We start from the raw sequence: 218006 nt of genomic DNA, 5'->3' as shown, positions 1-218006 counted from the left end.
GTCGAGCACGACGCGCCCGTCCAGCCGGAAGTGGCGCGCCCGCACGCCCGGCCCGACCGCGATGGCGACCCCGCCTTCCACCGCCTCCACCGCGGCCGCGTTGCGCGGGGCGCGGCGCAGCGTGCCGGGATCGACCGCGGCGGGCTGCACGAAGCGCAGCAGGATGCGCCCCGGCTGTTCCTCCACCCGGTAGTCGAGCCGGCCGGGCGTGTCGAACACGATGCGGCCATGGCCCGCATGGTCGCCGGAGCGCAGGCCCACGCGCGCTTCCGCCCAGCCCACCGCCGGAAGGCCGGACAGCAGCAGCGCCAGCGCGCCGGCGCGCCGCATCAGTCGAAATCCGCCAGCAGGCGGTCGATCTCCGCCTGGCTGACCCCGGCGCCCGGCAGCTGCGGGCCGTTGGCGAGACGCCGGCCCTCGGTCTCCGCAGTAACGGCAGCCGGGGATGCCGCCGGGGCGGCCACGGCCGAACCGAAGCGTTCCGCCACCGCGCCGACCCGCGCCTCGATCGCCTTCAGCGCGGCCACCACCTTGCCGATGCGCTGGCCGGTGATGTCCTGGAAGGAGCAGGCTTCGTAGATGCGGGTGATCGCGCCCTGCAGCACCTCCGCCTCCGCGGCCGGCACCTTCGCCGCCACGCGCTCCAGCGCCTCGCAGCAGTCCAGGATCTCGTTGGTGGCCTGTGCGGTGTGGCCGACGATGGCGTCCAGCTCGTCCGTCGCTGCGGGGATGTGCGCCTCGGTGATGTCGTCCACGCGCAGCGACGCGATCTCGCGCTTGGCGCGCGCGACGGTGCGGCCCAGCCCTTCGAGTTCGGCCAGCAGCGCGGCTTCCGTCGCGGTCAGGTCCCCCGCGAGGGTATCGAGCACGGCGCGCACCGCCGCCTCGATCTTCCCGTCCTGCCCGGCGGCGGGGATCCCGTCAGGCATGCGCCATCACCTTCTCGATCTTCTCGCGCAGCGTCTCGGCATTGAAAGGCTTGACGATGTAGTTCGACACGCCGGCGGCCTTCGCGGCCACCACGTTCTCCGTCTTGCTCTCGGCGGTGATCATGATGAAGGGGGTGGATTTCAGCTTCGCATCCGCCCGCACCTCCTTCAGCAGGTCCAGGCCCGTCATCGGCGCCATGTTCCAGTCGCTGATCACCAGGCCGAAATTGCCGGCGCGCAGCTTGCTCAGCGCCTCCTGCCCGTCGGTCGCCTCCTCCACGTTCTCGATGTCGAGCTGCTTCAGGAGGTTGCGGATGATCCGCAGCATCGTCTTGTAGTCGTCCACGATCAGGACGTTGGTGTTCTTGTCCATCGCTCACGAACCCTCGTTGTGTCGCCCGTCGCCGTCCTGGCGAGGAAAGCACGAAATCCTTGAGACAACCCTGACGCGCCGGGCACGGTCAGCGGGGGTCCGGCCGCTCGGCGCGCAGGCGCGCCAGCTCCGCCGTCAGCTGCCGCGCGCGGTCCGGGCGCATCGCGCCCAGCACGGGGGCGGCCTTCGCCTCCCGCATCCGGTCCACGATCCGCACCAGCACCGGCATGTCGAGGTCGTCGAAGATCGCCGCCGCGTCGCGCGGGCGCATTCCTTCGTACAGCCGCACCAGCCCGCGCAGCCCCGCCTCCTCGCGCGAGGCGCGCTCGCGTTCCAGCGCCTCCAGCCGCCCCTGCATCGCGGACAGTTCCTCGACGCGCTGCATCAGCCGCCGCTCGGCCGCCGCCACCACCACCTCCCGCGCGGCGGCGGCCTGTTCGCGCGCGTCGATCTCGGCGCGGCGGGCGCGCAGCGCCTCCAGCACGCTGCGTTCGGCCGCCGCCTCGGCAGGGGCGGGTGCCGCGGCCGCGGGTGCGGCCGGGGGCGCGGGCGGCGCGGCGGGGGGCGCAGGCTGGGGCTGGGCCTGCGCCTGGGCCGGCACGGCATCGAAAAGGCGTTCCGCCTTGGCCAGCAGCAGCAGCAGCGCCGCAGCCAGCACCAGCGGCACCAGGCGTGGCCGCGGCATCAGCGCAGGCCCTGGATGGCACGGAGAAGCTCGCGCTCCGCCTCGCTGCGTGGGGGCGGCGCCGCTTCGACCGCGGCGGAAGGCGCCGCGCCGGCCAGTGGCCGCGCCTGCCGCACCAGCCCGTCCAGCCGGTCCGCCAGCGCCTCGGCCCGTTCGGTCAGGTAGCGCAGGTCGTCGCGCAGCGGCTCGGCCGCCGCCACCCGCTCCGCCACCGCGCGGCCCGCCCCTTCGGCCGTGGCGCGCAGCCGCGCCAGCGCCGCTTCCGCCGCGCGCGTCGCCTCCCCGATCTCGCCGGCCGCGGCCTGCAGGGCGGGACCTTCGCGGCGCAGCGCCGCCACCTGGCGTTCCAGCCGCCAGGCGAAGGGCAGCGCCAGCAGCAGCAGACCGAGCACGAGGCCCTGCGCCAGCCATTCCAGCATGGTCATGCCGCTTCCTCCGATGGCAGGGCGCGGAAGCGGTCGCGTTCGATCCGCACCGCCAGCCGGTTCTCCCGCCGGCCGAGCTGCCCTTCGAACAGCGCCACCTCGCCGCAGCGCAACCGCACCGGCGCGCCGGGCGGGCTCGAGAGGGTGATGCGGTCCCCGACCTTCAGCTCCAGCATCTGCTGCAGCGGCATGGTCTGCTCGTCCAGCACGACATCCAGCGCGACCTCGGTCTGGCGCAGCTCCTCGGCCAGGTGGGTCTCCCAGATGCTGTCGCGGCCGAAGCGTTCGCCCATGAACTGCTGCAGCAGCAGCTCCCGCACCGGCTCCAGGGTGGCATAGGGCAGCAGCACCTCGATCCGGCCGCCGCGATCCTCCATGTCCACCCGCATCCGCGTCAGCACGGCCGCGTTGGACAGGCGGGAGATGGCGGCGAAGCGGGGGTTCACCTCCAGCCGCTCGAAGCGGAACTCCACCGGGCACAGCGGCTCGAACGCCGCGCGCAGGTCGCCCAGCACCACGCCGATCAGGCGCTCGACCAGCGTGCGCTCGATCGTCGTGTAGGGCCGCCCCTCGATCCGCATCGCCGCCGTGCCGCGCCGCCCGCCGAGCAGCACGTCAACCACCGAGTAGATCAGCGAGCTGTCGACGACGATCAGCCCGTAGTTGTCCCACTCCTCCGCCTTGAACACCGCCAGCATGGCGGGCAGCGGGATGGAGTTCAGGTAGTCCCCGAAGCGCAGCGACGTCATCGCGTCGATCGACACCTCCACGTTGTCGGAGGTGAAGTTGCGCAGCGTGGTGGACATCAGGCGCACCAGCCGGTCGAACACGATCTCCAGCATCGGCAGGCGTTCATACGCCACCAGGCCGGAGGAGATGATGCGCTCGATCCCGCTCTGCGCCGCATCGCTCGACGGGCCGCTGTCGAAGCCGAGGAGGCTGTCGATCTCGGCCTGGTTCAGCACGCGCGCCGCATCGGCGGGCGGCGCCCCCGCGACCTCGGGCGCCGCCTCGTCCTCCAGCGCCGCGCCCCAGGCGGCGGCGAGGTCCTCCTCGGACGAACCGCTCACTGGATCAGGATCTCCACGAACAGCACGTCGGTGACGCGCGCGGGCGCGGTGACGAGCGAGGCGCGCGCGATCAGCTCCTCACGCAGGCGGTGGGTGCCGGCGCTGCCGCGCAGCTCCTCCGGCCGCACCTCGCGCAGGTAGACCGACAGCAGGTCCACCAGCCGCGGCATCGCCGCCTCCACCGCGCCCGCATGCGCCATGTCCGCGATCTCGAGCTTGGCCTTCAGCCGCACGAAGCTGGCGCGCCGGCCGGGCGCGTTGAGGTTCGAGACGATCTCGGGCAGGTCGACGAAGCCGGGCACGGCGCGCGGCGGCGGCGCCTCCGCCCCCGCGGCCGGCGGCGGCGGCCCCATGCCGAGCAGCGGCGGCAGTATGCCGCCGAACCACAGCCCCGCGACGGCGGCGGCCAACACCACCGGCAAGGCCAGCAGCACCAGCTTCTTCCTGCCTCCGCCCTTCGCCGGCGGGTCGCCTTCCGCCGCTTCCGTTTTGGCTGCCGCCGACATCGTCCCGGTGCTTCCCGCCTGCCTGTCGCGCGCCCCAGGATGGGGGCGGCGCACTTAAGGAAGGCTTGCCGCGGCGCGGGCTGCCGGGTGGCGGCATTTCCTGCCCGCGCCCGGCACCGCCCGCCCGCCGCGGCCCGCACAGGGTTGGCACAGGGCTTGCGCTGCGCCGCGCGGAACGGACCGCGATCCAGGAGCGCAGCATGGACAGCCCCGGCTACATCGTGCTGTCCCGCCTCGTCTCGCAGCAGCGCGCGACGGCGGTGACGGCGAACAACATCGCCAATGCCGACACGCCCGGCTTCCGCGCGCAGCGGCCGCTGTTCGGCACGGTGCTGGAACGGCAGCTGGCCGATGCGCCGCCCGGCGGCCGCGACCTCGCCTTCGCGCAGGACCGCGCCACCTGGCGCGAGACGCAGCCGGGCGCGCTGGCCCGCACGGGCAATCCGCTCGACCTGGCGCTCGCCGCGCCTGACGGCTTCTTCGCCGTGCAGACCCCACGCGGCGAACGCTTCACCCGCGCCGGCCGCTTCGGGCTGGATGGCGAGGGGCAGGTGGTGGACACCGACGGCCATCCGGTGCTCGGCACCGACGGCCGGCCGGTCCGCGTCGCCGCCGGCGACAGCCGCATCGAGGTGACCGGCGATGGCGGGATCCGCAGCGAGAGCGGCCAGATCGGCCAGTTCCGCGTGGTCCGCTTCGAGGACCCGCAGCGCCTGCTGGCCGAGGGCGACCGCGTCTTCGCCGCCCCCGCCGGCATGGCGCCGCAGCCGGTGGAACGCCCCGGCGTGGTGCAGGGCGCGGTGGAGGGCAGCAATGTCCGCCCCGTCATCGAGCTGACGCGCATGACGGAGGAGCTGCGGCAGTTCCAGTTCGCCGCCCAGATGGCCGAGCGCGAGGGCGAACGCCTCGGCTCCGCCGTCGAGCGCATCCTGCGGCGCCGCTGATGCTCCGCGCCCCTTGCACGCTGCATATCGCCGGCGACCCTTGCGGTCTCGTGCCGGCTCACCCGAGGCGAGGTACCTGACGATGCGAAGCCTGCACATCGCCGGCGACCCTTGCGGTCTTGTGCCGGCTCACCCGAGGCGAGGTACCTGACGATGCGAAGCCTGCACATCGCCGGCACGGGCATGATGGCCCAGCAGACGAATGTCGAGGTGATCTCGAACAACATCGCGAACATGAGCACGACGGGCTACAAGCGCCGCCGCGCCGAGTTCCAGGACCTCATCTACCAGAACCTGCGCCGCGTCGGGTCGCAGAGCGCGGATACCGGCAGCGTGCTGCCGGCCGGCGCGCAGGTGGGCCTCGGCGTCAAGACCGGGGCGGTCTACCGCATCAGCGAACAGGGCAACCTGTCGCAGACCGAGAACCGCTTCGACCTCGCGATCCGCGGCAACGGCTATTTCCAGGTGCAGCTGCCTTCGGGCGAGACCGCCTTCACCCGCGACGGCACCTTCGCGCTCAGCCCGGAAGGCGTGATCGTAACCGCCGACGGCTTCGTCGTGCAGCCCGGCATCACCATCCCCGCCGCCGCGCGCGACGTGACGATCAACGCCAATGGCGAGGTGCTGGCCAAGCTCGACGGGCAGGTGCAGCCGCAGAATGTGGGCCAGATCCAGCTTGCCCTTTTCGCGAACGAAGGCGGGCTGGAGGCGATCGGCGACAACCTGCTGCTCGCCACCCCCGGCTCAGGCCAGCCGCAGGCGGGCGCGCCGGGCACGCCGGGCTATGGCCAGGTGCTGCAGGGCTTCGTCGAGACGTCGAACGTCAACGTGGTGCAGGAGATCACGAACCTGATCACCGCGCAGCGCGCCTACGAGATGAACAGCCGCGTCATCTCGGCAAGCGACGAGATGCTCTCCACCCTCTCGCGGCTGCGGTGACGGCAATGCGGACCCTCCTGCTCCTGCTACTCCTTGCCGCCGCGCCGGCGCGGGCGGAACTGGCGACGCTGCGTCCCTTCGTGGTGGTGGACGACGCCGTCCTGCGGCTCGGCGACATCTTCGAGGGTGCGGGGCCGCGCGCCGCCGCCGTGCTCGGCCCCGCGCCGGCGCCGGGTGCGCGGCTGGTGGTGGAGGCGCCGCAGCTCCTCGCCATCGCGCGCAGCCAGGGCATCGGCTGGCGGCCCGTGGCCGGCGCGGATCGCGTGGTGGTCGAGCGGCCGGGCCGCGCCGTCGCCTCGGCGGAGGTCGTGGCCCTGCTCCGCGCCGCGCTGCGCCACCAGGGGTTGGAGGAGGAGGCGGAGGTCGAACTGCAGGCCTTCGCCCCGCCGATGGTGCCGCAGGCCGCCTTCGCGCAGCTTGCCGTGGAGGGCGCGGCGCTGGATGCCGCGACGTCCCGCTTCGCCGCCGTGCTGGTCGTGGCGGCCGAAGGGACGCCGACGCTGCGGCTGCGGGTGACCGGGCGCGTGGTGCCGACCGTGCCGATGCTGGTCGCGGCGCGCCGCCTGGCGCTGGGGGAGGTGGTGGGAACGGGCGATGTGCGGCTGGTCCGCGTGCCGGCGTCCCGCCTTCGGCCAGGTGCGGCGCAGCGGGCGGACCAGGTAGTGGGCCAGGCGATGCGCCGCCCTGCCGGGGCCGACCAGCCGCTGCTGCTGGCCGATCTCGCGCAGCCCGTGGCGGTGGAGCGCGGCGCGACGGTGACGATGGTGTACGAGGCGCCAGGGATGCAGCTGACGGCGCAGGGCCGCGCGATGGAAGCCGCGGCGCGGGGGGCGGCGGTAGCGGTGATGAACATCGCCAGCCGCCAGGTGGTGGAAGCGGTGGTGGTCGCGCCCGGCCGGGTGCGTGTGGGGGCGGGCCGATGACGCGCGCCGCCCTGCTTCTCGCCCTGGTGCTGGCCGGCGGCTGCGAGAGGCTGTCGGAGGTCGGCCGCCCGCCGGCGCTGGCCGCGATGGACAGCCCGACCGCCGATCCGCGCTGGCGCAACGTGTCCATGCCGATGCCTGTCCCGCAGGAAGCCCCGGCCTCGGCCAATTCGCTGTGGCGCACGGGCAGCCGCACCTTCCTGCGCGACCAGCGCGCGGCGGCGCCGGGGGACCTGGTGACGGTGCTCGTCTCGATCCAGGACGAGGCGCAGCTCCAGAACCGCACGGAACGCGAACGCACCGGGACGGACACGCTCGGCATCCCCCGGCTGCTCGGGCTCGAGACGTCGCTGACGCGGCTGTTGCCGAACGCCGTCGATCCCTCGCGCCTCGTGCAGACGAATGGGGAGCAGACCACCAACGGGACGGGCAGCATCCGCCGCAACGAGACGGTGACGCTGCGCGTCGCGGCGACGGTCGCGCAGGTGCTGCCGAACGGCAACCTGGTGGTGGCGGGCCGGCAGCAGGTGCGGGTGAACCACGAGCTGCGCGACATGACGGTGAGCGGCATCATCCGCCCGCAGGACATCGCCAGCGACAACACCGTGCGCCACGACCGGCTGGCAGAGGCCCGCATCGCCTATGGCGGCCGCGGCACCATCAGCGACGTGCAGGCGCCCAGGATCGGGCAGCAGCTGCTGGACGTGATCCTGCCGTTCTGAACGCACGTCAGCACTTGGACCGGCCTTCGCGCAGGATGCGCCAATGCGTTCCATGCTCGTCGCTCGCCCGGCCGCCGGGCGGTCCGCAGCGCGTGACCTTCAGCACCGCGGCAGCGCCGTCCGGCAGCCACGCCGCATCGCGAAGCGCCACCCAGAGGAACCTGCCGCCGGGGCAGGCCCAGGAGGGCCAGGGTGCGGCGGGCGGCGGGCCGGGCTTGTCGATCGCGGCCAGCAGGAAGCGGAAGCGGAGCGCCGGCAATGCGAGGTCCGCTGCCAGCCTGTCCAGCTGCCGGAGGCGGTAGGCCTTTTTCATCAGCTGCGTGTTGTCCTGCTTCCCGTAGGCCTTCGCCTCGATCAGCAGCAGCGTGCCGCCCCAGGCGATCAGCAGGTCGACATCCTGCTGGTTGCCGGCCACGAGACGCTCGCCCTTCTCGCCGGAGTTCGCCCAGCGGCCGGCCGGACCGTCGGGCACGGTTCCGCCGGCGGCGAACAGCCGCAGCGCGCCGGCGATCCAGTCGAAGTGATAGTCGGTCGCCCACCACGCATCGGCCGGGACCGCAAGATCGGGCACTGCCTCGCCGAGCGTGCCGAGGAAACGCGGCGCAAGCCGCAGCGGCTCCTCGGCATGGCCCAGCATGTCCCGCACCAGGATGTTGCGCTCCTTCCGGTTGAACCGCTCGAGCGCGATGGACAGGGGGTCCGTCAGCTGCATCGTCCCGGCGCTCCGTCCTTTGGCTTCCAGGCGCAACGCAGCGCGGCGGCTTGGGCGCCGGGGCCGGGCGACATATCTTCACCGCATGTGCGGACGCTTCTTCCTCCAGCGCGATCCCGCCGGGCTCGCACGCTACTTCGAGACGCGGAACCCGACGCCGAACCACCCGGCGTCGTGGAACGTCGCGCCGACGCAGGACAGCCTGGTGGTGCGCCGCCATCCCGAAACCGGGCAGCGGCACCTCGATCCGCTGCGCTGGGGACTCGTGCCGCGCTGGGCGAAGGATGCGAAGGACGCGGCGAAGCTGATGAACGCCCGAGCCGACACGCTGGCGGAAAAGCCGAGCTTCAGGGACGCCTTCGCGAAGCGCCGCTGCCTGGTTCCGATGGACGGTTTCTACGAATGGCGGAAGGACGAGGCCGGCGGCAAGCAGGCCTATGCCGTCGCCCTCGCCTCCGGAGCGCCAATGGCGGTCGCCGGGTTGTGGGAGGGGTGGAAGGCCCCGGACGGCACCTGGCTGCGCAGCTTCACCGTCATTACCACCGACGCGAACGAGAAGCAGGCGCTTGTGCACCACCGCATGCCGGTGATCCTGCCGCCCGAGGTGTGGGACGCCTGGCTCGGCGAGGAGGAGCACCCGCCGGAGGACCTGCTGGAGCTTCTGGTCCCCAGCCCCGCCGAGGAGTTGGCGATCTGGCCGGTGGACAACCGGGTGGGGCGTGTGGGCGAGAACGACGCGCGCCTGCTGGCGCGGGATCCGCTGGCGATGCCGCCGCGGGAACTGGACGATCCGCCACCGGACCTGACCGGCGACGCCTGACGGCGGGATCAGTCGTCGCGGTGGACGCGCTCCATCCGCTCGTGGCGCTCCTGAGCCTCGATCGACAGGGTGGCGATCGGGCGCGCTTCCAGCCGGCGCAGCCCGATCGGCTCCCCGGTTTCCTCGCAGTAGCCGTAGGTCCCGTTCTCCAACCGCTCCAGCGCCTGGTCGATCTTGCTGATCAGCTTGCGCGCGCGGTCGCGGGTGCGGAGTTCGAGCGCGCGGTCGGTTTCGACACTGGCGCGGTCGGTCAGGTCGGCCTCGTTGATGCCGCCCTGGCCGAGGCTGCTCAGCGTCTCCCCCGCCTCACGCAGCAGGTCGCCTCGCCAGCGGAGCAGCTTCTGCCGGAAATATTCCACCTGCAGCGGGTTCATGAACTCTTCGTCGCTGGTCGGACGGTAGTCCGGCGGCAAGGTCACGAGCATGGCACCACTTCCCCAGCCCCGCCGCCCAGTACCCGGCGTCCAAGCCGGCGAAGGCGGGCGGACCATAGTGGTGCGCCCCCGGCATGGGCAAGCCCTGCTTTCGCGCAAGCTCCTGATCTGCGCGAGTTTTCACCCCCCCGACGCATCACGTACCCGGCGGCGGGCGATTTCCAGCCGGGCCCGCAGCGCCACCCCCGCCAGGGTGGCATCAAGCGCAGGCCCGGCAACGGTTCGCAGACCGGCCGCAAGCGCCGCAAGGCGTGACAGGCGGCCGAGGTCCGCCTCGCCCGACAGCAGGTCGAGCTGCATGCCGCGCAGTTCGTCGAGCACCGCCGCCGCCTGCCGTCCTGCCCGTCCCGCATCCGGCGCCACCGCCCCGGCTTCCTGAAGACCGAGCAGCGACGGGGGCGCGACCGCCGCCATGGCTGCGGCAGCCTGCGACTCGGGCGCGGAGGACGGCAACCCGAAGCCGCCGGCCCGCCCGCCGCGCCGCGGCGGCGCCATCCCGCCGGTGATCCCCCCGATCCGTGTCATCGCCCCCCCATCCCTGCCGCTTGGCGGCACCCCCTGCCCTGCCCCGGCAGGTCCTGCCGCCCGCATCGCCCGCAGGGCTGGCACGCCCGTTGCTGCCCCGCCGCGCCGGCGATGCGGAGTGGAAGGTGGCGGAAAAACCTTGCCCGAGGATGAGGACGGGTTGGCGGCCGTGGTTCGCGGCCCTGCTCCTCCTCCTGTCCACCCCGCTCGCCGCGCCTGCCGCGCAGGTCCGCATCAAGGACATCGCCGACATCGAAGGCGTGCGGGAGAACCAGCTGGTGGGCTACGGGCTGGTGGTCGGGCTGAACGGCACCGGCGACCGACTGCGCAGCGCGGTCTTCACGCGGCAGTCGCTGATCGGCGTGCTGGAACGGCTCGGCGTCAACACGCGCGACCAGGAACGCCAGCTGGATACGCGCAACGTCGCGGCCGTGATGGTCACCGCGAACCTGCCGCCCTTCGCCCGCAGCGGGTCGCGCATCGACATCGCCGTCTCCGCCCTCGGCGACGCCACCAACCTCCAGGGCGGCACGCTGCTGGTCACGCCGCTGCTGGGTGCGGATGGGGAGGTCTATGCAGTGGCGCAAGGCGCGGTCGCCACCGGCGCGGTTGCCGCCCGCGGCGCGGCCGGCAGCGTGACGCGCGGCGTGCCGACCGCCGGGCGCATCGCCAACGGCGCCACGGTGGAACGCGAGATCCCCTTCCGCTTCGCCCAGGGCGAGGTGCTGCGCCTCGCGCTCCGCAACCCGGACCTGACGACGGCGCGGCGCATCGCGGCGGCCGTGAACCGCGCGGCCGGCGGCAACGTGGCGCAGGCGACGGACCCGCGCACGGTCGCGGTGATGCTCTCCGGCCGCGACGCGGTGGGCTTCCTCGCCGAGATCGAGCAGCTGCGCGTGCAGCCCGACCAGGTGGCGCGGGTGGTGGTGGAGGAAGCGTCGGGCACCATCGTCATGGGCGCCAATGTCCGCGTCTCCACGGTCGCGATCGCGCAGGGCAACCTGACCATCCGCATCACGGAGGCACCGCAGGTCAGCCAGCCCGCGCCGCTGTCCAACGGCCAGACCGCGGTGGTCCCCCGCACGAATATCGAGGTGGACGACCAGAACGAGCGGCGCCTCGGCATCCTGCGCGGCGGCGTCACGCTGGAGGAGCTGGTGCGCGGGCTGAACGGGCTCGGCGTCGGGCCGCGCGACCTCATCACCATCCTCCAGACCATCAAGGCCGCCGGGGCGCTCCAGGCGGAGCTGGAGGTGCGATGACCCCCCTTCCCGCCGCCCCCGCCCCCACCCCCGCCCGCGCCCCGGCGCGCGACGCCGATCTCCGCCGCGCCGCGCGGGACTTCGAGGCGCAGGCCCTCGGCGCGCTGCTCAACCCGATGTTCGAGGGGCTCGACACGAGCGGCCCCTTCGGCGGCGGCGCCGCGGAGGCGCAGTGGCGCCCGATGCTGGTCGAGGCCATCGCCCGCGACCTGGCGCGCGCCGGCGGGCTCGGCCTCGCCGCCTCCGTCGGGCGCGAGATGCTGCGGCTGCAGGAAAGCCGGCTGACCACCACAGGAGACAGAGAGAGATGATGCAACCCCTCATGATCGCGGCGCAGCGCCTGGCTGAGGCACTGCGCGCCGAGAACGAGGCGCTCGCGCGGCTCGACCTCGCGGAGGCGGCGGAGCTGGCGGCGCCGAAGCGCCAGGCGTCGGACGCCTTCGCCGCCGCCTATGCCGCCGCACGCGGCAGCGACACCCGGGCCGAGGGCGAGGAGCGGCGCCATGCCGAGGAGATCGCCGGCCGGCTGCGCGACCTCTCGGCCGAGAACCGGCGCCTGCTGGAACGCGCCATCGACTTGCAGTCGCGCGTCATCGAGACCATCGCCGGCGCGGCGCGGCCCGCGGGGCCGGGCACCTATGGCGAACGCGGAGGCGCGCGGGACGGGCGCGCCATCCCCGTCTCCCTCACCTCACGCGCGTGAGGCGCGGGCGGGCGCCCTGCGCCTGCGGCCTGGCGTCAGGCATTCGGCCGGGCGGCGCGCAGCTGCTGCACGATGGCGGCGTTGAATCCGCGATAGGCGGCGCGGGCCAGCGCCACCCAGCGCGCCTCCACCGCCTCCACCGCCGCATCCGTCCGCGTGCCGAGCCCGACCCAGGCGCCGGAGGACCCGCCGGTCGCGGAGATGCCGGCGAAGGGCTCGGCCGATGGCACGGGCGCCGCGATCTGCGCGATCCCGATGTCGGCGGCACCCATGCCCGGCCGCCGCGCCGCATAGGCGAGCTGCGTCCCGGCGGCGACGGAGAACTGCGCCGTCGCCTCGGCATTCGCGGTGCCCGCCAGCAGGCTGCGGCCGGAGGAGGAGACGTTCACGTAGTCCAGCCGCAGCAGCGGCGCGAGGACGAGGCCCTGCGACTGGTCGGCGATGCGCTGCATCGCCTGGTTACCGCCGATCGCCGAGAGGCCGGCAAGCCCGCCGCCCGCGCCTTCGCCCGAGATGCCGCTGATCAGCGGCGCCGCCGCGGCGCCGAGCGTGCGCCAGCCCGTGCTCTGCCCGCCGAACATCGTGCCGCCCGCCGAACCGTCCGCCGCATTGCCCGGCACGCGCGGGGCGGAGGAAGCGGCGGCGGCGGCTTCCTCGGCGCCCGCCACCTCGATCCCGGCGGCGCGCAGTTGCGCGATCAGGTCCGCATGCGCCTCGTCCGCGATCATCTGGTAGGTCGCGGGGCTGATCCCGGTGAGGCCGGTGCGGACCGAGGCGCTGCGCGTGCTGCCGCCGCCGAACCCGCCCATCAGCCCGCCCTGAGAGACGGCGCGCGCATTCTGCGTGTGGATGTAGCTGACGCCATAGGCGGGCACGAACACCTTCCGCCCGGCGGCGAGGTTGGCGGGCACGCCGTTGCCGAAGGCGACCGGCAGGGCCGCGACCTCGCCCGCGGGAAGCGCCGCGACCTGCTGCACGCTGGGGCCCGCCGCCGTCGCGACGCCCGAGGCGAAGCCGGCCTGGGCGCCGACGCTCGCCGCCGTGGTGGCGACCGAGACGGCGGCGCCGACGCAGCCCGGCAGCAGGGGAAGGCTGGACAGCAGCAGCATCGCGCGCAGCGTGGATGTCATGGCGGCGTTCCCACATTTTCATTCCGAGATGCGCACTATTGCCGTGGCGGCATGACGGCGCAAGCGTTGCGCGGGACCTCCATGGACAGCCCGCCCGCCGCGGCGCAGCATCGGAGCGCGCATGTTCCGTCGCCACCTCAGCCTCATCCTCGTGGGCGTCCTCACCCTTGCCAGCGGCAGCGCGGTGCTGCTGCTGCGCGGCGCGGCGGCGTTCCGCCACGCGCTGGAGGTGAGCGGGGGCCTCGCCCTCACCATCGCGCCGTCGGTCGTGGGGGGCCTGCTGCTCTCGGCGGCGCTGCGGCAACTCGTGCCGCCCGGGGCGCTGGCGCGCTGGATGGGGGCGGATAGCGGGCTGCGGGGCCTGCTGGTGGCGACGGCGGCGGGGATGGCGATGCCAGGCGGGCCGGTGGCGGCCTTCCCGGTCGTGCTGGTGCTGGCGCAGGCGGGGGCCGACCGCGGCGCGCTGATCGCCTTCGTCACCGCCTGGTCGCTGAACGGCTTCCAGCGGCTGATCGTGTGGGAATGGCCGATCCTGGGCCATGACTTCGCGCTGCTGCGACTGCTCTGCGGCCTGCCGCTGCCGCTGATGGCCGGGCTGCTGGCGCGCTGGCTGCCGCTGCCCTGGACCCCGGCCGATGCGCCGGCCCTGCACCGCGGCGGGGGCGGGCGGTGATCTGGGGCATCGGCGCCATCTGGCTCGCGGCCGTGCTGGCGCTCGCGCTCTGCCTGCGCCGCGGCACCGGCACGGGGCGGCGCGCGCTGGCGGATGCCGGCGGGTCGCTGCTGCGGGTCGCGCCGGTGATGATGCTGGCCCTGCCGATGGCCGCCTTCATGGCGGAGCTGATCCCGGATGGCTGGGCGCGCGCCTGGCTCGGCCCGGCGAGCGGCGCGAGCGGCATCCTGATCGCGGCGCTGGCGGGATCGGCGCTGCCAGGTGGCCCCTTCGTGGCCTTCCCGCTGGTGCTGGGCTTCCTGAAATCGGGCGCGGGGCCGGCGCAGATGGTGGCGCTGATCTCGGGCTGGGCGGTGCTCGGCCTGCACCGGGCGGTGACGTGGGAGATCGCGATCCTCGGCAGCCGCTTCGTCTGGCTGCGCCTGTCGGCAAGCTTCGCGCTGCCCGTGCTGGCCGGGCTGGCGGCGCAGGCGATGCTGCCGTTCTTCCCCGGCGCGGCGCTGCGCTGAACTGGCGCGCGCCGGTCGCTTGCGGCATAGCATCGCGCGAATGCCCGACGACCTCCTTTCCCCCGACGAGCGCGACTGGCAGGCGCTGCTCGCCGCACGCCGCGGCGGTGCCGTGCCGGCGGGCGAGCTCGGCGCGCTGTTCGCGCCCGTGCTCGCACCCGCGGGCGCGCCGGATGGCTGCCTGGTCGTGGGGCGGCTGGCCCAGACGCTCGATGGCCGGATCGCCACCGCCAGCGGGTCCAGCCAGTGGATCGGCGGGCGCGGCGACATCCTGCACACCCACCGGCTGCGCGCGCTGTGCGATGCCGTGCTGGTCGGGGCGGGCACGGTGCGCCACGACGACCCGCGCCTGACCACGCGCGACGTCGCCGGCCCGAACCCCGTGCGCGTCGTGCTCGACCCCGGCCGTCGCCTGCCGCCGACGCACCGCGTCTTCGCCGACGGCGCCGCGCCCACGCTGCTGGTCGCCGCGGAGGACGGGCCGGCGCGGCACGGCCTGGCGGAGGTGGTCCGCGTGCCGCGCACCGCAACGGGGCTCGACCTGCCCGCGCTGCTGCGCGCGCTGGCGGCCCGGCGCCTCACGCGCATCTTCGTCGAGGGCGGGGGCCGCACCGTCTCGGCCTTCCTCGCGGCGGGCTGCCTCGACCGGCTGCACCTGACGGTCGCGCCGGTGCTGCTGGGCTCCGGCATTCCCGCCTTCACCCTGCCCGAGGCCGCGCGCATCGGCGACGGGCTGCGCTTCCGCTGGACCCATCGCGCGATCGGCGACGACGTGCTGTTCGACATCGCGCTGGACCGCGCGCGGCCCGGGATCTGCACGGAATGAGGGCGCGCGCGCTCTGGACTGTCGCGCCCGGACTGGCCGAACTGCGCGGGCACGACCTGCCCGCCCCAGCGGCGGACCAGGCGCTGGTGGTCACGCACGCCACCGGCATCTCCCGCGGGACGGAGCGGCTGGTTCTCGAGGGTCGGGTGCCGGACAGCCAGTGGCCCGCGATGCGCGCGCCGCTGCAATACGGCGACTTCCCCTTCCCCGTCTCCTATGGCTACGCCGCGGTCGGCACGGTGCGGGAGGGGCCGGCGGCGCTGCGGGGACGGCGCGTCTTCTGCCTGCACCCGCACCACGATGCCTTCCTCGCCCCCGTCGCGATGTGCGTCCCGGTGCCCGAGGAGGTGCCGGACCGCCGCGCGGTGCTGGCGGCGAACATGGAGACGGCGGTGAACATCCTGTGGGATGCGCGGCCGCTGGTGGGGGAACGCGTGCTGGTGGTCGGCGCGGGCGTGGTCGGCCTGCTGGCCGTCTTCCTGCTGGCGCGCATCCCCGGGCTAGACCTGCATGTCTGCGACATCGACCCGTCGCGCGCGGCCGTCGCGCGGTCACTCGGCGCCCGCTTCGTCGCGCCGGAGGAGGCGCCAGGCGGATGCGACCTCGTCATCCACGCCTCGGCCAGCGCGGCGGGGCTGCAACTCGCGCTCGACCGCTGCGGGTTCGAGGGGCGGATCGTCGAGGCGTCCTGGTTCGGCGACAGGCAGGTTCCGCTGCCGCTCGGCGAGGCATTCCACGCGAAGCGCCTGTCGATCGTCTCGACCCAGGTCGGCGCCGTCGCGCCGTCGATGCGCGGGCGCCGCACGCATGGGGAACGCCTGGCGCTGGCGCTCTCCCTTCTCGGCGATGCGCGGCTCGATGAGCTGCCCGGCCCGGTGATCCCCTTCGCCGACCTGCCGGCGCGCATCGGCGCCGTGCTGTCGCCGCCGCCGGGCGCGCCGCAGCCGCTCTGCCCCGTCGTCACCTATATATAGTGTGAGAGAGCACGTCCGATGTTCAGCCTGACCGTCGTCGACCACATCATGATCGCCCACAGCTTCCGCGGCGAGGCCTTCGGCCCCGCGCAGCGCCTGCATGGCGCGACCTTCGTGGTGGAGGCGGAGTTCCGCGCCCCGAAGCTCGACGACCTGCACCTGCTGATCGACATCGGGCTTGCGAAGGACGTGCTGCGCGCCGTCCTCGCCCCCATCGACTACCGCAACCTGGATGCGGAGCCGCTCTTCGCGGGAAAGAACACCACGACCGAATATCTCTGCCTGCATGTCCAGCGGGAACTCGCCGCCGCCTGCCGGGACGGGCGGCTCGGCGAGGGCGGCCGCGGCGTGACGGGCATCAAGGTGCTGCTGAGGGAAAGCCATGTCGCCTGGGCCGCCTTCGAGGGGCCGGTGTGACCGCCATGCGCATCGCGCTGCTCGTCCCCGGCCCCTTCGATGCCGTCTCGGGCGGCTACGCCTATGACCGGCGCATGGTCGCGGGGCTGCGCGCGCTGGGCCATGCGGTGGAGGTGGTGGAACTGCCCGGCCGCCACCCGCTGCCGGACGAGGCCGCGGCCGCCGGCGCGCGCGCCGCGCTTTCCGCCCTGCCGGCCGATGCGCGCCCCGTGATCGACGGGCTCGGCCTGCCCGCCTTCGAGGGGATGGCCGACGACCTGGCGGCGCGCGGCGCGGTCGGGCTGATCCACCACCCGACCGCGCTGGAACACGGCAACCCCGGCCCCGTGCGCGATGCGCTGAAGGCGGCGGAGCGCGCCGTCCTGCCGCGCCTCGCCCGGCTGGTCGCGACCAGCCCGCTGACCGCCCGGCGCCTGCCCGGCGAATTCGGCTGCGATCCCGCGCGCATCGGCGTGGTCGAGCCGGGCACCGACCCTGCGCCGCGCAGCACGGGGTCGGGCGGGCCGGGCTGCGCCATCCTCTCGGTCGGCGGGCTGATCCCGCGAAAGGGGCATGACGTGCTGCTGCGCGCGCTCGGCACGCTGCCGGACCTCGACTGGACGCTCACCATCGCGGGCGGCACCCGCGACCCGGTCCATGCCGAGGGGCTGCGCGCGCTGGCCGGCGAACTCGGCATCGCGCAGCGCGTGACCTTCGCGGGCGAGGTGGACGACGCGGCGCTCAAGGCGTTGTGGGCGGGCGCCGACCTGTTCGCGCTGGCCACGCATTGGGAAGGCTACGGCATGGCGGCGGCCGAGGCGCTGGCGCGCGGCGTGCCGGTGGCGGTCACCGCCGGCGGCGCGGTGGCGGAACTGGTGCCGGTGGAAGCCGGCGTCGTCTCGCCGCCCGGCGACGTCGTCTCGCTCGGCAAGGCGATGCGCCGTGCCATCTACGACGCCGACCTCCGCGCCGAGATGGCGGCGGCGGCGTGGGAGGCGGGGCAGCGCCTGCCGCGATGGGAGGACCGCGCCGCGGCCTTCGTTCGGGAGCTGGAGGCGGCGGCGCCGTGACGGAGAGCTTCGACGGCGACTGGCTCGACCTGCGTGAGCCCTTCGACGCGGCGGCGCGCGACGGCGGGTTGGCGGCCGCGCTGGCCCGCGCCCTGCCGCAGCGTCCGCGCATCCTCGACCTCGGCGCGGGCACCGGCTCGCTGCTGCGATGGCTCGGCCATTATGTCGGCCGGGCGCAGGCCTGGACGCTGGTGGATGCCGATGCCGGCCTGATCGAGCGCGCCTTCGCCACCGTGGCGGACCGCGCGGAGGCGGTGGGCTGGCCGGCCACCTGGCCCGGCCGCCGCACGCTGCTGGTCCATGCGCCGCACGGCGCCTGGCGGGTGGAAGGCCTGGTCGCCGACCTGCGGGAGGCGCCGGAAAACCTGCCCCTGCACCAGGTGGACGCGGTGGTGAACACCGCGCTCTGCGACCTGGTCAGCGAAGCCTGGGTGGAGCGCATGGCCGCGGCCTGCGCCGCGCACCGCCTGCCCTTCTACGCCGCGCTCAACGTCACGGGCCGCGAACGCTTCTCCCCGCCGCATCCGGCGGATGCGCTGGTGGCGCGCGGCTTCGCGCGGGACCAGCGGCGCGACAAGGGCTTCGGGGGCCTCGCGCTCGGCGCCCGTGCGCCCGCGGCCATCGCTGCGGCCTTCGAGGCGCGAGGCTACGAAGTGCTGCGCGCGCCGTCCGACTGGCTGATCCCCCGCCGGGCCGCGCGCATGGCCGCGGCCCTGGCGGATGGCCATGCCGGGGCCGCGATGCGGCACGAAAGGCCCGGTGCGCGGCGCATCGCGCGCTGGATGCTGGACCGCGCGGCGCAGGCGCGCGAGGCTCGGCTTTCCGTCCGGGTCGGCCATGCCGACCTGCTGGCCCTGCCGCCGGGGAAGGCCGGGACCCGACAAGGATGAACACGACCATGCCCCTTCTCCTTGGCTGCATTGCGGACGACTTCACCGGTGCGACGGACCTCGCCTCCATGCTCGTGCGGAACGGCATGGCCACCGTGCAGGTCATCGGCGTGCCGGACGGCCCGCTGCCGGAGGCGGATGCCGTGGTCGTCGCGCTGAAGTCCCGCACCGCGCCGGTGCGCCAGGCGGTGGCGGAGAGCGTGGCGGCGGCCGATGCGCTGCTGGCCGCCGGGGCGCGGCAGATCTTCTTCAAATACTGCTCCACCTTCGACAGCACGGAGGAGGGCAATATCGGCCCGGTCGCGGATGCGCTTCTGCGGCGGCTCGGCGCCGGTTTCGCGCTCGCCTGCCCCGCCTTCCCGGCCAATGGCCGGGGCGTCTTCCAGGGGCACCTCTTCGTCGGGTCCCGCCTGCTGAGCGAGAGCGGGATGGAGAACCACCCCCTGACCCCGATGCGCGACCCGGACCTGGTGCGCGTGCTCGGCCGCCAGACCGACGGTGCGGTGGGCCTCGTCCCCTTCGCGGTGGTGGAGGCCGGCGCCGGCGCGATCCGCGACGCGATGACGCGCCTGGCCGAGGGCGGGCGGCGCTACGCCATCCTCGATGCGGTGAGCGACGCGCATCTGCTGGCGATCGGCGAGGCGGCGGAGAGCCACGCCCTCGTCACCGGCGGGTCCGGCGTGGCGATGGGCCTGCCCGAGAACTTCCGCCGCGCAGGCCTTCTGCCGCCGCGGCCGGACGCGGCGGCGCTGCCGCGGGCGTCCGGCGCCTGCGCGGTCGTCGCGGGGTCCTGCTCCCGCGCCACGCTCGGGCAGATCGGCTTCGCGCGGGACCATGCGCCGGTGCTGGAGCTGGATGCGCTCGGCACCCCCGATGCCGCCGCGCTGGCCGCGCAGGCGCTGGCCTGGGCGGAGGGGAGGCTGGACGCGGAGACCCCCGTGGTGATCGCCGCCAGCGCGCCGCCCGAGAGGGTGGCGGCGCTGCAGGCGCGGCTCGGGCGGGATGCCGCGGGCGCGCTGGTGGAGCAGGCGCTGGCCGAGGTCGCGGCCGGGCTCGTCGCGCGCGGCGTCGCGCGGCTGGTGGTGGCGGGGGGCGAGACGAGCGGCGCGGTGGTGTCGCGGCTCGGCGTCACCGCGCTGCGGATCGGCGCGGAGATCGACCCCGGCGTGCCCTGGACATACGCGGAGCCGGCGGGGATCCACCTTGCGCTGAAGTCGGGCAATTTCGGCGCGCGCGACTTCTTCCTGAAGGCGTTCGGCCATGGATGAGGGGGCGCTGCGGCAGGAGCTGGCCGATCTCGGCCGATCGCTGTTCGACCGGGGCTATTCGGTCGGCACGGCGGGGAACATCAGCGTGCGGCTGCCGGACGGCTACCTGATGACGCCGACCAGTTCCTGCCTCGGGCGGCTCGATCCCGCGCGGATCAGCAGGCTGGGGTCGGACTGGTCGCACCTGTCGGGCGACCGGCCGAGCAAGGAGGTGTTCCTGCACCGGGCCGTGCTGACCGCACGGCCGGAAGCGGGGGCGGTGGTGCACCTGCACTCCACCCATGCCACTGCGATCTCCTGCCTCGCCCCCGAGGGCGGGGATGCGGAGGTGCCGGCGCTGACGCCCTATTTCGTCATGCGCATCGGCCGGCGCCTGCCCTGCGTGCCCTACTACCGCCCTGGCGACCCGGCGATGGAACCCGCGGTGCGCGCAGCGGCGCAGGGCGCGAAGGCCCTGCTGCTCGCCAACCACGGCCCGGTGGTCAGCGGCGCGACGCTGCGCGATGCCGTCCACGCGGCGGAGGAGCTGGAGGAGGCCGCGCGCCTCGCCCTGCTGCTGCGCGGCGTTCCGGGCCTGCGGGCGCTGACGCCGGCGCAGGTGGACGACCTGCTTGAGGTGTTCGGATGACGCCGCCGGCACCGCGGTGCCGCGCGTGATCCCTACAGCGAGGCCGCGGGGTCGATCCTGATGACGTAGCTGCGCCAGTCGGCGCGGGTGGCGATGCGTTCGTAGAGGGCGATCGCCCCCGCATCGGCTTCGGGCACGATCCAGCGCAGGTGGCTCCACCCCCGTTCGCGGCCGAGCGCGACGGCGGCCTCCACCAGCGCGCGGGCGATGCCGCGGCCGCGCGCCTCCGGCCGGACGAACAGGTCGTCGAGATGGCCGCAGCGGCGCGCGAAAACCACCTCCGGCAGGTCGAACAGGATGGCGAAGCCGAGCGGCGCGCCCGCCGCATCCTCGGCCAGCAGCGCCTCGGCGGCCGGATGCTCCGCCAGCAGGGCGGCCTGCGCCTCGGGCGTGGCGACTGCGGCGCCGTTCAGCGTGGCGCGCATCTCCCCCGCATAGAGGCCGAGCAGTGGGGCGAGACGGTGCCGTTCGTCGCGCGGAAGGGGACGTATGAGGGTCTCGTTCATCGCGCGATCAATGCGCGCGCGCCCGCCTTCGGCAATGGCAGTAAGGCGCGGATGCGAAAAGGGCGTCGCCCGCGATGCGGACGACGCCCCCTCGCCGGGATCGGCGGGCTGGTCAGGTGGTGGTTTCGGCGGCGGGCGCCGGCGCGGCAGCCGCGGCGGCGGCGGCGGCCTTCTTCGCCGCGCGCGTCGCGGCGCCCTTCTTCGCGGCCTCCGAACGGGCCGAGGAAGTGGCCTTCTTCGCGGCCGGCTTCGCGGCGGCGCGCTTCGGCGCGGCCTTGGCGGCAGCGGCCTTCTTCGGCGCGGCCTTGCGGGTCACGGCCTTCTTCGGCGCGGCCTTCTTCGCGGCGGCGCGCTTCGGCGCGGCCTTGCCGGCGGCGGCCTTCTTCGGCGCGGCCTTGGCGGCGGCAGCGCGCTTCGGCGCGGCCTTCTTCGCGGCGGCGCGCTTCGGCGCGGCCTTGCTGGCGGCGGCCTTCTTCGGCGCAGCCTTCTTCGCGGCCGGCTTCTTCGCGGCAGCGCGCTTCGGCGCGGCCTTGCTGGCGGCGGCCTTCTTCGGCGCGGCCTTCTTCGCGGCCGGCTTCTTCGCCGTCTTGCGCGCGGCGGCCATCGCCATCGCCTGGGCGCGCGGCTCGGCGGTCTCGGTCTCGGGGGTTTCGATGGTGTCGGTCATGTCGTCAGGATCTCCGTGCGATCGGGGTGAGCGTGTTCCGGTGGCGGCAGGCATGCGCCGTAGAAGGGGCGCCGCGACCGCGGAGCAGACGAGGCCGCGCGGCTGCGGCGGTCGGCGCGGATCCCGTGTCGCGCCTGGTCGCCGTGGCCGCAGTCCAGTCGCCGCAGTCGCCGGTCGTGGGCGCGGGGCGCGTGGCGTGCTGCCAGGCGTCGCGCCGTCCGGCCTCTCTCCCGCCGATGCCGCGTGCCATGCGGGCGCGCTGCGGCGGTGTGACGGAGGATGGCCGGCTGGTGCCGCCCCCCTCCCCGAGCCCTGCGGTCAATGGACCGTCCTTACCTGCTGCGCCGCTCCGCTGCCGCGCTGCGCGTCGCCCCGTGCCTGCCGACGTCGTCTCCGCCGTAACATCGCGCCGTGCTGGCGCGGTGCCGTGTGCGTCGATGTCCCGTCCGCTTCGATCCGCGGCGCGCGAATCGCGTCAAGCGAATGCGTGCGACAGCATCCGTCCTCGATTCACAACCGTGCTGTCAAACGGAATCGCACTTGCGACGCGCGCGACGATGAATCTCCGCACGGCTTGATGCGTGCCTGTGGTCGCCGCGTCACGCGAGGGCTCCGCATCGGCGCGTGCGCGGCGCCGATGCGGAGCAAGCGGCCCGTGTCAGCCGCGCCTGGCCAGCGGCACCACCGGGCGCTGCGCCTCGCCCGTGTAGACCGAGAGCGGGCGGATCAGCCGGTTGTCGGCCGCCTGCTCGAACACATGCGCCGCCCAGCCGGTGATGCGGGAGCAGACGAAGATCGGCGTGAACATCGGGATGTCGAAGCCCATGAGGTAGTACGCGGGCCCCGCCGGGAAATCGAGGTTCGGGTGGATGTTCTTCACCCGCAGCATCTTCGCCGCCAGCACGCGGGACGTCTCCATCCAGCGGCGGTCGCCGACCACCTCGGCCATCTTCTCGGCATACTTGGTCATGGTGGGCACGCGGCTGTCGCCGCTCTTGTACACCCGGTGGCCGAAGCCCATGACGAGCGCCTTGTGGTCGAACTTGCCCTCAAGCCAGTCCTCCGCCGCCTCGGGGCTGCCGATCTCCTTCAGCATGTGCATCACCGCCTCGTTCGCGCCGCCATGCAGCGGACCCTTCAGCGCGGCGATGCCGGCGGTGATCGCGCCGTGGATGTCCGCCCCGGTGGAGGTGACGGTCCGGGCGGTGAAGGTGGAGGCGTTGAAGGTGTGCTCGGCGTAGAGGATCATCGAGACGTCGAAGGACTTGATGACCTCGGGCTGCGGCACCTTGCCGAAGACCAGGTGGAAGAAGTTCTCGCAATAGGGCAGCGAGGCGTCGGGCTCGATCGGCTCCAGCCCCTTCGACAGCCGGTTGGCCGCGGCCACCGCCGTCGGCAGCCGGGCCAGCAGCCGCATCGCCTTCCGCCGCTGCGCGGCGTCGGAGACATCGGCCGCCTCCGGGTCCTCCATGCCCATGAAGGACACGGCGGTGCGCACCGCATCCATCGGGTGCGCGTCCTTCGGGAATTCCCGGATCACCCGCATCAGCGCCGGCGACAGCGCGCGGTTGGCCCGTTCCTCGGCCTGGAAGGCCCTCAGCTGCGCCGCGGTCGGCAGTTCCCCGTGCCACAGGAGATAGGCGACCTCCTCGAAGGACGCCTCCTCGCACAGGTCCTGCACGGCGTAGCCCCGGTAGGTGAGGCTGTTGGTCTCCGGCATCACCTTGGAGACGGCGGAGACATCGGCGTAGACGCCGACGAGGCCCTTGTAGATCGTGGGCTGCTGTTCGCTCATGTGTGGCGATCCCTTGCTCTGGGCCGCTGACGCACCGCCCTGGGCCGCGGTCGGGCCGGTCCCCCGCCGCGCGGTGCCCTCCCGCGGCTTCGCCGCGAAAGGACAGGCCGGCCGCGGAGGCTCGTCGCCCCCGGGGCCCCACGGCAACGCGCGGCGTTGTCGTGGGGAGGGTTCAGAAGATCCCGGGCTTGCTGTCCAGCAGCGTGCCCGCGGGCAGCGCCACGTTCAGCAGGTGCAGCTCCCCGGCGGGCAGGCTCGCCAGGTTCTCCGCCGCGTCGAGGAAGCGGTTCTGCTCCCGCGCGGTGATGATCCCGTCGGTCAGGGTGCGGAACTTGTGGATGTACTGCGCCCGCGCGAAGGGGCGCGCGCCGTTCGGATGGGCGTTCGCCACGCCCAGCTCATCCACCAGGGTCGAGCCGTCCTTCATCAGGATCTCGACCCGGCCGCCGAAGGACAGCTCCTCCGGGTCGCGGGAGTGGTACCGGCGCGTCCATTCCGGGTCCTCCCGCGTCTCGATCTTCTGCCACAGCCGGACCGTGTCGGGGCGGCCGGCGCGCTTCGGGGCGTAGCTGTCCACATGGTGCCAGCGGCCGTCCTGCAGGGCGACGGCGAAGATGTACATGATGGAATGGTCCAGCGTTTCGCGGCTGGCCTTGGGGTCCATCTTCTGCGGATCGTTCGCGCCGGTGCCGATGACGTAGTGGGTGTGGTGGCTGGTGTGGATCGTGATCTTCTCGATCGCGTCCCAGTCCGTGATCCTCTCCCGCATGCGGAAGGCCAGGTCGATCAGCGCCTGGGACTGGTACTCGGCCGAGTGTTCCTTGGTGTAGCTGTCCATGATGGCGCGCTTCGGCTCGCCGGCCTCGGGCAGCGGCACCTCGTAGTAGACGGGGTCGTAGACGGTGCTGCGGCCCTTGCTGTCGGCCTGCGTCCGGCCCGACAGCACCCAGGCGATGACGCTGTCCTCGCCCTCGTAGATCGGGCTCGGCGCGCCCTCGCCGCGCATGCAGCGGTCCACCGCCTCCACCGCGAGCTTGCCGGCATGGGCGGGGGCATAGGCCTTCCAGGACGAGATCTCGCCCTTGCGGGACTGGCGGAAGGAGACGGAGGTGTGCAGCGCCTGCTGGATGGACTGGAACACCACTTCCTGCTTCAGGCCGAGCAGCGTGCCGATGCCGGCGGCCGCGGCGGGGCAGAGATGGGCGATGTGGTCCACCTTGTGCTCATGCAGGCAGATCGCACGCACCAGGTTGATGTGCAGCTCGTACCCCGTGGCAAGGCCGCGCAGCAGGTCCTTGCCGGACCGGCCCATCGCCTGCGCCACCGCCAGGATCGGCGGGATGTTGTCGCCGGGGTGGGAATAGTCGGCGGCGAGGAAGGTGTCGTGCATGTCGAGCTCGCGCACCGCCGTGCCGTTCGCCCAGGCCGCCCATTCGGGGGAGACGGTGGTGGCCGCCTTCACGCCGAAGACGGACGCGCCCCCGGTCTTCTTCGCGTGGCCCAGCGCCATGCCGCGGGCGGAGACGACGGGGCGGCGGTTGATGGCGGCGATGGCGACGGAGGCGTTGTCGATCACCCGGTTGATGATCATCGCCTGCACGTCCTTCTGGACGGCGACCTTGTCCACCGCGACCGCGGCCATCTTCCAGGCCAGCTGGTCCTCTCGCTTCAGCAGCGCCTTGGACGGGTGGACCTTCACGGGATGCAGCTTCACTTGAGCCCCTTTCTTTCCGTTGCCGTGTGGCGGGACGGATCGGTTTTTGGACCCGTTGCGCGTGATCGTCCATTCCGATTGGGCTTGCTGCGCGATACTGTTTTCGGATGGACCTCCGTCTGGTGCGCCGCCTCGGCCACTTCCTGGCCGTGGCCGAGGAAGGGCATTTCGGCCGCGCCGCAGCGCGGCTCGGCATCTCGCAGCCGCCGCTGACGGCGCAGATCCAGGCGCTGGAGCGGGAGCTGGGCGTGAAGCTGCTGGAGCGCAGCGGCAAGGGCGCGCGCCCGACGCGGGAGGGCGAGGCGCTGCTGCCGCTGGCGCGGCGCCTGGCCGAAGGCGCGGGCCAGATCGAGACGCTGGCGCGGGAGCTGCGGGCCGGGCGCCACGCGCCGATGATGCTGGCCTGCGTCACCTCCGCCCTGTTCGACCACCTGCCCCCGCTGGTGCGCGCGCTGCAGGCCGCGCGTCCGGACGCCGCGATCTCGGTGCGGGAGATGGACACGGCCGATGCGGTGGAGGCGCTGCGGCGGGGCGAGGTGGACCTCGCCCTCGTGCGGCTCGACCGGGACCGCCACCCGGTGCGGCTGCGCGCGCTGGGGCGGGACGTGCTGGCGGCCGCGCTGCCGGTCGGCCACCGGCTGGCGGATGGCGCCGGCCCCCTGCCGCTCGCGGCGCTGGCGGATGAGCCGATGCTGGTCCTGCCGCGCGCGATCAGCCCCGCCTATTCCGATGCGATGGTCGCCGCCTGCCACGCCGCGGGCTTCGCGCCGCGCGTGACGCGGGAAGTGGGCAGCGCGATGGCGCAGCTCGGCTTCGTCGCCGCCGGCCTCGGCGTTGCGCTGGTCAGCACCGGCATGGCGCGGCTGCGCCCGCCCGGCGTCGCGTTCCGCGATCTCGAAGGCCCGATCCACGCCGTCGGCGTCGCGCTGGCCTGGAACGCCGAGCGGGAGAGCGGGACGACGCGGCTTGCCCTCGAACTCGCCGGGCGCGTCTTCGCCACCCCGGTTGGCGCCACGCCCGACAGCGCCTAGCCTCCCGTCCGCATCACCGCCGAGGGGACCCGCATGTCCGACGCCCAGCCCTATGACCTCGTCCTCACCGGGGACATCGTGCTGTCCGACCGTATCGTCGCGGGCGGCTACGTGGCGGTGCGGGGCGAGACCATCGCGGCGATCGGCGAAGGCGCTCCGCCGCCCGCGAAGCAGGTCGCGGACCATGCCGGCCGGCTGGTCATGCCCGGCCTGGTGGATGGGCACATGCATACCTCCTCCTCCACCGGCTGGCCGGGGATCGAGGGTGCGACGGCGTCGGCCGCGGCCGGTGGCGTCACCACCGTCTGCGACATGCCCTATGACGTACCGGACCCCGTGACCTCCGCCGCGCTGTTCCGCGACAAGGTGGAGCATGTGCACCGGCTGAGCCATGTGGACATGGCGCTCTACGGCACCATCCGGAAGGATGGCGGGCTCGACGAGATCGCGGCCATCGCGGAAGCCGGGGCCAGCGCCTTCAAGGTCTCCACCTACGAATACGACGCCCACCGCTTCCCGCGCATCGACCACCCGACCATGCTGGCCGCCTTCGCCGAGATCGCGACCACCGGCCTGATGGCCGCCGTCCACAACGAGGACCAGGAACTGGTGGTGAAGCTGACCGAGGCCGCGAAGGCCGCGGGCAACACCTCCCCCATCTGGCATTGCCGCACCCGCCCGCCGATCACCGAGACGATGGCAGACCTCGAGATCTTCGAGATGGCGCTGGAGACGGGGGCGCATGTCCACATCGCCCACTCCTCCCTCGCGCGCGGGTTCGAACTGGCGCAGATCTACCGCGGCCAGGGCGCGAAGTGCTCGGGCGAGGCCTGCATCCAGTACCTGACGATGACGGAGGAGGACATCGTCCGCCTCCAGGGCTTCGGCAAGTGCAACCCTCCCTTCCGCTCCGCGGCCGAGGTGGAGCGGATGTGGGGCGCGATGCGGGCCGGCATCGTCAGCTACGTCTCGACCGACCACGCGCCCTGGCCGCGGCCGCGGAAGGAATATGCGGGCGACATCTTCGCGGTCGGCGCCGGCCTGACGGGCATGCAGAGCTTCGCGCCGCTGATGTACACCCTGCTGGTGGAACGGGGCCTGCCGGCTTCCGTCATGGCCCGGATGTGCAGCGAGGAGCCGGCCCGCTTCCACGGCCTGAATCCGCGCAAGGGCGGCATCCGGCTCGGCGCCGATGCGGATTTCTGCATCCTCGAGACGGGCGACTTCGTCTTCGACGAACGCCTGATCGTGGACCGGGAGGATGCGCGCTGGTCGCCATGGCATGGCCGCGCGATGAAGGCGCGGGTCGCCGCCACCTGGCTGCGGGGCGCGCAGATCTGGGACGGGGCGGAGGTGAAGGCGAAGCCCGGCACCGGCCGCTTCGTGCCACGCCAGCACCGGAAGTCGGCGCTCGATTCGTGACCACCTATACGACGTGAAGCGCCTGGCGGTGGACCTGCCGCTCGCCGCCGCGCCGCCCGCTTCCTTCCCGCGCTGCCCGAGAGGGGTGAGCCAGCGTGGGGCGAGAGCAGGGATACCGCATGCCCGGCCCTGCCAGCGGCGTCAGTCCAGCGTCTCGATCCGCCAGCCATAGGGGCCGCGGCGAAGCACCACCTGCTCCGGTCCCGTCATGGCAGGTGGGCTGCCGCGCCAGGCGCAGAGCAGCGCCTCCTCCTCCTTCGTCCAGCGCCAGAAGCTGAAGAAGTCGAAGGCGTCGCCCTGGCTCGGCAGGTGCTGGAAAGCGCGGCGGATGTCACCGCGGCCGAGGTCGAACAACTCGATTCCGTTCAGCCCCATGTAGTCGGACGTGGAGACGGAGAGCATCCAGCGCCCACCGGGCGAGAGGCGCGGCAGGTCCGCGAGGCTCTCCACTTGGCCCGTCGCGCGATGCACCCAGAGGAAGTCGACATGCTCGTACTGCCCGCGCTCCACCAGGAAGCCTGGCGGGTCGGCGAAGGCGGCGACCAGGCGGTGGCGGACGCAGTCGGGCTCGTCCGGGCCGCGGAGGCAGGCGGGCGTGTCCTCCAGCCGGATCTCAGCATTCTCCGCCCGGAGCAGCAGCGCGGCGCCCTCCCGCCGGGTGAGCGCCGCAGCCTCGCCGGCCGGCAGCGGGTGCATGGCGCCGAAGCCGGGGGCGGCGACGAAGGGGTTCCCCTCCCCGGTGCAGACGCCGGGCTCCGCCGCCGCGAGCAGCGCGGGCACCGCGACGGCCAGCGCCGCGAGCCGTCGAGCGTGATCCAACACCGCACCCATCTGACATCCCTTGCCCCCGCGGGCCCGGGGCACCCGCATCGAAGGTATAATAGAGTTCCCGGATTGCCAGGGCGTGAGCGAAGGAATGACACGACGTATACGGTGGACAGAAAATCGGCTCGCCATGCTGCGCATCGTGCTCGCCGCCCTCTGCCTGCTTGCACCCCGGGCGGCGGCACGGGAGGACGTGGCGCAGCGCCATGTGGGGGTGGGCGGCCCGCGCCTGGCGGCGACGGTCTCGCTCGACGATGAGGCCTTGTTCGCCCTGGGGCAGTTGCCGCCGCCGCAGCAGGGTTGGGCCCGCCGGGCGCCCCTGCTCTGCGCGGTGATCGACCTGGCGCAGCCGGGCTCGGGCGGCCGCCCGCAACGCGGCGCTGGAGGCACCGGGGGATCAGGTGGCAGGCCTGCCGTGACGTCCCGGCGCCGGGGCGCTACATCCCCCGCATGTCCGAACCCTACCGCCCGCCGCACCAGCGCTGGATCAAGCGTCCGCCGCGGCCGTCCCGCCCTCAAGTCCAGGCGCCGCAGTCGCGGGTCCGCATGCGGCCGGGCGGCACGCAGCTTCTCATGTCGATTGCCTTCGGGATCTCGGCCGGCATCGTCGGCGCGATCCTCGGGCCGATGCTGATCCCCCGCCCCGGCATGGGCGGGCTGTTCGCCGGCACCGGCTTCGCCATCGGCTTCGTCACGCTGTGGAAGGGCTTCGGCGGGACGTTGCAGGACATCAGGGACATCTTCCGATGAACAGCCGCAGGCTCATCGTGGCGGGCGCGCAGATGGGCCCGACCCAGCGCGCGGACAGCCGGGCGCGGACCATGGCGCGCCTGGTCGCGCTGCTGGAGGCCGCCGCCGCGCAGGGGGCGAAGCTCGTGGTCTTCCCCGAGCTTGCCTTCACCACCTTCTTCCCCCGCTGGCCGATGGAGCGCGACGCGCCGGAACTGGTCGCGAGCTTCGAGCCGGCGATGCCCAACCCGCAGGTGCAGCCGCTGTTCGACCGCGCCCGCGAACTCGGCATCGGCTTCTATGTCGGCTATGCCGAGCTGACGCCGGACGGCCATCGCTTCAACAGCGCGGTGACGGTCGGGCCGGACGGGCGAATCCTGTTCAAGTATCGCAAGGTCCACCTGCCCGGCAGCGACCGGGTGAAGGACGGGCAGAAGTACCAGCAGCTCGAGAAGATGTATTTCGAGTACGGCGACCTCGGCTTCCCCGTCGCGCGCGGGCCGGAAGCCTGGGGGCGGCCGGTGCTGGGGATGCTGGTCTGCAACGACCGCCGCTGGCCGGAAGGGTGGCGCTGCCTCGGCCTGCAGGGGGTGGAGCTGGTGATGGTGGGCTACAACTCCGCCGCCTACGACCCGAATGGCGGCGAGGGCGAGAGCGCGGAGCTGCGGACCTTCCACTCCATCCTCGCAGCCCAGTCCAACGCCTACATGAACGCGACCTGGGCGGTGGCGGTGGCGAAGGCGGGGGACGAGGACGGCGCCGGGCTGATCGGCGGGTCCTGCATCGTCGATCCGAACGGCGTGGTGGTGGCGCAGGCGCGGACCCTGGCGGACGAGGTGATCATCGCCGAGGTGGACCTCGATGCCTGCCGGCAGGGGAAGGAGAAGATGTTCAACTTCGCCCAGCACCGCCGCCCGCAGCATTACCGCCGCATCGTCGACCAGGTGGGCGCGACCCCCCCGGCCTGAACCGCCCCGTCACGCGAAGGCCCAGCGCAGCGTCCGCGCGATGCCGAGCGTGCCGGCCCGCACCAGCGGCCGGGCCGGCGCGGGCAGTCCGTGCATCCGGCGCGCCCAGTCCGGCAGGAGGTCGATGCTCGCCCCCATGGCGACGGCCTGCAACGGCTCCGCCAGGCGGTGCGGCGCGGGCTGGGACAGGATCAGCCGCGCCACCTCCCGCGTGCGCGAATCGACGCGGAGCGACGGCCGCGCCGCGGCGATGATCCGCTGCGCCTCGGCCAGGCTGCGCGGCACGGGGTCGGCGCCGAGCGCGCGGCCGACCTCCGCCATCTCCGCGAAGTAACGGTCGCGGTCGGCGCCGGCCATGCCAGGCTCGGCATAGCGGAGCCAGGCGCCGAGGAAGCTCGTCGTCTCCGTCACATGCACCCAGGCCAGCAGCGCGGGGTCGTCCGCGGCATAGGGCGTGCCGTCGGGCAGCGCCCCGCGGACGAAGCCGTGGATGTGCCGCACGCGGGCGATCGCCGCCTCCGCCTCCTCCCGCCCGCCATAGGTGGTCAGAGCGATGAAGCGCGCGGTGCGGCGCAGTCGGCCGGCCATGTCGTGGCGGAAGCGCGAGTGGTCCCAGACGCCGGCCAGCACCGCGGGGTGCAGCATCTGCAGCAGCAGCGCCGTGACGCCCCCCACCATCATCGAGGTGACATCGCCATGCACCCGCCATGCGACGGCGCGCGGCCCGAACAGCCCGTCCGGGCGGCGCGCCACCGGCCGTTCGCCGCGCGAGCGGTCGTTGAACAGCGCCACCACCTGCGTGGCGATCGCCTGCTTGACGGGTCGCGCAAGGAGCGCGGGCAGCGACCGCGCAGGTGGACCGTTCGGATAGGGCATGGGGCAACAGAACTGGGCTTCGATCCCGGCTTGTCAGGGGGGCCGGGTGCGGAACGGTGCCGCGCTTCCCAGGCGCGGGCCGCGGCGGCATACAGGCCCACCCGCCCGGAGCCGCCGCCGCATGTCCTCCCGCCGCCTCGTCGTCGCCGCCGCCCAGATGGGCCCGATCCAGAAGGCCGAGGGGCGAGACGTCGCCGTGGCGCGCATGGTCGCCCTGATGGAGAAGGCCGCACGGCGTGGCGCGGAAGTGGTGGTCTATCCCGAACTGGCGCTGACCACCTTCTTCCCGCGCTGGTACCACGAGAACCTGGCCGAGGCCGACCACTGGTACGAGCACGCCCTGCCGTCGAACGAGACGGCGCCGCTGTTCGACGCGGCGCGGCGGCTCGGCATCGCCTTCCACCTCGGCTACGCCGAGAAGACGCCGGAGGGGCGGCGATTCAACACCGCCGTCTTCGTCCACCCCTCGGGCGAGGTCGTGCTGAAATACCGCAAGGTCCACCTGCCGGGCCATGCCGAATACGACCCGGTCCGCAAGGCGCAGCACCTGGAGAAGCGGTACTTCGAGCCGGGGAACCTGGGCTTCCCGGTGGTGCGCGCGCCGGTCGGCGCCGCGGGGCCGGTCAATGTCGGGATGATGATCTGCAACGACCGCCGCTGGCCCGAGGCCTGGCGCGTGATGGGCCTGCAGCAGGTGGAACTCGTCATGCTCGGCTACAACACGCCGAGCCTGAACATGGAGAACCGGGGCTTCGAGGCGCACCACCTGCGCGTCGCCCACAGCCACCTGTCGATCCAGGCGGGCTGCTACCAGAATGCCTGCTTCGGCGTCGGCGTGGCCAAGGCCGGCACCGAGGACGGGCACGAGCTGTTCGGCCATTCCATCATCGTCAACCCGCAGGGCGAGATCATGGCCCAGGCGACGAGCTGGGACGACGAGGTGATCGTCGCGGAATGTGACCTCGACATGTGCGAGCTCGGGCGGCGGACGATCTTCGACTTCGCCCGCCACCGCCGGCCGGAGCATTACGGGCGGATCACCGCACAGGTGGGCAGCGAGCCGCCGGCGATCTGGACCCCGGGGACCGGGATGGCGGAATAGCCCGCCCCCGACCCTTTGTGCTGCGGTGCAACACGCGCTAGGACTGCGCCGCACCCCAGCCCAAGGACCGGCCATGTCCGAACCTTCGCCCTTCCCCGTCCTGTACCGCGTCGCCGCCGCCACCGAACTGCGCGAGGGACCGGGGCCGGACCAGAAGGCGGTGCGGGCGCTGGCGGCCGATCAGGTGGTGGAGCTGAAGGGGGACGCGGACCAGCCCTGGCTGGAGGTGCAGGCACCCAACGGCCAGCGCGGCTTCGCGCCGGCGGGGCTGCTGCGCCGGCAGGTCGCGGGTGCCAAGCCGCCGCAGCACGCGACCGAGGCCTTCCCCTGGCGCAACGTCGAGCGCGTGAACCGCGACCCGAAGATGCTGCACCCGGCCTTCCGCAACCGCGCGCTGCGCACCGTCGCGCGGCTGAACGCGGAGGGCATCCCCTTCGGCATCTATGAAGGCCTGCGCGGCCCCTGGCGGCAGAACCACCTCTATGGTTCCGGCCGGACCCGTGCGGGGCGCTTTCTGACGCCCGTGCAGGCGTGGGAGAGCCTGCACCAGTATGGGCTGGCGGCGGATTTCGTGCTCGCCCTCGAAGGCCGCTGGTCGTGGGACGACGACGGCGCGCACAGCCACATGTGGGACCGGCTGGAGGCGATCGGCGCCGATGAGGGCCTGGTCTCCCGCCCCGGCGAGAGGCCGCACCTCCAGCTGGCGGATGTCTCGCTCGAGGATCTCCGCGCCGGCAAGCTGCCGCCGAACACCGACCCGGTCTGGCTGAACGCCTTCCGCTGGATCGCCGACAGCTGGGACGGCAAGCCGGCCGGCCCGAAGCTGAAGTAGCGCCGGGCGGCGCTACTCGGCCGCCCGCGCCAGCGCCGGCCGGGCCGCCACCACGGCCTGCAAGGCCAGCGCCACCGCCGCCTGGCAGGGCTCGATCACGGGTATGCCGCAGGCCTCCTCCACCGCGGCGCGGTGGCCGGCCATGCCGGCGCAGCCGAGGATGACGGCTTCCGCCCCGCCCGCCGCGATGCGCCGCGCGGCCTCAACCAGCGCGGCGCGGGGCGCGACCGGGTCGGTCAGCACCTCCATCGGCAGGTTCAGCGGCAGGTGGCCGAGCAGGCGGGATTCGAGGCCCATGGCCTGCAACGCCCGGCGCTGCCGTTGCAGCGAGGGGTCGGCGAAGGCGATGATGCCGAAGCGGTCCGCACGCGCCATCGCGGCGGCCACCGCGCTGCGGAGCGGACCGAAGACGGGCCGACGCGTGGCCGTCCGCACCGCATCCACCGCCGGGTCCGACACGCAGGCGACCACATAGGCCCCGGCGCCCTCCCGCTCCACCAGGCGGCACAGCGGCTCCGCCACGCCGAACCAGTCGCGCCAGGTGACGATGGCGGGGGGGCCGCCATCGAGCTGCGTCACCTCGATCCGCGGCAGGCCGGGCGCGCGGAAGCCGTCCAGCGCCCGGTCGATGCCGGCTGTGCAGCCCGCGCTGGAATTCGGGTTTACCACCAGGATGCGGTCCTGCATCGTCCCAACCTCTCCCTCGCCACGGCGTTGCCCCATCCTCCGGGAGGCGCGCGGGGGCCGCAAGCATCCGCGGCCGATGCACCGCGCGCTTGATCCCGGCCCATCCAGGCCCCATGATGCACCGCACAATGGCGGTGCCCCGGGGCGGTTCGGAGAGGTTCCGATGCCACCCGAGGCGACACGCCCGAAGGAACGCCCCATGCGCTGGGAGCCCGACCGCTCGGCACCCGCCCTGAGCTACGCGCCGCCGACCTCCTTCTGGGACGCGGTCGGGCGCGGCGTGCGGAACCGCTGCCCGGTCTGCGGCGAGGGCCGCGTCTTCCGCGGCTACCTGAAGGTCGTGCCGGAATGCGAGGTGTGCCACGCCCCGCTCGGCAGCCTGCGGGCCGACGACGCGCCGCCCTATTTCGTCATCTTCGTCGCCGGCCACCTGCTGGTCCCGCCGGTGCTGTGGATCGAGAAGGCGTACCAGCCGCCGATGTGGCTGCACATGGTGGTCTGGCTGCCCGCCTTCACCATCGCCTGCATCCTGCTGCTGCGCCCGATCAAGGGGGCGACCGTGGGCTGGCTCGCCCGGCTCGGCTTCGACGGCAGCGAGCATGGCGGCGCGCCGCCGCCACGGGCCGAGCCCCCGCCCCCACGGCCGGCACCGCCCGGCGACGCCTGACCGGCCGCGATGCCCGACCTGGTCCGCATCGTCCTGCCGGATGCCCAGCCCCTCCCCTCCCCCTATGCGGAGGCGGACCGGCGGCAGGCGGTGGAGGACCTGCTGGCGGGCAACCGGTTCCAGCCCAGGGGCATGGATGACGGACCCTATGCCTTGTCCATCGCGGTACGTGACGGGCGCCTCATCCTCGACATCCGGGATGCGGCGGACCGGCCGCTGCACGCCCTCGTCCTCGCGCTCGGCCCCTTCCGCCGGCTCATCAAGGACTACCATCTGGTGGTGGAGAGCCACGAGAAGGCGGTGGCCGAGGGCGGGTCCGAGGCGCGAATCCAGGCGATCGACATGGGCCGGCGCGGCCTCCACAACGAGGGCGCGACGCTGCTGACGGAACGCCTGGCCGGCCGCGTCGAGATCGACTTCGAGACGGCGCGGCGCCTGTTCACCCTGGTCTGCGCGCTGCACCAGCGGATCTGACCGCGCGGGTCCCTCCGCTGGCCCGCCCGTGACTTGACGCGGCAGGGGCGATGCCGCAACGCCCGGCGCGAACGGCACGGGTCCTGGCTCGCCATGAAGATCGACGGCATCCCCTATCGCAGCGTCTGGGTGGACCGGGAGGATGGCTGGTCCGTCCGCATCTTCGACCAGACGAAGCTGCCCTGGACGCTCGACATCCTCCGCCTGACGGATGAGGAGGAGGTGGCGCACGCCATCCGCTCCATGCAGGTGCGGGGCGCGCCGCTGATCGGGGCGGTCGCGGCCCATGGCGTCGCGCTCGCGCTGCGGCGGGATGCCTCCACCGCCAATCTCGACCGCGTGGTAGAGATGCTGGGCAGGACGCGGCCGACCGCGATCAACCTGCGCTGGGCGCTGGCGCGCATGCGCGCGGCCCTGCACAACCTTGCCCCGTCCGACCGCCTGGCCGCCGCCCGCGCCGAGGCCGCGGCGATCTGCGACGACGATGTCGAGACCTGCCGGAGGATCGGGGAGCACGGGCTGCCGCTGATCCGCGACGCCGCCGCGCGCAAGCCGCCAGGGGGGCGGGTGAACGTCCTCACCCACTGCAACGCCGGCTGGATCGCGACGGTGGACTACGGCACGGCGCTGTCGCCGATCTACCAGGCGCATGACGCCGGCATCCCCGTGCATGTCTGGGTGGACGAGACGCGGCCGCGCAACCAGGGCGCGGCGCTGACGGCGTGGGAACTCGGCCGCCACGGCGTGCCGCACACCGTCATCGCCGACAATGCGGGCGGGCACCTGATGCAGCACGGGCAGGTCGATCTCTGCATCGTCGGCACGGACCGGGTGACGCGGACGGGCGACGTCGCCAACAAGATCGGCACCTACCTGAAGGCGCTGGCGGCGAAGGACAACGGCGTGCCCTTCTGGGTGGCGCTGCCGCACTCCACGCTGGACATGGAGGTGGGCGACGGCGTCGCGGGCATCCCCATCGAGGAGCGCGCGGCGGAGGAGGTGACGGAGCTGACCGGCCGCACCGCAGATGGCCGGATGGAGACGGTCCGCGTCGTCGCCGAGGGCAGCGCCGCCGCCAACCCCGCCTTCGACGTGACCCCCGCCCGGCTGGTGACCGGGCTGATCACCGAGCGCGGCCAGACGGAAGCGAGCGAGGGGGGGCTGCGCGCGCTCTATCCCGAGAAGGCCTGAGGGTGTTGCTGCACTGCGGCAAAGCGGCCTAGCCTCCCGCCGTCGCAGGAGAGCCGGAGATGACCACCCGCCGCGTTTTCGCCGCCACCGCCCTCGCTACGCTGGCGGCGCCCGCCCTGCATGCCCAGCCCGCCTGGCCGCGGCGGCCCGTGCGGATGCTGGTGGGCTTCGCCCCGGGCGGCTTCACCGACATCGTCGCGCGCGCGATGGCGGAGCAATACGCCGCGCTGCTCGGCCAGCCCTTCGTGGTGGAGAACCGGTCCGGCGCCTCCGGCACGCTCGCGGCCGATGCGGTGGCGAAGGCGCCGGCGGATGGCGGCGTGCTGCTGTTCGGCCATTCGACGCCGAACGCGGTCGCCGCCGCGCTGTTCAGCAACCTGCCCTACGACCCGCTGCGCGACCTGACCGCGGTGGCGCAGGTGGCGGTCCACCCGCACCTGCTGGTCGTCCCCGCGACCTCGCCGCACCGCACGACGGAGGCGCTGGTCGCGGCGGCGCGGGCGCAGCCGGGCGCCGTGTCCTACGCCTCGTCCGGCGTCGGATCAGTGCATCACATCGCGTGCGAGATGCTGGCGCGGGCGGCCGGCGTGCAGCTGACCCATGTGCCCTATCGCGGCAGCGCGCCGGCGATGGCGGACCTGATCGCGGGGCGGGTCGACATGACGATCGACGGCGTGTCGGCCGTGGCGCCGCAGATCGCGGAAGGGAAGCTGCGCGCGCTGGCCGCCGGCACGCTGGAACGGGTGGGCCGCTACCCCGACCTGCCGACGCTGCAGCAGCAGGGCTATGGCGAGATCGACGCGATGAGCTGGGTCGGCGTCTTCGGACCGCCCGGATTGCCGGCGGAGATCGTGCAGGCGCTGGCGCGGGCCACGGACCAGGCGATGGGGGCCCCCGCGCTGCAACGCGTGCTGGATGCGGGAAGCTCCGTCCCCGCCGCGCGCCGGGGTGCTGCCTTCCGCGATTTCATCGCGGTCGAGATCGACCGCTACAAGGCCGTGCTGGGCGAGGGGCGGATCCCGGTCACCTGACGCGCCAGCGTCAGGCCTTCGCCGCGGGATCGGGCCCGCCGCGCCCGGGCTCGATCAGGAACAGCCCGCCCACCAGCAGCACGCCGCCGAGCCCGGCGAGCAGGGCGGCGGCGAAGGGCGGCACGCGGCCGGGCAGCGTGGCATCGCCCATGACCAGCAGCAGGGTCAGCAGGATCGCCAGCAGGCCGGACATCACCAGGAGGAGCGCGAAGCGGGGCATCTGTGCCGTTCCGTATACCGTCATCCCCCTTCTACGTGGGCCAGACGGCGCCGGCGCGACCGCGAGGGGGCGCAAATGTGGCGCCCCGCTCCGGCGGGGCGCCGGTCACGCGGCGCGGGAGGTGAAACTTTCGTCACGCTTCGCGCGGGCGCATGGCGCGCCCGGCCGCCGGGTGGGATCGTTGGGCCGAATCACCGCCGCCACGAAGGGAGACCAAGCGCGATGCGCCACCTGCTCGCCGCCGCGTTGCTTGCCGCCGGCCTTGCCGGCCCCGCCCTCGCACAGGGCCAGCCGCCGCTGCGCTGCGCGGTGGACGGCACCTTTGCGCCGCACGCCTTCCCGACGCTGCAGGGCGGGGTGCAGGGCTTCAACATCGACCTGTTCCGCGAAGCCGCCCGCCGCCTGGGGCGGGAGCTGACGATCGACAGCGCCAGCTTCTCCGGCCTGATTCCGGCGATGAATGCCGGCCGCTACGATTTCCTCTGCGCGCCGGTCACCGCCACGCAGGAACGCGCCCAATCGATGCTGCTGACGGAGGGGTATCTCTACACCGCCTTCCAGCTCGGCATCCGCCGCGGCTCCGCGCCGATCACCAGCATGGACGACCTGCGGGGCAAGGCGATCAGCGTCAACAAGGGCAGCGCCTACGATGCCTGGGCGCAGGCGAACGCCGCGCGCTACGGCTTCACGGTGCAGACCTACGACACCCAGCCCGATGCGGTGCAGGCCGTGCTGTCGGGCCGGGCCTATGCCAATCTCGGCGGCAACACGGTGGTGCGCTACGCCGCGACCCGCACGCCGCAATTCGTGCCCGACTTCGTGATCCGCGAGACGCGCGCCCACTGGTCCGCCGTGCTGCCGATGGGCGCCACGGCGATGCGGGAGCAGCTGGAGAACGCGCTGGAATGCATGAAGCGCGACGGCACCATCGCGCGGCTGTCGCAGCAGTGGTTCGGCACGCCCCCCGCCGCCGACGACGCGGAGGTGACGGTCTTCCCGGGCACCGGCGTGCCGGGCCTGCCGGGCTATGACCCGACCCCGAGGGAGCCGCGGTGCTGACCAGGCCGGAGGCGCGGCCGGGCGGGGCCGCATGACCGGCTGGGAAGGCTTCGCCTTCTCCTTCCTCAACGCCCGCGTCGCGGCCCAGTACTGGCCGAAGATCGTCGAAGGGCTGGGGCTGACCGTCGTACTGGCGGCGCTGGTGGTGGTGGCCGGGCTCGCGCTCGGCCTCCTGCTCGCGGTGCTGCGCGCCTTCGGGCTGCGGGTGCTGAACTGGGCCATCATCTTCACGGTGGACCTGTTCCGCGCCCTGCCGCCGCTGGTACTGATCGTGCTGATCTATTTCGGCCTGCCGGCGGCGGGCATCGGCTTTTCCGGCTTCTGGGCCACCTGGCTGGCGCTGACGCTGGTGCTGATGGCCTTCGCCGAGGAGATCTTCTGGGCCGGCATCTGCGCCGTGCCGAAGGGCCAGTGGGAGGCCGGGCGCGCCGTCGGGCTGCGGTTCCTGCCCACCATGCGCCTGGTCGTCCTGCCGCAGGCGGTCCGCATCGCCATCCCGCCGCTGACCAACCGGACCATCGCCATCACCAAGGGCACCGCGCTGGGCAGCGTGGTGGCGGTGGCGGAGATCCTGGGCGCGGCGCAATCCGCCATGGCCTTCTCCGGCAACCCGACGCCGCTGATGCTGGGCGCCGTCGCCTACCTTGCGCTGTTCCTGCCGGTGGTGGTGGCGGGACGGTGGGTCGAGACGCGCTTCGCATGGCGGCGGTGAGGCGCGGATGAACGACTTCGCCGACGCCTTCCTGAATGCCGAGATCGCGGTCGCCGCCGCGCCGATCCTGTGGTCGGGGCTGGTGCAGACGCTGCTGCTGGCGCTGCTGACCGTGCCGCTCGGCATTCTCGCCGGCTTCTGCCTGGCGATGCTCTCCACCCGGCGCGAGGCCTGGCTGCGCTGGCCGCTGATGGCCTTCGTGGACGTCTTCCGCGCCATCCCGCCGCTGGTGCTGCTGATCCTGCTCTATGCCGGGCTGCCCTTCGCGGGGCTCGACCTCGGCGCCTGGGGCGCGGTGGCGCTGGCCTTCATGCTGAACACCGGCGCCTACTACGCTGAGATCCTGCGCGCGGGGATCGAGAGCGTGCCGCGCGGGCAGCCGGAAGCCGCGCGCGCGCTCGGCCTGCGGCGCTGGCAGGTCTGGGGCTTCGTCGTGCTGCCGCAGGCGGTCCGCAACGTGCTGCCCGACCTCATCAGCAACACGCTCGAGGTGGTGAAGCTCACCTCCATCGCCAGCGTCGTCGCCCTGCCGGAACTGCTGTTCCAGGCCCGCCAGGCGCAGAGCGTGACCTTCAACGCGACCCCGATCGTGGTCGCGGCGGTGGCGTATTTCCTGCTGCTCTGGCCCTGCGTCCGGCTGCTCAGCCGGCTGGAGAACCGGCAGATCGCGTCGCGGCGCTGAAGGTCACCGCTGACGCCAGGGCAGGCCGTCGGCCTTCCAGCCCGCGACCGTGCCGCGATGGCCTTCGGCATCCACCGGCCCCTCGAACCCGTCGGCCACGTTGAAGCTGTTGGGGAAGCCGGCCTGCTGCGCCGCCTGCCCGGCCGCGAGGCTGCGCGCCCCGGAACGGCAGATGAAATAGAGCTTCGCGGTGGGCGATGCGCCGGCGCGGCGCAGATGTTCCACGAAGGCGCCGTTGAGTTGCATGGTCGGATAGAGCTGCCAGGGGATCAGCGCGACCTGCTTGCCGATGGGGGACAGGTCGGGCACGCCGACGAAGTTCCATTCCGCGTCGGTCCGGCAATCGACCAGCATCGCGTCCGGATCGGCAGACAACTCCTGCCATGCGGCACGGGGGGTGACGTCGGGGATGCCGGGCATGCGTCTCTCCTGGGCGGGTCGGCGCAGGATGCGCATGGCGGGCGCAGCGGGCAACCACTCCGCGCCGGCGGCGTTCGGACGGGCTCATCACAAGGAGCGACCGGGGGATGAGCACCCACCCGACGCATGCGAGCGCGATGCACGGCACCGAGCTTGGCGATACCGACGAGACGATTGCCCGCGCCATCCACGACAGGAACGACACCCACGACCACATGGGCCGGCGCCATGCGGTAAGCCTCGGCGACGCGTTCCGGATGGACCTGCCCTGGATCGCCGGTGTCCTGCTGCTGATCGTGTTCCTGGTGGGTGCCCTGGCCGGCTTCTGGGGGCGCTGACGCCTCACGCCGTCTCGCGGAAGATCTCCCGGCCGATCAGCAGGCGCCGGATTTCGCTGGTGCCGGCGCCGATCTCGTAGAGCTTGGCGTCGCGCAGCAGGCGGCCGGCCGGGTAGTCGTTGATGTAGCCGTTGCCGCCGAGGATCTGGATGGCGTCGAGCGCGGCCTTCGTCGCGGCTTCGGCCGCGAACAGGATTGCGCCGGCGGCGTCCTTGCGGCTGGCCTGCCCGCGGTCGCAGGCGCGGGCCACGGCATAGACATAGGCGCGCGCCGCGTTCAGTGCGGTGTACATGTCCGCCACCTTGCCCTGGATGAACTGGAATTCCCCGATCGGCTGGCCGAACTGCCGGCGGTCATGGATGTAGGGCACGACGAGGTCGAGGCAGGCCTGCATGATGCCGATCGGCCCGGCCGCCAGCACCGCGCGTTCGTAGTCGAGCCCGGACATCAGCACGCGCACGCCGCCCCCGACGGCGCCGAGCACATTCTCCTCCGGCACCTCGCAGTCCTCGAAGACCAGCTCGCTCGTCGGGCTGCCGCGCATGCCGAGCTTGTCGAGCTTCTGGGCCGCGCGGAAGCCCCTGAAGCCGCGTTCCACGATGAAGGCGGTGATGCCCTTCGGCCCGGCATCGGGGTCCGTCTTGGCGTAGACCACCATCGTCTCGGCGTAGTGGGCGTTGGTGATCCACAGCTTGGTGCCGTTCAGCACGTAGCGGTCACCGCGCTTCTCCGCCCGCAGCTTCATCGACACGACGTCGCTGCCCGCCGCCGGCTCGCTCATCGCCAGCGCGCCGAGATGCTCGCCGGAGATCAGCTTCGGAAGGTAGCGGCGCTTCTGCTCCGCGGTCCCGTTGCGGCGGATCTGGTTGACGCAGAGGTTGGAATGGGCGCCGTAGGACAGGCCGACGCTGGCGCTGGCGCGGCTGACCTCCTCCATCGCCACGCAATGGGCCAGGTAGCCCATGTTGGCGCCGCCGTACTCCTCCTCCACCGTGATGCCGTGAAGGCCGAGCGCGCCCATCTCGGGCCAGAGATGGCGGGGGAATTCGTCCGTGCGGTCGATCTCGGCGGCGAGCGGCGCGACGCGGCTGTCGGCGAAGCCGCGGACGGAATCCCGCAGCATGTCGATCGCGTCGCCGAGGTCGTGGTCGAGCATCGGCATCTGGTTGGCGGCCATGGGCTACTCCTCGCCGGCGTATTCGGCGCGCAGCGCGCGCCGCATGATCTTGCCCGTCGCGGTCTGCGGCAGGGCATCGCGGAATTCCACCTGGCGCGGATAGAGATGCGCGGCCAGGCGGGTGCGGACGAAATCCTGGATATCGGCCGCCAAAGCCGGGCCGGGGGTGACGCCGGGCCGCGGCACCACCACGGCGGCGACGCGCTCCGTCCGCAGCGGGTCGGGCAGGCCGATCACGGCGGCGGTGGCGACGGCCGGGTGGCGCAGCAGGCAGTCCTCCACCTCGCCCGGGCCGATGCGGTAGCCGGCCGAGGTGATGACATCGTCGTCGCGCCCGACGAAGGACAGGTAGCCTTCTGCATCCGCCACGCCGCGGTCGCCGGTGACCAGCCAGTCGCCGCGGAACTTGCGCCGCGTGTCCGCGGGGCGGTTCCAGTAGCCGAGGAACATCACCGGGTCGGGCGCACGGACCGCGATGTCGCCCTCCGCGCCGGGCGGCAGGGGGGCGCCGTCAGGGTCCAGGATCGCGACCTCGTGGCCCGGCACGGGGCGGCCCATGCTGCCGGGCTTCACTGGGAACAGCCCGGCGCAGTTGGCGACGACCAGGTTGCATTCGGTCTGGCCGTAAAATTCGTTGATGGTCACGCCGAAGGCGGCGCGGCCCCAGTCCAGCATCTCCGCCCCCAGCGTCTCGCCCCCGCTGCCGATGCTGCGCAGGCGCGTGCCGAAGCGCGCCGGGTCCGGCACGGCACGCAGCATCCGCAGCGCGGTCGGCGGCAGGAAGGCGTTGCGGACGCCCTGCCCCGCCATCAGGTGCAGCGCGGCCTCGGGGTCGAACTTCGCCATGCGGTGCGCCAGCACCGGCACGCCGTGGAACAGGCTGGGCAGCAGCACGTCGAGCAGCCCGCCGATCCAGGCCCAGTCGGCCGGCGTCCAGAACAGGTCGCCCGGCTGCGGGAAGCGTTCCTGCGGCATCTCCACGCCCGGCAGGTGCCCGCGCAGCACGCGGTGGCCATGCAGCGCTCCCTTCGGGCTGCCGGTGGTGCCGGAGGTGTAGATGATGAGGGCGGGGTCGTCCGGCCCGGTCTGCGCGCAGGCGTGCCGGTCGGCCGCGCGTTCCATCCCGGCGCCGAGATCCTCCGCGCCCGGCCCGCCGCCCTCGGCCAGGACCAGGCGCAGCGCCGGCAGCCGGTCCCGGATGGGCGCGACCTTCGCCAGCCCCGCCGCATCCGTAACCAGCGCCGCGGCGCCGCAATCCGCCAGGCGGTATTCCAGCGCATCCTCGCCGAACAGCAGGAACAGCGGGACCGCGACCGCGCCGAGGCGATAGGCGGCCAGATGCGCGACGGCCGCCTCGGGGCATTGCGGCAGCAGCACGCCGATGCGGTCGCCCCGCGCGATGCCGCGCGCCGCCAGCAGGTTCGCCAGGCGGCAGCAGCGGCGGTGGAGTTCGTCGAAGCTCACCGTCTCCGTCCCGCCATCGGGGCGCAGATGGATCAGCGCCGGCCGGCCGGTGCCGTCGGCCCAGCGGTCGCAGGCTTCCTGCGCGATGTTGCAGCGGGCGGGAAGCGTCCAGCGGAAGCAGGCGCGCAGTTCCTCCAGCGTCGCGCCGGGCGGCAGGAGGGCGGTCATCCCCCGCAGCCCGGCATGCCCGGGGAGGACGGCGCGCCCCGGCTCATGCCGGCCGTGCATCCTCGATCACCACGCCGTCATTCGGCAGGGCGCCGGGCTCCTCCAGCCGCACCTCCCCGCGCAGGCGCATGATACCCTGGATGGAGCGCAGCAGGCTGTCGACCAGCGCGGCGTCGCGCACCGGCGTCTCAACACGCAGCAGCATCGTGTCGCGGCCCTCCGCATGGCCGATCACCAGCCGCGCGCGGCCGAGGCCGGGATGGGCGCGCATCACCTCCGCCACCTGTTCGGGGCGGACGAACATGCCGCGCACCTTCGCTGCCTGGTCGGCGCGGCCCATCCATCCCCGGATGCGGGTGTTGGTGCGGCCGCAGGGGGACGTGCCGGGCAGCACGGCCGAAAGGTCGCCGGTGGCAAAGCGGATCAGCGGCATGGCGTCCGACAGGGTGGTGACCAGCACCTCCCCCACGTCGCCTTCCGGCACCGGGTCGCCGGTGCCGGGGCGGACGATCTCCACCACCACGCCCTCGTCGCAGATCAGGCCTTCCCGCGCTTCGGATTCATAGGCGACCAGGCCGAGGTCGGCGGTGCCGTAGCTCTGCAGCACGGTCAGCCCGCGCGCGGCGTAGAAGGCGCGGAGCGCCGGCAGGTAGGCGCCGCCCGTCACATGGCCGAGCCGGATGCTCGACAGGTCGAGGCCGAGCGCGTCCCCGGCTTCCAGGATGGCCTTCAGGAAGTCCGGCGTGCCGGCATAGCAGGCCGGGCGCAGATGGGCGGCTGCGCGGGCCTGCGCCTCGGTGTTGCCGGGACCGGCGGGGAAGACGGGGCAGCCCAGCGCGCGGGCACCGGCATCCAGCATGAAGCCGGCGGGGGTGAAGTGGTAGGCGAAGCAGTTGTGCAGCAGCATCCCGCGCCGCAGCCCCGTGGCGTGCAGCGCGCGGGCGAAGCGCCAGGGATCGGCGCCGTCCGGCTGGCCTTCGTGGATCGGTCCGGGCGAGGCGAAGATCCGCGCGAGTTCCGCCATCGGCACGGCGTTGAAGCCGCCGAGCGGCGGGGCTTCCGCCTGCCGGGCGATCAGGTCCGACTTGCGGGTGACGGGCAGGCGCACGAGCGCCGCCGCATCCGTCACCGCCGCCGGGTCCACGCCGCCGAGCAGCGCGGCATAGGCGGGGGCCACCGCCGCACGGGCCACGGCGCGCGGCAGGGCGCGGGCCAGCGCCGCGGCCCGTGCCGCCGCGTCGCGCGTTTCCAGCGCGTCGTGGTGCGCGGTCACAGCCACCGCTTCCGCCGCTTGTAGGATTTCAGGTTGCGGAAGCTCTTGCGGTCCGCGCCATGCCCGCCGAGGTAGAATTCCTTCACGTCCTCGTTGTTCGCCAGCGCGTCGGCGGTGCCGTCCAGCACCACCTTCCCCTGTTCCATGACATAGCCGTGCGATGCGACCGACAGCGCCATGCGCGCATTCTGCTCCACCAGCAGGATGGTGATGCCCAGTTCCTCGTTCAGGCGGCGGATGATGCCGAACACTTCCTTCACCAGCAGGGGCGACAGGCCCATCGACGGCTCGTCCATCAGGATCAGCTTCGGGCGCGCCATCAGCGCGCGGCCGATCGCGAGCATCTGCTGTTCCCCGCCGGAGAGGTAGCCGGCAAGCCCCGTGCGTTCCTTCAGGCGGGGAAAGTAGGAATAGACGAGGTCGATGTCCCGCCGAACCTCCGCCCCGTCGCTGCGGGTGAAGGCGCCGAGGCGGAGATTCTCGAGGCAGGTCATGTCCGCCACGATCCGCCGCCCCTCCATCACCTGGAAGATGCCCTTGCGGACGATCCGGTGCGCCTCGATCCCGTTCAGCCTTTCGCCCGCGAACCGGATCTCGCCGCGCGTGACTTCCCCTTCCTCCGACTTCAGCAGGCCCGAGATGGCCTTCAGCGTGGTGGACTTCCCCGCGCCGTTGGCGCCGAGCAGCGCCACGATCCTGCCGCGGGGCACCGCCAGCGACAGGCCACGCAGCACGAGGATGACGTCGTTGTAGACGACCTCGATGTTGTTCACCTCCAGCAGCGGCGGCTCCACCGGTGGCGGAGCCGCGCCTGCCGCGAGGGTCGCGCCCTCGCTCACCAGCCGAGCCAGTCGCGCCGGCGCTCCAGCTCGATCACCGTCACGGGCTCGAGCCGGGTGGTGCCGGCCTGCATCAGCTCGGCCACGCTGCCCTGCGCGGTGTTGCCGCCGACGCGAGCGCGGTAGAGCGCGACGCGCAGCGTGCCGCGGTGGTCGTCGGGCGTGAAGTTGGACGGGTTGCACACGCCCTCGAAGCCGCGCGGCACCCAGTTCTGCCGGGCGTAGAAGCCTTCGCGGATGCGCTCCCCGGTCACCTGCCCGTTGTTGGCGGCGGCCGTCTCCATCGCCTCGACCATCAGCATCGCGGCGCAGACGCCGGCGATGTAGTGCACCGGGCGATAGGCGTTGCCCGACTGGTCGGAGACGCGGCTGATCTCCCGCACCGTCTGCATCCCCGGTGCCTCCTGCCCCCAGACGACGCCGGTGCGGACCGGGAAGACCACGCCGTTCGCGGCCTCGCCCGCCGCCTTCATCGCATTCTCGTCCATGCCCCAGACATTGCCGAGGAACTGCACCTGCACCCCCGCCGTGTGGCAGGCCCGCAGGACGGAGATGTTGGAGCCCGCGGTGTTGCCGAGATAGGCGTAGTTGGCGCCCTGCTGGCGCAGCGTCAGGCACTGCGCGGTGTAGTCGCCTGGCGTCAGCGCGAACTGGATGGCGGGCAGCACGTCGAAGCCGAGTTCCCGCGCCAGCGTCTCGCCGGCTTCCTTGGGCGAATTCGGATAGGGGTGGTTGGCGCCCATGTGGACGTATTTCGGCCGCCCCTGCTGGCCGCGCGCGCGCCAGTCCTCCGCCGCCCATTGCAGCATGGCCCGCAGCGCGTCCGAATAGGACGGGCCGTAGAAGAAGTTGAAGGGCGCCGCTTCCACCCCCTGTCGGCCGGACCGCCCCGCCGCATCGGTCAGCGCCGCGGAATAGGAGCCCGAGACATAGGGGATGCGGTCGCGGGTGACGAAGCGGACCAGCGCCTCGGTGTCGGCCGTGCCCCAGCCCTGGATGGCGACCACGCGCTGCCGCCCGGTCCAGGCCTGGTACTGGCTGACCGCGCGCGGCGCGGCATAGCCATAGTCGAAGCCGGAGACGTCGAGCTGCCGTCCCGCGACGCCGCCGCGCGCCCGGTTCACCCAGTTCAGCGCATCCGCGACGCCCTGCCCGTAGGGCACGCCGACATCGCTGGTCGCGCCGGAATTGTCCATAAGGTGCCCGACGGGGATGCGGTTCTGCGCCGATGCAGGGCCGGCGATGGCGAGCGCCGCCGCGGCGGCCAGGAACGTGCTGCGGATGGGCATCTTCGTGTCTCCTCCCAGGTCTTTTCAGTGCGAGTACGGGTAGAGCTTCCAGTACGCCTTCACCAGGCGCCAGCGATGCGCGAGCCCGTCCGGCTCGAAGATGAGGAACAGGATGATGGCGGCGCCGATCGCCATCTCCCGCAGATAGGAGATGGAGGCGCCGATCCTCAGCGTCCGGTCCAGGGCGCTGCCGGACAGCGCATCGGCCAGGCCCTGCACCACTTCCGGCAGCAGCACCATGAATGCCGCGCCCATCATGCTGCCCATGACGCTGCCCAGCCCCCCGATGATGACCATGCCGAGGAACTGGATCGAGAACAGGATGTTGAACGCCTCCACGCTGACGAACAGCAGGTAGTGCGCATAGAGCGCGCCCGCGACGCCGGCGTAGAGGCTGGAGATGCCGAAGCTGAGCGTGCGGTAGTAGGCGAGGTTGATGCCCATCATCTCCGCGCTGAGATAGTGGTCCCGCACCGCCACAAGCGCGCGGCCGTCGCGCGACCGCATGAGGTTCGCCGCGCCCACGAACATCACGACCACGGCGAACAGCACGACGTAGAAGAAGCTCTCCTCCCGGTCGAAGGCGAAGCCGAACAGGGACAGCGGTTCGGTGATGCGGCCCGCCACGCCGCCGGTGAACCACTGCGCGCGGGCGAAGAAGTCCTCCAGGATGAACTGCGCGGCGAGCGTCGCGATGGCGAGGTAGAGCCCCTTGAGCCGCGCCGCGGGGGCGCCGAAGACCAGGCCGACGACCGCCGTGATCGCGCCGGCCAGCGGGATGCAGGCCCAGACCGGGATGTGGAACTGGTCGTGCAGCCAGGCGGAGGCGAAGGCGCCGACGCCGAAGAAGGCGGCGTGGCCGATGCTGATCTGCCCGGTGAAGCCCACCAGGATGTTCAGCCCCAGCGCGGCGATGCCCATGATGCCGATGTTGATCAGCAGCGACAATTCCCACCGCCCGAAGACCAGCGGCGCGCAGGCCGCCAGCGCGACCCCGATCCAGAGCGCGAGCCGCGCGTTGCGCGTGGGGAAGATGGTGGCGTCCGCACGGTAGCTCGTGCGGTAGTCGCCCGCGGGGGTGAAGCTGCCCGTCGCCATCAGGCGCACCCGGTTTTCATCGCGTTCATCGGAGGCGCCCGGTGTTCGTCGCGTCCATCAGACGCGCTCGATATTCTTGGTGCCGAACAGGCCGTAGGGCTTGATCAGCAGGATCAGCACCAGCGCGTAGAAGGGCGCGATCTGGAACATGTTGCCCCAGTTCAGCCACTGGCTGTCGAGGTAGTGGGCCCAGTTCTCCAGCACGCCCACGATCAGCCCGCCCAGCACGGCGCCGAGCACGCTATCGAGCCCGCCCAGGATCACCGCCGGGAACACCTTGATGCCGTAGAAGGACAGCGCCGAGGAGACGCCGTTCACCACCCCCACCACCACCCCCGCCACGGCCGAGACGACGGCCGAGATCGCCCAGGACATCGCGAAGACCTTCGGCACGGACACGCCGAGCGACTGCGCCACCTGCTGGTCGAAGGCGGTGGCCCGCATCGCCAGCCCGTGCTTGGAGGCGGTGAAGAACCAGGCGAAGCCCAGCATGATGACGAGCGAGATGCCGAGCGCGAGGAGGTACACCGTCTGCACCTCCAGCCCCATCAGGCTCACCCGCTCGGTCGCGAAGATGGGCGGGAAGGGCTTGGCGAAGACGCCGAAGATCCACTTCATCAGCGCCTGGAAGAAGATGCCGAGCCCGATGGTCGCCATGATGACGCTGATCACCGGCTCCCCGATCAGCGGCCGCAGCACGACAACCTGAAGGACCAGCCCGAACAGCGTCATGAAGGCCAGCGTGAACAGGAAGCCGAAGACGAAGGGCAGCTGCCATTCGGTCAGGAACCACCAGCAGACCCAGGCGCCCACCAGCAGGAACTCGCCCTGCGCGAAGTTCACCACCTGCGACGCCTTGTAGATCAGCACGAAGCTCATCGCGACGACGCCGTAGAGCGCGCCGACGATCAGCCCGTTCAGCGTCAGCTGCAGCAGCAGCGTGAGGTCCATGCCGCCCCCTTCCCTATTCCGCCGCCAGCGCGGGTTGCGCGGGGCCCGCCCGGGGCGATCCGTCCGCCTGCGTCCGCACTACCTTCAGCACGGTGCGGATGCGCTGCTTCGTGCCGTCCTGGAAGGCGATGGTGGTGTCCACCGGGATGGCGTCGTCGCCGCGGTAGATCGCCTCGATGATGTCGCCGTATTTCTGCGCGATGACGCCGCGGCGCACCTTGCGGGTGCGCGTCAGCTCCTCGTCGTCGGCGTCGAGTTCCTTGTAGAGCAGGACGAATTCGCGCAGCCGCTGCGCGGGCGGCAGCGTGGCATTGACCTTCGCCACCTCGTCCCGCAGCAGGTCGAGCACCTGGGGGCGGGCCGACAGGTCGGTGTAGGTGGTGAAGGCGATGCGGTTGCGCTCGGCCCATTTGCTGACGATGGGGAAGCGGATGCAGATCATCGCCGCCAGGTGCGGGCGGCCGGCGCCCAGCACCACGGCTTCCGCCACGAAGGGCGAGAACTTCAGCTTGTTCTCGATGTATTGCGGGCTGAAGCGGTCCCCGCCCGAGGTCTCCGCGATGTCCTTCACCCGGTCGATCACCACCAGGTGGCCCGCCTTGCCGAAGTAGCCGGCATCGCCGGTGTGCAGCCAGCCGTCCCGCAGGTCCGGGTTCTCCGCCACGCCGAGATAACCGGAGAACATGTTAGGGTGCCGCGTCACGATCTCGCCCACGCCGTTGGCGTCGGGCCGGTCGATGCGGATCTCCACGCTGTCGTCGAAGGGCACGCCGACGGTGTCGAAGTCCACCTCCGTCGCGGTGTGGACGGTGTAGGCGCCCAGCAGCTCCGTCTGGCCGTAGAGCTGGCGCAGCGGCACGCCCATGGCCTGGAAGAAGCGGAACGTCTCCGGCCCCAGCGCGGCGCCGCCGGTGGCGGCGGAGGTGAGGTTGGTGAAGCCCAGCCGGTCGCGCAGCGCGCGGAACAGCAGCAGGTCCGCCGCAGCCGACCGCCGCCCCTTCGCCACCGCCTCCATGCCGAGCCGCATGCCGAGGTCGAACATCCGCCGCTTGAGGGGCGAGGCATCCATCACCCGCGCGCGCACCTCCGCCGCCAGCGCCTCCCACACGCGCGGGGCGAACAGCACGAAGGTTGGGCCGATCTCGCGGAAGTCGGCCATCATCGTCTCCGGCTCCTCCACGAAGTTGACCTTCATGCGGGCGATCAGGCCCCAGCCGAGGACGTAGATCTGCTCCATGATCCAGGGCAGCGGCAGGACGGAGACGTATTCGTCCCGCGGCCCCTTGGGGTCGGCCTTCAGGTAGGTCCGGCAGTGCCGCACCAGCGCCGCCGAGGTCAGCATCGCGAGCTTCGGCCGCGCCGTGGTGCCGGAGGTGGTGCAGAGGATCGCGACCTCGTCCGGGTCCATCGCCGCCAGCAGCGCGTCGTATTCCGCCGGATCCTCGCCCGCGCCGAGCTTGCACAGCACCTCCGCGTCGATCAGCCGCGGGTCATCGAGCTTGCGCATCCCGCGCGGGTCGCTGAAGACGATGTGGCGCAGCCCCGGCAGCCGATCCGAGACGGAGAGCAGCTTGTCCACCTGCTCCTCGTCCTCGGCGAAGGCGACGGTGGCGCCGGCATGGGCGAGGAGGTAGGCGACCTCGTCGTCGAGCGCGTCGCGGTAGATGCCGATGCTGCGGCAGCCCAGCGCATGGGCCGCGATCTCGCCCATCACCCAGTCGGGGCGGTTGTCGCCGATAAGCGCCACCACCTCGCCCCGCCGCAGGCCGAGCCGGCGGAGGCCGAGCGCGAAAAGCCGGGTGCGCGCATGGTACTCGGCCCAGGTGAAGCTGCGCCAGATGCCGAACTGCTTCTCGCGCAGCGCGATCTCCGCCCCGTGCCGGGCGGCGTTGCGCGCCAGGATGCGCGGCAGCGTGTCCTGCGGCAGGGCGTCCGCGCCGGGCGTCACGCGTCGATCTCCGCGGGGTTCAGCGCCTCGTCCGCCTCGCCCAGATAGGCGCTGCGGACCTGCGGGTGGGCCATCACCTCCTCCGGCAGGCCCTCGGCGATCTTCCGCCCGAAATCCAGCACCATGACGCGGTGGCTGATGTCCATCACCACGCCCATGTCGTGCTCGATCATCAGCACCGTCATGCCCCATTCCTGGTTGAGGTCCAGGATGTAGCGGGCCATGTCCTCCTTCTCCTCGAGGTTCATGCCCGCCATCGGCTCGTCCAGCAGGATCAGCCGCGGCTTCAGCGCGACGGCGCGGGCCAGTTCCACCCGCTTGCGCAGCCCGTAGGGCAGCGTGCCGGCCTGCGCCTTGCGGACATGCTGGATCTCCAGGAAGTCGATGATCTCCTCGACCTCGCGCCGGTGCTCCAGCTCCTCGCGCTGGGCGCCGCCGAACCAGTACAGCATGCCGCGCAGGAAGCCTGCCTTCAGCAGGTGGTGGCGGCCCACCATGATGTTGTCGAGCACGCTCATGTGCCCGAACAGCGCCAGGTTCTGGAAGGTGCGCCCGATGCCGAGCCCCGCCCGGCGGTTGGGGCCGAGCCGCGTGATGTCCTGCCCGTCGAACAGGATGCGCCCCTCGGTCGGGCGGTAGCGGCCGGAGACGCAGTTGACCATGGAGGTCTTGCCCGCGCCGTTCGGGCCGATGATCGAGAAGATCTCGCCGCGGCGGACGGCGAAGGACACCTCCGTCAGCGCCCGCACCCCGCCGAAGCGCAGGCTGACGCCGTCCGCCGCGAGGATGGGCGAGTCTTCCGCCACCCGGACGCTCCCCTTGACCGTTTCCCTGTTGCGGGAAGTCTAGGCACGCCCGGCGGCCGGCAGCAACCCGTTACATCGTGGCCGGTCGTTCCATCGATGCTGACACAGATGCCTCGTCCCGCAGACGTATCGCCAACGGGGGGTCATCCGTCGCCAGCAGGTCCACCCGGAGGTCGAGCATCCGCCGGATCGCGGACGCATGGTTCGCGCCCCAGACATTGACGCCGAGGCCCGCGGCGCGGAACCGCGCAAGCATCCCGCCATCCAGCGCGCGCTCGTGCAGGCCGATCTCCTGGAAGCCGCATTCCCGCGCCACCGCGATCGCCCCCTCCACCCCGATATCGGCGAGGGTGGAAAGCTCCAGCAGCCAGGACACCCCGGCCAGGCCGCCGGCAGCCAGGGCCTCGGCCATCGTGTCGCGCTGGAAGCCGATGATCCAGGCGCGCCGGCGCTGCCCCGCCGCATCCAGCGCCGCCATCACCGCCGGCACGATGCCGGGATAGGGCCGGCGATCCGCGTCGGCCTTGATCTCGATCCTCGGCGCGACCGGCGTGGGCGCGAGGATGCCGAGATACTCGGCCAGCGTCGGCGGCGCCTCCCCCTCCGTCCCGCGCACGCGGACCGCGCGCAACTCCTCCAGCCGGCGGGCGCGGACGGGGCCGGCGGCGTCGGTCGTCCGGTCGAGCGTGGCGTCATGGTGCACGACCAGGCCGCCATCGGCGGTGAGGTGGACGTCGCATTCGGCCTGGTCGATCGGCAGGCGCGCGGCTTCCCGGAAGCCGCGGGCGCTGTTCTCGGGCCAGAGGAAAAGGCCGCCGCGGTGGCCGGCGATCAGGGTGGGATGGCGCATGGCACCGATGGTGGCGAAGACCGCGCCGGGAATCCAGATGGGCGGCGGAACCGTTGCGAACCACATGCGCTTGTCCGTGCACGCGCTTGTCAGTCGCCGTCCGGCGCCGATGCGTCATGTTGCCCAGCCGCTGCAAGGGATGTTTAGCATTGCGCCTGCCCGCCTCCCGCTCGCCAAGCTGGGTGCTTGCCGAGACCGCAGCCATGGCCGTGTTCTCGCTGGTGTCGATGCTCGTCATCGGCCGCGTGATCGGGCCGGAGGCCACGGGCATCGGCATGGTGGCGGTGGCCGCCTTCACGCTGCTCGATGTCGCGGGCGCGACGCTGTTCACCGACTCGCTCGTCCAGTATCCCCGGCTGACCCGGCGCCATGGCGCGAGCGCGCTGACCGGGGCGGTCCTCGTGGGCGGGGTCGCCGGCGTGCTGCTGGCGGTGCTCGCGCCCTGGCTGGCCGGCGCGGCGGAAGCGCCGCAGGCGATGATGCTGTGCCTGGCGCTGGCCCCGCTGCTGCCGATCTCCGCCTTCTCCGGCGCGGGGTCGGGGCTGGTGCTGCGCGAACAGCGATTCGCGCTGCTGGCCTGCCGGGTGCTGCTGGGCCAGCCGCTCGCGCTCGGCATCGGGCTCGGCCTGGCGGCGAACGGCTTCGGCCCCTGGGCGATGGTCGCGAGCCAGGCGGTGGCGACCCTGTCCGCCTTCCTGCTGCTGCTGGTCTTCGGCCGCCTGCCGCTGCGCCCGATGCTGGACCGCGCGGCGATCGCCGATCTCTGGCCCATCGCGGGGCCGCAGGTGGTGGCGCTGGCGGTGCTGATCGGGCGCTACCGCCTGTTCCTCGTCGTGCTCGGTGTCATGGTGACGGAAGCGGTGCTGGCGGTCAGCCACTTCGCCTTCCGCATGCTGGATGCGGCGCTGGTGATGGTGTGGCAGGCGACCGGGCGCATCGCCATGCCGCGGCTCTGCGCCCTGCAGCACGACCGCGAGGCGCTGGCCGAATCCTTCGGGGATCTGGCGCAGCTGCAGGCCCTGCTGGGGATGCCGCTGGCGGCCGGGATCGCGCTGACGGCGCCGGACCTGGTGCAGGCGCTGCTCGGGCCGCAATGGTACGAGGTGGGACGGGCGGCGCAGATCGTCGGCCTGGCGGCGACGCTCACCTTCGTCCATGGCGATACCGTCAGCCTGTTCGTCGCACGCGGCAAGCCCAGGTGGAACGTCGCGATCAACACCGCGGCGCTCGTCGTGCCGCTGGTGGCGCTGCTGGTCCTGCGCCCGGCCACGCCGGCCGGCGTCGCGGCTTCCTGGGCGGCGCAGGCGCTGGTCATGCCGCCGGTCCTGACCTGGCTGGTCCTGCGGGAGGTGCGCCGCCCGCTGTCCTGGCTGCTGAAGCGCCTGGCGCCCGCGGTGGTGGCGACGGGGGCGATGGGGCTGGCCGTGGTGTCGCTGGAGCTGACCGTGCACGTCAACGCGATGGGCGAGCTGCTGCTTGCCGCTACGGTCGGGGGGGCGGTCTATGTCGCGGTGGCGTGGGCGATGCTGGGCGGGCGGATCCCGCCCGCGCTGCTGCGCCGACCCGCATCCGGTGCCTTGCCTGCGGAATGAGGAGGTCGCGGCCATGCCCGCGCGGACGCTGCTGCTGTTCCAGACCCACTACCTCGACCGTGCGCTGGAGCGCGCCTTCCGCCGCCTGGCGCGCCAGGCGCCGCCGCATTTCGAATGCCGGGTGCTGGTCCACCTGCCGCCCGGCAGGCCGGCGCCCGCGCGGCTGTCCCGCGTGCCGCACCACCTGGTCCGCACGGATGAGCTGCGCGCAATGCCCTATCCCCGCAAGACCGCGGATGCCGACTGGACCGGCCGCCCGTGGGAGATGTGGGGCGGCGGGCATTGCGACCTGATCGCCCTGCACGGGATGCTCGCCCATCCGGGCTTCGACCGCTACTGGGTGATGGAATACGACGTCGCCTTCACCGGCGACTGGGGCCGCTTCTTCGCCGCCTTCGAGGGCAGCGATGCAGACCTGCTGACCACCTGCATCCGCGAACGCGCCGACGACCCGGCCTGGGTGTGCTGGCCGTCCCTGCAGGGCGGGGCGCATGGGGATGCGGCGCAGGCCTTCGCCACCGCCGCCTTCCTGCCGCTCTGGCGCGTCAGCGCTCGCCTGGTCGCGGCGATGGATGCCGCCTATCGCGACGGCTATGGCGGCCATGTGGAGGCGAGCTGGAGCAGCCTGGCCCGCGCACGGGGCATGAAGCTCGAGGATATCGGGGGGGACGGGCCCTTCGTGGCCGAGGGCAACCGGCGGCGCTTCTACACCGCGAGCCCGAGCACGGCGCTGCAGTTCTACCTGGCGCCGGGCACCTTCTTCGCCAAGCCGCACATGTACCGCCCCGGCCGGCGGCGGGATACGCTGTGGCATCCCGTGAAGCCCTGGCACTGGGGCGACGAGTTCCGCGCGGCGCTGCGGGAATGGCGCATCATCGGCGGTGCCTGGAAGCTGGCGCTGCGGGAATGGCTGTCGCGCCGGCACGGCGGCGCGGCGCCCGGCTGAAGCCGGGCGCCGCGCATTGGAAGGTCCGGCGGGATCAGGCGGCGACGGCGGCCTTGCGTTCGGCCGCTGCCACGCGGCGCAGCGCCGCGTCGATGCGCCCGCGGGCGGCCAGCGCGTCCAGCACCTTCAGCCGGATGCAGCGCCCCTCGCGGAAGCGGCCGTCGGCGAAGGCGATGGCGGTCAGCCCGTCCCGCAGGCCGCGCACCGCCTCCTCCAGCCCGATGCGGGGCTGGTGGTGCGGCGCGAGCTGGCGGAACAGCGCGAAGTCCACGCGGTAGCTGCGCTTGTCGGGCGGCGCCTCGGTGTTGATGGAGACGCGCGTGCCGGGAACCTCCTTCGCGACCGCCTGGGCGATGTCCCGGACCTGCAGCGTCAGGCGGTCGCTGCCGACATTCACCGACAGGACCCGCCCGCCCGCCCCGGCGTCGCGCCCGATCGCCCATTCGATGGCGCGCGCCATGTCGCGCACCTCGATCAGCGGGCGCCAGGGCGTGCCGTCGGACAGCACGGTGATGTCGTTCGCCGCCACCGCGCCCGCCACGAAATCGTTCATGACGAGGTCGAGCCTGAGGCGCGGCGACATGCCGCAGGCGGTGGCGAAGCGCAGGCAGGTCACGGTCATCGCCTGCGGCTGCATGGCGTGCAGCGATTCCTCCACCGCCACCTTGCTGCGGGCATAGGCGGTCAGCGGGTTCAGCGCGTCGCCTTCCCTGCGCGGCCCGCCCTCGGCGAAGCCGTACATCGAGCAGGAGGAGGCGAAGACGAAGCTCCTCACCCCCGCCTGGTGGGCCAGCGCGGCAAGCCGGATGCTCGCGCGGGCGTTGATCTCCATGGTCGGCGCCTCGTAGCGCACGCCCATCGGGTCGTTCGAGATGGCAGCCAGGTGGACCACCGCGTCCACCCCGTCCAGCAGCGCCGCCGGGATGTCGCGGATGTCGCCGAAATGCTGGGCGTCGAGCAGGTGTTCGGGCAGGCCGTCCGGCGTCGTCAGGCAGTCGGCGAAGAAGCCGGTGTCGTAGCCGATCAGCTCGGCCTGCGGCATGGCCGCGCGCAGATGCGCCGCGACCACCGGGCCGACATAGCCCATGTTGCCGGTGATGAGGATGCGCATGGGGTCGTTTTCCTTCAGAACACCTGCACCGAGGGGATGGGCACCACGAAGCGTCCGCCCCATTCGCGGATCGCCTGCATCTGCTGCGAGATCTCCTGCCGCAGGTTCCAGGGCAGGATCAGCACGAAGTCCGGCTTCTCCTGCAGGATCGCCTCCGGCGCGCGGATCGGGATGCGGGTGCCGGGCAGCAGCAGGCCCTGCTTGTGCGGGCTGGCATCCACCGTGAAGGGCAGGAATTCCGGCCCGATGCCGCAGTAGTTCAGCAGCGTGTTGCCCTTGGCCGGCGCGCCGTAGGCCACCACCCGCTGCCCCGCGCGATGCGCGCCCACGAGGAAGTCGAGCAACGCGCACTTCGTCTCGACCACCTGGGCGGCGAAGGCGCGGTAGGCGTCCGGCCCGTCGAGCCCCGCCGCCTTCTCACGCGCGCGCAGCGCCTCCACCGCTTCCGTCACGGGCTTCGTCGCGTCCTCCGCATGGCGGACGAAGATCCGCAGCGACCCGCCATGGGTGGGCAGTTCCTGCACGTCGAATACCACCAGGCCGTGCTGCGCCATCACCATCTCGGCCGTCATCAGCGAGAAGTAGGAGAAGTGCTCGTGGTAGATCGTGTCGAACTGGTTCTCCGCCATCAGCCGCAGCAGGTGGGGGAATTCCACCGTCAGCACGCCGCCGGGGGCCAGCAGGATGCGGAACCCCTCGACGAAGTCGTGCAGGTCCGGGACATGCGCCATGACGTTGTTCGCGCACATCAGCGCGGGCGCGTGGCCCGCCGCCCGCAGCCGGCGCGCCGTGGCGGCGCCGAAGAAGGCGACATCGGTCGGGATGCCGCGGCCCACCGCCACCTCCGCGACATTCGCCGCCGGGTCGATCCCCATGACCGGGATGCCCTCGCGCGCGAAATACTGCAGCAGGTAGCCGTCGTTGCTCGCCACCTCCACCACCTGCGTCGAGGGGCCGAGGCCGAAGCGCGCGGTCATCATCCGCGCATAGTCCTCGGCATGTCGAAGCCAGGATGCGGAATAGGAGGAGAAGTAGAGGTAGTCCCCGAAGATCGCCTGCGGCGTCTCGAACTCCGCCAGCTGCACCAGGCGGCAGTCGGAACAGACCAGCGCGTGCAGCGGGTAGAAGGGCTCCATGGCCGAGGCGCGCTCGGGCGCGACGTAGGAATTGGCCAGCGGCGTCAGGCCGAGATCGGCGAAGGTCTCGGACAGCGCGGCGCCGCAGCAGCGGCAGCAGGGCGCGCGCTGGGTCGAATGCCGGGCCGCGGGCTGCGTGGTCGCGGTGTGGTTCATCGCCTCCTCCCTCACGCCGCCTGCATCCAGGGCGCGTTGCCGCGCGCCCACAGATCCTCGAGCGCGCGCTTGTCCCGCAGCGTGTCCATCGAATGCCAGAAGCCGTCATGCTCGAAGGCCATCATCTGGCCGTCCTCGGCCAGCCGCTCCATCGGCTCCTTCTCGAAGACGACATGGTCGCCCTCGATGTAGTCCAGCACCTGCGGCGACAGCACGAAGAAGCCGCCGTTGATGCGGATGCCGTCGCCCGGCGGCTTCTCCCGGAAGCTGCGCACGCGCCCGCCCTGCTCGATCTCCAGCGCGCCGAAGCGGCTCGGCGGGCGCACCGCTGTCACGGTCGCGGCGCGGCCATGGGCGTTGTGGAAGGCGATCACCTTGCCGATGTCGAGCTGCGCGACGCCGTCGCCGTAGGTCATGCAGAAGGGGCCGTCGCCGACATAGTCGGCCAGCCGCTTCAGGCGGCCGCCGGTCATCGTCTCGGGCCCGGTATCCACCAGCGTGACCTTCCAGGCTTCCGCCCGGCCGACATGGGTGGAGACGTCGTTGCGCCCGTAGTCGAAGGTGACGTCCGACATGTGCAGGCGGTAATTCGCGAAGAATTCCTTGATCATGTATCCCTTGTAACCAAGGGCGATCACGAACTCATCGATGCCGTGCATCGAATAGATCTTCATGATGTGCCAGAGGATAGGCTTGCCGCCGATTTCCACCATGGGTTTCGGACGGGTCTCCGTTTCCTCCATCAGGCGTGTGCCATACCCGCCCGCGAGGATCACCGCCTTGCGTACACTCATCTGCTGCTGCACCCCCGCTCGTCCCGCGCTCCACCGGCGGAACGACTGCGGCGGAAGCGTTGGCGGAAGGTTGCGGTTCCCGCACTCACGGCCTTGCTACACCAAGCTCAACCCCTAGCGCGTCGCGGGAACTTGACGCGCGCGCAGCGCGTCCTCGTGGCCATCTGAGGCGACCAACTGCAAGGCCATGCCATGCCGGGAACGACCGCGCTGCTGTTCCAGACCCACTTCTTCGACGCTTGGTGCGAACGCGCGTTCCGTAGGCTCGCCTCGGCCTGCCCGCCGCATTTCCGGCCGACGGTGCTGATCCACCTGCCGCCAGGCGCGCCCCTGCCCGAACGCCTGGCGAAGGTTCCCCACCATGTCGTCCGCACGCCGGAGATGCGGGTCCCCGCCTATGGCGCGAAGGCCCATGGCGAACCCTGGGACCTCTGGCGCGGCGGCCACACCGACCTGATCCTGCTCCATTACTTCCGCGCACAGCCGGACCATGATCGTTACTGGATCATCGAGTACGACGTCCGCTTCAGCGGCGACTGGGCCCGCTTCCTCTCCGCCTACGAGGAGGACGACACCGACCTCCTCGCCCCCGGGCTGATCGACCGGGAAGCGGATCCGGACTGGTACAACTGGCCCAGCATCGCCGGGCCAAGGGACCTGCCGGCGGGGCAGCAGCTCCGCGCCTTCATGCCGGTGTTCCGCGCCTCCGCCGCGATGATGCGGCGCATGGACACGGCCTACCGCGAGGGTTGGTGCGGCCACTGCGAGGGCACCTGGCCCACCCTCGCGCGGGAGGGCGGGCTCAGCTTCGCCGATCTTGGCGGCGATGGCCCGTACACGCCGGAACGCTACCGCGGGCGCTTCTACAGCAGCACCCCGCAGGCCGTCTTCCTCGCCCCCGGCACGCTCGTCTTCAAGCCGGCGATGTACAGGATGGGGCGGCGGCCGGACATGCTTTGGCATCCGGTGAAGCCCTTCTTCTGGCGCGACGAGGTGAAGGAAGGCCTGCGCGACATCTGGCGCCGCGCCGGGATGATCGTGCGGGCCGGCATCACCGCCGCTGGCCTGCCGCTGCCGGCGGCGCTGCGCCCCGGCGCCTGGGAAGCCGCGCAGGCACGCCGGCGCGCGGAGCGCGCGCAGGGGGGGCCGGGCCCGCTGACCCTCGCCCCGGCCCCGGCCGAGCCTTCGGCGGCCGCCCGCGATGCCGGCCCGTCCTGAGGCGAGAACGTTCCTCGCCGGGAACCGCGGCGCGTCCCGCACGCTCCGAGGCACACACGCCCGAAGGCCATGCCGATGAACGCCCCCAGCCGATCCACCCTCGCCGGACGCCTGTTCGCGCATGTCGAGGCGCTGTTCCCCCTCTGCCGCAGCATCACCGGCCCCGGCCTGCGCGCCACGCTGGACCATGTGGGAGCCGAGATCCCTCTCCTGCGGCGTGAGGTGCCGAGCGGGGCGAAGGTGCTGGACTGGGAGGCGCCGCTGGAATGGACCCCACGCGGCGCCGTGCTGGAGACGCTGGACGGGCGCCGCCTGCTCGACTTCGCCGACAACAACCTGCACCTGATGCAGTACAGCACCGCCATCGACTGCGTGGTGCCGATCGAGGAGCTGCAGCGCCACCTGCACTCCCTCCCGGCGCAGCCCGACCTCATCCCCTACCGCACCGCCTATTTCGCGCGGAGCTGGGGACTGTGCCTGCCGCACCGCCTGCGCGAGACGCTGACGGAGCCGGCCTATCGCGTCCGCATCGACGCCGACCTCGCGCCCGGGGCGCTGAGCTACGGCGAATGCGTCATCCCGGGCGACGGCCCGGGGGAGGTCCTGGTTTCCTCGCATTGCTGCCACCCGAGCCTGGCGGACGACAACCTCTCCGGCATAGCGCTCGCGGTCGAATGGGCGAAGGCGGTCGCCGCCCGGCCGCGGCGGCGCTTCACCTGGCGGTTCCTGTTCGCACCCGGCACTATCGGCGCGATCTGCTGGCTCGCCGCGAACCCCGATGCGCGGGCGCGGGTGCGCCACGGGCTCGTGCTGACCTGCCTCGGCGACGGCAGCCCGTTCCGCTGGAAGCGGACCCGGCGCGAGGACCACGCCATCGACCGCGTGCTCGGCCATGTGCTGCGCCACGATTCGCCGGCCAATGCGACGCTGCCCTTCTCCCCCTACGGCTATGACGAGCGGCAATACGGGTCGCCCGGCTTCGACCTGCCGGTGGGCTGCCTCCAGCGCGGCATCCACGGGACCTTCCCGGAGTACCACACCTCCGCCGACAACCTGGACTTCGTGCGCCCCGAGCACCTGGAGCGGAGCTTCGGCGTGCTGCGCGCCGTGGAACAGGTGCTGGAGGAGGATGAGAGGCTGCGCAGCACCGCGCCCTATGGGGAACCGCAGCTCGGCCGCCGCGGGCTCTACCGCGCGATCGGTGGAGGGGAGGCGGGATTCGACCAGATGGCGCTGCTCTGGGTGCTGAACCAGGCGGATGGCGGGCCGAGCCTGCTCGACATCGCCGAGCGCGCCGGCCTGCCCTTCGCGCAGATCCGGGCGGCGGCCCGTGCCGCGGCGGCGGCGGGGCTGCTGGTGCCGGTCGATCCCGTCAGTACGGCATCGCCGGGCGGATCGTGATGTCCGTCACCTCGGCGTTCGGCGGCAGCGACGCGGCGGCAAGGACCATGGCGGCGACATCCGCGGGGGCCAGCAGCCGCGCGGGATCGGGCTCGCGCCCCTCCCGCGCCAGCAGGGCGCGCTGCATCGGCGTGTCGGTGCGGCCGGGATAGATGCTGAGCACGCGGATGCCCCGCGGGTTGACCTCGGCGCGCAGCGAATCGGCCAGCGCCCGCAGCCCGTGCTTGCTGGCCGCATAAGCCGCGGCATTGCGGCCGGCGGCGAGCCCCTGGCTTGAATTGACGAACACCACCATGCCCCGCGATGCCTCCAGCGCCGGCAGGGCGGCGCGGGTCAGCAGCAGCGGCGCGCGCAGGTTCACCGCGATCTGGGCATCCAGCAGCGCGGCATCCGTCTCCCCCACCGGGGCCAGCCCATGTGCCCCGGCGGCATGCACCAGCAGGTCCAGCCGGTCCGGCAGGGCGGGCGCGCCCGGCTGCGCCAGGTCGTGCAGCAGTACCTCGGCCGCCGTGCCGCCGGCCGCCAGGCGGTCCAGCAGCGGCCGGATTTTCGCCGCGTCGCGCGCCAGCAGCAACAGCCGCGCCGCCCCGGCCGCCGCCAGCGCCTCGGCGATGGCGGCGCCGATCCCGCCGCCCGCGCCCGCCACCAGCGCCACCGCGCCGCGCACCCCCTGCCCCGCCATCCCGTGCCTCCGCCGATGGCAGCGCGAACGTCGCGACCCGGCATCGGTTCCGCCGCGAAACAGGCAACCCGGTGCCGGGCACGGCGTTGCGCCTGCGCACATACCGCACGGGCCCAGGACCAGTGACCTCGACACTCCGCTCCGCCGACCATCCGGCGCCGGCGCCGCTGGCCGGCCTCGTCGTCCTGACGCGGGACGACGAGGCCGGCGCGCGGCTGGCGGCCTGGGGTGCGCGATGGCAGCGCGGCGAGGGGCCGGATGCGCTGCGGGCCGCGCTGGCGGGCGACGACCCGGCGGCGGTGCTGCACCTGCCGCCGCGGCACCTGCCGCTGAAGCGGCCGGGGGCGATCGCCGACTGCCTGACGGATGGGCAGGACCATGTCGGCCCGGACCCGGAGGCCGGGTGGTGCATCACCCCCGCAACCGCCCGCCGCGTGCTGGACCGGCTTCCGGCCTCGGGCGAGGCGGACCTGCACCTGCTGGCCGCGACGCTGGCGCGCAACCCCGCGCCGCCCCCCTGCCATGTGGCGCCCCAGCCGCTCGGCCTGCCCGACCTGCCGGCGGCCTTCGCCAGTGGCCGCCCATTCGGCGGGCCGTTCGACGCGGAGGCGCAGCCGCTCGCGGTGGCGCGGGCCGCGGCGATGGCCGAGGGCCGCGCGCGCCGCCCCGCCCCGCCACGGCTTCCGGCCGGGCTCGAGACCTGCGGCCCCGCGCCGGCACCCCGGCCGGGCGAGATCCTGGCCTTCCTCGTGACCCGCAACGAGGCGCTTCGCCTGCCGGACGCGCTGGCGTCCCTGCGCGGGCTCGGCGTGGACCGGGTGCTGGTGGTCGACAACGGCTCCACCGACCGCACGCGGGATATCGCGCGCGCCGCGGGCGCGCACCTGATCCTCGCCGAGGGCGACTACGCCGCCTCCAATTTCGGCGTCACCTGGACCAACGCCGTCCTCGATGCCTGGGCGCGCGGGCACTGGGTGCTGGTGGTGGATGCGGATGAACAGCTGGTCTATCCGGGCAGCGACCGCGCCGGGCTGCCGCGGCTGACCGCGCATCTCGACGCGCTCGGCTCCGAGGCGCTGCGGACGGTCATGCTGGACTGCTACCCCGACGGGCCGCTGTCCGCCTGCACCTATGCGCCGGGCGAGCCGCTGACCCGCGCCGCGCCCATGTTCGACGTGCCGCGCCTGCGGCGGGAAGCGGTGGAGGACTTTCCCTACTCGCTCGACTACGGCGGCATTAGGGAGACGCTGTTCTTCCCCGAGGCCGATCCGCGCCGCCCGGCCCGCTGGCTGCACCAGAAGCTGTTCAACCTGGGATGGCGCATCCCGCCGCTGCGGCGGTCGCCGCGCTTCCGGGCCCTTGCGCCCCCGCCGTCCCCCACCGTCACCAAGGTGCCGCTGCTGCGCTGGCGCGAGGGCGCGGCGCTGATCGGCTCCACCCATCGCCTCGCCCCCATGGCGATGGCGACGCAGCAGCCGACCGGCGTGCTGCTGCACTTCAAGTTCCTCCAGGACTTCCACGCGAGGGCGGAGGACGCGGTGGCGCGCGGGGCGCACTGGGACGGGTCGCGCGAGTATCGCCGTTACCTCGCGCGGCTCGAAGCCGATCCGCGCTTCTCGCTCGCGGGGGCGTCGAGCCTCGTCTATTCGGGGCCGGACCAGCTGGTCGCGCTCGGCGTCATGCACGACACAGCGGCCTGGCAGGACGCGCGCGGATAGCCCTGGCCGGCCGCGGAGGGCGGCCTGCCCCGTCGATACCGCCCCTGCGGATCAGGCGCTAGGATGCGGCGTCGCATCATTCCGGAGCAGCCCATGGCCCTCAGCCTCGTGATCCACCGCCCCGACGGCACCGGCGACGGCGCCGATGCGATGCGCGCGGCCGTCCGTGACGCGGTGTGGGAGGTGGCGGACACGCATTGGGCGGTGACGGAGGACGCGATGCTGGTCTCGGGCGATCTCTCGCCCGACTACCTGCTCGACCATTTCCGGCGCTGCCTGGCGCGGCGCGGCTTCCAGACGACGGGCGAATTGCTGGTCGCGGCCGTCGGTCCCCGTGCCGCATGGTCCGGCCTGGGGGGCGAGGCGGAGGCCTGGCTGCGCGACGCGCTGGGCGGATGAAGCCCGGCGGGCGCCACGCGCGCCCCGCCGCGGCAGGAGCGAGACGCGGGCGGAACAGCTTCGCGCCATGGTTGCCGGGCGGGGTGGGAAACTTGCTATAAACGCCCCGCGACCACCCTGGGGCGGGTGGACGCCACCACCGGCACCATCCAGGGTCGCCGGCGGCCCCCCGCGCCTCGCCTCCCGGAGACCTGTCCATGTCGATCGCTCGCGGTTGCATCCGGGGTGCCCTGGCCCTGCTGTGCTGCCTGGCGGCGTGGGCGGCGGGCGGGGCGGCTTCCGCGCAGGACGGCGCGCTGCGTATCAAGGTGGTCGGCGGGCTCGCCGATGTCAGCCAGTATGTCCGCTACGAGGAGCCCTTCTGGCGCCGCCGCATCACCGAGCTGACGCAGGGGCGCATCGTGGCCGAGATCGCGCCCTTCGACCGCGCCGGCATCCGCGGGCAGGAGATGCTGCAGCTCATGCGGCTCGGCGTCGTGCCCTTCGGCACGGCGCTGCTCGCCATCAGCTCCACCGAGGAACCGGAGTTCAACGCGGTGGACCTGCCGGCGCTGTCGCCCGACATGGCGACGCTGCGCCAGACGCTGAGCGCCTTCCGCCCGCATCTCGAGGAACTCCTGCGCGAGCGGTACGGGATCGAGCTGCTGGGCGTCTACACCTATCCCGCGCAGGTCGTCTTCTGCACGCGCCCGTTCAACGGCCTGGCCGAGCTGTCCGGCCGGCGGGTGCGGACATCCTCCGTCGGGCAGTCGGAGATGATCCAGGCGCTCGGCGCCACGCCCGTCGTGACGCCCTTCGCCGAGATCATGCCCGCCATCCGCTCCGGCGTCGTCGAATGCGCCATCACCGGCACGCTGTCGGGCAATGCGGTCGGGCTGCACGAGGTGACCAGCCATGTCCATGCGATGGCGATCACCTGGGGCATCTCGGTCTTCGGCGCGAATGCCGCGGCCTGGGCTTCGCTGCCGGCTGAGCTGCAGGCGGCGATGCGCGCCGGCGTCGCCGAGCTGGAGCAGGAGATCTGGGCGGCCGCCGACCGCGAGACGGGCGAGGGCCTGGCCTGCAACGCCGGCCAGCCCGCCTGCAGCACCGGCCGCCGCGGCAGCATGACGGTGGTGCCCGTCTCCGCCTCGGACGACGAACGCCGGCGGCGGCTGCTGACCGAGGTCGTGCTGCCCCGCTGGGTCAGCCGCTGCGGCCCCGACTGCGTGGAGGCCTGGAACCGGCGCCTGGCGCCGGTCTTCGGCATCCAGGCGCGGTCGGAGTAGGCGCGCCCCCCGATGCAGACCGCCAGGCGCCTCCGGCTTGCCGTCTTCGCCGCCGGGTTCCTGCTGCTGCTCGCGCAGGCCGTCGCGACGGGGCTGCTGCTGCAGCGCGCCCGCGACGCCGCGCTGGCCGCGACCTACGACACGGCCAGCCGCGTCAGCCGCGCGGTGGAAGCCTCCATCAACCGCAACTTCGTCCAGGTGGACGCGATGCTGGCGGGGCTGCCCGCCATCCTGGCGCCCTTCGCCCGCGACGGCCGCTTCGACGCGAACGGCGCCGGCCGCGTCCTGCGGGAGATGAACAACCAGAACTTCACCTTCCGCGACGTGCTGCTGGTCGGCCCCGACGGCATGCCCATCACCAGCGGGCTGGCCGTGTCGCGCCGCCGGCCGCTGCCCATCCCGCTGGGGTCGGGCAACGCCGCGCTGGCGCCGCAGGCGGGGTCGGTGGTGATCGGCGGGCCGGTGCAGAACCCGGCCACCGGCGAATGGGCGCTGTTCTTCGCCCGCAGCGTCGTCATGCCCGCGCTCGGCCAGGTCACGGCGGTGGCCGAGGTGCCGGTGCCGCTCGTCGGCAGCCTGCTCTCGGTGGGCGGGGAAGCGCCGGGGCTTCGCGTGACGCTGGAGCGGGACGACGGCACGCTGCTCGCCTCCCTGCCGCATGACGAGACGCGGATCGGCCGGCGCCTGAGCGTCCCGGCCACCCAGTTCGCCGGGCGCGACGTGGTGCACAGCCGCTTCACGGATGTCCCCGTGCTGGCCTCCGTCCGGCCGACGCTCTACCCCTCGCTCGTGATCGCCGCGACCATCGAGCTCGGCTCCGCCCTGGAAGGTTGGGAGCGCGACCGCGAGCGCGCGCTGATCGTCTCCGGCGCCTTCGCCGCGCTGGTGCTGGCGTTGGCCGCGGCGCTGCTGCTGGGCCTGCGCCAGCGCGAGAAGGTGGAGGCGGAGCGCGCCCGCTGGCGCTCCACCCTCGAGAATGCGCTGGAGAGCATGTCGGACGGCTTCGTGATGTTCGGCCCCGACGACCGGCTGATCGCCTGCAACCAGCGCTACAAGGAATTCTACGCGATCTCCGCGCCCTTCATCAAGGCGGGCGCGGCCTTTCGCGACATCATGCGGGAGGGCGCGAGCCGCGGGCAGTATCCGCAGGCGATCGGCGACGTCGAGGCCTTCATCGACGAGATGGATGCCTGGCGCCATGCCAACAACCCGCCGATCGAGCGGCTGCTGCCCGACGGGCGCTGGGTGCTGATCACCGAGCGCAGCACGCCCGACGGCGGCACGGTGGGCATCCGGACGGACATCACCCCGCTGAAGCGCGCGATGGAGGAGCTGGCCTCGGCCCGCGACGCGGCGCGTGCGGCGGGCGAGGCGAAGAGCCAGTTCCTCGCGCGGATGTCGCATGAGCTGCGCACGCCCCTGAACGGCGTGCTGGGCTTCGCGCAGGTGCTGCTGCGCGACCCGACGCTGACGCCCGAGCAGCGCGACCAGGTGATCACCCTGCACGATGCCGGGCGCCACCTGCTGGAACTTGTGAACAGCCTGCTCGACCTGTCGAAGATCGAGGCCGGCAAGCTCGACCTGCACCTGCGCGACGTGGCGGTGCGCCCGCTGCTCGATGCCTGCGCCGGGCTGCTGGGGCCGGAGGTGGACCGCAAGGGCATCGCACTCGTCCTCGACATCGCGCCCGGCACGCCGGCGGCGGTGGAGGCGGATGCGACACGCGTGCGGCAGATGCTGCTGAACCTGCTGTCCAACGCGGTGAAGTTCACCCCGCCGGGCGGCCGCGTGGATTTCCGCGTCTCGCCGCTCGGCCGCGGGCGGACCGGCCTGCGGATCGAGGTGCAGGACACCGGCCCCGGCGTCCCGGCCGAGAAGCGGCACCTGCTGTTCGAGGATTTCTCCCAGCTGTTCCCGGTGGCGGGAGAGGGCGCGGGCACCGGGCTAGGCCTCGCCATCTCGGCGCGGCTCGCCGCCGCCATGGGCGGGCGGATCGGCTGCGCGCCGGAAACGCGGCAGGGCGCGCTGTTCTGGGTGGAGCTGCCGCTGAAGGAAGTGCCGCTTCCGGCCGCCGTCGCGCCGCCGCCGCCGGCCGAGGCGCCGGCCGAGGCGCCGGGCCGCAGCCTGCGCGTGCTGGTGGCCGACGACGTGGCGGCCAACCGCATGGTGGCGCGCGCCATGCTCGTCGCCGCCGGGCATCGCGTGGACAGCGCCGCGGATGGCGCGGAGGCGCTGGACGCCGTCCGGCGCGAGACCTACGACGTGGTGCTGATGGACGTGCAGATGCCGGTGATGGACGGGCTCGACGCCACGCGCCGCATCCGCGAACTCGGCGGCCGCAACGGGCGCGTGCCGATCCTGGCCGTCACCGCCTCCGCCCTGCCCGAACAGGTGGCGGCCTGCCAGGCAGCGGGGATGGACGGCCACCTGCCGAAGCCGATCGACCGCGAATCCCTCCTCTCCGCGGTCGCGCGACTGGCGGCGGGCGGCAAGCTCGCCATGCCTGTCGCCGCCAGCCCGGCCGAGCCCGAGGCGCCGCTGCTGGACGAGGCGGCGCTGCGGAGCCTGGCCGCCGATCTCGGCCCCACCGCCGATGCGGTGATCGCCGAATTCGTGGCGGAGCTGCGGCTGGGCTACGAGACGCTGTCGACGCCGGCCATCGCATCGGATGCGGGGCGGCTGCGCCATGCCGCGCACCGTATGCTGGGCGCGGCGCGGACGCTCGGCGCGCGTCGGCTGGCGGGCGCGATCGAGGCGCTGCAGGCGGAGGCCCATGCAGGCGCGAACCCTGCCGCCGCGCTGCGCGCGGTGCTCGACATCGCTTCCCGCACCCTGCCCCTGGCCGAGGCGCCGCTCGCGCTGCGCGCCGTGAACGACCCGGCCCCGGGCCAGCTGGCGGCAACCGGCGCGGGGGGCTGAAGCCGGGCGGCACGGACCGCCGGGCGCCGCGTCAGCCCAGGCTGCCGATCCGCTCCGCCAGCAGGTCGAAGAAGGCGGGCGCGTCGAGCGTTTCCAGCAGCGTCGCGTTGGCCGGCCGGCCCAGCCGGCCCCAGCGGTCGATCACCGTCCGCCCGCGCGAGGGGCCGGAGGTGCAGTCCACCTCGCACCCCACCGCCCGCGTGCCGAACAGGCCAGGGGCGATCGCCCAGGCGACGGCGCAGGGGTCGTGCAGCGGGAAGCCGCGCATCCCGAACCGCTTCGAGGGCGGCAGCGCGCGCAGGATGGACAGCGCCGCCCGCCAGCAGCGCCCGCCCGGCCGCGCCGCCAGCGCCGCCACCAGCTCCGGCGTCACGAAGGCCTGCGCGGTGAGGTCCAGCGTCGCCATCGCCAGCGGCCGGCCCAGCCGGAACAGCAGGGCCAGCGCCTCGGGGTCGTTCCAGGCGTTGAACTCGGCCGCCGGGGTGATGTTGCCCTCGGTCCAGGCCCCCGTCATCAGCACGATCTCCGCCACCCGCCCCGCCAGCGCGGGTTCGGTCGCGAAGGCAAGGGCGAGGTTGGTGGCGGGGCCGAGCCCGATCACCGTCACGCTGTCCGGCGCCGCGGCCCGGAGCAGGTCCCGGATGGCATCGGCCGCAAGGCCGGGCGCCGCGGGCGGGCCCTCGGGCAGCGCCACGCCGCCGATCCCGTCCTCGCCATGCACAGCCGTCTCGGCGCGGAAGGGCGCCATCAGCGCGCCGGCGCTGCCGCCGACGACGGGCACCGGCCGGCCGGCCAGCCCGACCACCGCCCGCGCATTCGCCAGCGTGCGCTCCAGCCCCACATTGCCGCCGGCCACCGTGACCAGGCGCACGTCGAGCTCCGGCGAGGCGAGCGCGAGCCACAGCGCGATGGCGTCGTCCGTGCCCGGGTCGCAGTCGATGATCGCGGGCTTCGGCATCACGGAAGCTCCGCCTCGACCAGCGAACACCAGAAGGCCGCGCCATGGGCCAGGGCGGCGTCGTTGAAGTCGAAATGCGGGTTGTGGTGCCAGCCCTCGGGATGCGCCGGATCGCCGGTGCCGAGCCAGGCATAGGCGCCCGGCACGCGGGCGAGGAATTCCGAGAAGTCCTCCCCCGCGGTGATCGGCGGGTGGCCATCCTGCGCGGCGGCCGCGCCCGCCCGCGCGGCGCGCAGCATGACGGCGGCCTGCGCGGGGTGGTTCACGGTGGGCGCCAGGCGGCGGATGTAGCGGGGCTCCGCCCGCAAGCGGTGCAGCGCCGCCGCGGCCTGCGCGATCTCGCCCAGGCGGCGCTCGACGTGGCCGCGCACGGCTTCGTCCAGTGCGCGCGCAGTGCCCTTCAGGAAGACCTCGGCGGGGATGACGTTCGGCGCGGCCGCGCTGCCGGCCGCGATGTGGCCGACGCTGACGACGGCGGTGCCGAGCGGATCGACCTCCCGCGAGGCGATCGCCTGGATGGCGGCGATGAACTGCGCGGCAGCCAGCGTCGCATCGGTGCCGAGATGCGGCTTCGCGCCATGCGTGCCGGCGCCGAGGAAGCGGACCTCCCAGGTATCCGAACTCGCCAGCACCGCCCCGCGCGGCACCGCGACGGTGCCGAGCGGCAGGCCCGGCAGGTTGTGCAGGCCGTAGACCGCATCCACCGGGAAGCGGTCGAACAGCCCCTCCTCCGCCATTGCCGCGGCGCCGCCGAGCGATTCCTCGGCGGGCTGGAAGACCAGGTGGACGGTGCCCGCGAAGCGGTCGCGATGCGCCGCCAGCCACTGCGCGGCGCCGAGCAGCATGGCCGTGTGCCCGTCATGCCCGCAGGCATGCATCCGGCCCGGGACCTCGCTGGCATGGGGCAGGCCGGTCGCTTCCGTCATCGCCAGCGCGTCCATGTCGGCGCGGAGCGCGACGGCGCGGTTCCCCGGCCGGCCCCGCAGCGTGCCGACCACGCCGGTGCGGGCGATGCCTTCCGTCACCTCGATCCCCCAGCCGCGCAGCAGCGCAGCCACCTTCGCCGCCGTCCGCCTCTCCTCGAAGCCGAGTTCGGGATGGCGGTGGAAGTCCCGTCGCCACGCCGTCATGGCCGGGGCGAGCGGGGACAGGTCGTCCGGGGTGGGCAAGCGCGGGTGCTCCGGTTGCGGTGCCGTGCCGCAGCATGGCACGCTGCGGCCGCCCCACACAGACCCGGATGCGATGGAGTTCTGGCAGGATTTCGCGCCGCGCCCGGCGCCCGCCGCGGCCTGGACCGACGAATACCCCGCGACGATGCCGGACGGCACCGCGCTGGCCCTGCCGCTGCGCGACCTCGGCGCGACGGCGGTGGCAGGCTTCGTCGCCAACCAGGCGGGCTTCGGCGTGGTGCGGCGGCTGTCCGGCTGGATGGCGGAGATCGCGGCGCCGCTGGGCGCCGAGGTGGTGGTGGGGCTTCCCACCCTGGGCCAGGTCTTCGCGCCCGCGATCGCAGAGTCGCTCGGCCACGCGAACTGGGTCGCGCCGGGCTGGTCGCGCAAGCGGTGGTATGAGGAACGGCTGAGCGTCCCCGCGCAGTCCATCACCAGCCCCGCCGAGCGCCGGCTCTGGCTCGACCCGCGCCTGGTGCCGCGGCTCGCGGGGCGGCGCGTGCTGCTGGTGGATGACGTGATCTCCACCGGCGGCTCGGCGCGCGCCGGCATCGCGCTGCTGGCGGCGGCCGGGGTCCGGCCGGCGGCGCTGCTGGTGGCGATGGCGCAGGGCGACCGCTGGGCGGCGGACTGGCCCGCCGACATCCCGCTCCGCGCCGTCTTCGCCACGCCGGTCTTCGCGCGGGGCGGCGCGGGCTGGGCGCCCCTGCCCGGCTCCGCCCCGCTGGCCGCCTGCCCCCTGATGCCGAAGGACCCTGCCGCATGACGCTCCGCGCCGCCCTGCTGGCCGCGAGCCTGTTCGCCGCCCCCGCCCTGGCGCAGGACGCGATCCGCATCGGGGTCGAGGCCGGGCCGACCAGCCTCGACCCGCATTTCGCCAGCCTCATCACCAACATCGCCTTCAGCCGCCACGTCTTCCAGCCGCTGATGGAGCAGGACCACCGGCAGGACCTGCGGCCGGCGGTGGCCACATCGATGCGGGCGGTGGACGCGCTGACCTGGGAGGTGACGCTCGACCCCCGCGCGCGCTTCCATGACGGCGCGGCGGTGACGGCCGACGACATCGCCTTCACTATCGCCCGCGCCGGCGACGTGCCGAATTCGCCGTCCAGCTTCCGCTACGCGACGCGGCCGATCGCGGGGGTGGAGGCGGTGGATGCGACCACGATCCGCATCCGCACCGCCCAGCCGACGCCGCTGCTGCCGAACTTCCTCGCGCTCGTCATGGTGGTCAGCCGCCGCCACGGCGAGGGTGCGACCACGGCCGACTACAATTCCGGCCGCGCGATGGTGGGCACCGGGCCCTTCCGCCACGTCTCCTGGCAGCCGGGCAGCCCGGTGGTGATGGAGCGCAACCCCGCCTTCCACGGCGTCGCGCCGGCCTTCGCCCGGGCGGAGTTCCGCCCCATCGCCAATGCCGGGGCGCGCGTGGCGGCGCTGCAGGCGGGCGACGTGGACCTCATCGAGATCGTGCCGCCCGACCACTTCGCGCGCTTCCGCGCCGATCCGCAGCGCTTCGCGGTGGCGGAAAGCCCGTCCAACCGCCTCATCTTCCTGACGCTGGACAGCGACCGGGAGGACAGCCCCTTCGTCCGCGGCAAGGACGGCGCGCGCATCGCCAACCCGCTGCGCGACGCGCGCGTGCGCCGCGCCCTCTCGCTCGGCATCAACCGCGATGCGCTGGTCTCCCGCATCCTCCAGGGCCAGGCGCTCGCGGCCGGCGATCTCGGCCCGCCCGGCTATTTCGGCACCTCGCCCGACCTGACGCCGCCGCCCTTCGACCCCGAGGCGGCGCGGCGCCTGCTGGCGGAAGCCGGATGGGCGCAGGGCTTCGCGGTGCAGGTGAACGGCCCGAACGACCGCTTCGTGAACGACGAGCAGGTGGTGCAGGCGATCGCGCAGATGTGGACGCGGCTCGGCCTCGCCGCCACGGTGGAGACCCGCACCCGCGCGGTGTGGCTGAGCGAGGCGGCGCAGCTTCGCTACAGCGTGAACCTGGCCGGCTTCAGCCCGAACCCGGAGGTGCTGGGGATGCTGGAGACGCAGATCCACAGCTGGGACACCGCGCTCGGCCTCGGCACCGCCAATCGCGGCCGTTTCAGCAACGCCGAGGTGGACGCGCTGATCCAGCGCGCCCGCACCACCATCGACGACGGGGAGCGCCGCGCCCTGACCCAGCAGGCGACACGGCTTGCGCTCCGCGACCAGACCGCGCTGATCCCGCTCTACTTCCAGGTCAACACCTGGGCGATGCGCCGCGGCTTCTCCTACGAAGCCCGAACCGACGAGATGACCTTGGCCTTTTCCGCCGGGAGAGCCCCACGATGAACGACCCCGTCGCCCCCGCCATCCGCGCCCGCGCCGTCCAGGCCGCGCGCGGTTCCGCCCCCTTCGACCTGCTGCTGATGGGCGGCACCGTCGTGGATGTCGCGACGGGCGAGCTGCGGGCGGCCGATATCGGCATCGTCGGGCCGATCATCGCCTCGGTCCACCCGCCGGGACTGCGGGAGGACGCGGCCGCGGTCGAGGACGTGTCCGGCCGCTTCCTCGCGCCCGGCTTCATCGACAGCCACCTGCACTACGAAAGCAGCCTGATGGCGCCGGCGGACTACGCCGCCTGCGTCGTCCCCGCGGGCACCACCACCTGCGTCTGGGACCCGCATGAGCTGGCGAACGTGCTGGGCCTGCCCGGCGTGCGCTGGGCAATCGAGGCCAGCCGCGACCTGCCGCTGCGCAGCCTGGTCGCCGCGCCGTCCTGCGTGCCATCCGCACCGGGGCTGGAGGTGGCGGGGGCCGAGATCGGGCCGGCCGAGATGGCGGAGATGCTCGCCTGGCCCGAGATCGCGGGCGTGGCGGAGGTGATGGACATGCCCGGCGTGCTGCGCGGCACCGCGCACATGCAGGGCATCGTCGGCGCCGGCCTCGCCTCGGGCAAGAACGTCAACGGCCATGCGCGCGGCATGGTGGACGGCGACCTCCAGGCCTATGCCAGCGCCGGCGTCACCTCCTGCCACGAGATCGTGGGGCCGGAGGACTTCGTCCAGAAGCTGCGCACCGGGATGACGGTGGAGCTGCGCGGCAGCCACGACTACGTGCTGCCCGGCGTGCTGACCGCGCTGGCGGCCCTGCCGGCGCTGCCGCCGAACCTCGTCTTCTGCACCGACGACATCTTCCCCGACGAGCTGATGCAGAAGGGCGGCCTGCGGGACACCATCGCGCGCATCGTCGCGCGCGGGATGAACCCGATCCACGCCATCCGCTGCGCCACGCTGCACGCCGCGATGCGCCTGAAGCGCGACGACCTCGGCCTGGTCGGCGCGGGGCGGCAGGCCGACATCGTGGTGCTGTCGGACCTGCCGTCCGTGGCGGTGGAACGCGTCTTCGCGGCGGGGCGGCTGGTGGCGAGGGACGGCCGGCTGCTGGCGCCGCCGCGGCGCAGCCCGGGGCCGCGGGACACAGTGAAGCTGTCCCCCCAACCGATCGAGGCCTTCATGCCGAAGGTGAACGGCGTGGGCGACGGGCGCGCGCGGCTGCGGAAGATCGTCGGCGCGCGCCACGGCAAGTGGGGCACGGTGGAGGTGGAGGTCCGCAACGGCTTCGCCGCCCCCCCGCCGGACCACGCCCTCATCACCATCATCCACCGCCATGGCCGCGCCCCCGCCATCCCGCGGACCTGCATCATCGAGGGCTGGGGCGAGCCGCGCGGCGCCATCGCCACCACCATCAGCCATGACAGCCACAACCTGCTGGTGCTGGGGCGCGACGCGGCGGACATGCAGGCGGCGGCCAATGCGCTGATCGGCTGCGGCGGCGGCATGGCGGTGGCGCGCGGGGGGCGGGTGACGGCGCTGCTGCCGCTGCCCATCGCCGGCCTGCTGGCCGAGACCCCGCCGGAGGAGACGGTGGCGAATTTCGCGAAGCTGCGCGAACAGGCCGACATGGTGATCGACTGGCAGCTGCCCTTCCGCGTCTTCCGGGCGATGACGGGCCTGTCGCTCGCCTGCAACCCGGCGCCGCACCCGACCGATCTCGGCCTGACGGACGGCGCGACGGGCGAGGTCTTCGACCCCGCCGAGCCGATCCCCGCCTGAGGAGCCACGCCATGCGCCGCCGCCACCTGCTGTTCGCCGCCGCCCTGCCCGCGCCCGCCCTGGCGCAGCGCCCCGACCAGGCCGGGCGGCCCTGGTCGCCGCCGACGCGCATGGTGATCCCCTATGGCGCCGGCAACATCACCGACCAGGTGGCGCGCGTGCTGATCGACGTGCTGGGCCAGCGGCATGGCTGGCGCATCGCCGCCGACAACCAGCCCGGCGCCGGCGGGATGCTCGGCGCCAACAACCTCATCCGCGCCCCGGCGGATGGCAGCGTCTGCGGCGTGGTCGCCGCGGCGGCGCTGACCATCCTGCCGCACATCCAGCGCAACCCGCGCTTCGACCCCTTCCCCGAACTCGCGCCCGTCACCGGGCTCGCCATCTCCAGCTCGTTCCTGGCCGTGCATGCCTCGCTGCCGGTGCGGACGCTGGCGGAGCTTGCGGCCCATGCGCGCGCGCGGCCGGCGGACAACCCGGTGTTCTACTATTCCCCCGGCAACGCGACCGTGCCGCACCTGAACCTGGAGGCGCTGCGACGCGCGCTCGACTTCCCGATGCAGCACGTACCGTACCGCACCAGCCAGGCCGGCAACACGGACCTGCTGGCGAACCGCGTGCAGGTGACGATGGACAGCTTCTCCATCACGCTGCCGCACATCCAGGCGGGCACGCTGCGGCCGCTCGCCTTCAACGGCGCGCAGCGCCACCCGCTGCTGCCGGAGGTGCCGACGATGGCGGAAGCGGCGCCGGGGGTGCAGCTGATGAATGCCTGGATGGCGGTGTTCTTCCCCCGCGCCACCCCCGCCGCCACGGTGGACCGCGCGGCGGAGGACCTGCTGGACGCGGTGAATTCGCCGGCTTTCGCCGAAAGGCTGCCGGTCGGAACCAGCCCCTTCGCCCTCGGCCCCACGGAACTGGCCGAGCGCGTGCGGAGCGAGGGCGCGCGGATCGGCCGGCTGATCGCCGAGATCGGGCTGACGCCCGACTGACCCGCCCGCCCGGGAAGCCCTTCCCGGCGCCCGCCTATGCCACCGCGATGCAGTCGATCGACAGCAGGAAGTCCGGATGCGCCAGCCGCGCGGATTCCGTGGTCTGCCGCGCGGGGTAGTTGCCCGGCTCGAAATACGTCTTGAAGATCGCGTCGAACTCCGCGTAGCGCCCCATGTCGGTCAGCGCGACATTCATCTTCACCGCGCGGTCGAGCGAGCTTCCCGCCTCCTCCAGGATCGCCTGGATGTTCCGCATCACCTGGTGCAGCTGCGCGGCGAAGTCGCCCTTCGCGATCTGGCGGTCGCCGTGGAAGGGCGTGGCGCCGGTCACATAGACCATGCCGCCCGCCTTGACGGCATGCGAAACGCCCGACCGCATCCAGGTGACCTTGGGCGACGTGATGACCTGCCGGTCCATGATGGCTTCCCTCCTGCGTGCCGGGACGAGTTTAGGCGCCGGGCCGCGCGTGGGAAGCCGCCACGGCGCTTGCAAGGGGACGGGGTTGGCGCACTATCCTGCAATCGATTGTCCGGACCGCGGACGCAGGAGGAAACAATCATGGTCCCCACCACGCGCCGCGCCCTGCTGGGCGCCGCCGGCCTCGCTCTCGCCGCTCCGTCCCTCGCCCGGGCGCAGGCCACCAGCCTGAAGGTCATGGTCTTCCCGGGCCTGGCCAACATGCCGCTTTTCGTCGGCCAGTCGCAGGGCTTCTTCGCCCGGCGCGGGCTGGCGGTGGAGATCCTCAACACCCCGAATTCCGACGTGCTGCGCAACGGCCTCGCCGCCGGTGACCACCAGCTGGTCGTGGCGGGCGTGGACAACGCGGTGGCGATGGCGGAAGCGGGCCACGACATCGGCATCCTCATCGGCGGCGACAGCGCCTTCAACGCCTTCTACGTGAAGCCGGAAATCAGGGACTGGGCCGACCTGCGCGGCCGGACGCTGATCGTGGATGCCCCGAACACCGCCTATGCGCTGGTCGGCTACAAGATGATGGAGATGAACGGCCTGCCGCGCGGCAGCTACACCATCCGCCCCACCGGCGGCACCTTCGCGCGCTACGAACTGATGCTGCGCGACCCCGACGCGCATGCCTCCATGCTGAACCCGCCCTTCAGCCTCCAGGCGGAGGACGCCGGGCTGCGCCGGCTGGCGACGGTGACGGAGGCGGTCGGCCCCTATCTCGGCAATGCCGGCTGGGCGATGCGCGACTGGTCGCGCCGCAACCCGGACGTCGTCGGGCGCTACCTTGCCGCCTATGTCGAGAGCATCCGTTGGATGCTGGCGCCCGCGAACGGCGATGCGGCGACGGCGCTGCTGGCCGAACGCCTCCGGCTCGCCCCCGCCATGGCGCGGCGCAACCTGGCGCTGCTGACGGCGCCGGGCACAGGCTCCGCGATCGACGGGCGCTTCGACCTGGAAGGATTCCGCACGGTGCTGCGCATCCGCGCCGAGGTGCTGGGAAGCTGGGGCGGCACGCCGCCCGCGCCCGAACGCTACCTCGACCTCGGCCACTGGGAACGCGCGGTCGCGTCGCTGTAGGCGCCCCCCTGGCCTGCGGCGGCCGCGGGCCAGGGGTTGCGGCCGCCCGGGTCACTCGGGGCCGGTGGTCCGGTCCCAGAAGCGGCTGGAGGACAGCACCGCCTCCCGCAGGTCGGCGGGTTCGCGCGCGCCTTCGGCGGCGGGAAGGCCGAGCACGGCGGCGCGGGCGAAGGCCGCCATGCGTTCGCCGGCCACGCGCATCGCATCGGGCGACTGCGTGGCAAGCTGGTGCGGGCCGCGGAACAGGTGGATCTCCCGCAGCTCCCGCGCGCGCTGGAAGGCGGCGAGCGAGCCCTCCAGCCCCTCCACGTAGTCGTAGGTGCCCTTCACCACCATCAGCGCGGGCCAGCGCGCGATGCCGGCGAGGACCTCGCCATCCGGGTAGTAGGTGGTGTTGCGCTCGACGCGCAGCGCGGCCTCCACCATGTCGTGCCCGGCGAGCCGCCAGCCGAGGCCGCCGCTGTTCGGGCCATACAGGATCGCGCCGGCGATGTTGGGCTGGCCGCGCGGCGGGCGGCAGGCCGTGCCGGGGCGGTCGCGGTCGCAATCCTCGACGAAGTTCTGGTGCATCGCCCAGGCGGTGGCGTAGCTGCCGCGCGAATAGCCGGCGACCACCACCGGGATGCCGTTCGCGCCGAGGCCCGCCAGCAGCCGCCCGCCCGCCGCGGCGCCTTCCAGCAATTCCCCGCCCGGCGTCAGCATCCGCAGCCCTTCCCCGGTTTCGAGCTGGTGGAGCATGCGGAACATGTCGCGCGCCTGCTCGGCCGTGTTGAAGCCGCTGACGCCGCCGGAGATGCCGTTGCCGCGACGGTCGGTCAGCAGCACGTCGAAGCCCGCGGCGTTGAAGGCCGCGGCGAAGCCGCGCCAGTGGCGCATCCCCGGCTGTTCGTTCCGCGCTGCCGCTACCGCATCGGGCACCCAGGCGCCCTGGGCGTTCCGGGCGAGGCCGGTGACGTCGGGGTCATCGAGCCCCGTCATCTCGTTGCCGCCGCCGTTGTTCATCACCACCAGGGCGCGCCGGCGCGTGCCGCCCGTCTCGACACCCGCGCCCTCGATGTACCAGCCGCGCAGCCGGATGGAGGTCTCGAGCCGGAGATGGGTGCGCTCGTAGCTGTCGCGCGGGGCGGCGAATTCCACGACGAAGCTGCGCGGCTCGGCCGCCGCGATCGGCTCGCCAAAGGGTGCGCGGCCGAAGAAGGCGGGGCGGCGGATGGCACGCAGGTCCACGTCGTTCGACTGCGGGTCGATCAGGCCAGCCGGGTCCACCGTGCCGGTGCGCCGCCGCTCGGCCGAGGTGAAGATGGCGGCGCCGGCGCGGGCAGCCCGCGCGCAGGCCTCCTCGGCCCGGCAGGCGACCCAGCGCGCCCGAATGCGGGCATCGGTGAAGTTCTCGGCGTGCCAGTCGCCGCGGTAGCCGGCGGGGGCGAACTGCGCGGTCGGCATGAAGGGGATGCAGACGCGGCGCCCGCCTTCCTCGGCCAGGTAGCCGGGCATCGCGCCGTTGCGGTCGTAGCCGACCTGCCTTTCGCAGTCGGGCGGCGGCGTGCCGGGATGCACGGCCGGCGCCTGCGCGGCGGCGGCGGAGGCGAGGCCGAGCGTGAATGCGGCAGCCAGCGCGGCGCGGGTGGGTCCTGGCATTCGTTCTTTCCGTGCGGACGTCATCGGAAGTCTCACGCGCAGCCGGGCGGGGGTCAATGCGACGGGGCGCGATGCGGACGGGTCAGGCCGGCAGCAGATCCACGCTCACCTCCAGCACCTGCCGCCCGCCGCCGAGCAGGATGCCCTTCACCGGGCTCACATCGGCATAGTCGCGTCCCCAGCCCAGCAGCAGGTGCTCATCCGACACCACCAGGTCGTTGGTCGGGTCGAGGTCCACCCAGCCAAGCCCCGGCCCCAGCCAGCAGCCGACCCAGGCATGGCTCTGGTCGGCCCCCTGCCGCCGCGGCTCGCCCGGCGGGGGGCGCGTGCGGACATAGCCCGAACAGTAGCGCGCCGGCAGGCCGAGCGCGCGCAGCCCCGCGATCATCAGATGCGCGAAGTCCTGGCAGACACCCGCGCGCTGCGACAGCACCTGCCCGACGGGGGTGGAGATGGTGGTGACGCCCGGCATGAAGGCGAAGTCCCGCCGGATGCGGGACGCCAGGTCGCGCAGGCCCGCCAGCACCGGCCGGCCGGGCGGGAAGCTTGCGGCGGCGTAGGCGCCAGCACCGGGATCGGCCGGGGCGTGGGGGCTGGGCAGCGCGAATTCCACCGCGTCCCATCCGGCGGGCGTCACGGCGGCGTCGCGCACGGCTTCCCAGGGCGGCGTCGCGGCATCGGGCGGCGGCGGCGGGAAGGCGACCTCCACCTCCGCCTCCAGCGTCACGCGCAGGCTGTCATGCGGCGCCTCCACCGACAGCCAGGTCACGCCATTGCCGAAATGGTCACGTCCCTCGCGCCGGTGCGCCGCCGGCGGCGACAGCGCGATGGAGGAAGACAGCACCACCTGCCCCGGCACGGCCCGCGGCGTCAGGTGCAGCAGGTGGCTCGCGAGATCCACCACCGCCCCGTAGCGATAGGTGGTGACATGCGTCAGCGCGTAGCGGGTCACGCCCCCGGGCCCCCGCCCAGCGCCTGCGCCCGCACATGGCTGACATAGCGCCGCGCCAGCGCGTCCGACAGCGCGCCGACCTCCCCCCCCAGCGCGAGGAGCGCGGCCGGCAGCGCCGCCGCGGCGGCATCGCGGTCCGCCGCCATCAGCACCCCATCCACCATCGCCGCCGGCCGGGCTGCGAGACGCCGCGCGGCGGCGGCCAGTGCATCCTCCGCCCCGCCGATCTCCGCCAGCCGTTCCGCCACCGCCGCCAGCTGGAAGCCCAGCGCGCGCGGGTTGCCCGGATCGGCCAGCACCAGGTCCAGCACCGGCGCGGGCTGCACGGCGGCAAGGTAGCGGGCCCGGTAGGTCAGCGTGGAATCGCAGAGCTCGAGCGCGAGGGGCAGCCCGGCCTCCAGCCGCGGCGCCGGCTCGGCCAGCACCTGGCCGAGGCTGCGCGCGGTCGCCGCCGCACGTTCCATCCGCCGCCCGAGGTCGAGGAACATCCAGGCGCCGCCGCGCACCATGTTCTCCGCCGCCAGGCCCGCCAGCCCGGTGCAGGCGCGGATGATCGCGCCCATCGCCTCGGCCAGCGCATCGGGCCCGACCGCGGCGGTCGCGAGCCGCGCGCGCGCTTCCTGGCCGAGCTGCGCGAAGGCGGCCCACATGTCATGCGTCAGCCGGTCCCGCACCGCGGATTGCGGCCGTTCCACCGCATCCACCAGCGCCGGCAGCGCGCCGTTCGGCCCTGCGGCGGCCAGCAGCGCGCGCGGCAGCGCGGCGCCGTCGGGCGGGCTCGCCGCGGCTTCCGCGCCCAGCAGGCCCGCCGCGTGCAGGCAACGCGCCAGCGCGCGCATCTCCGCGACCTCCCGCGGGACCGTCGCGCCGCGCAGCAGCCGCACCAGCAGGGAGCGCATCAGCCGCGCGGAGCCTTCGAGCCTTTCGAGGTAGCGGCCGAGCCAGAACAGGTCGTCCGCCACGCGGCTCGGCAACTCGCCCGAGGAACGGCGGATCGGCAGCATCGCGGCGCGCGGCGCGGTGGGGCCGCGGATCTCGCCGCCCTCCTCCGCCAGCACCCAGACATCCTTGGCGATGCCGCGGCGCGTCGGCGGGCCCGCGACCTCGCCGCCCTCCTCCAGCACCTGCGCGAGCCCGCCGGGCATGGCGCGCCAGCCGCCCTGCGCGTCGCGCAGCAGGAACATCCGCAGCATCACCGGCGCGGGGGCCAGCCCTTCCCCCGCGAGGCAGGGCGCGCAGGACGGCCGCGCCGGCCGCGTGGCGGCGAAGGTCCAGGGCGGAGCCGCGCCGGGCCTTGGGGCTGAGCCGGGGTCGAAGGCGTCGCGCAGCCGCCAGGCCTCCGGCGCGGCGCGCACCTCCCGCCGCGCCGCCTCGTCGCCGAGCCAGACGGTCTCGAGCGCGCCGAGCGCGAGATCCTCGCCGAGCAGGTGGCGCGCGCAGGCCGCGAGGTAGGGCGCGAGGCCCGGCGCCTCCGCCGCCATCGACCCCGGCGCATTGACCAGCCGCACATGGCCGCCGCGCATCGCCTGCATCAGCCCCGGCACGCCGCCGGCCTGGCCGAATTCCAGCGGGTCGCAGGCCTCGCCCCTGATGCGGCGGAGGATGACGTCGACGCGCCGCAGGCCGCGCAGGGTCTTCAGGAACACCTCCTCCCCCCGTACCGTCAGGTCGCCGGGCTCCACGAGTTCGAGCCCGAGCTCGCGCGACAGGAACAGGTGCTCGAGCCAAGTGTCCTGCCGGCTGCCCGGGGTCAGCAGGGCCAGGCGCGGATTGTCGACGCCGTCCGGCGCCAGCGCGTGCAGCGCATCGACCCAGGCATCGAGGAAGGGGCGCAGCGGGCGGAGCTGCACCGCGCGGAAGACCTCCGGCAGGATGCGGGCGAGCAGCGCGCGGTTCTCGGCGGCGAAGCCGACGCCGTTGGCCCCGCCGCAGCGATCGGCCGCGACCCGCCATTCGCCATCGGCCCCGCGCAGCAGGTCGGCCCCGTAGAAGGTCAGGCGTGGGAAGGGCCGCGCGGCCTCGGCCCGGCAGGGGCGCAGGAAATGCGGGTTGCCGTGGACCAGCCGCGCCGGCACCACGTCGGAGGAGAGCAGCGTCTGCGGCCCGTAGAGATCGTCCAGCACCGCGGCCAGCAGCCGCGCCCGCTGGCCGAGCCCGGCCTCCAGCCGGTCGAATTCCCGCCCCGTCAGGACCAGCGGCAACGGATCGCAGCGCCATGGCCGGTGCGGGCGGGCGGGGGTTGTGGGGGCATCGGGCCCAGGGGCCGCGGGGGCATCAGGCACGAGGACGGTCGCGACCCCCTCCTCCTCGAAGGCGCGGTCGAGCCGCTTCGCGCGTTCGGCGAGCGCCGGATGGCCGAGGGCGGAGATGGCGCCGAGCAGGCCGCGCCAGTGCGGGCGGATGCGGCCCGCCCCGTCCACCATCTCGTCGATCCCGGGCGGCGCGGTTCCCGCAGGCGCCGTCGGGCCGGTCAGGACGCGCGCCTCGGGCCCGGCCTGCCGGGCGTGGCGCGGAGGTGGCGCGCGGGGTCGGGCGCGCAGGACAGGACCGGGCTGCGGCCACGCGGCGCCGGCCGCGGCCGGATGGCCTGCGGCGACACCCCCGCGAGCCGGTCGCAGCGGTCGCTGGTGCGGTGCGTCGGCGCGGCGTGGATGCTCATGCGGGCCTCGGGAGGGTCCGGTGGTTCGGCATCCGCTATTCCACCGGAACGGCGTCCTCCGCAAGCGGTGCCACGGGGCGACCCGTCAGCGCAGCGTCGCCAGGGTGGCGGCCGGCGGCGAGCCCGGTTCGCGGTCGATCACCATCCACCACCGCACGATGGCGTCGCCCGGCAGGCTCGGCATGGCGAGCTCCACCCGCAGGTCGCCCGGCACGCGCCAGAGATGGCGGCTCAGCGGCTGGTCGCGCGGGTGTTCGGGGCCGTCCTCCGCCAGCTGCTCCGGCCGCCCGCCGAGGCGCCGCGCGGCGTCCTCCACCAGGTCGGCCGTCAGGATCGCGGCAGGCAGCGTCACCTCGACCCGCATCCGGTCGATCCGCGCGATCCCGTCCTCCCCGGTGTCGAGCATCAGCACGGCGCGTTCGCAGGCGCGGTCCGAGGCCCAGCCCGCCAGGCAGGGACCGGCCGCCGGCGCTACCTCCACCAGCCGCGGCAGGCCGGAGGCGACGATGCGGAAGCCGCGGGCGGCCAGCCGGATCCCGGCCTCCTGCAGGTCGGTGCCGGGGCCGAGGCCCTGCCAGCCTGCCGCAGGCACCGCCTGGCGCGGCGGCTCCACCGGGCGGGAGGTGAAGCCGAGCAGCGGCGCCGCGAGGGCCGCGAGGGCGGCGACCGCGAGGGCGGCCGGCAATCCGCGCCGGCGGGGGCGGGCATTTCCTGCCGGGTCGGCCGGGGCGTCTGCTGCTTCGACGAGGTCCATGCGGGCCCTACTCCTCCTGGGTGGCTGCCTGCCTTGCATCCGGCGTGCCAGCCCCCCGGCTGGACAGCGCCCCGGCCGCGGCGCCACCCTCGCGCCCATGACGAGGGGTCCGGGAGGGGCGGTCGATGGCTGACAGGTTCGCGCTGGTCACGGGGGGCGGCTCCGGCGTCGGCCGCGCGGCGGCGGTGGCGCTGGCCGCGGATGGGTGGGCGGTCGCGCTGCTCGGCCGACGGCGGGAGATGCTGGAGGAGACGGCGGGGCTGTGCGGCGGGGCGCGCACGCTGCTGCTGCCGGCCGACGTCGCCGACCCGGCTTCCGTGGAAGGGGCCTTCGCGACGCTGAAGGCGGAATTCGGCCGGCTCGACCTGCTGTTCAACAATGCCGGCACCAACGTCCCCGGCACGCCGTTCGAGGAGCTGACGGCCGAGCAGTGGCTGAAGGTGGTCGCGGTGAACCTCAACGGCATGTTCCTCTGCGGCCATGCCGCCTTCCGCATGATGAAGGACCAGGCCCCGCAGGGCGGGCGCATCATCAACAACGGCTCGATCAGCGCGCATGCGCCGCGGCCGGGCAGCGCCCCCTACACCGCGACGAAGCACGCGGTGACGGGACTGACCAAGTCCATGAACCTGGACGGCCGGCGCTTCGACATCGCGGTGGGCCAGATCGACATCGGCAACGCCCAGACCGCAATGGCCGAGCGCATGGCCCGCGGCGTGCCGCAGGCCGACTGGTCGATCAAGGCGGAGCCGCTGATGGATGTCGCGCATGTCGGCACGGCGGTCGCGCAGATGGCCGCCTGGCCGCTGGCGACCAACGTGCTGACCATGACCATCATGGCCACCAAGATGCCCTTCGTCGGTCGCGGCTGAACCCGCCCCGGGGCGCCGCCGAAGCAGTGGGAGAGGACGGATGAACAGGCTGGATCTGGCCGGACGGGTCGCCATCGTCACCGGCGGCGCGCGCGGCATCGGGCTTGCGGTCGCGCGGCGCATGGTCGTCTCCGGCGCCAGCGTCTCGATCTGGGACCTCGACCCGGCGGCGGCTGAGGAGAGCCGCGCCGCCCTCGCCGCCGACGGGACGGTGACGGCGGAGGTGCTGGACCTGACGGACGAGATGGCGGTGGCGGACGCCGCGCGCCGGACCGCGGCGGCGCACGGGAAGATCGACATCCTGGTGAACAACGCCGGCATCACCGGCGGCAACATGCCGAGCTGGGAGATCCCGGCGGAGCAGTGGCGCCGGGTGATCGACGTGAACCTGAACGCCCCCTTCATCGTTGCCTCCGCCGTGGTGCCGCACCTGCTGGCGAATGGCTGGGGGCGGATCGTCAACGTCGCCTCGGTGGCGGGGAAGGAGGGCAACCCGAACGCGGCGCATTACAGCGCCAGCAAGGCGGGGCTGATCGGCTACACCAAGTCGCTCGCCAAGGAACTGGCGCAGCGCAACGTGCTGGTGAACTGCGTCACCCCTGCCGCCGCCAAGACCGACATCTTCCGTCAGATGACGGAAGCCCACATCAACTTCATGCTCTCCAAGATCCCGATGGGGCGCTTCGTGGAGGTGGAGGAGATCGCGGCGCTGATCTGCTGGCTGGCCACGCCCGACTGCTCCTTCTCGACAGGCGCGGTCTTCGACGTATCGGGGGGGCGGGCGACCTACTGACGCTCCCTCCCCCACCCCCATGGAGGCTCCGGATGCGCGTGATGCTCGCCCTGCTCGCCCTCGCCGCCGCCGGCCCTGCCGCGGCCCAGCGCGACCCCGACCAGCTTGAGCGCGGCCGCGCGGTGGCGACGCAATGGTGCGCCAACTGCCATGCCGTCGGCCCCGGCGGGCCGGCGCCGCGCAGCGACGCCGCGCCCTCCTTCGCCTCCATCGCCGCGCGGCCGGGGACCACGCGCGCGGGGGTGGCGACCTTCGTCCGGCTGCCGCATCCCAACATGCCCGACCACGGCCTGACGGCGCGCCAGGCCGAGGACGTGGCGGCCTTCCTGCTGGCGCAGGGCGCGCGTTGAAGGCGCTGCTGGCCGATATCGGCGGCACCAATGCCCGCTTCGCGCTGCTGGATGGCGGCGCGGTCGGGGCGCCGCTGGTCATGCCCGTCGCCGCCCACCCGACCGCCGAAGCGGCGATCGCCACCGCGCTCGCGCAGCTCGCGCCCGGCGGCGGGGTGCGGCGCGCCGTCCTCGCCCTCGCGGGGCCGGTGCTGGGCGAGCCGGTGCGGCTGACCAACGCACCCTGGGCCTTCTCCCGCCCGGGGATCGCGGCGCGCTTCGGGCTGGACGGCGTGACGCTGGTGAACGACTTCGCGGCGCTGGCCCATGCCCTGCCCCATCTGGGGCCGGGCGACCTCCTGCCCCTCGGCGAGGGTGGCGGGGGGGAGGAGGATGCGCCGATGCTCGTGCTCGGCCCCGGCACCGGCCTCGGCATGGCGGCCTTCCTGCGGCGCGAGGGGCGGGCCATGCCGACGGAGGCCGGGCATATCGGCCTCGGCCCCGCCGATCCGTGGCAGGACCGGGTGGTGGCGGCGCTGCGCGAACGCTGCGGCCGGGCGGGGGTGGAGGAGGCCGTCTCGGGCCGGGGGCTCGCGAACCTGCATGCGGTGGTGGCCGCCCTGCGCGGCGCCGCGGTGCCCGCGCGGGACGCCGCCGGGGTGGTCGCCGCCGCCGGCGCCTGCCCGGTGGCGGAGGAGGCGGTGGGCCTGTTCCTCGACCTGCTCGCGAATTTCGCGGGGGACATGGCGCTGGCCTGGGGCGCGCGTGGCGGCGTGTTCCTGGCGGGGGGAATCCTGCCCCGGCTTGCCACGCGGCTTGACCCCCGCGCCTTCCGCGCCCGCTTCGAGGATCGCGCCCCGATGCGGGACTGGATGCGCGGCGTGCCCCTGTTCCTGGTCACCCATCCCGCCCCCGCCTTCCCGGGCCTGGCGGCGCTGGCGCGGGCAGGAAACGGGTAACGGGCGCGCGCTACCCTCCCGGCGCGCAAAGGCGGCGCTTCTATTCACCCCCCGGGTCATGCAAATAGGGGCCCCGCGGCGCGTTGCCGCCGGGGAGGGATGGAAAAGCGGCAGGCAGCGGCGCAGCCGAACAGGGGACCACGACCACATGGACACGACGCCGATGCCGCACGCGACCGCGGCCGCGCCCAGCAGCGGCGCGGGCCGGCAGGATGCCGCCGCGCTGCGGGACGCCATCATCCACAAGCTGACCTACGACCTGGGCAAGAGCCGCCTCGGCGCGCGCGACCGGGACTGGTTCATCGCCACCGCCCTTGCGGTGCGCGACCGCATCGTGGACCGCTGGATCGACCTGACGCGGGCCACCTACCAGTCCGGCGCGAAGCAGGTGTACTACCTCAGCCTCGAATTCCTCATCGGCCGGCTGCTGCGGGACAATGTCTGCAACCTCGGCCTGGCCGGCGAGGTGCGGGAGGCGCTGGAGCCTCTCGGCGTCGATGTCGAGAAGCTGCGGATCGCGGAGCCCGACGCCGCGCTCGGCAATGGCGGCCTCGGGCGGCTCGCGGCCTGCTTCATGGAAAGCATGGCAACCCTCGGCATCCCCGCCTTCGGCTACGGCATCCGCTACGACCACGGGCTGTTCCGCCAGCTGATCCGGGACGGCTGGCAGCGCGAATTCCCCGAGGACTGGCTGACCTACGGCAACCCCTGGGAATTCGCCCGCCCCGAGATCGCGCATGAGATCGGCTTCGGCGGCTCCGTCCAGGCCGTGAATGTCAGCGAGGCGCGGGTGCGCCATGTCTGGAAGCCGGCCGAGACGGTGGAGGCGGTGGCCTATGACACGCCGATCGTCGGCTGGCGGGGCGCGCATGTGAACACGCTGCGCCTGTGGTCGGCCCGCGCGGTGGACCCGCTGCGGCTGGATGCCTTCAATTCCGGCGACCATCTCGGCGCGCTGGCCAACCGGGTGAAGGCGGAAAGCATCTCGAAGCTGCTCTACCCGTCGGACGAGACGCCGGCGGGGCAGGAGCTGCGGCTGCGGCAGGAATACTTCTTCTCCTCCGCCGCGCTGCAGGACCTGGTGCGGCGGCATGTGCGCGTCTACGGCGACCTGCGCAGCCTGCCCGAGCGCGTCTCGATCCAGCTGAACGACACGCATCCGGCGATCGTCGTCGCGGAACTCCTGCGCATCCTGGTCGATCTGCACGACATACCCTGGGACGAGGCCTGGCAGATCACCCGCGACACGATCAGCTACACCAACCACACCCTGCTGCCCGAGGCGCTGGAGAGCTGGCCCGTGCCGCTGATGGAACGGCTGCTGCCGCGCCACATGCAGCTGATCTACCTGGTCAACGCCTTCCACCTCGACGAGGTGCGGGGCCGTTTCCCGGGCGACGGCGCGCTGCTGTCCTCCGTCTCGCTGATCGAGGAAGGGCACGGGCGGCGCGTGCGGATGGGGCATCTCGCCTTCGTCGGCTCGCACAAGGTGAACGGCGTCTCCGCCCTGCATTCCGACCTGCTGAAGAAGACCGTCTTCTCGGATTTCGACAGGCTGTTCCCGGGGCGGATCACCAACAAGACCAACGGCATCACCTTTCGCCGCTGGCTGCAGCAGTCGAACCCCGGGCTGACCGGGCTGCTGGTGGACGCCGTCGGCCCCGAGGTGCTGGACGACGAGCGTGCGCTGGAGAGGCTGCGGCCGCTGGCCGATGACGCCGCGTTCCGCGAACGCTTTGCCACGGTGAAGCGCGCCAACAAGCAGGCGCTGGCGGCGCTGGTGCGGGACCAGCTCCAGCTCCGCCTCGACCCCGACGCGGTGTTCGACGTGCAGATCAAGCGCATCCACGAATACAAGCGCCAGCTGCTGAACGTGCTGGAGGCGGTGGCGCTGTACGACGAGATCCGCAGCCAGCCGACGCGGGACTGGGTGCCGCGCGTGAAGATCTTCGCCGGCAAGGCGGCCAGCAGCTACCACCGCGCCAAGCTCATCATCAAGCTGGCGCATGACGTGGCGCGGGTGGTCAACAGCGACCCGACCGTGCGCAACCTGCTGAAGATCGTCTTCCTGCCGAACTACAACGTCTCCCTCGCCGAGGTGATCGTGCCGGCGGCCGACCTGTCGGAGCAGATCTCGACCGCGGGGATGGAGGCGTCGGGGACGGGCAACATGAAGTTCGCGCTGAACGGCGCGCTCACCATCGGCACGCTCGACGGCGCCAATGTCGAGATCAAGGAGCATGTCGGCGACGACAACATCTTCATCTTCGGCCTGACCACCGAACAGGTCGAGCAGCGCCGGCGGGAAGGCTGGCGCGGCGAGATGGCGGCCGCGACCTCCCGCCGCCTGCAGGAGGCGCTGGAGCAGATCGACGCGGGCGTCTTCTCCCCCGACGATCCCGCGCGCTACCGCGACCTGGTCGCGGGACTGCGGGGCAACGACTACTTCATGGTGGCCGCGGATTTCGAAAGCTACTACGCCACCCAGCGCCGCGTCGGCGACCGCTGGCGGGACAGCGCGGGCTGGTGGCGTTCGGCCGTCCTGAACACCGCCAACATGGGCTGGTTCTCCTCCGACCGCACCATCGCGGAATATGCCGGGGAGATCTGGCGGGTGCCGGTTCGTCGGTGATGGAAGCCTGGCGCGCGCCGCAGGCCGAGGTCGATGCCCTGCTGGCCGCGCGCCACGGCGACCCCTTCGCGTTGCTCGGCCCGCATCCCGCGCCGGGCGGCTTGGTGGTGCGCGCCTTCGTCCCGCACGCCGAGAACCTGGTGGTGCTGCCGGACGGGGGCGCGCCGGTCGCGCTCGTCCGGCGGCACGATGCCGGGCTGTTCGAGGGCTTCGTCCCCGGCGCCGCCCTGCCCTTCCGCTACCGCCTCGGCGCCCGCAACGCCGGCGGCGCGTGGGAGCTGGACGACCCCTATCGCTTCGGCCCGACGCTCGGCCCTCTCGACGACCACCTGCTGGTGGAGGGCACGCATCGGCGCCTGCATGAGAGGCTCGGCGCCCATGCGGCGATGCATGAGGGGGTGGCGGGCACCCGCTTCGCGGTCTGGGCGCCGAATGCCGCGCGCGTCTCCCTCGTCGCGCAGTTCAACGACTGGGACGCGCGGCGCCATCCCATGCGCAAGCGCCTCGACAGCGGGTTGTGGGAGATCTTCATCCCCGGCTTCGGCGCGGGCATGGCCTACAAGTTCGCCGTCATGTCGCATGACGGGCAGGAACAGCCCTGGAAGGCCGATCCCTACGGGATGGCGGCTGAGCTTCGTCCCTCCACCGCCTCCCTCGTCGCGGACGAAACGCCCTTCGCCTGGACTGATGCCGGCTTCCTGGCGCGGCGCGCTGCGGTCAATTCGCGCCGCGCCGCCATCTCCATCTACGAAGTGCATGCGCCATCCTGGCGGCGGCACCCGGACGGGCGTTTCTACAGCTGGGACGACCTGATCGGCTCCCTCATCCCGCATGTCTGCTGGATGGGCTTCACCCATCTCGAACTCATGCCGGTGATGGAGCATCCGCTCGACGAAAGCTGGGGCTACCAGCCGATCGGGATGCACGCGCCGACCGCGCGCATGGGCGACCCGCGCGGGCTGATGCGCTTCATCGACGCGGCCCATGCCGCCGGGCTCGGCGTAATCCTGGACTGGGTGCCAGCGCATTTTCCGCAGGACCCGCACGGGCTGATCCGCTTCGACGGCGGGCCGCTCTACGAACACCCGGACCCGCGGCGCGGCTTCCATGCCGGCTGGGGCACCGCCACCTTCGACTTCGGCCGGCGCGAGGTCGCGGCCTTCCTCGTCTCCAACGCGCTCTACTGGATGGGGCGCTTCCATGCGGACGGGCTGCGGGTGGATGCGGTGTCCACCATGGTGCATCTCGACCACGGCCGGGCGCCGGGCGAATGGGCGCCGAACCCGGATGGCAGCACCGAGAACCACGAGGCGGTGGCCTTCCTGCGGCGCGTCAACGAACTGGTGGCGGAGGAGCATCCCGGCGCCGCCATGATCGCGGAGGAGGCGACGAGCTTCCCCGGCGTGTCCCACCCCGTCGAGCGCGGCGGGCTCGGCTTCCAGTTCAAGTGGAACATGGGCTGGATGAACGACACGCTGCGCTACGTGAAGCTCGACCCGATCCATCGCCGCTGGCACCATGCCCTGGTCACCTTCGGCCTAATGTATGCCTGGAGCGAGGATTTCGTCCTGGCGCTGAGCCATGACGAGGTGGTCCACGGCAAGGGATCGCTGCTCGGCCGCATGCCGCGCGGGCGCAGCGTGGATGACTGGGAACGCTTCGCGACGCTGCGGGCCTATTTCGCCTTCATGTGGGGCCATCCCGGCAAGAAGCTGGTCTTCATGGGGGCCGAGCTTGCGCAGTGGCGCGAATGGTCCGAGGCGCGGGAGCTGGACTGGTGGCTGCTGCAACACCCGGCCCATGCGGGCGTGCAGGCGCTGATGCGGGAGCTGAACCTGCTCTACCGCGCCATCCCCGCGCTGCACGCGCGCGACTGCGAGCCGGAGGGCTTCCGCTGGATCGACGCCGACGACGCGGAGCGGTCCACCTTCACCTGGCTGCGCTTCGACGGCGAGGGCGGGCCGCCGGCCGCCGTGCTCTGCAACTTCACGCCGGAGCCGCGGCGCGGCATCCGCATCGGGCTTCCCAGGGCCGGACGCTGGCGCGAAGTGTTGAACACGGACGCCGCCTGTTACGGCGGCTCGGGCGAGGGCAATCTGGGCGCGGTGCGGGCCGAATCGATCCCGCATGGCGGCTTCCCCGCCAGCGCGGAGGTGGTGCTGCCGCCGCTGGCCACGGTCTGGCTGCTGTTCGACGACGACGCCGAGGAGGATCCAGGCGATGCCGCGTAGCTTCGAACCCGCGCCCGCGCCGCTGGCGCGCACCGCCATGGCCTTCGTCCTCGCCGGCGGGCGCGGGTCGCGCCTGATGGAACTGACGGACCGGCGCGCCAAGCCCGCGGTCTTCTTCGGCGGCAAGTCGCGCATCATCGACTTCGCGCTGTCGAACGCCATCAATTCCGGCATCCGCCGCGTGGCGGTCGCCACCCAGTACAAGGCCCACAGCCTGATCCGCCACCTCCAGCGCGGCTGGAACTTCCTGCGCAGCGAACGGAACGAGAGCTTCGACATCCTCCCCGCCAGCCAGCGCACCAGCGAGACGGCGTGGTACGAGGGTACGGCGGATGCCGTCTACCAGAACATCGACATCATCGCCGACCTCGCGCCGCGGCACATCGTCATCCTCGCCGGCGACCACATCTACAAGATGGACTACGAGCACATGCTGGCCCAGCATGTGGAAAGCGGCGCCGACGTCACCGTGGGCTGCGTCGCCGTCCCCCGGCTGGAAGCGCGGGGCTTCGGCGTGATGCATGTGGACGAGCATTGCCGCATCCTGGAATTCATGGAGAAGCCGCAGGACCCGCCTGGCATCCCGGGGCGCGAGGACCTGGCCCTCGCCTCCATGGGCATCTACGTCTTCGAGACGCGGCTGCTGTTCGACCAGCTGAAGCGCGACGCCGCGACGCCGGGCAGCCAGCGTGACTTCGGGCGCGACATCATCCCCTTCCTGGTGAAGCACGGGAAGGCGGTGGCGCACCGCTTCGAGGACAGCTGCGTCCGCTCCTCGGCCGAGGCGAAGCCCTATTGGCGCGATGTCGGCACGGTGGATGCCTACTGGGAAGCCAATATCGACCTGACCGACGTGGTGCCGGAACTCGACCTGTTCGACCGCGACTGGCCGATCTGGACCTTCGCCGAGATCACGCCGCCCGCGAAGTTCGTCCACGACATGGCGGGCCGCCGGGGCGAGGCGATCGCGTCTCTCGTCTCGGGCGGCTGCATCCTCTCGGGCGCGGCGGCGCGGCAGTCGCTGCTGTTCACCGGGGTCCACATGCATTCCTACGCCCGGGTCGAGGGCGCGGTGATCCTGCCCTATGTCGATGTGGGGCGGCATGCGCGGCTGCGGAACGTCGTGGTGGACCGCGGCGCGCGCATCCCCGAGGGCCTGGTGGTGGGCGAGGACCCGGAGGAGGATGCGCGCCGCTTCCGCCGCACCGAGAAGGGCATCTGCCTGGTGACGCAGGCGATGCTGGACCGCCTCGCGCCGTGACGCTGCGCGTCCTGTCGGTCGCGTCGGAATGCGTGCCGCTGGTCAAGACCGGCGGGCTGGCCGATGTGGCGGGCGCGCTGCCGGCCGCGCTCGCCGCGCAGGACATCCGCGTCACCACCCTGATGCCCGGATACCCGGCGGTGATGGCCGCGCTCGGCGAAGGGCGGGCGCTGCGCAAGGTCGATGACCTGTTCGGCGGCCCCGCGCGGCTGCGGCGGGGCGAGGTGGCGGGTCTCGACATTATCGCGCTCGATGCGCCGCATCTCTACGCCCGGCCGGGCAACCCCTATCTCGGGCCCGACGGCGCGGAGTGGGAGGACAACGGCATCCGCTTCGCCGCGCTCGGCGCCGTTGCGTCTCTGCTGGCCGCGCAGCCGCCGCGCGGGCTCGCCTTCGACCTGGTGCATGCGCATGACTGGCAGGCGGGGCTCGCACCCGCCTATCTGCGCTTCGCGCCCACGCCGCGGCGCACGCCATCGGTCTTCACCGTCCACAACCTCGCCTTCCAGGGAAAATTCCCGCTGGCGCTGTTCCACCGCCTTGGCCTGCCGCCCCAGGCGCTGGCGGTGGAGGGGGTGGAGTATTTCGGCACGGTCGGCTTCCTGAAGGCCGGGCTGTGGTACGCCGACCGCATCACCACCGTCTCTCCCACCTACGCCGCCGAGATCCGCACGCCGGAGGCGGGGATGGGCCTCGATGGCCTGCTGCGCGGCCGCGCGGGCGCGGTCAGCGGCATCCTGAACGGGCTGGACGTGGCGCAGTGGGACCCCGCCCGGGATGCGCGGCTGGCAGCCCCCTTCGATGCCGCGTTGATCGGTGCGCGCGCGGCGAACAAGGCGGCCCTGCAGGCGCGGCTCGGGCTCGACCCCGACCCCGACGCGCTGCTGCTGGGCTTCGTCGGGCGGCTGACCTGGCAGAAGGGGGTGGACCTCATCCTCGGCGCGCTGCCCGCCCTGCTGGCGGAACGCGCGCAGCTCGCCGTCCTCGGCACCGGCGAATGGGGGCTGGAGGAGGGCTGCCGCGGCGCCGCCCTGGCGCATCCCGGCCGTGTGGCCGCCGAGATCGGCTTCGACGAGGGGCTGGCGCGGCTGGTCTATGGCGGCGCCGACCTGGTGCTGGTGCCGAGCCGCTTCGAGCCCTGCGGCCTCGCGCAGCTCTGCGCGCTGCGCTACGGGGCGGTGCCGCTGGTCGCGCATGTCGGCGGGCTGGCCGACAGCGTGATCGACGCGAATGAGATGGCGCTGGCCGCGGGCTGCGGCACGGGGCTGCATTTCTCCCCGGTCACGCGGGAGATGCTGGAAGCCGCGATCGGCCGCGCCGCGATGCTGTGGCGCGACCGGGACGCATGGCGACGCCTTCAGGCGAACGGCATGGCCACCGACGTGTCCTGGACCCGCTCGGCCGCGCGCTACGCCGCGCTCTACCGCTCGCTGGTGGCGGATGCGGGCTGAGGCGACGGCCGGCCGGCCGGAGCCGCTCGGCGTCACGCCGGATGGCGAGGGCGCGAACCTTGCCTGGCCCGCGCCGGGCGCCACCGCCGTCTTCCTCTGCGTCTTCGACGCGGCGGGGCGCGAGGTCGCGCGCATCCGCCTGCCCGGCCGCACGGGGGATGTGCATCACGGGCACCTCGCCGGCCTCTCCCCCGGCACCCGCTACGGGCTGCGCGTCGAAGGCCCGTGGGAGCCCTGGCGCGGGCACCGCTTCAACTCGGCGAAGCTGCTGGTGGACCCCTGGGCGCGGCGGCTCGACCGGCCCTTCGCGCTGCACCCCGCGCTGTTCGACACCGGCGACGCGCCGGACCCCGTGGACAGCGCGGCCCTGGTCCCGAAGGCGGTGCTGGAAGCGCCGCCCGCCGCCCCGCCCCGCCGCGCACCCTGCGGTCCGCAGGTGATATACGAACTGCATGTGAAGGGCTTCACGGCGGCGCATCCCGACATCCCGCCGGCCATCCGCGGCACCTTCGCCGGCCTCGCCCATCCCGCCGCGCTCGCGCATCTGCGCGACCTCGGCGTGACCTGCGTGGAGCTGATGCCCTGCGCGGCCTGGGTGGATGAGCGGCACCTGCCGCCGCTCGGCCTGTCGAACCACTGGGGCTACAACCCGGTGGCGCCGCTGGCGCCCGATCCGCGCCTGGCGCCGGGCGGCATGGCGGAGGTGCGGGCGGCCATCGCGGCGATGCAGGGCGCCGGCATCGCCGTGGTGCTGGACGTGGTGCTGAACCACACCGGGGAAGGTGACGAGCTCGGCCCGACCCTGTCGCTCAAGGGTCTCGGCAACGCCGCCTTCCACCGGCTGCGGCCGGGCGACCCGCGGCGCTACGTGGACGATGCGGGCTGCGGCAACACGCTGGCGCTCGATCGCCCCTGGCCGCTGCGGCTCGCGATGGACGCGCTGCGGCACTGGGCGCTGGCGGCGGGGCTCGACGGCTTCCGCCTAGACCTCGCCACCACGCTGGCGCGTCGGGATGCCAGCTTCGACGCGGATGCGCCGCTGATCCAGGCGATGCGCCAGGACCCGGTGCTGCGCGACCTGTGGATCATCGCCGAGCCCTGGGACATCGGGCGCGACGGCTACCGGCTCGGCGCTTTCCCCCCCGGCTGGGGCGAATGGAACGACCGCTTCCGCGACGACATCCGCCGCTTCTGGCGCGGGGATGCGGGGATGACGGGGCGGCTGGCCACGCGGCTGGCGGGGTCCACCGACGCCCTGCGCGACCGCCCGCTGAGCGACAGCGTGAACTTCGTCGCGGCGCATGACGGCTTCACGCTGATGGACCTCGTCAGCTTCACCGCGAAGCGCAACCACGCCAATGGCGAGGCGAACCGCGACGGCACGGAGGACAACGCCTCCTGGAACTGCGGCACGGAGGGGCCGGGCGAGGAGCCCGCCCTGCTGGCCCGCCGCCATGCCGACATCCGCGCCCTGCTGGCCACGCTGCTGCTGTCGCGCGGCACGCCGATGCTGGGCATGGGCGACGAATGCGGCCGCAGCCAGGGCGGCAACAACAACGCCTATGCCCAGGACAACCCGACAGGCTGGTTCGACTGGCGGGGCATGGACCGTGGCCTGCTGGACTTCGCGCGCCGCCTGGTCGCCGCGCGGCTCGCCCATCCCGCGCTGACCGACGCCGCGCCGCTGACCGGCGAGCCCGGCCCCGACGGCACCCCCGACGTCGCCTGGCTGCGCGAGGACGGCGTGCCGATGGACGGGACCGCGTGGGAGTATCCGCAGCGCCGGGCGCTGGTGGCGGCCTTCCACGCCGCGGGCGACCGCTGCCTGGTCGCGGTGAACGGCGGGGATGCGCTGCCCTTCTCCCCGCCCCCGCCCCGCCCCGGCTTCCGCTGGCGCCTGCTGGCCGACAGCGCCGATCCGTCGAACGTGGTCGTGCCGGCGGCCCTGCCCGCGCGGTCCGTCCTGCTGCTGGCGGAGGCGCGGCGGGATGCGCGGCGCGACGATCCCGCGCAGCTGGAACGGCTGGCCGCGGCGGCCGGGATCGCGACGTCCTGGCACGAGATCTCCGGCGCGCGGCACGAGGTGCCGGAAGCCACGCTGCGCGCGCTGCTCGGCGCGTTGGGCCTGCCGGCGGAAGGCGCGGCGCAGCAGCGCGAGTCGCTCGCCGCCCTGTCGCGCCCGCGCGCCCTGCCGGTGCAGGCGACCGTCGCCGGCCGGGGCGGCAGCCTCCTCCTGCCGTTGTCGCATCGCCCGGTCCGGCTGCGCCTCCGGCTGGAGTCGGGGGAGGAGCGGCTGATCGACCTCGCGCCCGGGGACGGGGCGACGGAACGGCTGGCGCGGCCGGACGGCACCGCCGATGCGCGCCGCCGCATCGCCCTGCCCGACCTGCCGGAGGGGCGGCACCTGCTGGCCGACGAGGCCGCCCCGGACCAGTCCTGCCACCTCGCGGTCGTGCCGCCGCGCTGCTTCCTGCCCGATGGGCTGGGCGAAGGCGCGCGGCGCTTCGGCCTCGCCGCGCAGATCTATGCCGCGCGGCACGACCGGGACCAGGGCATCGGCGACTTCACCGCGGTCGCGGACCTCGCCCGCCTGGCGCGGCGGGAAGGCGCGGCGCTGCCTCGGCCTCAGCCCGCCGCATGCGCTGTTCCCGGCGGATCGCGGCCGCGCCAGCCCCTACCACCCGTCGGACCGCCGCTTCCTCGACCCCGTCTTCCTCGACGTGGCGGCGCTGCCGCTGGTGGCGGACCTGCCGGCGGTGCGCGCCGCCCTGGCCGCGCAGGAGGGAGCCTTCGCGGCGCTCCGCGCCCTGCCGGCGGTGGACCATGCCGGCGCCTGGGCCGCGAAGCGTGCCGTGCTCGAAGCGGCCTGGGCGGCGCTGCCGGCCGTCCACCCGGCGCGGGATGCGCTGGCGGCCTTCCGCGACGCCGGCGGGGTCGCGCTGGACCGTTTCTGCATCCACACCGTCCTCGCGGCGCAGCAGGGGACGCCGGATTCCCGCATTCGGCCGGAGGAGTTGCGCCACGGCGATGCGCCCGGCATCCCCGCCTTCGCCGCCCGCCATGCCGATGCGGTCGCCTTCGTGGCCTTCCAGCAGATGCTGGCGGACCGCCAACTGGCCGAGGCCGGGCAGGCCGGCGCCGGGCTCTACCGCGACCTTGCGGTGGGCGCGGCGGCGGATGGGGCGGAGATCTGGTCGGGCGATGCGCGCTTCCTGCCGGGCTTCTCGGTCGGCGCGCCGCCCGATCCCTTCGCGGCCGATGGCCAGGTCTGGGGCCTGCCGCCGCCCGATCCGCTGGCCTGGCGGGCTTCCGGCTTCGCCGCCTTCGCGGGGCTGGTGCGGGCGAACATGCGCCACGCGGCGGCGCTGCGGATCGACCACGTCCTCGGCCTGCGGCGCCTGTTCGTGGTGCCGGACGGGGCGAAGGGGGCGGAGGGCGCCTATCTCGCCTGCCCCTTCGCCGACCTGCTCGGCCAGGTGGCGCTGGAGTCGCAGCGCGCGCGCTGCCTGGTGGTGGGCGAGGATCTCGGCACCGTGCCCGAGGGCACGGGCGAGGCGTTGCAGGCGGCCGGCATCCTGTCCTACCGCGTGCTGTGGTTCGAGAGGCAGGGCCCCGCCTTCACCCCGCCCGCTGCCTGGCCCGCGCTTGCGGCCGCCTGCGTCTCCACCCACGACCTGCCGACGCTGGCCGGCTTCTGGACCGGCGCCGACATCGCGGAGCGCGCGGCGCTCGGCCTGCTGGCCGATGCCGGGGCGGCGATGGCGGAACGCGCGGCGGACCGCGCCGCGCTGCTCGGCCTGCTGGAGGCGGAGGGACTGCTGCCGGAGGGCGCCGCGCCGGATGCGCCGCTGGACGATGCGCTGGCCGCCGCCGTCCACGCGCTGGTGGCGCGCACGCCTTCCGCCCTGGTGCTGGTGCAGGCTGAGGATCTGGCAGGCGAGGAGGTGGCCGTGAACCTGCCCGGCACCGACCGCGAACGCCCGAACTGGCGCCGCCGCCTGCCGCTGCCCGCCGCAGGGCTCGGCGCGCTGCCCCGTGCCGCCGCGGTGCTCGCGGCGCTGCGGCGCCTGCGCCCGGGGTAGCCTTCGCTACCGCCGCGTTGCACATTCCGCCCCTGACCAGGGGGACCCAGTATGTCGGCCGAGGCACAGCAGCAGTTCCAGACTCTCCATGAGATCGTGAAGGCCGCGAGGATCCGGCTGAACGCCAATATCTGGGACTACCTGGTCGGCGCGACCGAGACCGAGACGACGATGCAGCGCAACCGCGCGGCGCTCGATTCGATCGCCTTCCGCCCGCGCGTGCTGCGCGACGTGAGCGTGGTGGACTGCACGGCGGACTTCCTCGGCCGCCGCCGCATCCGCCTGCCCGTCGCCCTCGCCCCGGTCGGCTCGCTCGACAGCTTCGAGCCGGGCGGCGCCGCTACCGCCGGCCGCGCGGCGGCGGATTTCGGCGTGCCGATCATCGTCAGCAGCGTCACCCAGCCGGGGCTCGAGGCCAGCGCGGCGGCCGCCGCAGGCGGCCCGAAGGTGTTCCAGCTCTACACCCGCGGCGACGACGCCTTCATCGACGACCATGTGCGGCGCGCGGTGGATGCCGGCTACGACGCCTTCGCCATCACCGTGGACACCGCCCATTACAGCCGGCGCGAACGCGACATCGCCAAGCGCTTCGTGAAGCACTGGCGCGCGCGCAACGTCGGCATGAACTTCCAGGCCGCGCTGTCCTGGAAGGACATCGCCCGCTTCCGCGACAAGCACCCGGACGTCACCCTCGTCCTGAAGGGCATCGGCTGCGGCGAGGATGCGGAGATCGCGGTCCAGCACGGCGTCCAGGTGGTCTATGTCTCGAACCATGGCGGGCGGCAGCTGGACCACGGCCGCGGCTCGCTCGCCGTGCTGCCGGAAGTGGTGCAGGCGGTGGGCGGCAAGGCACGGGTCTGGATGGATGGCGGCATCAGCCGCGGCACGGACCTGGTGAAGGCGGTGGTGCTGGGGGCCGAGCTGGTGGGGATCGGGCGGCTCTACTGCTACGGCCTTGCCGCCGCGGGCGAAGCGGGGGTGCGGCGCGTGCTGGAACTGCTGGAGGACGAGGTGCAGACCTGCCTCGGCCTGCTCGGCGCCACCGGCTATGCGAAGGTGGACAGGTCGCAGCTCCTGCCGGCCGCCCCGGTGGTGGCGCCGCATGTCCATTCGGCCTTCCCGCTGCTGGCGGAACCCGAGCGCGGCTATTGAATTTGAGACGATTCGCACCCTTTCGCGCCGCAGCGACGAATGGGATAATCACGGCAATCTGACATTGACCCGCGGCCGCGGCTGGCCGTCCGGCCGCGGCGGCCGGACGGCCAGCCGTGGCCGCGAGGTGCCGAGGTTCCGTGCGCATCGATCACCGGCCACTCCGTTGCCTTGCCGCGCTCCTGCTCGCCACCTCGCTGGCCGGCACGGCGGAGGCGCAGCAGCGGCCGCCGCAGCCGCGCGCCGCGCCGCAGCGCACCCCGCCCCCGCCCCCCGCGATCCGGCGAGAGGCACCCCCGCCCCCCGCCGTGGCGGCGCCCGAGCCCCCGCCCCCGCCGCGCGAGAGGCGGCTGGCCATCGGCGAACTCGGCTTCGCCACCGGCGCGGCCTTCGGCGCCGAGGAACGGGACATCCTGTTGCCGCTGCCGCGCAGCGTGGCGGGGATGAGGGCGCGGCTCTCCCTCGACCTCGACCTCGTCGCCCCCTTCCCGGCGCGGCATGCCGTGGAGGTGCGGGCCAATGGCCGGCTCCTCGACGCCCGCGCCTTCCCCGAGGGCGCGACGCGCCTCGCCTTCGACCTGCCCGTCCCCGTCGAGGACCTGGGGCGGGAGGTGGACGCGCTGCGCCTGACGCTGCGCCTCGTCGAGCCCGGCGGCCCCGCGGCGGGCACGGCGACGGCGCGGCCGGGCAGCCACCTGGCGCTGCTGATCCCGGACGGCGTGGTGCCGTCGGTCGAGGCGATGCTGCGGCTGATGCCGGCGCGGGTGATGGTGCTGACTCGCCCGGGCGCGCTGCCGCCGGCCGAGGCCGCGGCCGCGCTGCGGATCGCGCTCGCCCTTTCGGCCACCGGGCGGGAAGCGCGGATCGCCGCCGCCGCCGCGCCGGAGCCCGCGCGCGGCGCCGACGGCGCGCGGCTGTGGGAGACGGGCGCGGTGGTCGTCGGCGCATCCGCCCAGGCGGCCGCGGTCGCCGAGCTGGCCGGCCTGCCGGTGCTGGTGATCGGGGGGGAGGACCCGGAAGGCGCGGCGCGGCTGCTGGAAGGCCCATGGCGCGCCGCGGCCGGCGGCGCCGCCCTGGCCACCGCGGGCGCGCAGATGCCGCCCGAGGCCGCGGGTGCCCTGCCCTTTTCCGCCCTGCGCGGCAGCCTTGCCCCGCAGGAGGCGGCGCGCGCAGCCTGGAGCCTCGACCTCTCGACGCGCGACCTGCCGCCGGGCACCCGCCCCGAGGCGGTCCAGGTGGAGCTGAACGGACCGCCGGGGACCGAACGCGCCATCGCCTCCGTCCTGCTGAACGAGGTGCTGCTCGGCTCCGCCGCCCTGCCCCCGGATGGGCGGCTGCGGATCGGCTTCCCGGTGCCGGAGCGCCTGGTCGGGCTCGACAACCGCATCTCCGTGCTGCTGCACCGGCCGGCCGCCGGCCCGCCTGCGCAGTTGCTGCCGGGCAGCGCCATCCGCCTCGGCCCCGCCCCGCCGCCGGCCGAGTTCCTCGGCCTGCCGCCCGCGATGGCGGAGGGGTTCGAGCTGCTGGTGGACGCCCCCGGCGGCGTGCTGGCGGCGGAGGCGCTGAACCTGCCGCTCTGGCTGCTGCGCGCCCTCGCCCCCGCCGGCGCGCCCATCACCGTGACACCGGTCGAGCCCGGCACGGCGCCGCGCCCCGGGCGCGCCTTCCTGGCCGCCACGCGGGAAGCGCCGGCGGGCAGCGCGCCTCGGCTGCGGTTAGATGCCGGCAGGATCGAGCTGACCGACCGCCGGGGCGAGAGGCTGATGCAGGTCGATGCCGGGTCCCCGCTGCTGGCCGCGCAGCTGCTGCAGGCGGAGGGACGGCCCGGCATCTGGGTGCGCTCGCCCGATGGCCGCAACCTTCCCTTCCTGCCGCCCGCCGCGGCGCCGCGGCTGGACCGCGGCGACATCGCGCTGCTGGACCGGCAGGGCGTCGCGCTCGCCTGGGCCACGGGCCGCCCCGCGCTGGTCGCCGTCGCCTATCCGGAGGCGCGGGCCGAAACCTCGCCGCTGCTCGCCTGGCGGCCCTGGGTGGTGGGGGTGCTCTGGCTCTGCGGGGTCGGGCTGGTGGTCTACGCCTTCCGCCGCCCGCGCCGGGAATGGCCCGGCTGATGGATGGCGGCGGCGCCCCGGCCCCGCCGGAACGGGTGGCCGCGCGGCTGCTGGTCGCGCGCGGCATCCTGACCGACGCCGCCCTGGCCGCGGCCGAGGACGCCGCGCAGCGCGCCGCCGTGCCGTTGCAGGACGCGCTGATGGCGCTGCCCGGGCTGCGCCCGATCGACTATGCGCGGGCGCTGGCCGAGGCGGGCGGCCTGCCCTTCCTCGACCTCGTCGCGGAACCGCCGGACCCCGCGCTGCTGGACCCCGCGCTGGCGGGCACCTATGCGCAGGCGGGCGTGATCCCCTGGCGGCGGGATGCGGAGGGCATCGTCACGGTCGCGGTCAGCCGCCTGACGCCCGGCGCGGCGCGGCTCGCCTGGGACTGGTGCGGTCGGCGCGTGCGCTTCGCGGTGGCCACCGCGCGCGACGTGTCCCGCGCCGCGCAGTCCGCCTTCGCGGCGGAGCTGTCGCACCGCGCCGTGCATGGCCTGGCGGAACGCGACCCGGTGATGTCGGCGCGGCAGGTGCTGACGCCGCCGCAGGCGGCGGGGCTGGTGCTGTCCGCCGTGGCGCTGGCGAGCGGCCTGCTGCTCGCGCCCGGCGCGACGCTCCTCGTCCTGTCGGCGATGATGGGGGCCTTCTACCTCGGCAGCCTGCTGTTCCGGGGCGCGCTGGTGCTGGCCGGCGCGGGGCGGGACGGCGGCGCGGCCGACCGCGCGCTGGCCGAGGCGGCGGCGGCGCTGGAGGAAGCGGACCTGCCGGGCTTCACCATCCTGGTGCCGATGTTCCGCGAGCCCGAGGTGCTGCCGATCCTGCTGAACGCGCTGCGCAACCTCGACTACCCGGCCGCCAGGCTCGACATCAAGCTGGTGCTGGAGGAGGGCGACCGGGAGACCATCGACGCCGCGGTGGCGATGGAGCTGGAGGGCATCTTCGAGATCGTGCTGGTGCCGCCGAGCCAGCCGCGAACCAAGCCCAAGGCCTGCAACTACGCCCTCCAGCTCGCCCGCGGCGAGCACCTGGTCATCTACGACGCGGAGGACAAGCCGGAGCCCGACCAGCTGCGCAAGGTGGTGGCCGCCTTCCGGCGCGGGGGCGCGAAGCTGGCCTGCGTGCAGTGCCGGCTGAACTACTACAACGCGCGCGAGAACTGGCTGACGCGCATGTTCACGCTGGACTACTCGCTGTGGTTCGACCTGATGCTGCCGGGGTTGCAACGGCTGGGTGCGCCGATCCCGCTCGGCGGCACGTCGAACCACTTCCGCACCGGGGTGCTGCGTGCGCTGCATGCGTGGGACCCCTTCAACGTGACGGAGGACGCCGATCTCGGCATCCGGCTGACGCAGAAGGGCTGGCGCGTCGCGGTGATCGACAGCACCACCTACGAGGAGGCGAATTGCCGCGCGGGCAATTGGGTTCGCCAGCGCAGCCGCTGGATCAAGGGCTACATGCAGACCTTCCTGGTCCACACGCGCCGCCCGGCCGCGCTGTGGCGGGCCATGGGGCCGGTGGGGCTGCTGGCCTTCGTGTTCTTCGTGGGCGGCACCGCGCTGTCGGGCGTGCTGAACCCGGTCTTCTGGGCGGTGCTGGCCGCCTTCCTGCTGTTGCCGGAAGGCGCGGGCGAAGGCCTGCTGCCGCCGGCGCTGGCCTATGTGGCCATCATCAACCTTGTGGCGGGGAACGGGCTGTTCATCTGGCTGTCGATGCTGGCGCCGCTGCGCCGCCGCTGGCTCGACCTCATCCCGCTGGGCCTGACGGCGGTGGGGTACTGGGCGCTGATGTCGGTCGCCGCCTGGAAGGCGCTGTGGCAGCTCGCGACGCGGCCCTTCTACTGGGAGAAGACGCAGCACGGCCTGTCGCGCCATGTCGCGGCGGAACTGGCGCAGGCGCGGGTCGCGCAGGAGGCGCGCAGCACGCACGCCGCCCGGGGCCTGCGGGCGGCGCAGCCGTGACCTGGCTGTTCGGCCTCGGGCTGGCGGCGGCCTATGCCGGGGCGCTCGGGGCGTTGCTGGCGCGGCAGGGGCCCTGGGCGGGGCTGCTGGCGCAGTGGGGGGAAGCGGCGCTGGCGGCCGATGGCAGCGTGCCCTTCGCCCGCTTCGTCACCGCCTTCCCGCCCCTTCCCTACCTGCTCTCGGCCGGGCTGGAGGCGGTGGCGGGGCGGCCTGCGCTGCCCGGGCCGCTGCTGGCGGCGGCGCTGGCGGGCGGCCTGCTGGGGGCGGCGTGGTTCGCGGGCTTCCGCCGGGCCGGCTTCGGCGAGCTTGCGGCGGGCGCGGCGGCGCTGGGGCTGGCGCTGCATCCCTTCACGCTGTCGCTGGTGGCATCGGGACCGGGGCCGGCGCTCGCGGCCGCCGCGTCCTGGTGGCTGGCGCTGTCGCTTGCGTCGCTGCGGGCGCATGGCGGCGTGGATGCCTGCATCGGCGCGGCGCTGGCGCTGGCCGTGCTTGCCTTCTCGGACCCGGCGGGGCTGCTGGTGGCGGCAGTTGCGCCGGTGGCGCTGCTGGTCGCGGCGCCGCCGCTGCTGATCTCCCGCGGGCCGGGCGGGCTGCTGCTGCTGCTGCTGTTCCCGCTGCTGTTCGGCCTGGCCGGCTTCGCCCATGTGGCGGCGACGCATGGCGCGGGGGCGCTGGCCTTCCTTGCGCCGCTTCGGGGCGACGGGGTGGCGCCGGCAGCGCCGGGATGGCTGGCGGCGGCGGCGCTGGTGGGGCTGCCGGCCTTGGTTGCGCTGCCCGTCGTCTTCTGGCGGTCGGTGCCGCTGCGGCAGGTGGGCGCGGCGCTGCTGCTGCTCGCGCTCGCCGCGCCGCTGCTGGCGGTGCCGCTCGGCGTGCCGCTGGGCGCGCCGGCACTGGCCGCGCCCGCGCTCGGCCTCGGTACCGCGGCGCTGCTGCTGCTGCTCCGGCGCGGGCCGCGCTTCGCCTGGGCGGGCGGCCCGGCGCGGGCCGGGCTGCTGCTGCTGCCGTTCGGCCTGGTGGCGGGCGGGGCGGCGGTGGCGCTCGACCTGCCGCGCTGGGGCGGCGCACCGGCGCCGCTGGCGGAGCTGCGCGCCCTGGCCGCGGAGCTTCCCCGCCGTGGGGAGGTGCTGATCGACCTGGCCGCCATGCCGGAGGTCGCGGCGCTGCGCGGCGGCGGGGCGGGGCTGGTGCAGCCCGAGGATGACCGCTTCCGGCGGATGGCGATGTCCGGGCGGCTCGACATCGCCGTCGTGGCGGTGCGCGATCCCGGCGCCGCACCGCCGCCCTGGCGGCCCGACCGTGTCCATGCCGCCTTCCCGCGGCTGCACGCCGCCGGCGCTCCGGGCTATCGTCTGCGGCGGGAGATCGGACCCTGGCGCATCTACGAGAGGGAGAGCTGACACGATGCGGATGCTGCGGCCCGACGGGCATGACCGCGACCCGCGCCGCCGGCAGCCGAAGGCGGAGCCCGCCCTGGCCGCTGCCCCGCGCCGGCGCCGCCGATTGGGCCTGCCCATCCTGACCGCGGCGCTTCTCGCGCCCGCCGCCATGGCCTTCGGCGCCGCCTGGACGCTGCCGCGCGGCACGGGCCAGGCCATCGTGACCACGACCTACACGCAGGGCACGCGCTACATGCGCCCGGACGGCGCGGCGCAGCGCCTGCCCGAATACCGCAAGGCGGAAACCAGCGCGCTGGTGCAGTACGGCCTGACGGACGACGTGACGCTGATCGCCATGCCGTCGCTGCTCGGCGCACGGACGGGGGGCGCCACGGCGGACGACTACCTGGGCCTGGGCCATACCGACCTCGGCGCGCGGGCGCGCATCTGGCACGACGGGCAGGGCGTGATCGCGCTGCAGGCGCTCGGCCGCCTCCCCGGCGCGGGGGACGACCGCCGCCCGGCGCAGCTCGGCAACACCGACGCACAGCTCGACCTCCGCCTGCTGCTCGGCCGCGGCTTCACCGTGCAGGAGATGAATGGCTGGATGAACGCCGAGGCCGCCTATCGCGCCCGCTTCGGAGACGCGCCGAACGAATGGCGCTTCGACCTCACGCTCGGCCTCCGACCCTCGCCGGCCTGGGCGGTGCTGGCGCAGTCCTTCACCGTGGTCACCGACGGCGAGGGGCGCGGCGCCTATCCGAGCAGCTGGTACACCAAGGCGCAGCTGAGCCTGCTGTACGAGGTCGCGCCGAGCTGGACCCTGCAGGCCGGCGCCTTCACCACCCTGGCGGGCGAGAATGCGCTGCGCGAGCATGGTGCGCTGGTCGCGCTGTGGCGCAGCTTCTGAACCCCGTGCAGGTCGTCTTCATCCACCTGCCGAAGACCGGCGGCATGAGCCTGCACGGCGCGATCGCGGCCGCCCTGCCGCCCGGCGCGACGCTGCGGGTCGGCGATGCCGCCGAACGCGCGGCCTTCCTGCGGCTCGGCCCCGCCCAGGTTGCGTCGCGCGCCTTCGTCTCGGGCCATGTCTCCTTCGAGGAAGCGGTGGCGCGCAGCCGGCCCGATGCACGCTTCGTCGCCCTGCTGCGGGACCCCGTCGCGCGGCTCGTCTCCGCCTTCAACTACATGGCCAGCTGGACCGCGCACCCGCTGCACGCCGCGATGCGCGACCGCGGCTTCGCGGATTTCGTGCTGGATTCGGGCGATGCGCTGTCCGGGGAGGCCTGCCGGCAGCTGACGGGACGATCGACCGCGGCGGGGGCGATCCCGCTGCTGGAAGCCTGCTACGCCGCCGTGGCCACCACCGACCGGCTTGGGGAGCTTGCCGCGTTGGCAGGGCGCTGGCTGGGGCTGCCGCGGATCGTCGCGGGGCGGGAGAACGTGACACCCGGCCAGGGGCGCATGACGCTCGACAGCCGAAGCTGCCAGCGCCTGCTGGACGTGACGCAGGAGGACCGGCTGCTGTTCGAGCATGTCGCGCAGCGGCATGGCGGCCTGCTGGCCGCGCCCGGGATGCGCGCCTGACGCGCCTCGGGCGGGCCGAGTCGCCGCTAGTTCAGCGACCGCTCGGCGAGCGCCATCAGCAGGACGAGGACGATGGCCGTGCCTGCCACGAAGGGGAAGGTCCACGGCATGCGGGGGCGGCGATCGTCGTGATCGCGGTCGTAATGCGTGCTCATGCGCCGTCAACGCGCGGTTCCCTGCGCGGTTCTCGGCCGTTGCGTGCGCGGTGTTGCGGGCGCGGCACGGGCGGCGGATGCGGCCCTTCGCATCGTGGCTGTGGCCGAACCCTGGCGCAGCGGATTACGTTGAGGGCGGAACGGCGGCCCCGGCCGCCTTCCCGGCAACGGGATCCGACGGCGCCCTGCCGGCCGGGTCGCATTGCGGGGCCGCAGCATGGAGGGATGGATGGCCACGAAGACCGCCGCGAAGCCGACGAAGGCCAAGGCCGCGAAAGCCGAGGCAGAGCCGCCGAAGAAGGGCAAGGCGCCCGCGGCGAAGAAGATCGCGAAGCCCGCCGCCGGCAAGAAGCCGAACGCCCTGCAGCAGCCGCTGCAGCCCTCGCCGCAGCTTGCCGAGGTGGTGGGCAGCGCGCCGCTGCCGCGCGGCGAGGTGGTCAGCAAGGTGTGGACCTACATCAAGGAACGCAACCTCCAGAACCCCGAGAACAAGCGGGAGATCCTGGCGGACGAGGCGCTGAAGAAGGTGTTCGGCAAGGACAAGGTGACGATGTTCGAGATGAACAAGCACCTGGCCGCGCATCTGAAATAGGAACCGGCCGCCCCGGCGCCTTCGGGCGGCGGGTCAGCCGCCGGCCAGGTCGATCCCTGGCTGGCTGCGGCGGGGCTGGCGCCTGCGGGCGGGCGCCTTCTCCTCCACCGGTTCGGGCCCGGGCCCCGCGGCGCGGGCCACCAGCAGGTTGACCGCCGCCCGGCCGGGGATGTCGAGCCTGCGGTAGTTGCGCAGCAGCGCCTCCTCGTCGGGCGCGAGCAGCCCGAGTTCGCCCTGCGGGTCCTCGAGCATCTCCGCCGGGACCAGGTCGCCCGGTTCGAGGCCGAGGAGGAACTCCTCCCCCGCATCCAGCGCCGCCGCCAGCCGGCGCAGCGCCGCGCCGCGGGGCAGACCTGCCTCGCCATGGAGGAGCGCCGCCAGCGTGCCGGGCGACAGGCCCGCCAGGCGGTCGGCCTCCTCCGCCGTCAGGCCAAGGCGGTCCAGCCGGCCTTCGATGCGCGCGACGATCTCGGGCGTGGTGTCCAAGGGCGGGTCTCCGGAAGGCCGCAGCCGAGCCTGCGCGCCTGTACTGGCGTGGCGCCTGGAGGAGGCGCAATCACATCCGGCTGATGTGGAGAGGTCCGTGGCGGACCCGAATGGCGGAGGGCTTCGTGCAGAGGCTGGTGCCGGCCGGCCGGGCGCGGGGACGAGCGTGGTGGCGGAGCGAGGTCACCGCGCCCTGGATCGGCGTGTCGCCTGCGCCCGCTCCAGGGATGCGGCCTTCCGGCGTTCCTCCCGCAGCACCTTGACCGTCGGCTGCCACCAGCCGCGCGCCAGGTCGGACGGCGCGGGGGGCGTCCGTGCGGGCCAGGCCTGCACCAGCTCCGCATGGCTCGGGCGCCGCCAGGCCGCCCAGGTCAGCGCGGCGGGGGCGGCGCCGATGCCGGGGTAGAAGCGGGTGACGACCGCCGCCTCGGCGGGCTCGCCCGAGATCGCCTCGAACACCACGGGTCCCGCATGGGTCATGAGCACGCGGTCCTGCGGCGGGGGGGCGTCTTCCGGCACGGGGTAGCGTCGGCGGCGGCGCTCGGCCTCCTCGGCGCGCCGCTCGTCATGCCCGGGCGCGGTCCTGCGCGCCTCGGCGCGCTGGCGTCGAGCCTCCGGCTCGGCGTGGCGCGCAGCTTCCTCGATGGCGGGCAAGCGGCGGCGCAGTTCCTCGACGGCGCGGAAGGGCACGCGCCATGCCTTCGACGCGGGATCCCACCGGGCCCAGGGCACCTCCCGCAACTCCGCGATGACGGCGCGGGAATACGGGGTGCGGACCACGAAGCCGTCGTCGGTGACGTCCAGGTGGGGACTCGTGATCGGCTCGAAGGCGAGGGCGTCGCGGCCGCGCCCATCCGCATGGGCCAGCACGCCCTGCCATGCACGGCTCATCCATGCATTCAGGCGCCGTTCCGCCCGCGTGCCCGGGACGAACCAGGCGCCGAGGTCGTCCCGCCAGCGTGCCCGCGGGAAGGCCTCGCGGAAGCGCTCCACGGTCATGCGGTCGTAGGGGAAGGCCGCCGTCGCGCCGGGCGCGCCATCGTCGCGATCCTGCCGCGCCACACGGAACTCCGCTGCCTCGTCGGTCACCGGTCGCCCCCTCCGCGCGGCGCGCCCGACCTATGGGCGGCCAGGCCGCGCGGCCGAGTGGACGAGCGCCACGGCAAGGGCGGCAGCCGCGGCGTCCTCGGTGAGCGCCCGCGCCCATTCGCCCGCGAACCGCGTATTGGCGCCCCGCGCCGCGCGGCCGAGGATCGTGCCCGCGACGGCGCCTGCGACGCCGACCGCAGCGCCCTCCGCCCGCGAGACGCCTGGCCCCGCGAGCGCAGCGCCACCGACCGCACCGAGGGCGAGGCGCACCAGGACGGAGGGCGGGATGCGCCGGTCGGGCGCAAAGGGCATCTTGTCGCCCGCCATCTCCGCCGCCGCCGCGGCCGTGGCAAGGCCGCGCGCCACCGGGCCCGAGGGGATCCACCCGACCCGGCTGCCGCCCCTGGAGGCGGCCCATGTCAGGGCCGCCAGGGCCGACATGCTGCGCATCCCGGTCAGGACGCCGATGCCGAGCGACAACCAGGCGCCGTCCGCCATCCCGCCCCGCTCCATGGGGCCAATCCGCCGCCCAACCATCCATGCCTCCTGCCGGTGCCAGGCAGAAGGCGCGGCGGCGAGGATGGTTGCGGCGCCGGCGCCGACGGTCGCCACGGGATGCGGCGCGCCGGCGGGGCCTGGAGCCGCTCAACCGCCGGGCTGCGCCCCGCGCTCGCCGGCGGCATCGGCCTCGAGCGCGCGGGTCTCGCGCATCTCGGGCATGTCGGCCGGGCGTCGCCGCGCCAGGTCGAAGCTGTCGCCGTCGCCGAGCACGTGCAGCCGCACGTCGAACATGGACAGCGCGCGCTGCGGCGCGGCCTCGGCGATGTTGGAATGCGTCACGCCCGCGCCGTCCACCACATAGACGCCGCCCGCCCCGATCACCTCGAAGCGGTCGCCGCGCACCACGATGGCGGTGTCCTCGTCGATGCCGACGCCAAGCTCGCGCGGGTTCTGCGCCACCGCGCCGAGCAGCCGGCCGATGCGCCCGCGTTCGGCGAAGTGCTGGTCCACGATGACGTTCGGCAGCAGGCCCAGGCCCGGCGCCATGTGCAGGTCCCCGATGCGATGGGATTCGGCATTCGATCCCTTCACCAGCATCGTGTCGCTCATTGCCGCGGCGCCGGCCGAGGTGCCGGCGATCAGGCCGCCGGCTGCGAAGATCTCCATCACGCGCCGCGCCACCGGCGTGTCGCCGAGCGTGCTGCTGATGCGCAGCTGGTCGCCGCCCGAGAAGAACACGCCCCTCGCACCCTCCATCAGCCGCAGCGTCTCCGGCAGGGCGGTCTGCGCGCGTTCCTTGACGTAGAGCTCGACGAGGTCGGTCACACCGAGGTCGGCGAAGGCGCGCTTGTAGCCGTCGAAATAGCCCTCCGGCTCGTGCGAGGCGACGGTGGCCACGACCAGCCGCCCCTTGCCGAGCAGCCGCGCGACCTCGCGCAGGATCGTCCTCCGGCCCTCCTTGTCCTCGTGACCGCCGATGGCGATCAGAGTGCCCGTCGCTTGCGTCCCCTCCCCGTCACGCATGGCCGGCATCCTTCCTTTCCTCGTCCTTGCTGAGCCAGACGCGCGGCGCGCCGCCCTCCGCCAGGAGGCCGACGGCGAAGTTGGCGCCGTTGTGCGCCCAGCCGATCCGCCCGTGGCGGTCCAGCACGATCCCGCCCGCCTCGCTGCCGAGGGCTGCGATGCGCGCGATGGCGCCCCCGGCCGCGGCGTCCGGCGTGGCGCCGGCCTCCAGCGCCTGGATGACGCGGGCGGCGAGCATCGCGCGCGCGATCTCCTCCCCGAAGCCGGAGAAGGCGACGGCGCCGGCCGCGTTGTCGGCGTAGAGCCCGCAGCCCGGCATCGGGCTGTCGCCCACGCGGCCGGGCATGCAGCCCTCCAGCCCGCCGGTCGAGGTCGCGGCGGCGAGGTTGCCGGCGCGGTCGCGCGCCACGCAGCCGATCGTGTCGCAGCCCCCGCCCGGCCGCTCCGCGATCAGGTCGCGCGGGTCGCAGAGTTCGGCGCCGCGATCGGCGGCGAAGCGGCGCGCGCCCTCGGCCACCAGCAGCACCGGCGTCTCCCGCAGCAGCAGCCGCGCCACGCTGACCGGGTGGCGCACGCCGCGGATGCCGGCGACGCCGCCGAGGTCGAGCGTCGCGCCATCCATCACGGCGGCATCCATCTCCACCTCGCCGTCCGAGTTGCGGGCGGAGCCGGTGCCGGCGTTGAAGACCGGGTTGTCCTCCATCAGCCGCAGCACCGCCTCCACCGCCTCCAGCGCGCCCCCGCCGCGACCGAGGATCGCCTCGCCGGCCGCAAGCGCGGCGCGGCAGCCGGCGCGGCTGGCCTCCATCTCGCCGGGCGGGATCTCGCGCTGGCCGCCATGCAGCGCCAACGCCCAGCCATTCGACGCCATCGCGCTCACCCTGCCGCCTGCGCCGGGCCGACCTCGCGCGGCGCCGCCCCCTCCGGATCGAAGCCGATGATCCGATGCCACATCGCCTCGACCTCCGTCGGCAGGATCACCACCAGGTCGCCGCGGCGCGCCATCCGCATCGCGGCCTCCGCCGCGGCGCCTTCGTCGGCGATGCGGTGGATGCGCTCGGGCGGGAAGCCGGCGGCCGCCGCGCCGGCCTGCAGCAGGTCCATGATCTCGCCCGGGCGGCGGCCGCGCGTGTCCGGCCGCTCCCGCACCACCAGCTCGTCGAACATGCCGGCGGCGATGCCGGCGAGCTCGCGCACATCCTCGTCGCGGCGGTCGCCCGGGATGCTGACCACGCCGATGCAGCGGCGGTGGCGGGGACGGAGGCCGGCCACCACCTCCCGCAGCGCCGCCAGGCCGGCGGGGTTGTGGGCATAGTCCATGATGACCCGGAAGCCGTGCGCGTCATGGATGTTCAGCCGGCCCGGCGACTGCTCGAAGCTCGCCTCGAAGCCGAGCAGCGCGGCCCGGATCACGGGCAGCGTCACGCCCTGCGCATAGGCCATGGCGACCGCGGCGAGCGCGTTCTGCGTGTTGAAGGCGGCCAGCCCTTCCAGCGTCGCCGGGATCTCGGCGGCGTGCATCAGCGGCAGGCGCCGTCCGTCGGCATGGACGACGATCTCGCCGCCACCTGCCCCCGGCTCCAGCACAACCGCGAGGCCATGGGCGGCGACATGCCCGCGCAGGCGGTCCGGCATGGCGTCGCCGCCCTGCGCGCTGAACCAGGCGATGCGGCCGCCCGCGCGGCGCGCCATGCGGGCGACCAGCGGGTCGTCGGCATTCAGCACGCTGGTGCCGCCGCTCCCGACAGCCTCCACCACCACGGACTTCACCCAGGCGAGGTCCTCGACCGTGTCGATGCCCTTCAGGCCGAGGTGGTCGGCGGCGATGTTCGTCACGCAGCCGACGTCGCAGCGGTCGAAGCCCAGCCCCTCGCGCAGCAGCCCGCCGCGCGCCACCTCCAGCACCGCCGCTTCCACCGTCGGGTCGCGCAGCACCATCCGCGCGCTCCTCGGGCCGGAGGCGTCGGCGGCCTGAACCAGCCGCCCGTCCACCTCGACCCCGCTGGTCGTGGTCAGGCCCACGCGCATCCCGGCCCCACGCAGGATGCGGGCGACCATCCGCGCCGTGGTGGACTTGCCGTTGGTGCCGGTGACGGCGAGCACGGGGATGCGCCCCGTCTCGCCGCGCGGGAAGAGCAGGTCGATCACCGGACGCGCCACGTCGCGCGGGCGGCCCAGGCTCGGCTCCAGATGCATGCGGAAACCCGGTGCGGCGTTCACCTCCACCACGCCGCCGCCGGTCTCCCGCGCCGGGCGGGTGATGTCGGCGGCGAGGAAATCGATGCCCGCGACGTCGAGGCCGACCGCCGCCGCCGCCCGGCAGGCGAGCATCGCGTTCTCCGGATGGATCTCGTCGGTGCGGTCCACCGCGGTGCCGCCGGTCGACAGATTCGCCGTGTCGCGCAGCCAGACGACGCGGCCGGGGTGCGGCACCGCATCCAGCGCCTGCCCCTGCCGCGCGAGCACATCCTCCACCGCCTCGTCCACGACGATGCGGGTCATGACGTTCTCATGCCCGTCGCCGCGGCGCGGGTCGCGGTTCACCGCCTCGATCAGCCCGGCCACCGTGTCGCGGCCATTGCCGACGACATGGGCGGGCACGCGTTCCGCCACCGCGACCACCTGCCCGCCGATGACCAGGACGCGGTGGTCGCGGCCCTCCAGGAAGCGCTCCACCACGACCACGCGGGCGTGGCGCGCCGCCATCTCGAAGCCGCGCCGCACCTCCTCCTCCGAGCGCAGGCGCAGCGAGACGCCGCGGCCGTGGTTGCCGTCGAGCGGCTTGGTCACGAGGGGGAAGCCGAGGTCGCGCGCCGCCTCGACCGCCGCCTCCGCGCTGCGGACGACCACGCCTTCCGGCACGGGCACGCCGGCGGCCGCCAGCAGGGCCTTGGTCAGGTCCTTGTCGCCCGCCGTCTCCACGCCGAGGAAGGAGGTGAGGCCGGTGATGCTCGCGCGCAGCCGCCGCTGGCGCGCGCCCCAGCCGAGCTGCACGAAGCTCTGCCGGTCGAGCCGCAGCACCGGGATGCCGCGCCGCTCCGCCTCCCCCACCAGGGCGCGGGTGGTGGGGCCGAGCGCGGTGCGGCGCAACTGCCGCCGCAGCGCGGCCAGCGCGGCCTCCAGGTCGAAGCCGTGCTCGTCGAAACCGGAGACGTCCTCGTCCGGCCATATCAGCCCGAGCCCGGACACAAGGCCCAGCTCCTTCGGCAGCAGGCCCGCGACGAGTTGCAGCGCGAGCCTTCCCGCCAGCCGCCCGGCCTCCTCCTCGCCATAGGCGTACATGACGTCGTAGACGCCGGGCTGGCCGCGGACGGAACGCGTCTTGCCGCGCGTGACCGGGGAGCCGGCCAGGCCTTGCAGCTCGATCGCGACATGCTCGGCCACATGGCCGATCCAGGTGCCCTCCTCCATGCGGCGGAGGAACCCGCCCGGCTCCTTGTAGGAGCAGCCATGCCGGGCGAGCCCCGGCAGCATCGCCGTCAGCGCAGCGGCGAAGCCGGGCAGCCGGCTCGTCGGCCACTCCTCCAGGGGCCCGAGGTCAAGGCGGATGCGCACCATCGGCAGGTCGCCATGGATGTGCGGTCCGCGATAGACGCCGCACTCGATGACACGGGCGTGCGCGGCGTCGGTCCCGGCATGGGGATCCGGCAGCTGGCTCATCGGGCGATCCATTCTTCCGCGGGAGAGGGCGCTCTGGAGAGGCCGGTCGTTACACCGGGAAGGCGAAAACGAGTGCCGCACGGTGCCAGATCACGCGACCGGTGATGAACACGGCGAGAGCGGCCGGCCGCGGGCGGGGCGCCGCAGTTCTGTCCTTCGGGCACCCCTTCACGACCCCGGCCGCAACAGCGCAACACCTGGAAACCCGGCGGCGGCGTGGGGAGCGGACAGCGGTTGCGGGCGTCCGTGCAGGGGGCGCCGCGGCGGCGGCTGCCGGGCAGCATTCCGCCGTGGCGCGCGGTCCTCGGCCAGTCCCGGCGCGGGAAAGAAGCGACCTGCCGTCATGCGGCAGGCCGCCCTCCCCTCGGCTACGGCACCAGGGTGAGCAGCAGGAAGACCGCGAAGATCACGAGGTGGACGACCCCCTGCAAGGCCGTCGTGCGCCCGGTCCCGAGCGTGAGCGTGCTGACGAAGAGCGTCAGGATCAGCAGGACCGTGTTCTCCGCCGAGAGGCCGAGGACCGGCGAGGTGTCGAGGAACAGCGACACGGCGGCGACGGCCGGGATCGTCAGCCCGATGCTGGCCAGCGCCGACCCGAGGGCCAGGTTCAGGCTTCCCTGCACCCGGTTGCCGATCGCCGCCTTCGCGGCGGCCAGCCCCTCCGGCAGCAGGACGATGGCGGCGACGACCACGCCCACGACGGCATGCGGCAGTCCTGCCGACGCGATGCCGGATTCCAGCGGGTGCGAGAGTGTCTTGGCGAGCAGCACGACCGCAGCGAGCGACGCGGGCAGCAGGACGGCGCTGAACGCGACGATGCGCCGCCCGGGAGTGATTCGTGCCGGCGTGGTTTCGTCGTCCGACGTCGCCTCGTCCAGGAAGTAGTCGCGATGCCGCACCGTCTGGGCGAAGACGAAGGTGATGTAGAGCACGAGTGACGCCGAGGCGGCCACCGCGAGCTGAACCGGCGAATAGGTGGGCCCCAGGGTCGCGACGGTGTGGTTCGGCAGCACCAGTGCGACAACCGCAAGTGTGCCGAGCACGGCGAGCGCCGCGGAGGCGCCCTCCAGCCGGAAACGCTGTTCGTGGTGGCGCCGGCCGCCGAGGACGAGGCAGAGGCCGACGACGCCGTTGAGGACGATCATCACCGCCGCGAACACGGTGTCGCGCGCCACGGCCTCGGCCCCCGGGGAGCCGGACAGCATGAAGGACACGATCAGCGCGACCTCGATCACCGTGACGGCGAGGGCGAGGAGGATGGAGCCGAGCGGCTCCCCGATGCGGAGCGCGAGGATCTCCGCATGGTGGACGGCGGCGAAGACGGATGCGGCCAGCAGGGCCGCCGCGGCGAGGAGCGCCAGCGCCGACGCCTCGGACAGCACGCCCGCTGCCAGCAGCCCGAACAGGCCGAGCCCGAGGACGGATGCGGCGACGGACCAGGCCGGCGTGCGGTCGAGCGGCAGGTCGGCCATCGCCTCAGCCCCGGCCCTGCCGGGCAGGGCCGCGGCCGCAAGGCCGGGGCATCCGGATGCCGGGCCGCCGCATCTTCAGAAACGCCATGTGACGCCAAGGACCGGGCCGGACAGGTTGAAGTCGAGGCGACGCGGCCCATCGCGGTAATCCGCGGCGAGGTGGCGGTAGCCGGCCGACACGAAGATGTCGTCCGACACCTGGTAGTTCAGCAGGCCGGCCAGCTGCCAGGTGAACCGGGAGCCGACGCCGAAGCCGCCGATATCGGCGATGAGATGGGCCGAGAGCCGGGGCGCGAGGTCGCCCCGCGCCCGCACGGCAAGGATGGGGTCCACCCAGCCGACCGACGCCGACTGGCTCGCGAGAGGCGTGCCGGCGACGCGGAGCTCGACATCGGCATCGATGCTCCAGGCGCGGAAGCCGGCGAGCAGGTCGAGGTCGAAGCCCGGCTGGCGCAGGGCGCGATAGCCGCCGAGCAGCGTCATCGAGAACTGCTCGAGCGATCCCTTCGCCGCGACGGGCGGCGAGGAGAGCAGGTCGCCCTTGCGCGACGTCGCGACGTAGGAGAGGTCCGCGGCCAGCACGAGCCGATCGCGGATGGCCAGGGCATTCAGGAAGATTCCGGCATCGAGGTCGGAGAGGATGTCGCCGAAGGACTCGCTGACGCGGAAGGCGGGCAGGCGGGCGCTGGGGCGCAGCTCCCCGCCGAAGCCGGACATCCAGAGATACGGGGTGACCTGGAGGCGCCACCGGTCCTCCCCACCCGGCGCCGGGGGCTGCGCGGCCGGGCCGCCCCCTGGCGCGACCTGCGCCCCTGCCGGCCCGACCAGGCACAGCCCGGCAGCCAGGGCGAGCCCGACGAGGCGCAAGGCGCCGGTCAGCCGATCTTCCACAGGCCGTCGCTCCCCCGGCAGAGATTGAAGGTGAGGTCGGACGCATCGCCCGCGCGCTGCGGGGTGATCTGGAAGCGCATCCGGCGGCAGGGCATCCGCCGCACCTCCGATGCGCCGAGCAGCGTCACGGTACCCCGCGCGCCGGTGCGCGGATTGGACCAGTCCTCGCCCTGCCCGACCGGCGGCGGCTCGGCGCGCAGCAGGCGCAGCATCGCTTCCTGCTGCGCGCGCAGGTCCTCCTCGGTGAGGGAGGCGCCGCCGGGGAAGATGTTGCGCCACTGCGCCGCGGCGGTTCCGGGCAGCAGGAGCAGCGCCGCCAGCGCGAGGGGCCAGGCGCGGCGCGCGATGGGTGCCAGTCTCATGCCTCGTCTCCTTTCCGCCCCCGGCCTCGCCGTGTCAGAGCAGGTTCTTGTGGATTCGGCCGTCCTTCATGACAAGCCGCAGGCCCGTCGCGGGGTCCCGCAGAAAATCCAGGTTCGCGGCCGGATCGCCCTCGACGACGAGGATGTCGGCGAGCGCGCCCGGCGCGATGACGCCGAGAGGGCCGTCATAGGGGTTGCGCGGGCCCGACATGCGCAGCAACTCGCCATTGCCGCCGGTGGCGATCCGCAGCGCCTCCAGCGGGTCATGGAACCGCGTCATCTTGGCGAGCTGGCGGCCCTGGTGCGGCAGGAGATGCGGGGAGAACAGGATATCCGTGCCCCAGGCGACCTTCACTCCGAAGCGCTGCGCCAGCTCGTAGGCGCGCAGCGTGCCCTCGGCCACCTCCCTGCCCTTGACGACCGCCTCGGGCGTCTGGCGCTCGTTCGAGTCCTCGTCGCCGAGGAAGGGCTGCAGGCTCCACCACACGCCCTCGCCCGCCATCATGCGCGCCGTCTCCTCGTCGGCGAGCTGTCCATGCTCGATGCACCGCACGCCGGCGCGGATGGCACGCTGGATCGCGCGCGGCACATAGGCGTGGAGCATCACGTAGGTGCCCCAGTCGGCGGCGGCAGCCACGCCGGCGCGCAGCTCGGCTTCGGTGAACTGCACGGTGTCGAGCGGATCGTAGGCGGAGGAGACGCCGCCGCCGCCCATCAGCTTGACCTGGCTCGCGCCGAGCATGAGCTGCTCGCGCACCCGGCGCAGCACCTCCGCCTCGCCATCGGCGAGGGCCGAGACGCCCACCGCCTCGGGGTAGCCGGGCGGCGTGGTGCTGCCCCGCGGCAGTTCGTGACGGAGGCGGAAATCACCATGGCCCGAGGTCTGCGAGACCATCGCGCCGGAGGGGTAGATGCGTGGCCCGGCGACGACGCCCATGTCGATCGCACGCTTCAGGCCGAAGGCGGGCCCGCCTGCGTCGCGCACCGTGGTGAAGCCGCGCAACAGCATCGCCTCGGCCTCGCGCGCAGCGACGAGGTGGATGAAGGCCACCTCCGCCGACAGCAGCACCGGCATGCTGAGGCCACAGAGCAGCGTGTGGAAATGCGCGTCGATGAGGCCCGGCATGGCGACACGCCCGCCGCAGTCGATCGCCTGCATGCCGTCGATCGTCTCGGCCGCGCCTGGCAGCGCCTCGATCCGGTTGCCGCGGACCAGGATGTTGACGCCGTTCCGCAGATTGCGGGACTGGCCGTCGAAGAGGCGCAGGTTGGTCAGCAGGACCGGGCGGTCCGACGCGGCCGCCGGCCGCGGCTGGGCCGAGGCACCCCCGGGCGCCACGAAGGGCGCGAGCATCGCGGCGGCGCCGCCCAGCACCATTCGGCGCGACAGGTCCGCGGCGAGGCGCCGGTTCACCGCCTGGGCCAGCGGCCCGCAACAGGAGCAGGGTTCGGCCGTGCCGGACGCCGCCGCTGCCTCGCAACGGAGGGAAGTGGGCCGCCGTGCCCGGGAAGCCGGGAAGCCTGTCCGAGACGAACGCATCGCAAACCCCCGTGCTGACCAGCGCGCCCAAGGCGGTGCCTGCCCGCCCGGGCCATATGCGACCCTGCCGATCTGCCTGTCCTGGAAAGACCGCTTGGACGTATCCGGATCGGATGCCTGTCCTTCGGCTCATAAGCGGAAGGACAGAGGCAGCGTTCATCACGGCTGCGCGAATACACGGGCATGGCGTTGCCGCGTGCAAGCAGGGGAGGTCGTTGCGACCGGAGCTCCCGTGCCGTCATTCGTTGCAGCGTTGCAGGGCCACGACGCAGGCGTGGAGACGCTTCCCGCAGATGCGCCGCCCCCCCGCCTGCCCGCCCCTGGCCATCACGGGGCTACCACATGGGGAAAATCGGGGGAGCTTGGGGGCGAAAGGCTGCCATCACGGCGCGCAAAAGGCGCCGGCAAGTCACTGGCATCGCTGATTTCAGGGGAAAGGCCTGGCGGACCCGAAGAGATTCGAACTCCTAACCCCCAGATCCGTAGTCTGGTGCTCTATCCAATTGAGCTACGGGTCCCGCCGGGAGCCGCGATTTAGCGGAGGTGATGGGGGTGCGCAACCCCCATCCCGCCGCTTTCTTGCGGCTTTATGCGGCGAGCTTGTCGAGCTCGCGCAGGACCGCCTCCCCCATCACGCCGGTGCCGACGCGCGCCATGCCGGGGGCCATGATGTCGGCGGTCCGCAGCCCGCCCGCGAGCACCTTCTCCACCGCCGCCTCCAGCAGCTTCGCGTCCTCCTCCATCCCGAAGGACAGCCGCAGCAGCATCGCGAAGGACAGGATCTGCGCCGACGGATTCGCGACCCCCTTGCCCGCGATGTCGGGGGCCGATCCGTGGATGGGCTCGTAGAGCGCATGGCGCTTGCCCGAGGGCTGCACCGCGCCGAGCGTGGCCGAGGGCAGCATCCCGAGCGAGCCGGTCAGCGCCGCGGCCAGGTCGCTCAGCACGTCGCCGAACAGGTTGTCGCCGAGGATCACGTCGAACTGCTTCGGGCGCGACGCCAGCTGCATCGCGCAGTTGTCGGCGTACATGTTCTCGAGCTCGACATCGGCGAATTCCGCCTTGTGGACCTCGCCCACCACGGCGCGCCACAGCCGGCCGGACTGCATGACGTTGGCCTTCTCGACGCTCGTCACCTTGTTGCGGCGCTTGCGCGCCAGCTCGAAGGCGACGCGGGCGACGCGGGCGATCTCGTCCTCGTGGTAGATCTGCGTGTCGATGCCGGTGCGCTTGCCGTCGGCGCCGGTGGTGACGCCGCGCGGCTCCCCGAAATAGACGCCGCCGGTCGTCTCCCGCACGATCATCAGGTCGAGCCCGCGGACGAGGTCGGGGCGCAGCGCGGAGGCATCGGCCAGCGGGTCCAGCACCACGGCGGGACGCAGGTTGGCGAAGAGGCCGAGGTCCTTCCGCAGCCGCAGGATGCCAAGCTCGGGGCGCTGGTCGAAGGGCAGGCTGTCCCATTTCGGGCCGCCGACGGAGCCGAACAGCACCGCGTCCGCGGCCTTCGCCGCCGCCACCGTCTCGTCCGGGCAGGGGGAGCCGGTGGCGTCGATCGCGGCGCCGCCGACGATGCCCTCCTCGATCTCGAAGGTGACGGAGCGGCGGCGGTCCATCCAGTCGATGATGCGGCGCACCTCGCGCATCACCTCGGGCCCGATGCCGTCACCGGGGAGGATGAGGAGCTTCTTGTTGGCAGGCATGCAGGCGTGTGTCCTCTCAGGGCGGCGGCCGGGCGGCCCGCCTCGGGCGGACCGGGGAAGCGGATGCGGTGGGGCGGGCGATGCGGGTGCGCCGCGCGGGCGCGTGCGGGCGGGGGCGCCGCCCCCGCCGCGCGTTCAGGCGTAGAGCCAGGGCTGCGCGGCCTTCTGCCGCGCCTCGTAGCCGTCGATCGCCGGGGCGTGCTGCAGCGTCTGCCCGATGTCGTCGAGGCCGTTCAGCAGCAGGTGGCGGCGGAACTCGTCGATGCGGAAGGGGATCTCCTCCCCGTTCGGGCGCACCACGACCTGGCGTTCGAGGTCGACCGTGATGCGGGCATTGGCGCCGAGCTTCGCATCCTCGATCAGCGTCTCGCAGACCTCGCGCGGCAGGCGCACGGGCAGGATGCCGTTCTTGAAGCAGTTGTTGTGGAAGATGTCGGCGAAGTCCGGCGCGATGACGCAGCGGATGCCGAAATCCAGAAGCGCCCAGGGCGCGTGCTCGCGCGACGAGCCGCAGCCGAAATTCTCGTAGGCGATCAGCACCTCGGCCTTGCGGTAGGGGTCCTGGTTCAGCACGAAGTCCGGGTTCTCGGACCCGTCCTCGCGGTAGCGCATGTTGGCGAAGAGGCTCTTGCCGAGGCCGGTGCGAGCGATCGTCTTCAGGAAGCGCGCGGGGATGATCTTGTCGGTGTCGACATTGGCGGCCGGCATCGGCGCCGCGATGCCGGTCAGGGTCGTGAAGGGCTGCATGGTCCGTTACCCCTTCGGCTGGAAGTCGCGCACATCGGCGAGGTGCCCGGCAAGCGCCGCGGCCGCCGCCATCGCCGGGCTCAGCAGATGCGTCCGCCCGCCCGGGCCCTGGCGGCCTTCGAAGTTGCGGTTCGAGGTGCTGGCGCTGCGCTGGCCGGGCTTCAGCTTGTCCGGGTTCATGCCGAGGCACATGGAGCAGCCGGCCTCGCGCCACTCGAACCCCGCCTCGGTCAGCACGCGGTCCAGGCCTTCCTGTTCCGCCATCTCCTTCACCAGGCCGGAGCCGGGGACGACCATGGCGCGCACGCCATCGGCCACCCTGCGCCCCTTCACGATGGCGGCGGCGGCGCGGATGTCCTCGATCCGGCTGTTGGTGCAGGAGCCGATGAAGACGACGTCCACCTTGAGGTCCGTCAGCTTCTGGCCGGGGACGAGGCCCATGTACTCGACCATGCGCCGGACCTGCGCGCGCTTCGCCTCGTCCGCGAAGGCGGCCGGGTCCGGGACGGTGCCGGTGATGGGCAGCACGTCCTCGGGGCTGGTGCCCCAGGTGACCTGCGGGACGATCTGCGCGGCGTCCAGCACGACCTCCCGGTCGAAATGCGCGCCGGGGTCGGAGGGCAGCGTCCGCCACCAGGCGACCGCGCGGTCATACGCCTCGCCCTTCGGCGCGAAGGGGCGGCCCTTCACGTAGTCGAAGGTGGTCTGGTCCGGCGCGACCATGCCGGCGCGGGCGCCGGCCTCGATCGACATGTTGCAGACCGTCATCCGTCCGGCCATGTCGAGCGCGCGGATCGCCTCGCCCGCATATTCGATGACGTGGCCGGTGCCGCCGGCCGTGCCGATGCGGCCGATGATGGCCAGCACGATGTCCTTCGCCGTGCAGCCCACCGGCAGCGTGCCGTCCACCAGCACGCGCATGTTCTTCGCGGGCTTCTGCAGCAGCGTCTGGGTGGCGAGCACATGCTCCACCTCCGACGTGCCGATGCCGAAGGCCAGCGCGCCCATCGCGCCGTGGGTCGAGGTGTGGCTGTCGCCGCAGACGATGGTCATGCCAGGCAGGCTGAGCCCGAGCTCCGGCCCGATGACATGCACGATGCCCTGGCGCTTGTCGGTCAGGGGGATGTAGGGGACGCCGAATTCGGCGACGTTGCGCTCCAGCGTCTCGACCTGGGTGCGGCTCTCCGGGTCCTCGATCGTGCCGTAGCGGGTGCTGTCGGTGGCGATGTTGTGGTCCACCACCGCGATGGTGGCGTCCGGCCGGCGCACCTTGCGGCCGGCGAGGCGAAGCCCCTCGAAGGCCTGCGGGCTCGTCACCTCGTGGGTGAGGTGCTTGTCGATGTAGAGCAGCGCGGTGCCGTCGGGCAGCGTCTCGACGACATGCGCGTCCCAGATCTTGTCGAACAGCGTGCGCGGCTTGCTTGCCGACATGTTTGGCGTCCCCTGGAAGCAAGTGCGCCCCGGCCTTGCGGCCGGGGCGCGTCGTCGGTGTCAGGCCTCGGCCGTCTCGGCCTTGCTGCGTGCGCGCTCCTCGATGCGCGCCGACTTGCCGGTGCGGCCGCGCAGGTAATAGAGCTTCGCGCGGCGCACCTTGCCGCGGCGCACCACCTGGATCTCCGCGACATTCGGCGAGTACAGCGGGAAGACGCGCTCCACGCCCTCGCCGTAGGACAGCTTGCGGACGGTGAAGTTGCTGTTCAGGCCGCGGTTGGAGCGCGCGATCACCACGCCCTCATAGGCCTGGGTGCGGGTGCGCTCGCCTTCCACGACCTTCACCATCACGCGCACCGTGTCGCCCGGGGCGAATTCCGGCGTGGCGCGGGCCGAGGAGAGGCGCGCCTGCTGCGCGGCCTCGAACTGCTGGAGCAGGTTCATCTGCGGGGTTCCTTCCGTGAGAATCATCTAGGCCGCGGCCGGGGGGCCGTCCAGCCGCCCCGCCGCGTCGTTGGGTTGCGATCGGCGGGCGAGGTGGCGCGACCACAGGTCCGGCCGACGCGTGCGCGTGGCCTCCTCGGCACGTTCGCGCCGCCAGCGCGCGACCTCGGCATGGTGGCCGGAGAGCAGAACCTCCGGCACGGTCCGGCCCTGCCATTCGGCGGGCCGCGTGTATTGCGGATATTCCAGCAGGCCGTCCGGCCCGTGGCTTTCCTCGACGGCGCTCGCCCCCGCCCCCATCACGCCCGGCAGCAGCCGCACGCAGGCATCGAGCAGCAGCAGCGCCGCCGGCTCCCCGCCCGACAGCACGACGTCGCCGGCCGAGACCTCCAGCATCCCCCGCGCCTCGATGACGCGCTGGTCGATGCCTTCGTAGCGGCCGCAGAGCATCACCACCCCGGGCCCGGCCGACAGGTCGCGGACCAGCGCCTGGTCCAGCAGCCGGCCGCGCGGCGTCAGGCAGATGACCGGCGCACCGGGATTGCCCTCCGCCGCGGCGCCGACCGCCGCATCCAGCACGTCCGGCCGCATCACCATGCCTGCACCGCCGCCGAAGGGCGTGTCGTCCACCGTTCGGTGGCGGTCGGTGGCGAAGCCGCGGATATCGATCGCGTCGAGCTGCCACAGCCCGTCCCGCAGCGCCCGTCCGGCCAGCGACAGGCCGAGCGGACCCGGGAACATCGCCGGGAACAGCGTGAGGACGGAGGCGCGCCAGCTCACGCCGCGTCCTCCCCGTCCAGCTTCGCGGCAACCTCCGCGGGCGGCACGACCGTCACGCGGCCGCCGGCGATGTCCACCACCGGCACCGCCGCCCGGGTGAAGGGGACGAGCCTTTCCGGCCCCTCGCCCTCGATCACCAGGAAGGGGCCGGCGCCGTAGTCCTCCACCGCCCGCACGGTGCCGAGCGCCGCGCCGTCCTCAGCGAAGGCGGCCAGGCCCTCGAGGTCGCAGAGCAGGAACTCGTCCGGGTCGGCAGGCGGCGGCAGGCGGTCGCGCTCGACATAGAGCTTCGTGCCGGTCAGCCGCTGCGCCGCGTCGCGATCCGCCACCCCCTCGATCCGGGCGAGCCCGTTCGGCAGGGGGGTCACGGCGAAGCGCCGCGTGCCGGCCGCATCGGTCAGCGGGCCGTAGCCGGCGATGGCCTTCGGGTCCTCGGTGAAGGCGTGCAGGCGTACCAGGCCCCGCACGCCGTGCGGCCTCCCGATCTCGCCGAGCAGCACCCGCTTCACCGCCATGGCCCGTCAGCCGTCCCCCGCCCCGGTCAGCCGGCGGCCGCGGCGGCCGCGGCGGCGCGTTCCTGCGCCTTCTTCTTCGGCGCGGACTTCTTCGGCTGCTCCGGATAGACCGGCACCGGGCCGAGGCCGGCATGGCCGAGGAACTTGGCCACGCGGTCCGTCGCCAGCGCGCCCTGCGACTTCCAGTGCACGATGCGCTCGGCGAACAGGCGCACGCGCTCCGGGTGGTCCGACGGCAGCATCGGGTTGTAGGAGCCCAGCTTCTCGATGAACCGGCCGTCGCGCGGGCTGCGGCTGTCGGCCACCACGATGTGGTAGTACGGACGCTTCTTGGCGCCGGCGCGGGCGAGGCGGATCTTGAGGCCCATCTGGGGTCCTTCCTGCTGGTCTGGTGGTTAGAAGGGTCGTCGGTTGCCGAGGCCAGGCAGGAGGGCGCCGAGCCCACCCCGCATCAGCCCCTTCTGGCCGAGCTTGTTCATCCGCTTCATCATCGCGGACATCTCGTCGAACTGCTTCAGCAGCCGGTTCACGTCCTGCACCGTGGTGCCGGACCCGGCGGCGATGCGCCGCTTGCGCGATGCCTTCAGCAGGTCGGGGCTGCGGCGCTCCTTCGGCGTCATCGACGCGATGATCGCCGCCTGGCGCTTCAGCATCGTCTGGTCGAGATTCGCGCCCTCGATCTGCTGCTTGATCTTGCCCACCCCCGGAAGCATCCCGAGGATGCCGGAGAGCGAGCCCATCTTGCCGATCTGCTTCAGCTGCGATGCATAGTCCTCGAGGTCGAAGGACCCCTTCTGCATCTTCTTCGCCAGCTTCTCGGCTTCCGCCTGGTCCATCGTCTCGGCGGCCTTCTCGACCAGCGAGACGATGTCACCCATGCCGAGGATGCGGTTGGCGATGCGGTCGGGGTGGAACTCCTCCAGCGCGTCCAGCTTCTCGCCGGCGCCGAGCAGCTTGATGGGCGCGCCCGTGACGGCGCGCATGGACAGCGCGGCGCCGCCGCGCGCGTCGCCATCGACGCGCGTCATGACGATGCCGCTGACACCCACCTTCTCCTGGAAGGCCTTGGCGGTGTTCACCGCGTCCTGCCCGGTCATGGCGTCCACGACGAGCAGCGTCTCATGCGGCTTCGCGAAGGCCTTCACCTCCGCCACCTCGGCCATCAGCGCCTCGTCGATGGCGAGCCGGCCGGCGGTGTCGAGGATCACCACGTCGTACAGCTCGCGTCGCGCCACATCCATCGCCCGCGCGGCGATCTGGATCGGCGTCTGGCCGGCGACGACCGGCAGGCTCACCACCTCCGCGCGCTCGGCGAGCTGTGCGAGCTGGAGCTGCGCGGCGGGGCGGTGGACGTCGAGCGAGGCGAGCAGCACCTTCTTCCGCTCGCGCGACCGCAGCCGGAGCGCGATCTTGCCCGAGGTGGTGGTCTTGCCCGAGCCCTGGAGGCCGACCATCAGGATCGGCACCGGGGCGGGCGCGTTCAGGTCGAGCCCGCGCGCCCCTTCCTCGCCGCCGCCGAGCGCCTCGACCAGCGCGTCGTTGACGATCTTGATGACCTGCTGCGCGGGCGAGACGGAGCGGATGACCTCCTGCCCCACCGCGCGTTCGCGCACCTTGTTGACGAGGTCCTTGACGACGGAAAGGGCGACGTCGGCCTCCAGCAGCGCGATGCGGACTTCCCGCAGCGCCTCCTGCACATCGGCCTCCGACAGCGCACCGCGGCGGCGCAGCTTGTCGAAGACCCCGGTCAGCCTATTGCCCAGCGCCTCGAACATCGCGGCGGGTGCATCCCCTGTCGTTGCGGCCGCCCCAAACGAAATCGCGCCGCTGCGCGAGCCTTCGCGGAGCGACGGTGCCATCCCGCACCGGGCGGGACGACAGAGAGAGGTCCAGGGCGGACCAAGGCTTGCCACATAAAGGCAGCCCCCAGCGGGGTCAAGCAGCAGTTGGCGCCGACCCTGCGGGGAAGCGGCGGCATCGCCGCCGCCCAGGCACAGCGCCTATTTCGGCGCCAGCACCATGATCATCTGGCGGTTCTCGAGCCGGGGCATCGATTCCACCTTGGTCAGTTCCGCCAGTTCCGTGCGGATGCGGTCCAGCACCTTCAGGCCGAGATCCTGGTGAGCCATCTCGCGCCCGCGGAACCGCAGCGTGACCTTCACCTTGTCGCCCTCGCCGATAAATTCCTTCATCTGGCGCATCTTCACCTCGTAGTCGTGGTCGTCGATGTTCGGGCGGACCTTGATTTCCTTGAGCTCGACGATCTTCTGGCGCTTCCGCGCCTCGTTCGCCTTCTTCTGCTGCTCGTACTTGTACTTGCCGTAGTCCAAGATCTTGCAGACAGGCGGGACCGCGTTCGGGCTGATCTCGAGAAGGTCCAGACCGGCATCATAGGCCCGCAGCAGCGCATCGCGCGCGCTCATCACCCCGATCATCTCGCCGTCCTGATCGATCAGGCGGACCTGGGGGACCCGGATCTCCTCATTCACCCGCGGGCCGTCGCGCGTCGGCAACTGGGCGGGCATCGGACCTCTAGGTATGGGCGCTTCTCCTGTCGTGGTGGCTGACGTCGGCTGCACGAACGCCAGCGCCGGGTGAGAGCCACCCGACGCTGTTGCGCCCGTCAACCCCCTTTATGGCGATCCCGTCAGCCCGGCGCAACCCGGAGATCGGGCGCCGCCGCTTCCGCCGCCAGGCGCGCCACCGCTTCGGCCAGCGTCAGCGATTCCTGCTCGCGCCCCGGCAGGCGGCGCAGCACCAGCCTGCCTTCCTCCGCCTCGCGCCGGCCGACCACGGCCAGCACCGGCACGCGCTGGTCGATGTGGTCCACCACCTTGCGGTTGATCTTCTCATTCCGCAGGTCGAGCGCCACCGACAGCCCCGCCTTCTGCAGCGCCGCCGCGGCCTCCCTCGCGAAGGGCGCGGCGTCGTCCACGATGGTCGCGACCACCACCTGCACCGGCGCCAGCCACAGCGGGAAGCGTCCCGCATGCTGCTCGATCAGGATGCCGAGGAAGCGTTCGAAGGACCCCAGGATGGCGCGGTGGAGCATGACGGGGCGCTTCCGCGTTCCGTCCTCCGCCACATATTCGGCGTCCAGCCGCTCGGGCAGGACGAAGTCCACCTGGAGCGTGCCGCACTGCCAGTCGCGGCCGATCGCGTCGCGCAGCACGAATTCCAGCTTCGGGCCGTAGAAGGCGCCCTCCCCCGGGTTCAGCACGTAGTCCACGCCCGCCGTCTCGCAGGCCTGCTTCAGCGCGCCCTCGGCGCGGTCCCAGGTCGCGTCGTCGCCCGCGCGCTTCGCCGGACGGTCGCTGAACTTCACCCGGAACCCCTCGAAGCCGAGGTCGCGGTAGATCGAGGACAGCAGCGCCACGAAGCGCACCGTCTCCTCCGCGATCTGGTGCTCCTCGCAGAAGATGTGCGCGTCGTCCTGCGTGAAGGCGCGCACGCGCATGATGCCGTGCAGCGCGCCCGAGGGCTCATAGCGGTGGCAGGCGCCGAATTCCGCCATGCGCAGCGGCAACTCGCGGTAGGACCGGATGCCCTGGTTGAAGATCTGGACGTGGCAGGGGCAGTTCATGGGCTTGAGGGCGAGGACGCGGTCCTTCTCGGACTCGTCCTCCACCGTCGCCAGGAACATGCTCTCGCGGAACTTCTCCCAGTGGCCGGACGCCTCCCACAGCCTGCGGTCCAGCAGCTGCGGCGTCTTCACCTCCTGGTAGTCGGCGGCGTCCAGGCGGCGGCGCATGTAGGCCTCCACCGTGCGGTACAGCTTCCAGCCCTTCGGGTGCCAGAAGATGCTGCCGACCGCTTCCTCCTGCAGGTGGAACAGCCCCATCTCCCGCCCGATCCGGCGGTGGTCGCGCTTCTCCGCCTCCTCGATCTGGTGGAGATGGGCATCGAGCTCCTTCCGGTCGCGCCAGGCGGTGCCGTAGATGCGCGACAGCACGGGGTTGCGGTGGTCGCCGCGCCAGTAGGCGCCGGCCACCTTCATCAGCCGGAAGGCGTCGCCCACGTCGCCGGTGCCGCGCATGTGCGGCCCGCGGCACAGGTCGACCCAGTCGCCCTGGCTGTAGAGGCTGATCTCCTGGTCCGCCGGCAGGTCGCGGATCAGCTCCACCTTGAAGCGCTCGCCCTTCTTCACGAACAGGTCGATCGCCTCGGCACGGGTCACCACGCGGCGTTCGAAGGCGGCGTTCCGGGCGATGATCTCCCGCATCTTCGCCTCGATCGCCGGGAAGTCCTCGGGCGTGAAGGGCTCGTTGCGGTGGAAGTCGTAGTAGAAGCCGTTCTCGATCGGCGGGCCGATGGTGACCTGCGTGCCGGGGAACAGGGCCTGCACGGCTTCCGCCAGAACATGCGCGCAGTCGTGGCGGATCAGTTCCAGCGCCTGGTCGTCGCGGCGCGTCACGAAGCGCACCTGCGCATCCGCCGCGACCTCGTGCGACAGGTCGCGCAGCACGCCGTCCACCTCCATCGCCAGCGCGGCCTTCGCAAGGCCGGGGCCGATCGCGGCCGCGATCGTCGTGCCCGTGACGGGCCCGTCGAAGGCGCGGACGGAACCGTCGGGCAGGGTGATCGCGGGCATGGGTGTGGGGGGCTCCCGGTTCGGGTGGCAGGGGCGCGGACCATGGCCAGCGCCGGCCCCGGGCGTCAAGGCGGGCCGGGTCGTGCCATACTCCGCCCCGCGTGGAATCGGAGGGATGGATGGCGGCTCAGGACCAGGCCGGGGGCGTGCCGCCCCGCGCGGCACTCTACGTGGATTTCGACAACGTCTTCATGGCCCTGCTGCGCTGGGACGAGCGTGCCGCCTATGCCCTGGGGGAGCGCCCCGATGCCTGGCTCGCCTGGCTGGAGCGCGAGCCGGAGGGCGGGGCGCTGCGCCGGCGCACGCTGGTCCGCCGCTGCTACCTGAACCCCGGCCGCTGGATCGACTTCCCCTCATCCGGCCCGGTCGCCCGCTACCGGGCGCAGCGGGACATGCGCAACCGCGTCTTCTTCGGCGAATTCCGCGGCGCCTTCGTCCGCGCGGGGTTCGACGTGGTGGACTGCCCGCCCGTCGCCTCGCTGAAGAACGCCGCCGACATGAAGATGGCGCTCGACATCCGGGAGGCGCTGGACCACCCGACCCGTTTCGAGGAATTCGTCCTGCTGTCCGGCGACAGCGACTTCCTGCCGGCGCTCACCCGGCTGCGCGCGCATGACCGGCGCATCACCATCCTCGCGCAGGACACCGCGAAGGAAGCCTACCTGGCCGCGGCCGACCAGGCGCTGGGGCTGGTGGAATTCGCCAACCAGGGCATGGGCTCCCTGCCCATCACCGGCTTCGAGCTCGCCGCCCCCGTGCGCGACCGCGCCGCCGCCCTGCCCCGCCCGCCGGAGCCGCCGCGCCGCCTGGCGGAGCCGCCCCGGTCGCCCGCGCCCACGGCCGCCGAGCCTGCGCGGCGTGCGGCCCCGCCGCCCTCGCGCCCGGCGGAGCACGACCCGGCCGCCCTGCGCGCCGCCGCGCTGCGCTGGCTGCGGGACCTGCTTGCGGCGAGCGAGGCGGGGGCGCTGCGGATGACGCAGGTCGGCTCCGCCATCGCCAAGGCGATGCCGGAGCTGCGCGAATCGCGGTATGCGGGGGCAGGCACCCTCGGGAAGCTGATCGAGGAGGCGGGGGACCCGCACCTCGCCCTCGCCGGCCCGCCGGACCGGCGCTGGCTCTACGACCCGGACCGCGGCCAGCCCCCGGCCGACCCGGCGCCGGATGCCGCCCCGCCCCCGCCGAACGGCGCCGCCCCGGCCGAGGAGGCCGCCGGCACGGCCGAGCCGGAGGACGAGCAGGAGCCGGAGGACCGGCCGGAGGACAGCGCGGAGGATGAGCCGGAGGACGAGGCGCCGCCCGGCCCCGAAGATTCCTATGCCGCCCTGGCCGCCGCCTCCCCCCCGCCCGACTGGACCGGCGAGCCGGAGCCGGCAGGCGACGCTGCGCCCGAGCCGCCGCCCGCCCCGGACCCGGCCGAGCGCGAAGCCGCCATGGCCGAGGCGGCGGCGAAGGTGCGCGACCTTCTGTGGGGCAAGCGCGACCTGAAGGGCTTCCCGCTGGACCTGCCCGCCTTCGCGAGCGCGGAGATCGGCTTCGTGCTCTCCGGCATCGCCGCGGCCTCGCCCTTCGGCCCGTCGCAGCTGCCGGGCGTCGCGGCCGGCATCGCCGCCGACGGCGCGCCGCACGGCATCCATGTCTCCCCGCGGGAGGTGACGGCGGTGATCCGCTGGCTGCTGCGCGGCAATGCGCGGTTCCGCGACCGGCTGGGCCCCGACGGGGCCTTCCGCCTGGCGGCGACGCTCTACGACCAGCTCGGCCGCGCGGTGGAGCGCGCGGCGGCGCAGCGCACCACCGCCCCCCGCCCCGAGGAAAGGCTGGCCGAGGAGGAATGGGCGGCGCTGGAAGCCTGGATGACCGCGGGGCTCAGCGGGGATTGAGCGCGACCATCGCGGCCTGCACCTGCCCCACCGTCAGCCCCGACAGCGGCAGGTGGCGCAGCACCACCACGTTCGGCCCGCGCGGGGCGCAGAGCGCGGGGTCGCTGTCGGCGCCGAACAGCGCGAGCGTCGGGCAGCCGGCCGCGGCGATCAGGTGCGTCGGCCCCGTGTCGTTGCCGACCGCGAAGGCGGCCCGCCGCGCCAGCGCCGCCACCTGGCCGAAATCGGTGCGCCCGGCCAGGTCCACGGCGCCCGGCAGCCCCGCCGCGATGCCCGCCGCAAGCTCCGCCTCGGCCCGCCCGCCCAGCACCGCCACCGGGATGTCGAGCGTCGCCGCGAAGTCCCGGAAGCACGCGGCCGGCCAGCGTTTCGCCGGCCGCTGGGGCGACGCGCCAGGCACCAGCAGCGCAAAGCGCGGCGGCAGCGCGAAGGCCGAAAGGTCGGCATCCAGCCAGCCCAGTTCCGGCGCCGGGAAGACGCCGATTCCCGCCATCTCCAGCTGCTCGCGCTGGCGTTCGACCGTGTGCATCGCGTCGCGTTCGGGATTGGCGTGGGGGTGGGAGGCGAGGAGGCCGATGCCCGACCATTCGACCCCACGCCCCAGCGCCCAGCGGTAGCGCGTGCTGCGCGAGGAGGTCTGCAGGTCGTAGACGCGCGCGAAGCCGGCCGCGCGCAGCCGCCGCAGCAGCGCCGGCAGGCCGCGCCAGCCCGGCCGCCCATCCTCCCACACCTCGTCGAACCAGGGGCTGCGCCGGGCGAGCGCCGCGAAGGGCGGCGTGGTCAGCAGCGTGATGCGGGCGTCGCGGTGATGCGCGCGGATCGCCGCGAAGGGACCGAAGGACTGCACGAAGTCGCCGAGCGCGCCGAGCCGGATGACGAGGATCCTCATCCCAGCAGCTCGCGGTAGACGCCGATCGTCGCGGCCTGCATCGCCGTGGTCGTGTAGTCCCGCAGCACCGCCGCGCGGGCCCGCGCGCCCACCGCCGCGCGCTCCGCCTCCGGCAGCGCCAGCACGCGGGCGAGCGCGGCGGCGAGCGCGGCGGGGTCGCCCGGCGGCACGCGCCAGCCGGTCACCCCTTCCTCCACCGTCTCGCGCGGGCCGCCGAGGTCGGAGGCGATGACGGGCCGCGCCATCGCCTGCGCCTCGATCACGGTGCGGCCGAAGGCCTCGGGGTCGGTGCTGGCATGGACCACCACATCGGCCGCCAGCAGGGCGGGCGCCATCGCCTCGACATGGCCGGCCAGCCGCAGCCGGTCGCCGAGGCCGAGCGCCTGCGCGCGCCCGCGAAGCTCGCGCGCGAACTCCTCGTTGCCGCCGCCGGCCAGCACGGCGATGGGCTGCCCGGGCAGGCGGGCCACCGCCTCCAGCAGCACGGCCTGGCCCTTCCAGCGGGTCATGCGGCCGGGCAGCAGGATCACGGGCTGGCCGAGGGCGGCGCCCCAGGATTCCCGCAGGGCCGCGACCTGCGGGGGCGGCACCGCGGCCGGGTCGAATCGCCGGGGGTCGACCCCGCGGGGGATCACGCGCAGGCGGCCGGGCCCGGTGCCGTGCCGCGCCCGCACCAGATCCGCGATGAAGTGGCTGATGGCGATCACGCGTTCGCCCCGCGCCATGACGGAGTTGTAGAGCCGCTTGCCCGGCAGCCCCTCGTTGTAGGCGCCATGGTAGGTCGTCACGAGATGCGCGCCCGTCCGTCGCGAGGCGAGCAGCGCCGACCAGGCCGGTGCGCGGGAACGTGCGTGCAGGATCGCCACCTCCTCCTGCCGCACCAGCGCGGCAAGCGCGCCGGCGTTGCGCAGGATGCCGAGGGGCGACTTGGTGGCGAGAGGCAGCGTGACATGCACGCCGCCCACGCGTTCCACCTCCACCGCCAGCGCCCCGCCGGCGGAAGCGACCAGCGCCCGCCAGCCCGCCGCCGCGATCGCCTCCGCGATCTCCACCGTGCCGCGTTCCACCCCGCCTGCGACGAGGGCGGGCAGCACCTGGAGGATGGCGGGGGGCTGCGGCATGGCCGGCCCGGACTACCGCCCCGGCGCCCGCCCGCCTATCCCCCCTTGGGGCATGTCCGGCGGCAGGGGCGCCCGCCCGCTTCGGCCCGCCCCCCTGGCGGGCCGGTCAAACGCCGCTACGCTGCCCCGACCCAAGGGGGGAGAGAACGCCGGATGACGCCGCATGACGCCCTGCCCGCCGACCTCGCCGCGGGCGCCTTCGCCGCCCGCGTGATGACGCCGGAGGGGCCTTCCGTCTTCGCGATCCTCGGCGGCGCCGCCTTCGACATGACGCCCGCCTTCGGCACCTGCTCCGCCTGGCTCAACGCCGAGGACCCGGTGGGCGCGATCCGCGCGCGGGGCGTGCCGGCGGTGCTGGACCCTGGCGCGGCGCTGGCCAATGCCCACCACGCCGCGCGCGACCCGGCGCGGCCCTGGCTGCTGGCGCCGGTGGACCTCCAGGCGATCAAGGCGGCGGGCGTGACCTATGTGCGCTCCATGCTGGAGCGCGTGATCGAGGAACGCTGCCGGGGCGACGCGACGCAGGCGGAGGCGGTGCGCGCCGAGGTGCGCGCCATCATCGGCGACGACCTGCGCAACCTGGTGCCGGGCAGCGCGGAGGCGATGCGCGTGAAGGCTGCCCTCGTCGCCAAGGGCTGGTGGAGCCAGTACCTGGAAGTGGGCATCGGCACGGATGCCGAGATCTTCACCAAGGCACCCGTCATGTCCGCCGTGGGTCCCGGCGCCAAGGTGGGCGTCCACCCGATGAGCGGCTGGTCCAACCCGGAGCCCGAGGCGGTGATGGTGGTGAACGCCCGCGGGCGGATCGTGGGCGCCACGCTCGGCAATGACGTGAACCTGCGCGACGTGGAGGGGCGCAGCGCGCTGCTGCTGGGCCGCGCGAAGGACAACAACGCCTCCTGCGCGCTCGGCCCGATGATCCGGCTGTTCGATTCCGGCTTCACGCTCGGCGACGTGCGCGCGGCGGAGATCGCGCTCGCCATCCGCGGCCGCGACGGCTTCGCGCTGGAGGAGAGCGGCGCGGTCGGTGCCATCAGCCGCGACCCCGCCGACCTCGTCGGCCAGATGATCGGCGCGCACCACCAGTATCCGGACGGCGCGGTGCTGTTCCTCGGCACGCCCTTCTCCCCCACGGCGGACCGCGGCGCGCCGGGGATGGGCTTCACCCACCGGGAGGGCGACGTGGTGCGCATCTCCTCCCCGCGCCTCGGCGCGCTGGAGAACGAGACGGACCGCACCGACGAATGCCCGCCCTGGACCTTCGGCATCGGCGCGCTGATGGCGAGCCTGGCGCGCCGGGGCTATCCGCGATGAGGGAGGAGACCGGCCGCCTGGACGGCCGCCTGGCCTGGGCGCGCCTGCCAGGGCGCGGCCCCGGCCTCGTCTTCCTGCCCGGCTACCGCAGCGACATGGAAGGGACGAAGGCGCTGGCGCTGCGCGACCACTGCGCCGCCACCGGCCGCGCCCTGCTGCGCTTCGACTATGGCGGCCACGGCGGCAGCGCCGGGCGGTTCGAGGACGGCACCATCGGATCCTGGACCGGGGACGCGCTGGCCGCCTTCGATGCGCTGACGGAGGGGCCGCAGGTCCTGGTCGGCTCCTCCATGGGGGGCTGGATCGCGCTGCTGCTGGCGCTGCGCCGGCCGGAGCGCGTGGCGGGGCTGGTCGGCCTCGCCCCCGCGCCGGATTTCACGCAGGCGCTCATGTGGCCCGCCTTCACCCCCGCGCAGCGCGACGCCCTGCTGCGCGACGGCGTGCTGCACCTGCCGAGCCAGTACGGCGAGCCGACGCCGGTGACGCGCGCCCTGATCGAGGACGGGAAGCGCCACCTGCTGCTCGACGCGCCCATCCCGCTGCGCTGCCCCGTGCGCATCCTGCAGGGGATGGCTGACCCGGACGTGCCCTGGCGCCACGCGCTGCGGTTGGTGGAGGCGCTGGCCGGCGACGACGTGCGCCTGCACCTGGTGAAGGACGGCGACCACCGCCTGTCCCGCCCGCAGGACCTCGCCCTGCTGCGGGAGACGGTCGAGGGTCTCAGCCCCGCGCTTCCTCCGCCAGGATGCGCCTGAGCCCCTCGCGGTAGGTCGGGCAGCGCCAGGCGATGCCGAGCGCGGCCTTCGTCGCCGCATTCGCCACGCGCCGGTTCTCCGCCCAGAAGGACAGCGCCATCGGCGACATGCGCGCGCGCGCCTCCTCGAAGGGAACCAGCGGCGGCGGCGGCAGGCCGAGCAGCCGCGCCGCTTCCGCCACCACATCGGCGTTCGGGGCGGGCTCGTCATCGACCAGGTGCAGCACGCGATGGCCATCGGGCCGCAGCGCGCCCGCCACGACGGCCAGCGCGATGTCGTCGCGATGGATGCGGCTGAAGGCGTGGCCGGGCTTCGCCACGCGCCGCGCCACGCCGGCGCGCAGGTCGTCGAGCGCGCTGCGGCCGGGGCCGTAGATGCCGCCGACCCGGAACAGGTCGAGCGCGCAGCCCCGCCCCGCCGCGGCGGCGCGCCAGGCCTGCTCCGCCGCCAGCCGCCGGGCGGATCGCGCCTGGCCCGGCGCGGGGGACGTCGCCTCGTCCACCTCCGCGCCGCCGCGGTCGCCATAGACGCCGGTGGTGGACAGGTAGCCGATCCAGCGCAGCGCCGGCGCAGCCGCGATGGCGCCGGCATGCGCGGACAGCACCGGGTCGCCATCCCCTTCGGGCGCGGCGGTGACCACCAGATGCGTCGCGGCGCGGATCGCTTCCGCGGCATCGGCGAAGCCGACCACCGCGACGCCTGCCGGCGGCCGCGCCGCCGCGGGGTCGCGCGCCGTACCGGTCACCTCCATGCCCCGCGCCCGCGCCTCCCGCGCGATCGCCGCCCCGGCATAGCCGAGCCCCGCCACAACCATCCGGTCCGTCATGGCGGCACAGATGGCACCGCCCGCGGCGTTGCGCCATGGGCGCCGCGTGGCGCGCGGAGTGGCGCGCCCCTGCCCGCGCCGGTAGGATGGCGCGATGCGACGCCCGGCCCGCACCATGCTCCTCGGCGCCTTCACCGCCGCCCTGCTGGCGGCGCTGGCGACGGGCGCCTGGATCGTCGCCGGCCCCAGCCCCGCCCAGACGGCCGAGGAAGTGCTGCCGGTCCCGCCGGAATCGCCGCGGCTGGCCGACGGGCCGGAGGTGGAACGCTGCCTCGGCCTGCTCCAGACCGACCCGGAAGGCGCGCGCGCCCTTGCCGAACGCTGGGAGGCCGAGGGTGGCGGCGACGGCGCGAAGCACTGCCATGCGCTGGCGATCCTCGCGCTCGGCGATCCGCCGGTGGCGGCGGAACGGCTGGAACAGCTCGCCGCCGGGTCGCGCGCGGGCGGGGCTGCGCGGGCGGCGGTGTTCGCGCAGGCCGCGCAGGCCTGGCTGCTGGCCGGGCTGCCCACGCGCGCCTTCGCCGCGACGACGATGGCCCTCACCCTCGCGCCCGGCGACCTGGACCTGCTGGTGGACCGCGCCGTCGCTCTCGGCGCGCTGGCACGCTGGCGCGAGGCGATCGAGGACCTGGACCGCGCCCTCGCGCTCGACCCCGACCGGCCGGAGCCGCTGGTCTTCCGCGCCGCGGCCTGGCGCCACCTGGACCGGGCGGACAGGGCGCTGCGCGACATCGAACGCGCCCTGGCGGTGGCGCCGGCCAACCCGGAAGCCCTGCTGGAACGCGGCATCCTGCGCCACCTCGGCGGGCAGGTGGACGGCGCGCGGGCCGATTGGGAAAGGGTGATCGAGATCGCCCCGGATTCCCCCGCCGCCGACCTCGCGACGCAGAACCTGGCGCTGAGCGAGGCGGGGCCGGCGCGGCGGTGATCCCGGCCGTCACCGCGCTGCTGGCCTGCCAGCTCCTCGGCGAGGTCGCGGCCCGCGCCCTGCACCTGCCGGTGCCCGGCCCCGTGGTCGGGATGGTGCTGCTGTTCGCGGCGCTGCTGGCGCGCCGGCGGGCGGCGCCGCCGGAACTTGGCCGGGCCGCCGACGGGCTGCTCGACAATCTCGGCCTGCTGTTCGTGCCGGCGGGCGTGGGCGTGGTGCTGCACCTGCCGCTGCTGGCACGCGACTGGGCGCCGCTGACGCTCGCGGTCGTGGCGGGGACGCTGGCGGCGATCGCGGCCACGGGGCGGCTGGCGCAATGGCTGCTGCGGCGGGGCCGGGGCGGCGCATGAGCGGCCTTGCCGAGATCTGGGTCTATCTCGCGCAGGAACCGCTGGCGGCGCTGACCGCGACGCTGCTCGCCTGGCTGGCGGCGCTGCGGGTCCATCGCGCCTGCGGGCGGCATCCGCTGGCCAACCCGGTGCTGATCGCGGTCGCGCTGCTGGCGGGGGCGCTGCTCGCGGCCGGGATCGACTACCGCGCCTATTTCGCCGGGGCGCAGTTCGTCCATTTCCTGCTCGGCCCGGCGACGGTGGCGCTGGCGATCCCGCTGCACCGGCACTTCGCGCTGGTGCGCGCATCGGCGCTGGCCGCCGTCGTCTCCGTCGTGGCGGGCGGCGCCTTCGCGGCGCTGGCGGGGCTGGCCTGCGCCCTGGCCCTGGGTGCCGCGCCGGAGGTGACGGCGAGCCTCGCGCCCCGGTCCGTCACCACGCCGGTCGCCATGGGGATCGCGGAGAGGATCGGCGGGCTGCCCTCGCTCACCGCCGTCGTCGTCATCCTGTCCGGCATCGTCGGCGCGGCGCTCGGCCCGCTGGTGCTGGACCTGGCGGGGGTGCGGGACTGGCGGGCACGGGGCCTGGCGATCGGCACGGCGGCGCACGGCATCGGCACGGCCCGCGCGCTGGGCGTGAACGCGACGGCGGGCGCCTTCAGCGGGCTCGCCATGGGGCTGAACGCGCTGGCGACGGCGCTGCTGCTGCCGCTGCTCTGGGCGCTCCTCGCCGGCTAGAAGTCGAGGTCCGCGTAGTGGTCCGGCGGCGTCAGGCCGCTGACGCGGTCGCCCAGCAGGGAACGGAAGCCCGGGCGGGACTTGATGCGTGCGTACCAGTCCTTCGCCGCATCGCTCTGCGACCAGTCGATCTCGCCGAGGTAGTCGAGCGCGGAGAGATGCGCCGCCGCCGCGAGGTCGGCGAGGCTCAGCGCATGCCCCGCAAGCCAGGCGCGTGTCTCGGCCAGCCAGCCGATGTAGTCGAGATGCGGCTTCAGGTTGGCGTAGCCTGCGCGGATCGCGGCCGCATCCGGGTTGCCCCTGCCGAGCAGCCGCTTCATCTGCTTCTCGTAGAGCAGGTTGCGCGTCACCTCGGCGTTGAACTTGCCGTCGAACCACGCGACGAGCCGCCGCACCTCCGCCCGTTCCGCCAGCGTGCGGCCGAGCAGCGGGCCGTCGGGATAGGCTTCGTCGAGATATTCGCAGATGGCGTAGGAATCGACGATGGACAGGCCGTTCGCCTCCTGCAGCACCGGCACGGTGCATGCGGGGTTCACGGCCAGGAACTCCTCGCGCCTCTCCCACACCCGCTCCACGCGCAGGTCGAAGGGGATGCGCTTCTCGGCGAGCGCGAGGCGCACCTTGCGGGAGAAGGGGGAGAGGGGGAGGTGATAGAGGATTCGCATCGGGCCGGCTGTCCGGGATGCCCCCCTATCGCACGCGGCCGCGGCGCGGCCAACCCGCCGCGGCCATGCCGCTGCGCGGGGCGGGGGCGCGCGGCCGGGATGGCGGGGGCGGAAGCCCGGCCGCGGCGACCCCGGCCGGGGTCGCCGCGGCCGCTCCCTCACTCGGCGGCGATGGCAGGCGTCTCCGCCATCGGCTTCGGCAGGTAGCGTGCATAGTCCTTCGGCACGACATGCCAGAAGCGGCCGCGTTCCTGCGCCCAATCGTTCAGCAGCCGCGCGGCGAAGGGGCTGCCCGTCTCGCGCACATGGCGGGTGATGTGCTCGCGCAGCACCTCCTCCCAATGCGCGCTGCCGCCGAGGCGCTTCCACAGCAGCGTGTCCGGGTTCACCCGCCGTTCGAAGGCGTCGTCGGCGTCGTAGACGAAGGCCATGCCGCCCGTGAAGCCGGCGCCGAAATTGTCGCCCACCGGCCCGAGGATGACGGCGCAGCCGCCGGTCATGTATTCGCAGCCATTGGCGCCGCAGCCTTCCACCACCGCGAGCGCGCCGGAATTGCGCACCGCGAAGCGTTCCCCGGCCTGCCCGGCCGCGAACAGCGCCCCGCCCGTCGCGCCATACAGCACGGTGTTGCCGATGATGGTGTTCTCGTTCCACACCAGCGAGGAGGACGGCGCCGGCCGCACCACGATGGTGCCGCCCGACAGCCCCTTGCCCACATAGTCGTTCGCGTCGCCGAACACCTCGAGCTTGAGGCCCCGCACCGCGAAGGCGCCGAGCGACTGGCCGGCGGAGCCGCGCAGCCGCACCGTCAGGTGGCCGCGCTGCAGGCCTTCCATCCCGAACTTGCGGACGATCTTGGACGAGATCTTCGTCCCGATCGCGCGGTGCGTGTTCCGGATGTTGTAGGCCAGCTGCATCTTCTCGCCGCGCTCGAACAGCGCCGCGGCGTCGCGGATCATGTCGGCGTCCAGCGTCTCCGGCACCTCGTTGCGGCCTTCCAGCGTGCAGTAGGCGGCATGGCTGCCGCTGTCCGCCTTCACCAGCAGCGGGTTGAGGTCGAGGTCGTCGAGGTCGGCCGAGCCGCGGCTGACCTGGCGCAGCAGGTCGGTGCGGCCGATCACGTCCGTCAGCCTGCGGAAGCCGAGGGAGGCGAGGATCTCCCGCACCTCCTCCGCCACGAAGCTGAACAGGTTGATGACCTTCTCCGGCGTGCCGGTGAACTTCTGCCGCAGCGCCTCGTCCTGCGTGCAGACGCCGACCGGGCAGGTGTTGGAATGGCACTGCCGCACCATGATGCAGCCCATCGCGACCAGGCTTGCCGTGCCGATGCCGAACTCCTCGGCGCCGAGCATGGCGGCGACCACCACGTCCCGCCCGGTCTTGATGCCGCCGTCGGTGCGCAGCTTCACCCGATGGCGCAGGCGGTTCAGCATCAGCACCTGGTGCGTCTCGCTCAGCCCCATCTCCCAGGGCAGGCCCGCATGCTTGATGGAGGAGACGGGCGATGCGCCGGTGCCGCCCGAATGGCCGGACACCAGGATGGCGTCCGCCTTCGCCTTGGCGACCCCCGCCGCGATCGTGCCAATCCCGGACCGCGCGACGAGCTTCACGCAGACCGTCGCATCCGGGTTGATCTGCTTCAGGTCGTAGATGAGCTGCGCCAGGTCCTCGATCGAGTAGATGTCGTGGTGCGGCGGCGGGCTGATCAGCATGACGCCCGGCGTGGAGTGGCGGAGCTTCGCGATCAGCTCCGTCACCTTGAAGCCGGGCAGCTGCCCGCCCTCGCCCGGCTTGGCGCCCTGCGCGACCTTGATCTCGATCTCGCGGCAGTTGTTCAGGTATTCGGCGGTCACGCCGAAGCGGCCGGACGCGATCTGCTTGATGGCGGAATTGGCGTTGTCGCCGTTCCGCCGCGGCCGCGCGCGGGCCGGGTCCTCGCCGCCCTCGCCGCTGTCGGACCGCGCGCCGATGCGGTTCATCGCGATCGACAGCGTCTCATGCGCCTCGGGGCTCAGCGCGCCGAGCGAGATGCCGGGCGCGACGAGGCGCTTGCGGATCTCGGTGATGCTCTCGACCTCCTCCAGCGCGACCGGGGCGCGGCCCTCCGCGCGGAAGTCCAGCAGGTCCCGCAGCGCCACCGGCGGCAGCTTGCGGACGCCGTCCGAATACCGCTTGAAGGTCTGGTAGCTGTCGGTTTCCACCGCACGCTGCAGCGTGTGGATCAGGCTGCCGTCGAAGGCGTGGTTCTCGCCCGTCCGGCGCAGCTTGTAGAGCCCGCCCACCGGCAGCGTCACCGCATCCTGGTCCCACGCCTTCGCATGCAGCGCCAGCAGCCGCCGCGCGATGCCGGACAGGCCGATGCCGGAGATGCGGGACGCGACGCCCGGGAAGAACTCCGCCACCAGCGAGCGCGAGAGGCCGATCGCCTCGAAATTCATCCCGCCGCGATAGGAAGACAGGACGGAGATGCCCATCTTCGACATGATCTTCAGCAGGCCCTTGTCGACCGCCTTCTTGTAGCGGGCGACGCAGTCCTTCAGCGGCAGGTCGCCGAACAGGCCGCGGCGGTGACGGTCCGCAATGCTCTCCTGCGCCAGGTAGGCGTTCACCGTCGTCGCGCCCGCGCCGATCAGCACGGCGGCGTAGTGGACGTCGATGCATTCCGCGCAGCGGACATTCAGGCTGGTGAAGGTCCGCAGCGAGTTGCGGACCAGGTGGGTGTGCACGCCGCCCACGGCCAGGATCATCGGGATCGCGGCGCGTTCCGGCCCCTGGTGCTCGTCGGTCAGGATGACGTGCGTGCAGCCGGACCGCACGCCCTCCTCCGCCTCGCGGCGGATGCGCTCGATGTGGCGGCGCAGCCCCTGCTCGCCTTCCGCCACCGGGAAGGTCGCGTCCACCACGCAGGCCGTGTCGCCCATGTAGGCGCGCATCGCCGCGAATTCCGCGTTGGACAGCACCGGGCTGTCCAGCATCAGCATGTCGCACTGCGTCGGGTCCTCGTCGAGGATGTTCCCGAGATTGCCGAGGCGGGTCTTGATCGTCATCACCCGCGTCTCGCGCAGGCTGTCGATCGGCGGGTTGGTGACCTGGCTGAAGGACTGCCGGAAATAGTGGTGCAGCCCGCGATACTGGCCGGACAGCACGGCGATGGGCGTGTCGTCGCCCATGCTGCCCACCGCCTCGTTCGCGTCCTCCACCATCGGGTGCAGGATCGTCTCCAGCTCCTCGAGCGTGTAGCCCACGGCAAGCTGGCGGCGGCGCAGCAACTCCCCGGTCAGGGTCGCCTGCTCGTCGGCGCCGGACTTCACGATGCCGTCGATGCGCGTGGTGCGCTGCGTCCACTGGCCGAAGGGCTTGCGGGAGGCCAGCATGTCCTTCATCGCCGTGTCGCCGAGGAAGCGGCCGGTGGCGAGTTCCACGCCGACGCACTGGCCCGGGCCGACGCGGCCCTTGGCGGTGATCCGGTCCTCGGACACCTTCACCATGCCCGTCTCGGACCCCACGATCAGCAGGCCGTCGGCGGTGACAGTGTAGCGCATCGGGCGCAGCCCGTTGCGGTCGAGCCCGGCGATGATCCACTTGCCGTCGGTGGCCGCGATCGCCGCCGGGCCGTCCCAGGGCTCCATCACGGCGTTGCAATACAGGAACAGGTCGCGATGCGCCGCCGGCATGGTGGCGTTGTTGCCGAGGCTCTCGGGGATCAGCATCGCCTTCGCCATCGGCGCGTCGCGCCCGCCGCGCACCAGCAGCTCGAACACGTTGTCGAGGGTGGCGGTGTCGGACCCGCCGGCCTGCACCACCGGCTTGATGTCGTCCATGAAGGGGTCGAGCAGCGCATGGGCAAGCCGCGTCTCGTGCGACTTCATCCAGTTCACGTTGCCATGCAGCGTGTTGATCTCGCCGTTGTGGGCGAGCATGCGGAAGGGCTGCGCGAGGCGCCAGGTGGGGAAGGTGTTGGTCGAATAGCGCTGGTGGTAGATGGCGAAGCGGGAGACGAACCGCTCATCCAGCAGGTCGGGGAAGAAGTCGGTCAGGTTCTCCGCCAGGAACATCCCCTTGTAGATGACCGAGCGGCAGGACAGCGAGCACAGGTACAGCTCGGGGATCTGCGCGGCGATCGCCTGCTTCTCGATCCGGCGGCGGATAACGTAGAGGTCGCGCTCATAGGTGTCGTCGTCGAAGCCGCGCGGGTTCCACAGCAGGATCTGCTCGATCTCGGGGCGGGTCGCGTTCGCCTTCTCGCCGATGCAGGCGACGTCGATCGGCACCTGCCGCCAGGAATAGATGGCGTAGCCGGCGTTCAGCACCTCCGTCTCGACGATCTGGCGGCAGCGTTCCTGCGCGCCGAGATCGGTCTTGGGCAGGAACACCATGCCGACCGCGATGCGGCCGGGCCGCACCTCGTCGCCGCCGCGGCGCACCACCTCGGCGAAGAAGTCCTGCGGGATCTCGACATGGATGCCCGCGCCGTCGCCGGTCTTGCCGTCCGCATCGACCGCGCCGCGGTGCCAGACGGCGCGCAGCGCGTCGATGCCCGCCTGCACCACCTCGCGCCGCGGGCGTCCGTCGAGCGCGGCGACCACGCCGACGCCGCAGGCATCGTGCTCGGTGACGTCCAGATGGGCCTCCGCCGCAAGGCGGGCCGCCTGCGCGGGATAGCTGGCGGCGAAGGCAGCGCCGGTCTCGAACCCGTTGTCCATCGTCGTCACTCCGCCGCCACGGCGAGGGGGCTCGCCTTCTGCTGCATGAAGCGGTGCATCTGCTCCGCCGCGTCGCGCCCGTCCCGGATCGCCCAGACCACCAGCGAGGCGCCGCGCACGATGTCGCCCGCGGCGAAGACGCCGGGCAGCGCCGTCATCATCGTGCGGTGGTCGATCTTCAGAGTGCCCCATTTCGTCACCGGCAGGGCGGGCTCCTCGAAGGCGCGGGGCAGGTCCTCGGGGTCGAAGCCCAGCGCCATGATGACCAGCTCCGCGGGCAGGTCGAAGCTGCTGCCGGGGATCGGCGCCACCTGCTGCCGGCCGGTCGCGTCCGGCAGGCCGAGATGCATGCGGTGCGCGCGGACCGCGGCGACCCCGCCCTCGCCGAGGAAGGCCTCCGGCGCGCCGAGCCATTCGAAGCGCACGCCCTCCTCCTCCGCATGGTACACCTCGCGCATCGAGCCGGGCATGTTGGCGCGGTCGCGGCGGTAGAGGCAGGTGACGCTGGCGGCGCCCTGGCGCACCGCGGTGCGGACGCAGTCCATCGCGGTGTCGCCGCCGCCGATGACGACCACGTTGCGCCCGGCGGCGTTCAGTTGCCCGCTTTCCAGCGCCGCCACGCTCTCGCCCAGGCCGGCGCGGTTCGACGCGGTCAGGTAGTCCAGCGCCGGCACGATGCCGCGCAGCCCGATGCCGGGGGCCGCCATCTCCCGCGCCTTGTAGACGCCGGTGGCGATCAGCACCGAATCGTGGCGTGCGCGCAATTCGGCCAGCGTCACGTCCCGGCCCACCTGGGTGTCCAGGTGGAAGCGGATGCCGCCTTCCTCGAACTGCTTCCAGCGGCGCAGCACCACCTCCTTCTCCAGCTTGAAGTTGGGGATGCCGTAGATCATCAGGCCGCCGACACGGTCGTAGCGGTCATAGACATGCACCTGGTAGCCGCGGGTCCGCAGCCGCTCCGCCGCCGCCAGCCCGCCGGGGCCCGCACCGATGATGCCGACGCTCTCCGCCAGTTCGCGCCGCGGCGCGGGTGCCTTCACCCAGCCGCGCTCCCAGGCCGTGTCGGTGATGAACTTCTCGACCGAACCGATGGTGACCGAGCCGAAGCCCTTCTCGATCACGCAGTTGCCCTCGCAGAGCCGGTCCTGCGGGCAGATGCGGCCGCAGATCTCGGGAAAGGTGTTGGTGGCGGAGGAGACCTCGTAGGCCTCCTCAAGCCGGCCTTCCGCGGTCAGCTTCAGCCAGTCCGGGATGTTGTTGTTGAGCGGGCAGTGGACCTGGCAGAAGGGGACGCCGCACTGGCTGCAACGGCTGGCCTGGCTGCTGGCCGCCGCGGGGTCGAAGGCACGGTAGATCTCGCCGAAATCGTCGCGACGGGTGCCCGCGTCCCGCTTCTCCGGGTTGCGCTGGTCGAGGCGCACGAATTGCAGCATCCGGTCGGCCATGGCGGCGGGCACTCCCTGCGACGAGGCGGCGCGCATGGTCACGAATTCGGGCGCCGGCCGGCGCTGCCTACATCACTCCTCCGGCCGATGCGAGTCCGTTTTCGACCCGAAGGGCATATATCCTGACCTAATATGCCTGGTCAGAGCCGCCGCACCCCAATTCAGGACAAGGCGGCTGGTCGGAAAGGTCCGGAAGGAGACTACCTTCTCCCGTCCCGCCGCCCGCCACCCACGCGGAACCGCGTCAGGTAACCAGGCACCACCATCTCCACCGACTTCGGCGCGATGCCGAGTTCCGCCAGCCCGGCCGCCTCCTCCGCCACCACGTTGTCGCGGCCGAGAAGCAGAAGCTGGTCGCGGGTTATCTGCGGGTTCGGCAGCTTCTCGAGGATGGAGGCCTGGAAGGACATCAGCCCGGCCGGCATGTCCACCAGCCGCCGGCGCCGGCGCGTGACGTCGAGCACATAGGTCAGCACCTCCCGCATGGTCATCACCCGCGGTCCGCCAAGCTCATAGGTCCTGCCCCGCGCCTCCGGCCGCGCCAGGGCGGCCGCGACCGCGTCGGCGACGTCGCCGACATAGACCGGCTGGAAGCGCGTCCCGCCGGAGACGACAGGCATGAAGGGCAGCAGCGCGGCGAGGCCGGCGAAGCGGTTGAAGAAGCCGTCCTCCGGCCCGAACACGACGGAGGGGCGCAGGATCGTCGCGGCCGGGAAGGCCCCCAGCACCGCCTGCTCGCCCAGCGCCTTGCTGCGGGCATAGAGGCTCGGGCTCTCCGAATCGGCGCCGATCGCGGAGAGATGGACCATCGCCTGGGCGCCCGCCGCCGCGGCGGCGCGGGCCACCTTGCCCGGCCCCTCCCCCTGGATGCGCATGAAATCGCTGGCGCGGCCTTCGTGGAGGATGCCGACCAGGTTCACCACCACCTGCGCCCCTTCCACCGCGCGGGCGATCGCCGCCTCGTCGGTCACCGAGGCCGCGAGCGGCACGATCTGCCCGACCCGCCCCTGCGTCTGGAGGAAGCGCGCCGCCGCCGGGTTCCGGGTGGCGATGCGGACGATGTAGTCCTGCGCGGCCAGGCGCTGGACGACGTACCGCCCGATGAAGCCGGAGCCGCCGAACACCGTCGCAACCTTACGCTCCATCAAGCCGCGCATCGCCGCCACTCCATCCCTCGTCGCGGCGGACCATAGGTTTTGTGCGCTGCATCGCCAAGCGCGCCCCCCGCTTGACGAGCCGGCGATTGGACCGTAAACGCCCCGACATGCCGCGAGGCGCTGCCTGCCCAGGTGGCGGAATTGGTAGACGCGCAGGTTTCAGGTACCTGTGGCCGCAAGGTCGTGAAGGTTCGAGTCCTTTCCTGGGCACCAGACTGACGAGGGTTGCAGCAGCGTGGCGGTCACCCTCATCGCCCCTGCGGGGCGCATCGGACATACCGTGATCCAGCTGCACCGGCACGACCTGCCCGAAGGGCTTTCCTTCGGCGGTTCCGTCGCGATCGACACCGAGACGATGGGCCTCGACCCCCGGCGCGACCGGCTCTGCCTCGTGCAGCTGTCTGCCGGCGACGGCACGGCGCATTGCGTGCAGATCGTCCTGCCCTCGCTCGGCGGCCGCGGCGGCGACTGCCCGAACCTGAAGCGTCTGCTGGAGGATGCCTCCGTCCTCAAGATCTTCCATTTCGCCCGCTTCGACGTCGCGGTCCTCCGCAAGGCGCTCGGCGTCACCGTGGCGCCGGTGGTCTGCACCAAGGTCGCATCCAAGCTGGTGCGCACCTTCACCGACCGGCACGGGCTGAAGGATCTCTGCCGCGACCTCCTCGGCGTCGACCTCTCGAAGCAGCAGCAGTCGAGCGACTGGGGCGCGCCGGAGTTGACGGCGGAACAGCTGGCCTATGCCGCGTCCGACGTGCTGCACCTGCACGCGCTCTGGTCCCGTCTCGAGGGGCTGCTGAAGCGCGAGGGGCGGCTCGCCCTGGCGCAGGACTGCTTCCGCTTCCTGCCCGTGCGCGGCCAGCTCGACCTGCTCGGCTACGAGGACCCGGACATCTTCGCGCACTGACCGCCGCGGGCGCCCCGCGCATCGGTTCCGGGGCGCGCGGCAAAGTGGCACGGTTTTTGTCGGATCGCATCCGCGCGTTGACCCACTGCATCCGCAGGCCCATACAGACAGCGTGAGAGTGCCCCCCACCATCGCCAGCCGCAGCGGCGGTCCCGCCCCCCTGCCCGGCCGCGCCGCGCCGCGCCGCATGCTGGCGCCATCGCGGGAGCGGCGGGCGCCGACGCCGGGCGAACTGGCGCGGCGGCGGCTGCTCGTCTCGGTGGCGAAGCGCGTCCTGCCGATGGCGGCCGTCGGGCTGCTTGCCCTCGTCGCGCTCTGGCCGGAACTGGACAGCGCGGCGGACAAGGCGCGCGTGTCGTTCCGGCGGGTCGTGCAGATCCGGCCCGAGGCGCTGCGCATCGTGGAGCCGCGCTACCAGGGTCTCGACGAACAGAACCGCCCCTACACCGTCACCGCCGAGGTCGCGGTGCAGATGGGCGACGAGGAAGTGGTGCAGCTTCAGGCGCCACGCGCCGACATGGTGCTGGGCGACGGCGCCTGGGTGTATATCGAGGCGCGCGAAGGCCGCTTCGACAAGCCCCGCAACCTCCTCGACCTGGCCGGCCGCGTCACGGTCCACCATGACGACGGCACCGAATTCGCGACCGAGGCCGCGTCGATGGACCTCGCCCTCGGCAGCGCCTCGGGCGACCTGCCGGTGGCGGCGCAGGGCCCCTTCGGCACGCTGACGGCCCAGGGCTTCCGCCTGCGCGACCGCGGCCAGGTGGTGGTCTTCACCGGCCAGTCCCGCGTCGTGCTGGAAAGCGCCGCCGGGGGCGCCGCACCGTGAGGCGCCTGCTGACAGTCGCCGCCCTGCTCGTGGCCCTGCCGGTCGCGGCGCAGAACCTGGACCTCACCCAGGGCGGGCCGATCGAGATCACCTCGACCGACGGCATCGAATGGCGCCAGGCGGAACAGGTGGTGATCGCGCGCGGCAATGCCCGCGCGCTGCGCGACGGCGTGAGCGTGGACAGCGACCGCCTGATCGCCCGCTACCGCCCGCGCGCCGGCGCGGCGCCGGCCGGCGGCGAGAGCCCGGTCTCCGGCAGCGAGATCTGGCGGCTGGAGGCGGAAGGGCGCGTGCGCATCGCATCCGCCACCGAACGCGCCGCCGGCGAACGCGCGGTCTACGACATGGACCAGGCGGTGATGGTGCTGTCCGGCGCCGGGCTGATGCTGGAGACGCCGGACCAGCGCATCACCGCGCGCGACAGCCTGGAATACTGGCCCACCCGCCGCATGGCGGTGGCCCGCGGCGGCGCCGTGGTGACCACGGCCGACAACCGCCGCATCGCGGCCGACACGCTCGTCGCCTATTTCCTCGAAGCCGCGCCGCCGGCCGGGGCCCAGGCCGCCGCCCCCGCCGCGCAGCCCGCCCGCGCGCCGGTCGCCGGCCTGCCGAATGCCGGCGAGGGCAGCCGCATCGACCGTGTCGAGGCCTATGGCAATGTCGAGATCCGCACGGCCGAGGAGGTGGTCCGCGGGGAACGCGGCGTCTACAGCCCGCAGACCGGCCTCGCGCGGCTCGTCGGCGGGGTGCGGATCACGCGCGGCGACAACCAGCTGAACGGGCAGGAAGCGATCGTCAACCTTCGCAGCGGCGTCTCCCGCCTCGTCTCCGCCCCGGGCCAGCGCGTGCAGGGCCTGGTCGTCCCGCAGCAGTCCCAGCCGGCCCAGGCGCAGGTTCCCCCCGCGCAAGCCCAGCCCCAGCAGCCGCGCCAGCCGCAGCCACCGCCCCGGCGGCCCGCCCAGCCGCCCGCCCCCCAGCAGGGGGCGCAGCGATGACGCCGCCCGATACGGTGCGCGAGGGCCGCGGCCCGGTGCGGCTGGCCGCGCAGAACACCGGCCTCGTCGCGACCGGCCTCGGCAAGCGGTACAAGAAGCGGCCGGTGGTGCGGAACGTCTCCATCTCGCTGAAGCGGGGGGAGGCGGTGGGCCTGCTCGGGCCGAACGGCGCGGGCAAGACCACCACCTTCTACATGATCACTGGCCTGGTGCAGCCCGATGAGGGCCAGGTGATGCTGGACGGCCACGACGTGACCTTCCTGCCGATGTACCGCCGCGCGCGCCTCGGGCTCGGCTACCTCCCGCAGGAGGCGTCGATCTTCCGGGGCATGTCGGTGGAGGACAACATCCGCGCCGCGCTCGAGGTGGTGGAGCCGATCCGCGACCGGCGGGAGCAGATGCTCGATTCGCTGCTGGCCGAATTCGGCATCGCGCATCTGCGCCGCGCGCCGGCGCTGGCGCTGTCGGGCGGCGAACGCCGGCGCTGCGAGATCGCGCGGGCGCTTGCGACGCAACCCGCCTACATCCTGCTGGACGAACCGCTGGCCGGCATCGACCCCATTGCGGTGGGCGAGATCCGCGACCTGGTGAAGCACCTGAAGGACCGCGGCATCGGCGTGCTGATCACCGACCACAATGTCCGGGAGACGCTGGAGATCATCGACCGCGCCTACATCCTCCATGACGGCCAGGTGCTGATGGAGGGCAGCCCCCGCGACATCGTCGCGCATGAAGGGGTGCGGCGGGTTTATCTGGGCGAAAGGTTCTCCCTCTAGGGGTCGCGCCATGGGTGGACGCGCGCGGCAGGGGGAGGAGCGGAGGCGATGGCGCTAGGCCCGCGGCTCGACCTGCGGCAGTCGCAGTCCCTGGTGATGACGCCGCAGCTGCGGCAGGCCATCAAGCTGCTGCAGTCCTCCAACATGGAGGTCACCGCCTTCGTCGAGGAGGAGCTGGAGCGCAACCCGCTGCTGGAGCGTGACGAGCGCGCCGAGCCCCGCACCGTGGCGGACGAGCGCCCGGGCGAGTCCGCCTCCCCCGAACCCGCCGACGCCCACGCCGCCGCCACCGCCGACACCATGCCGGCCGAAGGCGCCGCCCCCCTCGATGCCGAATGGGACAACGTGTACGAGGCCGAGGGCGGCTTCGGCAGCGGCGCCGGCCGGGGGGGCGGGCGCGACTTCGACGACGACCTCTCGACCATCGAGGACTTGGCCGACCGCCGCCTGACGCTGCGCGAGCACCTCGGCGAGCAGATCCGCCTCACCTTCTTCGATCCGCGGGAGAGGATGATCGCGGCGCAGATGCTCGCCTCGGTCGATCCCGCCGGGCGACTGCCGGTGGGCGATGCGGCGATCGCCGCCGCGCTGGGCTGCGGAGAGGCGCAGGTCGCCTCGGTGCGGGCGCGGATGCAGCGGCTCGACCCCTGCGGGATGTTCTGCCGCGACCTGCGCGAATGCCTGGCGGTGCAGCTGGCGGACCGCAACCGGCTCGACCCCTGCATGGAGGCGCTGCTCGACAACCTCGAGATGCTGGCCCGGCGCGACCTGCGCGGGCTGATGAAGGCCTGCGGCGTGGACCCCGAGGACCTCTCGGAGATGATCGCGGAGCTGAAGCGGCTCGACCCCAAGCCGGGCGCCAGCTTCGACGCGGCGCCGGCGCCGGCCGTCGTCCCGGACGTGCTGATGCGCCGCACCCCGGACGGCGGCTGGGCGCTGGAGCTGAATCCGGAAACGCTGCCCCGCGTGCTGGTCAACCGCGGGTTCCACGCCCGCGCCGTGGTCGGGGCGAGGAACAAGGACGACAGGGCCTTCCTGGCGGACCGGCTGCAATCGGCCACCTGGCTGGTGAAGTCGCTGGAACAGCGGGCCAGCACCATCCTGAAGGTCGCGGCCGAGATCGTGCGCCGGCAGGACGGCTTCTTCCGCCATGGCGTCGCCCATCTGCGCCCGCTGATCCTGCGCGACGTGGCCGATGCCGTGTCGATGCACGAGAGCACGGTCAGCCGCGTCACCGCGAACAAATACATCGCCACCCCCCGCGGCACGATGGAGCTGAAGTTCTTCTTCACCACCGCCATCGCCGGCACGGCCGGAGGGGAAAGCCACAGCGCCGAATCGGTCCGCTTCCGCATCCGGGAGATGATCGGCCAGGAAAGCGCCGACGACGTGCTGTCCGACGATGCCATCGTCGAGCGGTTGAGGAAGGAGGGTGTGGACATCGCCCGCCGAACGGTGGCCAAATACCGCGAGGCGCTGCGCATCCCCTCTTCGGTGCAGCGCAAGCGGGAGAAGGCCGTCCCGGCCTGAACCGCGGCCTTCGCGCCATCCCTGCCGGATGGCCCACGCGCCGCCTGTCCGGGCGGCCTTCCCCGGAGACGAGGGAAGGAGTGACGGCTTCATGCACATCACCGTGGCAGGCAAGCAGGTCGAGACCGGCGAGGCGCTGCAATCCCATGTCCGGGACGGGCTCGGCACCATCGCCCGGAAGTATTTCGACCACGCGCTCGAAGCCAACGTCACCTTCCGCCGCGACGCCAAGGGCCACGCCTTCATCTGCGACATCAACCTCAAGGCCGGGCGCAACCTGTTCATGCGCGGCGAGGGAGAGGGCGTCGATGCCCATCGCGCCTTCGAGGAGGCGTCGGAACACGTCGCCAAGCGCCTGCGCCGCTACCGGCGCCGGGTGAACGACCATGCCCGCAGCGTCGCCGCCGAACGCGACCGCGGCGAACCGGCGCGCCAGGTGGTGCTGCGCGGACCGGATGCCAAGGAGACGGAGGAGAACGAGGCCCAGGCCGCCAACGGACCCGACCACCCCGCCGTGGTCGCCGAGACGCCGGCCGCGATCGAGCGGCTGAGCGTGGGCGAGGCGGTGATGCGCATGGACCTGGCCCATGTGCCGGTGCTGATGTTCCGCAACAGCCGGACGGAAGTGCTGAACGTCGTCTACCGCCGCACCGACGGCCATATCGGCTGGATCGATCCCGGCCAGGCCTGACCGCGCCGCCCTTCCCCGTCAGCGCGGGGAAGGGCGGGGGTGGCCCTCAATGGACCGAGGCGGGCTCCATCTCGTGCTGGCGGATGGCCGCGGCGGCAAGCTGGAAGCTCGGCGCGGCGCCGATCGGCGTGCCGTCGGCCGCGTGGATCGAGAAGGCACGCGCGCCGTTCATCACGACCGGCCGGACATAGGCGACCACATCGGCGCCCAGCGCGGCGAAATCGCGCGGCGACAGGCTGCGCAGCACGCTGTTGCTCATCACGGTCCGGCCCGCTTCGGCGCCGGTGTCATGGTCTGTCATGGTGTTCTCCTTCCGGCACGTCCTTCAACGAGGCCCGCGCCCGTGGGTTCTTGGGGTATCCGAGATCACCCCTCTCGCGTCCGTCCCTCCGGCAGGGGGCCGACCGTGGTGCGCTGCACGCCGTTGCCGCGCGTCGCGATCTGGATCGTCTTCACCCGTGCCTCCGGCACGGGGCGGCGGAGATCCACATGCAGCAGCCCGTTGTCGAGCCAGGCGCCCTCCACCTCGATCCCCTCGGCAAGGACGAAGGCCCGCTGGAACTGCCGCGCGGCGATGCCGCGGTGCAGGAAGATCCGCCCCTCGCTGTCGTCGCGCTGCCGCCCGCGGATCACCAGCTGGTTGTCCTCCTGCGTGATCTGCAGGTCCTCCATCGAGAAGCCGGCGACGGCGAGCGTGATCCGCAGCCGCGTCTCCGCCGTCTGCTCGATGTTGTAGGGGGGATAGCCGTCGGCGTTCTTCTGGACCCGGTCGAGCATCTGCTCGAGGTGGTCGAAGCCGAGGAACAGCGGCGAGCCGAACAGCGACGGTCGAGACATCTGGTGCACCCCCTGCCTCCCGCACCGGGCGAGGCGTGATGCGGGGCCCGAGGCACCCCGCGGGTGGGATTTTGGCGGTGTCGCAGGCGGTTGCAAGGGGGGCGGCGCGGGGCTACCTGTCGCCGCCCCCGGACCCTGCCGAGATGAACGCCGAACCCGACCTGCTGCCGATCCTCCTCGTCCCCGACCCGCGCCTGCGCACCAAGGCGAAGCCGGTCGCCCCCGGCGACCCGCGCATCCCTGCGCTGGCCGAGCGGATGCTCGCGACGATGTACAAGGCCCCCGGCATCGGCCTCGCCGCGCCGCAGGTGGGCGAATCGCTCCGCCTGGTCGTGGTGGACCTCCAGGCCGAGGACCGGCGCGAGCCGATGGTGATGGTGAACCCCGAGGTCACCGGCGCCAGCCGTGACCTGGCGGCGCGGGAGGAAGGCTGCCTCTCCCTCCCCGGCCACTTCGCCGAGGTGACGCGCCCCGCGGTGGTGAAGGTCCGCTGGACCGACCTGTCGGGCGCCCGGCGCGAGGTGGAAGCGGACGGGCTGCTCGCCGCCTGCCTCCAGCACGAGATCGACCACCTCGACGGGGTGTTGTTCGTCGACCACCTCTCCGCGCTCAAGCGCAACATGATGCTGCGGAAATTCGCCAAGGAGCAGAAGGCGAAGCAGCGGGACTAGGCCGATGCGCATCGCCTTCATGGGCAGCCCCGACTTCGCGGTCCCCGCGCTGCGCGCCCTGCACGCGGCGGGGCACGAGGTCGCCTGCGTCTATGCCCAGCCGCCCCGCCCCGCCGGCCGCGGCCAGAGGGAGACGCCCTGCCCCGTCCACCGCGCCGCGCTCGACCTCGGCCTGCCGGTCCGCACCCCCGCCCGCGTCCGGCGCGACGCGGCGGAACATGCGGCCTTCGCGGCGCTCGGTCTCGATGTCGCGGTGGTGGCGGCCTATGGGCTGATCCTGCCCAGGCCGATGCTGGATGCGCCGCGGCGCGGCTGCCTCAACATCCACGCCTCCCTGCTGCCGCGCTGGCGCGGCGCCGCGCCGATCCAGGCCGCGATCCTGGCCGGCGACGCGGAAAGCGGCATCACCATCATGCGGATGGAGGAAGGGCTGGACACCGGCCCGATGCTGCTGAAGGAAGCGGTGCCGATCGGCCCGCGCACCACCACGCCCGAGTTGCACGACGCGCTGTCGGCCATCGGGGCAAGGCTGGTGCTGCGCGCCCTGGCCGAGGACCCGCCGGCGGTGCCCCAGCCGGAAGCGGGCGTGACCTATGCCGGCAAGATCGCGAAGGAGGACGGGCGGCTCGACTGGTCGCAGCCGGCGCTCGCGCTCGACCGCCGCGTGCGGGCGCTGAACCCCTGGCCGGGCACCTTCTTCCAGGCCGGGGCGGAGACCATCCGCGTGCTGGCGGCCGAGGTCGCCGAGGGCGCCGGCCCGCCGGGGACGGTGCTGGACGCCGCGCCCCGCATCGCCTGCGGCGAGGGCGCGCTGCGCCTGCTGCGCCTGCAACGCCCGGGCCGCGCGCCGATGGCCGCTGCCGACGTCCTGCGCGGCTTCGCGCTGCCGGCGGGCGCGGTCGTCGGATGAGCCGGCGCCGCTGATGCCGCGCTACGCGCTCCACCTCGAATATGACGGCGCGACCTTCGTCGGCTGGCAGCGGCAGGTTGCCGGCCTATCCGTCCAGCAGGTGCTGGAGGAGGCGGCGGCGCCGCTGAACCGGGGCGAGCCGCCGCTGGCCACCGCCGCCGGCCGCACCGATGCCGGCGTCCATGCCGAATGCCAGGTGGCGGACCTTCATCTCGCGCTCGACCTGCCGCCCGAGCGCGTGCGGGATGCGATCAACAGCCGCACCCTGCCCCATCCCGTCGTCGTCGTGGCAGCCGCCCGCGTCGCCGAGGACTGGTCGGCCCGCTTCTCCTGCATCGGGCGGGCCTATCGCTACCGCATCCTCAACCGTCCCTCCCGCCCGGCGCTGGAGATGCGCCGGGCCTGGCACGTCAAGCGGCGGCTGGATGCGGGCGCGATGCACGAGGCGGCGCAGGCGCTGCTCGGCCGGCACGACTTCTCCGCCTTCCGCGCTGCATCCTGCCAGGCGAAGTCGGCGCTGCGGACGCTGGACCGGCTGGACGTGGCGCGGTTGGGGGAGGAGGTGGTGTTCACCGTGGAGGCGCGGAGCTTCCTGCACCACCAGGTCCGCAACCTGGTCGGCACGCTGGCCGAGGTCGGGCTCGGCCGTCGCCCCGTGACCTGGCCGCGCGCCCTGCTGGATGGGCGGGACCGGCGTCGATCCGGCCAGACCGCGCCCCCCGACGGGCTGGTGCTGACCCGCGCCCGCTACGCGCCGGAGCCGGACTGGACCTGACCGCTCAGCCCAGGCTGAGCCGCTGGATCAGCCCGCCGAGGAACAGCCCGATCGCGAGGTCGAGCCCGACGATCGCGCCGGCCTGCAGGGGCAGCACGGCCAGGGCGTGGCGCGCGACGAACCATTCCAGCCAGATCGCATAGCCCAGCCCCGCCAGGGTCAGCGCCTGCGCCGCCCAGCCCGGCAGGCCGAGCGAGCCCGGCAGGGTCAGCGCCAGCAGGACGAGGTACTGCACGGCATTCGTCCAGTTCCAGGCGCAGATGAAACGCGGCCACTGCGCGCCCCGCCCCCAGGCCTGCGCCAGCGGCAGCGAGGCGAGCGCGAAGACCACCCAGGCGATCGCGTAGCCCGTGACCTCCGCCGCCAGCGGCCGCAGCAGCCCGGCTTCCGGCGCGCCGAATTCGGACCAGCCGAAGAAGCGCAGCGCCAGGAAGGCGGGAAGGCAGATGACGGCGGCAAAGAAGGACCGCCAGGCGCCGTCCGGCGTCGCCTCCATCAGCGCCAGCCCCTGCGGCCGCCCGCGCCCCAGCAGGAAGGCGCCGACCAGCCCCGCCGAGACGACGACGCGCAGCGGCGGCGGGGGGGCGGAGCCGCTCAGGCCAGGAACTCCTCGAGGATGGCACGGTAGGCGCCGGCGAGCCGCCTGAGCCCCTCGACCGAGGTCCGTTCGTCGACCTGGTGCGCCGTGTCGCCGATGGCGCCGAACTCGGCCACCGGGCAGTAGCGCGCGATGAAGCGCGCATCGGACGTGCCGCCCCCGGTGTCGAGCGCGGGCTCCACGCCGGTCGCGCGCAGGATGGCGCGCCGCAGCCCGTCCACGAAGGGGCCGGGCTCGGTCAGGAAGCTCTCGCCCGAGCACTCCGTCCGCATGTCGTAGCGCGCGCCCGCGGCGCGGAAGGCGGCGTGCAGGCGTTCGGTCAGCGCCGCGCTGCTGTGGTGGTCGTTGAAGCGGATGTTCAGCATCGCCGACGCCGTGGCCGGGATGACGTTGGAGGTGCGGTTGCCGACGTCGAGCCCGGTCACCTGGAGCGTCGAGGGCGGGAAATGCGCGCTGCCCTGGTCGAGCGGCGCGGCAAGCAGCGGCGCGAGCGCCGCGACCATCCGGTGCACCGGGTTGTCGGCCGCGGCGGGATAGGCGCTGTGGCCCTGCTTCCCCTGCACGGTCACCCAGGCGGTCAGGCTGCCGCGGCGGCCGATCTTCACCGTGTCGCCGAGCGTCCTGCGGCTCGTCGGCTCACCCACCAGCGCCATGTCCGGGATCTGGCCGCCGGCCTGCATCCATTCCAGCACCTTGGCGGTGCCGTCGACGGACCGCGCCTCCTCGTCGCCGGTGATGAGCAGGGAGATGCTGCCCCGGTGGGCGGGATTCGCGGCCAGGAAGTCGGTCAGCCCGGCGATGAAGGCGGCTACGCCGCCCTTCATGTCGCAGGCGCCGCGCCCGAACAGCAGTCCGTCCCGCACCGTGCCGGAGAAGGGATCGTCGCTCCAGGCCGCGGCGTCGCCGGGGGGCACCACGTCGGTATGGCCGGCATAGCAGAAATGCGGGCCTTCGGTGCCGCGGCGGGCGAACAGGTTGTCCACCCGGTAGTCGTCCGGCCCGAAGGCCAGCCGCGTGCAGGCGAAGCCCAGCGGCTCCAGCGCCCGCTGCACCACGTCGAGCGCGCCCGCATCGGCGGGCGTCACGCTCGGGCAGCGGATCAGCGCCTGCGCGAGGGGGACCGGGTCAGTCACGGAGCAGGTCGTTGATCGACGTCTTCGACCGCGTCCGCTCGTCCACGCGCTTGACGATCACCGCGCAGTAGAGGCTCGGCCCCGGCGTGCCGTCGGGCAGCGGGCGGCCCGGCATCGTGCCGGAGACGACCACCGAGTAGGCGGGCACGCGGCCGTACATCACCTCGCCCGTCGCGCGGTCGACGATGCGGGTGGAGGCGCCGAGATAGACGCCCATGGACAGCACGCTGCCGCGCTCCACGATCACGCCTTCGGCCACTTCCGACCGCGCGCCGATGAAGCAGTCGTCCTCGATCACCACCGGGTTTGCCTGCAGCGGCTCCAGCACGCCGCCGATGCCGGCGCCGCCGGAGATGTGGCAGTTCCTGCCGATCTGCGCGCAGGACCCGACGGTGGCCCAGGTGTCGATCATCGTGCCCGAATCGACATAGGCGCCGAGATTGACGAAGGACGGCATCAGGATGACGCCCGGCGCGATGTAGGCGGAACGTCGCACCACAGCGCCCGGCACGGCGCGGAAGCCGGCGGCCTTGAAGCGGTTCTCGCCCCAGCCCTCGAACTTCAGCGGCACCTTGTCATAGGCGCCGGCGGCGGTGTCCATCGGCTGGCTGTCGGACAGGCGGAAGCTCATCAGCACCGCCTGCTTCAGCCACTGGTTCACCTTCCAGCCGCCCTTGCCGTCCGGCTCCGCCACGCGGGCGCCGCCGCCGTCGAGCAGGGCGAGCGCCTCGTCCACCGCGGCGCGGTCGGGGCCCTGGGTCTGGGCGTTCAGCGTGTCGCGGCGGGCCCAGAGCGCCTCGATTCGCGCCTGCAGGGCGGTCTTGTCCATGGTGTCGGGCGTGTCCTGGATGCGGGTGGCGGGGGCCGCGGACCATGCCGAGAGCGCCGGCGTGATGTCAACGCGGCCTCGTCACGCGCCGTCAACAATAGGTTTAGGCAAAGCGCCCAGAGTGCCGGCGTGACGCACCCGCACGCCCCGGACGCAGCCTTCGCCGCAGCCCTCCTCGACAGCCGCGCGCGCTGGCGCGACCTGGCCCTTCTCGCCGCCGACCTCCTGTTCGAGACGGACGCCGAAGGCCGCTTCACCTTCCTTGCGCCCGACACCGTGCTGGGCCGGCCGGCGGCGGCGCTGATCGGCGATACGGCGCGGGCATGGCTGGTGGACCCCGCGGCGCCCGACCCCTTCGCGGGCGGCGCCGTGCGCGGCCTGCGCGCCTGGCTGCGCCTGGGCGGGGGGGAGGCGCGCTGCCTGGAATTCACCGCCCTGCCCTGCGCAGGCGGGCTGCGCGGCGCCGCCCGCGACGTGACCGTGGAGGAACGGCAGGACGACCTGACGGCGCGCGCGCTGTACCGCACCACCGCGCTCGGCCGCCTGCTGGGCACCGCGCTGCGCGGCCGCGGCGAGCGGCAGGCGGAAGCGGCGCTGGGCACGCTGCTGGCCGGGGTGCCGCATGCGCTGGGCTGCGCCGGGGCGGCGCTGCTGCGGCGGTCGGCAGAGGGCTGGCAGCTGGACGCCACGGCCGGCGAGGATCCGGCCGCGATCCTCGGCGCCCTGCCGCCGCCGGGCACGCCGCCGCCACCCGGCCCGGCCGCGCTGGTGGCGGTGGGCCGGGACCTCGCCCTGCTGGCCTGGCGCGACCCGCCCTTCGACGCGGATGAGCACGCGCTCCTGGGCGCGCTGGCGGAACCGATCGCCGCGCTCCACGCCGAAGCGGCGCGGCAGCGGGACCTGGACCAGGCGGCGCATACGGATGCGCTGACCGGCCTGCTGAACCGCCGCGGCTTCGTCGATGCGCTGCGGGCGCGGCTGGCGCAGCCGAATGCCCCGGCCGGCACCATCGCCTATATCGACCTCGACCGGCTCAAGCCGCTGAACGACCTGCATGGCCACGCGGCCGGGGATGCGGCGCTGCGCGCCATGGCGCAGCGGCTGCGCGGGGCGGCGCGGCCGGGGGACCTCGCCGCGCGGCTCGGCGGCGACGAATTCGCGCTGTGGCTGGACGGCATCGAGCCGGACCTTGCCGCCGCGCGCTGCGCGGGGCTCGGCGATCCCGGCCCGCTGCCCGGCTGGCCGCAGGCGGGGGCGGATGCCGTGCGCGCCAGCCTCGGCCTGGCCGCCGCACGGCCGGACGACACGGCGGAGACCCTGGTGGGGCGCGCGGACCACGCGATGTACGAAGTGAAGCACGGGCGGTGCGCGGCATGAGCGAGCTTGCGTTGCGGGCAAGGCATGGCGGCGTGGCCGAACGCATGGCCATCGCCGGCGCGGCGGCCACCCCGCCCGAGCTGCTCACCTGGCTGGCCGCGGACCCCGCACCCGCCGTCCGCATGGCGGTCGCCGCCAACCGCGCCACACCCCCCCAGGCCGGGCTGCTGCTGGTGGAGGATGCGGATGCCGCCGTGCGCGGCAGCCTTGCCCGGCGGATCGCCGGCCTCGCCCCCGGGCTCGATCCCGCGGCGCAGGACAGGCTGGCGCGCATGACCGGCGCCATCCTGGCCCGCCTGGCCGAGGATGCGGTGACGGAGGTGCGGGCCATCATCGCCGATGCCGTCGCCACCTTGCCGAACGTCCCGCGCGACCTCGTGCTGCGCCTGGCGCGGGACACCGAGCTGCCGGTGGCCGAGCCGGTGCTGCGGCTGTCGCCGCTGCTGACGGATGACGACCTGCTGGCGCTGGTCGCCTCGCCCCCCGCCCCCTTCACATGCAGCAGCGTCGCCGCCCGTGCGGAGCTGTCGGAAGCCGTCTGCGACGCGGTGGCGGCCAGCGCCGATTCGCCGGCCATCGCCACCCTCCTCGCCAACCCCTCCGCCGCCATCCGGGAAGCGACGCTGGACCGGCTGGTGGCGGGCGCGCGGGCGGAGGAGAGCTGGCAGGCCGCGCTGGTGCGCCGCCCGCGCCTGCCGGGGCACACGCTGCGCGCGCTCGGCGCCATGCTCGCGGGAACGCTGCTCGACCGGCTCGCCACCCGCGCCGACCTTCCGGACGACCTGGCCTGCGAACTGCGCGCGCGGGTGCAGGCCCGGATGGAGGAGCCGGGGCACGAGGCGGTGCAGGCCGCCCTTGCCGCCGGCGACCGGGATGCGGTGGTGCGCGAACTGGCATCCGGCGCGGGCGTCACCCCTCTCCGCATCGAGGCGGCGCTCGGCCTCCGCAGCGGCCGGGTCCTGGCGGCGCTCTGCTGGCGGGCGGGCTGGCCCGCGCCCCTGGCCGCCGGAGTGCAGACCCTGCTGGGCGTGCCGCCGCGGCGCATCGTGCTGCCCAATGCCGAAGGCGGCTGGGCCCTGCCGGAGCCGGAGCTGCTGTGGCAGCTGGAGTTGCTGGAGGACCTGCCCGCCTGACGCGCAGTTGGCAGGACACGTCCGCGTGACCTAGGCTCGGCTCCCAGCCCCCGGGAGTCCATGCCCCATCCGCCCCCTCCTCCTGCCCGTCCTGGCCGTGCTCGCCGCCTGTTCCTCCCAGAGCGAGGTGGCCGAACTCTCGCCCGGCGTCTTCGGCCTGACCTCCCATTCCGCCTCGGTCGCCGCGGCGGCGCGCCTCGGCGTGGAACGGGCGCGGGGGCATTGCGCGGCCCAGGGGCTGGAATTCGAGGTGGTCCGCAGCGCGATCGGCGCCAGCGACTACCAGATCGCCTTCCGCTGCCCGCGCCCCACCCCGGGATGGTTGACGCCGCCCGAGCAGGAGGCCAATTCCCCCGCCTTCCGCGTGCCGGGCGGGCTGCCATAGGCTGGCGCGCGGCCGCATGCCGCCGCGGTGCGCCCGGCGGCCGAGGACCAGGAACGGGGTGGGTTGATGGCCGAGGACGACTGGAACATCCCGGACGAGCTGCGGCCCGACCCGGCCGCCTATGACTTCGAACTTGCCCAGGCGCTCGGCGCCGTGGTGTCGCTGAAGTCCCGCGTGCCCGCCGATGCCTTCTCCGCCCGCACGCTCGGGACCGAGCGCGAGGGGAGCGGCGTGGTGATCCGTGGCGACGGGCTGGTGCTGACCATCGGTTACCTGGTGAGCGAGGCGGACAGCATCTGGATCACCACCGCGGGCGGACGCGTGGTGCCCGGCCATGCGCTGGCGCAGGATTTCGAGACGGGCTTCGGCCTGGTGCAGGCATTGGGCAAGCTGGACGCCACGGCGCTCGACCTTGCCGCCGGGCCGCTGCCGGAAGCGGGGTCGCAGGCCATCCTGGCCGCCGCACCGCGGCCGGGCGCCGCCACCACTGCCGGCGCCGTCGCCTGTTCGGTGGTCGCGCGCGAACCCTTCGCCGGCTACTGGGAATACCTGCTGGAGGAGGCGCTGTTCGTCGCGCCGGCGCATCCCGCCTGGGGCGGCGCCGGGCTGATCGGCGGCGACGGGCGGCTGCTGGGCATCGGTTCGCTCGTGCTGCAGCACCGGGACCCGAAGGGCCGGCGGCTCGACCTCAACATGTGCGTGCCGGTGTCGCTGCTGCACCCGATCCTGGACGACCTGCTGGCCTATGGCCGGGTGAACAAGCCGCCGCGCCCCTGGCTTGGCGTCTACGCCGCCGATCAGGACGAGGGGATCGTCGTCGCATCCGTCGCGTCGAAGGGCCCGGCGGAGCGTGCGGGGCTGCGGGCGGGCGACCGCATCCTCGGCCTCGACGGCAGCGAGGCGACGGACCTCGCCTCGCTGTGGCGGGCCCTTTGGTCGCGGGGCAGCGCCGGGGTGAAGGTGACGGTGCAGGCGGAACGCGACGGCCGGCGCATCAGCCTTCCCATCTCCAGCGCCGACCGTGCGAGCTTCCTGAAGGCGCCGCGGCTTCACTGAACGGAAGCCCGGCGCGCCTCAGCGGGCCGGGCTGAACACCGCGGGCGGACCGCCGCGGCCGCGCAGCGCATCCGCGATCAGCCGCCCGATCACCGGCCCCAGCGTCCAGCCGTTGAAGGTGACGGCGTGGAACAGCCCGGGCACGCGCGGATCGGCGCCGAGCAGCGGGCCCGGGATCAGCACGTTGATCGCCGTCCAGGCGCGGATGACATGCAGCCCCGCCAGCACCGGCAGCACGCTGCGCGCCACCCAGAGATTGCCCTCGATCGAGGCGCGGAGGTTGCGCGGGCGTCCCTGCGCGTCGAGTTCCCCCGGCCAGGCGCCGCCGAGGATGAGGTGCCCGCCCTCGCCCTGCTTCAGCGACAGGTGCCGCCCCGCATGCAGTACCAGCGGGCGCAGCAGCTCCGCCGGCGCGGCCTCCGTCGCGATCACCTGCTGCACGGTGGCGCGCACCGGGATGGGCGCGCCGAGCATGGCGCCGATGCCGCCCGCCCAGGGTCCCGCCGCGTTCACCACCTGCCCGGCGCGGATTTCTCCTTCCGGAGTCGTGGCGCGGAACCCGGCACCGTCCCGCGCCAGCGCCACCACCGGCGCCCCCGCCAGCACCTGCGCACCGGCGGCGCGCACCAGGCCGAGCAGCGCGGAAAGGCCGCGCAGCGGGTCCATCTGGCCCTCCTCGGGGCAGAAGGCCGCGCCGGCGAAGCCGGGCGCCAGCCATGGGAAGCGGGTGCGGAGATCGTCGCGGCCGAGGATCGTGGTCCCGAGCCCGAAGGCGCGCTCCATCGCCGCCTTCGCTTCCAGCCGGCGCAGCTGTTCCTCCGTCTCGGCCAGCATCAGCCCGCCTTCGGTGCGGATCGCCAGTGCCTCGCCGCTGTCGCGCGCGATCCCGCGCCACAGCGCGACGGAGGCGGGGCCGAGCGAGAGGATCTGCGCGGCGGCGCTGCCCGGCCCTTCGGCCTCGCCGGCGCTGTCATAGGCGTGGAGCTGGACATGCAGGCTGCCGGCATTGCCGGTGGACGCCGCCTGCCCTGGCTCGCCACGGTCGGCGACCAGCACGGACAACCCCTCCCGCGCGGCGGACAGGGCGACGCAGAGCCCGATGACGCCGCCCCCGACGACCAGGACGTCGCAGGCCATGGCCGCCGCGCCGCGCGGCGCCGGGGGCGGCGGCACCGGCGGGTCGAAACCGGGCGCCTCGGTCCATTCCGGCTTCTCCATCGCCAGCGCCATCGCCGGCACCGGCTTCACCGGCGCGCGGGGCGCCGCCCAGTCCCCTTCCGCGCCGGCACCGGCGATGCGGGCCACGGTCGCGCCGCACATCCGCCCCTGGCAGCGCCCCATCCCCGCACGGGTCGCCTTCTTCAGCGCGCCGAGCGAGGTCGCGCCCGCGGCCTTCGCCGCCCGCAGCGCGCCCGCCGTCACCTCCTCGCAGCGGCAGACCGTGACCGGGTCGGCGACCGCCGCCATGTCGAAGGCGGGCGCGGCGAAGAAGCGCCACAGCGCGTCCTGGAACGCCGCCGCACGCGCCAGGGCTCGGCGCGTCGCCGCATCATCCGCAAGGCCGGGCCGCAAGTCCCGCGCCGCCGCCAGCCCCGCCAGCCGCCCGCGCGCGAGCGCGATGCGGGACCCGCCGACCTGCGCGCCGTCCCCCACCGCGAAGGCGCCGGGCAGCGAGGTCCGCCCCTCCTCGTCCGTCACCGTCTCCAGCCGGCCGAGACCGGAATCCACGAAGCGGTGCGCGCAGCCGAGCGCGCGGGCGAGCCCGGTTTCCGGCTGGAAGCCGAGATTGACGGCCAGCACATCGGCCTCGATCCGGATCTCGCCCGCGGGGGTTGCGGCACGCAGCGCCGCGAACCGCCCCTCCCCCTCGGCGGCCAGGGGCGTCGCGCCCCAGACGAGCGGCACCCCCGCCCGCCGCAGCACCGCCAGGTAGCGCGCGCCATCCCAGGCGAGGTCCGGCGCCTTCGCGGCCAACCGCAGCGCCTGCCGCCAGGCACGGAAGCCGGGCTTCGGCGCGGCTTCCAGCACCGCCACGACCTGCACGCCGCCTTCCACCAGTTCGCAGGCGAGCTGCAGGTTCAGCGGCCCGTTGCCCGCCACCACCACGCGACGGCCGGGCGAGACGCGGTTGGCGCGCGCAAGGGTCTGGAGCGAACCCGTCGTCATCACGCCCGGCAGCGTCCAGCCGGGAATCGGGACCGGCCGCTCATGCGCGCCCGCCGCGATCACCAGGCGCCGCGGGCGGAACACCGTGTTGCGGCCCTCGACCAGCGCCGCGATCTCCTGCGGGCCGAAGGCGCCCCAGACCGTCGCGCCGAACCGGAAGACGACGCCCGCCGCCTCGGCCCGCGCGCGCAGCGCGGCGCCCTGGCGGAACTGCCGGTCGGGCGCCGCATGGGCGTGGCTGGGCGCGAGCGGCTTGAGATACTGCCCGCCAGGCGAATCGCGTTCGTCCAGCACCACCACCGCGCAGCCGGCTTCCGCCGCGGCGATGGCGGCGGCGAGCCCCGCCGGCCCCGCGCCCACCACCAGCAGGTCCGGCGCATGCTCCTCGGCCGCCGGCGCGGGTTCGGGCGCGAGCGGCGCGGCCTGCGGCGCGCTCTCCACCGCCATCCCGGGCACCACCTTGGCGAGGCATGCGCGCTGGCTGGCGCGGCCATCGATGGTGACGAGGCAATCGAAGCAGGCGCCCATGCCGCAGAACAGGCCGCGCGGCACGCCCGACGGCGTCTGCCGGAAGGCGAGGATGCCGGCGGCGCCGAGCGCGGCGGCCACCGTTTCCCCCGGCAGCGCGGAAACCGGGCGTCCGTCGAAGGTGATGCCCACAGCTTCGGCAGCGGGGCGGATCGCGGGATGGGTCAGGCGCATCGAAGGGGGGTTGTCGCGCTGTTCGATTGGCGGTCCGATGGTCGCACGATCGAGAGGCCCCGACCATGCCCGAGCCCTTCCGCGGCTGCTACACCGTGCTCGTCACGCCCTTCACCGAGGGCGGCGACGCCGTCGACCTGAAGGCGCTGGAACGCCTGGTGGAATTCCAGGTGGCGGAGGGGATCCGCGGCCTGATCCCGCTGGGCTCCACGGGGGAATTCCTGTCCGTCTCGCGGGAGGAGCGGACCGCCATCGTGGAGACGGTGGTGAAGGCGGCGCGCGGGCGCGTGCCCGTGCTCGTCGGCACCGGCGCCGAGGACACGCGCGAGGTGGTCCGCACCTCGAAGGAAGCGGAATCGCTCGGCGCCGACGGGGTGATGATCATCCCGCCCTTCTATTCCGTCCCGACCGAGGACGAGCTGTTCCACCACTACCGCGTGGTGGCCGACGCCATCGGCATTCCCATCATGGTCTACAACAACCCCGCGACCGCGAATGTGGACATGGCGCCGCGGATGCTGGCGCGCATCGCGCAGATCCCGAACTGCCGCTACGTGAAGGAGAGCACGCTGGAGGTGACGCGCGTGCGGGACATCGTGGCGCTGTGCGGCGACCGGATGGAGGTCTTCGCCGGCGTGCTGGGATATGAGAGCGCCTGGCTCGGCGCGATCGGCTGGGTGGCGGTGTGCAGCAACCTCGCGCCGCGGCTGAGCACGGAGATGTTCCACGCCGCCGCCTTCGACAAGGACATGGACCGCTCCCTCGCGCTCTACCGTAGGCTGGCGCCGCTGCTGCCCTGGGTGGGCGGGCCGCGCTACGTCTCCGGCACCAAAGCGGGCTTCCGGCTGATGGGCATGCCGATGGGCGACCCGCGCCCGCCCCGCCTGCCGCTGCCGGCCGCCGACATTCCGGCGCTGGCCGACGTGATGCAGCACATGGGTCTGCTGTCGCAGGCCGCGCGACTCGCCGCCGAGTGAACCGAAGAACCGGGAGAGAGAAGATGTTCCGCCGCACCGCCCTCGCCGCCGCCCTCGCGCTCGCCGCCGCGCCGGCCCTTGCGCAGGCGCCCGCCTGCACGCCCCGCGTCGCGGATGCCGAGCTGGTTAAGCCGCGCACCCTGGTGATGTCGACCAACCCCACCCTGCCGCCGCTGCAGTTCGTCAACGCGCAGGGGCAACTGCAGGGCATGCGGATCGAGCTGGGCACCGAGATCGCGCGCCGGCTCTGCCTGACGCCCGAATATGTCCGCATCGAGTTCAGCGCGATGATCCCCGGCCTCGCCGCGCGGCGGTGGGACATGATCAACACCGGCATCTTCTTCACGGAAGAACGCGCGCGGATGATGCAGATGATCCGCTACGAGAACAACGCCGTCGCCATCTCCGCCGCGCGCGGCAACCCGCTGGGCATCCGCACGCAGGCGGACCTCGCCGGCCGCACCGTCGGCGTCGAGCTCGGCGGCTTCGAGGAGCGGCGCCTGCGGGAGATCAGCCAGACCATCCAGGGCGGCGGCGGCCGGCCGATCAATGTCCGCACCTTCGACAACTTCGCCGTCGCCTACCAGGCGTTGCGCGCCGGCCAGGTGGAGGCGGTGACGAGCATCGACGCGGTGGCGGCCGAATACGACCAGCGCGGCGACTTCCCCCGCGTGCTGCACGGGCTTTTCCCCACCCCCGCCGCGCTCGCCTTCCGGTCCCGCCCGCTGGCGGAGGAGGTGAGCAGGGCGCTGCGGGAGATGCAGGCGGATGGCAGCCTGAAGGCTCTGTTCGACCGCTACGGCGTCTCGGTCGCGGAAGGCGACCTCGGCGTGGTCGGGCCGCAATAGGGCGGGCCTCCGACCCGGCCTTCACCTAGGCCCGCTTCCCCCCCTTTCCCGCAGTCGCGGGGAAGGGCCGGGGCGCGGGCGCATCCGCGCCGCCATCCCGGAGTAGCGTCCCATCCATATCTGGTCCTGGTCGGGTTTCCTCGACTACCTGTTCAACGCCTACCTGCTGGAAGGCGCCGTCACGACGCTGTGGCTGACGCTCGCCTCGCTGGCCTGCGGGCTCGTGCTCGGCATCGTGCTCGCGGTGATGCGGCTGTCGCGGCACCGCGCCGTCTCCGGCATCGCCGCCGCCTATTGCTGGCTGTTCCGCGGCACGCCGCTGCTGGTGCAGCTCCTCATCATCTACACCGGCCTGCCGCTGTTCGGCATCCGCTTCAGCGTGACGCAGGCGGCGCTGCTCGGCCTGTCGCTGAACGAGGCGGCGTACCTGTCCGAGATCGTGCGCGCCGGCATCATGGCGGTGGGCCGCGGGCAGAAGGAAGCGGGCGCGGCGCTCGGCCTCAAGCCGGTGCAGATCTTCCGCACCATCACCTGGCCGCAGGCCATGCGGATCATCATCCCGCCGCTCGGCAATTCCGTGAACGGGCTGCTCAAGACCACCTCGGTCGCGTCCGTCATCAGCATGGAGGAGCTGCTGCGGCGCACGCAGATCCTGATCCAGGAGAAGTTCCTGGTGCTGGAGCTCTTCGTCGCCGCCGCGGTCTGGTACCTGGTGATGACCACCTGCTGGGAGCTGGTGCAGCGACAGCTCGAACGCCGCTACGGCCGCGCCTACGCCGCCGACCACCGCCGCTGAGGAGGCACCCCATGCCCGAATTCGACATCGCCATCCGCGGCGGCCAGGTCGCCACCGGCTTCGGCACGGCCCGCTGCGACCTCGGCATCCGCGCGGGCCGCATCGCCGCGCTCGCCGAACGCATCGACGGCGCCGCGCAGGTGATCGAGGCCGACGGCCTGCTGGTGCTGCCCGGCGGCGTGGACACCCACTGCCACATCGAGCAGCCCGAGGCGAACGGGACGGTCCACGAATCCGACTTCGTCTCGGCTTCCGCCAGCGCCTTCGCCGGCGGCACGACCACCGGCATCTGCTTCATCCCGCAGTTCAAGGGCGCCGGCATCCTGGACCGCTTCGCCGATTACCGCGCGCGGGCGGCCAAGGGCATGCTGGACCACGGCTTCCACCAGATCATCGCCGACGCGACGGAGGAGGTGATCGAGAGGGAGGTGCCCCAGGTGGTCGCCGCCGGCATCCGCAGCCTGAAGGTCTTCCTCACCTACGAACCGCTGCACCTGTCCGACCGCGACTACATCCGCGTGCTGCTGGCCGCGCGGAAGCATGGCTGCCTGGTGACCGTGCATTGCGAGAACTACGAGGCGATCGACTGGCGCACGCGGGCGCTGATCGATGCCGGGATGACGGCGCCGAAATACCATGCCTGGTCCCGGCCGCCGGTGGTGGAGCGCGAGGCGACGCACCGCGCCATCGCGCTCGCGGAGCTGGTGGACCAGCCGATCCAGGTCTTCCATGTCAGCTGCGAAGAGGCGGCCGAGGAGATCGCCCGCGCCCAGGCGCGCGGCCTGAAGGTCTGGGGCGAGACCTGCCCGCAATACGTCACGCTGACCGCCGCCGACATGGACCGCCCCGGCTTCGAGGGCGCGAAGTTCATGTGCAGCCCCGCCCCGCGCGACGCGGACGAACACGCCCGCATCTGGGACCGCATCCGCCGCGGCACGCTCGACGTCGTGTCCTCCGACCATTGCGGCTACAGCTTCGGCGGCACGCTCGGCAAGGCGCAGAACGGGCGCGACGCCCCCTTCCGCGACATCCCGAACGGCATTCCGGGGCTTGCGGCCCGCCTGCCGATCATCTTCAGCGAGGGTGTCTCGAAGGGGCGCATCACGCTGGAACAGTTCGTCGCGCTGACCAGCACCAACCCGGCGCGGCTGATGGGCCTCGCGCCCCGCAAGGGCACCATCCAGCCCGGCGCGGATGCCGACCTCGCGCTGTGGGATCCGCGCAGGAAGGTGACGATCACCAATGCGCTGATGCAGCACGCCATCGACTACACGCCCTATGAGGGGCTGGAGGTCACCGGCTGGCCGGTGATGACGATCCGCCGGGGCGAGGTGGTGATGCGGGACGGGAAGGTGCAGGCCGAGCCTGGCAGCGGCCAGTACCTGCCGCGCGGGCCCTATGACCTGGTGAGGCCGCGCGGCGTGACGCCGAACGGCTTCATGCCTGCCTGAGGTTCCGCAACAGGGCCGCGAGGCCGGGTTCCTGCACCAGCGCGCCGGCGGCTTCCGGCGTGAACAGCCGCCGCGTGCGCTGCCCGCGCTCCGGCCAGTCGCGCAGCAGGCGCGCGACGCGGAAGCGGAAGACCAGCACGTCGGTCGGGATGATGGCGCCGCCGGCCGTCCGCTTGCCATAGGCGTAGGAGCCGACCGGGTCGTGCTCCGCCTCCCCGGCGAGGCCGGCTTCCTCGAAGGCCTCGCGCGCGGCGGAGCGGTGCGGCGGCTCGTTCGGCTCGATCCAGCCTTTCGGCACCACCCAGCGCCGCGTCTCCCGGCTGGTCACGAGCACCACGCGCAGCGCGTTGCCATGGCTGACCAGCGGCAGCGCCGCGCTCTGCCGGCGCGCCTGCCCCGAGGCCCGCCGGTCCAGCATGTGACCATCCGGCATGTCCGCCCGTTTCCCCAACCGCGCAGTCCGGCGGGCCCAGAAGCCCGTAAGCGGCACGCCACGCATTTCACGCAGATGGAAGCTGGGGGGCGGGAAGTGAAGGCCGGATGCGTGCAGGGACGGATTTCACACCGACAAGTGCGCCGGTGATCCGCAGGTCAGGCCCCCGACCCGCCGAACCCCGCCATGCGGGTCCGCCATTCCGCCGCGGCCAGGCTTTCCTCGATCGCCATCAACTCGGTGGCCAGCGCCCCGCGCGGGTCGCGCTCCACCCCCTCGTCGATGCAGCGTTTGGCCAGCGCCATCGCCGCGGGCGGCGCCTTCAGGATGGCCGCGGCCATGCCGCCCAGCACCTCCTCCAGCACCGCCGGCTCGGCCATGCGGGAGACGAGGCCGGCATCCACCGCCTCGGTCGCGGACAGCGTGCGGCCGGTGAACATCATGTCCTTGGCCAGCCGCTTGCCGATGATCCGCGGCAGGCGCTGCGTCGCGCCGACGGTGCCCCACAGCGCCTCCGGCGTGCGGAAGCTTGCGGCGGGGGTGGCCAGGATGATGTCGCAGGCCGACGCGATCTCGACCCCGGACCCGATCGCCGGCCCTTCCACCACCGCGATGGACGGCATGGGCAGCGCCTGCAGGGCGTTGTAGGCGCGGAACGCCTTCAGCCGCCGCGCCCGCACCGCGTCGTCGCCCATGCCCTGGCGTTCCTTCAGGTCCGCGCCGGCGCAGAACACCGCGCCGGCGGCCCGCACCACCACCAGGCGCGCGCCTGCCGCCACGGCGCGGGCGCAGCCATCGGCCAGCGCCTCGGCCAGGGCGGTGTTCACGGCATTCCGCGCCTCCGGCCGGTTGAGGGTGAGGGTGACGAGGCCCTCGGCCTCGTGGAACAGCACGGCGTCGGTCATATCGCCCCTCCCTCCCGCAGCGCGGCGATGCGCGCGGCGTCGTAGCCGAGTTTGCCGGACAGGACCGCATCCGTATCCGCGCCGAGCGCGGGCGCCGGCGCCGGTTCCGGGTCGTCCAGCCCGTCGAAGCGGAAAGGCAGGCGCAGCGCGGGATGCGTGGCCGCCCCGTGCGCCACCTGCCGCACCAGGCCGCGCGCCGCCACATGCGGGTCGGCCATCACCTCGTCGAGCGCGAGGACCGGGCCGTTCGGCACATCCGCCGCATCCAGCGCCGCCACCGCCTCCGCCCGGGTCAGGCGCTCCATCGCGGCGGTGAGGCCGGCCATCACGCGGTCACGCTGCGCCAGCCGCCCGGCATTGCTCGCCAGCCCCGGATCGGCGCCGAGTTCCGCGAGCCCGAGCGCCCCGCAGAGCGGCGCCCAGTGCTGGTCGCTGCAGGTGACGTGCAGGAAGCGGCCATCGCGGCAGCGGAAGCTTGCCGTCGGCACTCGGCCGGGGTGTTCGGTGCCGAGCCTCGGCGGCACCTCGCCGAGCGCGAAGAAGCGCGCGGCCGCGATGGTCAGCAGCGCGACCTGGCCGTCGAGCATCGAGAAGTCGACATGCGCCCCCTGCCCCGTCGCGTCCCGCCCCCGCAGCGCGGCGAGCAGCGCGATGGCCACCCAGAGGCCGGAGGTGAGGTCCGCCACCGGCAGCCCCGGCTTCACCGGCCCGCCGCCGCGTTCGCCCGTCAGCCCCATCAGCCCGCCCATCGCCTGGAAGACGGTGTCGTAGCCCTTGCGCCTGGCATGCGGCCCGAACTGCCCGAAGCCGGTGCAGGAGAGATAGACCAGCCGCGGGTTCACCGCCCGCAGCGCCGGCCAGTCCAGCCCCCGCCGCGCCAGCGTGCCGGTCGGGAAGTTCTCCACCAGCGCATCGGCGCGGGCCGCGAGGCCGCGGACGATCTCCCGCCCGCCGGGCTTGCGCAGGTCCACCGTGATGCTGCGCTTGGCGCGGTTGCAGGCCAGGAAGTAGCCGCTGACGCCGAAATCGAAGAAGGGCTCGAAGCCGCGCGTCTCGTCCCCCGCGCCGGGCTGCTCCACCTTGATGACCTCGGCGCCGAGCTCGGCCAGCAGCATCGTCGCGAAGGGGCAGGCCAGCACGCGCGAGAGGTCAAGGATGGTCACGCCGTCCAGTGGTTTCATCGCGCCCCGTCCCTCCGCTTGCGCATCGGCGGATAGCTGGCCGATGCTGTCAAGAACCGGGAGGGAGAAGGATGTCCATGAAGCTGCCCCGCCGCGCGCTGCTGGCCGCGCCTGCCCTGCTGTCCCTGGGCGCGCGCGCGCAGGCCCCCTGGCCCACGCGGTCGATCCGCTTCATCGTGCCCTTCGCCGCCGGCGGGCCGGTGGAGGTGCCGGCGCGCTTCATCGCAGAGTCGTTGACCGGCAGCCTCGGCCAGCCGGTGATCGTGGAGACGCGGCCCGGCGCGGGCGGCGCGCTCGGCATCCAGACCGTGGTGCAGGCGAACGACCCGCATACGCTGCTGTTCACCACCTCCTCCGTCGCGATCCTGCCGGCGCTGATGCGCGACCCGGGCTATGACCCGTTCCGCGACCTCGTGCCCATCACCATGATCAGCGACGCGCCGATGGCGCTGCTGGCGAAGCCCGACAACCCGATCCGCGACCTGGCGGACCTGCTGGCGCGGGCGCGCGCCCGGCCGGGGGCGATCAGCTACGCCTCCTCCGGCGCGGGATCGACCACGCATCTCGGCGGCGCGCTGCTCGGCGTCCGCGCGGGAGTGGAGCTGCTGCACGTGCCCTATCGCGGCGCGGGGCAGGCGGTGAACGCGCTCTATGCCGGCGACACGGACCTGCTGGTCACCGGCACGATCGAGGCGCTGCCCCATGTGCGCGAGGGCCGGTTGCGCGCCATCGCGGTGACGAGCGCGGAGCGCGTGGCCGCGCTGCCCGGCGTGCCCGCCATCGGCGAGGCCGTGCCCGGCTACGCCATGACGATCTGGTACGCCATGCTCGGCCCGCGCGGGACGCCGTCCGAGGTGGTCGCCCGCCTCGCGCGGGAGGTTGCGCCGCTGGCCAGCGGCACGCCGCTCGCCCGGCGGATGGAGGAGAGCGGCGCGCGGCTGCTGCTGGACGGCCCGCAGCGCCTGGCGGAGCGGATGCGCGCCGAGGTGCCGCAATGGCGCGAGGTCGCTCAGGCCGCCGGCATCCGCGCCGAATGACCCTGCCGCAGCGCCGCGATCGCCTCCTCCGGCGAGCGGACCGCGACGGCGCCGGCGGCCGCGAGCGCGGCGAGCTTCGCCTCCGCCGTCTCCCGCGCGGCGCCGGCGAGCGCGCCGGCATGGCCCATCCGGGTCTCGGCCGGCGCATGGCGCCCGACGATCAGCGCGACCAGCCTCTTGCCGAGCCGCGGCAGCGCCGTGGCGAGCGCGTATTCGCGGTCCCCGCCCAGCTCGCCCACATACAGCACCGCCCGCGTGCCGGGATCGGCCGCAAGCCCGTCCACGTAGTCATGCGGGTTGCGTCCCACCACGAGGTCGCCGCCCAGATGGATGGCCGCGCGCAGCCCAATGCCCGCTTCCGTCAGCAGCCGCGACAGCGCGAGCGTCAGCGTGCCGCTGCGGCAGAGCAGCGTGACATCGCCCTGCGCGCAGAATTCCGGCGCAATGGAGCCGAGCATCCCCGCCCCCGGCACGCAGAGGCCGAGCGTGTTCGGCCCGACGAGCCAGCTTCCGGCATCGCGCGCCACATGCACCGCCTTCAGCGCATCCTGCGTCGGCACGTATTCCGCGGCGGCGACGATCAGGCCGATCCGCGCCGCCGCGGCCGCGCGCACCGCTTCCAGCACGCCTTCGGCCGGGGTGTAGAGCACGGCGGCATCGGCCGGCGCGTCCAAGTCACGCAGGTCGTCGAGCATGGGCAGCCCGTCGACCTCCGTCCCACCGCGCCCCGGCGCGATGCCGGCGACGATGCGCGTGCCCGCCGCGCGCATCCCCTGCACCTGCAGCCGGCCGTAGCGGCCGGTCGCGTTCATCACCACGACGCGCTGCGGGAAGGCGTCGAGGAACGGGATTCTCATCGGGACATGATCCAGTGCGGCTGACGGAATGGGACGGCAAGGCGGCGCTGCGCCGCCACGGGATCGCGCTGCCGGACGGCGTGCTGCTGCGCGACGGCGCAGCCCCGCCGGGCTTCGGGGATGCGATGGTGAAGGCGCAGGTCCTGGAAGGCGGCCGCGGCAAGCGCGGCCTGGTGCGCCGGGCGGGGGGCGACGTGCCCGCGGTGGCCGCCGCCATCCGCGCCGCGCTCGGCCGGCCCGACGCGCCGCTGATGCTGGAGAGGCCGGTCGCCATCGCGCAGGAGATCTTCCTGGCGCTGCGGATCGACGGCACCGCCCAGGCGATCGAGGTGCTGGCCAGCCCCGCGGGCGGGGTGGAGGTGGAGAGCGCGGCGCCGCCGCTGCGCTGGCACATCCTGCCGGATGGCGCGACCGCGCCGGGGGACAGCCTGCGGGCGCTGCGCGCGGGCTTCGCGCCGGACCTCGCCGCGCGGCTCGCGCGGCTGGTCACGCGGCTCTCGCGCGTGATGGCGGAGGAGGATCTCGAACTGCTCGAGATCAATCCGCTCGCGTTGCTGGCCGACGGCACGCTGCTGCCCTGCGACGCCAAGGCGGTGCGCGACGAGGCCGCGGCCTTCCGGCACGACGCGGCGCACACCGCGCTGTCCGCCGCGCTGGAGGAGGCGGCGATGACGCCGCTGGAGCGTCGCGCGCGGGACGACGGCTTCTCGCTCGTGGAACTGCCGGGCGGCCGCGTCGCCATGGTCACGGCCGGCGCGGGACTCGGCATGATGATGCTGGACCTGCTGGGCGATGCCGGCTGCCCGGCCGCCTGCTTCATGGACAACATGATGGGCGGCCCGGCCGAGACCGCGCCCGCCCGCTTCGCCGCCGCCTTCGAGATCGCGGCCCGGCCGGAGGTGGAGGCGGTGCTGTTCTACACCACGCTGGCCTCCCGCCCGCTGCGCGGACGGGTGGAGGCGCTGGCGGCGGCGCTGCGCGAACACCCCTCTCCGAAGCCGCTGTTCGTCGGCATCGCGGCCGCGCATGCCGCGCTGGCGGGCTATTCGATGGAGCAGGCGCGCGCCGACCTCGCCGCCGTCGGCGTCACGGCGCTGGAAGCCGATCCGCATGCGCTGGTGCGCAGCCTGGCGGCGGCGATCGGCCCGGGGCGATGACATGGCGCGACGATCCGTGAGGACCGCGCGCCGGGCAACCCCCTGCCCGGCCGGACGCGCCGCGGCCGGCCGCGGCGGATGTCAGGCCGTCTCGGGCAGGCCGCCGGCCGCGACCACCTGGCGCAGGTGGTGGTCCACGTCGCCGAACAGGCCGCCGATCATGGCCAGGCGCTTGAAGTAGTGGCCGGCCTTGTATTCCTCGGTCATGGCGATGCCGCCATGCAGCTGGACCGCATCCTTGCCCAGCTGGTCCGCCAGCCGCCCGACCAGCGCCTTCGCGGCCGACAGCGCGGTGCGCCGCGCGGCTGAATCCTGCACCCCCACCATCATCGCGGCGTACATCGCCATGCTGCGCGCCTGTTCGCTGGCCACCAGCATGTCCGCGGCGCGGTGCTGGAGCGCCTGGAAATCGCCGATCGGGCGGCCGAATTGCTGGCGCTGCTTCAGGTAGTCCACCGTCAGGTCGCGCAGCGCCTCCATCGCGCCGACGGCTTCGGCGCAGAGCGCGGCGGTCGCCTCGTCCACCACCAGTTCGATCAGCGGCAGCGCGGCGCCCTCCTCGCCCAGCATCGCCTCGGCCCGCGCGCCGTCCAGCACCACCTCCGCCGCGCGCAGCCCGTCCTGCGTCGCATAGCCGCGGCGCGTCACGCCGCGCGCCTCGGGGTCCACAAGGAACAGGCTGATCCCGTCGTGGTCGCGCCGCGCCCCGGATGTGCGTGCCGAGACCACCAGCCGCCCCGCGCTGTCGCCGTGCAGCACCACGCCCTTCGCGCCGTCCAGCACCCAATGCGCGCCGTCGCGCCGGGCGGTGGTGGCCACGTCGTGCAGGTCGTGGCGCGCCTGGCGTTCCTGGTGCGCGAAGGCGAGGGTCAGCTCCCCCTCCACCACCCGCGGCAGGATGCGCGCGCGCGTCGCCGCGTCGCCCGCGCGGCGCAGCAGCCCCGCGCCGAGCAGGACGGTGGCGAGGTAGGGTTCCACCACCAGCCCGCGGCCGAAGGCTTCCATGACGATCATCGTCTCGACCGGCCCGCCCTCGAACCCGCCGTCATCGGCCGGCAGGGTCAGGCCGAGCAGCCCCATCTCGGCGAAGTTGCGCCAGTTCTCCTCCGACCAGCCGCGCGGTTCGGCGCGCCAGGCCTTGCGCCTCTCGAAATCGCCATAGGCGTCGGCGACCAGCCGGCCGACGCTGTCGGAGAGGAGCCGCTGTTCGTCGGTCAGGTCGAAATCCATGTGCCGTCAGAGCCCCAGGAACGCCTTGGCGATGATGTTCCGCTGGATCTCGTTCGACCCGCCATAGATCGAGACCTTGCGGTAGTTGAAGAAAAGCGGTGCCGCCGCATCCGCCCAGTCCGGGCCGACGGAGGGCAGGTTCAGCCCGTCCTCGCCGCGGTCCGGCCGCGGCAGGGCGTAGGGGCCGGCGACGTCCACCAGCAGCTGCGTCGCCTGCTGCTGGATCTCGCTGCCCCGGATCTTGAGGATGGAGGAGGACGGGTCCGGCTTGTCGGCCGCGCGCCCGCGCTGCGCCGCCACCACCCGCATCTGGGTGATCTCGAGCGCCTTCAGCTCGATCTCGGACCAGGCGAGGCGACGGCGGAAATCCGGGTCGTCCCAGACCGTGCCCTCGCCCGCCGGCGTCTCCTGCGCGAGGCGCTTCACGCGGGCAAGGCGTTCCTTGGTCATGCCGATGCGGGCGATGCCGATGCGTTCGTTGGAGAGCAGGAACTTGGCGTAGTCCCAGCCCTTGTTGAGCTCGCCGACCAGGTTCTCGGCCGGAACGCGCACCTCGTCGAAGAAGACCTCGTTCACCTCGTGCCCGCCATCGATGGTGATGATCGGCCGCAGGGTGACGCCGGGCGTCTTCATGTCGATCAGCAGGAAGGAGATGCCGGCCTGCTTCTTCGCCGTCGGGTCCGTTCGCACCAGGCAGAAGATCCAGTCGGCATACTGGCCGAGCGTCGTCCAGGTCTTCTGGCCGTTGACGACGAACTCGTCCCCCTCGCGCCGCGCGGTGGTCCGCAGGCTGGCGAGGTCGCTGCCCGCGCCCGGCTCGCTGAAGCCCTGCGCCCACCAGATGTCGAGGCTGGCGGTGCCGGGCAGGAAGCGGCGCTTCTGCGCCTCCGACCCGAAGGTGGCGATCACCGGGCCGACCATGGTGACGTTGAAGCCGAGCGGCTGCGGCACCGCGGCCGCCTGCAATTCCTCGAGGTGGATGTAGCGCTGCACGGGCGACCAGTCCTGCCCGCCCCAGGCCACCGGCCAGTTCGGCGTGGCGAGCCCGCGGGCGTGCAGGATCTTCTGGCTGGTCACGTAGTCCTCGCGCGCCAGCGCGCGCCCCTCGCTCACCTTCCGCCGGATCTCGGCGGGGATGGCGGTGCGGAAGAAGTGGCGGAGCTCGTCGCGGAACGCGATCTCCTCGGCGGTGTAGCTGAGGTCCATGGGTCCTCCCCTAGCGTTCGGCGCGCAGCGCGCTGGCCAGCAGCTTGCCGGCCGCGCTGCGCGGCAGGCTGTCGCGGAATTCGAGCGCGGCGGGCATCTCGTGCCGGCCCAGCCGGTCGGCAAGGAAGGCGCGCAGTTCCTCCAGCGTGAAGGGCCGCGCGCCCGGGCGGAGCGCGACATAGGCCTTGGCCGCCTGCCCGCGATACTCGTCGGGGATGCCGACAACGATGCACTCTGCGACGTCGGGATGTTCGTAGATCGCGCCCTCGATCGCGGTCGGATAGACGTTGAAGCCGCCGGACAGGATCATGTTCTTGCGGCGGTCCACCAGAGTGAAGAACCCGGCCTCGTCCATCCAGCCGATGTCCCCGGTCAGGAACCAGCCATCGGCGAAGGCGGTCGCGTTCTCCTCCTCGCGCCGCCAGTAGCCGCCGAAGACGTTGCGGCCCCTGATCGCGATCTCCCCGGTCTCGCCGGGCGGCAGGACGCGCGCCGCGTCGTCGAGCGCGACGATCCGCATCTCCACCGCCGGCAGCGGCACGCCGATCATGCCCGGGCGGTGCGGCGCGTGGGGCGGGATGCGCGTGCCCGCCGGGCAGGTCTCCGTCATGCCCCAGCCGCCGAGCACGCGCTGGCCGAGCAGCCTTTCGAGGCGCTGCAGCACCTCGAACGGCATCGGCGCCCCGCCCGAGGAGCACTGCCGCAGCGAGGACAGGTCCCGCCCCTCGATCCCCGGCAGGTTCAGGATGCCGATCCAGATGGTCGGCACGCCCGACAGCGTGGTGATCCGCAGCCTCTCGATGTCGTCCACCGCCGACGCCGCGTCGAAGCGCGGCCGCAGGTGGCACAGGCTGCCTTCGGACAGCTGCCGCAGCAGCACGGAGGTCAGCGCGAAGATGTGGAACAGCGGCAGCACCACCAGCACCCGCGCCGTGCCGCGCGGCAGCGAGGTGGCGTCGCGCCAGGCGGCATAGGTCTGCACCGCGGCCGTCAGGTTGCCATGCGTCAGCATCGCGCCCTTCGGCGTGCCGGTGGTGCCGCCGGTGTATTGCAGCAGCGCCACGTCGCCGGGCGCAACGGCCGGCCAGGCGGCGGGCGGGTCGGCATCCGGCAGGGGGGCGAAGCGCGGGTCGCCCGCCGCATCCTCGCCGCCCCAGGCGGCATCCGGCGCCAGCAGCACGCGGGGTGTGGCGCCTTCCTCCAGCAGCCAGGACGCGTTGCCGGCCAGGGCGGGGAAGCCGGTGGTGACCAGCAGCGTCGCGCCCGCGTCGCGCAGCTTGAAGGCGAGTTCCCGCCGCGCATCCAGCGCCGAGAGATGCACCACCCGCGCGCCCGTCCGCAGCGCCGCGAAGAAGCAGACCGGATGCCAGGGCGTGTTCGGCAGGTAGAGCGCGACGCAGTCGCCCCGCCCCACGCCCATCGCCATCAGCCCCGCGGCGAGCCGGTCCGCGCGGCGCTTCAGCTCCGCATAGTCCAACACGACGCCGCGGTATTCGAGCGCGGGGCGGGCACCGTGGCGGGCGGCGATGTCGTCCAGGAAGCCGGGCAGGGTGCCTTCCACGATGGGCACGTCCCATCGGCATTCCGGCGGGTAGCTGGCTTCCCAGGGCTGCGTCATCGCAGGCTTGCGAACCCCCTGCCCTCGGCCGCCAGCCGCGCGAGCAGCGGGGCGGGCCGCAGGCTCTCGTCGCCGGTCGCTGCGGCATGGGCGTCGAGCGTCGCCGCGACCTCCGCCAGCCCGCGCGCATCGGCGTGGTGCATCGGCCCGCCGCGCCAGGCGGGCCAGTTGTAGCCATGCAGCCAGACCACGTCGATGTCGCCGGGGCGGGCGGCGATCCCCTCCTCCAGGATGCGCGCGCCCTCGTTCACCATGGGCAGAACCAGGCGGTCCAGGATCTCGTCGCGCCCGATCGTCCGGCGCGCGACCCCTTCCTGCGCGGCCACGCGCCCGATCAGCGCCGCCACCTCGGGGTCCGGCACGCCGGCGCGCGCGCCCTCGGGGTACAGGAAGAAGCCCTTGCCGGTCTTCTGGCCGAGCCTGCCGGCCTCCACCAGCGCATCGGCCACCGGGGCGCGCTTGCCGGTCGCGCGGCGGATGCGCCAGCCGATGTCGAGCCCGGCGAGGTCCGACATGGCGCAGGGTCCCATGCGGAAGCCGAATTCCACCAGCGCCGCGTCCACCTCCTCCGGCAGGGCGCCTTCCAGCAGCAGGCGTTCCACCTGCGCGCTGCGCCGCGCCAGCATGCGGTTGCCGACGAAGCCGAAGCAGACGCCCACCACCACCGGCACCTTCGCCAGCCTGCGCCCGGTCTCGACCGCGGTGGCCAGCGCCTCGGGCGAGGTGTGGCGCGCGCGCACCACTTCCAGCAGCTTCATCACGTTGGCGGGGGAGAAGAAATGCATCCCCAGCACGTCGCCCGGCCGCGACGTCGCCGCCGCCATCTCGTCGATGTCGAGATAGGAGGTGTTGGAGGCGAGCACCGCACCCGGCTTCGCCACGCGGTCGAGCGTGGCGAAGACCTGCTTCTTCAGGCCCATCTCCTCGAACACGGCTTCCACCACCATGTCCGCATCCGCCGCGGCGTCGAGCCCGACCGCGCCCTCGATCAGCGCCATGCGCGCGTCGCGGGCCTCGGGCGCCAGGCTGCCGCGCTTCACGCTGGCGTCATAGGTGCCACGGATGCGCTGCAGGCCGCGGGCACTGGCCTCGGCATCCGTCTCGATCACGCGGACGGGAATGCCGGCATTGGCGAAGCACATGGCGATGCCCGCGCCCATGGTGCCGGAGCCGAGCACGGCGGCGCGCCGGACCTCGCGTGGGCGGGTGCCGGCGGGGATGGCGGGGACCTTCGCCGCCTCGCGCTCGGCGAAGAAGACGTGGCGCAGCGCCTTGCTGCGAGGGTCGTCCAGCAGGGCGACGAAGGCGGCGCGTTCCCTGGCCAGCGCCGCATCGAAGGGCAGGTCGAAGGCGGCGCGGACACAGCCGATGATGGCGGCCACCTGCGGTTCCTGGGCGGCGCGCTTCGCCAGGGCCGCGGCCTCCGCCTCGAACGCCTCCCGCGGGCCGAGGCGGTCGGTGCGGGCCGAGGCGGGCGGCGGCAGCGGTCCTTCGGCCAGCTTCGCGGCACGGGCGCGCGCCGCCGCCAGCAGGTCGCCTTCCGCCAGCGCATCGGCGAGCCCGGCCGCAACCGCCGCCTGCGCGCCCAGCGGCTCGCCCCCCGCCATCAGCTTCAGCGCCGCCGCCGCGCCCATCAGCCGCGGCGCGCGCTGCGTGCCGCCGCAGCCCGGCAGCAGGCCGAGCTTCACCTCCGGCAGGCCGAGCTTCGCGCCCGCGCCGAGGATGCGCGCCGTGCAGGCCATGGCCAGTTCCAGGCCGCCGCCCAGCGCCGCCGCGCCGATCGCGGCCACCACCGGCTTGGCGCTGCCTTCCAGCGCCGCCACCAGCTCCGCGAGGGTGGGAGAGGCCGGCGGGCGGCCGAATTCGGAGATGTCGGCGCCGGCGATGAAGGTCCGGCCCTCCGCCGCGATCACCAGGGCGCGCACTGCGTCATCCGCCCCGGCCCGGCGCACCGCATCCAGCAGGGCGGCCCGCAGCGCGGCCGAAAGCGCGTTGACCGGCGGGGCCGCGATGGTGGCGGTGGCGATCCCGTCCGCGACCTCGTAACGCACGGCCATGCGCTGCACCCTCCCCTGCCTGTCCTCCGGGTGATTGCCCAGCCCCCGTGGCCCGTCAAGCGCGGCTTGGCCCGCGCCCCGCGGCGTTCCATACCGGCAGCCATCCCGCCGGAGCCGCCCCATGCCCCTGCCGCCCGCCCTGCAAGCCCGCCTGTCGCTGCCCGTCATCGCCGCGCCGATGTTCATCGTCTCCCACCCCGAACTCGTGATCGCGCAGTGCCGGGCGGGCATCATCGGGTCCTTCCCCGCGCTGAACGCCCGCCCGAAGGAGGAGCTGGACCGATGGCTGACGCGCATCGGCGCGGCCCTCGGGCCGGACGACGCGCCCTTCGCGGTGAACCAGATCGTCCACCATTCGAACGACCGGCTGGGGCATGACATGGAGGTCTGCGCCCGCCACCGGGTGCCGGTGGTCATCACCTCGCTCCGCGCGCCGGGCGAGGTGGTGCGCGCGGTGCATGGATGGGGCGGGCTGGTGTTCCACGACGTGACCAACCTGCGCCACGCCGAGAAGGCGCTGGAAGCCGGGGTGGACGGGCTGATCCTGGTGGCGGCGGGCGCGGGCGGCCATGCCGGCACGCTGTCCCCCTTCGCACTGGTGGCGGAGGTCCGGCGCATCTTCGCGGGGCCGCTCATCCTCTCGGGCGCGATCACCGGGGGGCGGCAGGTGCTGGCGGCGCAGGCGATGGGCGCCGACCTGGCCTATATCGGCACGCGCTTCATCGCCAGCGCGGAAGCCAACGCCGCCGAGGGCTACAAGCGCATGATCATCGAGAGCAGCGCCGCCGACATCCTCTACACCCCCTGCTTCACCGGCGTGCCCGGCAACTACCTCCGCCCCTCCATCGCCGCGCAGGGGCTGGACCCGGATTCGCTGCCGCCGGCCGACAAGACGAAGATGAGCTTCGGGTCCGACCATGTGCGCGCCTGGCGCGACATCTGGGGCGCCGGGCAGGGCGTCGGCAGCATCACTGACGCGCCGCCCGCGGCGGAGATCGTGGCGCGGCTGAAGCGTGAATACGCCGAGGCCCGCGCCGCGCTCTGCGGGAATTGACCGGCCGGCGGCGCGGCGCCTAGCCTTCCCGCACAAGGAACAATGGGCAGGAGGAAGTCGTCATGCGTCGCCGCACGCTATTCCAGGCCAGCGCGGGGCTTGCCGCCGGCCTCGGCGCCCCCGCCGTCGCGCAGCCCGCGCGCAGCGCGACGCTGCGCTTCGTCCCGCAGGCGAACCTCACCGCGCTCGACCCGATCTGGACGACGGCGATCGTCACCCAGATGCATGGCTACCACGTCTACGACACGCTGTACGCGCTGGATGCGCAGCTGCGCCCGCAGCCGCAGATGGCGGAAGGGCACGAGGTCTCGGCCGACGGGCGGTCGTGGCGCATCACCCTGCGGGAGGGGCTTCGCTTCCATGACGGGGAGCCGGTGCGCGCGCGGGACTGCGCGGCCTCCCTCTCCCGCTGGGCGAAGCGCGATCCCTTCGGCCAGATCCTTGCCGCCGTGGTGGACGAATGGCGCGTCGAGAGCGACCGCGTGCTGGAGATCCGCCTCAGGCGCCCCTTCCCGCTGCTTCTGGACGCGCTGGCCAAGCCGGATGCCAACGTCCCCTTCATCCTGCCCGAACGGCTTGCGGCCACCGATGCCAACACGCAGGTGAGCGAGGTGGTCGGCAGCGGCCCCTATCGCTTCGTGCGGGGCGAATTCGTCTCCGGCAGCCGCGTGGTCTACGCGAAGAACGAGCAGTATGTGCCGCGGGCGGAGCCCGCTTCCGGCGCAGCGGGCGGCAAGGTGGCGCATTTCCCGCGCATCGAATGGCACATCCTGCCCGACCCCGCGACGGCCGCCGCCGCGCTCCAGGCCGGGGAGGTGGACTGGCTGGAACAGCCGCTGTCGGACCTCGTCCCGACGCTCCAGCGCAACCGCAACATCGAGGTGGGGGTGCTGAACGAGGCGGGGATCATGTCCATCATGCGCCTCAATCACCTCCAGGCGCCCTTCAACAACCCCCGCGTGCGCCAGGCCGTGGCGCTGGCGGTGGACCAGACGGAATACATGCGTGCGACCCTTGGCGACGACCAGTCCGTCTGGCGCCAGTGCCGCAGCCTGTTCCCCTGCGGCACGCCGCTCGGCGTCGAGGACCTGTCGCCGCTGAACGCGCCGCCCCGCAGCCTCGACCGCGCGCGCGCCGCGTTGCAGGCCAGCGGCTACGGTGGCGAGAAGGTGGTCATCATCAACCCCACCGACTTCCCGCTGATCGGCCCGCATGGCCAGATCACCGCGGACCGGCTGCGGCGCGTCGGCTTCAACGTGGAACTCGCCGAGACGGACTGGGGCACCGTCGTGCAGCGCCGCGTGCGGACCGAGCCGGTGGAGCGCGGGGGGTGGAGCATCTTCCACACCTACGGCTCCTCCCTCGCCTACCTGAACCCGGCCGTCAGCAGCCTGGTGAAGGGGCCGGGCGCGACCGGCTGGTTCGGCTGGTACGACAGCCCGCGCGCGCAGGAACTGGTGCAGTCCTGGCTCGACGCCACCGACCCGGCGCAGCAGCAGCAACTGGCGAACGAGCTGAACCGGCTGGCGCAGGACGACGTCGCGACCATCCCGCTCGGCCAGTTCACCATCCGCAATGCCTGGCGGCGCAGCATCACCGGGCTGCTCAAGGGCAGCATGCCCTATCCCTGGGGCGTGCGGCCGGCCTGATCCGGCGGCACCCGCACTCCCCCGCCGCCGCGGGGGAGGGCCCGGGCCGCGCTCAGCGCGCCAGCGCCCGCAGGATCACCGCCGCCCGGTCCGCATCGCCGCCGCCGCATTCCGCCACCACCGCATCCGCCCGCACCGAGGCGGCCTTCGGCAGCAATTCGGCGAACAGGTCCTCCGGCGTCGCGAACAGCGTCAGCGGCTGGGCGAGCGTGGCGAGCCTCTCCGGCAGGGGATAGGCCATGGCGGCGGTCCAGGCGGGCGCGTAGCCCTCGGGCTGCTTCGCCACCTCCCGCACCACCTCCTGCAGGGCTTCCGGCGCGATGCGCAGCGGCGCGCGGCGGGCCCGCGCGTCCCGCCGGTCCCACCAGGGGAACCACAGCGCCATGTCGCGCCGGTGGTGCCACATCCGCAGCAGGTGCGACCCGTCCCAGGCCGGCGTGACATCCGGCGCCCAGCGCGGCGCGAGCTCCGCCCGCGCCGCGGGATCGAGCGCGATCGGCCCTTCAAGTGCCAGCGACAGCACCCGCCCGCGGCGCCGGCACGCCGCCTCCACCGCCGCCGCCGCGCCGGCATTGTGGCCGTGCAAATGGACCTGCCCGATGCCGAGCGCGTCGCAGACCGACCAGAGCGCCTCCGCCCAGGCATCCGGCCCCTGCGCGCCATCCCCGCGCGGCTCGCTCTCGCCATGGCCAGGCAGGTCGAAGGCGAGGACGGGATGATGCGCGCCGACCGCGCGGACCAGCCCCTCGTACGGCGCGGAGGAGCCCGGCACATGCGGCACGATGACCAGCGGCGCTGCGCTGCGCAGGTCACCCATGCCCCGCACCAGCACCTGCCGCCCCCCGACCTCCACGAAGTCGGTCGTGCTGCGCCCTGCCAGCGGCGCGGGGCGGGGCGCGGCGGGCACGGTGCCGCGCGCGGGATGGCGCAGCAGCACCGCGCGTTCCGCCGCCGCGGCCTCCCACGGGTCGCGCGGGAACTCCTGCTGCCAGGCATCGGCCGGATATTGCGCCATGGTCCGGAACTGGCTGTCGCCGGGGCGGTTGCCGAAGCAGACCGGCACCGTCAACTCCGGCAGCACCGCGAGCCCGCGGTGGCGGAAGGCGGCGGCATAGCCGATGCGGTAGCCATCGCCCGCTTCCAGAAGTTCCACCACGCCGCGGTGGTTGAAGGCGACATCCGGCGCATCGGCATCGGCGCGGAAAGCCTGGTCCTGGTTGTGCCAGGGCCAGAAGACATGCTGGTCGCGGTAGCGGAACCACAGCCAGACCAGGTGGCTGCCGTCCCATTCCGGCACGATGGGTTGCAGGTAGCGCGCCTGCCGCTCCTCCGCGACCGCCGCCGAGAAGACCGGGAAGCCGTCGGTCAGCGCCATCGCGCAGCGCGCCGCATGGCGCCGCGCGAATTCCACTGCGATGGAGGCACCGGTGTGCCGGCCATAGGTCGCCGCCCCTTCCACGCCGAGCGCATCCAGGGTCAGCGCCAGGTTGTCCGCGAAATCCTCGATCTCCGGCCGGTCATGCGGCCAGGGGTCGGAAAGACCGAAGCCCGGCGTGTCGAAGGCGAGCGCGGTGAAGCGGCCCGCGAACACCTCCTGCGGCAGCCGCAGCACCTTGGCCGAGCAGGGCGAGGCGTGCAGCAGGCAGACCGCCGGCCCCTCCCCCGCGCGGGTGTAGTGCATCCGCCGCCCCGCGACGGTGACGAAGTGGCGCGTGACCCTCACTCAGCCCTCCCCCAGATGCAGCGCGCCGGGATTCATCCGCCCGGCCGGGTCGAGCATGGCCTTGACGCGGGCGAGCAGCGCCGCCGCCCCCGGCTCCATCCGGTCCGCGAGCGCGTAGTAGCGCCCGATCTGGGCATGCACCGCGCCATGCGCGTCCATCACCGCGGTCAGCGCCGCCCGCGCCTCCGCCACCGCCTCGCGCGCCGCCGGGTTGGGCGGGAAGGCGCCGAAGCGTGCGCGGTTCTTCTCCGACAGGTGCTTCAGGTGCAGCGGGTCCAGCGCGTCGCGCCAGTAGAACATCGGCTCGATCGTGCAATAGGCCGCCAGCGAGGAGAGCAGGAAGCTGACCGAGACGCCCGCTGCCTCCAGCCCCGCCCGCCGCGCCTCCAGGCAGGCCTGCAACGCATGCATCCCCTCGCGCGCGGCGCCGAGCGGGAAGACGCCATGCACCGGCACCCAGCGTTCCCCTTCCGGCCCGACCATGCCGCGGATCGAATAGGGGCGCGCGCGCAGCGCCTGCGGGACGGTGGGCGCGATCTCCCGCCCGCCCTGCGCCAGCGCCAGGGCGCGCGCGGCGGCGATGGCCGCTTCCGCCCCGGCCTCCGTGGCACCGTCCGAGGTGAGGTGCAGCGACCAGGCCGGCTCCGCGAGCTGCGCCGCGCCGCGCGCGAGGTTCGCCACGTCCCGCACCGCGCGCAGCACGCCACCCGCACGGGCCGCGACCGCACCGGCGGTGCGCAGCGCCTCCCCCGCCTCGACCTTCGCCGCGCCCTTGCCGCGCACGGGGTCCATCCCGAGCGCGCGCACCACCAGGCCGCGGCGCACCACATCGGTCAGCACCGCCAGCGCCGCATCCGCCGTCTCGAAGGCGAAGGAGGCGAAGGCGGCCGGGCGTTCGGCCACCAGGCGGATCGCCACCTCCGTCTTCACCCCGAAGGCGCCGCAATCGCCGAGGAAGATGCCCGTCAGGTCCGGCCCCATGTAGCGCCAGAAGGGCGGGCCGTCCCGCAGCGACAGCGCGCCGGTCCGCACCACCTCGCCATCCGCCAGCACGACGGCGAGGCCGAGGATGCCCTCCATGCTGCCCGGCAGGTGCTGCGCCGCCGTCGCGCCCACCGTGGTGACCGCGCCCGAGATGGGCGAGGGCTGGGCGCTGCGCAGCCCCTGCGCGGCCAGCGCATCGGCCACCGACTGCCAGCTTGCGCCCGCGCCCACCACCGCCGTCAGGTTCGCGGCATCGATGCGGATGGCGTCGAGACGCGAGGTGTCCACCACCACCGCCGGCACCCGCGCGACCACGCCGCCGGTGTAGGACAGCCCCGCGCCGCGCGGCACCACCGCGCGCCCGGCTTCCGCCACCAGCCGCAGCGCGGCCGCCGCTTCCTCCGTGCTGCCGGGGCGGATCACGATCTCGGCCGGCACGGCGCGCGGGTCGGGGAAGATGTCGGCGGTCGCGAGCGCGCGGGCGGCCGCGTCCGTGCCGACATGCGCCGCACCCAGCAGCGCGCCGAGCCGCGCGGCGAGGTCCGTCACGCCGGCGCGTCCTTGAGGTTGAAGATGCGGATGGCGTTGTTGCGCAGCACCTTCTTCAGCGGTTCCGGGCGGAAGTTCAGCCCATGCATCTCCTCCATCGCGCGTTCGGGGTCGATCACCGCCCAGTCCGTGCCGAACAGGAATTTGTCCTGCCCGTAGGTGTTGGCGTAGTGCACCGCCTGGGGCGGCCAGTGCTTCGGCGCATAGGCGTCGCCCGCCATGTAGACGTTCGGATGCTTGGTGCAGACGCTGATCATCTCATCCGTCCAGGGATAGCCCAGATGGATGCCGATGAGGGTCAGTTCCGGGAAATGGATCGCCACCCTGTCCAGCGTCATCGGCCGCCCCACGGTCGGCAGCCGCCGGTCCTGCTGGTACACGAGGCAGTGCCCCACCTGCATCATGATGGGCACGCCGAGTTCCGCGCAGCGCGCATAGGCGGGGTAGTAGATCGCCGCATCCGGCGCCTCCCCGAACCAGTGCGGGTAGAGATGCGCGCCGACGAAGCCGTATTCCTTGATGGCGACGTCCAGTTCCTTCAGCTGCCGGATGCCGCGCGTCGGGTCGATCCCGGCGAGGCCGGAGAAGCGGTCCGGATACTTCGCGCAGATGTCGCGCACCCATTCATAGGGTATCTCGACCGAGCCCTTCACCCGCAGGTCGCCGCAGCGCACGGCGATGAGGAAGGACCGTTCGATCCCCGCGCGGTCCATCTTGCGCAGGTAGTCCTCGATGGCGACGCCGCGGCGGTCCTCCTGCTTCGTGCGGACCTGTTCGCGGAACCGGCTGTCGGTGGGGATGCGCCCTTCGGCGAAGGCCTCGGGCGTGAAGACGTTCACCACGATGTCGATGGCGCCGTAGCCGGTGCGGGCGGCGGCGGGGTCGAAGCGTGTCATCGGGGTTCCTCGGCAGGCTCGGGCAGGATGTTGCCGCCATCCACGATGCGGATGCAGGCGGCGTGGTGATGGGTGCGGACCGGCAGCAGCGGGGGGGATGCCGCATCGCAGGCGGGGATCGCGGCGGGGCATCGCCCGGCGAAGAAGCAGCCGGGCGGCAGGTGCAGGGGCGAGGGGATCTCCCCAGTCACCTCGTGCCGCGCCATGCGCTCCGACGGGTCGGCGGGCAGGTGCGCGGACAGCAGCACCTGCGTGTAGGGATGCGCCGGGGCGGCGAACAGCGCCTCGGCCGGCGCCTCCTCCGCGACGCGGCCGAGATACAGGACGGCCACCCGGTGGGACACCAGCCGCACCGTCTCCAGGTCGTGGCTGATGAACAGCATCGCCGCCCCCGTCTCCCGCTGGAGATCCTGGAGCAGTTGCAGGATGCCGGCGCGCACCGAGAGGTCGAGCGAGGAGGTCGGCTCGTCCAGCACGATCAGCCGCGGCTGCGTCGCCACCGCGCGCGCGATGCATACGCGCTGCAACTGCCCGCCCGAAAGTTCGTGCGGATAGCGGGAGAGCGAGGCCGCGGGCAGCCGCACGCGGTCGGCCAGCCGCCGCGTCTCCGCCGCGCGCGCGCCCGCGTCCATGCCGGGCAGGTGCAGCAGCAGCGGCTCCGCCAGCAGGCGCCCGATGGTCATGCGCGGGTTCAGCGCACCCCAGGGATCCTGGAAGACGATCTGCAGGCGCGCCCGCAGCGGCCGCATGGCCGCGGGCGACAGGCGCGTGATGTCGTGTCCCTCGAAGGTGATCTCACCGCCGGACGGCGCCAGCAGCCGCGTGACCAGCAGGCCGATGGTGGACTTGCCGGACCCGGATTCGCCCACCAGGCCCAGCGTCTCGCCCGCCGCGATGCGGAAGGACACGTCGTTGACCGCATGGACGGTGCCGCGCGAGGCCCCGAAGCGATGGACGAGGTTGCGGACTTCCAGCACGGTCATCGCGGCGCACCGGCGAAGTGGCAGGCGGCGCCATGCGTGGCGGAGACGGGGTTGCGCGGCGGCGGGGTCAGGCAGGCAGGCTGCGCGTGCGGGCAGCGGTCGCGGTAGAGGCAGCCGGCCGGAAGGTCGTAGAGGTCGGGCGGGGTCCCGCCCGTCGTCGTGTAGCCCAGCTTCGCGATCCGCCCCGGCAGGCTCGCCACCAGCGCCTGGGTGTAGGGATGGGCGGGCCGGCCGAGCACCTCGGCCACCGGCCCGTCCTCCACGATCCGGCCGGCGAACATCACCGCCACGCGCGCGCAGTATTGCGCGACCACGCCGAGGTCATGCGTGATGACCAGCGCGCCGAGCTTCCGGTCCCGCACCAGGTCGCGCAGCGTGTCCAGCACCTGCGCCTGCACCGTCACGTCGAGCCCGGTGGTCGGTTCGTCCGCGATCACCAGGGCGGGGTCGTTGACCAGCGCCATGGCGATCAGCACGCGCTGCGCCATGCCGCCCGACAGCTCATGCGGCCAGGCCTGCATCCGCCGCGCGGGGTCCGGGATGCGGACCGCGGCCAGCACCGCCTCCGCCCGCCGCCGCGCCTCGGCGCGGGACAGCCGCGGCTGGTGGACGCGCTGCATCCGCACCAGCTGGTCCCCCACCCGCTTCAGCGGGTCGAGCGAGGTGAGCGGTGACTGCACGATCATCGTCATCCGCCGCCCGCGCAGGCCCGCCAGCGCCCGCGGGTCGCCGAGCAGGTCGCGGCCCTCGAAGCGGATGCGGCCCTTCGGGATGCGCGCGGGCGCGCGCAGCAGGCCCATGGCGGCCAGCGCGGTGAGCGACTTGCCCGCCCCCGTCTCCCCCACCAGGCCCATGATCTCGCCCGCTTCCACGCGGAAGGACACGCCGTTCAGCGCCTGCGCGACGCGCAGGCGGTTGTCGAGCCCGCGCGCCGCGAACTCCACATGCAGGTCGTCGACCTCCAGCAGGCTCACTTGCCCGTCGCCCGGCGCTTCGGGTCCAGCAGGTCCGACAGCCCGTCGCCCGCCAGGTTCAGCCCCAGCACCATGGCGATCAGCGCGAGGCCCGGGAACAGCGCCACCCACCACTCGCCGGAGATGACGAATTCCGCCCCCTGCCGGATCATCGCGCCCCATTCCGGCGCGGGCGCCTGCACGCCGATGCCGATGAAGGCGAGGGTGGCGGAGATGCGGACCGCCCAGGCCATCCGCAGCGGCAACTGCGCCGTCGCGCCGAGGATGGCGTTGGGCAGGATGTGGACCAGCATCACCCGCCATTCCGGGTTGCCCGCCGCCACCGCCGCGCGGACGAAGGTGGCGCCCCGCAGCGCCAGCACCTCGGCACGGACGATGCGGGCGAAAATCGGGCTGTCCAGGAAGCCGATCACCAGGATGACGTTCAGGAATCCCTGCCCCGTCGCCGCCACCACCGCAAGCGCAAGGATGATGGTGGGGAAGGCGCGCAGCACGTCCAGCACGCGCAGCAGCACCTCGTCCAGCACGCCGCCGCGGTAGCCGGCGACAAGGCCGAGCGGTATGCCGATGGCCGCCATGATCGCCCCGGCCGGCAGCGCGATGCCGAAGGCGTAGCGCGCCCCGTGGATGACGCGGGACAGCACGTCCATCCCGTTGCCGTCGCTGCCCAGCAGGAAGCGCGGCCCCGGCGGGCGCAGCGTCTCGAACGGGAAGCTCTGCGTCGGCGGCAGCGGCGCGATGACATCCGCAAGGACCGCCAGCACCCCGAAGGCCAGCACGATGGCGAAGCCCACCGCGAAGGTCGGGCTGCGCCGCGCAACGCCGATGACGCCTGCCGCCATCAGCGCAGCCCCGCCCGCGGTTCCAGCAGCAGCACCACCAGGTCCACCACCAGGAACACCACGACGGACGCGAGCGCCAGCACCAGCACATAGCCCTGCACCGCCGCGAAATCGCCGAGCAGGATGGCGTTCAGCCCCCAATGGCCGAGCCCGCCCCAGGAGAAGACGAATTCGATCAGGCTGGCCGCCGCGAGCAGCGAGGTGAATTCCGACCCCACGAAGGTGATGACCGGCACCAGCGCCGCCCGCAGCGCGATCCGCCGCACCACGCGCGGCGGGAAGCCGCAGGCGCGGGCGTAGCGGATGTAGTCCGCGCCCATCACCTCGATCGCGATGGCGCGCGTGTGCTTCACGATCGGCGCGGTGGCCACGATGGTGAAGCAGCCGACCGGCAGCACCAGCTGCGCCGCGGCCGACCGCGCGGCCTCCCATTCCCCGGCGATCAGGCTGTCGACCAGCACCGACCCGGTCACCACCGGCGGCGCCGCGACCATCATCGAGATCCGCCCCATCGGCGCCGGGGCCCAGCCCAGCAGGTAGAAGAAGACGAAGATCGCCATCAGCCCCAGCCAGTAGGTCGGGATGGAGAAGCCGAACAGCGACCCGAAGCGGCTGGCCTGGTCGAACCATCCGTTCGGCCGCTGCGCGGCGTGCAGGCCGAGCGGCACGCCGACCAGCGCGCCGAGCCCGACCGACAGCCCGACGAGTTCGAGCGTGGCCGGGAACAGCTGCGCGATCTCATGCGCGACCGGCGCGTTGCCCTGCCAGGACCGTCCGAGGTCGCCCTGCACCAGCCGGCCGAGATAGGCCCAGAACTGCGCCAGCAGCGGCTGGTCCAGCAGCAGCTCCGCCCGCACGCGCGCCAGCATCGCCGCATCCGCCATCGGCCCCGCCAGCATCGCCACCGGGTCCTGGTCGCCGACGCGCACCAGCATGAAGGTGACGAACAGGATGCCGAGCACCACGGGCAGCGCCACCACCAGGCGCCGCAGGAGGAAGCGGAGGACGGTCACCGGCGGCAGGCAAGGTCCTTCCAGACCAGCCGGTTGTGCGGGCGCCACATGAAGCCTTCCATGCAGGCCGCGAAGACCTCGTGCGTGCCGGGCAGGAAGGTCTCGACGAAGGTCGCGCTCTCGGCCTGCACGCGCTGCGCCTGGGCCACCATCTCCAGCCAGCGCGCGTCGTCGCGTTCCACGACGGACCCGTCGATCAGCCGGTCCAGCTCCTCGTTGGCGTTGCCGTTCACGTTCGACCCGCCGCGCGAATGGGCGGTGAGGAACATGTTGTAGGACGGGTCCGGCACGAAGGAGGAGGTGAGGTGCGTCAGGAAGGGCAGCGACCAGACATTGATGGCGCGCCGCGCCGTCATCTCGGTCGCCGGGATGCGACGGGGCGTCACGCGGATGCCGGCGCGCGCCAGGCTCGCCTGCATCTGCAGGGCCAGCGGCTCCTCCCACCACCAGTTGGTGCTGTATTCCAGCGTGACGTCGAGCCCGCTCGGGTGCCCCGCTTCCGCCAGCAGCGCCTTCGCGCGGTCGTAGTCCGTCTCGTAGGCATAGGCGTCGATCGCGCCGGGGATGGGCGGGTTCAGCATGGACCGGCTGCGGGTGCCTAGGCCGAGGAACACCGCTTCCCCGATCGCGCGGTAGTCGGTGGCATAGGCGACGGCCTGGCGGACGCGGACATCGTCGAAGGGGGCGATGCGGGGGTTCATCCGCACCGTCGCGCTGCCGGGCGCGGCCACGCTCTCGACCCGCACGTTGCGGTCGCGGCGGAGGTCGGCGATCTGCTGGAGCGGCAGCTGTTCGGCGTATTGCACCTGCCCCGTCCGCACCAGCGCGACCCGCGTGGCGGGCGACGGCACCTCGCGCCAGATGATGCGCGTGTGGAAGGGGCGTTCGAAGACGTAGTTGGGATTGGCGACGAAGACCGCCTGCTGCCCCGCCTGCACGGACTGGACGTGGTACGGCCCGAAGCCGGCCGTGTTCGCCGCTAGCCAGCGTGCCGCGAAGGGGTCCTCCGCCGTCGCATGCCTCCGCGCCTCGGTGCTGTCGAACAGCGCGGGCAGGTGCAGCGTCAGCAGGCCGAGGAAGATGCGGTTCGCCTCGCGCAGGCGGAAGCGGACCTCGTGGCGGGAGACCGCCTCCACTCCCTCGATCAGCGCGACGTTGCGCATGAACAGGCCGGTGCGGCGCTGGCTCTCGGACTTGCGGAAGGTCCAGACCACGTCCTCGGCCGTCAGCTCGTTGCCGAAGAGGCTGCGGACGCCCTGGCGGATGCGGAAGACGTACTCCTTGCCGTCGGGCGAGACGGTCCAGCTTTCCGCGAAATGCGGCTCCACCCGGCCGGGGTCGATCTCCACCCGCCCGCCCTCGCCGCGGCGGGTCGCGTAGCGCGTCAGCCCCTCATAGACGTTCACCGACGCCTCGATCTGGCCGGGCACCCAGATGTCCGGGTCGAAGCCGCGCGGGGTCGTGGTCATCGCCATGACCATCGTCCGCTCCTGCGCGGAGGCGAGGCCCGGCGCGACGCCGGCAACCAGGCTGGCGGCGAGGGCGAGGACGAGGCGTCGGACGGTGCGTGTCATGGAGGCTCCCCGGCGTTCCGCGGCGCCCGGCGGCGCCGCCCGCGTCTTACCCGAGGGTAGACAGGGGCGCTCCGTCGCGTCAACGCCGGGTGTGTTGACTCCTGCGGCGCCGCGCCATGATCGTGGGTCATCCCCGACCCCAGCCGCCGATGGGAACGCATGCCCGAATTCGCACGTCGCGGCGCCGCCCGCTCCATCCTCATCTCGGACGGCATCCGCGCCGCCGCGGGACGCACGCCGGGAAAGACGGCGCTGCGGGAGAGCGGCCGCGCGCTGACCTACGCGCAGCTTGCGCGCCGCATCTCCCGCGTGGCGAACCTGGTCCATGCCGGGCTCGGGCTGCGGCACGGCGAACGCTGCGCGGTGCTGTCCGCCAACTGCCTCGAATACCTCGAGATCGTCTGCGGCATGGCGGAAGCCGGGGTCGCCGCCGCCACCATCGGGCCCACCGCCTCCGCGCCCGAGATCCGCTTCATCTGCGAGGACAGCGGCGCGCGCGCCATCTTCGTCTCCGCCGCGCTGGAGGAGGCCGCCCGCGCGGCAGCGCCGCCCACGGTGGAACGCTTCGTCGTCATCGGCCGCGACTACGAGGCGCTGCTGGACCGCGCGGCGGAGGCGCCCTGCGAGGTGGAGGTGACGGAGCGCGACATCTTCTCCGTCCCCTACACCAGCGGCGCCACCGGCCGGCCCAAGGGCGTGCAGCTGTCCCACCGCGGGCGCGTGCTGTCGGCCTTCGCGATGGCGTCGGAACATGGCTGCTATTCCGCCGAGGACCGGGCGGTGGCGACCACGCCGATGTTCCATGGCGCGGGGTTCCTCATGGCGCTGACGCCCGTCTTCTTCGGCGGCTTCTGCGAATTGCTGCCCCGCTTCGACGTGGAATCGCTGATGGGCCGCATCACCGAGACGGGCGCGACCAGCGCCTACATCGTGCCCACCCATTTCAACGCCCTGTTCGCGCTGCCCGAATCGAAGCGCGCGCAATGGGACGTGCGCCACATGAAGGCGGCCATCAGCGGCACCGCGCCGCTGGCCCAGGCGCTGAAGGAACGCATCGTCGGCTATTTCGGCGAGGGCCGGCTCTACGAACGCTACGGCACGACCGAGACCTCGATCGCCACCTCGCTCCGCCCCGCCGACCAGCTGCGCAAGATCGCCTGCGTCGGCCTGCCCTATCCCGCGACCCAGCTCGCGGTGCTGGGCGAGGATGGGCGGGAGCTGGGGCCGGAGGAAGTAGGGGAGCTCGCCGTCCTCTCGCCCTACATGTTCTCCGGCTACCTCAACCTGCCCGAGGCCACTGCCAGGGCCTCGCGCGGCGAGTGGTTCGTCACCGGCGACCTCGCCCGGCGCGATGAGGAGGGCTACGTCTACCTGGTGGACCGCAAGAACGACATGGTCATCACCGGCGGGGAGAACGTCTACCCGCGCGAGGTCGAGGAGGTGCTGGCGGCCCATTCCGCGGTGGCCGAATGCGGCGTCACCGGCGCGCCGCATCCCTACTGGGGCGAGGCGGTGACGGCCTTCGTCGTTCTGCGCCCGGGGATGAACGCCACCGCCGAGGAGCTGCTTGAGCTCTGCCGCCAGCGCCTCTCGCGCTACAAGGTGCCGAAGGACCTGCGCTTCGTGCCGGCATTGCCGCGCAACTCCATGGGCAAGGTGCTGCGCCGCGAACTGCGGGAGGGGCTGCGCCGCGAAGCGCCGGGGTGAAAGCCGTTGCGCGGCGGCGGAGGCTGCCCGAAACTCCCCGCAACGACAGGGAGACGACGATGCATCCGCGCCCGACCCGCCGAAGCCTGCTTGCCGCCGCGGCGCTGCTGCCGCTGCCCGCCCTCGCGCAGACCGCGGCCTTTCCCGAACGGCCCATCCGCCTGGTCGTGCCCTTCCCGCCGGGCGGCGGCACGGACACGCAGGCCCGCGCCTTCGCCGATGCGCTGTCGCGCGAACTGCCGCAACGGGTCGTCGTGGACAACCGGGCCGGCGCGGGCGGCAACATCGGCGTGGACGCCGCCGCGCGGTCTCCGGCCGATGGCTACACGCTGCTCGCGACCGGGCCCAACATCATCAACACCCGCTACCTGATCCGCGACACGCCCTTCCGCTGGGAACGGGACTTCGAGCCGCTCGGCCTCATGTTCGCCTCGCCCAACGTGCTGGTCGTGCATCCCTCGCTGCCCGTGCGCAGCGTGCCGGAATTCATCGCGCATCTGCGCGCCAATCCCGGCCGGCTCAACTTCGCCTCGGCCGGCGCGGGCGGGTCGATCCACCTGTCGGGCGAGCTGTTCATGCGCATGACGGGGACGGAGATGGTGCACGTCCCCTATCGCGGCGACGCGCTGGCGCGGACGGACCTGACCAACGGCGCGGTGCAGGTGATGTTCAACACCATCGCGACCTCGGTCGAGCCGATCCGCGCCGGCCACTGGCGCGGCCTCGCCGTCACCGGCGACACGCGCGCGCCGAGCCTGCCGGAACTGCCGACGGTCGCGGAAGCCGGCGTGCCCGGCTATTCGGTGCTGAGCTGGATGGGCTTGTTCACGCCGAAAGGCACGCCGCCCGCCGCCATCGCGCGCATCCGCCAGGCCTTCGACGCCGTCTTCGCCAGCGCGCAGAACCGCGCGGAGTTCGAGCGCCTGGCGATCGACATCACCCCCTCCTCCGCCGCGCAGCACCTGGCCTTCATGCAGGCGGAGGAACGCAAGTGGGAACCCATCCTGTCCCGCTTCGAGCCGCAATAGCCGCCATGCACCACCTGCGGATCGCCGCGGAGAACTGCCGCTTCCTGCCGCCCGACCGCGTCACCGACGACACCTCCGTCCTGACGCTGAAGGCCCTGGTGTTCGAGCCGCTGCTGCGCTGGCGCGACGGCACGGTGCTGCCCGGCCTGCTGGCCGGGTGGGAGGCATCGGAAGGCGGGCGGCGCTGGCGCTTCCGCATCCGCCCGGGCGCCGCCTTCCATGACGGCGTGCCCTGCACGGCGGACCATGTGCTCGGCACGATCGGGCGCATCCTCGAATCGGTCGACAGCTTCGGGATGCGCTGGGCCTATGCGCGCTACTTCGCGCAAACGCGGCTGTCGGCGCCGGCGCCGGACATCCTGATGGTCGAGAACCCGACGCCCTTCGCCGACCTTCCCGATATCCTCACGGAATTCTTTGCGGTACGGGAGGATGCGGCCGGCGCGCCGGTGCTGGGCACCGGCCCCTATCGCGTTGCGGCCCACGCCCCGGGCGGCCCCGCGGTGCTGGAACGGCTGCGCGGCACGGGGCCGGACCGGATCACCTTCGCCGCCATCGCCGGTGCGGAGGCCCGGCTGGACGCGCTGCGCGAAGGCTACGCCGATGCGGCGATGAACCTCGAAAGGCTGGAAGCCGGGCCGGATTTCGCGGCGCCGCTGGCCTGGGGACGCTCGGTCAACACGCTGTCCGTGATGTTCTACCTCAACTGCCGCGAGGGCGCCTTCGCCCACCCCGCGGCGCGGCGCGCCGTGAACCATGCGGTGGACCGCCGGGCCATCATCGACCGCCTGTTCCACGGGCTGGGCGTGGAGGCCAGCACGGTGGTCAGCCCGCTGCATCTCGGCATGCGCGCCGCGCCGCCGGCCCCCATCCCGCACGACCCCGACCTGGCGCGGCGGCTGTTCGACGCGGCCGGCATCGGCGGCCCCCTGCACCTGCGCACGCCCCTGACCATGCCGGAGAAGGCGCGGGAGGTCAGCGAGGCGGTGGCGCAGGACCTCGCGCGCATCGGCATCGCGACGCGGATCGAGGTGCAGCCGGACCGCCCCGAATATGCGCGGGAGGTCGGGCGCAAGCGGATCGGCGACATGGCGATCTTCGACAGCACGCCGCATGGCACCTTCCGCGTGCTGAACGACAAGATCTCCTCCGCCGTGCAGGGCCCCTGGTGGCAGGGCCATGACGACCCGGTGCTGGAGCCGCTGATCGAGGCGGCGAACCGCGCGACGGGGGATGCGGAGCGCGAGGCGGCCTATGCCGCCTGCCTGCACCGGCTGAACGCCAACCCGCCCTGGCTCTACCTGTTCCACCCGGTGGAGGTCTTCGCCAGCCGCCCCGGCACGGCGCCGCTGCGCCTTGACGGCACCGGGGCGCTGCACCTGGCCTAGGACGCGCCGTCAGCGGCGCCGCCCGGGCAGCCGCATCCAGAGGCCGAGCGCACGCTGCAGCGCCCGGTCGAGCAGGGACAGCACCTCACCCTGCTGCGCCTGCCGCGCCTCGATCCGGGCGAGAGCGGCCTGCATCCCGGCGATGCCCGGGACCTCCGGCGGCACCGGCGCGGCCGGCGGCGCAGGGGGCGGTTCCGGCGGCGGCGCGGGGGGCGGCGGGACGAGGAGGGTGTGGCGGTTCGCGACCGGGCCGAAATCCGGCCACTGCGTCAGCCGCGGCCGTGGGTCCGGCTCGTCGATGCGGAAGTCCGGCCATTCCGGGTGGTCGGGCCAGTTGCGGACCGCGAAGGGCGCGGTCTTCAGCGCGAACAGGATCACGCGGTCCTGCGTCAGATGCGCGTGGCGCGGGAAATGCGATTCCAGCACCGTGTCGAAGCCCGCATCGTGCAGCATGTTCAGCAGCGACGGCAGCGTCGGGATGAAGGAGTGGTCGTTCATGTGCGACGCCCAGAGCGCCTTGGCGCGCCGCTCCTCCGTCGTGTCCGCCGGGTGCTCCCGGATGGAGTAGCCCTCGTAGCTCCGCCCGCCGGAGGAGAAGCGTTCCGTCGCCTCGAAGGCGACATGCGTGTCGAGCACGAGGAGGCGGCGGGTCGTGCGGTGCATGGCGCGCAGGAAGGGCAGCAGGTCCGGCGCGTCGAAATGGTAGAACAGCCCGCAGCACAGCACGGCGTCGAAGCCGCCGTCGCGCAGTTCCGGCAGGTCCAGCTCGTCGAGCCGCGTGGCATCGCCCTTCACGAAGCGCAGCCGGTCGAGGCCCAGCATCTCCTTCGCGAAATTCGCCTTGGCCAGGCTGTCGTCGCGCACCTCGACGCCGACGGAATGGCAGCCGTACAGCGCCGCCTCCACCGCGAGCAGCCCTTCGAGGCAGCCGAGGTCCAGCACGCGGTGGCGCGACATGTCCGGCCCGACCAGGTCATGGATGGCGCGGATGATCTTCGCGGTCCGCGGATGGATGCCGTGCCAGTCGAAATCCGTCGTGTAGACGCCGTGGCCGAGATGGATGTCATGCGCGGTCCAGGGCCCATGCGCGGCGACGATCTCCGCCTTCCGCCGCGCGATCTCCGCGGCGCTTCGCCCCTGGACTTCCGACATGTCCCAACCTTCTCCCGATCTTGCCGGCGACGGTAGGCGGGCACCATGCGGCGCACCATCCACCGGAGCCCGGACGCCACGCAGGATCACGGAAGCGTGAGAGATTGCGGATGGCCGTATTTGCGAATGCGTCGCATCTGCGATATCTCTGGCCGCCCTACAGGGAGAGCACGACCATGGCGACTCGCGGCCTGCCCCTCTGGCCCTGGACCACCTGCGAGACCGATGCCCTGCCCGCGGCCGAGCGGCTGCTGGTCGATGCCGCGCGGCTCTGGGCGGCCGAGGCACGGCGGGGGGTGCCGCCGGAACCGGCACTGCGCCGGCTGCTCGCCGCCGAATCGGCCGGGGCCGCCGCGGCGCCGCTCGATGCCCTGATGCGCGCGGTCGCCGCGCCCGGCCTGCGGCTCGGCTGCCCGCTCTGCCCGAACATCGCCGGCGACGAGGCGGCGCTGCTGCTGGTCGCCGCCCTTGCCCAGCGCGGCCCCCGGCGCGAGGCGCTGGCCTGCCTGGTCGCGCGCCTGCCCGGCGCGGGCGCCTATGCCGCGATGGGTGCGGCCATCGCGATGGGCTGCGCCTTCCGCGCCGCCGGGCTGCGCTTCGCCGATCCCTGGCAGGAGGGGGGCTGAGGGCAGGCCGCGGCTATCGCCGCGCCTGCCCGCCCGCCACGTCCAGCATCGCCCGTGCGAAGGACTCCGGCGCTTCCTGCGGCAGGTTGTGCCCGGCGCCGGGCACCAGGCGATATTCATACGGGCCGCCGAAGCGCCCGCGATCCGCCGCGCCGGCCGGAGGGCTCACCCCGTCATCCGCGCCGTCGAGATGGATCGTCGGCACGCCGATGGCGGGCAGCCGCGCCAGTTCCCGCTCCACCACCTCCGCCGCCGGGTCGCCGGCGACCAGGGCGTAGCGGTGCCGGTAGGAATGCACCACCACCTCGACGAAGTCCGGGTTGTCGAAGGCGGCGGCGCTGCGGGCGAAGGTCGCCTCGTCGAAGGCCCATGTCGGCGACCAGAGCCGCCAGAGCAGCCGGCAGAACTCCCGCCGGTTGCGCGCCAGCCCGGCGTGGCCGCGTTCGCCGTGGAGGTAGTACTGGTACCAGTGCCGCCATTCACGCTCCGGCGCCTGCGGTTCGGCGGAACGGGCGATGTCCTGGATGTTCCAGCCATTCACCGTGACCAGGCCGCGCACCCGCCCCGGCCAGAGCGCGGCGCAGATGCAGGCCGCCCGCCCGCCCCAGTCATATCCGCCCAGGACCGCCCCGGCGATGCCGAGTGCATCGAGCAGCGCCAGCAGGTCCTGCGCCAGCACCGCCTGCTGGCCGGACCGCGGCGTCATGCCGGACAGGAAGCGCGTCGGCCCGAAGCCGCGCAGATGCGGCACCACCACGCGCGCACCCGCCGCCGCCAGGCGGGGAGCGACCTCGGCATAGGCGTGGATGTCGTAGGGGAAGCCGTGCAGCAGCACGGCGGGCCAGCCATCCGGCGGCCCGTATTCCGCGAAGGCGACGCGCAGCACCCCCGCCTCCACCTCGCGGAGGCGGGGCGTGGCTACCACCGGCGAACCGGCCCGCAATCCAGGTGGACGAAGCCGTCGCGGCGGTAGAGCCCGACGCCGCCGAGTTGCAGGTCCGCCGCCGTGCGCGCAAGCCCGATGCCCACCCGGCCCGGCAGCCGGCAATCCGCCGCCATGCCCGACATGTGGAGCGACACGGTGGAGACGCGGCGGCTCTGGTTCGCGCGGGCCGCATTCGTCTCCGGCGTGCGGTAGCCGCTGACCACCTCGTAGAATTCGTCGCTGTCGAGGCTGCGGGCCACCGTGCTCATCACGTCGAACAGCCGCGGGTCCATCGGCGTCGTCTCCGCCGCCGAGAGGTCGCGGAAGACGTAGTCCAGCTCCCGCAGCGCCTCGCGCTCGTAGCGGCCGTCGCGCCAGTAGACGCCGGAGAAGGTGTCGTTGGTCACCTGCCGGCGCACCCGCAGCACGCGCGGCATGCCGCCCTGCGCCAGGGCGGGCGAGGCCGCAGCCGCGCCAAGGCCCAGCGCCGCCGCGAACAGCCCGCGCCGCGGCAGCACCGCTTCGCCCCCCGGGCCGCAGCAGGGGCAGACCGTCCCGTGGCCGAACCGCCCCGCCATCACGCGCGCCCCGCCAGGGCGGCCACCTGCTGCGGCCGCGGCGCCGCCATGACGCGGGCATAGGCGGCATCGAGGTCGTAGACATCCGGCCGGATCCGCACCCGCGCGCCCTCCACCACCACGGTGCGATAGGCAAGCGTCACAGGCAGCTGTCGCCGCAGCGCGACCGCGCTGGTGGTGCGCGCGTCGAGCGCGCGCTGCGCCCGCGCCACATCCCACCCTGCCGTGCCGTCCAGCAGCACCGCCATAAGGTCGTTCGGCCTCTCGAGCCGGATGCAGCCGGAGGAGAAGGCGCGGTCGGGCCGGCGGAACAGGTGGCGGTCGGGCGTGTCGTGCATGAAGATGTCGTCGTTGTTCGGCATGATGAACTTGATGCGGCCGAGCGCATTGGCGTCGCCCGCATCCTGGCGGATGAAATAGGGGAAACGCTGCGGGTTCACCGACGACCAGTCGATGGTGCGGGGGTCGATCTCCTGCCGCTGGCCATCGACCATCCCGAAGACCCGGAAGCCCTTCTCCATCATGGATTGCGGGTCGCGGCGGAAGCGCGGCAGCAGGTCCTCGCGCGCGTTGCGTTCGGGCACGCCCCAGGGCGGGTTGAACTGGATCGCCGTCATCCGCACGCGCAGCATCGGCGTGGCGCGGTCGCGCCGGCCGACGATGACGGCCATCGACAGCAGCTCGCGCCCCTCCTCCAGGACCGAGAGCCGGTAGTCGGGGATGTTCACCTCGATCCGCCGCTCCGCCGGCTCCGCCGCCGCGCCCCGCCGCATGTCGAGCGCGACGCGCAGCTGGTCCACCCGCGCCTGGAGCGGCCGGTTCAACAGGCCGAGCGAGATGCGCCCGACGCGGCCATCCGCCTCCAGCCCGTTCTGGGCCTGCCACCGCTTCACGGCGGCTTCGAGCGGCGCGTCGTACAGCGCGCCGCCATTCGGCGCCGCGGCCAGCGCCGCATCCTCCACCGCGAGCCGCGCGCGCAGAGCGGGCACGCGCAGCGCATCCGTGCTGCCCGGCTCGATCGTCGCCTCGCCGGGGATCGGGGCGAAGCCGCGCCGGGCGATGGCCCTCTGCCGCGCCAGCTCCGCCTTCAGCGCCGCCGCGCCTTCAGGCAGGGCCGCCGCGCGGTCGATCACCGCCGCCGGGTCGGGCGCATTCGCCAGCTCCGCCAGCCACCGGTCGAGCCCGGCCGCCGCGGCATCCCGCCGCAGGTCCGGCCGCCCCGGCATCTCCCGCACCCGCCCCAGCAGCAGGTCGCCGAGCGCGAGCTGCGCCGAGCGGTGCAGCGCCGCCCGCCACCCCGCCGCATCGGCCGCGGCAAGCGATGCGTCGGGGATGGCGTAGTGGCGGGGGTCGAGCCCGTCCTCGTCGATCCGCTTCAGGCGTTCCACCAGGCGCAGCAGGGCCGAGACCGGATCGGCGGGCGGGGCGGGCGGCTGGGGGGCGGGCAGCGAGACCGGCGCCATCTGCGCCGCCGCGGGGCCGGCAGCGAGGGCGAGGGCTGCGGCGATCAGGGGACGTCGGGCCGTGCGCATGGACGCTGCAATAGCCGATGCGGCGCGGGCCACGCAAACGCCGCGGCAACCCCCGCCCGGCAGCGCAGCCCCGCGCCGCAGCCGGGTGCCTGAGCGCGCCACCTGGTCTAGCCTGCCCGGCCATGACACAGATCCGCTCCTTCGACGACCTCTCCCCCGGCCAGGAATTCGACCTAGGCCGCTTCGCCCTGCCCCGGCAGGAAGTGCTGGACTTCGCCGCCCGCTACGACGCACAGCCCTTCCACCTCGACGAGGAGGCAGCGCGGGACTCCGTGTTCGGCGAGCTGGTCGCGAGCGGCCTGCACACGCTTTCGGCGGCCTTCGGCCACATGGTCCGCAGCGGGCTCATCGCCCGGGTCAGCATGGGGGGCAACGCCATCGACCTGAAATGGCCCGCGCCGCTCCGCCCCGACGAGGAGGTGGCGATGCGCGTGGTGGTGGAGGAGCTCCGGACCTCGAAGTCGAAGCCCCATCTCGGCATCGCCAGGCTGCGCTACCTGGTCGCGCGCGTGGCGGATGGCACGGTGGTGCTGGACGCGCTCTGCACGCATTTCATGCGGCGTTGAGCCCTGAAATGCGAAACGGCGCGGGGGTTGCCCCCCGCGCCGTCCGCATCCCCCCGGTCCCGAAGGATCAGGCGGACTTCTTCATGATCTCGTCGGCGACGTTGCGCGGCACGGGATCGTAGTGGTGGAACTGCATCGAGAAGCTCGCGCGGCCCTTGGTCATGCCGCGGAGGTTCGAGATGTAGCCGAACATCTCCTTCAGCGGCACATGCGCCCGGACGATGACCGAGGTGCCGGCCATGTCCTGGCTCTGGATCACGCCGCGGCGGCGGTTCAGGTCGCCGACGACGTCGCCGACATGGTCCTGCGGCGTGGTCACCTCCACGTCCATGATCGGCTCCAGGATCACCGGGCCGGCCTTCTTCATGCCTTCGCGGAAGCAGGCCTTGGCCGCGATCTCGAAGGCGAGGGCCGAGCTGTCGACGTCGTGGTACTTGCCGTCGACCAGCGAGTACTTGAAGTCCACCGTCGGGAAGCCGGCGAGCACGCCGGTGTCGGCCTGCATCTTGATGCCCTTCTCGACCGCCGGGATGTACTCCTTCGGGACCGAGCCGCCGACGACGCCGTTGTGGAACTCGATGCCCTCGTTCCGCTCCTTCGGCTCGAAGGTGATCTTCACCTCGGCGTACTGGCCCGAGCCGCCCGACTGCTTCTTGTGGGTGTAGGTCTCGGTGTGCGCCTTGGTGATCGTCTCGCGGTAGGCCACCTGCGGCGCGCCGATGTTGGCGTCCACGCCGTATTCGCGCTTCAGGCGGTCGATGATGATCTCGAGGTGCAGCTCGCCCATGCCGGAGAGGATGGTCTGGCCGCTCTCCTGGTCCGTGCGGAGCCGCAGGCTCGGGTCCTCGCCGGCCAGCTTCTGCAGGCCGAGCGTCATCTTCTCGACGCCTTCCTTGGTCTTCGGCTCGACCGAGATGTCGATCACCGGCACCGGGAAGGCCATGCGCTCGAGCACCACCGGATCCTCGGCCGCGGCGAGGGTGTCACCCGTGCCGGTGTCCTTCAGACCGACGAAGGCGGCGATGTCGCCGGCGAAGACCTCCTTGATCTCCTCGCGCTTGTCGGCGTGCATCTGGAACATGCGGCCGATGCGCTCGCGCTGGCCCTTCGTGGTGTTCATCACCATGTCGCCCTGGCGCAGGACGCCGCGGTAGACGCGCACGAAGGTCAGGTTGCCGTACTTGTCGTTGATGATCTTGAAGGCGAGGCCGGCGAAGGGCGCGCTCTCGTCGGCCGGGATCACGCGGCGCTCGGCCGTCTCGTCCTGGCCTTCCTCCGGCGCCACCTTGATGCCGGGGATGTCCACCGGGCTCGGCAGGTAGTCCACCACCGCGTCGAGCAGCGGCTGCACGCCCTTGTTCTTGAAGGAGGAGCCGCAGACCACCGGGCGGAACTCGCCGGAGATCGTGCCCTTCTTGATGCACTTCTTCAGGGTCTCGACCGAGACGTCGCCCTTGTCGAAGTATTCCTCCATCGCCGCCTCGTCCACGCCGACGACGGCGTCGAGCAGCTTCTGGCGGTACTCGGCGGCCTGGTCCGCGAGGTCGGCCGGGATCGGCGCCTCGTGGTACTTCGCGCCCAGCTCGTCGCCTTCCCAGATGAGGGCCTTCATCTCGACCAGGTCGACGATGCCCTTCAGCGAGTCCTCGATGCCGATCGGAAGCTGCAGGGCCACCCAGTTGATGCCGAGCTTCTCGGTCAGCGTCGCCGCCGCGCGGAAGAAGTCGGCGCCGGTGCGGTCCAGCTTGTTGATGTAGATGATGCGCGGGACGTTGTAGCGGTCCGCCAGGCGCCAGTTCGTCTCGGACTGCGGCTGCACGCCGGCCACGCCCTCGATCACGAACACCGCGCCGTCGAGAACGCGGAGGCTGCGGTTCACCTCGATGTTGAAGTCGATGTGGCCGGGGGTGTCGATGACGTTGATCCGGTGGTCCTTCCACACGGCGGTCACGGCGGCGGAGGTGATGGTGATCCCCCGCTCGCGCTCCTGCTCCATGTAGTCGGTCGTGGTGTTGCCGTCATGCACCTCGCCGATGCGGTGCGACTTGCCCGTGTAGTACAGGATCCGCTCGGTCGTCGTGGTCTTGCCGGCGTCGATATGCGCCGTGATGCCGATGTTGCGAATTCGATCGAGCGGGGTGCGCGCCACGATGGGCCTCCATAGACGAATGCGGGCGTGGCCACGGGCCTGATCGCCCGTACCGCCCGCCCGTAGGTTCCGAATCACGCTTAGGTCGCGGGCGGCAGATGCCCTCTCCCGGCCGGATTTGCAAGCTCTGATGCAGCCCGGCCCCGCATGGTGGGGCTGCGTCCGGCGCGGGCGGGGCGGGCGGATACCATTTCTTACGATGCGCCGCCCCTCGCCCCCGCCCCGCCCGTGCTAGTCTCCACCCCATGACCGACCGAAGCCGCGTCGCGGCCATCCGCTTCGGCCTCGGGCCGCGCCTTGGCGAGGCGTTGCCGGCCGACCCCCTGCCCTGGCTCGAAGCCCAGATCGCGCGCCCCGCCCCCCCGCCCGCCGGCCCGACCGTGCAGGAGGCGCTGCGCCTGCGGGCGGAACAGCTGGCCATGCGCACCGTCGCGACGGCGGAAGCCCCCCCCGGCATGGCAACCGCGGCACCCCCCAACCGCGGCCCGCTGACCGAGATGATGCGCGCCGAGAACCTGGCCTGGGCGCAGCGCCGGCTGACCGCCGAACAGCCCTTCCGGGAAAGGCTGGTCGACTTCTGGATGAACCATTTCACGGTCAGCCGCCGGTCCGGCAACGCCGCGCCGCTGGTCGGCGCGATGGAACGCGACGCCATCCGCCCCCACCTGACCGGCCGCTTCGTCGACATGCTCCTGGCCGCGACCCGCCACCCGGCGATGCTGCTCTACCTCGACAACCACGTCTCGGTCGGGCCCGGCAGCCGCTTCGGCCAGCGCGCCCGCCGCGGCCTGAACGAGAACCTGGCGCGGGAGGTGCTGGAACTGCACACCCTTTCCCCCGCCGGCGGCTACACCCAGGGCGACGTGACCGAATTCGCCAAGGTCCTCACCGGGCTCAGCGTGGACCTCAACACAGAGCCCTTCGACTTCGTCTGGCGGGCGGAGCGGCACGAGCCGGGCGACAAGACCGTCCTCGGCCGCCGCGTCGAGGAGGGGGAGGAGGGCGTGGTCGCCGCGCTGCGGATGCTCGGCACCCACCCCGCCACCTGGCGCCACCTGGCCGTGAAGCTCGCCCGGCATTTCGTGGCCGACGACCCGCCGCCCGAGGCGGTGCGGGCCCTGGCCGAGGTGCTGCGCCGGACGGAAGGCGACCTCGGCGCCACGTACCGCGTGCTGGTCGGCCTGCCGGGCGCCTGGACGCCGCTGGCGAAGTTCCGCACGCCGATGGACTTCGCCATTGCCGCCGTGCGCGCGACCGGGGCAGTGGAACGGCCCGAACTCGTCCTGTCGGGCATGATCGCGCTGGGCCAGCCGCTCTGGACCGCGCCGCAGCCGAATGGCTGGTCCGACCGCGCCGGGGACTGGGCGGGGCCGGAGGCGCTGATGCGCCGGGTGGACTGGGCCTACACCCTGTCCGGCCGCGTCGCGCGCCCCGACATCGCGGCGGTGACGGAAGCCGCGCTCGGCCCCTTCGCCCGGGCCGAGACGGTGGCCACCATGCGGGGCGCGGGGTCGGTGCGCGATGCGCTGACCGTCCTGTTCTCCAGCCCCGAATTCATGCACCGCTGAAGGGGCGCGCGACCATGGCCCACACCTCCTTCTCCCCCACCCGCCGCGGGCTGCTGCTCGGCCTCGGCGCCAGCCTGGTCATCGGCCGCACCCGCGCCGCCTTCGCCCAGCTTCCCGGCGAGCGCCGGCTGGTGGTGGTGATCCTGCGCGGCGCGATGGACGGGCTGCATGTGGTGCAGCCCTATGGCGACCCGGATTTCGCCGCGCTCCGCGGCCCGCTGGCAATGCCCGAGCCGGGGGCGGAAGGCGGCACGCTCGACCTCGGCGGCCGCTACGGGCTGCACCCGGCCTTCGCCGGCCTGCACGCCCTGTACCGGGATGGTGAGGCGCTGCTGCTGCACGCGGTGGCCGGCCCTTACCGCAGCCGGTCGCATTTCGAGGCGCAGGACCTGCTGGAGGGCGGCGCGGAAGGCCGCCTGACCAGCGGGTGGCTCAACCGCGCCATCCAGGCCCTGCCCAACCCGCCCGAGGCGCGGGCCGGCATCGCCATCGGCACCGGCGTGCCGTTGCTGCTGCGGGGCACGGCGCCGGTCGGTGCCTATGCGCCGCCAGGGCTGGACCGCCCCTCGGCGGAACTGATGCACCGCATCGCGGCGCTCCAGGCGGAGGAGCCGCGGCTGGCGCGGAGCTTCGCCGAGGGGATGCGGTCCCGCGGCTTCACCATGGCCACCCTCGGCCAGCCGGCCAACGACCCGGACCGCGGGGCCTTTCCCCGGCTGGCAGCCGCCGCCGGGCGGCTGCTGGCGGAGCGCGGCGGCCCGCGGGTGGCGGCCCTCGAAATCGGCGGGTGGGACACCCATGCGGCGCAGGCGAACCGCATCCTCGGCCCCGCGCGGGCGCTGGATGCCGGGCTGGTGGAACTGAAGGCCGCGCTGGGCGGGCACTGGGCGCGGACGGTGGTGATGGTCGTCACCGAATTCGGCCGCACGGCGCGGGTGAACGGCAACCAGGGGACGGACCACGGCACTGCCGGGGTCGCCTTCCTGCTGGGCGGCGCGGTGGCCGGCGGCCGGGTGGTGGCGGACTGGCCGGGGCTGGCGCGCGACCGCCTGCTGGAAGGGCGCGACCTGCAGCCGACGGCGGACCTGCGCAGCGCCGCGAAGGGCCTGCTGCGCGACCACCTGCGCCTGCCCGACCGCGCGGTGGCTCAGGCCTTCCCCGGCAGCGACGAGGCGCCGGCGATGCGCGGCCTGCTGCGGGGCTGAGGCCGGCCCCACGCCCGCAAACCGCCCCGCCATCCCCGCGTTGCGCTTCGCGTCCAGCCAGGAGGGTCGCGTGCCGGAACGCTTCGATGTCTACCGCTTCGAGATCGACCGCCCTGGCGAGGCGCCCGAGACGCGCTGGTCCTTCGCGCCCATGCAGGGGGTGCGCTATGCCGGGCGGGACGAGCCGCTGGACGCGAACCCGCTCGGCAACGAGGCGGCCGAGACGGGCCAGTCCGTCCCGGCGGGCCATGTGGAAGCGCCGGAGGGCACCACGATGGCGTCCCTCGATCCCCCGGTGCTCGACATCCCCGGTCGCGGCCGGGTGGACCTGCATGCGGTGATCGGCGCCACGGCGGGCAGCGCGGACGAACTCGGCCACCTGGTCCGCTGGCGGCCGCGCGGCTGACACGCCGGGCTTGCCGGCGCGGCCCGGCGAGTGATGACATGCCCTGCCTGGAAGGAGCCGCCCCGATGTCCAAGGATGCCCCCGCCCCCGTGCCGGCCCAGCCGCTCGACGATGCCGATCTTGCCGCCGCCAGCGGCGGATGGGGCCTCGGCGGCTTCGCCAACCTGGCCGGCAATGCGATGCTGCAGGGCTTCACCTCCGGCGGCACGGGCGGCAGCATCGACCCGACCCTGCTGCAGGGGCTGACCCAGGGAGGCTCGGGCGGGAACACCGCCACCGAACAGCTCACCCAGACCTTGCAGAAGCAGGGCGCGACCTCGGACGCCATCGCCAGCAACATACGTTGACAGGCGGGCGGCCAGGGACCACCGGCCGCGTCAGCAGCGGTTGGGCATCACCCGGTCATCGGGCCCGACCAGCGACACCGCCCAGGGATCGGCCGCGCCCGGGGTGACGTCCACCACCACTGCCCGCGTCTCCCGGTCGCCCGGCACCATCAGGCGGGTCAGGTTCGGCGCCTCGGGCACCGGCCTGTCATGCAGCAGGAAGTGGCTGTCCCCGTGCAGCAGCAGCACCGGGCGGCCGAAGGCCCGCGCCTCCGCGACCAGCACCTCGCGGAAGGCACGGAAGCCGCTGTCCTGGCCGGTCCGGCCGGGGCGGCCGCAACGCTGCACGTAGAACAGGTCCGCCTGGATCGCGAGCACCACCGCCGGCAGGCCTTCGCGGGTGGCGATCGCGAAGGCGTCGCGCAGCCAGGCGGTGTTGGCGGCGTCGCGCTGCTCGAACTCCTCCCGCGCGCCGGGCGGGGGGAAGATCGCCGGGCCCTCCCCGGGCTCGGTCGGGCGGTTGTTGTTGCTGCCGGTGACGTGGAGCGTGGCGAACAGCACGCCGCCCTGGCGCCAGCGCGCATTCTCGACATGGGTGCGGAAGCGCGGGTCCACCCTGCCCTGCCACTCCAGCGGCCGCCGGTCGCCGCCGCCGAGCGGCCGGTCATCGGCGAAGAAGCGGGCCCGCAGCAGGGCGAGCCGCTCCAGCGGGTCGAAGCGGCCGGCGCGGTCCTGCCAGCAATCCGTCCATTCGTTGTCGCCCGGCGTGTAGACCAGCGGGTGGTTCAGCAGGCCGAAGAAGGTGAAGGCGCGCAGCAGCCTGTCGTCCGAGCAGATCTCCGCCCCGCCCTTGGTGTCGCCGAGGAAGATGGTGTGGACGGGACGGGCCGCGTTCACCTCCCGCATCAGCCGCGCCACGCGCGCTTCCTGGTCCGGGCAGTCCTGCGGCATGTCCGGCTGGCAATAGGGCATGTCGCCGAAGGCGGCGAAGCGGAACGGCGCCGGGGCGGACGCCGGGGCAGGCACCTGGGCCAGCGCCGGGCCGGCGGCGACGAGGGCGGCGAGGACGAGGCGGGGCAGGCGCATGGAGCTCTCCCGTGGGGCGGTCCATGCCAGCCTAGCGCGGCGGGGCCGCGCCGGGCATGACCCTTCGGCGGCAGGCGATGCTGGACAACCGGCCCGCGGGGCGCCACATGCCGCGGCCATGCCCGAGGCCCCTCCCCCGCCGCCGGTGCCGGACCTCCGGACCGACGACTTCGACTACGACCTGCCCGAACGCCTGATCGCCCAGGCCCCCGCGCGCCCGCGCGATGCCGCGCGGCTGCTGGTGGTGCGCCCGGACGGGCTGGAGGATCGCGGCGTGGCGGACCTGCCGGCGCTGCTCGACCCGGGCGACGTGCTGGTGGTGAACGACACCCGCGTCATCCCCGCCCGCCTGCATGGCCGCCGCGGCGAGGCGCGGGTCGAGATCATGCTGAACCGGGCGGAAGGCGGCGGGACCTGGCAGGCGCTGGTGCGGAACGCGAAGCGCCTGCGCCCCGGCGACCTGGTGGAGATCGAGGGCGCCCCGGACTGCGCCGCCCGCGTGCTGGAGCGGGAGGAGGGCGGGTCCGTCCTGCTCGACTTCGGGCCCGACCAGGCCGCGCTGGCCGCCGCGCTGGAGACGGCCGGGGAGATCCCCCTGCCCCCCTACATCCACCGGGAAGGCCGCCCCGGCGCCGCGGATGCGGAGGACTACCAGACGGTCTTCGCCCGCCGCCCCGGCGCGGTTGCCGCGCCGACCGCCAGCCTCCACTTCACCGACCGCCTGCTGGCCGCGCTCGATGCCCGCGGCGTGCGACGCGCGGTGGTGACGCTGCATGTCGGCGCCGGGACCTTCCTGCCGGTGCGGGAGGACGACCCCCGCCGCCACATCCTTCACCGCGAGTGGTGCGAGATGCCGGAGGAGGCCGCCGCCACCATCAACGCCGCGCGCGCCGCGGGCCGGCGCGTGGTGGCCGTCGGCACCACCGCGCTCCGCACCACCGAGACGGCAGCGCAGCCGGACGGCACCGTCACGCCCTTCCGCGGCCTCACCGGGCTCTACATCCTGCCGGGCTACCGCTTCCGTGCGGTGGATGCGCTGATGACCAACTTCCACCTGCCGAAGTCGACGCTGCTGATGCTCGTCTCGGCCTTCGCCGGGCAGCGGCGGATGCGCGCGGCCTATGACCATGCCGTGCGTCGCGACTACCGCTTCTTCTCCTACGGCGACGGCAGCCTGCTGTTCCGCGCGGCGGAGGACCTGCCGGCATGACGCTGCACTGGACGCACGCGGGGCAGGACGGCGCCGCCCGCGCCGGCGTGCTGCACACCGCGCATGGCGAGGTGCCGACGCCCGTCTTCATGCCGGTCGGCACCGCGGGCACGGTGAAGGCGATGACGGCGGATGCCGTACGGTCCACCGGCGCGCGCATGGTGCTCGGCAACACCTACCATCTCATGCTCCGCCCGGGGGCGGAGCGCGTGGCACGGCTCGGCGGGCTGCACCGCATGATGGACTGGCACGGCCCCATCCTGACCGACTCCGGCGGCTTCCAGGTGATGAGCCTGGCCGGGCTGCGGAAGCTCGACCCCGATGGCGTGACCTTCCAGTCCCATATCGACGGCAGCCGCCACCGGCTGACGCCGGAGCGCAGCATCGAGATCCAACACCTGCTCGGCGCCGACGTCACGATGTGCTTCGACGAATGCACCCCGCACCCCGCCACCCACGACCAGGCGGCGGAGAGCATGCGGCTGTCGATGCGCTGGGCCGCGCGGTCCCGCGCCGCCTTTGTCCCGCGGGACGGCCACGGGCTGTTCGGCATCGTCCAGGGCAGCACCTATGACGACCTGCGCGCCGAGAGCGTCGCCGCGCTGACCGCCATCGGCTTCGAGGGCTACGCGATCGGCGGCCTCGCGGTGGGCGAGGGACAGGCGGAGATGTTCCGCGTGCTGGACGTCACCGCGCCGCTGCTGCCGCGGGGGGCGCCGCGCTACCTGATGGGCGTCGGCACGCCGGGGGACCTGATCGGCGCGGTGCGCCGCGGCGTCGACATGTTCGACTGCGTGATCCCGACGCGGTCGGGCCGCACCGGCCGGGCCTATACCAGCCGCGGCGTGGTGAACATGCGCAACGCCCGCCACGCCGATGACGGCGCCGCGCTGGATCCGGCCTGCGACTGCCCGGCCTGCACGCGCCATCAGCGCGCCTATCTCCATCACCTCATCCGGTCCGAGGAGATGCTCGGGCCGGTGCTGCTGACCTGGCACAACATCCGCTACTACCAGACCCTCATGGCGCGGCTGCGCGCCGCGATCCTGGACGGCCGCTTCGAGGCGGAGGCCGGCGCCATCGAGGCCGGCTGGGCGGAGAGCACGACGAAGGCCGAAGCCGCATGACCATCGCCACCGACGTCTCCGGGCTGACCATGCTCGGCCACGCCGCACGCCAGCCGCAGACGCCCGAGGAGGCGGTGCTGGAACGCGTGCCCAACCCGAACCCCGGCGCGCGCTACTGCGTGCGCTTCACCGTGCCGGAATTCACCTCGCTCTGCCCCATGACGGGCCAGCCCGACTTCGCGCATCTGGTGATCGACTACGTCCCCCGCGACTGGCTGGTGGAGAGCAAGTCGCTGAAGCTCTACCTCACCAGCTTCCGCAACCACGGCGCCTTCCACGAGGCCTGCACCGTCGGCATCGCGCAGCGCCTGGTGGCGGAGCTGCAGCCCGAATGGCTGCGGATCGGCGGCTACTGGTATCCGCGCGGCGGCATCCCGATCGACGTCTTCTTCCAGACGGCGGAGCCGCCGGGGGGCGTCTGGATCCCGCCGCAGGACGTGCCGGGCTATCGTGGCCGCGGCTAGCGCGCATGTCGCCGCGCCGGCGAAGCCCCGCGGCGGCCCGCCGGCGCCCGAGGCCGCCCGCGCGCTGATCCGCGCCCGCGCCCTCGAACTCGGCTTCAGCGCTGTGGGCTTCGCGCGCGCCCACCTCGCGCCCGAGGCGCGCGACCGCCTGATGCGCTTCCTGGCCGATGGGATGCATGGCGGGATGGGCTGGATGGAGGCCCGCGCCGAACAGCGCGCCCATCCGCGCGCGCTCTGGCCGGATGCCGTCAGCGTCGTCTCGCTCGGCACCAGCTACGCGCCGGCCGACGACCCGCTGGCGACGCTGCCGCTGGCCGACCGCGGGACCATCAGCGTCTATGCCCGCAACCGCGACTACCACGACCTGGTGAAGGGCCGGCTGAAGCAGCTGGGCGGCTGGATGGCGGCGCGCTTCGCGGGGGCGGAGCTGAAGGTCTTCGTGGACACCGCCCCGGTGATGGAAAAGCCGCTCGCCCAGGCCGCCGGGCTCGGCTGGCAGGGCAAGCACACCAACCTCGTCAGCCGCGCGCACGGCTCCTGGCTGTTCCTGGGCGAGGTCTTCACGACCCTCGACCTCGCGCCCGACACGGCGGAGGAGGACCATTGCGGGTCCTGCACCCGCTGCCTGGCCGCCTGCCCCACGGACGCCTTCCCGGCGCCCTACCGGCTGGATGCCCGGCGCTGCATCTCCTACCTCACCATCGAGCATGCAGGCCCGATCCCCGAGGCGCTGCGCCCGCGCATGGGCAACCGCATCTATGGCTGCGACGACTGCCTGGCGGTCTGCCCCTGGAACAAGTTCGCCCGCGCCCACAGCGAACCCGCCTTCGCGCCGCGCGCCGCCCTGACCGCGCCGAAGCTGGCCGGGCTTGCCGCGCTGGACGATGCCGGCTTCCGTGCCCTGTTCAGCGGCAGCCCGGTGAAGCGCATCGGCCGCGGCCGCTTCGTGCGCAACGTGCTGGTCGCCATCGGCAACAGCGGCGATCCCGCGCTGCGTCCTGTTGCGCAGTCCCTGTGCGACGACCCCGATCCCGTGGTCGCGGACTGCGCGCTATGGGCGGCCGAGAGGCTGCCGGCATGAGGGAGGACGCCGCGCTCGTGCTGTTCTCCGGCGGGCAGGACAGCGCCACCTGCCTCGCCTGGGCGCTCGACCGCTTCGAACTGGTCGAGACGATCAGCTTCGACTACGGGCAGCGCCACCGGGTGGAGCTGGATATGCGCGGCGCCTTCCGCGACGCGCTGGCGCGGCACGAGGGCTGGGGCGCGCGGCTCGGCGCGGACCACCTGCTGGCGCTCGACGCGCTCGGCGCGGTCAGCGACACGGCGCTGACGCGCGATGCCGCCATCACGCTGCAGGCGAACGGCCTTCCCAGCACCTTCGTCCCCGGCCGCAACCTCCTGTTCCTGACCTTCGCCGCCGCGCTCGCCTATCGCCGCGGCCTGAAGCACCTGGTCGCCGGCATGTGCGAGACAGACTATTCCGGCTACCCCGACTGCCGCGACGACACGTTGAAGGCGCTGCAGGTGGCGATCAACCTGGGCATGGATGCCCGCTTCGTGCTGCACGCGCCGCTGATGTGGCTGGACAAGGCGGACACCTGGCGCCTTGCGGAACGGCTCGGCGGTGCGGCGCTGGTCGAGGCCATCCGCGCGGGGACCCATTCCTGCTACCTCGGCGACCGCACGCCGCATGACTGGGGCGGCGGCTGCGGCGCCTGCCCTGCCTGCGACCTGCGCGCGCGCGGCTGGCGCCGCTACATGGGAGAGACCGCGTGACCGCCGCACGCCTCGAAGGCTTCCTCTGCCTCGGCGCCTTCGCGCTCTGCATCCCCGCGGCGAACTGGCTGATCGGCCATGCGGGCACGGTCTGCGCGCCGCAGGGCCCCTGCCTCATCCCGGTGGCGCCCGGGGTCATGGCGCCGTCGGGCGTGCTGATGATCGGCCTCGCGCTCGTGCTGAGGGACCTGGTGCAGCGCCGGCTCGGCCTGCGATGGGCGCTTGCGGCGATCCTCGCGGGCACGGCGCTGTCCGCCGCGCTGGCGCCGCCGGCGCTGGTGGTCGCCTCGGCCGTCGCCTTCCTCCTGTCGGAACTCGCCGACCTCGCGGTCTACACGCCCTTGCAGCGGCGCGGCCTGGTGCTGGCCGTCGCGGCGAGCAGCGCGGCGGGGCTGGTCGCGGACAGCCTGCTGTTCCTGTGGCTCGCCTTCGGCAGCCTCGACTTCCTGGCGGGACAGGTGATCGGCAAGGCGTGGATGGTGCTGGCCGCGCTGCCGGCGGTCCACTGGCTGCGCCGGCGCGACGAACGGCTCGGCCTCGCATGAGGGTCACGGTCGTCCGCAACAGCGAGCATGCACCCGAAGGCGCCTTCGGCGAGTGGCTCGCCGGGCAGGGCCATGCGCTGAAGGCGATCGACGGCGACGCGCTGGACGAGGATGCGGCGCGCGGGGCGGAGCTGCTGGTCCTGCTCGGCTCGCCGCACGGCGTCTACGACACGCACATCCCCTGGGTGGCGCGGCAGCGCGGGCTGGTCGCGGCGCGGCTGGCCGACCGGCGCCCGACCATCGGCATCTGCTTCGGCGCGCAGATGATGGCTGCGGCGGCGGGCGGAGATTCCACGCCCATGCCGGAAGGCCGCGCCTTCCGCGGCTGGTTCGGGATGGACGAGGCGGAAGACCCCGCCTTCGCGGGCGCCTGGCCGCGCTGGCACGGCGATGCCATCACGCCGCCTCCCGGCGCGCGCATCCTGGCGCGGGATGCGGGCACGGTGCAGGGCTTCGCGCTGCCGCGCGCCGTCGGCGTGCAGTTCCATCCGGAGGCCACGCCGGCCATCCTGCAGGCCTGGGCGGAACGCCTGGCGCCACCCGGCCTGGTGGATGCGGCGGCGCTGGCCGCGGCATCGGCGCGGCACTTCCCAGCGCGGGACGCTGCGCGGCGCATCCTGTTCGCCCGGATGCTGCGCCGCGCGACGGAGGAGTGAGCGGGCGGGACGCCGCCCCTGCCCCTCGCATCCACGGTCGCGTGATCGCAGACCACGCACGCCATAGTCGACACCGGGTGGTGGAAGCGAAAACGGCACGGTTCGCCGTGCTCGCGATATCGTAGGTCTCGAATCGATCACGGAACCGTTGGGCCATGCATCGTTTCGATGCCTGCTCCGTTGTGGCGCACCAAGGGACCGCTTTCGCATCGTTGCGCAGGCGCCCCTGTGGGCTGAGGGGGGCACGGCATGGCGCCGCGCCTGGGTCACAGCCCGCTTCCGCGACGGGGAGGCTGCGCCATGGTCACGTTGGTCCGAAACGACATCCAGTTCATCCTGAACCAGATCAAGATCGCCGAGCAGCATGCGGCCGGCACGCCGATCACCGACCTGATCCCTGACCCCGAACTGCCCTGGGGCCTGCGCACCGTCGACGGCAGCTACAACAACATCGTCCCGGGGCGCGAGCAGTTCGGCGCCGCCGACCAGCCCTTCCCGCAGCTCCTCGAAAGCAACTTCCGCATCGCGGAGCCGAACCCCTTCGGCCCGCCCAACGGTCCCCCCACCTCCTACGCGCAGACCGGCGGCATCGTGGTGGACAGCCAGCCGCGGCTGATCAGCAACCTCATCGTCGACCAGACCGCCAACAACCCCGCCGCGGTGGCCGCCGCCGCCACGCGCGACGGCTTCGCCTTCGACCACGACAACAACCCGGCGACGCCGGACCTGATGATGATCCCGAACGTCGCCCCGGATGTCGGGCTCTCGGCGCCGTTCAACTCCTGGATGACGCTGTTCGGCCAGTTCTTCGACCACGGCCTCGACCTCGTGCGGAAGGGCGACGCGGGCGTGATCTTCATGCCGCTCGCGCCCGACGATCCGCTCTATGTCCCGGGCTCGCCCACGAACTTCCTGGTGCTGACGCGCGCGACCAACGAATCCGTCTCGGCCGGTGCGGACAACGTCTTCGGCACCTCGGACGACGTGCACACCCACACCAACCTCACCACCTCCTGGGTGGACCAGAACCAGACCTACACCTCCCACGCCTCGCACCAGGTCTTCCTGCGCGAGTACCGCCTGGACGCGTCGGGCAAGCCCGTCTCTACCGGCCACCTGCTGGAAGGCGCCAATGGCGGCCTCGCGACCTGGGCCGAGGTGAAGGCGCAGGCGCGCGAGATGCTCGGGATCGACCTCGGCGACGCCGATGTCGGCAACGTGCCGCTGCTCGCCACCGACCAGTACGGCATGTTCCTGCGCGGCCCGAACGGCTTCGCGCAGCTCGTCACGCCGAACGGCCTGGTCGAGGGCAACCCCGCCGCGCCGGTCTCCACCGCGGCGGCGATGCGCACCGGGCACAGCTTCCTCGACGACATCGCGCACAACGCGACGCCGGGCGCCGGGCTGGTCGCGGATTCCGACACGGTCGTGGGCGGCACGCCCGTTGCCGGCACCTATGACAACGAGCTGCTGGACGTCCACTACGTGACCGGCGACGGCCGCGGGAACGAGAACATCGGCCTCACCGCCGTCCACTTCGTCTTCCACGCCGAGCACAACCGCCTGGTCGAGCACATCAAGTCCGTCGTGCTGGCCACCGGCGACAACGCCTTCATCGCCGAATGGCTGATGCCGGGCAGCGACCTGCGGGACGGCGTGCAGGCCGCCGAATGGAACGGCGAGCGCCTGTTCCAGGCGGCCCGCTTCTCGACCGAGATGCAGTACCAGCACCTCGTCTTCGAGGAGTTCGCCCGCAAGGTGCAGCCGCTGGTGAACCTGTTCGTGTTCAACAACACGACCGACGTCGACCCCTCGATCGTCGCGGAGTTCGCGCACACGGTCTACCGCTTCGGCCACTCGATGCTGACCGAGACGATCGACCGCATGGGCCCCGACGGCCAGCGCGACGACATCGGCCTGATCGAGGCCTTCCTGAACCCGCTGGAGTTCACCAACGGCGGGACGATGACGCAGGAGGAGGCGACCGCCGCCATCGTGCGCGGCATGTCGCGCCAGGTCGGCAACGAGATCGACGAATTCGTCACGGATGCGGTGCGCAACAACCTGCTCGGCCTGCCGCTCGACCTGGCGGCGATCAACCTGGCCCGCGGGCGCGACACCGGCGTGCCGACGCTGAACGAGGCGCGCGAGCAGTTCTACGCCGGCACCGGCTCCTCCTTCCTGAAGCCGTACGAGAGCTGGCTCGACTTCGCGCTGAACATCAAGAACCCGGCCTCCATCATCAACTTCATCGCCGCCTATGGCGAGCACCCGCTGCTGCTGGCCGAGACGACGGCCGAGGGCCGGCGCGACGCGGCGACGCTGATCGTGATGGGCGGCGCGGGCGCGCCGGCGGACCGCTTCGACTTCGTGAAGGGCACCGGCGCCTGGGCCGGCGTGGAGACCGGCCTCAACAAGGTGGACTTCTGGATCGGCGGCCTGGCCGAGAAGCACATGCCGTTCGGCGGCATGCTCGGCTCCTCCTTCAACTTCGTCTTCGAGACGCAGATGGAGAAGCTGCAGGACGGCGACCGGCTCTACTACCTGTCGCGCCTGCAGGGGACCAACTTCCTGAACCAGCTGGAAGGGCAGTCCTTCACCAAGCTCATCATGCGCAACACCGGGATGGAGGGCGACGGCACGCACATGCATGTCGACGCCTTCGCGGCCGCCAAGTACATCCTGGAGGTCGACCAGTCCCGGCAGGTCACCGACCTCGGCCCGGACGGCCAGCCGCTGCCCGGCGGGAACGGCGACCCGGTCGGCGCCGACCCGGTGCTGGAGGCGATCGCGCCGCTGGTCATCCGCGGCGACCTGGACGGCGACGGCGACAACGACCTGCTGCGCTACACGGGCGGCGACCACGTCGTGCTCGGCGGCACGGCGGAGGCCGACACGATCATCTCCGGCGAGGGCGACGACGCGCTGTGGGGCGACGGCGGCGACGACCGGTTGGAGGGCGGCGCGGGCATCGACCAGATCCTGGGCGGCGCGGGCGACGACATCATCACCGACCTCGGCGACAACGACATCATCAAGGGCGAGGACGGCAACGACGTCATCTCCAACGGCAACGGGATCGACCTCGTGCTGGCCGGCGCCGGCAACGACGCCATCCTGGTCGGCAACGACGTGTCCGAGATCTTCGCCGGCCTCGGCGACGACTTCGTGCTCGGCGGCGACGACGGCGACGGGCTGCTGGGCAACGAGGGCGACGACTGGATCGAGGGCGGCCGCGGCTTCGACGTGCTGTCGGGCGACAACTCGGAACTGTTCTTCAACAGCGCGATCATCGGCCACGACGTGCTGATGGGCCAGGGCGGCGGCGACACCGACATCGACGGCGAGTCGGGCGACGACATCATGGTCCAGGACGAGGCCGTCACCCGCAACGAGGGCATGTTCGGCTTCGACTGGGCCATCCACAAGGGCGACCCGCTGGCGGCCGACACCGACATGCAGATCCCCATCTTCACCACGGCGCCCGCGGAGATCCTGCGCGACCGCTTCGACATGGTGGAGGGCCTGTCGGGCTGGAAGTTCGACGACATCCTCCGCGGCGACAGCCGCGGCGGCATCGCGGGCGCCGGCGACGGCAACTTCGACGACCACGTCCTGACGGCCGAGGGCATCGCCCGCATCAACGGCCTGCAGGCGGTCCTCGGCGGCGGCGTCACCAGCTTCCGCGACGGCAACATCATCCTCGGCGGCGACGGCAGCGACATCATCGAGGGGCGCGGCGGCAACGACATCATCGACGGCGACGCCTGGCTGAACGTGCGGCTGTCCATCCGCAGCCGGACGAACCTCAACCAGGAGATCGGCACGGTGGACAGCCTTGCCGAGATCCGCAGCAAGCTGCTGAGCGGGGAGATCAACCCCGGCCAGCTCCGCATCGCGCGGGAGATCCTGACCGCCGACGGGTCCGACGACGTCGACACCGCGGTCTTCACCGAGGACCGGGCGAACTACGACATCGTCGCGAACGGGAACGGCACCTTCACGGTGATCCATTCCGGCGGCACCGGCGTCGACGGCACCGACACGCTCCGCAACGTCGAGCGTGCGGCCTTCGCCGACCAGACCGTGGTGCTGCGCCCCGGCAACGGCCTGCCCGAGGGGCAGCCCGCGATCCTGGGCACGGTGGTTGAGGACGGCACGCTGACCGCCGTCGTCGCCTTCACCGACCCCGAGGGCATCGTCCCCGGCTCCCTCACCTGGAGCTGGGAGGCGGAGGTGCAGCCGGGCGTCTGGGAGAAGGCGGGCTCCGGCGCGACCTTCAAGCCGGGCGACGCCCAGGTGGGCCAGGTGCTGCGGGCCGTCGCGACCTACCGCGACGGGGACGGCGCGCTGGAGAAGGTCTCCTCCGCGCCGACCGTGGCGGTCGCCAACGTCAACGACGCCCCGGTGGGCGGGGTGGCCATCAGCGACATGACGCCGACGCAGGGCGTCGCGCTGCAGGTCGCCCCGGGCACCATCAGCGACGCGGACGGGATGACGACCTCCACCCTGTCCTATCGCTGGCAGACCCTGGTCGGGACCAGCTGGGTGAACCTGCCGGGCGCGACGGGGGCCAGCTACACCCCGCTCATCGCCAACCAGGTGCTCCGCCTCGTCGTCACCTACACCGACGACAAGGGCACGGTGGAGACGCTGACCTCGCTGCCCACCGCGCGGTCCGGCCGCAACTACACCGGTGACGGCGGCAACAACAACCCGACGCTGACGGGCTTCGACGACCTGGCCCGCGGCGCCGGCGGCAACGACTCGCTCAACGGCCAGGCGGGCGCCGACACGCTGCGCGGCGAAGGCGGGTCCGACGTGCTCGGCGGCGGCGCCGGCAACGACCTCCTCGAGGGCGGGGACAATGCCGATACGCTGAACGGCCTCGAGGGCGCCGACACGATGAACGGTGGCGACGGCAACGACGTGGCGAATGGCGGTGACGGGGACGACGTCGCCAATGGCGGCGCCGGGTCCGACGTGCTGAACGGCAATGCCGGCAACGACCTGCTCTCGGGCGGGGCGGATGCGGACACGCTGGTCGGCCACATCGGCAACGACACGCTGGAAGGCGATGGCGGCGCCGACTTCCTCGACGGCCAGCACGGCAACGACGTGCTGCGCGGCGGCGATGGCGGCGACCGCCTGAACGGCGCCGCCGGCAACGACCTGCTCGACGGCGGGACGGGTGCCGACAGCCTCGACGGCGGCACCGAGGCCGACACGCTGGTGGGCGGCGCGGATGCCGACACGCTGCTGGGCGGCAGCGGCGCCGACCTGATGGATGGCGGGACGGAGGCGGACCGCCTGACGGGCGGTGCCGGCAACGACACGCTGCGCGGCGGGCTCGGGGCCGACATCCTGGCCGGCGGGTCGGAGGCGGACATGTTCCACTGGGCCAGCGCGGCGGAAGGCGGCGACACCGTCACCGACTTCAGCCTGGTGGACGACATCCTCGCCTTCTCCGCCACCGGCTTCGGCGGCGGGCTGCAGCCGGGGATGGCGCTGGCGGCGCGCTTCGCGGCGAATGCCGCGGGCACGGCGACGGCCGCCTTCGGGCAGTTCGTCTACGAGACCGACACCGGCATCCTCGCCTGGGATGCCGACGGCACGGGCGCGGGGGCGGCGGTGGTGATCGCCACCTTCACCGGCAACCCGGCGCTGACGGCCTCGGACCTGACGATCGTCGCCTGACGGTCGTGCCGCGGCGGGGGCCGGTGCCCCCGCCGCCCTATCTCGGCGGAACGCCCCCGGCCCTTCCCTGCGGGAAGGCCGGGGGCGCTGCGTTCCACTCCAGCACGCGGCCGGGCAGGCCGCCCACGCCGCCCAGCGCCACCACCGCCTCCACCCGCCCCTCGGCGGCGCCAAGCCGGGCCGAGGCCTGCACCCGCCACACCACCCGCCGCCCCGCGCGGCCGCCGGCCGCGACCGGCGTGCGGAAGCCGGGCGCC

The 218006-nt window shown here is 73.4% G+C and carries 203 protein-coding genes, 2 tRNA genes and 1 pseudogene; 106 read left to right on the top strand and 100 right to left on the bottom strand.

From position 1 onward, the window contains the following. The 7 genes from ACK8OX_RS05935 to ACK8OX_RS05905 all read right to left on the bottom strand — a co-directional run. Positions 1–330 (bottom strand): hypothetical protein (locus ACK8OX_RS05935; protein ID WP_430663015.1); only part of this gene is annotated, 330 nt, incomplete at its 3' end. After that, a complete protein-coding gene (locus ACK8OX_RS05930; RefSeq protein WP_430663014.1) occupies positions 330–929 on the bottom strand; it encodes a protein phosphatase CheZ in 600 nt (199 codons plus the stop codon). The genes ACK8OX_RS05935 and ACK8OX_RS05930, both read right to left, overlap by 1 nt. Continuing rightward, positions 922–1302, bottom strand: a complete 381-nt coding sequence (locus tag ACK8OX_RS05925) for a response regulator (protein WP_430663013.1) — start codon at positions 1300–1302, stop codon at positions 922–924. Before ACK8OX_RS05925 ends, ACK8OX_RS05930 begins: the two co-directional genes overlap by 8 nt. Before the next feature lie 88 nt (positions 1303–1390). Next, complete coding sequence (locus ACK8OX_RS05920) at positions 1391–1987, bottom strand: MotE family protein (protein WP_430663012.1); 597 nt, start codon at positions 1985–1987, stop codon at positions 1391–1393. Further along, positions 1987–2412 (bottom strand): DUF6468 domain-containing protein, encoded by a 426-nt coding sequence (locus ACK8OX_RS05915; RefSeq protein ID WP_430663011.1) that lies wholly within the window; start codon positions 2410–2412, stop codon positions 1987–1989. Before ACK8OX_RS05915 ends, ACK8OX_RS05920 begins: the two co-directional genes overlap by 1 nt. Then, positions 2409–3482, bottom strand: coding sequence for a flagellar motor switch protein FliM (gene fliM / locus ACK8OX_RS05910; protein WP_430663010.1), 1074 nt, complete (start codon positions 3480–3482; stop codon positions 2409–2411). The genes ACK8OX_RS05915 and fliM overlap by 4 nt, the downstream gene beginning before the upstream one ends. Next, entirely contained in the window at positions 3479–3988 is a 510-nt protein-coding gene (locus ACK8OX_RS05905; RefSeq protein WP_430663009.1) for a flagellar basal body-associated FliL family protein, read from the bottom strand. Before ACK8OX_RS05905 ends, fliM begins: the two co-directional genes overlap by 4 nt. A gap of 200 nt (positions 3989–4188) precedes the next feature. On the opposite strand from ACK8OX_RS05905, the gene ACK8OX_RS05900 reads away from it, so the two are divergent. From ACK8OX_RS05900 to flgH, 4 genes are all read left to right on the top strand, one after another. Continuing rightward, positions 4189–4932, top strand: a complete 744-nt coding sequence (locus tag ACK8OX_RS05900) for a flagellar hook basal-body protein (protein WP_430663008.1) — start codon at positions 4189–4191, stop codon at positions 4930–4932. Positions 4933–5085: 153 nt separating this feature from the next. After that, on the top strand, positions 5086–5871 hold the full coding sequence (flgG, locus tag ACK8OX_RS05895; protein WP_430663007.1) for a flagellar basal-body rod protein FlgG: 786 nt from the start codon (positions 5086–5088) through the stop codon (positions 5869–5871). A 5-nt stretch (positions 5872–5876) separates the two neighbouring features. Further along, positions 5877–6794 carry a flagellar basal body P-ring formation chaperone FlgA gene (gene flgA, locus ACK8OX_RS05890; protein ID WP_430663006.1) on the top strand — a complete coding sequence of 306 codons (918 nt, stop codon included), beginning with the start codon at positions 5877–5879 and terminating at the stop codon, positions 6792–6794. Then, positions 6791–7516, top strand: a complete 726-nt coding sequence (flgH, locus tag ACK8OX_RS05885) for a flagellar basal body L-ring protein FlgH (RefSeq protein ID WP_430663005.1) — start codon at positions 6791–6793, stop codon at positions 7514–7516. The genes flgA and flgH overlap by 4 nt, the downstream gene beginning before the upstream one ends. 7 nt (positions 7517–7523) lie before the next feature. Here the strand turns inward: flgH and ACK8OX_RS05880 are convergent, their stop codons facing one another. Then, a complete protein-coding gene (locus ACK8OX_RS05880; protein ID WP_430663004.1) occupies positions 7524–8228 on the bottom strand; it encodes a hypothetical protein in 705 nt (234 codons plus the stop codon). Between the two features lie 85 nt (positions 8229–8313). Here ACK8OX_RS05880 and ACK8OX_RS05875 point away from each other — a divergent pair, with 85 nt between their 5' ends. Then, positions 8314–9048 carry an SOS response-associated peptidase gene (locus tag ACK8OX_RS05875; protein ID WP_430663003.1) on the top strand — a complete coding sequence of 245 codons (735 nt, stop codon included), beginning with the start codon at positions 8314–8316 and terminating at the stop codon, positions 9046–9048. 8 nt (positions 9049–9056) lie between these two features. Here ACK8OX_RS05875 and dksA read toward each other — a convergent pair whose 3' ends face one another. Together dksA and ACK8OX_RS05865 are read right to left on the bottom strand one after the other, a co-directional pair. Further along, complete coding sequence (gene dksA, locus ACK8OX_RS05870; protein WP_430663002.1) at positions 9057–9473, bottom strand: RNA polymerase-binding protein DksA; 417 nt, start codon at positions 9471–9473, stop codon at positions 9057–9059. A gap of 129 nt (positions 9474–9602) precedes the next feature. Beyond that, entirely contained in the window at positions 9603–9977 is a 375-nt protein-coding gene (locus ACK8OX_RS05865) for a flagellar assembly protein FliX (RefSeq protein ID WP_430663001.1), read from the bottom strand. Between the two features lie 179 nt (positions 9978–10156). Between ACK8OX_RS05865 and ACK8OX_RS05860 the strand changes: the two genes are divergently transcribed. From ACK8OX_RS05860 to ACK8OX_RS05850, 3 genes are read left to right on the top strand one after another with little or no spacing between them, the layout of a single operon-like run. Next, positions 10157–11269, top strand: coding sequence for a flagellar basal body P-ring protein FlgI (locus ACK8OX_RS05860; protein ID WP_430663000.1), 1113 nt, complete (start codon positions 10157–10159; stop codon positions 11267–11269). Further along, on the top strand, positions 11266–11580 hold the full coding sequence (locus ACK8OX_RS05855) for a rod-binding protein (RefSeq protein WP_430662999.1): 315 nt from the start codon (positions 11266–11268) through the stop codon (positions 11578–11580). The genes ACK8OX_RS05860 and ACK8OX_RS05855 overlap by 4 nt, the downstream gene beginning before the upstream one ends. Next, positions 11577–11972 carry a hypothetical protein gene (locus tag ACK8OX_RS05850; protein ID WP_430662998.1) on the top strand — a complete coding sequence of 132 codons (396 nt, stop codon included), beginning with the start codon at positions 11577–11579 and terminating at the stop codon, positions 11970–11972. The genes ACK8OX_RS05855 and ACK8OX_RS05850 overlap by 4 nt, the downstream gene beginning before the upstream one ends. Before the next feature lie 35 nt (positions 11973–12007). Here the strand turns inward: ACK8OX_RS05850 and ACK8OX_RS05845 are convergent, their stop codons facing one another. Beyond that, on the bottom strand, positions 12008–13102 hold the full coding sequence (locus ACK8OX_RS05845; RefSeq protein ID WP_430662997.1) for a hypothetical protein: 1095 nt from the start codon (positions 13100–13102) through the stop codon (positions 12008–12010). Between the two features lie 121 nt (positions 13103–13223). Between ACK8OX_RS05845 and ACK8OX_RS05840 the strand changes: the two genes are divergently transcribed. The 9 genes from ACK8OX_RS05840 to ACK8OX_RS05800 are packed head-to-tail and all read left to right on the top strand — an operon-like array spanning position 13224 to position 20336. Further along, a complete protein-coding gene (locus ACK8OX_RS05840; protein WP_430662996.1) occupies positions 13224–13775 on the top strand; it encodes a hypothetical protein in 552 nt (183 codons plus the stop codon). Then, complete coding sequence (locus ACK8OX_RS05835) at positions 13772–14284, top strand: hypothetical protein (protein ID WP_430662995.1); 513 nt, start codon at positions 13772–13774, stop codon at positions 14282–14284. Before ACK8OX_RS05840 ends, ACK8OX_RS05835 begins: the two co-directional genes overlap by 4 nt. A 40-nt stretch (positions 14285–14324) precedes the next feature. Continuing rightward, a complete protein-coding gene (locus ACK8OX_RS05830) occupies positions 14325–15110 on the top strand; it encodes a RibD family protein (protein WP_430662994.1) in 786 nt (261 codons plus the stop codon). After that, positions 15107–16084 (top strand): zinc-dependent alcohol dehydrogenase, encoded by a 978-nt coding sequence (locus ACK8OX_RS05825; protein WP_430662993.1) that lies wholly within the window; start codon positions 15107–15109, stop codon positions 16082–16084. The genes ACK8OX_RS05830 and ACK8OX_RS05825 overlap by 4 nt, the downstream gene beginning before the upstream one ends. A gap of 18 nt (positions 16085–16102) precedes the next feature. Then, positions 16103–16501 carry a 6-pyruvoyl trahydropterin synthase family protein gene (locus ACK8OX_RS05820; RefSeq protein ID WP_430662992.1) on the top strand — a complete coding sequence of 133 codons (399 nt, stop codon included), beginning with the start codon at positions 16103–16105 and terminating at the stop codon, positions 16499–16501. A gap of 5 nt (positions 16502–16506) precedes the next feature. Then, positions 16507–17550, top strand: a complete 1044-nt coding sequence (locus ACK8OX_RS05815; RefSeq protein WP_430663022.1) for a glycosyltransferase family 4 protein — start codon at positions 16507–16509, stop codon at positions 17548–17550. Then, positions 17547–18440: a class I SAM-dependent methyltransferase gene (locus ACK8OX_RS05810; RefSeq protein ID WP_430662991.1), complete on the top strand. Its 894-nt coding sequence runs from the start codon at positions 17547–17549 to the stop codon at positions 18438–18440. The genes ACK8OX_RS05815 and ACK8OX_RS05810 overlap by 4 nt, the downstream gene beginning before the upstream one ends. Before the next feature lie 8 nt (positions 18441–18448). Then, positions 18449–19708: a 3-oxo-tetronate kinase gene (otnK, locus tag ACK8OX_RS05805; RefSeq protein WP_430662990.1), complete on the top strand. Its 1260-nt coding sequence runs from the start codon at positions 18449–18451 to the stop codon at positions 19706–19708. After that, positions 19701–20336, top strand: a complete 636-nt coding sequence (locus ACK8OX_RS05800) for an aldolase (protein ID WP_430662989.1) — start codon at positions 19701–19703, stop codon at positions 20334–20336. The genes otnK and ACK8OX_RS05800 overlap by 8 nt, the downstream gene beginning before the upstream one ends. A 32-nt stretch (positions 20337–20368) precedes the next feature. On the opposite strand, the gene ACK8OX_RS05795 is transcribed toward ACK8OX_RS05800, so the two are convergent. From ACK8OX_RS05795 to ACK8OX_RS05780, 4 genes are all read right to left on the bottom strand, one after another. Then, on the bottom strand, positions 20369–20842 hold the full coding sequence (locus ACK8OX_RS05795) for a GNAT family N-acetyltransferase (RefSeq protein WP_430662988.1): 474 nt from the start codon (positions 20840–20842) through the stop codon (positions 20369–20371). Positions 20843–20954: 112 nt separating this feature from the next. Then, entirely contained in the window at positions 20955–21563 is a 609-nt protein-coding gene (locus tag ACK8OX_RS05790) for a hypothetical protein (protein ID WP_430662987.1), read from the bottom strand. A gap of 604 nt (positions 21564–22167) precedes the next feature. Next, positions 22168–23304, bottom strand: a complete 1137-nt coding sequence (locus tag ACK8OX_RS05785) for a bifunctional 2-methylcitrate synthase/citrate synthase (protein WP_430662986.1) — start codon at positions 23302–23304, stop codon at positions 22168–22170. 172 nt (positions 23305–23476) lie between these two features. Continuing rightward, positions 23477–25018, bottom strand: coding sequence for an MmgE/PrpD family protein (locus ACK8OX_RS05780; protein ID WP_430662985.1), 1542 nt, complete (start codon positions 25016–25018; stop codon positions 23477–23479). A 107-nt stretch (positions 25019–25125) separates the two neighbouring features. Here ACK8OX_RS05780 and ACK8OX_RS05775 point away from each other — a divergent pair, with 107 nt between their 5' ends. Next, positions 25126–26049 carry a LysR substrate-binding domain-containing protein gene (locus ACK8OX_RS05775; RefSeq protein WP_430662984.1) on the top strand — a complete coding sequence of 308 codons (924 nt, stop codon included), beginning with the start codon at positions 25126–25128 and terminating at the stop codon, positions 26047–26049. 33 nt (positions 26050–26082) lie between these two features. Further along, a complete protein-coding gene (locus tag ACK8OX_RS05770) occupies positions 26083–27471 on the top strand; it encodes a dihydroorotase (protein ID WP_430662983.1) in 1389 nt (462 codons plus the stop codon). A 141-nt stretch (positions 27472–27612) separates the two neighbouring features. Here the strand turns inward: ACK8OX_RS05770 and ACK8OX_RS05765 are convergent, their stop codons facing one another. Then, the gene (locus tag ACK8OX_RS05765; protein ID WP_430662982.1) at positions 27613–28290 is read right to left on the bottom strand and encodes a hypothetical protein; all 678 of its coding nucleotides are present in this window, start codon (positions 28288–28290) and stop codon (positions 27613–27615) included. Positions 28291–28746: 456 nt separating this feature from the next. On the opposite strand from ACK8OX_RS05765, the gene ACK8OX_RS05760 reads away from it, so the two are divergent. Both ACK8OX_RS05760 and ACK8OX_RS05755 read left to right on the top strand, forming a co-directional pair. Continuing rightward, positions 28747–29046, top strand: coding sequence for a hypothetical protein (locus ACK8OX_RS05760; RefSeq protein WP_430662981.1), 300 nt, complete (start codon positions 28747–28749; stop codon positions 29044–29046). After that, complete coding sequence (locus tag ACK8OX_RS05755; protein WP_430662980.1) at positions 29043–29993, top strand: nitrilase-related carbon-nitrogen hydrolase; 951 nt, start codon at positions 29043–29045, stop codon at positions 29991–29993. The genes ACK8OX_RS05760 and ACK8OX_RS05755 overlap by 4 nt, the downstream gene beginning before the upstream one ends. 9 nt (positions 29994–30002) lie before the next feature. On the opposite strand, the gene ACK8OX_RS05750 is transcribed toward ACK8OX_RS05755, so the two are convergent. Further along, positions 30003–30869: an oxygenase MpaB family protein gene (locus ACK8OX_RS05750; RefSeq protein WP_430662979.1), complete on the bottom strand. Its 867-nt coding sequence runs from the start codon at positions 30867–30869 to the stop codon at positions 30003–30005. A gap of 121 nt (positions 30870–30990) precedes the next feature. On the opposite strand from ACK8OX_RS05750, the gene ACK8OX_RS05745 reads away from it, so the two are divergent. Beyond that, the gene (locus ACK8OX_RS05745) at positions 30991–31971 is read left to right on the top strand and encodes an N-carbamoyl-D-amino-acid hydrolase (RefSeq protein ID WP_430662978.1); all 981 of its coding nucleotides are present in this window, start codon (positions 30991–30993) and stop codon (positions 31969–31971) included. Between the two features lie 73 nt (positions 31972–32044). Beyond that, complete coding sequence (locus tag ACK8OX_RS05740; protein ID WP_430662977.1) at positions 32045–32803, top strand: hypothetical protein; 759 nt, start codon at positions 32045–32047, stop codon at positions 32801–32803. 12 nt (positions 32804–32815) lie between these two features. On the opposite strand, the gene ACK8OX_RS05735 is transcribed toward ACK8OX_RS05740, so the two are convergent. Beyond that, positions 32816–33490 carry an aspartate/glutamate racemase family protein gene (locus ACK8OX_RS05735; protein WP_430662976.1) on the bottom strand — a complete coding sequence of 225 codons (675 nt, stop codon included), beginning with the start codon at positions 33488–33490 and terminating at the stop codon, positions 32816–32818. A gap of 199 nt (positions 33491–33689) precedes the next feature. Here ACK8OX_RS05735 and ACK8OX_RS05730 point away from each other — a divergent pair, with 199 nt between their 5' ends. The 4 genes from ACK8OX_RS05730 (at position 33690) to ACK8OX_RS05715 (ending at position 36853) form a co-directional block, all read left to right on the top strand. Further along, complete coding sequence (locus ACK8OX_RS05730) at positions 33690–34157, top strand: DUF983 domain-containing protein (RefSeq protein WP_430662975.1); 468 nt, start codon at positions 33690–33692, stop codon at positions 34155–34157. Positions 34158–34166: 9 nt separating this feature from the next. After that, a complete protein-coding gene (locus ACK8OX_RS05725; protein ID WP_430662974.1) occupies positions 34167–34631 on the top strand; it encodes a UPF0262 family protein in 465 nt (154 codons plus the stop codon). A 93-nt stretch (positions 34632–34724) separates the two neighbouring features. Then, positions 34725–35822 carry an S-methyl-5-thioribose-1-phosphate isomerase gene (gene mtnA / locus ACK8OX_RS05720; RefSeq protein WP_430662973.1) on the top strand — a complete coding sequence of 366 codons (1098 nt, stop codon included), beginning with the start codon at positions 34725–34727 and terminating at the stop codon, positions 35820–35822. A gap of 59 nt (positions 35823–35881) precedes the next feature. Further along, positions 35882–36853, top strand: coding sequence for a Bug family tripartite tricarboxylate transporter substrate binding protein (locus ACK8OX_RS05715; RefSeq protein ID WP_430662972.1), 972 nt, complete (start codon positions 35882–35884; stop codon positions 36851–36853). Positions 36854–36863: 10 nt separating this feature from the next. On the opposite strand, the gene ACK8OX_RS05710 is transcribed toward ACK8OX_RS05715, so the two are convergent. Beyond that, a complete protein-coding gene (locus tag ACK8OX_RS05710) occupies positions 36864–37073 on the bottom strand; it encodes a hypothetical protein (protein WP_430662971.1) in 210 nt (69 codons plus the stop codon). Positions 37074–37295: 222 nt separating this feature from the next. Here ACK8OX_RS05710 and ACK8OX_RS05705 point away from each other — a divergent pair, with 222 nt between their 5' ends. From ACK8OX_RS05705 to ACK8OX_RS05695, 3 genes are read left to right on the top strand one after another with little or no spacing between them, the layout of a single operon-like run. Then, entirely contained in the window at positions 37296–38132 is an 837-nt protein-coding gene (locus ACK8OX_RS05705; RefSeq protein WP_430662970.1) for a transporter substrate-binding domain-containing protein, read from the top strand. Between the two features lie 31 nt (positions 38133–38163). Next, positions 38164–38844: an amino acid ABC transporter permease gene (locus ACK8OX_RS05700; protein ID WP_430662969.1), complete on the top strand. Its 681-nt coding sequence runs from the start codon at positions 38164–38166 to the stop codon at positions 38842–38844. A gap of 7 nt (positions 38845–38851) precedes the next feature. Continuing rightward, entirely contained in the window at positions 38852–39526 is a 675-nt protein-coding gene (locus tag ACK8OX_RS05695; protein WP_430662968.1) for an amino acid ABC transporter permease, read from the top strand. A 3-nt stretch (positions 39527–39529) separates the two neighbouring features. On the opposite strand, the gene ACK8OX_RS05690 is transcribed toward ACK8OX_RS05695, so the two are convergent. Beyond that, on the bottom strand, positions 39530–39946 hold the full coding sequence (locus tag ACK8OX_RS05690; protein ID WP_430662967.1) for a rhodanese-like domain-containing protein: 417 nt from the start codon (positions 39944–39946) through the stop codon (positions 39530–39532). Positions 39947–40053: 107 nt separating this feature from the next. Here ACK8OX_RS05690 and ACK8OX_RS05685 point away from each other — a divergent pair, with 107 nt between their 5' ends. Then, a complete protein-coding gene (locus ACK8OX_RS05685) occupies positions 40054–40284 on the top strand; it encodes a hypothetical protein (protein ID WP_430662966.1) in 231 nt (76 codons plus the stop codon). Positions 40285–40288: 4 nt separating this feature from the next. Here ACK8OX_RS05685 and ACK8OX_RS05680 read toward each other — a convergent pair whose 3' ends face one another. The 10 genes from ACK8OX_RS05680 to ACK8OX_RS05635 form a co-directional block, all read right to left on the bottom strand. Next, positions 40289–41461: an isovaleryl-CoA dehydrogenase gene (locus tag ACK8OX_RS05680; RefSeq protein WP_430662965.1), complete on the bottom strand. Its 1173-nt coding sequence runs from the start codon at positions 41459–41461 to the stop codon at positions 40289–40291. A gap of 3 nt (positions 41462–41464) precedes the next feature. Then, positions 41465–43093, bottom strand: a complete 1629-nt coding sequence (locus ACK8OX_RS05675) for an acyl-CoA synthetase (RefSeq protein ID WP_430662964.1) — start codon at positions 43091–43093, stop codon at positions 41465–41467. Between the two features lie 43 nt (positions 43094–43136). Further along, entirely contained in the window at positions 43137–44366 is a 1230-nt protein-coding gene (locus ACK8OX_RS05670; protein WP_430662963.1) for a phenylacetate--CoA ligase family protein, read from the bottom strand. Continuing rightward, positions 44363–45205, bottom strand: a complete 843-nt coding sequence (locus ACK8OX_RS05665) for an ABC transporter ATP-binding protein (RefSeq protein ID WP_430662962.1) — start codon at positions 45203–45205, stop codon at positions 44363–44365. The genes ACK8OX_RS05670 and ACK8OX_RS05665 overlap by 4 nt, the downstream gene beginning before the upstream one ends. Beyond that, positions 45202–46494: an ABC transporter substrate-binding protein gene (locus ACK8OX_RS05660; protein WP_430662961.1), complete on the bottom strand. Its 1293-nt coding sequence runs from the start codon at positions 46492–46494 to the stop codon at positions 45202–45204. Before ACK8OX_RS05660 ends, ACK8OX_RS05665 begins: the two co-directional genes overlap by 4 nt. Before the next feature lie 24 nt (positions 46495–46518). Further along, positions 46519–47592 (bottom strand): branched-chain amino acid ABC transporter permease, encoded by a 1074-nt coding sequence (locus ACK8OX_RS05655; protein ID WP_430662960.1) that lies wholly within the window; start codon positions 47590–47592, stop codon positions 46519–46521. A 57-nt stretch (positions 47593–47649) separates the two neighbouring features. Continuing rightward, positions 47650–48543 carry a branched-chain amino acid ABC transporter permease gene (locus ACK8OX_RS05650; RefSeq protein ID WP_430662959.1) on the bottom strand — a complete coding sequence of 298 codons (894 nt, stop codon included), beginning with the start codon at positions 48541–48543 and terminating at the stop codon, positions 47650–47652. Positions 48544–48556: 13 nt separating this feature from the next. Next, the gene (locus tag ACK8OX_RS05645; RefSeq protein ID WP_430662958.1) at positions 48557–50491 is read right to left on the bottom strand and encodes an AMP-binding protein; all 1935 of its coding nucleotides are present in this window, start codon (positions 50489–50491) and stop codon (positions 48557–48559) included. After that, a complete protein-coding gene (locus ACK8OX_RS05640; RefSeq protein ID WP_430662957.1) occupies positions 50488–51297 on the bottom strand; it encodes an ABC transporter ATP-binding protein in 810 nt (269 codons plus the stop codon). The genes ACK8OX_RS05645 and ACK8OX_RS05640 overlap by 4 nt, the downstream gene beginning before the upstream one ends. 70 nt (positions 51298–51367) lie before the next feature. Then, positions 51368–52147 carry a glycerophosphodiester phosphodiesterase gene (locus ACK8OX_RS05635; RefSeq protein ID WP_430662956.1) on the bottom strand — a complete coding sequence of 260 codons (780 nt, stop codon included), beginning with the start codon at positions 52145–52147 and terminating at the stop codon, positions 51368–51370. A gap of 203 nt (positions 52148–52350) precedes the next feature. Between ACK8OX_RS05635 and ACK8OX_RS05630 the strand changes: the two genes are divergently transcribed. Both ACK8OX_RS05630 and ACK8OX_RS05625 read left to right on the top strand, forming a co-directional pair. After that, positions 52351–53739: an oligosaccharide flippase family protein gene (locus ACK8OX_RS05630; RefSeq protein WP_430662955.1), complete on the top strand. Its 1389-nt coding sequence runs from the start codon at positions 52351–52353 to the stop codon at positions 53737–53739. 13 nt (positions 53740–53752) lie between these two features. Beyond that, positions 53753–54685 carry a hypothetical protein gene (locus tag ACK8OX_RS05625; protein ID WP_430662954.1) on the top strand — a complete coding sequence of 311 codons (933 nt, stop codon included), beginning with the start codon at positions 53753–53755 and terminating at the stop codon, positions 54683–54685. Positions 54686–54719: 34 nt separating this feature from the next. On the opposite strand, the gene ACK8OX_RS05620 is transcribed toward ACK8OX_RS05625, so the two are convergent. The 3 genes from ACK8OX_RS05620 to rfbF are packed head-to-tail and all read right to left on the bottom strand — an operon-like array spanning position 54720 to position 57882. Further along, positions 54720–55796: an NAD-dependent epimerase/dehydratase family protein gene (locus ACK8OX_RS05620; RefSeq protein WP_430662953.1), complete on the bottom strand. Its 1077-nt coding sequence runs from the start codon at positions 55794–55796 to the stop codon at positions 54720–54722. Positions 55797–55810: 14 nt separating this feature from the next. Continuing rightward, positions 55811–57088, bottom strand: coding sequence for a methyltransferase domain-containing protein (locus ACK8OX_RS05615; RefSeq protein ID WP_430662952.1), 1278 nt, complete (start codon positions 57086–57088; stop codon positions 55811–55813). An 11-nt stretch (positions 57089–57099) separates the two neighbouring features. Further along, positions 57100–57882, bottom strand: coding sequence for a glucose-1-phosphate cytidylyltransferase (rfbF, locus tag ACK8OX_RS05610; RefSeq protein ID WP_430662950.1), 783 nt, complete (start codon positions 57880–57882; stop codon positions 57100–57102). A gap of 192 nt (positions 57883–58074) precedes the next feature. Here rfbF and ACK8OX_RS05605 point away from each other — a divergent pair, with 192 nt between their 5' ends. Then, entirely contained in the window at positions 58075–59100 is a 1026-nt protein-coding gene (locus ACK8OX_RS05605; RefSeq protein WP_430662949.1) for a hypothetical protein, read from the top strand. 75 nt (positions 59101–59175) lie between these two features. After that, positions 59176–60501, top strand: coding sequence for a DUF4910 domain-containing protein (locus tag ACK8OX_RS05600; RefSeq protein WP_430662948.1), 1326 nt, complete (start codon positions 59176–59178; stop codon positions 60499–60501). Here the strand turns inward: ACK8OX_RS05600 and ACK8OX_RS05595 are convergent. Then, a complete protein-coding gene (locus ACK8OX_RS05595) occupies positions 60473–61183 on the bottom strand; it encodes an SDR family NAD(P)-dependent oxidoreductase (protein WP_430662947.1) in 711 nt (236 codons plus the stop codon). The two genes, ACK8OX_RS05600 and ACK8OX_RS05595, sit on opposite strands and share 29 nt — an antisense overlap. Before the next feature lie 122 nt (positions 61184–61305). Between ACK8OX_RS05595 and ACK8OX_RS05590 the strand changes: the two genes are divergently transcribed. The 4 genes from ACK8OX_RS05590 (at position 61306) to ACK8OX_RS05575 (ending at position 67487) form a co-directional block, all read left to right on the top strand. After that, positions 61306–62901 carry a glycosyltransferase family 2 protein gene (locus tag ACK8OX_RS05590; protein ID WP_430662946.1) on the top strand — a complete coding sequence of 532 codons (1596 nt, stop codon included), beginning with the start codon at positions 61306–61308 and terminating at the stop codon, positions 62899–62901. Between the two features lie 93 nt (positions 62902–62994). Beyond that, positions 62995–63300 (top strand): hypothetical protein, encoded by a 306-nt coding sequence (locus ACK8OX_RS05585; RefSeq protein ID WP_430662945.1) that lies wholly within the window; start codon positions 62995–62997, stop codon positions 63298–63300. A 197-nt stretch (positions 63301–63497) separates the two neighbouring features. Then, positions 63498–64568: a TRAP transporter substrate-binding protein gene (locus ACK8OX_RS05580; RefSeq protein ID WP_430662944.1), complete on the top strand. Its 1071-nt coding sequence runs from the start codon at positions 63498–63500 to the stop codon at positions 64566–64568. Between the two features lie 12 nt (positions 64569–64580). Beyond that, positions 64581–67487: a response regulator gene (locus ACK8OX_RS05575; RefSeq protein ID WP_430662943.1), complete on the top strand. Its 2907-nt coding sequence runs from the start codon at positions 64581–64583 to the stop codon at positions 67485–67487. Positions 67488–67518: 31 nt separating this feature from the next. Here ACK8OX_RS05575 and ACK8OX_RS05570 read toward each other — a convergent pair whose 3' ends face one another. Further along, positions 67519–68445: a nucleoside hydrolase gene (locus tag ACK8OX_RS05570; protein WP_430662941.1), complete on the bottom strand. Its 927-nt coding sequence runs from the start codon at positions 68443–68445 to the stop codon at positions 67519–67521. Further along, positions 68445–69614: an amidohydrolase gene (locus ACK8OX_RS05565; RefSeq protein WP_430662940.1), complete on the bottom strand. Its 1170-nt coding sequence runs from the start codon at positions 69612–69614 to the stop codon at positions 68445–68447. Before ACK8OX_RS05565 ends, ACK8OX_RS05570 begins: the two co-directional genes overlap by 1 nt. 73 nt (positions 69615–69687) lie before the next feature. On the opposite strand from ACK8OX_RS05565, the gene ACK8OX_RS05560 reads away from it, so the two are divergent. The 4 genes from ACK8OX_RS05560 to ACK8OX_RS05545 are packed head-to-tail and all read left to right on the top strand — an operon-like array spanning position 69688 to position 74694. Further along, the gene (locus ACK8OX_RS05560; RefSeq protein WP_430662939.1) at positions 69688–70380 is read left to right on the top strand and encodes a phosphoribosyltransferase; all 693 of its coding nucleotides are present in this window, start codon (positions 69688–69690) and stop codon (positions 70378–70380) included. Further along, complete coding sequence (locus ACK8OX_RS05555; RefSeq protein WP_430662938.1) at positions 70377–71942, top strand: ABC transporter substrate-binding protein; 1566 nt, start codon at positions 70377–70379, stop codon at positions 71940–71942. Before ACK8OX_RS05560 ends, ACK8OX_RS05555 begins: the two co-directional genes overlap by 4 nt. Then, positions 71939–73705 (top strand): adenine deaminase, encoded by a 1767-nt coding sequence (locus ACK8OX_RS05550; protein WP_430662937.1) that lies wholly within the window; start codon positions 71939–71941, stop codon positions 73703–73705. The genes ACK8OX_RS05555 and ACK8OX_RS05550 overlap by 4 nt, the downstream gene beginning before the upstream one ends. Positions 73706–73716: 11 nt before the next feature. Beyond that, complete coding sequence (locus tag ACK8OX_RS05545) at positions 73717–74694, top strand: Bug family tripartite tricarboxylate transporter substrate binding protein (RefSeq protein WP_430662935.1); 978 nt, start codon at positions 73717–73719, stop codon at positions 74692–74694. A 34-nt stretch (positions 74695–74728) separates the two neighbouring features. Here the strand turns inward: ACK8OX_RS05545 and ACK8OX_RS05540 are convergent, their stop codons facing one another. Then, positions 74729–75112 (bottom strand): RidA family protein, encoded by a 384-nt coding sequence (locus ACK8OX_RS05540; RefSeq protein ID WP_430662934.1) that lies wholly within the window; start codon positions 75110–75112, stop codon positions 74729–74731. 141 nt (positions 75113–75253) lie between these two features. Here ACK8OX_RS05540 and ACK8OX_RS05535 point away from each other — a divergent pair, with 141 nt between their 5' ends. After that, positions 75254–76237 (top strand): ABC transporter substrate-binding protein, encoded by a 984-nt coding sequence (locus ACK8OX_RS05535; protein ID WP_430662933.1) that lies wholly within the window; start codon positions 75254–75256, stop codon positions 76235–76237. A gap of 51 nt (positions 76238–76288) precedes the next feature. Here ACK8OX_RS05535 and ACK8OX_RS05530 read toward each other — a convergent pair whose 3' ends face one another. The 5 genes from ACK8OX_RS05530 to ACK8OX_RS05510 all read right to left on the bottom strand — a co-directional run bounded on the left by ACK8OX_RS05530 (position 76289) and on the right by ACK8OX_RS05510 (position 82240). Then, positions 76289–77875: a hypothetical protein gene (locus tag ACK8OX_RS05530; RefSeq protein ID WP_430662932.1), complete on the bottom strand. Its 1587-nt coding sequence runs from the start codon at positions 77873–77875 to the stop codon at positions 76289–76291. 82 nt (positions 77876–77957) lie between these two features. Beyond that, positions 77958–78827, bottom strand: a complete 870-nt coding sequence (locus ACK8OX_RS05525) for a transglutaminase family protein (protein ID WP_430662931.1) — start codon at positions 78825–78827, stop codon at positions 77958–77960. Continuing rightward, positions 78824–81250 (bottom strand): circularly permuted type 2 ATP-grasp protein, encoded by a 2427-nt coding sequence (locus ACK8OX_RS05520; protein ID WP_430662929.1) that lies wholly within the window; start codon positions 81248–81250, stop codon positions 78824–78826. Before ACK8OX_RS05520 ends, ACK8OX_RS05525 begins: the two co-directional genes overlap by 4 nt. Positions 81251–81297: 47 nt before the next feature. Continuing rightward, a complete protein-coding gene (locus tag ACK8OX_RS05515; RefSeq protein WP_430662928.1) occupies positions 81298–81486 on the bottom strand; it encodes a hypothetical protein in 189 nt (62 codons plus the stop codon). 85 nt (positions 81487–81571) lie between these two features. Then, positions 81572–82240, bottom strand: coding sequence for a hypothetical protein (locus tag ACK8OX_RS05510; RefSeq protein WP_430662927.1), 669 nt, complete (start codon positions 82238–82240; stop codon positions 81572–81574). A gap of 125 nt (positions 82241–82365) precedes the next feature. On the opposite strand from ACK8OX_RS05510, the gene ACK8OX_RS05505 reads away from it, so the two are divergent. The 16 genes and pseudogenes from ACK8OX_RS05505 (at position 82366) to ACK8OX_RS05430 (ending at position 105016) form a co-directional block, all read left to right on the top strand. Next, a complete protein-coding gene (locus ACK8OX_RS05505; RefSeq protein ID WP_430662926.1) occupies positions 82366–83112 on the top strand; it encodes an SDR family oxidoreductase in 747 nt (248 codons plus the stop codon). A gap of 40 nt (positions 83113–83152) precedes the next feature. Continuing rightward, complete coding sequence (locus ACK8OX_RS05500; protein WP_430662925.1) at positions 83153–83905, top strand: SDR family NAD(P)-dependent oxidoreductase; 753 nt, start codon at positions 83153–83155, stop codon at positions 83903–83905. 32 nt (positions 83906–83937) lie between these two features. Next, positions 83938–84255 (top strand): c-type cytochrome, encoded by a 318-nt coding sequence (locus tag ACK8OX_RS05495; protein WP_430662924.1) that lies wholly within the window; start codon positions 83938–83940, stop codon positions 84253–84255. After that, the gene (locus ACK8OX_RS05490) at positions 84252–85193 is read left to right on the top strand and encodes a glucokinase (protein ID WP_430662923.1); all 942 of its coding nucleotides are present in this window, start codon (positions 84252–84254) and stop codon (positions 85191–85193) included. Before ACK8OX_RS05495 ends, ACK8OX_RS05490 begins: the two co-directional genes overlap by 4 nt. Positions 85194–85341: 148 nt before the next feature. Continuing rightward, positions 85342–87825, top strand: a complete 2484-nt coding sequence (locus ACK8OX_RS05485) for a glycogen/starch/alpha-glucan phosphorylase (protein WP_430662922.1) — start codon at positions 85342–85344, stop codon at positions 87823–87825. Further along, entirely contained in the window at positions 87825–90056 is a 2232-nt protein-coding gene (gene glgB, locus ACK8OX_RS05480; RefSeq protein WP_430662921.1) for a 1,4-alpha-glucan branching protein GlgB, read from the top strand. Before ACK8OX_RS05485 ends, glgB begins: the two co-directional genes overlap by 1 nt. Then, positions 90046–91317, top strand: a complete 1272-nt coding sequence (gene glgC, locus ACK8OX_RS05475) for a glucose-1-phosphate adenylyltransferase (protein ID WP_430662920.1) — start codon at positions 90046–90048, stop codon at positions 91315–91317. Before glgB ends, glgC begins: the two co-directional genes overlap by 11 nt. A 2-nt stretch (positions 91318–91319) precedes the next feature. Then, complete coding sequence (gene glgA, locus ACK8OX_RS05470; RefSeq protein ID WP_430663021.1) at positions 91320–92768, top strand: glycogen synthase GlgA; 1449 nt, start codon at positions 91320–91322, stop codon at positions 92766–92768. Further along, positions 92758–94626 (top strand): annotated as a pseudogene (gene glgX / locus ACK8OX_RS05465) (glycogen debranching protein GlgX); the annotation flags it as partial. The gene glgA and the pseudogene glgX, both read left to right, overlap by 11 nt. Before the next feature lie 667 nt (positions 94627–95293). Beyond that, complete coding sequence (gene malQ, locus ACK8OX_RS05460) at positions 95294–96850, top strand: 4-alpha-glucanotransferase (protein ID WP_430662919.1); 1557 nt, start codon at positions 95294–95296, stop codon at positions 96848–96850. A gap of 51 nt (positions 96851–96901) precedes the next feature. After that, positions 96902–98002 (top strand): alpha-hydroxy acid oxidase, encoded by a 1101-nt coding sequence (locus ACK8OX_RS05455; protein WP_430662918.1) that lies wholly within the window; start codon positions 96902–96904, stop codon positions 98000–98002. 140 nt (positions 98003–98142) lie between these two features. After that, the gene (locus ACK8OX_RS05450) at positions 98143–100113 is read left to right on the top strand and encodes a hypothetical protein (protein ID WP_430662917.1); all 1971 of its coding nucleotides are present in this window, start codon (positions 98143–98145) and stop codon (positions 100111–100113) included. After that, a complete protein-coding gene (locus ACK8OX_RS05445; RefSeq protein WP_430662916.1) occupies positions 100113–102053 on the top strand; it encodes a glycosyltransferase in 1941 nt (646 codons plus the stop codon). Before ACK8OX_RS05450 ends, ACK8OX_RS05445 begins: the two co-directional genes overlap by 1 nt. Continuing rightward, positions 102050–103450, top strand: a complete 1401-nt coding sequence (locus ACK8OX_RS05440) for a hypothetical protein (RefSeq protein ID WP_430662915.1) — start codon at positions 102050–102052, stop codon at positions 103448–103450. The genes ACK8OX_RS05445 and ACK8OX_RS05440 overlap by 4 nt, the downstream gene beginning before the upstream one ends. Before the next feature lie 4 nt (positions 103451–103454). Next, positions 103455–104339, top strand: a complete 885-nt coding sequence (locus tag ACK8OX_RS05435; RefSeq protein WP_430662914.1) for a hypothetical protein — start codon at positions 103455–103457, stop codon at positions 104337–104339. Continuing rightward, positions 104324–105016: a hypothetical protein gene (locus ACK8OX_RS05430; protein ID WP_430662913.1), complete on the top strand. Its 693-nt coding sequence runs from the start codon at positions 104324–104326 to the stop codon at positions 105014–105016. Before ACK8OX_RS05435 ends, ACK8OX_RS05430 begins: the two co-directional genes overlap by 16 nt. Positions 105017–105042: 26 nt before the next feature. On the opposite strand, the gene ACK8OX_RS05425 is transcribed toward ACK8OX_RS05430, so the two are convergent. Further along, a complete protein-coding gene (locus ACK8OX_RS05425; protein ID WP_430662912.1) occupies positions 105043–105171 on the bottom strand; it encodes a hypothetical protein in 129 nt (42 codons plus the stop codon). A gap of 229 nt (positions 105172–105400) precedes the next feature. On the opposite strand from ACK8OX_RS05425, the gene ACK8OX_RS05420 reads away from it, so the two are divergent. Beyond that, positions 105401–105763, top strand: a complete 363-nt coding sequence (locus ACK8OX_RS05420; RefSeq protein WP_430662911.1) for an SWIB/MDM2 domain-containing protein — start codon at positions 105401–105403, stop codon at positions 105761–105763. Between the two features lie 33 nt (positions 105764–105796). On the opposite strand, the gene ACK8OX_RS05415 is transcribed toward ACK8OX_RS05420, so the two are convergent. The 21 genes from ACK8OX_RS05415 to thrS all read right to left on the bottom strand — a co-directional run bounded on the left by ACK8OX_RS05415 (position 105797) and on the right by thrS (position 126995). Further along, a complete protein-coding gene (locus ACK8OX_RS05415; RefSeq protein ID WP_430662910.1) occupies positions 105797–106249 on the bottom strand; it encodes a helix-turn-helix domain-containing protein in 453 nt (150 codons plus the stop codon). A 183-nt stretch (positions 106250–106432) separates the two neighbouring features. Next, a complete protein-coding gene (locus ACK8OX_RS05410; RefSeq protein ID WP_430662909.1) occupies positions 106433–107338 on the bottom strand; it encodes a hypothetical protein in 906 nt (301 codons plus the stop codon). 30 nt (positions 107339–107368) lie between these two features. After that, a complete protein-coding gene (locus tag ACK8OX_RS05405) occupies positions 107369–107836 on the bottom strand; it encodes a hypothetical protein (protein ID WP_430662908.1) in 468 nt (155 codons plus the stop codon). A gap of 147 nt (positions 107837–107983) precedes the next feature. Beyond that, a complete protein-coding gene (locus tag ACK8OX_RS05400; protein ID WP_430662907.1) occupies positions 107984–108862 on the bottom strand; it encodes a cyanophycinase in 879 nt (292 codons plus the stop codon). After that, positions 108855–109733 carry an isoaspartyl peptidase/L-asparaginase family protein gene (locus ACK8OX_RS05395; RefSeq protein WP_430663020.1) on the bottom strand — a complete coding sequence of 293 codons (879 nt, stop codon included), beginning with the start codon at positions 109731–109733 and terminating at the stop codon, positions 108855–108857. The genes ACK8OX_RS05400 and ACK8OX_RS05395 overlap by 8 nt, the downstream gene beginning before the upstream one ends. Before the next feature lie 5 nt (positions 109734–109738). Further along, positions 109739–112522: a cyanophycin synthetase gene (gene cphA / locus ACK8OX_RS05390; RefSeq protein WP_430662906.1), complete on the bottom strand. Its 2784-nt coding sequence runs from the start codon at positions 112520–112522 to the stop codon at positions 109739–109741. A 368-nt stretch (positions 112523–112890) separates the two neighbouring features. Then, positions 112891–113994, bottom strand: coding sequence for a calcium:proton antiporter (locus ACK8OX_RS05385; protein WP_430662905.1), 1104 nt, complete (start codon positions 113992–113994; stop codon positions 112891–112893). A 75-nt stretch (positions 113995–114069) separates the two neighbouring features. Beyond that, a complete protein-coding gene (locus tag ACK8OX_RS05380) occupies positions 114070–114885 on the bottom strand; it encodes a hypothetical protein (protein ID WP_430662904.1) in 816 nt (271 codons plus the stop codon). Next, complete coding sequence (locus ACK8OX_RS05375; protein WP_430662903.1) at positions 114870–115247, bottom strand: RT0821/Lpp0805 family surface protein; 378 nt, start codon at positions 115245–115247, stop codon at positions 114870–114872. Before ACK8OX_RS05375 ends, ACK8OX_RS05380 begins: the two co-directional genes overlap by 16 nt. 34 nt (positions 115248–115281) lie before the next feature. Beyond that, positions 115282–116661 (bottom strand): amidohydrolase family protein, encoded by a 1380-nt coding sequence (locus ACK8OX_RS05370; protein ID WP_430662902.1) that lies wholly within the window; start codon positions 116659–116661, stop codon positions 115282–115284. Between the two features lie 567 nt (positions 116662–117228). Continuing rightward, positions 117229–117305, bottom strand: a tRNA-Arg gene (locus tag ACK8OX_RS05365). Positions 117306–117374: 69 nt separating this feature from the next. After that, positions 117375–118487 carry a 3-isopropylmalate dehydrogenase gene (leuB, locus tag ACK8OX_RS05360; RefSeq protein WP_430662901.1) on the bottom strand — a complete coding sequence of 371 codons (1113 nt, stop codon included), beginning with the start codon at positions 118485–118487 and terminating at the stop codon, positions 117375–117377. 135 nt (positions 118488–118622) lie between these two features. After that, positions 118623–119234, bottom strand: coding sequence for a 3-isopropylmalate dehydratase small subunit (leuD, locus tag ACK8OX_RS05355; protein ID WP_430662900.1), 612 nt, complete (start codon positions 119232–119234; stop codon positions 118623–118625). 6 nt (positions 119235–119240) lie between these two features. Then, positions 119241–120665, bottom strand: a complete 1425-nt coding sequence (leuC, locus tag ACK8OX_RS05350; protein WP_430662899.1) for a 3-isopropylmalate dehydratase large subunit — start codon at positions 120663–120665, stop codon at positions 119241–119243. Positions 120666–120725: 60 nt separating this feature from the next. Then, positions 120726–121109 (bottom strand): 50S ribosomal protein L19, encoded by a 384-nt coding sequence (rplS, locus tag ACK8OX_RS05345; protein ID WP_430662898.1) that lies wholly within the window; start codon positions 121107–121109, stop codon positions 120726–120728. Positions 121110–121136: 27 nt separating this feature from the next. Next, positions 121137–121889, bottom strand: a complete 753-nt coding sequence (gene trmD, locus ACK8OX_RS05340) for a tRNA (guanosine(37)-N1)-methyltransferase TrmD (RefSeq protein WP_430662897.1) — start codon at positions 121887–121889, stop codon at positions 121137–121139. Continuing rightward, positions 121886–122404: a ribosome maturation factor RimM gene (gene rimM, locus ACK8OX_RS05335; RefSeq protein WP_430662896.1), complete on the bottom strand. Its 519-nt coding sequence runs from the start codon at positions 122402–122404 to the stop codon at positions 121886–121888. The genes trmD and rimM overlap by 4 nt, the downstream gene beginning before the upstream one ends. 26 nt (positions 122405–122430) lie before the next feature. Then, positions 122431–122772: a 30S ribosomal protein S16 gene (gene rpsP / locus ACK8OX_RS05330; protein WP_430662895.1), complete on the bottom strand. Its 342-nt coding sequence runs from the start codon at positions 122770–122772 to the stop codon at positions 122431–122433. A gap of 27 nt (positions 122773–122799) precedes the next feature. Next, positions 122800–124179 (bottom strand): signal recognition particle protein, encoded by a 1380-nt coding sequence (gene ffh, locus ACK8OX_RS05325; RefSeq protein WP_430662894.1) that lies wholly within the window; start codon positions 124177–124179, stop codon positions 122800–122802. A 225-nt stretch (positions 124180–124404) separates the two neighbouring features. Beyond that, positions 124405–124929, bottom strand: a complete 525-nt coding sequence (gene infC, locus ACK8OX_RS05320; protein ID WP_430662893.1) for a translation initiation factor IF-3 — start codon at positions 124927–124929, stop codon at positions 124405–124407. 122 nt (positions 124930–125051) lie between these two features. Continuing rightward, complete coding sequence (gene thrS / locus ACK8OX_RS05315) at positions 125052–126995, bottom strand: threonine--tRNA ligase (protein ID WP_430662892.1); 1944 nt, start codon at positions 126993–126995, stop codon at positions 125052–125054. Between the two features lie 119 nt (positions 126996–127114). Between thrS and ACK8OX_RS05310 the strand changes: the two genes are divergently transcribed. Next, complete coding sequence (locus ACK8OX_RS05310) at positions 127115–128872, top strand: NYN domain-containing protein (RefSeq protein ID WP_430662891.1); 1758 nt, start codon at positions 127115–127117, stop codon at positions 128870–128872. Here ACK8OX_RS05310 and ACK8OX_RS05305 read toward each other — a convergent pair. Together ACK8OX_RS05305 and ACK8OX_RS05300 are read right to left on the bottom strand one after the other, a co-directional pair. Then, complete coding sequence (locus ACK8OX_RS05305) at positions 128859–129761, bottom strand: glycosyltransferase family 9 protein (RefSeq protein ID WP_430662890.1); 903 nt, start codon at positions 129759–129761, stop codon at positions 128859–128861. The two genes, ACK8OX_RS05310 and ACK8OX_RS05305, sit on opposite strands and share 14 nt — an antisense overlap. Beyond that, complete coding sequence (locus ACK8OX_RS05300) at positions 129758–130882, bottom strand: glycosyltransferase family 4 protein (protein ID WP_430662889.1); 1125 nt, start codon at positions 130880–130882, stop codon at positions 129758–129760. Before ACK8OX_RS05300 ends, ACK8OX_RS05305 begins: the two co-directional genes overlap by 4 nt. Before the next feature lie 153 nt (positions 130883–131035). Between ACK8OX_RS05300 and ACK8OX_RS05295 the strand changes: the two genes are divergently transcribed. Continuing rightward, a complete protein-coding gene (locus ACK8OX_RS05295; protein WP_430662888.1) occupies positions 131036–132196 on the top strand; it encodes a fumarylacetoacetate hydrolase family protein in 1161 nt (386 codons plus the stop codon). Beyond that, positions 132193–132951, top strand: a complete 759-nt coding sequence (locus ACK8OX_RS05290; protein WP_430662887.1) for an alpha/beta hydrolase — start codon at positions 132193–132195, stop codon at positions 132949–132951. The genes ACK8OX_RS05295 and ACK8OX_RS05290 overlap by 4 nt, the downstream gene beginning before the upstream one ends. On the opposite strand, the gene ACK8OX_RS05285 is transcribed toward ACK8OX_RS05290, so the two are convergent. Then, positions 132917–133777 carry an NAD-dependent epimerase/dehydratase family protein gene (locus ACK8OX_RS05285; RefSeq protein ID WP_430662886.1) on the bottom strand — a complete coding sequence of 287 codons (861 nt, stop codon included), beginning with the start codon at positions 133775–133777 and terminating at the stop codon, positions 132917–132919. The two genes, ACK8OX_RS05290 and ACK8OX_RS05285, sit on opposite strands and share 35 nt — an antisense overlap. A gap of 94 nt (positions 133778–133871) precedes the next feature. Here ACK8OX_RS05285 and ACK8OX_RS05280 point away from each other — a divergent pair, with 94 nt between their 5' ends. From ACK8OX_RS05280 to ACK8OX_RS05270, 3 genes are read left to right on the top strand one after another with little or no spacing between them, the layout of a single operon-like run. Beyond that, a complete protein-coding gene (locus ACK8OX_RS05280; protein ID WP_430662885.1) occupies positions 133872–134705 on the top strand; it encodes a tetratricopeptide repeat protein in 834 nt (277 codons plus the stop codon). Beyond that, on the top strand, positions 134702–135055 hold the full coding sequence (locus ACK8OX_RS05275) for a CidA/LrgA family protein (RefSeq protein ID WP_430662884.1): 354 nt from the start codon (positions 134702–134704) through the stop codon (positions 135053–135055). The genes ACK8OX_RS05280 and ACK8OX_RS05275 overlap by 4 nt, the downstream gene beginning before the upstream one ends. Next, positions 135052–135771 carry an LrgB family protein gene (locus ACK8OX_RS05270; protein WP_430662883.1) on the top strand — a complete coding sequence of 240 codons (720 nt, stop codon included), beginning with the start codon at positions 135052–135054 and terminating at the stop codon, positions 135769–135771. The genes ACK8OX_RS05275 and ACK8OX_RS05270 overlap by 4 nt, the downstream gene beginning before the upstream one ends. Here the strand turns inward: ACK8OX_RS05270 and ACK8OX_RS05265 are convergent. The 4 genes from ACK8OX_RS05265 to ACK8OX_RS05250 all read right to left on the bottom strand — a co-directional run bounded on the left by ACK8OX_RS05265 (position 135768) and on the right by ACK8OX_RS05250 (position 143732). Further along, entirely contained in the window at positions 135768–136436 is a 669-nt protein-coding gene (locus tag ACK8OX_RS05265; protein ID WP_430662882.1) for a glutathione S-transferase family protein, read from the bottom strand. The two genes, ACK8OX_RS05270 and ACK8OX_RS05265, sit on opposite strands and share 4 nt — an antisense overlap. A 158-nt stretch (positions 136437–136594) precedes the next feature. Further along, entirely contained in the window at positions 136595–141139 is a 4545-nt protein-coding gene (gene gltB / locus ACK8OX_RS05260) for a glutamate synthase large subunit (protein ID WP_430662881.1), read from the bottom strand. Positions 141140–141144: 5 nt separating this feature from the next. Further along, complete coding sequence (locus ACK8OX_RS05255) at positions 141145–142584, bottom strand: NAD(P)-dependent oxidoreductase (RefSeq protein WP_430662880.1); 1440 nt, start codon at positions 142582–142584, stop codon at positions 141145–141147. A gap of 200 nt (positions 142585–142784) precedes the next feature. Beyond that, positions 142785–143732, bottom strand: a complete 948-nt coding sequence (locus ACK8OX_RS05250; RefSeq protein WP_430663019.1) for a complex I NDUFA9 subunit family protein — start codon at positions 143730–143732, stop codon at positions 142785–142787. 135 nt (positions 143733–143867) lie between these two features. Between ACK8OX_RS05250 and ACK8OX_RS05245 the strand changes: the two genes are divergently transcribed. From ACK8OX_RS05245 to hpf, 7 genes are all read left to right on the top strand, one after another. Beyond that, a tRNA-Leu gene (locus ACK8OX_RS05245) sits at positions 143868–143954 on the top strand. A 22-nt stretch (positions 143955–143976) separates the two neighbouring features. After that, positions 143977–144645 (top strand): ribonuclease D, encoded by a 669-nt coding sequence (locus ACK8OX_RS05240; protein ID WP_430662879.1) that lies wholly within the window; start codon positions 143977–143979, stop codon positions 144643–144645. Between the two features lie 112 nt (positions 144646–144757). Beyond that, positions 144758–145474: an LPS export ABC transporter periplasmic protein LptC gene (gene lptC, locus ACK8OX_RS05235; protein ID WP_430662878.1), complete on the top strand. Its 717-nt coding sequence runs from the start codon at positions 144758–144760 to the stop codon at positions 145472–145474. Further along, positions 145471–146469, top strand: coding sequence for an LptA/OstA family protein (locus ACK8OX_RS05230; RefSeq protein ID WP_430662877.1), 999 nt, complete (start codon positions 145471–145473; stop codon positions 146467–146469). Before lptC ends, ACK8OX_RS05230 begins: the two co-directional genes overlap by 4 nt. Further along, a complete protein-coding gene (gene lptB / locus ACK8OX_RS05225; protein ID WP_430662876.1) occupies positions 146466–147245 on the top strand; it encodes an LPS export ABC transporter ATP-binding protein in 780 nt (259 codons plus the stop codon). The genes ACK8OX_RS05230 and lptB overlap by 4 nt, the downstream gene beginning before the upstream one ends. A gap of 48 nt (positions 147246–147293) precedes the next feature. Next, a complete protein-coding gene (gene rpoN / locus ACK8OX_RS05220; protein ID WP_430662875.1) occupies positions 147294–148775 on the top strand; it encodes an RNA polymerase factor sigma-54 in 1482 nt (493 codons plus the stop codon). A gap of 91 nt (positions 148776–148866) precedes the next feature. Further along, a complete protein-coding gene (gene hpf, locus ACK8OX_RS05215) occupies positions 148867–149466 on the top strand; it encodes a ribosome hibernation-promoting factor, HPF/YfiA family (protein ID WP_430662874.1) in 600 nt (199 codons plus the stop codon). Positions 149467–149512: 46 nt separating this feature from the next. Here hpf and ACK8OX_RS05210 read toward each other — a convergent pair whose 3' ends face one another. Both ACK8OX_RS05210 and ACK8OX_RS05205 read right to left on the bottom strand, forming a co-directional pair. After that, positions 149513–149767 carry a DUF1150 family protein gene (locus ACK8OX_RS05210; RefSeq protein ID WP_430662873.1) on the bottom strand — a complete coding sequence of 85 codons (255 nt, stop codon included), beginning with the start codon at positions 149765–149767 and terminating at the stop codon, positions 149513–149515. Between the two features lie 65 nt (positions 149768–149832). Then, positions 149833–150303 (bottom strand): Hsp20 family protein, encoded by a 471-nt coding sequence (locus tag ACK8OX_RS05205; RefSeq protein WP_430662872.1) that lies wholly within the window; start codon positions 150301–150303, stop codon positions 149833–149835. A 143-nt stretch (positions 150304–150446) separates the two neighbouring features. Between ACK8OX_RS05205 and def the strand changes: the two genes are divergently transcribed. Genes def through truA form a run of 3 tightly spaced genes read left to right on the top strand, consistent with a single transcriptional unit; the run spans position 150447 to position 152659 of the window. Next, positions 150447–150974, top strand: a complete 528-nt coding sequence (gene def / locus ACK8OX_RS05200) for a peptide deformylase (protein ID WP_430662871.1) — start codon at positions 150447–150449, stop codon at positions 150972–150974. Positions 150975–150978: 4 nt separating this feature from the next. Beyond that, positions 150979–151884, top strand: a complete 906-nt coding sequence (fmt, locus tag ACK8OX_RS05195; RefSeq protein WP_430662870.1) for a methionyl-tRNA formyltransferase — start codon at positions 150979–150981, stop codon at positions 151882–151884. A 13-nt stretch (positions 151885–151897) separates the two neighbouring features. Next, positions 151898–152659: a tRNA pseudouridine(38-40) synthase TruA gene (gene truA, locus ACK8OX_RS05190; protein ID WP_430662869.1), complete on the top strand. Its 762-nt coding sequence runs from the start codon at positions 151898–151900 to the stop codon at positions 152657–152659. Positions 152660–152663: 4 nt separating this feature from the next. On the opposite strand, the gene ACK8OX_RS05185 is transcribed toward truA, so the two are convergent. The 3 genes from ACK8OX_RS05185 to dapD all read right to left on the bottom strand — a co-directional run bounded on the left by ACK8OX_RS05185 (position 152664) and on the right by dapD (position 155219). Beyond that, a complete protein-coding gene (locus ACK8OX_RS05185; RefSeq protein WP_430662868.1) occupies positions 152664–153155 on the bottom strand; it encodes a hypothetical protein in 492 nt (163 codons plus the stop codon). A 98-nt stretch (positions 153156–153253) separates the two neighbouring features. After that, positions 153254–154390, bottom strand: a complete 1137-nt coding sequence (gene dapE, locus ACK8OX_RS05180; protein WP_430662867.1) for a succinyl-diaminopimelate desuccinylase — start codon at positions 154388–154390, stop codon at positions 153254–153256. Then, complete coding sequence (dapD, locus tag ACK8OX_RS05175) at positions 154383–155219, bottom strand: 2,3,4,5-tetrahydropyridine-2,6-dicarboxylate N-succinyltransferase (protein WP_430662866.1); 837 nt, start codon at positions 155217–155219, stop codon at positions 154383–154385. Before dapD ends, dapE begins: the two co-directional genes overlap by 8 nt. Before the next feature lie 129 nt (positions 155220–155348). Between dapD and ACK8OX_RS05170 the strand changes: the two genes are divergently transcribed. The 4 genes from ACK8OX_RS05170 (at position 155349) to ACK8OX_RS05155 (ending at position 159170) form a co-directional block, all read left to right on the top strand. Next, the gene (locus tag ACK8OX_RS05170; protein ID WP_430662865.1) at positions 155349–156596 is read left to right on the top strand and encodes a diguanylate cyclase domain-containing protein; all 1248 of its coding nucleotides are present in this window, start codon (positions 155349–155351) and stop codon (positions 156594–156596) included. Then, on the top strand, positions 156593–157729 hold the full coding sequence (locus tag ACK8OX_RS05165) for a DUF2336 domain-containing protein (RefSeq protein ID WP_430662864.1): 1137 nt from the start codon (positions 156593–156595) through the stop codon (positions 157727–157729). Before ACK8OX_RS05170 ends, ACK8OX_RS05165 begins: the two co-directional genes overlap by 4 nt. A 97-nt stretch (positions 157730–157826) precedes the next feature. Further along, entirely contained in the window at positions 157827–158114 is a 288-nt protein-coding gene (locus ACK8OX_RS05160; protein WP_430662863.1) for a hypothetical protein, read from the top strand. A gap of 66 nt (positions 158115–158180) precedes the next feature. Further along, positions 158181–159170: a S1C family serine protease gene (locus tag ACK8OX_RS05155; protein ID WP_430662862.1), complete on the top strand. Its 990-nt coding sequence runs from the start codon at positions 158181–158183 to the stop codon at positions 159168–159170. Positions 159171–159188: 18 nt separating this feature from the next. On the opposite strand, the gene ACK8OX_RS05150 is transcribed toward ACK8OX_RS05155, so the two are convergent. After that, positions 159189–162038 carry an FAD-dependent oxidoreductase gene (locus ACK8OX_RS05150; protein WP_430662861.1) on the bottom strand — a complete coding sequence of 950 codons (2850 nt, stop codon included), beginning with the start codon at positions 162036–162038 and terminating at the stop codon, positions 159189–159191. A gap of 65 nt (positions 162039–162103) precedes the next feature. On the opposite strand from ACK8OX_RS05150, the gene ACK8OX_RS05145 reads away from it, so the two are divergent. From ACK8OX_RS05145 to hydA, 4 genes are all read left to right on the top strand, one after another. Next, complete coding sequence (locus ACK8OX_RS05145; RefSeq protein WP_430662860.1) at positions 162104–163015, top strand: dihydrodipicolinate synthase family protein; 912 nt, start codon at positions 162104–162106, stop codon at positions 163013–163015. 23 nt (positions 163016–163038) lie between these two features. Continuing rightward, positions 163039–163863, top strand: coding sequence for an ABC transporter substrate-binding protein (locus tag ACK8OX_RS05140; RefSeq protein ID WP_430662859.1), 825 nt, complete (start codon positions 163039–163041; stop codon positions 163861–163863). 112 nt (positions 163864–163975) lie between these two features. Further along, positions 163976–164659 carry an amino acid ABC transporter permease gene (locus ACK8OX_RS05135; RefSeq protein WP_430663018.1) on the top strand — a complete coding sequence of 228 codons (684 nt, stop codon included), beginning with the start codon at positions 163976–163978 and terminating at the stop codon, positions 164657–164659. 11 nt (positions 164660–164670) lie between these two features. Continuing rightward, entirely contained in the window at positions 164671–166110 is a 1440-nt protein-coding gene (hydA, locus tag ACK8OX_RS05130) for a dihydropyrimidinase (RefSeq protein WP_430662858.1), read from the top strand. Here the strand turns inward: hydA and ACK8OX_RS05125 are convergent. From ACK8OX_RS05125 to ACK8OX_RS05115, 3 genes are all read right to left on the bottom strand, one after another. Further along, positions 166097–166543, bottom strand: a complete 447-nt coding sequence (locus ACK8OX_RS05125) for an NUDIX hydrolase (RefSeq protein ID WP_430662857.1) — start codon at positions 166541–166543, stop codon at positions 166097–166099. The genes hydA and ACK8OX_RS05125 overlap by 14 nt on opposite strands. 158 nt (positions 166544–166701) lie before the next feature. Next, positions 166702–167448, bottom strand: coding sequence for an enoyl-CoA hydratase/isomerase family protein (locus tag ACK8OX_RS05120; RefSeq protein ID WP_430662856.1), 747 nt, complete (start codon positions 167446–167448; stop codon positions 166702–166704). Further along, a complete protein-coding gene (locus ACK8OX_RS05115; RefSeq protein WP_430662855.1) occupies positions 167445–168629 on the bottom strand; it encodes a CaiB/BaiF CoA transferase family protein in 1185 nt (394 codons plus the stop codon). Before ACK8OX_RS05115 ends, ACK8OX_RS05120 begins: the two co-directional genes overlap by 4 nt. 77 nt (positions 168630–168706) lie before the next feature. On the opposite strand from ACK8OX_RS05115, the gene ACK8OX_RS05110 reads away from it, so the two are divergent. Beyond that, the gene (locus tag ACK8OX_RS05110) at positions 168707–169666 is read left to right on the top strand and encodes a Bug family tripartite tricarboxylate transporter substrate binding protein (RefSeq protein WP_430662854.1); all 960 of its coding nucleotides are present in this window, start codon (positions 168707–168709) and stop codon (positions 169664–169666) included. Here the strand turns inward: ACK8OX_RS05110 and ACK8OX_RS05105 are convergent. Next, complete coding sequence (locus ACK8OX_RS05105) at positions 169639–170523, bottom strand: CoA-binding protein (RefSeq protein WP_430662853.1); 885 nt, start codon at positions 170521–170523, stop codon at positions 169639–169641. The two genes, ACK8OX_RS05110 and ACK8OX_RS05105, sit on opposite strands and share 28 nt — an antisense overlap. A gap of 14 nt (positions 170524–170537) precedes the next feature. Between ACK8OX_RS05105 and ACK8OX_RS05100 the strand changes: the two genes are divergently transcribed. Beyond that, entirely contained in the window at positions 170538–171680 is a 1143-nt protein-coding gene (locus tag ACK8OX_RS05100; protein WP_430662852.1) for an ATP-grasp domain-containing protein, read from the top strand. Positions 171681–171761: 81 nt separating this feature from the next. Here ACK8OX_RS05100 and ACK8OX_RS05095 read toward each other — a convergent pair whose 3' ends face one another. Genes ACK8OX_RS05095 through ACK8OX_RS05080 form a run of 4 tightly spaced genes read right to left on the bottom strand, consistent with a single transcriptional unit; the run spans position 171762 to position 177791 of the window. Beyond that, positions 171762–172910 (bottom strand): acyl-CoA dehydrogenase family protein, encoded by a 1149-nt coding sequence (locus tag ACK8OX_RS05095; protein ID WP_430662851.1) that lies wholly within the window; start codon positions 172908–172910, stop codon positions 171762–171764. A 6-nt stretch (positions 172911–172916) separates the two neighbouring features. Continuing rightward, positions 172917–174116, bottom strand: coding sequence for an acyl-CoA dehydrogenase family protein (locus ACK8OX_RS05090; protein WP_430662850.1), 1200 nt, complete (start codon positions 174114–174116; stop codon positions 172917–172919). A 10-nt stretch (positions 174117–174126) separates the two neighbouring features. Then, entirely contained in the window at positions 174127–175734 is a 1608-nt protein-coding gene (locus tag ACK8OX_RS05085) for an AMP-binding protein (protein ID WP_430662849.1), read from the bottom strand. Next, positions 175731–177791, bottom strand: a complete 2061-nt coding sequence (locus ACK8OX_RS05080) for a 3-hydroxyacyl-CoA dehydrogenase NAD-binding domain-containing protein (protein WP_430662848.1) — start codon at positions 177789–177791, stop codon at positions 175731–175733. The genes ACK8OX_RS05085 and ACK8OX_RS05080 overlap by 4 nt, the downstream gene beginning before the upstream one ends. Positions 177792–177912: 121 nt before the next feature. On the opposite strand from ACK8OX_RS05080, the gene ACK8OX_RS05075 reads away from it, so the two are divergent. Both ACK8OX_RS05075 and ACK8OX_RS05070 read left to right on the top strand, forming a co-directional pair. After that, positions 177913–178845 (top strand): NAD(P)H-dependent flavin oxidoreductase, encoded by a 933-nt coding sequence (locus ACK8OX_RS05075; protein WP_430662847.1) that lies wholly within the window; start codon positions 177913–177915, stop codon positions 178843–178845. A 62-nt stretch (positions 178846–178907) separates the two neighbouring features. Beyond that, positions 178908–180494 (top strand): ABC transporter substrate-binding protein, encoded by a 1587-nt coding sequence (locus ACK8OX_RS05070; RefSeq protein ID WP_430662846.1) that lies wholly within the window; start codon positions 178908–178910, stop codon positions 180492–180494. A gap of 52 nt (positions 180495–180546) precedes the next feature. On the opposite strand, the gene ACK8OX_RS05065 is transcribed toward ACK8OX_RS05070, so the two are convergent. Genes ACK8OX_RS05065 through ACK8OX_RS05030 form a run of 8 tightly spaced genes read right to left on the bottom strand, consistent with a single transcriptional unit; the run spans position 180547 to position 190032 of the window. Beyond that, positions 180547–182217, bottom strand: a complete 1671-nt coding sequence (locus ACK8OX_RS05065; protein WP_430662845.1) for an alpha/beta fold hydrolase — start codon at positions 182215–182217, stop codon at positions 180547–180549. Further along, the gene (locus ACK8OX_RS05060) at positions 182218–183750 is read right to left on the bottom strand and encodes an FAD-binding oxidoreductase (protein WP_430662844.1); all 1533 of its coding nucleotides are present in this window, start codon (positions 183748–183750) and stop codon (positions 182218–182220) included. After that, positions 183747–184646, bottom strand: coding sequence for an amidohydrolase family protein (locus ACK8OX_RS05055; RefSeq protein WP_430662843.1), 900 nt, complete (start codon positions 184644–184646; stop codon positions 183747–183749). Before ACK8OX_RS05055 ends, ACK8OX_RS05060 begins: the two co-directional genes overlap by 4 nt. Next, positions 184643–185629: an oligopeptide/dipeptide ABC transporter ATP-binding protein gene (locus ACK8OX_RS05050; RefSeq protein WP_430662842.1), complete on the bottom strand. Its 987-nt coding sequence runs from the start codon at positions 185627–185629 to the stop codon at positions 184643–184645. The genes ACK8OX_RS05055 and ACK8OX_RS05050 overlap by 4 nt, the downstream gene beginning before the upstream one ends. After that, complete coding sequence (locus ACK8OX_RS05045; protein WP_430662841.1) at positions 185626–186603, bottom strand: ABC transporter ATP-binding protein; 978 nt, start codon at positions 186601–186603, stop codon at positions 185626–185628. Before ACK8OX_RS05045 ends, ACK8OX_RS05050 begins: the two co-directional genes overlap by 4 nt. Beyond that, entirely contained in the window at positions 186600–187445 is an 846-nt protein-coding gene (locus ACK8OX_RS05040; RefSeq protein WP_430662840.1) for an ABC transporter permease, read from the bottom strand. Before ACK8OX_RS05040 ends, ACK8OX_RS05045 begins: the two co-directional genes overlap by 4 nt. Then, positions 187445–188458: an ABC transporter permease gene (locus tag ACK8OX_RS05035; protein ID WP_430662839.1), complete on the bottom strand. Its 1014-nt coding sequence runs from the start codon at positions 188456–188458 to the stop codon at positions 187445–187447. Before ACK8OX_RS05035 ends, ACK8OX_RS05040 begins: the two co-directional genes overlap by 1 nt. After that, a complete protein-coding gene (locus tag ACK8OX_RS05030) occupies positions 188455–190032 on the bottom strand; it encodes an ABC transporter substrate-binding protein (protein WP_430662838.1) in 1578 nt (525 codons plus the stop codon). Before ACK8OX_RS05030 ends, ACK8OX_RS05035 begins: the two co-directional genes overlap by 4 nt. 159 nt (positions 190033–190191) lie before the next feature. On the opposite strand from ACK8OX_RS05030, the gene ACK8OX_RS05025 reads away from it, so the two are divergent. The 3 genes from ACK8OX_RS05025 to ACK8OX_RS05015 are packed head-to-tail and all read left to right on the top strand — an operon-like array spanning position 190192 to position 194155. Continuing rightward, a complete protein-coding gene (locus tag ACK8OX_RS05025) occupies positions 190192–191739 on the top strand; it encodes a class I adenylate-forming enzyme family protein (RefSeq protein WP_430662837.1) in 1548 nt (515 codons plus the stop codon). A gap of 59 nt (positions 191740–191798) precedes the next feature. Further along, entirely contained in the window at positions 191799–192767 is a 969-nt protein-coding gene (locus ACK8OX_RS05020; protein ID WP_430662836.1) for a Bug family tripartite tricarboxylate transporter substrate binding protein, read from the top strand. Between the two features lie 5 nt (positions 192768–192772). Next, a complete protein-coding gene (locus ACK8OX_RS05015) occupies positions 192773–194155 on the top strand; it encodes an ABC transporter substrate-binding protein (RefSeq protein WP_430662835.1) in 1383 nt (460 codons plus the stop codon). A 9-nt stretch (positions 194156–194164) separates the two neighbouring features. Here the strand turns inward: ACK8OX_RS05015 and ACK8OX_RS05010 are convergent, their stop codons facing one another. Further along, positions 194165–195307, bottom strand: a complete 1143-nt coding sequence (locus ACK8OX_RS05010) for a class I SAM-dependent methyltransferase (RefSeq protein ID WP_430662834.1) — start codon at positions 195305–195307, stop codon at positions 194165–194167. Positions 195308–195483: 176 nt separating this feature from the next. Between ACK8OX_RS05010 and ACK8OX_RS05005 the strand changes: the two genes are divergently transcribed. After that, positions 195484–195933, top strand: coding sequence for a hypothetical protein (locus tag ACK8OX_RS05005; protein WP_430662833.1), 450 nt, complete (start codon positions 195484–195486; stop codon positions 195931–195933). Positions 195934–195946: 13 nt separating this feature from the next. Here ACK8OX_RS05005 and ACK8OX_RS05000 read toward each other — a convergent pair whose 3' ends face one another. Genes ACK8OX_RS05000 through ACK8OX_RS04990 form a run of 3 tightly spaced genes read right to left on the bottom strand, consistent with a single transcriptional unit; the run spans position 195947 to position 198968 of the window. Beyond that, the gene (locus tag ACK8OX_RS05000; protein WP_430662832.1) at positions 195947–196858 is read right to left on the bottom strand and encodes an alpha/beta fold hydrolase; all 912 of its coding nucleotides are present in this window, start codon (positions 196856–196858) and stop codon (positions 195947–195949) included. Then, positions 196852–197436, bottom strand: a complete 585-nt coding sequence (locus tag ACK8OX_RS04995; protein ID WP_430662831.1) for a DUF882 domain-containing protein — start codon at positions 197434–197436, stop codon at positions 196852–196854. Before ACK8OX_RS04995 ends, ACK8OX_RS05000 begins: the two co-directional genes overlap by 7 nt. Next, on the bottom strand, positions 197436–198968 hold the full coding sequence (locus ACK8OX_RS04990) for a L,D-transpeptidase family protein (RefSeq protein ID WP_430662830.1): 1533 nt from the start codon (positions 198966–198968) through the stop codon (positions 197436–197438). Before ACK8OX_RS04990 ends, ACK8OX_RS04995 begins: the two co-directional genes overlap by 1 nt. A gap of 122 nt (positions 198969–199090) precedes the next feature. On the opposite strand from ACK8OX_RS04990, the gene ACK8OX_RS04985 reads away from it, so the two are divergent. After that, positions 199091–199534, top strand: coding sequence for a MaoC/PaaZ C-terminal domain-containing protein (locus ACK8OX_RS04985; protein WP_430662829.1), 444 nt, complete (start codon positions 199091–199093; stop codon positions 199532–199534). Between the two features lie 67 nt (positions 199535–199601). On the opposite strand, the gene fusA is transcribed toward ACK8OX_RS04985, so the two are convergent. Then, positions 199602–201683, bottom strand: coding sequence for an elongation factor G (gene fusA, locus ACK8OX_RS04980; RefSeq protein ID WP_430662828.1), 2082 nt, complete (start codon positions 201681–201683; stop codon positions 199602–199604). A gap of 245 nt (positions 201684–201928) precedes the next feature. Here fusA and ACK8OX_RS04975 point away from each other — a divergent pair, with 245 nt between their 5' ends. From ACK8OX_RS04975 to ACK8OX_RS04960, 4 genes are all read left to right on the top strand, one after another. Further along, positions 201929–203251: a DUF1800 domain-containing protein gene (locus ACK8OX_RS04975; RefSeq protein WP_430662827.1), complete on the top strand. Its 1323-nt coding sequence runs from the start codon at positions 201929–201931 to the stop codon at positions 203249–203251. Positions 203252–203265: 14 nt separating this feature from the next. Then, positions 203266–204456: a DUF1501 domain-containing protein gene (locus tag ACK8OX_RS04970; protein WP_430662826.1), complete on the top strand. Its 1191-nt coding sequence runs from the start codon at positions 203266–203268 to the stop codon at positions 204454–204456. Between the two features lie 70 nt (positions 204457–204526). After that, positions 204527–204862, top strand: a complete 336-nt coding sequence (locus ACK8OX_RS04965; protein ID WP_430662825.1) for a hypothetical protein — start codon at positions 204527–204529, stop codon at positions 204860–204862. 65 nt (positions 204863–204927) lie between these two features. Further along, positions 204928–205209, top strand: coding sequence for a hypothetical protein (locus ACK8OX_RS04960; RefSeq protein ID WP_430662824.1), 282 nt, complete (start codon positions 204928–204930; stop codon positions 205207–205209). Between the two features lie 30 nt (positions 205210–205239). Here ACK8OX_RS04960 and ACK8OX_RS04955 read toward each other — a convergent pair whose 3' ends face one another. Beyond that, entirely contained in the window at positions 205240–206274 is a 1035-nt protein-coding gene (locus ACK8OX_RS04955; protein ID WP_430662823.1) for a hypothetical protein, read from the bottom strand. 145 nt (positions 206275–206419) lie between these two features. On the opposite strand from ACK8OX_RS04955, the gene queA reads away from it, so the two are divergent. The 8 genes from queA to ACK8OX_RS04915 all read left to right on the top strand — a co-directional run bounded on the left by queA (position 206420) and on the right by ACK8OX_RS04915 (position 217749). Further along, positions 206420–207484, top strand: coding sequence for a tRNA preQ1(34) S-adenosylmethionine ribosyltransferase-isomerase QueA (gene queA, locus ACK8OX_RS04950; protein WP_430663017.1), 1065 nt, complete (start codon positions 206420–206422; stop codon positions 207482–207484). Beyond that, a complete protein-coding gene (gene tgt / locus ACK8OX_RS04945) occupies positions 207481–208611 on the top strand; it encodes a tRNA guanosine(34) transglycosylase Tgt (protein WP_430662822.1) in 1131 nt (376 codons plus the stop codon). Before queA ends, tgt begins: the two co-directional genes overlap by 4 nt. Before the next feature lie 29 nt (positions 208612–208640). Continuing rightward, a complete protein-coding gene (gene queF / locus ACK8OX_RS04940; RefSeq protein WP_430663016.1) occupies positions 208641–209075 on the top strand; it encodes a preQ(1) synthase in 435 nt (144 codons plus the stop codon). Next, on the top strand, positions 209062–210156 hold the full coding sequence (gene queG / locus ACK8OX_RS04935) for a tRNA epoxyqueuosine(34) reductase QueG (protein WP_430662821.1): 1095 nt from the start codon (positions 209062–209064) through the stop codon (positions 210154–210156). Before queF ends, queG begins: the two co-directional genes overlap by 14 nt. Then, complete coding sequence (gene queC / locus ACK8OX_RS04930; protein WP_430662820.1) at positions 210153–210851, top strand: 7-cyano-7-deazaguanine synthase QueC; 699 nt, start codon at positions 210153–210155, stop codon at positions 210849–210851. The genes queG and queC overlap by 4 nt, the downstream gene beginning before the upstream one ends. Further along, the gene (locus tag ACK8OX_RS04925) at positions 210848–211396 is read left to right on the top strand and encodes a VUT family protein (RefSeq protein WP_430662819.1); all 549 of its coding nucleotides are present in this window, start codon (positions 210848–210850) and stop codon (positions 211394–211396) included. Before queC ends, ACK8OX_RS04925 begins: the two co-directional genes overlap by 4 nt. Continuing rightward, positions 211393–212052: a type 1 glutamine amidotransferase gene (locus ACK8OX_RS04920; RefSeq protein WP_430662818.1), complete on the top strand. Its 660-nt coding sequence runs from the start codon at positions 211393–211395 to the stop codon at positions 212050–212052. Before ACK8OX_RS04925 ends, ACK8OX_RS04920 begins: the two co-directional genes overlap by 4 nt. A 300-nt stretch (positions 212053–212352) precedes the next feature. Next, entirely contained in the window at positions 212353–217749 is a 5397-nt protein-coding gene (locus ACK8OX_RS04915) for a peroxidase family protein (protein ID WP_430662817.1), read from the top strand. Between the two features lie 37 nt (positions 217750–217786). Here ACK8OX_RS04915 and ACK8OX_RS04910 read toward each other — a convergent pair. Then, positions 217787–218006: hypothetical protein (locus ACK8OX_RS04910; RefSeq protein WP_430662816.1), on the bottom strand; the 220-nt coding region annotated here is incomplete at its 5' end.

The organism is Falsiroseomonas sp. CW058, assembly GCF_050563535.1.
In the GTDB taxonomy this organism is placed as follows: Bacteria; Pseudomonadota; Alphaproteobacteria; order Acetobacterales; family Acetobacteraceae; genus Falsiroseomonas.
Note: the sequence above shows the minus strand (reverse complement) of the source record. Positions and strands in the feature narration are given on the sequence as shown.

Coding starts and splice junctions, on each gene's coding strand:
- ACK8OX_RS05930 (WP_430663014.1), bottom strand. CDS start 929: ATGCCTGACGGGATCCCCGCCGCCGGGCAGGACGGGAAGATCGAGGCG.
- ACK8OX_RS05925 (WP_430663013.1), bottom strand. CDS start 1,302: ATGGACAAGAACACCAACGTCCTGATCGTGGACGACTACAAGACGATG.
- ACK8OX_RS05920 (WP_430663012.1), bottom strand. CDS start 1,987: ATGCCGCGGCCACGCCTGGTGCCGCTGGTGCTGGCTGCGGCGCTGCTG.
- ACK8OX_RS05915 (WP_430663011.1), bottom strand. CDS start 2,412: ATGACCATGCTGGAATGGCTGGCGCAGGGCCTCGTGCTCGGTCTGCTG.
- ACK8OX_RS05905 (WP_430663009.1), bottom strand. CDS start 3,988: ATGTCGGCGGCAGCCAAAACGGAAGCGGCGGAAGGCGACCCGCCGGCG.
- ACK8OX_RS05900 (WP_430663008.1), top strand. CDS start 4,189: ATGGACAGCCCCGGCTACATCGTGCTGTCCCGCCTCGTCTCGCAGCAG.
- flgG (WP_430663007.1), top strand. CDS start 5,086: ATGCGAAGCCTGCACATCGCCGGCACGGGCATGATGGCCCAGCAGACG.
- flgA (WP_430663006.1), top strand. CDS start 5,877: ATGCGGACCCTCCTGCTCCTGCTACTCCTTGCCGCCGCGCCGGCGCGG.
- flgH (WP_430663005.1), top strand. CDS start 6,791: ATGACGCGCGCCGCCCTGCTTCTCGCCCTGGTGCTGGCCGGCGGCTGC.
- ACK8OX_RS05880 (WP_430663004.1), bottom strand. CDS start 8,228: ATGCAGCTGACGGACCCCCTGTCCATCGCGCTCGAGCGGTTCAACCGG.
- ACK8OX_RS05875 (WP_430663003.1), top strand. CDS start 8,314: ATGTGCGGACGCTTCTTCCTCCAGCGCGATCCCGCCGGGCTCGCACGC.
- dksA (WP_430663002.1), bottom strand. CDS start 9,473: ATGCTCGTGACCTTGCCGCCGGACTACCGTCCGACCAGCGACGAAGAG.
- ACK8OX_RS05865 (WP_430663001.1), bottom strand. CDS start 9,977: ATGGCGCCGCCGCGGCGCGGCGGGCGGGCCGGCGGCTTCGGGTTGCCG.
- ACK8OX_RS05860 (WP_430663000.1), top strand. CDS start 10,157: ATGAGGACGGGTTGGCGGCCGTGGTTCGCGGCCCTGCTCCTCCTCCTG.
- ACK8OX_RS05855 (WP_430662999.1), top strand. CDS start 11,266: ATGACCCCCCTTCCCGCCGCCCCCGCCCCCACCCCCGCCCGCGCCCCG.
- ACK8OX_RS05850 (WP_430662998.1), top strand. CDS start 11,577: ATGATGCAACCCCTCATGATCGCGGCGCAGCGCCTGGCTGAGGCACTG.
- ACK8OX_RS05845 (WP_430662997.1), bottom strand. CDS start 13,102: ATGACATCCACGCTGCGCGCGATGCTGCTGCTGTCCAGCCTTCCCCTG.
- ACK8OX_RS05840 (WP_430662996.1), top strand. CDS start 13,224: ATGTTCCGTCGCCACCTCAGCCTCATCCTCGTGGGCGTCCTCACCCTT.
- ACK8OX_RS05830 (WP_430662994.1), top strand. CDS start 14,325: ATGCCCGACGACCTCCTTTCCCCCGACGAGCGCGACTGGCAGGCGCTG.
- ACK8OX_RS05825 (WP_430662993.1), top strand. CDS start 15,107: ATGAGGGCGCGCGCGCTCTGGACTGTCGCGCCCGGACTGGCCGAACTG.
- ACK8OX_RS05820 (WP_430662992.1), top strand. CDS start 16,103: ATGTTCAGCCTGACCGTCGTCGACCACATCATGATCGCCCACAGCTTC.
- ACK8OX_RS05815 (WP_430663022.1), top strand. CDS start 16,507: ATGCGCATCGCGCTGCTCGTCCCCGGCCCCTTCGATGCCGTCTCGGGC.
- otnK (WP_430662990.1), top strand. CDS start 18,449: ATGCCCCTTCTCCTTGGCTGCATTGCGGACGACTTCACCGGTGCGACG.
- ACK8OX_RS05800 (WP_430662989.1), top strand. CDS start 19,701: ATGGATGAGGGGGCGCTGCGGCAGGAGCTGGCCGATCTCGGCCGATCG.
- ACK8OX_RS05795 (WP_430662988.1), bottom strand. CDS start 20,842: ATGAACGAGACCCTCATACGTCCCCTTCCGCGCGACGAACGGCACCGT.
- ACK8OX_RS05790 (WP_430662987.1), bottom strand. CDS start 21,563: ATGCCTGCCGCCACCGGAACACGCTCACCCCGATCGCACGGAGATCCT.
- ACK8OX_RS05785 (WP_430662986.1), bottom strand. CDS start 23,304: ATGAGCGAACAGCAGCCCACGATCTACAAGGGCCTCGTCGGCGTCTAC.
- ACK8OX_RS05775 (WP_430662984.1), top strand. CDS start 25,126: ATGGACCTCCGTCTGGTGCGCCGCCTCGGCCACTTCCTGGCCGTGGCC.
- ACK8OX_RS05770 (WP_430662983.1), top strand. CDS start 26,083: ATGTCCGACGCCCAGCCCTATGACCTCGTCCTCACCGGGGACATCGTG.
- ACK8OX_RS05760 (WP_430662981.1), top strand. CDS start 28,747: ATGTCCGAACCCTACCGCCCGCCGCACCAGCGCTGGATCAAGCGTCCG.
- ACK8OX_RS05755 (WP_430662980.1), top strand. CDS start 29,043: ATGAACAGCCGCAGGCTCATCGTGGCGGGCGCGCAGATGGGCCCGACC.
- ACK8OX_RS05750 (WP_430662979.1), bottom strand. CDS start 30,869: ATGCCCTATCCGAACGGTCCACCTGCGCGGTCGCTGCCCGCGCTCCTT.
- ACK8OX_RS05745 (WP_430662978.1), top strand. CDS start 30,991: ATGTCCTCCCGCCGCCTCGTCGTCGCCGCCGCCCAGATGGGCCCGATC.
- ACK8OX_RS05740 (WP_430662977.1), top strand. CDS start 32,045: ATGTCCGAACCTTCGCCCTTCCCCGTCCTGTACCGCGTCGCCGCCGCC.
- ACK8OX_RS05735 (WP_430662976.1), bottom strand. CDS start 33,490: ATGCAGGACCGCATCCTGGTGGTAAACCCGAATTCCAGCGCGGGCTGC.
- ACK8OX_RS05730 (WP_430662975.1), top strand. CDS start 33,690: ATGCGCTGGGAGCCCGACCGCTCGGCACCCGCCCTGAGCTACGCGCCG.
- ACK8OX_RS05725 (WP_430662974.1), top strand. CDS start 34,167: ATGCCCGACCTGGTCCGCATCGTCCTGCCGGATGCCCAGCCCCTCCCC.
- mtnA (WP_430662973.1), top strand. CDS start 34,725: ATGAAGATCGACGGCATCCCCTATCGCAGCGTCTGGGTGGACCGGGAG.
- ACK8OX_RS05715 (WP_430662972.1), top strand. CDS start 35,882: ATGACCACCCGCCGCGTTTTCGCCGCCACCGCCCTCGCTACGCTGGCG.
- ACK8OX_RS05710 (WP_430662971.1), bottom strand. CDS start 37,073: ATGCCCCGCTTCGCGCTCCTCCTGGTGATGTCCGGCCTGCTGGCGATC.
- ACK8OX_RS05705 (WP_430662970.1), top strand. CDS start 37,296: ATGCGCCACCTGCTCGCCGCCGCGTTGCTTGCCGCCGGCCTTGCCGGC.
- ACK8OX_RS05700 (WP_430662969.1), top strand. CDS start 38,164: ATGACCGGCTGGGAAGGCTTCGCCTTCTCCTTCCTCAACGCCCGCGTC.
- ACK8OX_RS05695 (WP_430662968.1), top strand. CDS start 38,852: ATGAACGACTTCGCCGACGCCTTCCTGAATGCCGAGATCGCGGTCGCC.
- ACK8OX_RS05690 (WP_430662967.1), bottom strand. CDS start 39,946: ATGCCCGGCATCCCCGACGTCACCCCCCGTGCCGCATGGCAGGAGTTG.
- ACK8OX_RS05685 (WP_430662966.1), top strand. CDS start 40,054: ATGAGCACCCACCCGACGCATGCGAGCGCGATGCACGGCACCGAGCTT.
- ACK8OX_RS05680 (WP_430662965.1), bottom strand. CDS start 41,461: ATGGCCGCCAACCAGATGCCGATGCTCGACCACGACCTCGGCGACGCG.
- ACK8OX_RS05675 (WP_430662964.1), bottom strand. CDS start 43,093: ATGACCGCCCTCCTGCCGCCCGGCGCGACGCTGGAGGAACTGCGCGCC.
- ACK8OX_RS05660 (WP_430662961.1), bottom strand. CDS start 46,494: ATGCCCATCCGCAGCACGTTCCTGGCCGCCGCGGCGGCGCTCGCCATC.
- ACK8OX_RS05655 (WP_430662960.1), bottom strand. CDS start 47,592: ATGGCGACGGGCAGCTTCACCCCCGCGGGCGACTACCGCACGAGCTAC.
- ACK8OX_RS05650 (WP_430662959.1), bottom strand. CDS start 48,543: ATGGACCTCACGCTGCTGCTGCAGCTGACGCTGAACGGGCTGATCGTC.
- ACK8OX_RS05635 (WP_430662956.1), bottom strand. CDS start 52,147: ATGCGCCATCCCACCCTGATCGCCGGCCACCGCGGCGGCCTTTTCCTC.
- ACK8OX_RS05630 (WP_430662955.1), top strand. CDS start 52,351: ATGGCCGTGTTCTCGCTGGTGTCGATGCTCGTCATCGGCCGCGTGATC.
- ACK8OX_RS05625 (WP_430662954.1), top strand. CDS start 53,753: ATGCCCGCGCGGACGCTGCTGCTGTTCCAGACCCACTACCTCGACCGT.
- ACK8OX_RS05620 (WP_430662953.1), bottom strand. CDS start 55,796: ATGCGCATCCTCATCACCGGCAACATGGGCTATGTCGGCCCGGTGGTC.
- ACK8OX_RS05615 (WP_430662952.1), bottom strand. CDS start 57,088: ATGAACCACACCGCGACCACGCAGCCCGCGGCCCGGCATTCGACCCAG.
- rfbF (WP_430662950.1), bottom strand. CDS start 57,882: ATGAGTGTACGCAAGGCGGTGATCCTCGCGGGCGGGTATGGCACACGC.
- ACK8OX_RS05605 (WP_430662949.1), top strand. CDS start 58,075: ATGCCGGGAACGACCGCGCTGCTGTTCCAGACCCACTTCTTCGACGCT.
- ACK8OX_RS05600 (WP_430662948.1), top strand. CDS start 59,176: ATGAACGCCCCCAGCCGATCCACCCTCGCCGGACGCCTGTTCGCGCAT.
- ACK8OX_RS05595 (WP_430662947.1), bottom strand. CDS start 61,183: ATGGCGGGGCAGGGGGTGCGCGGCGCGGTGGCGCTGGTGGCGGGCGCG.
- ACK8OX_RS05585 (WP_430662945.1), top strand. CDS start 62,995: ATGGCCCTCAGCCTCGTGATCCACCGCCCCGACGGCACCGGCGACGGC.
- ACK8OX_RS05580 (WP_430662944.1), top strand. CDS start 63,498: ATGTCGATCGCTCGCGGTTGCATCCGGGGTGCCCTGGCCCTGCTGTGC.
- ACK8OX_RS05575 (WP_430662943.1), top strand. CDS start 64,581: ATGCAGACCGCCAGGCGCCTCCGGCTTGCCGTCTTCGCCGCCGGGTTC.
- ACK8OX_RS05570 (WP_430662941.1), bottom strand. CDS start 68,445: ATGCCGAAGCCCGCGATCATCGACTGCGACCCGGGCACGGACGACGCC.
- ACK8OX_RS05560 (WP_430662939.1), top strand. CDS start 69,688: ATGGAGTTCTGGCAGGATTTCGCGCCGCGCCCGGCGCCCGCCGCGGCC.
- ACK8OX_RS05555 (WP_430662938.1), top strand. CDS start 70,377: ATGACGCTCCGCGCCGCCCTGCTGGCCGCGAGCCTGTTCGCCGCCCCC.
- ACK8OX_RS05550 (WP_430662937.1), top strand. CDS start 71,939: ATGAACGACCCCGTCGCCCCCGCCATCCGCGCCCGCGCCGTCCAGGCC.
- ACK8OX_RS05545 (WP_430662935.1), top strand. CDS start 73,717: ATGCGCCGCCGCCACCTGCTGTTCGCCGCCGCCCTGCCCGCGCCCGCC.
- ACK8OX_RS05540 (WP_430662934.1), bottom strand. CDS start 75,112: ATGGACCGGCAGGTCATCACGTCGCCCAAGGTCACCTGGATGCGGTCG.
- ACK8OX_RS05535 (WP_430662933.1), top strand. CDS start 75,254: ATGGTCCCCACCACGCGCCGCGCCCTGCTGGGCGCCGCCGGCCTCGCT.
- ACK8OX_RS05530 (WP_430662932.1), bottom strand. CDS start 77,875: ATGCCAGGACCCACCCGCGCCGCGCTGGCTGCCGCATTCACGCTCGGC.
- ACK8OX_RS05520 (WP_430662929.1), bottom strand. CDS start 81,250: ATGGTGGACGGGGCGGGCCGCATCCGCCCGCACTGGCGCGGCCTGCTC.
- ACK8OX_RS05515 (WP_430662928.1), bottom strand. CDS start 81,486: ATGAGCATCCACGCCGCGCCGACGCACCGCACCAGCGACCGCTGCGAC.
- ACK8OX_RS05510 (WP_430662927.1), bottom strand. CDS start 82,240: ATGGACCTCGTCGAAGCAGCAGACGCCCCGGCCGACCCGGCAGGAAAT.
- ACK8OX_RS05505 (WP_430662926.1), top strand. CDS start 82,366: ATGGCTGACAGGTTCGCGCTGGTCACGGGGGGCGGCTCCGGCGTCGGC.
- ACK8OX_RS05500 (WP_430662925.1), top strand. CDS start 83,153: ATGAACAGGCTGGATCTGGCCGGACGGGTCGCCATCGTCACCGGCGGC.
- ACK8OX_RS05495 (WP_430662924.1), top strand. CDS start 83,938: ATGCGCGTGATGCTCGCCCTGCTCGCCCTCGCCGCCGCCGGCCCTGCC.
- ACK8OX_RS05485 (WP_430662922.1), top strand. CDS start 85,342: ATGGACACGACGCCGATGCCGCACGCGACCGCGGCCGCGCCCAGCAGC.
- glgB (WP_430662921.1), top strand. CDS start 87,825: ATGGAAGCCTGGCGCGCGCCGCAGGCCGAGGTCGATGCCCTGCTGGCC.
- glgC (WP_430662920.1), top strand. CDS start 90,046: ATGCCGCGTAGCTTCGAACCCGCGCCCGCGCCGCTGGCGCGCACCGCC.
- malQ (WP_430662919.1), top strand. CDS start 95,294: ATGCCGCGCGGCACGACCGGGACCAGGGCATCGGCGACTTCACCGCGG.
- ACK8OX_RS05455 (WP_430662918.1), top strand. CDS start 96,902: ATGTCGGCCGAGGCACAGCAGCAGTTCCAGACTCTCCATGAGATCGTG.
- ACK8OX_RS05445 (WP_430662916.1), top strand. CDS start 100,113: ATGGATGGCGGCGGCGCCCCGGCCCCGCCGGAACGGGTGGCCGCGCGG.
- ACK8OX_RS05435 (WP_430662914.1), top strand. CDS start 103,455: ATGCGGATGCTGCGGCCCGACGGGCATGACCGCGACCCGCGCCGCCGG.
- ACK8OX_RS05425 (WP_430662912.1), bottom strand. CDS start 105,171: ATGAGCACGCATTACGACCGCGATCACGACGATCGCCGCCCCCGCATG.
- ACK8OX_RS05420 (WP_430662911.1), top strand. CDS start 105,401: ATGGCCACGAAGACCGCCGCGAAGCCGACGAAGGCCAAGGCCGCGAAA.
- ACK8OX_RS05405 (WP_430662908.1), bottom strand. CDS start 107,836: ATGGCGGACGGCGCCTGGTTGTCGCTCGGCATCGGCGTCCTGACCGGG.
- ACK8OX_RS05400 (WP_430662907.1), bottom strand. CDS start 108,862: ATGCGTGACGGGGAGGGGACGCAAGCGACGGGCACTCTGATCGCCATC.
- ACK8OX_RS05395 (WP_430663020.1), bottom strand. CDS start 109,733: ATGGCGTCGAATGGCTGGGCGTTGGCGCTGCATGGCGGCCAGCGCGAG.
- cphA (WP_430662906.1), bottom strand. CDS start 112,522: ATGAGCCAGCTGCCGGATCCCCATGCCGGGACCGACGCCGCGCACGCC.
- ACK8OX_RS05385 (WP_430662905.1), bottom strand. CDS start 113,994: ATGGCCGACCTGCCGCTCGACCGCACGCCGGCCTGGTCCGTCGCCGCA.
- ACK8OX_RS05375 (WP_430662903.1), bottom strand. CDS start 115,247: ATGAGACTGGCACCCATCGCGCGCCGCGCCTGGCCCCTCGCGCTGGCG.
- leuB (WP_430662901.1), bottom strand. CDS start 118,487: ATGCCTGCCAACAAGAAGCTCCTCATCCTCCCCGGTGACGGCATCGGG.
- leuD (WP_430662900.1), bottom strand. CDS start 119,234: ATGCAGCCCTTCACGACCCTGACCGGCATCGCGGCGCCGATGCCGGCC.
- leuC (WP_430662899.1), bottom strand. CDS start 120,665: ATGTCGGCAAGCAAGCCGCGCACGCTGTTCGACAAGATCTGGGACGCG.
- rplS (WP_430662898.1), bottom strand. CDS start 121,109: ATGAACCTGCTCCAGCAGTTCGAGGCCGCGCAGCAGGCGCGCCTCTCC.
- rimM (WP_430662896.1), bottom strand. CDS start 122,404: ATGGCGGTGAAGCGGGTGCTGCTCGGCGAGATCGGGAGGCCGCACGGC.
- rpsP (WP_430662895.1), bottom strand. CDS start 122,772: ATGGGCCTCAAGATCCGCCTCGCCCGCGCCGGCGCCAAGAAGCGTCCG.
- ffh (WP_430662894.1), bottom strand. CDS start 124,179: ATGTTCGAGGCGCTGGGCAATAGGCTGACCGGGGTCTTCGACAAGCTG.
- infC (WP_430662893.1), bottom strand. CDS start 124,929: ATGCCCGCCCAGTTGCCGACGCGCGACGGCCCGCGGGTGAATGAGGAG.
- thrS (WP_430662892.1), bottom strand. CDS start 126,995: ATGCCCGCGATCACCCTGCCCGACGGTTCCGTCCGCGCCTTCGACGGG.
- ACK8OX_RS05310 (WP_430662891.1), top strand. CDS start 127,115: ATGGCGGCTCAGGACCAGGCCGGGGGCGTGCCGCCCCGCGCGGCACTC.
- ACK8OX_RS05305 (WP_430662890.1), bottom strand. CDS start 129,761: ATGAGGATCCTCGTCATCCGGCTCGGCGCGCTCGGCGACTTCGTGCAG.
- ACK8OX_RS05300 (WP_430662889.1), bottom strand. CDS start 130,882: ATGCCGCAGCCCCCCGCCATCCTCCAGGTGCTGCCCGCCCTCGTCGCA.
- ACK8OX_RS05295 (WP_430662888.1), top strand. CDS start 131,036: ATGACGCCGCATGACGCCCTGCCCGCCGACCTCGCCGCGGGCGCCTTC.
- ACK8OX_RS05290 (WP_430662887.1), top strand. CDS start 132,193: ATGAGGGAGGAGACCGGCCGCCTGGACGGCCGCCTGGCCTGGGCGCGC.
- ACK8OX_RS05285 (WP_430662886.1), bottom strand. CDS start 133,777: ATGACGGACCGGATGGTTGTGGCGGGGCTCGGCTATGCCGGGGCGGCG.
- ACK8OX_RS05280 (WP_430662885.1), top strand. CDS start 133,872: ATGCGACGCCCGGCCCGCACCATGCTCCTCGGCGCCTTCACCGCCGCC.
- ACK8OX_RS05270 (WP_430662883.1), top strand. CDS start 135,052: ATGAGCGGCCTTGCCGAGATCTGGGTCTATCTCGCGCAGGAACCGCTG.
- ACK8OX_RS05265 (WP_430662882.1), bottom strand. CDS start 136,436: ATGCGAATCCTCTATCACCTCCCCCTCTCCCCCTTCTCCCGCAAGGTG.
- gltB (WP_430662881.1), bottom strand. CDS start 141,139: ATGGACAACGGGTTCGAGACCGGCGCTGCCTTCGCCGCCAGCTATCCC.
- ACK8OX_RS05255 (WP_430662880.1), bottom strand. CDS start 142,584: ATGGCCGACCGGATGCTGCAATTCGTGCGCCTCGACCAGCGCAACCCG.
- lptB (WP_430662876.1), top strand. CDS start 146,466: ATGACGCCGCCCGATACGGTGCGCGAGGGCCGCGGCCCGGTGCGGCTG.
- rpoN (WP_430662875.1), top strand. CDS start 147,294: ATGGCGCTAGGCCCGCGGCTCGACCTGCGGCAGTCGCAGTCCCTGGTG.
- hpf (WP_430662874.1), top strand. CDS start 148,867: ATGCACATCACCGTGGCAGGCAAGCAGGTCGAGACCGGCGAGGCGCTG.
- ACK8OX_RS05210 (WP_430662873.1), bottom strand. CDS start 149,767: ATGACAGACCATGACACCGGCGCCGAAGCGGGCCGGACCGTGATGAGC.
- ACK8OX_RS05205 (WP_430662872.1), bottom strand. CDS start 150,303: ATGTCTCGACCGTCGCTGTTCGGCTCGCCGCTGTTCCTCGGCTTCGAC.
- def (WP_430662871.1), top strand. CDS start 150,447: ATGAACGCCGAACCCGACCTGCTGCCGATCCTCCTCGTCCCCGACCCG.
- fmt (WP_430662870.1), top strand. CDS start 150,979: ATGCGCATCGCCTTCATGGGCAGCCCCGACTTCGCGGTCCCCGCGCTG.
- truA (WP_430662869.1), top strand. CDS start 151,898: ATGCCGCGCTACGCGCTCCACCTCGAATATGACGGCGCGACCTTCGTC.
- ACK8OX_RS05185 (WP_430662868.1), bottom strand. CDS start 153,155: ATGGAGGCGACGCCGGACGGCGCCTGGCGGTCCTTCTTTGCCGCCGTC.
- dapD (WP_430662866.1), bottom strand. CDS start 155,219: ATGGACAAGACCGCCCTGCAGGCGCGAATCGAGGCGCTCTGGGCCCGC.
- ACK8OX_RS05165 (WP_430662864.1), top strand. CDS start 156,593: ATGAGCGAGCTTGCGTTGCGGGCAAGGCATGGCGGCGTGGCCGAACGC.
- ACK8OX_RS05155 (WP_430662862.1), top strand. CDS start 158,181: ATGGCCGAGGACGACTGGAACATCCCGGACGAGCTGCGGCCCGACCCG.
- ACK8OX_RS05150 (WP_430662861.1), bottom strand. CDS start 162,038: ATGCGCCTGACCCATCCCGCGATCCGCCCCGCTGCCGAAGCTGTGGGC.
- ACK8OX_RS05145 (WP_430662860.1), top strand. CDS start 162,104: ATGCCCGAGCCCTTCCGCGGCTGCTACACCGTGCTCGTCACGCCCTTC.
- ACK8OX_RS05140 (WP_430662859.1), top strand. CDS start 163,039: ATGTTCCGCCGCACCGCCCTCGCCGCCGCCCTCGCGCTCGCCGCCGCG.
- hydA (WP_430662858.1), top strand. CDS start 164,671: ATGCCCGAATTCGACATCGCCATCCGCGGCGGCCAGGTCGCCACCGGC.
- ACK8OX_RS05125 (WP_430662857.1), bottom strand. CDS start 166,543: ATGCCGGATGGTCACATGCTGGACCGGCGGGCCTCGGGGCAGGCGCGC.
- ACK8OX_RS05120 (WP_430662856.1), bottom strand. CDS start 167,448: ATGACCGACGCCGTGCTGTTCCACGAGGCCGAGGGCCTCGTCACCCTC.
- ACK8OX_RS05115 (WP_430662855.1), bottom strand. CDS start 168,629: ATGAAACCACTGGACGGCGTGACCATCCTTGACCTCTCGCGCGTGCTG.
- ACK8OX_RS05110 (WP_430662854.1), top strand. CDS start 168,707: ATGAAGCTGCCCCGCCGCGCGCTGCTGGCCGCGCCTGCCCTGCTGTCC.
- ACK8OX_RS05105 (WP_430662853.1), bottom strand. CDS start 170,523: ATGAGAATCCCGTTCCTCGACGCCTTCCCGCAGCGCGTCGTGGTGATG.
- ACK8OX_RS05095 (WP_430662851.1), bottom strand. CDS start 172,910: ATGGATTTCGACCTGACCGACGAACAGCGGCTCCTCTCCGACAGCGTC.
- ACK8OX_RS05090 (WP_430662850.1), bottom strand. CDS start 174,116: ATGGACCTCAGCTACACCGCCGAGGAGATCGCGTTCCGCGACGAGCTC.
- ACK8OX_RS05085 (WP_430662849.1), bottom strand. CDS start 175,734: ATGACGCAGCCCTGGGAAGCCAGCTACCCGCCGGAATGCCGATGGGAC.
- ACK8OX_RS05080 (WP_430662848.1), bottom strand. CDS start 177,791: ATGGCCGTGCGTTACGAGGTCGCGGACGGGATCGCCACCGCCACCATC.
- ACK8OX_RS05075 (WP_430662847.1), top strand. CDS start 177,913: ATGCCCCTGCCGCCCGCCCTGCAAGCCCGCCTGTCGCTGCCCGTCATC.
- ACK8OX_RS05070 (WP_430662846.1), top strand. CDS start 178,908: ATGCGTCGCCGCACGCTATTCCAGGCCAGCGCGGGGCTTGCCGCCGGC.
- ACK8OX_RS05055 (WP_430662843.1), bottom strand. CDS start 184,646: ATGACACGCTTCGACCCCGCCGCCGCCCGCACCGGCTACGGCGCCATC.
- ACK8OX_RS05050 (WP_430662842.1), bottom strand. CDS start 185,629: ATGACCGTGCTGGAAGTCCGCAACCTCGTCCATCGCTTCGGGGCCTCG.
- ACK8OX_RS05040 (WP_430662840.1), bottom strand. CDS start 187,445: ATGGCGGCAGGCGTCATCGGCGTTGCGCGGCGCAGCCCGACCTTCGCG.
- ACK8OX_RS05030 (WP_430662838.1), bottom strand. CDS start 190,032: ATGACACGCACCGTCCGACGCCTCGTCCTCGCCCTCGCCGCCAGCCTG.
- ACK8OX_RS05025 (WP_430662837.1), top strand. CDS start 190,192: ATGCCCGAATTCGCACGTCGCGGCGCCGCCCGCTCCATCCTCATCTCG.
- ACK8OX_RS05020 (WP_430662836.1), top strand. CDS start 191,799: ATGCATCCGCGCCCGACCCGCCGAAGCCTGCTTGCCGCCGCGGCGCTG.
- ACK8OX_RS05015 (WP_430662835.1), top strand. CDS start 192,773: ATGCACCACCTGCGGATCGCCGCGGAGAACTGCCGCTTCCTGCCGCCC.
- ACK8OX_RS05010 (WP_430662834.1), bottom strand. CDS start 195,307: ATGTCGGAAGTCCAGGGGCGAAGCGCCGCGGAGATCGCGCGGCGGAAG.
- ACK8OX_RS05005 (WP_430662833.1), top strand. CDS start 195,484: ATGGCGACTCGCGGCCTGCCCCTCTGGCCCTGGACCACCTGCGAGACC.
- ACK8OX_RS04995 (WP_430662831.1), bottom strand. CDS start 197,436: ATGGCGGGGCGGTTCGGCCACGGGACGGTCTGCCCCTGCTGCGGCCCG.
- ACK8OX_RS04990 (WP_430662830.1), bottom strand. CDS start 198,968: ATGCGCACGGCCCGACGTCCCCTGATCGCCGCAGCCCTCGCCCTCGCT.
- ACK8OX_RS04985 (WP_430662829.1), top strand. CDS start 199,091: ATGACACAGATCCGCTCCTTCGACGACCTCTCCCCCGGCCAGGAATTC.
- ACK8OX_RS04975 (WP_430662827.1), top strand. CDS start 201,929: ATGACCGACCGAAGCCGCGTCGCGGCCATCCGCTTCGGCCTCGGGCCG.
- ACK8OX_RS04970 (WP_430662826.1), top strand. CDS start 203,266: ATGGCCCACACCTCCTTCTCCCCCACCCGCCGCGGGCTGCTGCTCGGC.
- ACK8OX_RS04960 (WP_430662824.1), top strand. CDS start 204,928: ATGTCCAAGGATGCCCCCGCCCCCGTGCCGGCCCAGCCGCTCGACGAT.
- ACK8OX_RS04955 (WP_430662823.1), bottom strand. CDS start 206,274: ATGCGCCTGCCCCGCCTCGTCCTCGCCGCCCTCGTCGCCGCCGGCCCG.
- tgt (WP_430662822.1), top strand. CDS start 207,481: ATGACGCTGCACTGGACGCACGCGGGGCAGGACGGCGCCGCCCGCGCC.
- queF (WP_430663016.1), top strand. CDS start 208,641: ATGCTCGGCCACGCCGCACGCCAGCCGCAGACGCCCGAGGAGGCGGTG.
- queC (WP_430662820.1), top strand. CDS start 210,153: ATGAGGGAGGACGCCGCGCTCGTGCTGTTCTCCGGCGGGCAGGACAGC.
- ACK8OX_RS04920 (WP_430662818.1), top strand. CDS start 211,393: ATGAGGGTCACGGTCGTCCGCAACAGCGAGCATGCACCCGAAGGCGCC.
- ACK8OX_RS04915 (WP_430662817.1), top strand. CDS start 212,353: ATGGTCACGTTGGTCCGAAACGACATCCAGTTCATCCTGAACCAGATC.